Raw genomic sequence first — 169981 nt, forward strand, 5'->3', positions numbered from 1 at the left:
GATAATATGATTCTACAAGAAAATCTTCTCCTTCAGGGGGCATTCCTCCATCCTGTCTATTTTATCCCCTAACTGGTACCTAACAAAAATATCTATGACATCTCAGGGACTTTTTATGACATGTTAGAACGCAAAAACAACTGCTTCAAAAAGCAGTTGTTTCTTGATTATTATTCTTCATCTTCAACATCCTGATCATCGTCAGAATATTCATCATCTTCTTCATTTAACTCAACTTCTTCGCCGAGATCATCTGGAGCTATTTCATTGATTTCAGCATCGTAGGCTTCAACCTCACTCTTTTCATCATCTGGATTGTCTTCATCGTATGAAAGAGCTGGATCCTCTTCATATGAGTCCTCATCTTCAGGATCATCATCGCTGTAATCAATTGCATCTTCGTCGCCGTCCATAAAGGCATTAACGCGTTTTTTCTTGCGTTTCTTAGGCTCGTCTTCCTCGTCCGTTTCTTCCAAAGCGATGATTTCTTCATCGACTTCGTCAATCGCATACCAAGAACGAAGACCCCATTTATTGTCACCAAGTGGAATGAAACTGCCATCTACATTCAGTTCTGTATAAAATAGAGGCAGCGCTTCTCGGATTTCGCTATTTGATTTTTCCAGATAATTTTGAATTTCATTGACAAGCTCATCGAAATACATTTCATGGTCACGCCCGCGCAATTCTAAGATGGCACGTGCTACCTCAATCATTGAAAGCTCACTTTTTTCTTGTCCTGCAAATACTTCTAATTCCAAAGTTATTCTCCTTAAGATTACACAGGCATTTAGCCAGGCATTTTTTCGCTACTTTCTATTGTACGATAAATTTGCCGTCTAGTCAAAAAAATTTCACCTAGGCCATCCGACTTTTCAACTCCAGGCATTCTACCATAATCGTAACATCTATGGAGCAGCACCTTTCTGCAATTTTTAAACATTGACATATTATGCTCACATGTATACGGCTAATCATGTGGTATAATAGATAAAACTTTATAAATAGAAAGAAGCTTATGCCTCTCCTCCAACGCACCATCAAACTAGCTCTTGCAACATGTCTTGCTGCGGCTCTAGCTGCTTTTTTAGGTTTAAGCAATGCTATATCAGCCGGTATTATTGCTATTCTCAGCGTTTCCGACACCCGCAGAAGCACGATCAAACTAGCCCGTAACCGCCTCTTATCTACTATTTTAGCACTAGCCATCGGGAGCTTATCTTTCATCCTTCTAAGATTTAACCTTTGGAGCTTAGGGATTTATATCCTGCTCTACGTTCCCTTAGCTTATCTCTTTGGCTGGGAAATAGGCATCACCCCCAGCACAGTTTTGGTCACTCATCTACTGCTGGCCCATTCTGTTTCTTGGTCTCTTTTAGCCAATGAAATGGCTGTCTTCCTCATCGGAACGGGATTCGCTCTTCTGGCTAATTTATATATGGCTTCAAACCAGCAAGATATTGACAACTATCATATTCAAGTTGAAGAGCAACTGAAGAAAATTCTACTGCGTTTTGAATATTTCTTGAAAGCTGGTGACGGCCGAAACGATGCGACTCTAATAAAGGAACTAGATACTATCCTTCAAGAAGCCTTAGAACTGGTCTATCTGGACCATTCCAACCATCTCTTTCATCAGACCAACTACCATATTCATTATTTTGAAATGCGCCAGGCTCAGAATCGCATTCTAGAAGACATGGCAGGAAATATCAACAATTGCCAATTGGCAGCCAGTGAGAGCTTGATTTTAGCCCGTTTGTTTTCCAAGACAGCCCAGCAACTTAGTCAAGAAAATCCCGCTCACGAACTAGTTGAAGAAATCGAAATCTGCTTGGCTGTCTTTCGCGAACGCCCACTTCCTAAGACTCGGCAAGAATTTGAAACCCGCGCTACACTTCTGCAACTTTTACGAGACTTGGAAACTTTTATTAAGATTAAAGTAGAATTTTATCAAAATTACCAAAAAGTACAAGCAAATTAGCTCTGCGCCTTTTCCAATAGATAATAAAAGGAGTTGAAAAATCTTCAACTCCTTTTTCTCATTCAGTAAAGGCATTCGCTCATTCTTTTAAGTGATAAGAATAACTTGCAACCACGACATCCTCATACCATTTCAAATAGTATTTTAATTTTAAACTCATCTGGTTATGCAAGACATTTTGCCATCTCTTTTTAGGTATAAACTGAGGTACTAGGACTGTCACTGTTCGTCCTTCTTTTTTGGCTCTCTTGGCCACTTTAATCACATACTGAACTGTCGGACTGATGATATTGCGATAGCTAGTTGTGACTGTCTCGAAGCGAATATCTGGGAAGTAGTCAGCAAATTCCTCGGCGACTTCAGCATCTTTTTCAGCAGTTTCTGCTGTAGAAACGTGCATTGCCACAACTTCATCTCCGATGCTGCGAGCATAGCTCATCGCTCCTACACTGACTCTGGTAACATTCCCGACCAAAACAATTACTGTATTACCAGTGTAGTTCTGACGCTCAATGTGGTCATGCAATCTCAACTGTTTAGCAACTCTATTATAATGCTGCTTGATAGATAAGAACAGCCAAGTCAAGACGATGATAATAGGAAAGAAAGGCCAAATATCTTGAAGACGGAACAAGAGCAAGATAAGGACAATCCCATAACAAATGATCGCACCAAGGATATTCGCAATCGAATGCTTCAAGAAATTATTTCCATATTTTTTCTTCCAATGGACAACCATACCGGTCTGGGAGAGTGCAAAGGGCACGAACACACCAATCGTGTACAGGGGAATCAAGCGTTCTGTATTTCCCTTAAAGATGAACAAAAGAGCAATGGCACCAAAAGCCAGGGTGAAAATGCCATTAGAATAGCTGAGCCGATCTCCTTTTTCCATGTACATATGTGGCATGTATTTGTTCTTAGCCATATTGTAGGAGAGCATGGGAAAGGCTGAAAAACCTGTATTGGCTGCCACTGCTAAGATCAAAGCAGTCGACAATTGGAAAACATAGAACAAGATACGACCAAGGGGAGAAGCCCCCAAAATCGCTTGCGCCATCTGAGCCAAGGTCGTTACACCTTTGACAGGCACGATGCCAATCCAATAATTCAAGAAGGTAATGCCCGCAAACATGATTCCTAGGATTAAAGCCATAATTGATAGGGTGGCTGCGGCATTATGAGCTTTTGGTTTCTTGAAAAAGGGAACCGAATTGGAAATAGCTTCCACTCCTGTCAAGGAAGCAGAGCCGCTGGTGAAAGCACGAAGCAGCAAGATCAAACTTACTCCAGTAATCGGACTACCAATGCTCGCAGTTGCGTGATAGTCTAAATTTCCTGTCAGGATTTGCACAAAACCAAAACCAATCAACAATAAGGTGCTGACAATAAAAAGATAGACAGGAATCATCAAGGAAGTGGCCGATTCTTTTAATCCTCGGAGATTCATTAGCATCAACAAGAGAACTAAGAAAATGGAAATATGTAAATTGTAAGGATGTAAGACGGGAATTGCAGAGGTAATTGCGTCCGCTCCAGAAGCGACCGAAACGGCTACCGTCAACATGTAATCTACCAGTAAGCTTCCGCCAGCGATCAAGCCTGCCGTTGGAGATAGATTTTCTGTCGTCACCATATAAGCTCCTCCTCCTTGAGGATAAGCATGAATGACCTGACGATAGGAAATCGTCAAACTCGCTAATAGAATCAAGACGACAATTCCTATGGGAAGCGACCACCAAATGGCACCAACAGAAACTGAAGTCAAGACCAAAACAACCTGCTCTGGTCCATAAGCAATCGAAGATAAAGCGTCACTGGAGAGCATGGCTAAAGCTTGCATCTTAGTCAATAAATGGCCATCTTCGCCCTCTTTTCCAGATTTTAATGGGCGTCCAATAAAAAAGCCTTTTAACTTGGAAAACATAAGTTCCTCCTTTAAAAACATGAGCCATTCTACTCCTTTTCAGAAAACATGTCAATACTTTTCTGAAAATAAATTTCAATCCCCTACTTTTCATCCAATAATATATTTAAAGTTTCAAACTCAATCTTCTATAAAATTTTCCAGTTTTTCTTGAGACAGCATGCTTGTTTATATGGGAGTATCAAAAAAACGAGCTTTATGTAAAACTCGTCTTTGATATATAAATTTCTTAATTTAGTGATTGTTAATAAAAGAGTTCAATCTCAGAATAAATAAGATAGCAGCGAATCAAAACGAAGCCTCAATCTTCCGAATACACCAGTCAATCAGCTCTTCCAGTCGCTCAATGGCTTCGGTCATATGCAGGTAGCCCATGACTGCCTCAAAGCCGGTAGACATCCGGTAGGTGACGATGTCCGTATTCTTAGCCTTGGTGTGGCTGTTGGCATTGCGGCCGCGCTTGTAAATATCCTCTTCCTTCTCCGTCAGAATCCCTTCTTCCAGCATGAGAGAGATGAGATTAGCCTGAGCCTTGGCAGAAACGTACTTGGTCGCTTCCCTGTGCAGCTGATTTGGCTTGGTCAAACCTTGAAAAATCAGGTGACGCCGGATATACATGGAGTAGACAGCATCTCCCTCAAAGGCGAGGGCAATGCCGTTAATCAGGTTGACATCAGTCACGTGTCCACCTCACTCCGTCCTTAGTATCTAAGAGCTTGATGCCCTGAGCGGCCAATTCATCCCGAATACGGTCTGCAGTCGCAAAGTCCCGATTAGCCCGCGCTGCCTGGCGTTCCTCAATCAAGCGCTCAATGTCCGCATCCAGGACTTCTTCTACAAAGACGATACCGAAAACTTCTAAGAGCTTGGCAAAGGCTTCCTTAACTTCAGCGGTGTAATTGCCAGAGTTGATCCACTTGGCTAGCTCGAAGACAACCGTGATACCGTTAGCCGCATTGAAATCTTCGTCCATAGCGGCAGTGAATTTGTCCAGAAAGGCCTGAAGCTGAGCCGAATCTGCCTGACCAATGAAAGGCTGCTCATAGGTGTTTTTCAAATATTTGAGATTGGTCGCTGCATCATGAACAGCCTTTTCTGTGAAATTAATGGGCTTGCGGTAATGCTGGGTAGCAAAGAAGAAACGCAGCACCTGACCATCAATGGTCTTGAGGGCATCGTGAACAGTGATAAAATTACCTAGAGACTTGGACATCTTGACGTCATCAATATTGACAAAGCCATTGTGCATCCAGTAGTTGGAAAAAGTCTGACCAGTCTTGGCCTCTGACTGGGCGATTTCATTAGTATGGTGAGGAAACTCAAGGTCGGCACCACCACCGTGGATATCAATGGTATCGCCCAAAATCTCTGTCGACATGACCGAACACTCGATATGCCAACCCGGACGACCAGGTCCCCAAGGACTATCCCAAGAAATCTCACCTGGTTTAGCAGCTTTCCAAAGGGCAAAGTCTACAGGATTTTCCTTGCGGGCGGTCTCCTCATCTGTCCGACCAGAAGCACCCAACTCCAAGTCTGTCAAGGTTTTGTTGGCTAGTTTGGCATAATTGTGAGACTTTTCGACGCGGAAATAGACGTCCCCCTCTGACTCATAAGCGTAGCCCTTGTCAATCAAATCCTCCACAAAGCGGATGATGTCAGCCATAAACTCCACAACACGCGGATGACGAGTTGCAGGTTTTACACCTAAAGCAGTCACATCTTCACGAAAGGCAGCAATATACTTGTCAGCCACCTCTTGAGGCGTGATGCCTTCTTCCTTGGCCCGATTGATAATCTTATCATCTACATCTGTAAAATTGGAAATATAATTGACCTCAAATCCCCGATACTCAAAATAGCGACGAACCGTGTCAAAAGCTACTGTTGAGCGGGCATTGCCGACATGGATATAGTTATAAACCGTCGGACCGCAGACATACATGCGAACCTTGCCCTCCTCAATGGGCACAAATTCACGTAGGCTGCGGGTCATGGTGTCGTAAATTTTAATCATGCGGTCCACTCCCTTCTCTATTTCTGACTTTTTCGGCTGAAAACCAGCTCTGCAACAGGGCCAAATTGTCTGAGGCTATCCAGTTGGTAAAAGCGCTGCCCTTCCTCTTGAGTAAAGAGGGGAACCCCCTTTCCTAGGATAAGGGGCGCTATCTGAATAATGAGGTGGTCGAAAAGATCCGCATCCAAGAGCGGTCCTACCAAGGAATTACCACCAATCACAAAGACATTTTTGCCTTTGTCAATCTGGTGAACAAAGTCCACCACATCCCCAGCTACTGGCTGGTAATTGCTGACAGGCAGATGCCTATCATGCGTAAAGACATAGTTTTCCGTAGCTTGATAAAAACTTTCTACATCTTGCAAATCTTGGATTTCCTCAAAGGTCCGCTTGCCCATGATGGTGATATCCATTTGCCTGTAAAAGTCATCATAGCCTGTATCCTCTACAGAACCAAGCCGATGCAGCCAGTCTATCCTGTGCTGGCTGTCTGCCAAGTAGCCATCCATGGTGATACAGCCGTAAAAATATACTGCCATTCTTGTAGTTACCTTTCTAGTTCCTTTGCTATTGTCAAAGCGATAGTGAAAAAAGTCATGGTATCAGCTGTCCGCTCTTCATGGCGGGCACCCAGATTCGGTTATGATGATCCACATAGTCAGCTGTGTAGAAGAATTGATAGACCTTGGTCTTGCGAAATTGGCTCCAAGCCATGATGGCCGAAGCTTCCATGTCCACCACTTGGGCACCAGCAGCCAAGCGACGCTTGACCTTATCAGGCGTTTCCCGATAAAAGGCATCAGTCGTCCAAGACTTGGTGCGGATATGCTCAATATCGTACTTGTCAAAGATAACTTCAAGCTTAACTAACAGAGACGCGTCATAAGCGACTTCATCACCCGGTTGGGCATAGTGGTAGCTAGTGCCTTCATCTCGCAAAGCAGCAGCCGGCAGGATGATCTTATCCGCTTCAATTGAGCGGTCCAAAACGCCACAGGAACCTAGAATGATGAAATTTTTGAAGCCTCTGGCCGCCAACTCCTCCAGCTGGCCAACTATCATGGGAGCCCCAATCGGAGCCAACATAACTGCTAGCTTGCTAGGTCCTTGGCTATAAATATACCATGGATGCTGTCCGTTTATGCTTTTCAAATAGCCTCCTGGATAGACTTCTTCTGACTCAATCAAACGTTCCAGAATTTCTCCATTAAAGGACAGGATGATGGTTTCGCATACCTCACCCTTGTCATGGACTGGCTTTTCAGTTGGCTCAATGACTGCTGCTACATCTTCAAATTCCTCTAATAGCATAACTTCACTTTCTTTAAGACTTCAGCAAATCCAGCTTCATCTTTTCTATGCGGCGCAGTTTGGTCTCATCTTTTCGGCTTCACTTACAGTGAGCCCATTGGGTTACAGTTTGCCAAATTACTCCTTGGCAAGACCTCCTAAAGTATCTTGTTAGCTGTCCAAAATTGGCCTTTCTTAGAGCTCCGACGAATGGTGGCTGGCTTCACGGGCATGCTCCAGCTTATCCAAATAATATTCTCGCTGTTCTTCCACCTCGTGGATGGTTGGCTCATCTTTCTGACCATGAACACGCACGATCTTAGCCGGGATACCAACTACGGTTACATCACTAGGTACATCTGCCACAACAACTGCTCCAGCTCCAACCTTGGCATTTTCACCAATTTCAACTGGGCCAATGACTTGAGCATGAGCAGAGACCAAGGCGCCCCGACGCACAGTCGGATGTCGTTTCCCTGTATCTTTACCAGTACCGCCTAAGGTCACGCCATGATACAGAAGCGCACCCTTTTCCACGATGGCCGTTTCACCGATAACCAATCCACCACCATGGTCAATGAAAACACCTGACTCAATCTGAGCACCTGGATGAATCTCAATCTGAGTCCAAAAGCGCCAAAATTGACTGTGCATGCGTGCCAGTAGCTTAAAGCCTCTCTTCCAGAGGAAATGAGAAAGACGGTGGGCTGCCAAGGCCTTGACACCTGGATAAGTCAGAATGACCTCCAGCGAAGTACGAGCAGCTGGATCATTTTCTTTTACAATCTCAATGGCTTCTTTCCACCAGCCCATCTTCTTCTCCTTTCATTAGGTAAAATAAGGGAGCAGGCCCTACACAAAGAAATTTGTAAGGTAATCGAGCCTGATCACTCCCTTTTCATTATTCTTCCGATTTAGTTTTAGGGGCGTCTTCATGTTTCTTATGAAAATGCCCTTTTTCCTGATGTTTATCGTGGTCTCTCTTTGGCTTGTCAGGCTTAGGCGGACGTGGCAAGAGAGCTTTCATAGACGCATCTACACGGCCTTTTTCATCAATTTTAATGACCTTAACATCGACAAAATCACCAATTTGTACCAAGTCTTCGACATTGTTGGTTCGAGTCCAAGCCATTTCAGAGATGTGAACGAGGGCATCGGTCTTGTCAAAGAGATTGACAAAGGCACCAAATTTCTCAATCCGAACAACCTTGGCATGGTAAACTTCATCCACTTTTGCTTCGCGAACCAAACCAGCAATGATTTCCTTAGCACGGTTAATAGCCGCTTGATCACTAGAGTAGATAGATACATTACCCTCTTCATCAATGTCAATCTTAACACCAGTCTCAGCGATGATCTTATCAATGGTTTCCCCACCTTTTCCGATGACAATCTTAATCTTGTCCACATCAATCTTGATGGTATCGATTTTCGGAGCAGTTGGAGCCAACTCAGGACGCGGAGCTGGAATCGTCGCTTCAATCAAGTCCAGAATTTCAAAGCGGGCTTTCTTAGCCTGAGCCAAAGCTTCTGTCAGGATCTCTGCTGTAATTCCTTCAATCTTGATATCCATCTGCAGGGCGGTAATCCCTTCGCGGGTACCAGCTACCTTAAAGTCCATGTCGCCAAAATGGTCTTCCAAACCTTGAATGTCCGTCAGAACCGTATAGTTGCTGCCATCTGAAATTAAGCCCATGGCAATTCCGGCAACTGGCGCCTTAATCGGCACACCACCGGCCATCAGGGCCAAAGTACCCGCACAGATAGAGGCTTGGGAGGAAGAGCCGTTCGACTCCAAGACTTCTGCTACCAGACGGATCGCGTAAGGAAACTCTTCCAAGCTAGGCAAGACTTGCTCCAAGGCACGCTCCCCAAGAGCACCGTGTCCGATTTCACGACGGCCAGGAGCCCCATAACGGCCTGTCTCACCGACAGAGTATTGTGGGAAGTTATAGTGGTGCATGAAGCGTTTCTTGTATTCTGGATCCAAGCCGTCCACAATTTGCGTTTCGCCCATTGGAGCTAGTGTTAGGACAGACAAGGCTTGGGTTTGCCCGCGAGTAAAGAGACCAGAACCATGCACGCGCGGCAGGTAATCCACTTCCGCATCCAGCGGACGGATTTCATCAACCTTACGACCATCAGGACGGATCTTGTCTTCTGTAATCAAACGACGCACTTCTGCATGCTCCATTTGCTCCAAGATTTCTGCCACATCACGCATGATACGGTCGAATTCTTCGTGGTCCGCGTATTTCTCTTCATAGACTGCTGTGACTTGGTCTTTGACAGCCTGAGTTGCGGCTTCACGCGCCAGCTTTTCTTCTACCTGAACAGCCTTTTGCAAGTCGCTGTTGTAGGCTGCGATAATCTCTGCCTGCAGCTCTTCATCAACATGCAACAATTCTACTTCTGCTTTTTCCTTGCCGACTGCTGCGACAATTTCTTCTTGGAAGGCAATCAATTCTTTGACTGCTTCGTGCCCTTTGAGAAGAGCTTCCAGCATGACATCTTCAGACAGTTCCTTGGCTCCAGATTCTACCATGTTGATAGCTTCTTTGGTACCAGCCACTGTCAGTTCCAAAAGTGAAACTTCTTTTTGTTCCTTACTAGGGTTGATGATGAATTCACCATCTACATAACCAACTTGAACTCCTGCGATCGGGCCGTTAAAAGGAATATCTGAGATAGAAAGAGCCAGAGAGCTACCGAACATAGCAGCCATTTGAGGCGAAGCATCTTCGTCATAAGAAAGAACGGTATTGATAACCTGAACTTCATTGCGGAAGCCTTCCGCAAACATAGGACGAATCGGACGGTCAATCAAGCGGGCAGTCAAAGTCGCATCTGTTGACGGACGACCTTCGCGCTTGTTAAAGCCGCCAGGATATTTCCCAGCTGCATACATTTTTTCCTCATAATTGACCTGCAATGGGAAAAAGTCACCAGTAGCCATCTTTTTGGACATGGTCGCCGCAGTTAAAACGGTACTTTCTCCATATCGAACAACGGCGCTGCCATTTGCCTGTTTTGCAACCTGACCGGTTTCAACTACCAGCTCACGACCTGCAAAAACGGTTTTAAAAACTTGTTTTGTCATAAAGACTCCTTGCCGAGCACATGCTCAAATTTTTTCATACGCCTTGGCTACAAAGATCAAGATACTAAGCCTTTAAACAACTTATCGGACGTGTTCGGTTAGCACTTCGACTTTAATTTCATGGTCTTAGTAGCTTCTTATATCCTCATCTTTGTATCAAGCACGTACAGACCCTATTTTACCACAATTTCAGCCAAAAGAAAAAGGATGGAAATAGCTTTTTTCTATAAAATTACTGAAAATCTAGTTTTCTTTTTTATAAACAGACAGGTGAAATCATATTTCCCTATTTTTTTCCTATAAGCAAGGCATTCTAAAGGATTTTTTGCTATACTGAATATAGCTATTTAATCAAAAGGAGTAAACTATGGAACAAAAACATCGTTCTGAATTTCCAGAAAATGAACTCTGGGACCTAACGGCCCTTTACCAAGATCAAGAGGACTTCCTGCGGGCCATCGAAAAGGCCAGAGAGGACATCCAAAAATTCGTCCGTGATTACCAAGGCAAGCTTAACACTTTCGAAGATTTTGAGCGGGCATTTGCTGAGTTAGAGCAGATTTATATCCAAATCAGCCACATCGGTAACTACGGTTTTATGCCACAGACCACTGACTATGGCGACGAGAGCTTTGCGCAGATTGCCCAAGCAGCCATGGAGTTTGAGACCGAGGCCAATGTCGCACTCAGCTTCTTTGACGACGCCCTAGTCGGCGCAGACGAGGCTGTCTTGGAGAAACTAGGCCAAGAGCCCCATCTGACCTCAGCCATCCGCCAGGCTAAAATCAAAAAAGCCCACTATTTGGGTGCAGATGTCGAAAAAGCCTTGACCAACCTAGGTGAAGTCTTTTACAGTCCACAGGATATTTACACCAAGATGCGGGCTGGCGACTTTGCCATGGCTGACTTTGAAGTAGACGGCAAAGTTTACAAAAACAGCTTTGTCACCTATGAGAATTTCTACCAAAACCATGAAAACGCAGAAATTCGCGAAAAGTCTTTCCGCTCTTTCTCTGAAGGCCTTCGTAAACACCAAAATGCCGCTGCAGCTGCCTATCTGGCTCAGGTCAAGTCTGAAAAACTGCTGGCTGACATGAAGGGCTATGACTCTGTCTTTGACTACTTGCTGGCAGAGCAGGAAGTTGATCGCTCTATGTTTAACCGGCAGATTGACTTGATTATGAGCGAATTTGCCCCAGTAGCTCAGAAATACCTCAAGCATGTCGCTAAGGTAAACGGACTTGAAAAAATGACTTTTGCCGACTGGAAGCTGGACTTGGACAGCGAGCTCAATCCCGAAGTCAGCATTGATGACGCCTATGACCTCGTCATGAAGTCAGTCGAGCCACTCGGACAAGAGTATTGTCAAGAAGTTGCCCGCTACAAGGAAGAACGCTGGGTTGACTTTGCGGCCAATGCCGGAAAGGACTCTGGAGGCTATGCTGCGGATCCTTATCGGGTTCACCCTTATGTCCTGATGAGCTGGACTGGCCGTATGAGTGATGTCTATACTCTGATTCACGAGATTGGCCACTCCGGTCAGTTTATCTTCTCTGACAATCACCAAAGCTATTTCAACGCCCACATGTCCACCTACTATGTGGAAGCGCCATCTACCTTTAATGAGCTCCTGCTCAGTGATTATCTGGAACGCCAGTTTGATAACCCTCGCCAGAAACGCTTTGCCCTGGCTCACCGTCTGACGGATACTTACTTCCATAACTTCATTACTCACTTGCTGGAAGCTGCCTTCCAACGCAAGGTCTATACTTTGATTGAAGAAGGCGGAACCTTCGGCGCAAGCAAACTCAACGCTATCATGAAAGAAGTCTTGACAGAATTTTGGGGCGATGCCGTTGAGATTGACGACGACGCTGCCCTGACTTGGATGCGCCAAGTCCACTATTACATGGGACTTTACAGCTACACTTACTCCGCAGGCTTGGTCATCTCTACCACCGGTTACCTACACCTGAAAAATGACGAAAATGGTGCCCGAGACTGGCTTGAGCTACTCAAATCTGGCGGCAGCAAGACTCCGCTTGAGTCAGCTATGATTATCGGAGCAGATATTTCGACAGACAAACCACTCCGCGACACGATTCAATTTCTATCTGATACTGTTGAGCAGATTATTGCCTACAGTAAAGAGTTGGAGGAATAAAAACAAGACTGAGACAAAAATGTCTCAGTCTGTTTTTACATGATTCAATTAAATCTGCTCCTAAAATGAAATTTGAAGCTAAATTTTTAAAAAAGGTTGAAGAAATATAGATAAACCAAAATATAGATTGTAAAACAGACGCTAAATATAAGCCACCTTATCCAGAACTGTGACTTACTATAATTTTTAGCACGTAGGAGGCCAATAAAGAACCAGATAAGCCCCCAAAAAAACATTCCCAGCAGTTGAGGAGCATAGTAAGAAATCAAAACCAAGCAAAAAAGGACAAAGCTTAATACAGCCATGATGCTTTTTTCTGTTATTTGCGACCTAGGAATCATCCAGCCCACAAAGAAACAGAAAATCGGCACCGCAATAAACGGAGTAAAAACCATCAAAATAAAGCCAAACTGCGATAATGACTCAAGCATAAACAGCGCCCTTTCTATACCTTGTAGAATATCGTTAATTTACCTTCTTCCTATTATAACCTAAAAACTATATTTTCCAACAAAAAAACTGAAAGATAGACCATTTACTCTATTTTTCCTGTAATAAACAAAGGATATTCCAGCCAAAATATATGTTCAGAGCACTTTTCTTGAATCCACCTGTTTGTTTTGATAGACTAATACATAGATTTTTTTAAAGGAGATAGAAAATGAAAAAATTTGTCGCTGAATTAATCGGTACATTCATGCTTGTGTTCATCGGAACAGGAGCTGTTGTTTTTGGAAATGGTGTTGAAGGTCTTGGACACCTTGGAATTGCTTTAGCATTTGGCTTGGCAATCGTAGTCGCAGCTTTCTCAATCGGAACTGTTTCAGGTGCTCACTTGAACCCAGCTGTTTCAATCGCTATGTTTGTAAACAAACGCTTGTCATCAAAAGACCTTGTCAACTACATCCTTGGACAAGTGGTTGGAGCTTTCCTTGCGTCAGGCGCAGTCTTCTTCCTCTTGGCAAACTCAGGCATGTCAACTGCTAGTCTTGGTGAAAATGCCTTGGCAAACGGTGTAACTGCCTTCGGTGGTTTCCTGTTTGAAGTCATCGCAACTTTCTTGTTTGTTTTAGTGATCATGACCGTGACTTCAGAAAGCAAGGGAAATGGTGCGATTGCTGGTTTGGTGATTGGTTTGTCATTGACAGCTATGATCCTTGTGGGATTGAACATCACTGGACTTTCAGTGAACCCAGCTCGTAGCTTAGCGCCTGCTGTCTTGGTAGGTGGCGCAGCCCTTCAACAAGTATGGATTTTCATCCTTGCCCCAATCGTAGGTGGTGTTCTTGCAGCTCTTGTTGCTAAAAACTGCCTTGGAACAGAAGAATAAGAAACAAAAAGAGTCCTGTCCTCAGTTTGAGAAACAGGGCTTTTTCTATGCAAAAACACTCCCCGTTTCGAATGGGAAGTGCTTTGATTTTAACTTAATTCAGCAACGATGGCCTTGATTTGTTCCGCTGTGTGAACACCAGCGACTTGCTTGACCACTTGTCCATCTTTCTTAAAGAGAAGGGTTGGGATAGACATGATTCCAAAGGCACGAGCTGTGTTTGGATTTTCATCAACGTCCATTTTGACGATTTTCAAGACATCTTCTGAAAGTTCCTCAGACAATTTATCCAAGATTGGACCTTGCATACGACATGGGCCACACCAAGTTGCCCAGAAGTCTACCAAGACCAAACCGTCTTTTGTTTCTTGTTCAAATGTTGCATCTGTAATTGCTTTTGCCATTGTAGTTCTCCTTTTTACTTATATTGGCTCAAATCCTGTTTCATCAGGAAAAAGTAAACATCTCCATAAGTCCCATGGTAGCCCAAATCATGACCATTATAAACTAACTTTTTAACTGGATGATAATCCGCTACCCCGATCAGGCAGGCCTGCTGGGATAGTTCAAACTCCTCATAAGACTCGAAAGTTATCTTCCGTTCTGACTTAGCTGCATCTAGATAAGTAATTTCAATCATATGCTCTCCTTTTTGATTCCATTCGTAATTTATGATTTAATTGTAACCAAAAATGTTACATTTGTCAAATCAAACGCATCCGCCACTGCTAGATCGCCTCTAAATTCTGATTAATCATCTTCTCCTTTTGCTTGACTTGATTCTAGCACAATGTAAAGAAGAAATCTGAAAGAAAAACAAGCACAAAGGCTACGTTTGTTTTTATTTTTGTGTTACAATAAAGGGTATGGACAAAATTATTAAAACTATCTCAGAAAACGGTTCTTTCCGTGCTTATGTGCTGGATAGCACAGAGACGGTTCGGACCGCTCAAGAAAAACATCAAACTCAAGCAAGTTCTACCGTGGCACTCGGCCGCACACTGATTGCCAGCCAGATTTTGGCGGCTAATGAAAAGGGCCAGACTAAGATTACCGTCAAGGTTCTTGGTAGCAGCTCGCTAGGCGCAATCATCACCGTGGCAGATACCGAGGGCAATGTCAAGGGCTATGTGCAAAATCCCGGTGTGGATATTAAAAAGACAGCCACTGGCGAAGTTCTAGTTGGTCCCTTTGTCGGCTCTGGTCAATTTTTGGTTATCACGGACTACGGTACTGGCAATCCCTACAATTCTATGACACCACTCATCTCTGGTGAAATCGGCGAAGACCTGGCCTTCTACCTAACCGAAAGTCAGCAAACTCCTTCTGCCGTTGGCCTCAATGTTCTCTTAGATGAGCATGATAAAGTCAAGGTTGCTGGCGGTTTCTTGGTACAGGCTCTGCCTGGTGCCAAGGAAGCTGATATTGCTCGCTTTGAGAAGCGGATCCAAGAAATGCCTGCTATCTCAAAACTGCTAGAATCCGATGACCATATCGAAGCTCTACTGGCTGCTATTTATGGAGACGAACCCTACAAACGCCTGTCTGAAGAAGAAATCCGCTTCCAGTGCGACTGCAGCAAAGAGCGCTTCTTGAATGCCTTGGCTACCCTGCCAAAGGCTGACTTAGAAGAAATGCGTGACCAAGACCACGGAGCTGAAATCATCTGTCAATTCTGCCAGACAGCCTACCACTTTGACCAAAATGACTTGGAGGAACTGATTCGTGACAAATCTTAATACCCCTTTTATGATTGGAAATGTTGAAATTCCCAACCGTACGGTTCTGGCGCCTATGGCTGGTGTAACCAACTCTGCTTTCCGAACCATTGCCAAAGAGCTAGGAGCAGGCCTGGTCGTGATGGAAATGGTCTCTGACAAGGGCATCCAGTACAACAACGAAAAAACCCTTCACATGCTTCACATCGATGAAGGCGAAAATCCCGTTTCTATCCAGCTTTTCGGTAGCGACGAGGACAGTTTAGCCCGCGCAGCGGAATTTATCCAAGAAAACACCAAGACGGATATCGTCGATATCAACATGGGCTGCCCAGTCAACAAAATCGTCAAAAACGAAGCTGGTGCTATGTGGCTCAAGGATCCTGAGAAAATCTATAAAATCATCAACAAGGTCCAGTCCGTTCTAGATATTCCTCTGACAGTCAAGATGCGGACAGGTTGGTCCGACAGCTCACTGGCTGTAGAAAATGCTCTGGCAGCCGAAGCGGCTGGCGTTTCAGCCTTGGCCATGCACGGCCGCACCCGTGAGCAAATGTATACTGGTCATGCTGACCTTGAGACCTTGCACGATGTGGCCCAAGCTCTTACCAAGATTCCTTTCATTGCCAACGGTGATATCCGCAGCGTGCAAGAAGCTAAACAACGCATCGAAGAAGTCGGCGCTGACGCTGTCATGATTGGCCGTGCAGCTATGGGAAATCCCTACCTCTTCAATCAAATCAACCACTACTTTGAAACAGGAGAAATCCTCCCTGATTTGACTTTTGAGGACAAGATGAAAATCGCCTACGAACATTTGAAACGATTGATTAACCTCAAAGGGGAAAATGTCGCAGTTCGTGAATTCCGCGGACTCGCTCCTCACTACCTTCGTGGGACATCTGGTGCAGCTAAACTTCGCGGTGCCATTTCACAGGCCAGCACATTGGCAGAGATCGAGGAACTCTTGCAACTCCAACATTAAAGAAATAAAAAAGGAAGCATCTACAAAGGTGCCTCCTTTTTTGCAAATTTCTTTTTTCTTATTTGATCAATTGAACACTAGCTACTTTACCGTCAGCGCCAGTAGTGATTTGGATGCCCAATCTAGGAGCAGATGGATCAGCAGAACCCAGCTGAGCTGTATAGCGACCATCATCCAAAGTATAGGCATATGAAGCAACATGGTAAGTATTGACAGTTCCATTCGCTGACTTGACGCTAAATTGTCCGCCTGCTGAAACAGTCACTGTACTACCTCCTGCATCTGTCCAACTGCCAGCAGCTGCAGAGAAATCTCCATCCACCATATTCAAAACGCCTTTATAGCGAGCATTTGTTTCTGCCTGCTTGTTTTGAAGCTGACGATCAGTGGCTGGATTTTGAGCTGGTTGACTCGGTTGGGCTGGCTGAGTTGCTTGATTTGGTTTAGTTGGTTTAGTTGGTTGAGTCGGCGTAGCTTGTTGACTAGGAGCTTGTTGAGATTGGCTTGGTTGAGCCTGTGTATTTTGTTGACTTTGAACTTGCTGATCCACTCCTTGTTGTGTTTGGTTTTGTGAAGGTTGAACAGATTCCACAGCTTTCTGTACTTGTTCTGCTTGCCCTACTGTTTTATTTGAAGAAGCATTGCTGCTGGCTTTTGGAGCGCTGCTAGCCTTACTAGATGAGGCAACTTTAGAGCTAGAAGAAGTTTGTACTGTCTTATTAGCACTTGCGCTAGTCTTGGTTTCTTCTTTGTGACCACAAGCCCCTAAAAGTAAGCTAGAAGCTAGAACAGTAGCAGCCATCAATTTTGTATAAGTCTTAGTTTTCATTTTTTCTTCTCCTTTGTAACACTTGGAAATCTTTTTGTAATATTATTGTAACACTCGTAATAAAGTATGTCAACTAGATAAATGGAATTTTTCAAAAAATTTTGAAGCAAATAGCAACCAGAACTTAGGCCTCCTCTCTTCCTCAGCAGATATGTAGCTACTTTTATATTCGTAAAGAAAATAAAAAAGCAGAACATTTTTGTCCTGCAAGTAAACTATATCATCAATTTTCTTTTAATCCGATTTTTCTGTCTTCAGTTTATAAACTTTTCTCGGCTTCTTCTTTGGCACGCGCTTAACGCCAGCCTCCTCCAAGTATTCTCCAAATTTTACAAGAAAATTATTGCTGACGATAGGTCGTCTAGGCGTGATGAGATTGACCAGCTCGGTTCCTTCATAGACGGTAAAAGGCGATTCCAGCAAATGGAGAAAAGTTGGATTCCAGTCCAGTCGTCCCTGAATCCGCTTGATAGATTCCAGCAGGATTTGATAGTGGTCAAAGGCAAAGTCCTCTGCTGTCAGGAGCCGTTCACCATCTTTAAAACTACTAGTCTTAAAGTCCACATCAAGAAAGGTGACTTCCTTGGCATCATCACCAGCCTTGACTTGGTTGATAGCGATTGCCGGCAGATAGACCAAATGGGCAATGGTGATAACCCAACCACGCGGATCACGTCCTGGAGTGGAGACCGTCATCAGCTGCTCCACCTTTTCTAGCGGTATCTCGAGATCTACTTCTTCCTTGACCTCGCGAATGCAGGCTTGATAGGCATCCTCATGCTTGTCTACAAAACCTCCAACTAGGGCATATTTATTCTGGTAAGGATGGGCCTTGCGCTTAATAACCAAGAGTTTCAGCTGGCCTTCTATGAAGCAGTAAGCCACCATATCCGCTGTTACGCTGGGTGTCTCATACTTGGGCAAATCCTGTGTCTTGTACCATGCCAAAAAGGCGGACTCATCCGCCATAGTTTCATAGTACTCTTTTTCCGACATTCCCGCTGGGATATCCTGTTTGGTCATGAGTTTTTCTTCCTTTCCTAAGCTATTTTCTATCAAAAAATCTCAAATCTTACTCTAAGCTTTCTTCACTGCCTTGGTCCACTGATACCAGCCAACGATACTATTGAGGGTATAAACCCAGTACATAGCCTGGATATGGAGGTTGCTACCCCACCAGAGATAGATACTGAAGAGATTGGTCGCAATCCAGAAAATCCACTGCTCGCGATAGAGCCCCGTCATGAGAAGCTGGCCGATACCATTGGTCGCATCTGTCACGCTATCACGGAAAGGCCGGTGACTGTGAATGCTCTTATAAGCAAAGCCCATACCAATCCAAATCAAAGCCGTCAAGGCCAAATATTTAAGCCAGCCATGCCAGTCTAACTTCTTAGCTTCGAAATGAGATGGCTCTTCCTTATCTTGTTCATTGACCCGATTGGACAGCCAAGTATAAAGGCCAATCGGCTGCATGATAAAGAAGTAAACCGTAGTCAGCACTTCTCCATAAAAGCTAGCCTGAAAGGACAAAATGAGATAAATCGCCGAATTAACAGCTCCAAAGAGGTAATTGCTGGCCCGCCCCTCAGCTACTAAGATGACGCAGACGATGCCTGTCCAAGAAGCAAAGAGTCCCAGCCAGTCATGCTGCTCTTGACCACTGGTGAACTCCAGAACGAAAGGCAGACTGGAAAGAGCGATCAAGTAGAGCCATTGCGACAAGCTGCGCCCGCCAAATAAATCCTGCCAGAGCAATTTGGCGATACCGCTAAAGCCCTGTTCTTTTGCTGCTGCACAGACATTCTGGAAATTCCGAGCAAAGGTTTGCGATTTTTGTTTTAGTCCTGCGGAGAGAGCTGCAGGAGAGAGTTTTTGATTTTTTACTACCATTCTATTTTACCACTTTCTTTTTTAATCTGCTTGATAAATCTTGTTAATCGCTTCTTTAGCCGCCTGATAATTATCAAAATAACTGCCAGCCAGATAAACCGTCGGAATATGAGCCAAACACTGCTCTTTCAGCTTTTTCAAATAGCTAGAAAAATCACTGCGGATAGCCTCGTCTGCCATGCCCATATCACGAAAACCATCGTTGACATAGGCTCCGACCGGCTCAGCAAAGAGAATCAAATCCCATTTTTCCTTGGACAAAATACTGGCAAAGAGATTGTCAAAAGTATCTGTTTCCTCGTCCTGAACCGGACTTTCTTTCAGATAGTAATCATAGTAAGCCTTGGTTACCAGCGAATTTGTATCAGCCACGACCAGACCGCGGTTGGCGCTGCTATCAATCAAGTGGGAAGTCTGAGCATATTGTCCCAAGAGCAAATAATAGTAGTCTTTAGGGGTCAGTTCATCGTCTCGCACGTTATTTTGAATCTGGTATTCTCGAGCATATTCCAGACTAACCGGAGCATCATAGTAGCGAGCCAAATCCTTAGCCAAGGTCGTTTTACCATTGCTGGCACTACCCATAATCAGCACTTTCTTGGTAAAGTGACGGCGGAAAGGTTGGGCCATATATTTCCAATAACGACTAGGATTTTCCCGAATCATCGTTGCTGAAATCCCAAACTGTCGCTCCTGCAAGGACGTTTTGAAATCACGCTTTTCTAACTCCTCCTGATAGTCAGCCTCTCCGACAAAGAAAATCAGTTCCTCCCGTTCTGCATCATAGCCCACCAACTCTAATAGAGCTGACAGCCACTTGTCCCAACCCAGAGGATAGCGGGGAAAGGAAGTTTCATCTAGCTTATAAACCTGTGTTAACTCATCATCTGCGAAGGTCTCACGCGTATAACGGAATCGCTTCTGCAGAGATAGACCTACTTCCTCGCCACGGTCTCCCTGATAGCCAGAAACCACCACGCGCACCTTGTCGTAAGAACGCTTAGCCTTCTGTATCAAGTCGATATGCCCCTGATGCAAGGGAGCAAAGGTTCCAAAGACGATTGCAATTTGTTTTTTCATAATCTCCCCTTTTTATTATTTTTTATATTTTATTCTTTCTATGGTTCTATTATAAACTATATTTTTCTTTTGTCAATAGGTTTTTATAAAATTTTATAAAAATATTTTTCAGACACTTTAAAACTGCATCAAGGGCACAAAAAAGAACCTAATGCTTTAAGCATCAGATTCTTATTCTACAAGATTTATCGCTGATAGACTTCTTGGTAGAATTCTAGCTTGTCTCCATCCTTGAGCGTGATTTGATTGGCGCCCTTAGGAGCCATTTCTCCATTGACCTTAAACATCCAGTAGAGACCTTTTGCTTCATCCTGAGCATGTCCATCAATCGAAGTGATAAAACCTTCTTTTTCTTCGACCTTATAGGCCTTCTTCAAAGCATCCATCGCTGTTTTTCCTTCTTCAACAGCCACCGTTTTCTCGCTCTTCTCCTGACCTTCTGGTGCAATACTGATGCTGATTTTCAGTTCTTTTTTGACGGAAGAAGTAGCCGAACTAGAGCTGGTATCAGTTTTTGTTTGGCTATTGCTACAACCCACTAAGAAGAGAGCAAAGGCAAGCGTAAGTAAGCTAAAGATTTTTTTCATGATAAAGTCTCCTTAAAATAAAATACAAAATAGGATAGAAGAGCATCGTGGACCAGGCGTGGGCTAGATTGAAGCCCACTCCCGCTGCCACATAGGTCCACCAAGGCATTTGATAAAGCAAGGCTGTGATACCATCAATCACAAGACCATAGCTAAAGGCTAAAAGCAAGGCCAACATACTCTGGCCAAACAAGCCTAGTCGCCGATACAGTAGGTACCATAGGAAAATAACCACCGTAAAGGATAAGATCTGGAAAAGAACCCATGGTCCCATTCCAAAGAGGAAAGAAGATACAAAGATACTGATAGACATGACTAGAAGAGAGCCCTTCAAGTCCTCAAAATCCACCAAGAGAAAATACAGCGCTGTAATCGGCTTGATATTGGGCAGACCAGCAAAAGCATAACGAAGCACGACGCAGACAGCCGCCAGAAGAGCTATTCGAGCAAGATAACGAAGAGACACAGTTTCTGCCTTTCTAAACGATATTCTTCAGTATGATAACACGGTTCTGATTAGCCTAGCAAGAATGCCAAGTGAATCAGCTTTTTTATGTATCCTGTCGAATCATCTCCGTTAGCCCTTGATCTCGGTAAAGCAGATCATTTCTAACTGAAAATCCCAGTTCCTGCCAAAAACGGTTGCCCAGTTCATTTCTTTCAAAAACGACCAGCGATACTTTATGGATACCAAGTCTTTTCACTGCTGACAAGGCCTGTTCGACCAGAGCTTTGCCTACTCCTTTTCTACGAAAATATGGATGGACAGCTGTATGATAAATGTACGCTCTACGTCCATCTGTGCCAACTAGAATAGCACCTATAAAGCTCTCCCCTTCCAAGGCAACCAGACAGGTCTCAGGATTGCGCTTCAAAAAGCGGGCAATCCCTTCTTCAGAGTCATCTAAGTTATTGAGCCCCATACCAGCGCAAGAGAGCCACAGCTGGTAAACAGAGGCATAATCCTTTTCTGTCATCACACGAATTTCCATTGCACACATCCTCCCTAAGCCATTTCAAATTTGAGTTGGCCACCTTTGACACCAACTTTGAGAGTTTGACCAGCTGCCAAATCTCCAGTCAGGAGCAACTCAGACAGCTTGTCTTCCACCTGCGTCTGCAGGGTACGGCGCAGCGGCCGCGCTCCCATTTCTGGATCGTAACCTTCCTGAGCCAGCAATCTCAAGGCACTAGCTTGGAATTTAAGCACGATGCCTTGCTCTGCCAGACTCCTAATCAACGGTTGCACCATAATCTTGACCACTTCCTGCATATCCTCAGCAGACAGACTGTGGAAGACCACCTTTTCGTCAATCCGGTTGATAAATTCAGGCCTGTAGGTCTTTTTCAACTCTTCCAGAATGCGTTTTTCCATATTGGCCTGATCAAAGCGGATATCACGCGCCCCAAAACCAACCGTCTTATCATCCCGCAGGGCCGTTGCCCCCAGATTGCTGGTCATGATAATGATGGTATTGGAGAAGTCCACCTTGCGGCCCTTGCTATCGGTCAGCTGACCATCATCCAAGACCTGCAAGAGGACATTGAAAATGTCTGGATGAGCCTTTTCTACCTCGTCAAAGAGAAGAACTGAATATAGACGGTTGCGAACCTTCTCCGTCAACTCGCCGCCTTCTTCATAGCCTACATAGCCCGGAGGCGCCCCGTTGAGACGACTCGCTGCGAATTTCTCCATATATTCACTCATGTCAAAGCGAATCAGGGCGGATTCATCATCAAAGAGAACTTCTGCCAAGGCCTTAGCTAGCTCTGTCTTCCCGACACCCGTTGGCCCTAAGAACATAAAGGAACCAATGGGGCGTTTGCCGGTGCGGATGCCCGATTGATTGCGACGAATAGCTCGGCTGACAGCCGAAACTGCCGCATCCTGCCCGATAACTCGTTTGTGTAGTTCTTTTTCCAAATTGAGATATTTTTTGGCATCTGTCTGAGTTAATTTCTGCACAGGAATACCTGACAAGCGACTGAGAGTCTCTAAGATATCCCCTGCTTCCACTTTCAGCTTGTAAACAGTTGACTCCTGCTCTTTTGCCAGTAGCTGCCCGACTTTTTTCAATTTTCCAGCCATCAAAGCCTGATCCACAGGTGTCAAATCCGACTGTTTATAATTCTGCGGTCCTTTATTTTGTACAGTTGCACTGGCTTCATCCAAAAGGTCAATAGCAGAGTCTGGCAGATGCTTGCTGGTCAGATAGCGATGTGCATACTTGACCGCTGTTTCAATGGCCTGATCACTAATCTGCACCTTGTGGTGATCCTCATAGCTCTTTCTCAGACCCTGCAGAATAGCAATGCTGTCGGCCACAGTAGGTTCTTCAATAGTGACCTTGGCAAAACGCCGAGACAGAGCAGCGTCTTTTTCGATATGCTTCTGGTACTCTTCCTGCGTCGTAGCACCAACTGTCCGCAAGGTTCCCCGAGCCAGAGCAGGTTTCAGGATATTGGCCGCATCCAAGGTCGAATCAATCCCGCTGCCAGAGCCCATGATGGTATGCAGCTCATCGATAAAGAGGATGACATGGCCGTCTTCTTCGATGTCATTGATGATATTGTTCATCCGCTCTTCAAAGTCTCCGCGGAAACGAGTCCCAGCAACGACATTCATCAAGTCTAGTTCCAAGACGCGCATCTTGGCAAGTTCTGCTGGAACCTGACCAGCTGCCACACGTTGAGCCAAGCCCAGTGCCAAAGCCGTTTTACCAACCCCCGCATCACCGACAAGTAATGGATTATTCTTTGTCTTGCGGCTGAGGATCTGAATCATCCGAGAAATCTCTTCATCCCGCCCGATGACTGGTTCCAGACGACCAGCCCGAGCCAGCTCTGTCAAATCCCGAGTATAATCTTCCAGACCACCACTTGTTGAAGGAGGCATGCCCATCATATTTGCCATGGTTTGTTTGGCAGAGGCCGTGTTTTTATTTAGCGAGCGGATCGACTTGATTTCCTCTCTACCCCAGCCAGCACGCTGCTCTAAAGCCTTTCGCAAATCGCTAAATCGAGGGACTGTACTCTTATCATCATAGCTAAAACCTGCAGCTTCTAACACACGAGCTGCCAAGGTGCCACGGTCAAATAGCATAGCTAGGAGCAGGTGCTCTGTTCCTAAGTTTTTAGCATGGACGGCTTCCGCAATCTGCCCTGCTTGAGCAAAGAGCTCCTCCAAACGGTGAGAGAAAGGCAATAAGTCAAAACCACCCTTTTTTCGGTACTCTTTTCCAGTAATGTCAAAGGCCGCTTCTTCCAGTTTATCCACTTCAATAGGGAATTCATTTAGAGCCGAGCCTGCCACGCTGTAGGGATTATTAGCCAGAGCCATCAACACTTGCCACGATTCTAAATAATCTGTAGCAAAATGACCAGCTAAGAGCTGAGCCGCTTCTAAGCTTTCTACTAAAGCTTTTGAATAATTCATATTCTTAATTTCCTTTTCTATCTAATTGCTGCAAAATTTTCCGTAACATTCTGGCTCGAATCCTCGGAGCATCTGTCCCCAAGACAGCATCGCTGGCGCTCGCTAAGAGCAGATCTCCTTCACGCTGGCTGATAATTTTTTCATCAAAGAGCAGCTGCAAAATATCTGAAAAAACTGGCTGGCTGAGCGACTCACCAACATTGGTCAACAAATCAGACAGCATCTGGTGCCGATCGGAAAATTCAATCTTACCAATCCTGATATAGCCACCGCCACCGCGCTTGCTCTCCACGATATAGCCCCGACTCTCTGTAAAGCGTGTCTTAATCACATAATTGATCTGACTCGGAACTACCTGAAAAACATCAGCTAACTCACTGCGCTTCAGCTCGACCATGCCCGCCTGCGCCAAAATTCTTTTGATGTATTCTTCTATACTATCCGAGGTATTTTTGATGCCCATGATATACCTTTCTATCTGTTATATCTAAAAATAAGCATTCAAGTCTTCTCTAACATTGACTATCTTTGACTATTATACCGAAAAAATCTATTTTTTGAAAGAAAAAGAAGTCCCAGAAAGCTTGAAAATATCTGATAATTCAGAGTAATGAAAAAGATTGATAGACTGAGTAAATACGATTGTAATCGCTTGCTTTTTACTTTTAAAGACTTATAATAAAGGTGTGAAAGTGTGGTGTTTACACCATCAACCGTATCCAAACAATCATCAAAAGGAGGTTTTCCAATGAAAATAAATTGGCTCAACTATACCCATCATGTGCTTAGCTGTCTTTTTGTCACCCTGAGCATCTTGACGATTTTTTCTGCCGAGTATGTCGTTTTCCCAACGAGCCTTCTTCTAGGCTGTCTCCTCATTCCTCTGCTCTTTGAGCAGCATTTATTCAGTCGCCGAATGACTTGGAGCCTCAGCATTTTCTTTGCCATTCTTGCCTTTGCCCTTCTCTTTATCATCAAAACCAATCATATCTCCCTTAGCTATCCAGCAACAACCCTTCTTCTTTTTGTACTAGCAAGCCTGAGTTTTTCAAACTCCTTTATCCTTCACAAAAATAAAGAACAGAAGGCCGCTAGATAGAACAGCACAATAAAAAGTGTGGAAGCAACATGAGCTCAAAAGAGCCATGGATTCCACACTTTTCTTATTCTATAAGGAGCTGGATGGTAGCCAAAAATTCTTAAATGGTTCGTCCACGCTGCCAGCCTAAACTAGACTTTCAGAAAATTTTCTCCTCTTTATTTTCCTACTTTCATTTTCTTTTTAATTATATTATAATAGTTGGCAAACACATTTTCCAATCTAATTACTTTAAAAAATTGATAGTATTCTACGAAGGAGGGTAACATGATGGATTTGGGTCAATTGCACAAGACTACTGAATATAAGAATCAAGGGACCCCCTATTCTCTGACGCGGACCATTACGGAAAACGGCCAGCCTGACATCCTCTTCCACTGGCACACTGATGTTGAAATCATTTACGTTCACGAAGGAAGTGCCCAATTTCATATCGACGATCATTATTTTAACAGCCACAAGGGCGATATTGTCCTGATTCGTCCCAATGCCCTCCACTCCATTCATCCGATTGAGCAGCAGCGCCACTACATGGATGCCATCAACTTTCATTTGGATTTAATGGGCTATTCAGCCATGGACCATGCCAGTATCCACTATCTACAGCCTCTCTACAATGGTCAACTGGACTTTGTCCATGTCATCAAGCCGACTGACCAAGCCTATGAGGAAATTCGTCAATGCCTGCTGGCTACTATGGAAACGGGTTATTGCCAAAAGAAATACTATGAATTCCAGCTCAAGGCCCAGCTCAATCAGCTCTTCTACTTGCTTTTTGAAAACGGCTATATCGTCTCCAAGGAGCTATCTGCCGAAGGCTACCGCAAGGAAGAGAAAATCCGCTCCATCATCGACTATATCAATGAGCATTATCAGGAAGAACTCTCTATTGATCAGCTGTCTGGCATCTGCGGCTACAGTCCAACGCACTTCATGAATTTCTTCAAAAAACATCTGGGTGTTTCTTGCATTGAATATCTGATTCAATTCCGCCTGCGCAAGGCTGCCGAGCTCCTCCAGCACTCTACTCTGTCAGTTCTAGAAATCTCAAGCCAGTCTGGTTTTAATAACCTTTCTAATTTCAACCGGCAATTTAAGAAATACTATCAAATGACACCCAGTCAATATCGAAAAAAATAAGAAAATCTCCAGTCAACTGATTGGAGATTTTTTATCTGAATATGATTAATAAAAAAAACGAACAGACTAAATATCTGTTCGTTTTACGAGATTTTGAGATTGATCGGTGCTTATTCTGCTGATTTTTCACGAATCACCAAGGTTCCATCTTCCATATCTGCAGTCAGGTGCTTAGCATCTAGATTATCCAAGTGGAAGTCAGTCACCTTGTCACGAATTTGCTGCTCAATGACACGGCGGAGTGGACGAACACCCATGACTTGGTCATAACCAGCATCGCGCAGGAATTCCTTAGCTGCATCAGATACAGCCAGATCAATTTCTTTCTTGCTCAAGGTTTGATTTACTTCAATCAACATGAGATTCACAATCTCCATCAGGTCTTCTTTCTTGAGATGAGAGAACTCGATGACTGCATTGAAACGATTGAGGAATTCTGGACGGAAATAAGCTTTGAGTCGATCCATCAAATCAGGCTTTTCAGCATGCTCTTCCAAGCCTGCTTCGTAGCCAAAGCCTGCATTGGAAGTCGCAATGATGACCGTGTTCTTAAAATTGACTGTATTCCCTTGACCATCCGTCAAACGACCGTCATCCAGAACTTGAAGGAGAAGGGTAATCACTTGTGGATCCGCCTTTTCAATCTCATCCAAGAGGATGATAGAGTAAGGATTGCGGCGCACACGCTCGGTCAAAGTATTGTTGTTGTCATCATAGCCAACATATCCTGCAGTGGTACCAATCAGCTTGGAAACAGCAGTCCGGTCGGAGTATTCAGACATATCCAGACGGATGATAGCTTCCTTGGTGCCGAACATATCTAGAGCCAGTTGTTTAGCAAGCTCAGTCTTTCCGACACCTGTCGGACCAACAAAGAGGAAGCTTCCGATTGGACGGTTGCCTTCATCAAAACCTGCACGGTTACGGCGGATAGCTCTAGCCACAGCTTCTACAGCCTTGTCTTGGCCGATTACTTTAGCTTTGAGACGGTCATTCATGCCCTTGAGGCGCTCAATATCACTAGCACCCATTTGAGATACGGGCACACCCGTCATCCGTTCAACAGATTCTGCTACGTCGTTGACTGTAGCTGTCACCTTCATATCCTCAGTGTGGTTTTGAATTTTCTTTTCCAGCTCTTCAATGCGAGTCTTGGCATTCAGAGCTGCTTCATAGTCTTCTTTTTCAACAGCTGTTTCCTGCTTAGCCTTCTGCTCAGCAATCTCATGCTCAACTGCATGAACATCAGTCACTGGATGTTGAGCTGCCAAGTGGGCAGCAGTCACATCGACCAGGTCAATGGCCTTGTCTGGCAGGCTCCGTTGTGGAATATACTGAACAGAGTAGTCCACAGCTGCTTTCAGCACTTCATCCGGCAGGATGACATTGTGATGCTTTTCATACAGGTCCCGAATACCTCGAAGGATCTGATAGGTATCTTCAGCAGACGGCGCATTGACCTTGACTTCATTGAAACGGCGAGCCAAAGCTGCATTTTTAAGGATAGTATTGCGGTACTCGTCTTGAGTAGTAGCCCCGATAACGGTCAACTCCCCACGAGAAAGCGCTGGTTTGAGAATATCCGCCAAGCCCTTAGAACCGCTATCTCCTCCTGTGCTACCTGCTCCCAGAATTTGATGGATTTCATCAAAGAAGAGGATAACATTGCCGGCTTCCTTAACTTCATTGACCAAGTTTTGGATATTTTCTTCAAAGCTACCACGATACTGGGTACCAGCTTCCAAGCCAGAAATATCAACAGAAATAATTTCCTTGTTCTTGATGGCCGCTGGCACATCACCATTGACGATAGCCTGAGCCAATCCTTCTACGACAGCTGTCTTACCAACTCCGGCATCACCGACCAGAACTGGATTATTCTTAGTACGGCGGGAAAGGATTTCAGCTGTTTCTTGGATTTCCTTATTGCGTCCAATGACTGGATCCAGCTTACCATCACGCGCTTCTTGAGTCAGATTGCGACCTAGCTTAGCCAGGATGCCATCTTGCTTAGGCCCATGCGCTCCAGCTTGCACATCCTGTTCGCCAACCACCTGACCAGGAAGCTTGCCAGTAGCTCGGTACTGAGCAAACTCTTCCGGTGTGACCTCCCTACCATTGATCAAGTAGCGTCGATGTTCGCTGTTGTAGCCACCCATGCGCCCCATGAGTTGGTTGAAAAGGTCGTCCATACTGTTAAAATTGTTGTAATTGTTGTTCATCATTTTTCCTCACTTTTTATACGTTTTATATCATTTTTTCATTTGCTAAAGTTTCAGATAAGAAATCTCTTTCTTACCTACTGTACATTTATGTTCATATCGGAGATCTTCTCCTATCTATTATTTTACATAACTTATTCTATTTCCAAAAATTAAGACTCCTTCAGTCTCTTACTTTATGGATGAGTTAGATCTATTTCAGAAGAATTGATGTTACATAATTTTTAATCCTCCCAAAAATAATCGCCTACTGGCTATATCCTCATCTTCTGAATAAATTCTGTGTAAACTTTTTGTTTACAGTTGTAATTATACATCCTTTTTACCCCCTTGTCAATAGGTTTTAATAAAAAATTTACATAATTTTTTAAAAGTCAAAAAACTTCCTCCACACTAAAATATGGAGAAAGTTTCTCTATTTTGATACAAGTTAAATCATATACTCTACACTATAACTGGCATCCGACAGAATGCGGGACAGAAACTGCTTAGTTCGCTCTTCTTTGGGACTAGTGAAGAATTCCTGCGGAGGATTTTCTTCGATGATGTGACCTCCGTCCATAAAAATGACATGGTTGGCCACATCACGGGCAAAGCTCATCTCGTGGGTCACAACGACCATGGTCACTCCCTCCTGAGCCAGCTGTTTCATGACACTGAGAACTTCACCGACTAGTTCCGGATCTAGAGCCGAAGTTGGTTCATCCAGCAGGATGACATCTGGCTTGACAGCAATGGCGCGGGCAATCCCAATCCGCTGCTGCTGGCCGCCCGATAGCTGAGAAGGATAATAGTCCTTGTAAGCTAAAAGTCCAACGCGCTTCAAGGCATCTTCCGCAATCTCAAGCGCTTCTTCCCTCGGTATCTTACGAGCGATCACTAAGCCCTCTAAGATATTTTCAAGGGCTGTTTTATTGGCAAAGAGATTATAATGTTGGAAGACAAAGGCTGTCTTTCTACGAATTTCCAAAATCTCCTTTTTGCTAAGTTTAGCCAAATCATAGTCCTTACCAGCCAAAGTCAGCTGGCCGCCATCCGCTTTTTCTAAGTGATTCAGACAGCGCAGAAAGGTTGTTTTCCCAGAGCCTGAGGGACCAAGAATTACCACAACGTCGCCTTGATTGACCCTGAGACTGACATCTGCCAGCACCTGTTGCTCTCCAAATCGTTTGGAGATATGTTTTACTTCTAACATAATCTTTCCTTCCTAAGCAAGAGCGTAGCGCTTTTCCAAGCCCCTAAACATCCACTGAATCAAGCCACAGATAATGAGATAAATAACAAAAATTACTAAGTAAGACTCTGAATACTGGTAAGAATGAGAGGCTTCGACCTTAGCCAAAGCTGTAATATCCTTGACCGTCATGACAAATACCAGTGAGGTCCCCTTAACCAAATTGATAACCAGATTGGCGAGATTGGGCAGGGCAGAACGCAGAGCCTGAGGAAAAACAATCCTCCGATAAGCTTGAAAATTCGTTAACCCAATCGCCTGAGCTGCTTCTAACTGTCCTTTATCCACTGTCAAAATAGCAGAGCGCAAGATTTCCGATAAACTCCCTGTTGTCATCAAACTATAAATGATGAAAGCATAGTAAAGCGGATTGAACTTAAAGACATCTACCTGACTGCCTAGACTTTTGAAAAATTGATTCAGCAAGCTAGGAAATAGACTGTAGAAAAAGAGGATAAGTAAAATGGGCGGCGTTGCCCGAATGAAGGCCAGATAAACCACCGAAAAGGTCCGCACACCTCGAACTTTATAAATCTGCCCCAGAGCTAGAAGCAGAGCCGGAATAAAGCTGAGTAGAATAGCCACCACCATAATAATTAGGGTTACCGGTATGCCTTTCAAAGTAACCAGAAAGGTATTTACAATATAATTCAAATCCATGCTTTACCTCTCCTTGACTGTCAGACTTTTTTCCAGAAGCTGGGAAGCTAGCGAAACCACTAGGGCAATCCCCCAGTAAATCAAGGCCACCGCTGTATAGGTTTCTAGGGAATAATTGCCCAGATTCCGGCTGATGAGATTTTGCCCCGCTCCCATAACATCCACTGCCCCAATCGTATAGGCCAGCGCAGCATCCCGCATGAGATTAAGAAAGGCGGTAGTCAAATTGGGCAGGGCAATACGAAAAGCTTGTGGCAGAATAATCCGAAGAAAAGTCTGCACTGGTGTCAAGCCAATACTGAGTCCTGCCTCGGTCTGTCCCTTGGGAACAGCAAGATAGGCTGCCTTGAAGACTTCTGCAATCATGGCCGCAAAGAGCAGAATCATGGTAATGATGACAAATACGGTCCGTGACCAATTGTTGATATCCAGTCCCAACCACCATTTTAAAAACTCTGGAATGCCATAGAAGACCAAGAAGAGCAAGACAATAGGCGGTGTACACCGAAGGATAAATATATATCCTCTAGCCAGACCAGCAAAAGTCGGCTCCTCCACAACCTGAGCCCAGGCCAACAGACCACCTAGCAAGGAGCCAATTAAAACCGTCACGAACATAATCCATAAAGTAGTCGGCAAGGCCTGTAACAAACCAGGCAGCAGGCCAAAAACACGGGACAAATCATAAGCGACCATACGGTCTCCTTTCTCCAGCTTTTAGTCTTTATCTACATAAGAAAAGACATCTTCACCAAAGTATTTTTCCGATAATTTAGAGAGTGTCCCATCTTTTTCTAGCTCTTTAATAGCCTTTTCATAGGCTTTGGCAAACTCTTCATTCTTTTTATCTTTATGAATGAGTGGATAGGTAGGGATACCCTTATAAGGGAACCAGCTCAACTGGTCCGCATACTGATGATAGGAACCTACCTTGTCTGTGACAGCTTTTTCAAAGGACAATTTGATATCAAAGAAGGCATCATAGCGACCTTCCAAGACCCAAGCATAGGCATCCGATATCTGAAAAGACTCTGCTGCGGTCAACTCAATTGGACTAGCATTGTGCTTTTTGTTGTACTCTTCAATCACTGTCCATTGAGCATTCTGTGGTGAAATCGGCACCAATTTCCCTTTTTCTTTGGCAAAATCATCAATATTTTTAAATTTATTTGCGTCTGCTTTTCGAATGGTGAAGCCGATGATACTAGCTCCGATAGGACTTTCTGGAATGATGAACTTCTTAGCCCGCTCTTCCGTGTACCAAGCTCCCTTGGTTCCGATATCATATTTCCCAGATTCCAAACCAATCAAAAGATCTTCGTCACTGGTGCCAGTATATTCGAACTGATAATCTGGCAATTTTTCATCAATGGCCTTGAGTACAGCCACTTCATAGCCATCTGACTTGCCTTTTTCGTCCAAAAAGTCGTAAGGAACGTAGTTTTGCGTATGAGCTACTTTTAAAGTCGTGACCTTGTCACTGCCTGATGTCGAACTACTTGCCTTGCTGGATGAAGCCCCCGTCAAGGTCCGTCCCAAATAAGTTCCGGCAACAATAGCAATCACAGCTACTCCACCGATAATCCATTTTTTCTTACTCATTCTTTCCTCTCCTTTTTATGCTAAACTTGCTGCTTGGCGAACCCACCCAATCCGCTCTGGATCAATATCGCTTGGGATGGTGCAGTCAGCCCCGATAATCAAAGCATCCTTGCCAGCCTCTGCTATCAAGCGCTTGGTTTCATTTTGAATAGCTTCTTGGCTACCTGTGTAGAGCAGACCAGTCTTGCCATTTTCAAAGCCACCTAGAACGGTCCGACCGCCAAATAATTTGCGACCTTCTGCCAAACTGATGCCTTCTGGTCCCACTGCCCAGTTAATAACCTGAGCTGGATAATCGGTGAAAAGATGAACATCGTTTCGCGCGCCTTCGTAGCCACAAATATGCAGAATATTTACTCCGCCAGCTGCATTGGCTGCTTCCAGCACCGCCAATTCACTAGGAGCAATAAAAGCCTTATAGTCTTCAGCCGACACCCGCGCATCCTGAATGCTCTGAACGCTGAGGTAAATTCCATCCGCACCAGCTTCCTTGATAATGCGTTCTGTCAGAGCCGCAATATCTTGAGCAATCACATCCAGCACCCGCTTTGTCACTTCCGCATCTTCTGCTAGAAAATCTGCAATAATGTCATCTCCTCCAGCAACCTTGCCAACCAGCCATTTGAAGTAGGTCACTGGCGCAAAAATATTGTAAATAGCAACCAAGTCCTCTGTGAAGCCGGCCCTAATCTTTTGAACCAGCTCCACCTGCTCACTGATCCAAGGATGGTCGGCGCCTAAAGGCTCGATACCTGCCAAGTCCTTGATAGATTGAACTTTTTTCAAGCGCTCATTCGGATAGGCAAAATAACCATCGCTCATCAATTTGACAAAGTCTGGCTTGACTTCTGATAGAAATGCTTGATGGCCTGCTAGATTTTTCTCAATAATAGTCTGATTGCCAAAACCAGCCAGCCACTCATCCTCGCTGGTAAAATGATGCCAGAAACCAACTGGCACTCGGTCAACTTTTTCCCCCTTAAAGGCCTTTAAAACCAACTCTCTTTTAGACATAACTTGCTCCTTTTCAATTTGATTGCTATTATCATATCACTGAAAAGTGAGCTTTCCAAATATATATTTCCTATCAGCCCGATTAAAAATATTTATAAGAGTAAATTAAAAAAGCTAGCTCAAGCTAGCTTTACCAAGGTTTTTCAGCTTTCCATGAAAAACTTGTTTTTCTTACTATTTTTAGAAAGGCAAGATATATATTTTCTATGGGAGAGATAGGCAATCTTTATCAAAAGACCTCTACTTCGATCTTACTTACCCTTAGCTGCAAAATAAGCAATCAATTGAGTTGGCACCACCATAGAGATTGGTGACAAATAAGGGTGAACTTGGCTCAAGACAATATCGTCTCCATCCTTAGCCACATTTTCCTCCGCAATGGTCAACACCTTGGCTCCACGCGCCACAATACTCTCTCTAAAATTGTAAATAAAATATAAATTAATTGACAACAATAAGATGATAGCTGATGAACTAAAGATCATCAGCTATCATTTTATTTTGGGGGCACTAATTAACTTCATATCAGCTCTACAATCTGATTAATCAATTCTTTATCGTCTAAACCTGTAATTTGAACAACAACGTCTTTGATCGGTTGACTAGTTAAAAGCTGTTCTAGTTTAATACTTTCTTCATCATTCGCATCACGGTAGTTAAAGACATAACCAACTGTTTTAAGTAGGTTATAATAGGACAGTTTGCGTTCTTTCAGCTCACGAATCGGTCGAATAAAGCGTTCATTGTATCCTAATTTGCGTATTGGAGTACGAGCTACTCGGCTAATATCATCTACTATGAAAGGATTTTCGAAACGTTCTATAATAACCTTGTGATAATTCTCCAATTCTTTTTTATCAAAGTTCCATTTGGCAACCAGGAGACTGCGAATTTCAGCTAAAACGGCTTCAATCTGAGACTTGATATCAGGATTCTGGAGAGCTTCCAAAATTGTCTTGGCACCATAATGAGCACCAATGTAAGCTGAAGTTGCATGTCCAGAATTGACTGAAAAAAGTTTTCGCTCAATAAAAGGTTCCAAATCTTCTTCATAATGCACGTATTCTAGATGTAAATCTGGATTTTTAAGACGCTTGGTTTCTACGACCCATTCATTAAAGGGCTCGACCACAACAAAAAGAGGATCTTCGTGACTTTGTGCTGGAACAATCCTGTCTACTGCAGCATTGGGAAAACCTATGTAGTTCTCAGCAAATGTCAAATCTTCCGGACTTAAATATTTCTTGACTTCTTGATAGAGAAATTGAGATCCGCCAATCATATTTTCACAGGCCATAACATCTAATGCTTGCGTATTTCCTGCAGCCCGTCGAGCTTCGATTCCCTTAGCTAGAAGTTCAGCAATAAAAGGGAGTATATTAGGTCCGATTGCGGTAGTAATGATATCCGCCTTTTGAATCGCTTCAATAACTTGCTCAGGATGTTCCTTACTGTTAATCCCTGCCACATTCGTTATCTCAATGCGAGGTTGCCCTTCCTTAGCAATTTCAATTTCGTACTTACCTTTCTCATTTAAGACTTGGATAATACGATCATTTACATCAACAAAGTCAATATGAAAACCATTTTTAAATAAGATTTCACCAATAAAACCACGGCCAATATTCCCAGCTCCAAAATGTACTGCATTCTTCATTGATTCTCTCCTTTACTGATTCAGCTCTAAAAAATATATTCGTTAGTAATCAGTACATCACTATTCAACACTGTCTAGTAGGCTAGATATTTCCTCTTCTGACTGAGCATCTGCCAACTTGATGACATTGTCTACATCGGCACAAAAGATTGAAATCTTCTGGATAATTTCTAAGTGTTCATTTCCAATACCAGCAATTCCAAAAAGCACAGTTGCTACTTGAGGATTATCTTCTGTTCCAAAATCAACTCCTGTTGGTACCTGAACAACTGTAATACCAGACTTAAGCACATCCTTCTTAGCTACATCTGTTCCGTGCGGAATCGCAATAAAGTTCCCCATATAGACAGATAATTCTTTATCTCGCTCAATCATAGCATCAATATAATCTTCATTAACATAGCCCCCCTCATAAAGGACTTTCCCGCAATAACGGATAGCTTCTTCTTTATCAGAAAATTGCTTATTCAGCTTAATTAATTGTTCTTCAAGTTTCATTTTAGTTCTCCAATTTCTTAATTTTTTCATTAAAAATAGTATTCAGCATTTGGTAAATGATAGATTGATTCCCTGTTTTGTAAATCTCTGTATACAGATGGTTTTCAATAATAGACTGGCTAATAGCCGTCATCAAATCTCTTACTTCCTCACTGGCATTAGTAGGCATCAGCATGAGCAAACATCTTGTGACCTCTTCTTTTTCTCGTTTCATAGATAAAGCTATAATAGGCTGCTTTAGATCAAACATCGTAAAACTGCTAGTGGTTATCTTTCTTGACTGAGTATGTAGGAGTACTAGACCAGTATTTGGAATAGCCATCGGACTTGTCTGGAAGCGAGACAAAAGTTTCTTTGTCAAATAGACTTTATCACTTATATTTTTCTGGTACTGAATAATTTGCTCCACTGTCTGCTCAAACGATTGTTCATTCTCTAGCGGAATCAATTCAAACTGGCTTAAGATTTGACCACTAGACTCCAAATAATCTTGCAGATCGTAATTTTGCTCTGGAACAAGTGCGTCACGTACTACAATCGTACGATGTGCCTGTACATACTGAAGCTTTTCCTGCAATTCCAATAATTCTTTGACTGTTGGAAAACTAGAAATCACATCTATTTCTTGATTGGCCAATGGCTTAGTAGATAAAATATAGTCATATCGACTAAGGTCAATACTGTGATAAGCTACTAAAGACTGGATATCTATCCATTCTACAAAAGGGGCGACACTCTTAATCTTACTGACCAACAAATCTCTAGTAACCCGCCTTTCATCTGTTAAAAGTAGAATGCGAATTGGATAAATTTCTGGGCTACGACCTAAGCTAGAGATAAAATGTAGGGCAATCATGCCATACTCATACTCTGTATGAAGGTATTTCGGAAAAATGTCATTTACTAAAAGACTGATGACCGTATAAAGAAACTTATTTCTTTCAACCAAAAGCTGTATAGGCTCTGGTAGACTCTCCTCTTGAAACAATATAGGAATGCCTAGACTAAGTCGAATATGATGGAACAGAAAGCTAAATAGTACCTTATCCTTAAAAAAATCAATCTTAGTATACATTGAAACTGTATCAATCAGATTCGAAATATCATAGAAGAATTCTCCATCAAATTTCTCTGTGAAGAGAGGGTTGTCTTGGCGTTTGATAATGAGTTCATCCAAAATACTAGCATAATAAATAATTTCCTGAATACTATAGTATTGAGAAGTTTTCTTGGAATAATCCTGAAAGATCTTTTGAGAAATTTCTAGAGCTTGCTTACTAGTATTCGGTAGATTTTCAATATTTTGTTCCTGACCAATTAGAGACAGCAAAATAGCAAAAAACATTCTCATCTTAGCATCCATGTCCGAAAAATCCGTCAAATAATTCTCAAGAATCTGAGCGGCCTGTCGGACTCTATTGGCGTCTAAAATATTAAAACTTGCAAAATGACCAGCTGAGAAATCAGCTACCGAGATGCAGTTAGTCAATAGAATAGCTAAAAATCGCCTTTTGCAAATTGAATCCCCAGAAATTCGGTAACCTTTTTGTCTCTCAATCTTCATATCAAAGTCCAAGAGACGCTTATCAATGTCTGCGATATCTTGGATAATAGTCACATTACTGACTTTCATACATTCCTGTAAGGACTCATTGGTGATAAAACCTTCTTCTGTTAAGAGACGATAGGTAATTAGCTCCAACCTTTCCTGTCGGCTATATTCAATCAAGACTTCCAAATTTGCGGGTAAATCAGCTATGTTACCCGACAAAATATGATACTTGCCTTGTTTTATAATTTTAATATCTTGTGACGCCAAACTATCTGACAAATCAGCCAAAGTCCGATAAATTGTTCTAGAAGATACCTGCAAGATCTCAGTCATGTCTTGCATTGAAAGCTTCCCTACATGTAGGAAAGCCTTCAATAATTGTTCTTCTCGTTTTGTTAATAGCATTCGTTTTTTAGCAACCTTCTAGTTCTATTTGTACATTCTAGCAACCATTTTATCATATTCTGGTGTTGTTACTAAACTATCCACAATAAGAAATTGAGAATTCGGTGCTGCTTGCTGTACTTTTGATTGCAGACCAATTGTTGTCACAATCACAATATTCTTGGCATTATATCCACTTAGTTCTGAAATAGCTTCAGTAGAAACTGGAATTCGAATATTGTTATGTTTAAAGATAGCCCGAATCGTCTCGCACCCCATAGTAGCTGACCCCTGAGCCTTATCATAAGCAACTACTACAGCATCAATATGATTAAGGTCAATTTCCTGACTATCTACTGGTGCTGAAGTTGGTATATCTCCTTCAATTTCTACTATTGGAGAAGCTCCTGTTAATGAAGCTACAATTTCATCGTAACGAGGGGACGCCAAGAAATTATCAACAGAAACATGAATAGCACTTGGACTCTTGCCTTTAGCTCTTGGTGTCAGCTCTTCCTGAGTAACAATTAATGTTTTCGGTGTATCAACCAAATTTGAGATGGCCTGATTAGATACTGGAATTCCCAGACCTGCTTTTTTAACCTTATCTCGAAGAATACTAGCTCCCATCGCAGAGCTTCCCATGCCAGCATCACAAGCAAAAATAATTTTCTCTACTGAATCTCTTGAAATGTTTTTGTTTACATCATCTGAAAGTACTTGTCCCTTAGATTTGGCCTTTGCAGCTTGAGTCGCAGCTTGAGCATCTTCAAGAGAAACCTCAGTTGACTTGTCTGCACGAAGGATAATGGATGCTACAAAGAAAGAAACTACCGCTGCCACTAAAACACCTAGAAGAACATTCAGATGAGGCCAAACACCTTTTGGTGCCATAGCCATAATAGCGATAATAGAACCCGGTGAAGCTGGAGATTTAAGACCAGCATCAAAGAGTTGGAATGTGAAAGTACCCGATACACCGCCAGCAATCGCAGCTAAAAAGAGAGCTGGTTTCATCATAACATATGGGAAGTATATTTCATGGATCCCACCAAAGAAATGGATAACCATTGCTCCCCAAGAAGAAGATCTAGCAGAACCTTTGCCAAACAAGGCGTAAGCCAAGAGGATACCCAGACCTGGTCCAGGGTTAGCCTCTAAGAGGAAGAGAACAGATTTACCAGCTTGAGATACTTGCTCAGCTCCCAGAGGTGTAAAGATTCCATGATTAAGAGCATTGTTAAGGAAAAGTACCTTTGCTGGCTCGATGATAATGTTTGCCAAAGGTAGAAGTTTAGCATTGACAATAGCCTCAACACCATTTCCAACAGCTCCAGTAAGAGTCGATACGACTGGACCGATCGCGTAGAAAGCCAAAAGCAGTAATGCAAAACCAACTAGACCAGCTGAGAAGTTATTAACTAACATTTCAAAGCCGGGACGAATTTTCTCCTGGAACTTCTCATCAAATTTCTTGATAGCCCATCCACCTAGTGGCCCCATTACCATAGCTCCGATAAACATAGGAACACTAGAGCCTGTGATCGCACCAACAGTAGCAATAGCTCCTACAACGGCACCACGTTGTCCATGAATTACATAACCGCCCGTGTAACCAATTAGAGTCGGTAGTAGATAAGTCAACATAGGACTAACAATAGCAGCCAATTGTTCATTTGGTAGATAACCATCAGGAATGAAGAGGGCAGTTAACACTCCCCAAGCAATAAAAGCCCCAATATTGGGCATAACCATGTTTGAAAGTGATGTTCCAAGTTTTTGAACTCTAACCTTCAAAGATACTTTTTCTTCCATTAGGATTTTCCTCCTTTTCTTTGAATCTAGTATATACAAAAATGAAAACGCTTAAAACTAAAGCTTTGTCACAGATTTTGTGCCAAAAAATCAACTTTTGTCACAAATATTTCTTTTATAGCCTATAATAATAAAAATGCACTGAAAAATTACATTAAAAATTCAAATTACGAATTATAAAAAAATAGGCCGTAAGACTGAAAGAATAGCCTATCAGTCTCACACCTATTTGCTCATATGTTCTTATTCAACTGTAACAGCTTTTGCTAAATTACGTGGCTTATCTACATCCAGTCCACGATGCAGTGAAGCATAGTAGGCAATTAATTGAGTAGGAATAACCATAGAAATGCTAGATAGATACGGGTGAACTTTGTTGACAATAATGTCATCACCTTCTTTTTCTACCCCTTCTTCCACAATAGTCAAAGTATTCGCACCGCGAGCTACTACTTCAGAAACATTACCTCGAGTATGAGAAGCAACGGTTGGATTATCAGAAATCAACGCAATAACAGGTGTACCATCTTCTATTAATGAGATGGTTCCATGTTTGAGCTCTCCAGCCGCAAATCCTTCACATTGAATATAAGAAATTTCCTTAAGCTTGAGGCTGGCTTCCATAACTACATAATAGTCTTGACCGCGCCCGATATAGAAAGCATTACGGGTCGTTTCCAAGAGTCCACGAACTTTTTCTTCAATTAACTCTTTTTCAGAAAGAGTTGACTCAATAGACTGAGCTACAATTGAAAGTTCATGCACTAAATCGAATTTTTTTGCTTTTTCATTACCATTGGCTTCCCCAACTGCTTTAGCAAGAAATGCTAGAGTCGCTACTTGTCCTGTATAAGCCTTAGTTGAAGCTACGGCAATTTCTGGACCGGCATGCAATAACATAGTATAAGTTGCTTCACGAGAAAGCGTAGAACCTGGAACATTTGTTACCGTTAAACTTGGAATGCCCAGTTCATTAGTCTTAACCAATACCTGACGACTATCAGCTGTTTCACCTGACTGACTAAGGAAAATAAACATTGGCTTCTTGCTGAGCAAAGGCATGGTATACCCCCACTCAGAGGCAATCCCTAGTTCTACAGGTGTATCTGTTAATTCCTCTAGCATAGTCTTAGAGGCATAACCTGCATTATAAGAAGTTCCAGCAGCAATAATGTAGATTCGGTCCGACTCTTGAACAGTCTTAATAATCTCTGGATCTACAACAACTTTTTGATTTTCATCAGAGTATGTTTTGATCAGCTTACGCATCACGGTCGGCTGCTCATCAATTTCCTTCAGCATGTAGTAAGGATAAGTGCCTTTGCCGATATCAGACAGGTCCAGCTCAGCAGTATAGCTGCCACGTTCAAGAACATTGCCTTCGTAGTCTTGCACTTCTACGCTATTAGCCGTCACGATGACCAGCTCTTTATCATGGATTTCCATGTATTCACTGGTCTCACGAATCATAGCCATGGCATCGGAGCAGACCATGTTGTAGCCTTCTCCCAAGCCAATCAAAAGCGGCGATTTGTTTTTGGCAACGTAGATTGTAGAAGGATCTTGAGCGTCTACTAAAGCAAAAGCGTAGGAACCTTCGATAATGTGAAGGGCCTTGCGGAAAGCGTCAAGAACAGAGAGACCGTCTTCTTCCACAAATTTCCCAATCAAATGAACTGTAATTTCTGTATCTGTCTGCCCTTTAAAATCATGGCCAGCAAGATAGTTATTTTTGATATCCAGGTAATTTTCAATCACACCGTTGTGAACCAAAACAAAACGACCTGTCTGAGAAGTGTGAGGATGGGCGTTATTCTCACTTGGTTTTCCGTGAGTCGCCCAGCGGGTATGCCCAATACCTGTTGAACCTACCACATCCATACCAATCTTGGCACGAAGATCTGCAATCCGGCCAACAGACTTGACCAGACTAGATTTTTCTCCTGTTGTCACAAAAATTCCAGCCGAATCATAGCCTCGGTATTCTAACTTTTCAAGTCCTTGCATCAAAATATCTGTTGCATTGCGGTTTCCCACAACTCCGACGATTCCACACATAGATTTATTTCTAGCCTTTTGCTGGCAAAAAGCTAGTTCCTCCTTTATTGAAAATTGGTATAGTCTTATTTATCTTTTTATTAAGAGACAAAAACATTATACACAGCAAGTTGACATTTGTCAATAAAAAATTGGTATAGTTGCAAGACAGGGGAATTTGTTCAAGAAACAAAAAAGCCTCCCTACGGAAGGCCTTTCCATAAAAATAAGAAAAACTAGGCTCAATGCCCCTTTTGCTTTTCCAATCGTTTTTGCTGTTTGAGTTCGAATTTCCTTTGCTTAGCCAGTTCTTTCTGCTGCTTGCGTTTGACTCGAGCAACTTGCTTTTGCTCTTCAAATTGCAGTTGCAGCGCTTCCTGAGACTTTGAAGAACGTGAAGCCAGCTGCTCTTTTTTAGCCTGTCTCTGCAGGCGTTTAGGACTGACCGACTTAGTCTTCTCCTTCACCCTGATGCTAGGACTAAACTGCAATCGGTGATAATAACGGTTTAGAAAATCCAACAATTCCTGCGTACTAGGCTCTGCACCAAAGGTGACTCGGCAGACTCTATAAGATTGAGCATGTTCCTGCCCGAAAAGACCGTGCCAAAATCCCTCTTCAAAATAAACTGTCAGCGTCATTGAAATCGTGTCCATGACAGCACCTCCTTTAAAAATCCCTAAGAATGGACAACCAAGGAGGAAGGTTACTGACAAAAAATGGATTTTTTGCGTCTGGACTACCAACCAGAACTGTGTTTTTATCTTAGTAGCTACAGTCTAGCAAGATTTTCTAAAAAATTCAAGGAGGGCTAAAAATTGTACTGATAGAAGACAAAGTAAGACTAACGAAAAACCTATAAAGTCAGAGAGCTAATTTGAGCTCGGGCTAAAATCCTAGTGAAAAAGATGAAACTCCTTGTGTTCATCGAACACTTTGTCGTTTCCCTATTTTCATACGGATTTTTAACGCCCTTAGCATCCTGTTTCTTGCTGGATAAAACGTTTATAGACTAGGCGACGAGCCGAAGATTGTACGAAAATTTTAGTGAAACAAAAAATCTCCCCGAAGGGAGATGATCTGGTTTATTTTACCTTACAGTGCTAGGAAACGTAACCGAAGATTATACTTGAGTATATCGAGGTAAGGTGACAACGCAATGTAAGTGGAAAATAAAGCAGATTAACGACGAAGTCCTAGAGAGTTGATCAACTCACGGTAACGGTTAACGTCGTTTTTACGCAAGTATGCAAGCAAGTTACGACGGCGACCGATTTTCTTCATCAAACCACGGTAAGTAGCGTGGTCTTTTTTGTGTTGTTTGATGTGTTCGTTAAGGTGGTTGATTTCCCAAGTAAGGACAGCAACTTGAACCTCTACTGAACCTGTATCACCTTCGTGACGTGCATATTGTGCAATGATTTCATTTTTTTTCTCTTTTGAGATTGCCATGATAAGCTCCTTTTCTTTACGCTTCATCCGAGTGACAGGCTTGGCAATTCCTGCAACCAAGAAGAAGTTATTTGTCTTTAAGACATTCTTATTCTATCAGGAAGCCAAGTTTTTGTCAAATCTTCTACTTTTCCGACAAAGTCAGCCAAATTTCATTAGCCAAAATGAGGATTTTCTACACATTTGCTCCAAGGCTCGATCTAGCTAGTCGCTTTTTGACTTTGGAGCGGGTTTAGCTTATACTGAGATTAAAATGACACGAGGAGAAGAGCTTATGAAATATCTTGAATTTGGGGAAAGCAAGAGAGAAATTTCCCAGATTATCATAGGGCTTATGCGAATTGCCCAAATGACACCCAAAGAGGTGGAAGAACTGGTCGAAACAGCCTTGTCAGTCGGTATTAACGCTTTTGACTTAGCCGATATCTACGGTGGAGGCAAGTGCGAAGAAATTCTGGGACAAGTGCTCAAAAATCGCCCTGACCTGCGGGCTAAGATGTGGATCCAGTCCAAGGTGGGGATCCGCATAGAAGAATTCACCTACTTTGACTTTTCCAAAGACTATATCCTAGAGGCAACAAACGGTATTTTACAGCACTTAGGCGTGGATCATCTGGACTCTCTGCTCTTGCACCGACCAGATGCCCTGATGGAACCTAATGAAATCGCTGAGACTTTCGATCTACTCAAATCCCAAGGGAAGGTCCTTGATTTTGGAGTGTCCAACCAGAATCCTATGATGATGGAGCTACTCAAAAAAGAGGTCAAGCAGCCCTTGGTGGCAAATCAGCTCCAATTGAGCGCAGCTTTTTCACCTGCCTTTGAGTCCGGCTTCCACGTCAACATGGAGGGTACAGCCGCAAATATGCGCGACGGTAGTATTTTTGAATACTGCCACCTCAACGACGTCGTAATTCAGGCCTGGTCAGTCCTCCAGCACGGCTATTTCGAAGGCGTTTTTGTCGGTTCAGATAAATACCCCAAGCTCAATGCCGTCCTAAACCGACTGGCCGACAAATACCAAATATCACCAGCGGCAGTGGCTATTGCTTGGGTGCTACGCTATCCAGCCCACATGCAGGCGGTCATCGGCACGACCAAGGCTAGCCGCATCATCGAATCAGCAAGGGCGACAGATATCGAACTGACTAGAAAAGAATGGTACGAAATCTATTGGGCCTCTGGAAAAGATCTTCCTTAAAAATGAGCCTAAAATCCGATTAATTTTCTACCTAGTGCTAGCTAAAGGACTGACAGAAAAGCTGACCAGAGCATGTCCACTGTATAGCCGAGAAGGCAAAATCACCTTGCGCAAGATTAACTAGCACATAAAATTCCTATTTCACGAAAGGAAAAAATATATGAATCACTTTGACACAATCATCATCGGCGGAGGACCGGCCGGCATGATGGCTGCCATTTCCAGTTCTTTCTACGGGCAGAAGACCCTACTCCTCGAGAAAAATAAACGACTGGGCAAGAAACTAGCTGGTACAGGCGGCGGGCGCTGCAACGTGACCAATAACGGAAACCTAGATGACCTCATGGCCGGCATTCCTGGCAACGGGCGCTTTCTTTACAGCGTCTTTTCCCAGTTTGACAACCATGATATCATCAACTTTTTTACGGAAAATGGCGTCAAACTCAAGGTCGAAGACCACGGCCGTGTTTTCCCAGCGACAGACAAGTCCCGCACCATTATTGAAGCTTTGGAAAAGAAAATTGCAGAGCTAGGTGGCACTGTCATCACCAATACTGAAATCGTCTCCGTCAAAAAGTCAGATGAGCTTTTCACTGTCAGATCCAGCGACCAGACTTGGACTTGCCAGAAGTTGATTGTGACAACTGGCGGCAAGTCCTACCCTTCAACTGGCTCGACAGGCTTCGGTCACGATATTGCCCGACACTTTAAGCATACTGTGACCGAACTTGAGGCCGCTGAAAGTCCTTTATTGACAGATTTCCCCCATAAGGCCTTGCAGGGAATTTCACTGGACGATGTGATCCTAAGCTACGGCAAGCATGTCATCACTCATGATTTGCTTTTTACCCATTTTGGTCTATCCGGTCCTGCTGCTCTGCGTATGTCTAGTTTTGTCAAGGGTGGGGAAGTTCTTTCACTGGATGTTTTGCCTCAACTTTCTGAGAGCGACTTAGTAGCATTTCTAGAGGAAAATCGGGAAAAATCCTTAAAAAATGCTTTAAAAACCTTGTTGCCCGAACGCTTGGCAGAATTTCTTGTGCAAGGCTATCCTGAAAAAGTTAAACAGCTGACTGAAAAGGAACGCGGACAACTTCTCCAGTCCATCAAGTTCCTCAAAATCTCTGTTACTGGCAAAATGTCCCTTGCCAAGTCCTTTGTAACCAAGGGTGGCGTCAGTCTCAAAGAAATCAATCCCAAAACTCTGGAAAGCAAACTCGTCCCTGGTCTCCACTTCGCTGGAGAGGTCCTAGATATCAATGCCCATACGGGTGGCTTCAACATCACATCTGCCCTCTGTACCGGCTGGGTGGCAGGCTCAAATCCAATAAATACTAAATAAGAAAGGAAGTCCTTTGGAACATATTATTTTACTAAGAGGCGTTACTCCTAATGGAAAAAATACTATTCCAAAAATGTCTTATTTGGTAGATATTTTGACAGAAGCTGGGTTTCAACACGTCCGAACCTATATTCAAAGTGGGAATATCATTCTTGAGAGTGACCTAGATTTAGAAGAAATACGAGAACGCGTTCATACTTTGATAAAGGAAAAAATTGGGGCCGACTTAAAAATGGTTATCAAAAATAAGAACGATTTTGAAAAGATTGTTCATGAGAATCCATTTAAAGAAGACTATCTTCATGATCGTGTACATGTGATTCTTTATCAGGGATTTATCCAAAGTCTGCCATTAGAAAAATTGAAAGCTGACTACGGTGAGGAAGAAATTTGTGTAGGCGATCACTGTCTCTACCTCTATCTCCCTAGAACTGCAAAACGAAAAAAGCTCAATACCAACTATCTTGAAAAGCTGTTTGGCATGGATCTGACCATGCGAAAGTTAAACGTAGTGGAAAAGTTACCAACAAAATAGGAGAACAAGATGAACAGATGCGAAACAGTCGAATTCGTCAACATGTGTATGATTTATGACGGAGAAAAAGTTCTGGTCCAAGACCGAGTTAGTCCCGACTGGCCTGGCATTACTTTCCTGGTGAAAGATATTGTAAAATATTTTAAAACTTATAATTACTTTCATTTACATTATTTTACACTAGCATTATAAATAAAATTATTAGAAAAAGTTTCGAATTAAACAAATAGAATACTATCTAATTTTTTAAAAAAATGTTACAATTGTAGCGAGAAAAAATCTCGGAGGTTGAATATGCTAATAGAATTTAAAGCAAAGAATTTTACATCTTTCAAAAATGAAGTGACATTCAGTATGGTCTCTTCAGAAAAATTACAGGAATTATTAAATAACCGGATTGAAATTGAAGCAGATTTCCATTTACTAAAATCTGCTAGTATTTTTGGAGCAAATGCTAGTGGAAAGAGTAATTTGTTGAAGGCTTTAGCATTTATGATAACATTTCTTCAACGTTCAATGTTAGATTCTCAAGAAGGCAAACGAGATTTTCAAAATTTATCCTTTTCTTTGGACGATGTTAGCAAAGACACTCCCATGGAATTTGAAATTTCCTTTCTTATGACAAGACAAATTGTAACATATGCTTTTTCTCTTTGTAAAGGAGAGGTGATTTCGGAAAGCTTAGTTATAGATGATAACCCAATTTTTATAAGAAATTCTGATAGCATCCTGGACTACTCTACTGACATCTTTACGACTAAAGAGGTATTGGATTTAAAATTTAGCCTAACAAATTCTAATTCATTATTTTTAACTGTTCTTTCTGTAACAAATACAAAACTAGCAGAAGACATCATTAAATATCTTACAGAAAATATTAATTTCTTATCAGGTTATGGAAAATATGCTAAATTCACTAAAAATATGATTAAAGAAAATAATAGTTATAGAGCAAAAGTTCTAGATTTACTTAAGATTGCTGATTTTAATATTACCGATTTGGATATTGAGCAACACGAATTTGAAATAAAGCCTTTTGGTGATTCTGATGCAGAAATTCCAGAAGAAATTTTTGAGGAAGCACGAGAAGAGGCAAATCGCCTTTTGTCAAAGCATAATATTTATGATTCAGAAGGAATGATTGTTGATAGCAAGCTATTTGATGTAGAAGGGTTTGAATCTAGCGGAACTCGAGTATTCTTAAGTTTAGCAGGGCCAATTATTACCGTATTAGAAAAAGGGGGAATTTTAGTAATTGATGAAGCAGATGCATTGTTACATCCTCTGGTTACTAAATATTTAATTGAACTCTTTAACAATATTGAGAACACTAACTCACAATTAATTATCACGAGCCATAATTCAAATATTCTTGATCAGGAATTATTAAGAAGAGATCAAATTTGGTTTGTAGAAAAAGATGAACTTGAGATTAGTCATTTGACTGCTCTGTCAGAATATAAATTTAATGGTTCCGTTGTTCGTAGTGATGAAAGATACGCGAAAAACTATTTAAAAGGCAAGTATGGAGCTATTCCTTACGTTAGAAATGATATGATTCATAAAATTTTCAAAGCTAGTTTGGGAGATTAATTTGTTATGGGTAAGCAGAAATTTTCAAGAGACAAAAAAACTGGTACAAAAGAACAATTACCGATAATCTTGATTGTATGCGAGGGAGAAAGAACTGAACCAAATTATTTTGATCGATTTGAAGTAACAAATATAAAAATAGAATCAAGGGGAATTGGAGATAATACTATAAGGCTTGTAAAATATGCCATCGAGGAATCTCAAAAAAATGATTATGATCAAGTTTGGTGTGTATTTGATAAAGATAGTTTCCCAAAAGATAATTTTAATAGAGCAGTGCAATTGGCTCAAAACAATGACTTTGGAATTGCTTATAGCAATGAATCTTTTGAGCTTTGGTATATTCTACATTTTGAATTTTTAAATTCTCAGATTACTCGTGATCAATACATCAAAAAATTAAATAGTATCTTTAAATCCAAAAAACTTGAAGGTTTCCCAGATTCTTATAAAAAGAATGATCCTAACATTTACAGAATTTTAAAACCATATCAAGATACAGCTCTAAAAAATGCCAAGAATTTATCCAAAGATTATGAAAGTGAATTAACTCCTTCACCCGCAACACAATTTCCTGTAACTTATGTATATAAATTAGTTGAAGAGTTAAATAAATGGATTCCATCACATCGACTTGATTAATAAAATATAAAATTTGAATTAAGTGTTAAAAATTCTAATATGTTAGCACTACTTTCCCGGTGGACATGTAGAACGCGGGGAATCTTTTACCGAGGCAGTTATCAGAGAAGTCAAAGAAGAAACTGGACTGACCATATCCAAACCCCAACTTTGCGGCATCAAGGATTGGTATGATGATAAGGATTTTCGATATGTCGTCCTGCTCTACAAGACAAAGCATTATTCCGGTGTGCTGCAATCCTCAGATGAAGGAAAGGTTTGGTGGAAAGATTTGGAAAATCTCTCTCATCTGAAACTTGCAACTGAGGATATGTCAGACATGTTGCGTGTTTTTCTAGAAGACGATTTAAGTGAATTCTTTTACTATAAAGACGGCGACGACTGGCTTTATGATTTGAAGTAAAAAATGAGGCTGGGACAAAAGTCCTAGCCTCTCAATTGTCTTTGGATTGTCGAGCAAGACGCAGTGGTTGAGTGGGCTCTACTACGCTGATTTCATCAGCTTTTACAGCCCTACTCAACTGTGCGGAGGTGGGACGACGAAATCGAATTCTAACGAATTACCGATTTCTGTCCCACTCTCATTTATTCTGCATTTGTCCGGACGTAAGCAGCAATAACATCTGATGTGTACTGGGCTGTTCCTGGACCAAATTTGTCGATATTTTCCTTAAACTCTGGGTTATAGACATAGCCTTTACCGATATGACCGAAGACTTCAATAGAGCAGTCAAAACCATAAGTACGGATGGCCTGCAAGAGTTGAGCTGCCTGTTCTTGATTTTCTGCTGCCTCAACTGGCAAGCCTTGCTGCATATTCTCTGCCAGACTTTGAAAAACTTGATTGAAGGCTGCGGCAGATTCTTCTTCCCGTCCATTTTGACGAGTCAGTGCTTCCGACATGACTTCTTGACCATATTCCTCTACAGCCTTTTGGTGGTATTTTTGATTGTCTTCGTAGGTAAAGCCTGCGAATTTTTCTTTCATTGTCATCTTTCTTTCTCCTTTTTCTTCTTGGATGGTTTTTCGCAAGGTGGAAATCAAGGTATCCAAGCGGTCTCTTTCCTGCTGCAAATATTCCAACTGCCTCACCAAATGCGGCAATAAGGCCTGATCATCCTGACTCAGCAGCTCTGCTATTTTCTCCAAAGAAAAACCCAGATACTTATAGTAAAGGATGACCTGTAGCCGCTCTAGATCAGCTTGGCAGTATGTCCGATAACCATTTTCTGATTTTTGAGGGACCAAAAGACCGATTTTGTCGTAGTGATGCAGGGTTTTGACAGAGACACCCGAAAGCTGCGCAGCTTCTTTGATATGATACATAAAAAACCTCCTTGCCCTTATAGTATAAGCCCTGACCTTAGGGCAGAGTCAAGCTTTTTATGAAATTTTTTAAATCACTTTAAATTTTCCAAAGTAGCTAGTATTTATTTGCGAGAAACCATGGCTATGAAGCCCAGTTTTTCTTGATTCTTTTGGAACATCTTAAACATCTTCATAAATTGGCCGTAATTTTCTTTCTTGAGGGCATTAAAGCAGATTTTCAGTGTGCCGCCCAGTCCTTCGTCATATATCATCCCTCGAAGGCTCATCAAGGTCATTTCGCCGACAAAGGTGTCCACACGGTCAAAAGCGTGAGAACGCGCCAGCTGAATCCAAGAGCCTTCTGTCAGCGGACCAACATTGACGTTAATCGCACGAGATAGCTCTTCTCGGACATTCTCATCTTTTTGCTTGAGCATAACATCGTGGGTAAGGAGCACTCCGCCTGGCTTCAGCACCCGGTAGTACTCCTCCATACATTTGGCCTTCCCCTTATCCGTCTGCATGGTTAGCATAGCTTCATTGATAACGATATCAAAAGAATTGTCAGCATAAGGTAGCTTCATAGCATTAGCCTGCTCAAATGTGACGAGTTCACTCACACCAGCTTTGTCTCCATTAAGCTTAGCCTGAGCCAGCGCAGCCTTATCCAAATCAACTGCAGTAATCTGGCAGCCATATCTTTTAGCCAGCTCGATTGTTGTGGTTCCCATATTGCAGGCAACTTCCAGAACTTTCTTATCGCTGGAAAACTGCCCCTGGTCAATCAGCCAGTCGGTTGCCAGCTTACCACCGGGACGAAGGCGTTTCTTTCCTAATTTTGCTAAAAATTTATGACCTGCTTCTGCCATTCCCGAACCTCCATAATTTTGATTGGTTCCATTATAACATAAAATATTATATTTTCAGACAATTCTTAGAATTTAGCAAAAAACAGACCGAATCGACCGATTCAATCTGTCTTGTATCTCTTTACAGCCCAAGAAATCCAGCCAGATAGCGCAGCAAGGCCACCAAGACCACGCCAAATACAACAGTTGCAATTAAGTTCTTATACTTAAAAGCTACATAGCTAGTCGGAAAAATGGCTATTAAATCCAGCCATTTAAAACTTGGCAGCTGGCCTGTTTTAGCATTGGTGACACTGGACAGGATGAGGGCAAAGATAATGGAAACTGGCAGATATTTGAGGAAACGCTCTACCATGGGCGGAAGCCCCTTGTACTTGACTAGGATAAAGGGTAAAACCCGCGGAATCCAAGTGACCAAGGCTGACAAAAGAATAACCAGCAAAATATACTTACTTATCATCTAAAATCACCCCCACTGTACAGCCGAGCAAGATTGCAAAAAGCACCGCTAACGAATTTTGAAGTAGCATAGTTAGGACTAAGTAGGCAAGGCCCACCACGCCCAAGACCAAAAAGAGCTTCTTTATCTTGACCCTTCGCAGCATGATTGTAAATTGAGAGGAGAAAATACCAATAAACATGGCGACTAGGGCAAAATCCAGGCCAAAGCTCTCAGGATTGGGCAGAAGGGCGCCGAGGGCAGTTCCTAAAATAGTACCCAAAATCCAAGAAGTATAACCCATGAAATTGTTACCCATCATCCAACGAGCAGCGATTTCCTCTGTATGTGCCCGCTCTCCCATCAAGACTCCATAAGATTCATCCGTCAAAAAAGAGCCAATGACAATATTCTGCATCAAGCTAGACTTACGAAAAAGAGTTGATGCATGCAGACAGAGCAAAAGATGCCGGATATTAATAAGAAAAACAGTCAGTGCGATGGCCAAGATCGGCGCCTGCTGGGCAAATAAACCAATCATGGCAAACTGGGCACTGCCGGCATAAACCAGAATACTCATCAGCCCCATCTCCAAGGGATTCATATAAGGCGCTGCCATGATGCCGCAGGCTAGGCCAATCCCAATATAGCCCAGAGCTGTTGGCACTGCCGCTTGTGCCCCTTGTTTAAATGTCTGTCCGCGCATTGTTCTCCTTTACTCCATGGTTTCAAAAGCCAGGCTCGGCTTAGCATTCAAGTCCAGACTAGCAAAATTTTCCTTATTCCACTCACTGACACTGGCATAGGCAATCATACCAGCATTGTCACCGCAAAGGCGCAGTGGCGGAATAATCACCTTGACATCCTGAATCTCAGCAGCCAAGCGTTCTCTCAAGCCTTGATTAGCAGCAACACCGCCCGCCACAACCAGAGTCTTGACTGGATATTTTTCCAGCGCTTTCTTAGTCTTGGCCATGAGAATATCCATGACCGCAGCCTGAAAGCTAGCTGACAAGTCTTGATTAGACAAGGCTTCTCCTTTTTGCTGGGCATTCTGGTGCAGGTTGATAAAGGCCGACTTGAGACCGGAAAAAGAAAATTCCAGATTGTCTTCCTTAATCATGGCCCGTGGAAAATTATAAATATCCTGTCCCTCATGAGCCAGCTGATCAATCTCTCGGCCTGCTGGATAGGTCAGCCCCATGACTCGACCGACCTTATCATAGGCTTCACCGACCGCATCATCGCGAGTTTCCCCCACAATCTTATAGTCACCAGCCTGACTGACATAGACCAGCTCGGTATGGCCGCCACTGACCAAGAGAGCCAGCAAGGGAAATTCCAAGGGCTCCACGCTCTGGGCTGCCATCAGGTGCCCGGCCATATGATTGACCGGAATCAAGGGAATATCATGAGCCCAAGCAAAGGACTTGGCCGCTGCCAGGCCGACCAGAAGCGCCCCAACCAGACCAGGACCGTAGGTAACGGCCACTGCTGTAACTTGCTCCTCGCTAATCCCTGCTTCTGCCAAGGCCTCCTCAATGCAAACCGTAATGACCTCCACATGGTGACGGCTGGCCACTTCCGGTACCACTCCGCCAAAACGCTTGTGACTCTCAATCTGGCTGGCAATGACATTACTCAAAAGCTCCGTCTCATTCTTCAGAACTGCCACACTGGTCTCGTCACAAGACGTCTCAAAAGCTAAAATATATCTATCTTTCATGCTTCTCTCTTTTCATGACAATCGCATCTTCCACCGGCGCATGGTAGTAGGCCTTCCGCCGCGCGATTTCTTCAAATTTTTCTTTTTTGTAAAATAGCAGAGCTGGCTTGTTGGACTCCCTCACTTCGAGGAAAATTTCTTTGTCTGCTGGCAAAAAGTCAAACAAGGCTGTCGCGATTTTTCGCCCCTGATAGCTAGGCAATACAGCAATCTGCAGAACTTCTGCTTCAAAATCTGTCTCCTGCCAGACTAAAAAACTAACAAGCTGACTCCCATCCTCGGCTAGCGCACAGCTATTCACATCCGAGCGCAGAACTTCTTCTACTTGGCCTGCAGTCCAAGGGCTGACCTCATAGACTGCAAGTAAGAGCTGTTCCAGTTCTTCTGCCAGAACTACCGCGTCCACATCCGAGCTGTCGCTCCATTTTCTCATCTCAATCATAGGCGCTGAATGTAAGAATCACTGGATTCCTGATGGGTCTTGAGCCAATTTTCCTCGGCTTCTACCCGCTTGAGGTAGTTAGGGACAAAATCATGAATGGACTGGGCTGGCAGGTCTAAACCAATACGACCAAGAGCTGCCGCATCTGGTAAGGTCGGCTGAATAGCAGCCTGAGGAATAGCCGCTTCAATCTGCTCCACAAAAGCTGCTGTCTCTCCGACAAAAGTGACTGATTGGTTAGCAGCGCCAGCCATTTCCAACACCTCTGCCAAAGGCAGGTGAGCTTCCGGCCGTACAGCCTGACCAGACTGGTAAAAACCAGCATAGACATTATTACGGCGGGCATCCATAATGGGAATGACCAAACCTTCCACCTGCTCTGGTACTAAAGCCAGCAGACTAGATACACCGACCAGCTCAATCTTGAGGGTATGGGCCAGAGTCTTGGCTGTCGCCACCGCAATTCTCAGACCTGTGTAGCTGCCCGGCCCCTGCGCCACCACGATCCGATCCAAATCCGTTGGCTTCAAATCCAGACTATTCATCAGAAAATCAATAGCCGGCATAAGGGTAATGCTATGATTTTTCTTGATATTGAGCGTCACCTGCCCCAAGGTCTCCTCATTCTCTAAAATCGCTAGAGACAGAGCCTTATTTGACGTATCCATCGCTAAAATGTTCATCATTTTCTTCCTTACTCGAGTGTTTGCTTCTTATTATACTACAAAAGCAGCGACAAGGGTAGAGAGAGGCAGTCATTTGATGACCCAGATTGTCCTCAAAAGCTTCTCTGAAAATCTCCACAAGATTTTCTCGGCTATGTCTTTTACTAAAAGCTGGTTTTATGATATAATTGGTTAGAATTATATCGAATCAAGGTCAATCTACTACTCATAAAACTGAATAAAAGAAAACAGCTAATTAGCTGTCGTTTTCTGTAGCTTGATCGTGAAAAATGGAAGGAAATAAAATGATTTACAAAGTTTTTTATCAAGAAACAAAAGAACGCAGCCCACGCCGTGAAAAAACACGTGCTCTTTACTTAGAAGTAGAGGCTGCCAATGAATTAGAAGGCCGCATCAAAGCCCGCAAATTAGTCGAAGAAAATACCCCTTACAATATCGAATTTATCGAGCTCTTGTCTGACAAACACTTGGAATACGAAAAAGAGTCAGGCGCCTTCGAATTGACGGAGTTGTAACCTATGGCATATAACTTAAAGAAAGAAGAAGTTGGTGTTTTCGCCATCGGCGGTCTGGGCGAAATCGGTAAAAACACCTACGGAATTGAGTATCAAGATGAAATCATTATCGTGGATGCCGGTATCAAGTTCCCAGAAGACGACCTGTTAGGAATTGACTATGTCATTCCCGACTACTCTTATATCGTAGAAAATATTGACCGCGTGAAAGCTGTCCTCATCACCCACGGGCACGAGGACCATATCGGCGGCATTCCTTTCCTGCTCAAGCAAGCCAATGTTCCCATCTATGCTGGCCCTTTGGCTCTGGCTCTCATTCGGGGCAAGCTAGAAGAGCATGGACTTTTGCGGGATGCCAAACTCTATGAAATCAATCAAAATACAGAGTTGACCTTTAAAAATCTGAAGGCAACCTTCTTCCGCACAACCCACTCGATTCCAGAACCTTTGGGGATTGTCATCCATACGCCGCAAGGTAAGATTGTCTGTACCGGTGACTTCAAGTTTGACTTTACACCAGTCGGTGAGCCGGCCGACCTGCACCGTATGGCTGCTCTGGGCGAGGAAGGCGTGCTCTGCCTCCTATCTGACTCGACCAATGCTGAAGTTCCGACCTTTACCAATTCCGAAAAAGTGGTCGGACAGTCTATTATGAAGATTATCGAAGGCATTCATGGACGGATTATTTTCGCTTCCTTTGCCTCAAACATCTTCCGGCTCCAGCAAGCTGCTGAGGCTGCTGTCAAGACTGGACGTAAGATTGCGGTCTTTGGCCGCTCCATGGAAAAGGCTATTGTAAATGGGATTGAACTGGGCTATATCAAGGTTCCTAAAGATACCTTCATCGAGCCAAATGAACTCAAAGACTATCCAGCTGGCGAAGTACTGATTATGTGTACCGGAAGTCAGGGGGAGCCGATGGCAGCCCTGTCTCGGATTGCCAATGGTACCCACCGTCAGGTTCAGCTGCAGCCTGGAGATACAGTCATCTTCTCATCTAGCCCTATCCCTGGTAATACGACCAGTGTGAACAAGCTGATCAACATCATTTCCGAAGCTGGTGTAGAGGTTATTCACGGTAAGATTAACAACATCCACACCTCTGGACACGGTGGCCAGCAAGAGCAAAAACTCATGCTTCGCTTGATTAAGCCTAAATACTTCATGCCAGTCCATGGGGAATACCGCATGCAGAAAATCCATGCAGGCCTGGCCGTTGATACTGGAGTACCAAAAGATAATATCTTCATCATGAGCAATGGTGACGTGCTGGCTCTGACAGCTAACTCAGCCCGTATTGCCGGTAGCTTCAACGCTCAGGATATTTATGTTGATGGGAACCGCATTGGTGAAATCGGTGCTGCTGTCCTACGCGACCGGAAAGACCTGTCTGAGGACGGTGTTGTACTAGCTGTCGCAACCGTTGACTTCGAGTCCCAGATGATTTTGGCCGGTCCAGATATTCTCAGTCGCGGCTTCATCTACATGCGCGAATCAGGCGATCTCATCCGCCAAAGCCAGCGCATCCTCTTCAATGCCATTCGTATTGCTCTCAAGAATAAAGATGCCAGCGTCCAATCTGTCAGCGGCGCTATCGTCAATGCCTTGCGTCCTTTCCTCTACGAAAGCACCGAGCGCGAACCAATTATCATTCCAATGGTGCTCACACCAGACGGAGAAAACTAAAAAATAAGCTTTGCTAGACTAGCAAAGCTTATTTTTTGTAAACTTTAATGGTAATTGGCAATTGACTTCCATCTATTGAGAATGGCTCAGCTCAGTCGCTTGATGAAATGATATTTGGTCACACCTTTTTGGGGCATATCTTCCAGATTGGCATAGATTTCATAGCCTTGCTTGATGTAAAAATCCTTGGCTTGATAAGATTTGGTGGACAAGGTGATGCTGCTGACTCCCGCTTTCTCAGCCTTTTCTTCTAATTCTGCCAGCAGACTGGCTCCCAAACCTTTTTTCTGATGTTCTTTATCCACCACCAAAGCCTTGATATGGATGTTTTCCAACACCTGCTGAGCATGGAGCAAGGCGATTAAGTTTCCTTCCTCTTCCCGTGTCAGATAATAATCCTTGGGCTCCAGTTCTTCAAGCCTAGCTGACCCAAAAGAAGCCTCATATTGCTCCTTGAAAACTTGCTCGATAAAGTCTTGAAATTCTGTCATTTCTTTCTCCTAACGAAAAAGCAGAATAATAACTCTGCTTTTTCCTTCATTATTCCCCTTCAAAGACATCTTTCATCTTATCAAAGAAGCCTTTCTTCTTAGGGCTCACTGTGATGTCTCCAGCCGCTGCAAAATCCTTAAGAGCCGCCTTTTGACGGTCATTGAGGCCTGTTGGCGTTACGACATTGACAGTGACATATTGGTCACCGACACTTCCATCGCGTAGATTTGGTGCTCCCTTACCACGCAGACGGAAACGTTTGCCAGTCTGAGTTCCTTCTGGGATTGTCAATTCAACATTTCCATGGACAGTTGGGATTTCCACACTGTCGCCCAGAGCTGCTTGCACAAAGTTGAGGTTGAGCTTGTAGTAAATGGTAGAACCGTCACGCTCAAATTTATCGCTTGGCTCAACGTTCACAACTACATACAAGTCTCCATAAGGACCGCCATTAAAGCCTGCCTCACCTTGACCCGCCAAGCGAACTCGTTGACCTGTTTCCACACCAGCTGGAATTTTTACATGAACGCTATGCGCTTGCTTTTCATGTCCCGTTCCATGGCAGGTTTCGCATGGACTTTTGATTTCTTGTCCGCGACCGTGACAGACATCACAGGTTACTTGTCGACGCATCATACCTAGTGGTGTCTGAGTATCGACGTTAATAACACCAGAGCCGTGACAGCGGCCACAAGTTACTGGGCTAGTTCCTGGCTTAGCACCTGAACCATGACAAGTCCGACAGCTAGCCTCACGATTGTATTTCACTTCTTTTTCTGTACCGAAAATAGCCTCTTCAAAGCGGAGATTTACCCGATACTGGAGATCATCTCCTTGACGCGGAGCGTTTGGATTACGAGTCGCACCACCGCCAAAGAAGCTAGAAAAGATATCTTCGAAGCCACCAAAACCAGAGCCATCAAAGCCGCCGAAGCCGCCTGCGCCACCGCCAAAGCCACCATTGGCACCCGCCGCACCATATTGGTCATAGGCAGCCCGCTTTTGCTCATCGCTCAGCGTTTCATAAGCCTCCTGGACTTCCTTATATTTATCTTCCGCCCCAGGCTCTTTATTGATATCTGGGTGATATTTTTTAGATAATTTCCGATAGGCTCTCTTAATCTCATCCTGAGAAGCATTCTTTGAGACACCTAAACGATCATAAAATTCTGTATTGTTCATATAAGATACCAAGAGCGAACAGAAAGCGACTAAAATTTAGGAAACCGACAAGAAATCCTGATTTCTTAGGAGATTTATCTAATTTCCAAGCTTTCCGCTCGGGTTCAATTACGAACACCCTTGTTCCTTTCTGTTAATATTGCGGAACGAAACCTCGATTTAGGTCAGTTTCAGTTCCTTTCTAACTTAGTTTAAAGAAGAACCAAAAATTTACGTTCCAACTCTTTTCTTACCGAAAAACAGAGGCTGGGTTGCAACCTCTGGATTTCTTCCTATCATTACGACGTTCAAAAACAAAGTATAATCGACTTTGTTTTTGAACTAGTAAGGCGTTTAGGCAAGTCGCCATAGCGATTGCCGTAGAATGACAATCACTTTAGTGATTCGTCATTCTTAACGAGTTACTTCTCCGTAAACTCTCCGTCTACGACATCATCGCCTGCGTTTCCTGTTGCTTGTGCGCCTTCTGCTCCTGCTTGAGCTTGTTGAGCTGCTGCGGCTTGTTCGTAGAGTTTCACTGCCAAAGCTTGGGCTTTTTCGTTCAACGCTTCAAGTTTTGCTTTCATGTCGTCCAAGTTATTGTCTTCTTGCGCTTTCTTAAGTTCATCAAGAGCAGCTTGTGCAGCATCACGCTCTGCATCGAAGCCTTTTCCTTCAGTTTCCTTGATAGTCTTTTCAGTCGCAAAGATAGCTTGGTCAACTTCGTTACGAAGATCAACTTCTTCCTTACGTTTCTTATCTGCTTCAGCGTTTGCTTCTGCATCTTTCATCATGCGGTCGATTTCTTCGTCAGTCAAGCCTGAGTTAGATTGGATGACAATTGTTTGTTCTTTTTGAGTTCCAAGGTCTTTAGCCTTAACAGACACGATACCGTTCTTGTCAATGTCAAAGGTTACTTCGATTTGAGGAATTCCACGAGGTGCAGCTGGGATGTCTGTCAATTGGAAACGTCCAAGAGTCTTGTTATCTGCTGCCATTGGGCGTTCACCTTGAAGAACGTGGATATCAACGGCTGGTTGGTTGTCCGCTGCAGTTGAGAAGACTTGTGATTTAGATGTTGGAATAGTAGTGTTGCGATCGATGAGTTTTGTGAAGACGCCACCCATTGTTTCGATACCAAGTGACAATGGAGTTACGTCAAGAAGGACAACGTCTTTAACATCACCAGTGATGACACCACCTTGGATAGCGGCACCCATGGCAACCACTTCATCAGGGTTCACTGATTTGTTTGGTTCTTTACCAGTTTCAGCCTTAACAGCTTCTACAACGGCTGGGATACGAGTTGAACCACCGACAAGGATCACTTCGTCAATATCTGACAAGCTCAAACCTGCGTCTGAAAGAGCTTGACGAACTGGAACTTTTGTACGTTCTACAAGGTCACGAGTCAAATCGTCGAATTTGGCACGAGTCAAAGTCATTTCCAAGTGAAGAGGTCCAGCCTCACCTGCAGTGATGAATGGCAAGCTGATTTGTGTTGAAGTTACACCAGAAAGGTCTTTCTTAGCTTTTTCAGCCGCATCTTTCAAACGTTGCATTGCCATCTTGTCAGTAGACAAGTCAATACCGTTTTCTTTCTTGAATTCTGCTACCAAGTGGTCGATAATCTTTTGGTCAAAGTCGTCACCACCGAGTTTGTTGTCCCCTGCAGTTGCCAATACGTCGAAGACACCGTCGCCGAGTTCAAGGATAGATACGTCAAATGTACCACCACCAAGGTCGAATACCAAGATTTTTTCTTCTTTGTCAGTCTTGTCCAAACCGTAAGCAAGAGCCGCTGCAGTTGGTTCGTTGACGATACGTTCTACTTCAAGGCCAGCGATTTTACCAGCGTCTTTAGTTGCTTGACGTTGAGCATCGTTGAAGTAAGCTGGAACTGTGATAACTGCTTTGGTTACTTTTTCACCAAGGTATTCTTCAGCGTAACCTTTCAAGTATTGAAGGATCATAGCTGAGATTTCTTGTGGAGTGTATTCTTTACCGTTTGCAGAAACTTTTTCAGAAGTTCCCATCTTAGATTTGATAGAGATAACTGTATCTGGGTTTGTGACTGCTTGACGTTTTGCAGCGTCACCAACGATGATTTCGCCGTTTTTGAATGAAACAACAGATGGAGTTGTACGATTTCCTTCTGGATTTGCAATGATTTTGCTTTCAGTTCCTTCAAGAACTGCAACTGCTGAGTTTGTTGTACCTAAGTCAATACCGATAATTTTAGACATGTGTTTTTCTCCTTAAATTTTATATTCTGTTTTTCTTTTTGATACTCTTCTTAGGTGGCGGCGCCGTCAGAGCTTGACTTCGTCAATCTCTTTGACTAAACTTTGAGCCTAAGTCTCAAAGTTTGCGCAAATAACGCCACGGCGAAGAGTATCGTCTTTGGTTCGCTTCGCTCACTGTTGCAAAGCTGAACAATTTTTTATCTTTCTTCATAGTTTAGTGTCGTTTCGGACAAGGTTTCAATTAATTGTATACTACTACCATCGCTGGTCTTAGGATGCGGTCATGGAGTTTATATCCTTTTTGGAAGACTTGGGCAATGGTATCTGCTGGATGTTCGTCGTCTGCTGGGAGAGTTTGGATGGCCATGTGATAGTTATGGTCAAATGCTCCGTCCGCCGCAATTTCTTCAATTCCTTCTTCTTTAAGGGCATGAATCAAGCTTTCTTGCACCATCTCCAATCCTTTTTTGACGTCGTCTGTCAATCCTTCAACGGCAAGGGCACGCTCTAGGTTGTCCAAAGAAGGGAGGATTGCTTTTGCCAAATCTTGGCTACGATAGCGTTGCAAGAGTTGACGTTCTTCATTGGCACGACGTTGGATATTTTGCATTTCTGCATGAGCGCGAAGGTATTTATTTTCAAAGTCTTCTGCCCGCTCATTTGCTAGTTCTAGTTCTGATTTTTCAGGAGTAGCTTCATCCGCTTCTTCAACGGTTTCGACAGCTTCTTCAGTAGCTTCTACCACTTCCTCTTCTTTTACTTCTTCGTTTTTTATTTCCTCAGACATTTTTCGCCTCCTTTTTAGGAATTTATGTAATTTCATGTTCAACTCACCTCATAATGATTGCTACTCAGATATCGGTAGAAATCTGTGAGTTTCATCGTCAAGACTCGATTGACAACATTGAGCTGACTAACCACTTTTTGGTAATCCAGATTGACTGGACCGACCACCGCCAGCATACCAAAGCCCCGATAGGGAATTAAAAACTTGCTGGAAATCAAGGTTAGATTGGCCAGACAGTCCTCTTGACTAGCTGCGACTCGGACATTTTGCATCTGATCCTCAGCTAGACTATCACGGATCTCAAAAGCCACCTTCTGACGATCATCAAAAAACTGATAAGCCTCAAGATCCGCAAAACGTAGCAACTGGACTTTGCCAGCTACAGCTACTTTTTCCGAAAACATCTGAGCAAAAATATGCTCAAAGAGATCGAGAACATTGTCCGTCGTCGTAAAGTAACGCTGGATAATCTGCGGAATCTCCGTCCGAATCTTGTAGTGAATATCTAAGACCGTCTGTCCCAAAAAGCGCTCCTGAATCATATCCCTCAAGCGCAGTAGGTCATCCTGGAGAAAATTCCTAGGAATCATGAACTGACTGGTCAGGGTGTTGGACTCATCCAGAGTAAAGACAGCTAAAGCTGCGTGCTGGCTAATAACAACGATATCAAAAGCCGTCAGCCGTTGCCGACTAGGCTCGACGTCAAGAGCTACAACCGTGCAATCACTCAACTCTGCCAAGACGTCCGCTGCCCGCTGCAGGATATCCTCCAGCTTGAAGAATTCTTGGTCGAAAGCTTTGACAACCTCGTAGAGCTCATTTTCCGCCAGCTGATCAAAGGTCAAGGAATGACGGACAAAATACTGGAAACCTGCTACACTGGGCTTGCGCCCACTCGATGTATGAGCCTTTTCTAGCAACCCTTCCTTTTCCAAGGCTGCCATGTCATTACGGATGGTGGCACTCGAGGACTGGATAGACTCTTGCAAGGCTTTAGAACCGACAGGCTCATGCGTCTTGGTAAAGATATCAATAATTAGATTTAAAATCTCATTTTGGCGTTCTGTTACCAAGGACCTCACCTCTCTTTAGAAAATTCCAGCCACTGGCGAGATTTTATTTTTTATATTTAGCACTCTAATACGTCGAGTGCTAAGTTATGATTCTATTATACACTCTTAAAAATGAATGTCAAGACAAAAACTCAAAAAATTAGCACTCTTTTTGCAAGAGTGCTAAAAATCGGTCTCAAGTCCTAGAAAACTTTATTAGATAGGATTCCTTTTACAATTCTTTTGATGAGCTTTAAGCTTTTTCATAGCCCAATCATAGTGGCTGGATGTAGAGCTGACAAAATAAGAACCCAAGGTCGTTCCGCCTGTCCATCTATAAACTCCCTTGGAAAACAATTCTTCATTGGTCAAGGTTACGGCTAGGTCCAGGACAGCTCTATGCGAACCAGCCAGTAAAGAACTTGCCTCCTCAAGAGAGGTCTGCTGGTGCTTTTCCCAAAATGTGACATTCATATCACCATACGTTCTCCAATTGTAGGGAGCTGGCAAGAAGGACTTCTCTTCTCCCCTTTGATTGGCCTGAACCCAGTTGAGCAGCAGCTGGTGCCATTCATAAAGATGGATTAAGACATCCCTCAGGTTCCGATCGCGCTTCCAGTGGGCTTCTTTCTTTTTCTCATCCTTTGAAAAATCAAAGGGCCTCGCCAACTCTTCTGCTGTCATGTTCGAAATGAGCATATTGAGTTTTTCGAAATTTTCTGTAGCCGCAGCCAGTAAATCGTTTTTTGTTGCAGGTCTTGGCATGACAAATTCCTCCTATCTGACGGAATACCTTAAGATGGTTTTCAACTTTTCTTCTGACGTCCTATTTTTGTTGCTCAAGTAAATCTCTCTGTGAACTTGGCCGCATCTCTCCAGTCCCAAGCTGCTTGCCAGCTCGTCCATTTTCTCAAAAGAGGTCGGCTCACTATCATAACTCCCTATATGTAGGATCTGAATAGCCCGTTCCTCTGGCAAGCTCTGTAAACGGATATCGTCGTAGAGAGGATTGGGCTTTTTCTTGCGGACATTCTCAAGCGCTGCCGCAAATATATCCTGATCGATGACATTAGGCTGCTGAATCATGAGCTGATAGCGAAGCTGACTTTTATCGAAGCCTTCCCCAGCAGCTTTTTCCCAGATTCCTTCCAAAGGATAGACCGTGAAATCCTTCACCTTATCTTCCGCCTCATCTTTCATCATGGATTTAAAGAGCATTTTTATGGAATAGGCCAGTGAATAAAGGGCAGATACCCGCTCAGAGAAATCCGCTTCATTGGGGTCGCCCTCGCCTTCAATCACAATGAACTGTTGACTCGGCACCTCTACTAGCTCTGGCTTTTGCTTGGCCCCATAAAGACCTTTCTCGCCCTTTCTCCATTCATATTTCATCTTGCTGCCTCCTTTTCTCTTCTTACCATTAGTATACAAGAAGATACCTGACACCCTATGTCAAGTTTTATATTTTTCTGCCAGCTGATGAATCATTTCCTTCATTTTCAATCTTATTTCGGGCGGTTCTAAGACCTCCACAGCGTCTCCAAAGGACAGGATGTAACTGTATAGACGCTGATCATTGGGAATTTCGATTTCTGTATATAAATTTCCTTCGGCATCTGTCCGAATGTCTCCGCTTAGTTCATCATAAACCCTGAAGGCCACTTTGCGATCAAACTTGACTGCCAGCTTAATGGTATTTTCATAGGTCAGTTCTTTTTCCAAGACGACATCTTCAAAGCTGTCCTCAAACCTCTCCTCCAGCCGCTCCAGATTTTTCATCCGAGATAGCTTAAAATATCTGAATTCCTGTCGCAAGAGGCAAAAGGCATAGAGGTACCAATTCTGATTTTTAAAGAACAAGCGTATAGGCTTGACACGGCGATTTGTCTCCTGACCATCACTAGCTAAGTAAGAAAAAGAAACAAGATGCTTGCCTAGAATTGCAGTTTTCAATTGATGAAAGGTATCTTCATATGCTTTATCGTTTTGCCAGTGGTTAAAATCGATTTCGATCCAGTTGGGATTTTTGACTTGAAATAGCGCCGAAAGCTTTGTAAGCAGGTCACTCTGGTAAAGCTGACTGGTACTATCCAGACCTTGCAGGGCCGCCATAATCTGCTCTTTCTCCTCCGCTGTCAGCAAGGACTTCCGCAAGACATAATCCTCTGCGATTTCTATGCCACCTCCCTTTCCTTGCGTGGTATAAATCGGAATCCCAGCGCTGCTTAGAGAATCCACATCTCGATAAATAGTCCGGACCGAAACTTCGAATTTCTCGGCCAGCTCCGTTGCAGTCACTTTCCCTCTCTCCAAAATATAGTACAATATCCGAAATAGTCGATTATTCTGCATGCCTACTCCTTCTCCTCTTCCTATTATACAATACTTGCCATAGTATGTCATATTTAGGCGGATTAGACTTAGGATAGGCTAAAAGGAAAAAGGATAAATGCTGAGCATTCATCCTCTTTAGTGATTATAAACGTTATTTCCGATAGATGTTATTTGCCTTTGTTCCCCTGACCACATCTGGCTAAGATTTGCCACTATTTCCTGTGACAGGGGCAAATGTTGGCAAAGCCACTCCCTCTTTTAACAGTGCCTCATGGTAGAGCTTATAGAAAATATGATACAGGCTCGCCTGCATACCGCTTGCAACGATTAAACTAATCCGAAAGTAAAACTGCCCGCTCGCAGTCATTTGCGGTCCCAAAATATCAGGTTCCTTCAAAACTTCTGGATGTTCAGGCACAGCTTCCTGATTGACTGCAGCGATAATCCGATAAATCTCATCCAAATCCGTCTCAGCATAGATAGGAATATCAATCAAAACCCGCATATCGCCACGAGAAAGATTGCTTACTACAGTGATATTTCGATTGGGCACAAAGTGAAGAGTTCCGTCCGCATCGCGTACCTGCGTAGTCCGAATCCCGACGCTGACAACCGTTCCTGCGATATTGATAGCACCATTGGTCAAGCGAACATTATCCCCTACATCCAACTGACGCTCTAAGAGAATAAAGAAACCGTTGACTAGGTCGGACAGAAAGCCCTGCGCTCCCATCCCAATAGCTACTCCAGCAATCCCTGCCCCAGCTAAAAGACTTGAGACTGGCAAGCCCAAAATCGATAAAATCCAGTAGAGCAAGAGAAAATAAAGTACATAATTGAGTAAATTCTCAATTAAGCGCATAATGGTCTTTTGCCGAGCGACATCCTGCCGAGATAATTTCAAAGATGGCGCAATCAGTCTAGTCACAAAAAGATGGAGAATTTTCTTAGCCACCCAAAATAGTAAACACAAAAAGACCAAAGAGACGAATTTTGAAAATACATCATCCAGAATAGCTGACCAGTTGAATTGCTGGAAATAGCGCGTGAAAACATTTCCATTAGCTGTCATTCTTTCCTCCTATGAGATACAAAAATCTTATTCATTATACCACAAAGGGCGACGGATAATCATCAAAGCAGCCTTATTCTGCATAGCGAATACTAAAAAACATTGATTTTATACGACCTCTAGCGTATAATGGAAAGCAGTTTATTTTAGAAAGGGAGCTCCTATGTTTCATCGAATTCTTTCTGCTTGGAATCGCGCCAATCTTATCAAACGGATTTCTATTGGGATTGTCACAGGCGCCCTGCTGGCCCTCATCTTTCCACAAGCCAGCGCCATTAGCCTACTCGACCAAATCTTTGTCGGCGGTCTAAAAGCTATCGCACCACTGCTCGTTTTTACCCTCGTTGCCAATGCCCTCTCTCAGCACCAAAAGGGGCAGAAGAGCAATATGAAAACCGTCATTATCCTCTATCTAATCGGGACTTTTGCGGCTGCCCTTGTCGCTGTCCTCGCCAACTATATCTTTCCTGTGACCATCGAGCTGACCGCAGCCAGCTCGGAAGTCAGTCCACCAGAAGGCATCGGCCAAGTTCTGAGCAATCTCCTCCTCAACCTTGTCGATAATCCGATCAATGCCTTGAGCAAGGCTAATTATATCGGCATTCTGTCTTGGGCAGTTATCTTTGGAGTGGCCATGCGAGAAGCAAGTCAGCAAAGTAAAGAACTTTTGAGAACACTGGCAGATATTACTTCGAAGATTGTCGAATGGATTATCAATCTAGCCCCCTTTGGTATTTTAGGACTGGTGTACACGACCATTTCTGGCAAAGGATTTGATGCACTCAAAAGCTACGGCATGCTCCTTATCCTACTACTGGGTTCTATGGCCCTTGTTGCGCTGGTTATTACCCCCTTGATTGTCTTCATTATGCTTCGGAAAAATCCTTATCCACTGGTCTGGCGCTGCTTAAAAGTCAGTGGCGTCACTGCCTTTTTCACCCGCAGTTCTGCTGCCAATATCCCTGTTAATATGAAACTGTGTCGAGATTTAGGCCTTAATCCTGAAACCTACTCGGTCTCTATCCCACTTGGTTCCACTATCAACATGGCAGGAGCAGCGGTGACAATCAACACGCTTACCCTCGCAGCGGCCAATACACTGGGTATCCAAGTGGACTTTGGAACAGCACTGGTGCTTAGCGTCGTTGCAGCCATTTCCGCCTGCGGGACTTCTGGAGTGGCTGGAGGCTCACTTCTCCTGATTCCTGTAGCTTGTAGCCTCTTTGGTATCCCAAATGATCTGGCTATACAAGTCGTCAGCGTTGGTTTTGTCATCGGTGTCATCCAAGACTCTTGCGAAACCGCCCTCAACTCATCCACAGATGTACTTTTTACAGCTGTTGCTGAAATGAGCACCACCTGGCCCAAAGAAAAACGTTATTAAACAAAGCGCTGAGGCTGGGACAAAAGTCCTAGCCTCTCAATTATCTTTGGATTGTCGAGCAAGACGCAGTGGCTGAGTGGGCTCTACTACGCTGATTTCATCAGCTTTTACAGCCCTACTCAACTGTGCGGAGGTGGGACGACGAAGTCGAATTCTAACGAATTACCGATTTCTGTCCCACTCTCAGTTTTTTATTTTGTTCTCAGAGGCATTTTCCCCACTCTTTCCTTAAAGAAGATTTAACTTTTTCTTAAAGCTAACTGATATCAGCTAGCTTTAAGCCGCAGTCTGTATACTTTCTACAAATCATCTAAGAAAGAGGTATGGATATGGACTATCTAGTGATTCCGGCTTACGAGCCCGATTATAATTTGATTAAACTGATTCAAAAAATTCAGAGCAAGAGTGATTTTCATATCATTGTTATCGATGACGGTAGCTCAGCCAAGCGCCAGACAGTCTTTGAAAAGGCTGAACAATATGCGACTGTCCTCCATCACGAAAACAATCAAGGCAAAGGGCAGGCGCTGAAAACTGCCTTCACCTACATCCAGTCTCTGGGTCAATACGGAACGGTCATCACAGCAGATGCGGATGGACAGCACAAGGTCTGGGATATTTTCCGTGTAGCGAGCAAGGCTTCTGAAAATCCCAATCGGCTGATTCTGGGAGCACGCGCCTTTACTGGCAAGGTGCCTCTGCGCAGCCGCTTCGGTAACAGTCTGACTCGGACTCTCTTCAAAGCCCAAACTGGCGTGGGTGTCTCCGATACTCAGACAGGCTTACGAGCCTTTACGACCAACATGATTCCCTTTATGCTAAAGGTAGAAGGTCAGCGCTATGAGTACGAAATGAACATGCTCTTAGAAGCCAGCAAGGAATATCCCATTTTGGAAGTGCCCATTGAGACAGTCTATATCAATGATAATCAAGGCTCGCACTTCCGACCTGTTAGAGATGGGCTCATGATTTATAAAAACATCTTTAAATTTGCCCTGACTTCTCTCAGCAGTTTCGTCGTCGACTACATGGTCTATGCACTGGCTCTCTTGTTTTTAGCTGCTGTGCCGACCAGCCTGAGAATTCTTTTAGCTAACGGGATTGCCCGCGTGACAAGCTCGGTCTTCAACTACTCGACCAATAAAAAACTGGTCTTTAAGAACGACGACAGCATTCTCAAGACAGGAACTGGCTATTTCAGCCTAACTGTAGTGCTCTTTATTCTAGATACACTGCTGATTCGCCTCTTCTATGCTGTCTTCGGTCTCAATCTTCTGATTGTCAAGATCATCGTCGGACTGCTGCTCTTTACCGTCTCCTGGATGGTACAAAAGAGATTTATTTTTAAGGAAAGGACACACATTGCATCATGAAATTTTTAAAGAAAGGCTATGCCTACGCCTCGATTTTTGGCCTACTTCTGACAGCTTCTTTCAGCTACTCCATGCTGAAAACCTTCGTCATTGCAGAGACGATTTCCACAGTCTCAAGCACCGCTTCATCATCCAATATCGAGGCTGCCAGCAAGGCTGCTGAAACAGCCACAGTAACAGATACCAGCTATTCAGACGACAATATCTCGGTCACATTGACTGAAAAGACCGTCAATAATACCCAAGTCTACGTTGCCGATGTGACCGTCAGCTCCGCTGAATATTTGAAAACAGCCCTCGCCAACAATACCTACGGAACCAATGTCACAGCCAAAACTTCAGAAACGGCCGCTAATAACAAGGCCATCCTAGCAGTTAACGGCGACTACTACGGTGCCAATTCTACCGGCTATGTCATCCGCAATGGCGTCGTCTACCGCGATACCGTCCGAGAAGACTCTAGCAATGGGGATTTGGCCATTTACAAAGACGGCTCCTTTAAAATCATTTACGAAAATGAAATCTCTGCCGATCAGCTGATCAAAGACGGTGTGGTCAATCTCCTAGCCTTCGGCCCAGCTCTTGTAGAAAATGGCGAAATTGTCGTGAATACCAAGTCCGAAGTTGGCCAGTCTATGGCTTCCAATCCACGGACAGCTATCGGTATCATTGATGAAAACCACTATATCATCATCGTTTCAGACGGACGCACTTCAGAAAGTCAGGGACTTTCCCTCTATGAAATGGCTGAAGTCATGAAATCTTATGGCGTCAAGACTGCCTACAACCTTGACGGCGGTGGCTCGTCCACTATGTACTTCAACGGTCAGGTCATCAACAAGCCTACTACCAACGGAAATATTTCAGAAAGGGCGGTGAGTGACATTGTCTACATCGGTTACTAATCCCAGCAAAAAACGTTTCAAAAAAACAGCTGTTTCCTACATGCTGCTAACGATTTTCTTCTTTGCTTTCAGCAGAATCTATGAATCCTTCAGCTTCGGGGAAACATCTATCCACATGCACTATCTCTTTGCCCTTCCTCTCGTTGGGGGCATCCTCCTCCTGCTCTTTATGAAGACCATTCCTAACCTCTCTCGGCTCAGCCTTAACCTCTGGAACTCAGCTGTAGCCACTATGACAGCCGGTATGCTCTTTCGTGGCATCGTCAATCTCTCTGGACGATCCACGACACTGGACATCTCCTACTGGTACGTAGGAGCAGGCTTTGTGGCTCTGGCACTATTCTCCATGGTCTTTACGCGCAGTGTATGGGTAAATAAAGAGACCAGCTCAACATCCTAATCTCATAAAAAACAGAAAGGTCGTGGTGTTTAAGCCACGACCTTTTCTTGAACACAAATCTGCTTTTTTTATAATCAACAATAGAACTTCTAAGAAAATCTTTGCTATCACATGGAAATGGGACTGACTTATAAAATTAGACGATTCTACCCTGATCGACGACCAGTTTTCCAGCCTTGTAAACCTGATGGGTCAGGTTGGTAGCAAAGAAATAAAGTGGATAATCAATATTCTTAGCGTCTAGGATGGTAATGTCAGCCTGCTTGCCAGTGTCAAAGCTGCCAATCTTATCTTGACGGTTAACTGAATAGGCCGCATTGATAGTTACAGCGTTGAGAACTTCTACTGGCGTCAGGCGCATCATAAAGCAGCCCAGCTGCATAACGAACTGCAGGTTAGCAGTTGGACAAGAGCCTGGATTGCTGTCAGTAGTTAGAGTGATGGCCATACCAGCTTCCAGCATCTTGCGGGCTGGTGCATAGGTATCTTCCATCAGACTGAAGGTAGTCGCTGGCAGGAGATTGCCGATAACCTTGGCTTCTGCCATCTTGCGAATGCCCTCATCAGTTGCTACCATCAAGTGCTCTGCACTTGTTGCTCCTAGCTCAGCTGCTACATCTACTCCGCCGATAGACTCGATTTCATCAGCATGGATGCGAAGCTTGAAGCCCATTTCCTTAGCCTTAGAAAGTAAGTACCGTGATTCGTCAGCTGTAAAGACGCCTTTTTCACAGAAAATATCACAGAACTCAGCTAGATTTTCTGCTTTTACCCGAGGCAGCATTTCCTCGACGATAAGCTCCAGATATTCCTGAGAGCGTCCCTTGTATTCTGGTGGAACGGCGTGGGCAGCCATGAAGGTAGAAACTAAATCAATATCATGGTCACGGTCCAGAGCCCCAACGACATCTAGCTGGCGCTTCTCTGTTTCCCAGTCCAGACCATAGCCACTCTTGGCCTCGACAGTCGTCACCCCATGCAGCAGCATATAGTCCAGCAGTCTCTTGGACTTATCGTAGAGAGTATCAAAAGAAGCTTCTCGCGTCGCCCGGACCGTACTGAGGATACCGCCGCCTTGGGCAAGAATTTCCAGATAAGGGACACCGGCTAATTTCTTGGCAAATTCATGTTCCCGGCTGCCACCGTAGACCAAGTGAGTGTGACAGTCGATCAAGCCAGGTGTAGCAATCTTGCCCTCATGAGACTGAATCTTAGTATCTGGTCCAACCAGACTAGCATCCGGCTCTCCGCTGCCAACTGCTAGGATTTTGCCGTCTTTGACTGCAATGTAGCCGTCCTCCAAGACCTGAGCTTCCTTCATCTCCTCGCCAAAAAGTGGATGTCCGAGATCCTTGGGACAGAAGACTTGATTAAAGTGAGTTAATAGTAAATCAGCAGTCATGCTTGTTCCTCCATTCATTTTCCAACTTATTCGCTTTCCATCATAATACACTATCGTCAAATTATAGTCAAAAACCAATATATATTAGATATATTGATATTTTTTATCTTTAGAAATATTTTCTTGACTTTGTACTGACGGCGCTGTTATAAAATAAGGTCAAATCTTAAGTTATTTTACAAGGAGGAAATAAACATGTCATTCTACAGCGAACAAGATATTGCAGCAGCAATGACCGTCAAATTAGACGATGTACTGCCTGAAAAAACAGTTTTCCAAGAAGGCATCCGCCGAGCACCTGACCGGGGCTTCCGTTTGACTCAAGCTCAAACCGAAATTGCTTTAAAAAATGCCCTTCGCTATATTCCAAAGAGATTCCACGAAGAAGTGATTCCAGAATTTTTAGAAGAGTTAAAAACTCGCGGACGGATTTATGGCTACCGCTGGCGTCCAAAAGAACGCATTTATGGCAAACCAATTGACGAGTACAAAGGGAACTGTACCGCAGCTAAGGCTATGCAGGTCATGATTGACAACAACCTGAGCTTTGAAATCGCCCTTTATCCTTATGAATTGGTTACTTATGGGGAAACTGGATCTGTCTGCGCTAACTGGATGCAGTACAACCTGATCAAGAAATACTTGGAAGTCATGACCGACCATCAAACCCTGGTCGTAGAATCTGGCCATCCACTTGGACTCTTCAAATCCAAACCAGAAGCACCTCGCGTTATCATCACTAATGGCCTCTTGGTCGGTGAATACGACAATATGAAGGACTGGGAAATTGCAGAAGAAATGGGCGTGACCAACTATGGTCAAATGACAGCTGGCGGATGGATGTACATAGGCCCTCAAGGTATCGTCCATGGTACGTTCAATACCCTCCTCAATGCTGGACGTTTAAAACTGGGTGTAGCTGATGATGGCGACCTGACTGGCAAACTCTTCATTTCTTCTGGTCTGGGTGGCATGAGTGGAGCTCAAGGGAAAGCAGCTGAAATCGCTAAAGCAGTAGCAATCATAGCTGAAGTAGACCAATCTCGAATTGAAACCCGCCACTCCCAAGGCTGGATTAGCCAATTGGCTGAAAGTCCGAAAGAAGCTATCGACTTGGCTCAAAAAGCTCTGGAAGCTGGCGAATCAACTTCTATTGCCTATCACGGTAACATCGTAGACCTTTTGGAATACGTCAACGAGAATAACATCCATGTTGATTTGCTGTCTGACCAAACTTCTTGCCACAATGTCTACGACGGTGGCTACTGTCCGGCTGGCATCAGCTTTGAAGAGCGGACTCGCCTCCTAGCTGAAGACAAGGAAACCTTTGCTAAGCTGGTTGACCAAACCTTGGAACGTCACTTCAAGGCAATCAAGACCCTGACTAGCAACGGTACCTACTTCTTTGACTATGGTAATGCCTTTATGAAGGCGGTCTATGACTCTGGCATCAAGGAAATTTCTAAGAATGGCTTTGACGACAAAGACGGCTTCATCTGGCCATCTTATGTAGAAGATATCATGGGGCCTATGCTCTTTGACTATGGTTACGGTCCTTTCCGTTGGGTATGTCTGAGCGGTAAGCACGAAGACCTAGTCGCTACTGACCACGCTGCTATGGAAGTGATCGACCCTAACCGCCGCTATCAAGACCGCGACAACTACAACTGGATTCGCGATGCAGAAAAGAACCAGCTGGTTGTTGGAACTCAGGCTCGGATTCTCTACCAAGACTGTATGGGACGCGTCAATATCGCCCTCAAGTTCAATGAATTAGTACGCGAAGGCAAGATTGGTCCTGTCATGATCGGCCGTGACCACCACGACGTATCTGGTACTGACTCTCCATTCCGTGAAACTTCTAATATCAAGGACGGTTCTAATGTTACCTGCGACATGGCTGTGCAATGTTACGCTGGTAATGCAGCTCGCGGTATGAGCCTGGTTGCTCTCCACAACGGTGGCGGAACTGGTATCGGTAAAGCAATCAACGGTGGCTTTGGCTTGGTACTGGACGGCAGCGAACGCATCGATGAAATCATCAAATCTGCTATCGCTTGGGATACAATCGGCGGAGTTGCTCGTCGTAACTGGGCACGTAATGAGCATGCTATTGAGACAGCTATCGAATACAACCGCCTCCACCAAGGAACAGACCACATCACCATTCCGTACTTAACTGACGAAGATTTGGTCAAAGAATCTGTTAAGAAATTGTTCGAATAGGAAAAACCTGTCCCCCAACTTCTAAAATGAGCTAGGCCTTACACCTAGCTCAGACGGAAGTTCCACTTTATCTACTTTATAAATTTTAATAACATATAACACGAGGTAATATCTTATGGCAAAAATTGTTGAATGTATTCCTAACTTTTCTGAAGGCCGCAACCAAGCGGTCATTGACGGTCTAGTGGAAGTAGCTAAGAGTGTGCCAGGCGTAACACTTTTGGACCACTCTTCTGATGCCAGCCACAACCGCAGCGTCTTTACCTTGGTTGGTGATGATCAAAATATTCAGGAAGTTGCCTTTCGTTTGGTCAAATACGCTTCTGAAAATATTGACTTGACCAAGCACCAAGGGGAACACCCTCGTATGGGCGCAACTGATGTCCTGCCTTTTGTACCGATCAAAGACATCACAAGTGAGGAATGCGTCGAAATTGCGAAGACAGTATCTGAGCGAATCAACCGTGAGCTCGGTATTCCTATCTTCCTCTATGAAGATGCAGCGACTCGTCCTGAGCGTAAGAACTTGGCTAAGGTTCGTAAAGGACAGTTTGAAGGCATGCCTGAAAAACTCTTGGAAGCTGACTGGGCTCCAGACTATGGTGAAAGAAAGATTCACCCAACTGCTGGTGTCACTGCTGTTGGTGCTAGAATGCCGCTCATCGCCTACAACATCAACTTGGATACAGACAATCTGGAAATTGCCAACAATATTGCCAAAATTATCCGTGGTTCAAGCGGTGGCTACAAATACTGTAAAGCGATTGGCGTTATGCTGGAAGACCGCAACATTGCTCAGGTTTCTATCAACATGGTCAATCTGGAAAAATTCCCACTCTATCGTGTTTTTGAAACTGTTCGCTTTGAAGCCAAACGTTACGGAGTTGGAATCCTCGGCTCAGAGGTCATCGGTTTGGCTCCAGCTAAGGCTTTGATTGACGCAGCAGAATACTATCTGCAAATCGAAGACTTTGACTACGGCAAGCAAGTTCTGGAAAACCATTTGCTGGGCTAGGAGGACAGAAACCTATGAAATTAGTAGATTTAAGCTTGACAGAATTTGCCCAAGTCCTAGGCTCAGATGCTCCTGCACCAGGAGGCGGCTCTGCCGCTGCTCTTTCAGCAGCCAACGGTATTTCCCTGACTAAGATGGTCTGTGAATTAACCCTTGGCAAGAAAAAATACGCAGAATTTGAAGCAGAAATTGCTCAAGTGCATGCAGAAAGTGCCCGCCTCCAAGAAAGCCTGCTCGCAGCTATCGACAAGGACACCGAAGCCTTCAATCTAGTCTCCGCCGTCTTTGATATGCCTAAGGAAACAGAGGAAGAAAAAGCTGCCCGTCGAGAAGCGATGCAACAAGCCCTCAAGAAAGCGACCAAGTCACCTTACGGCATGATGGAAGACATCTTGGCTGCCCTGCAAACAACTCAAAAGACTGTCGGAAAATCCAATACCAATGCTGCCAGCGACCTGGGAGTCGCAGCTCTCAATCTTAAGGCTGGTCTGCAAGGAGCTTGGCTCAATGTCCTCATCAACCTGTCAGGTGTCAAGGATGAAGCTTTTGTCGCAAACTACCACAGCAAGGGGGAAGAACTCCTACAAAAAGGCTGCGCCCTAGCCGATGAAATTTATCAAGAAATTTTGAAAGTTGTCTAATAAATAAACGGAAGAGAAGTTCACTCTTTCCTGTGAATGGACTTCCTCTTCTCAAGAGGTAACAATATGGTTTTATCAGATATTGAAATTGTCAATTCGGTTCAAATGAAGCCCATCAAAGAGGTGGCTGAAAAGCTTGGAATTGCTGAAGACGCCCTGTCTCTTTATGGAAATTACAAGGCAAAAATCAGTGCCGGCCAACTGGAATTCTTAAAAGACAAACCAGACGGCAAACTGATTCTCGTGACAGCTATTTCTCCGACACCGGCCGGAGAAGGCAAGACCACGACTTCTGTCGGATTGGTCGATGCTCTAGCTGCTATCGGTAAAAAAGCCGTTATCGCTCTGCGGGAACCTTCACTCGGACCTGTCTTTGGTATCAAGGGCGGAGCTGCTGGTGGTGGACGCGCTCAAGTTGTGCCCATGGAAGACATCAACCTCCACTTCACTGGTGACTTTCATGCCATCGGTGTTGCCAACAACCTGCTGGCAGCCCTCATTGACAACCACATCCACCATGGCAATGCCTTAGGCATCGACTCTCGCCGCATCACTTGGAAGCGGGCAGTTGATATGAATGACCGGCAGTTGCGCCACATTGTGGATGGCTTGCAGGGTAAGGTCAACGGTGTTCCGCGTGAAGATGGTTTTGACATTACAGTTGCTTCTGAGGTTATGGCTATTCTCTGTCTGTCAGAAAATATCACCGATCTCAAGAACCGTTTGGAAAAAATCATCATTGGCTACAGCTTTGAAGGTAAGCCAATAACTGCTAAGGATCTGAAAGCTGGTGGCGCTATGGCTGCTGTCCTCAAAGACGCCATCCATCCAAACTTGGTTCAAACTCTGGAACACACACCAGCCTTGATTCACGGTGGACCTTTTGCTAACATTGCTCATGGCTGTAACAGTGTCCTAGCTACCAAACTAGCTCTCAAATATGGCGACTATGCAGTTACAGAAGCTGGTTTTGGGGCTGACCTGGGTGCTGAAAAATTCATCGATATCAAGTGTCGTACATCTGGTCTTCGTCCAGCGGCTGTAGTTCTGGTTGCTACTATCCGCGCTCTCAAGATGCACGGTGGTATCGCTAAGAGCGACCTGGCTGAAGAAAATGTCCAAGCCGTTGTAGATGGACTGCCAAACTTGGAAAAACATCTGGAAAACATTCAAGATGTTTATGGATTGCCAGCAGTCGTTGCCATCAATAAATTCCCTCTGGATACCGAAGCAGAATTGCAAGCAGTTTATGACGCCTGCCAAAAACGCGGCGTTGACGTCGTGATTTCTGATGTCTGGGCAAATGGCGGAGCTGGCGGTAAAGAGTTGGCTGAAAAAGTCGTGGAACTGGCCGAAGGAGACAATCACTTCCAATTTGTATATAATGAAGAGGACTCCATTGAAACCAAGCTGAACAAAATTGTTACTAAGGTCTATGGAGGTAAGGGCGTTCGCCTGACTCCTGCTGCTAAACACGAACTCAAACAACTGGAAGAGCTGGGCTTCTCCAACTATCCTATCTGTATGGCTAAGACTCAGTACTCCTTCTCAGACGATGCTAAGAAACTGGGCGCACCTAAAGACTTTGTCGTGACGATCAGCCAGCTCAAAGTTTCTGCTGGTGCAGGCTTCATCGTTGCTCTGACTGGTGCAATCATGACCATGCCGGGCTTGCCTAAGGTACCAGCCAGCGAAAAGATTGATGTTGACAAAGACGGCAATATCAGCGGTTTGTTCTAATCATTACAAAAAATGGCAAATATAACCCTTCTAAAATCAAGCGATTTTCAAGTTTCCGATTGGTCGGGGGGAAAGACAAAACAACTTTATCTTTCCCCGCCAACTGGCCACTATGGCAAGCGGGACTTTGACTATCGACTCTCAACAGCGACTGTAGAGTTGGCTGAAAGTCAGTTTTCTGACCTCAGCGGCTTTCACCGCATTCTCATGAGCCTGGACCACACACTTCATCTCCACAATGCCAGTCGGCAGGAGGAAACGGTTCTAGCTCCCTTTACCCCCTATTTTTTCGAAGGGAGTGATTCTATCACAAGTCGTGGGACTTGTACCGACTTTAACTTAATCTACAGCGACCATTATCAGGGACAGATGCTTGCCATCTCAGATAGAGAAGAGCTTAGTCAAGATGAAGCCATTCAATTTATCTACGCCTTGAGTGATCTGATGGTGACAGGAACAGGCCTGCCATCGCTTAATCTAGAGACAGGGCAACTTCTGATAGTGGAAAAAGAGACTCAGGAAACTGAGCTACAAATAATGTTTTCGAGTGACCAGCCAACGGGGGATCCCCTTGCTATATGGGCTGGTTTGACCCATATCCCTACTAAGTAAAGATACAAGGATGTCCTATCATCGTTCTATCTTTACTTGGAAAGGATCCCACATCTCTAAAGGAGAAACATTATTATGAATGCGACTAAACTCACTGCACAAGAACAAGAGCGAGAAAATGCGAAATTCAGCTTTTCTGGCGCTACTCTCTATGGTATCAATGCTGTTATCGGTTCAGGAATTTTCCTCCTACCGCAAAAGATTTATAAAGGACTGGGTCCTGCTTCTCTAGCTGTCATGCTGGGAACTGCCCTCCTCGTTATTCTCTTAGCCGTCTGCTTGGCAGAAACTGCTGGTTATTTTAATAAAAACGGCGGAGCCTTCCAATATTCCAAAGCAGCCTTTGGGGACTTTGTCGGATTTAATGTTGGCTTCCTAGGCTGGGCGGTTACCATCATCGCTTGGTCCGCTATGGCAGCAGGATTTGCGCGACTTTTTGTCATTACTTTTAAATCCTTTGCCCCCTATGAACTTTTACTCAGTGTGAGCCTGATTATCCTACTCAGTCTGATGAATATATCAGGTCTTAAGACCTCCAAAATGTTCACCTTGACCGCAACCGTAGCCAAGCTCATCCCAATTGTCGCTTTCAGTCTATGTGCAATTTTCTTCATCAAAGGAGGAATTGACAAAGGAAACTTCACTCCGTTTCTTCAGCTAGAACCTGGCGTAGATATCATGAAAGCCATCTCTAGTACAGCGATCTATATCTTCTACGGTTTCATCGGTTTTGAAACCATGTCTATCGTTGCTGGTGAAATGCGCAACCCAGAAAAGAATGTGCCTCGAGCTATTTTGGGCTCTATCAGTATTGTCTCTGTTCTCTATATGCTGATTATCGCAGGAACTATCGCCATGTTAGGCAGCCGAATCCTGCAAACAGATGCCTCTGTACAAGACGCCTTTGTCGAAATGATTGGACCTGCTGGAGCATGGATTGTTTCTATTGGAGCGCTGATCTCTATTGCTGGACTTAACATCGGGGAATCTATCATGGTCCCACGTTATGGTGCAGCCATTGCAGATGAAGGCTTGTTGCCTAAAAAAATCGCTGAAACCAATGCTAAAAACGCCCCTGTAATTGCCATTATTATCTCCGGACTTTTGGCCATCGCCCTGCTCTTTACAGGAACATTTGAAGTATTAGCGGCTCTCAGCGTAGTCTTCCGCTTCTTCCAATACATCCCAACTGCTCTAGCCGTATTGGTATTGAGAAAGAAATATCCAGATAAGAAAGTGGTCTTCCGCGTTCCATTTGGTCCTGTCATCCCAATTTTAGCGGTCCTAATCAGCCTCGTCATGATTTGGGGTGAAAATCCAATGAACTATGTCTATGGTCTCATCGGTGTCCTTGTCGCCAGCGCAGTCTACTATATCTACATAGTACTGATTTGTAAAAATAAAGTTCTTGAACAAAAAGGAGAATGAATCTTATGACACATGTAATCAATTTGGATGGCGAACACCTTACTTTAGAAGATGTCATTGCAGTAGCTCGTCATGGAGCTATCTGCGAAATCAACCAAGAAGCTAAGAAAGCTGTAGAAGCTTCCCGTAAAATCGTAGATGACATCGTCCGCGAAAAGCGGGTAGTCTATGGCGTTACGACTGGATTTGGCTCCCTCTGCAATGTCAGCATCTCGCCAGAAGATACGACTCAGCTGCAGGAAAACTTGATTCGCACCCATGCTTCAGGATTTGGCGATCCTCTTCCTGAAGATGCAGTTCGTGCTATCATGTTAATTCGGATTAATTCTCTGGTCAAGGGCTATTCTGGTATCCGGCTCTCTACTGTCGAAAAGCTTCTGGAATTGCTCAATAAAGGCGTCGTGCCATTTATTCCAGAAAAGGGCTCTCTCGGTGCCTCTGGCGACTTGGCACCGCTGGCTCACATGGTTCTGCCTATGTTAGGACTGGGCCGTGCTTACTATCAAGGCCAATTGCTCTCTGGACAAGAAGCTTTGGACAAGGCTGGGATTGAAAAAATTGCTCTAGCTGCCAAGGAAGGGCTGGCGCTGATTAACGGAACGACTGTCCTGACAGGTATCGGAGCTTTGGCTACCTACGATGCCATCCAGCTGCTTAAATTGTCAGATGTCGCTGGTGCCCTTTCCATGGAGGTCCACAATGGTATTACCAGTCCATTTGAAGAAGACCTACATACCATCCGTCCTCAAAGCGGACAGTTGGCTACAGCCCGCAATATCCGCAACCTTCTAGAAGGCAGTGGCAACACAACCGTAGCCACTCAACAACGGGTCCAAGACCCTTACACCCTGCGTTGTATTCCGCAGATTCATGGTGCCAGCAAGGACTCTATCGCTTATGTCAAGACCAAGGTTGAGATTGAGATCAACTCCGTTACAGACAACCCTATCATTACTAAGGAAGGCCATGTTATCTCAGGCGGTAACTTCCACGGAGAACCAATGGCACAGCCATTCGACTTCCTCGGTATCGCTATTTCTGAAATCGGTAATGTATCCGAGCGTCGTGTAGAACGTCTGGTCAACAGCCAACTGAGCAAGCTTCCATCCTTCTTGGTTAAACACCCAGGACTCAACTCTGGCTTTATGATTACCCAGTATGCTTGTGCTTCGCTCGCTTCTGAAAACAAAGTCCTAGCTCATCCAGCCAGCGTAGACTCTATCCCATCTTGTGAAAACCAAGAAGACTTTGTCAGCATGGGAACTACTGCAGCTCGCAAGGCAGCTGAGATTCTCAAGAATTCTCGCCGCATCGTAGCAACAGAAATCATGGCCGCCTGCCAAGCTCTGGATCTGAAACCAGAAAACCATGAACTTGGTAAAGGAACCAAGCCGGCCTACGACCTCTTCCGTCAGCATGTCCGCTTTATCGAGTTTGATAAGGATATCGAAATCTATGAAGAACTCAACAAGGCTTCTGAGCTGATTGAAAACGAAGAATTCCTAGCAGCCGTTGAAAAGGCTGTGGACTTGAGCATTCAGTTCTAAAGCTGATGCCTCTGTAAAAAGCTAACATAAGAAGCCCGCTCTCATGCAGCTGGGCTTCTTTTCCCGCCAAAAGTCATTGACAGGCTTAGCGGAAACTCTTATAATAAAGTCGCAAGTATCGTTATCAAAAAGGACAAAATTATGTTAGAAGATTACTATCAGCTAGACAACCATTACTATCAGCGAGGTCCAGAAGACAATCTATATACTGCTAAGTGGGGCATGGTCATTGAGTTTCTGGACTTAAATGATCCTAACTTAACTCCTTTTGAAGGTGTAAACTTTGCCCTGATTGGCTTCAAGAGCGACAAGGGCGTCTATATCAATAACGGCCGAGTGGGGGCTGTCGAAGGACCACAAGCTATCCGAACTCAGCTGGCCAAACTTCCTTGGCATCTAGGTAGAAACGTTCGAGTATTTGACGTTGGCGATATTGACGGGCCTAACCGATCTCTGGAACAACTGCAGCAAAGCTTGGCGAGAGCAGTCAAACGCCTGCGAGAGCTTAATCTCCGACCCATCGTTCTAGGCGGCGGTCACGAAACAGCCTACGGCAACTATCTAGGTCTCAAGTCGTCGCTAAATCCTGACCAAAACTTAGCTGTGATCAATATGGATGCCCATTTTGACCTACGCCCCTACGATCAGACTGGACCCAACTCCGGTACCGGTTTTCGTCAAATGTTTGATGATACCTTAGCTCAGAAACAGATCTTTAACTATCTCATCCTAGGGATTCAGGAGCACAATAACAATCTCTTTCTCTTTGACTTTGTAGCCAAGTCTAAGGCTATCCAGTTCCTGACTGGAATGGATATCTACCAAATGGGTTACAAGGAAGTCTGCAAGGTAGTTGATGCTTTTCTAGCCGATAAAGAGCAGGTTTATTTAACCATTGATATTGACTGCTTTGCAGCTGGCGCCGCTCCTGGTGTCAGTGCCATCCAGTCGCTCGGTGTGGATCCCAATCTGGCTGTGCTGGTCTTCCAGCACATCGCTGCGTCAGGCAAACTGATTGGCTTTGACATCGTCGAAGTCTCTCCCCCTCACGATATAGATAACCATACGGCTAATCTAGCGGCCAGTTTTGTCTTTTACCTAACCCAAATCTGGGCACAAGTACATGACTGATGGGCATTTAAAAACTTCATTACAAACATCAAAAGAGGATGAACATAGATTTCATCCTCTTTTATTTGTGTTCAATTCTTAAGACAAGGTTCGACGTAAGTTTTCTAATTCCTTTAGTTGATGACGATCCCGGTAGGGATTGAGCTGACTTTTGGCTGTTTCATAATAAGTTTCAAAGTCCTGAGCTAATAAATTTTCAAAACCAGCTTCTTGCAAGCTGCCAGCCAGCTGGCGATACTTGATCACAGTCATCAGATAGTAGATCAAGCCCTTGTCCCGCGGATTGCCATAGCGACTAATGAGACTATCCTTTTTCCGCAGCAGATCAAGCACCGGCTGGTAATCTCCTTTCTCACAGCCAATCAAGGCCAAATAAACTTCCAACTGGGTCTCCTTCCAAGGAAAGCTGAGCGACTTCAGGGCTGCTTTCGCTTTCAGCAAGATTCGCTCCGCCTGTTCATAATCTTTCAGCTGATAATAAGTCAGTCCCAAGCCTATATAGAAAGCAAAAATCGAAGGCTCTGCTGTTTTATTTTCCGTCAACTCAATCGCTTCTTTCTGATGAGCCAGCGCTGTCGTGAAATTCCCACGAATCTGCTCAATCTCTGCCAAATAATCTAGAGCGGCCGCAATCTGAATCGAATACTTTGAGCGCAACGAAGCCGTCAAACTAAAGCAATCGATAGACTGGTAAAGATGGCGGAGTGATTGCTCCTCATCTCCAATCATGAGATGATAAAGTCCCTTGAGTCGAAGATTCATTGCAATAGCTTCGTGATTATTGGCCTGAACTGAAGCATCCAGGGCCAACTCCGTATAGTAGCGCATCTCAGGAATATTCTCCGTCTGGATGCAATAGTAAATCATCTGCCGATAGCCTTCTAGGAGAAACTCCATCTGTTGCAGCTCTTTAGCAGAAGCAATCACCTGCTGGATGTTGTCCATTCCCTGCTGGTAATTCCCCGTCCGGATAGCATAGCGCCCTTCCAGATAGAGAAATCGGAGAACCAATAGCTGAAAATCTTTGTGATTCTGGTGTTTTCTCTCTAATCCTTCTATTTCCCGACGGATACGATCAAATTGGTCCAAAACCGCTGATTGATTGCTATCATCCGTCTTTTCGATAAAGCCAAACTCCCGCGAATAAATCGGAAAGAGCTCATGATGAAACTGCAAGGTAGCCTCGAGATAATGCAACTCATACTCCAGAGACTTAATCGGTTGTTTAGACATCTTATAATGATAGGCAATATCATTGAGCAGCTGAGCATGATAAAGAGAGGCTCCTAGCTGGTCTTCCATGCCTTGGGCAATCTGGTGATGTAGCATCCGCTTCTTGGCAAGCGGCAAGCGCTCATAAGCATAAATCCGCAAAAGCTCCTGGCTGAATCGTAAAACCAATTCATCCTGCTCTTCTTCTATTAAAAGCTGTTTTTGCCCAAATCCTTCCGCAATTTCGACTACTTCTTCCACAGATAGGCCTAGCAACTGAGCTAAGAGTGCTACCGAAGCAGGGGAACTAAAGCAAGCCAGATAGTCAACCAATTCCTCCTCCTGGCTACTCAAATAGCCTAATTTCAGAGATAGTTTTGCTTTAATAGCTGAGGTCAATGGCTGGAATTTCTCACCCCGAAGAAGCTGTTCCGCATACTCCGACAGAAAGAAAGGAATGCCCTGACTGACCCGATAAATAGCCTCAAGTCGTTCTTCAGATATGACTAACTGTCCAGTCTGGGCCTGTAAATAAGCCACACTTGCCTTAAAATCTAGCGGCTGCAACTCAATGCAGTCTAGCTGGCTACGAAGCAACAAGTGATTGAAAAAGCGGCCAAGATAGGGTGGCGTACTCAGATGCTTGGTCAACACAAAGGCTACTGGATAATCCCTCAAATGGTTCATAACCTGCTCTAAAACAGCCACACTTGCCTCATCCATCCAGTGACAGTCCTCAACTAAGATCACCAAAGCCTTTTTCTTAGAAATCTTTTGCAAAATATCCAGCACAAACCGAGCCAGACGATCCGTATTCAGCTCAAAATCCGAAGCTTCACCTGCCATCATCGGAAAATAACTATCCAAAATAACCTGCCACTGGCTGGTCGAAAAGATCTGATGCTGAATAACTAAGTCTCCCAATCCATCTAGCAGACTACGCCAAGGCTGCAATCCAACCGTCATTTCTTCCTTGAAGCACTCTGCCATAACAATCTGGAAATACTTAGTCTGATTAGCCAGTACCTGTCGAGTCACTGTCCGTTTACCGATTCCAGTACCACCGACTAAGAGCAGCGCACGAGGTTCTTGCCTCTCTAAAATCTTAGAAAAATAAGATTCCAAACGCTTGATTTCACCCACTCGGCCAAAAAAGTGGTCTGTATTACGTAAAAATTGCTTGATTTTACGCTCACTGCGATCCTTGGCCATCACTTCATGGTACAGCTGTTGGATTGCTTCATTCGGACTAATCCCCAATTCCTTGTCCAAGAGATTGACCAATTTATAATAAGTCTCAATCACCTTACCAGGTCGATCATTCTCCTGATAGAGCTTCATCAGCAGATGATAATTCTTTTCATCAAACTCATCGATACTGATCATACGACGCAGATTGCGCTCTGATTCTTCCAAATTCGACGGATCTTTTTCCAACTTTTGATAGCAAGCCTGGATATAGATTTGCTCATATCGCGTCCGCATCTTGGACACCCAATAGTCAAAGGCTTCACTGTCCTTGAGATAGAAGCCCTGCAGAAAATCACCCTGATAGAGCGACAGATGCTCCGCAGGCTTGTCCGTGAAAATTTCTACATCACTTTCAATCGCACACTCGGGATTAAGCGATAGCACAGTCCGGTTGGGAGCAACAATCCATTCTCCACCTAGTAACTTATTGGCTTGATAAATTGTGTTGCGCAGATTCTTTTTGGCAGTCTGATTATCCTTGTTTTCCCAGAGGATTCCTGCAATCTCCTCCCGATTGACTGTCCCATTGATATGGAGATAATAGAGCAGAGCATTGATTTTGGCAAAAGGAAAAAAGACTTCCTCTTGATTGAGAAAGACACTCGGACTTCCCAGCAATTTCAACTTCAAACGATCTTCGGTCATATAAACGCCTCCAAGAAAGCTTATAAAACTAATATAAACAAAATAAGACATTTTAGCAAGCAAGAAAAGAACGACTCTATCATTTATCAGCTTCTAAATGATCAAAATCTATAAACAAAAACCACTAAACAGCAAATGAATCTGATTAGTGGTCTCTTCATTCATCTTAAAAAGATTGAACGGATGGGGTATGGTTAAAGAGGGCATGGGTCGCCTTATAGATATGGTAAGCTGTAGCTGCGTTATTCATCGTATAGAGATGGATCCCTGCTACATCATGGGTCACCAAATCAACAATTTGATCCACCGCATAGGCTAAACCAGCTGTCCGCAGGGATTCTGGATCATGTTCATACTTATCCAGAATAGCCTTGAATTTGCGCGGAAGATGAATATTCTCACACGTTTTCAAAAGACGAAGCGCTTGGTTTCGGTTAAGAATCGGCATGATCCCTGCATGAATCGGAACATCAATCCCAGCCAAGGTACACTTATCTTGGAAATCATAGAAGCGTTCATTGTCAAAGAAGAGCTGAGTGACAAGACTAGAGCAGCCTGCATCCACTTTCTTCTTGAGATTCTGAATATCTGAGATCTGGTTTGGTGAGTCTGGGTGTCCCTCTGGATAGCAAGCACCGATGATGTCAAAATGTGGTGCCTCTGTCTTGATATACTCAATCAAGTCAGTCGCATATCTAAAATCATCCTTGGGAGCCACATCTGGAAAAATATCGCCTCGCAAAGCCAAAATCTGATTGACCCCAACACGATCCAGAGCCTGCAAGATATTGGACACCATTTCCTTGGTTAGATAAACAGCTGGCAAATGGGCAATCGTTGGAATCTCAAGGTCATTGGAGATGAACTCAGCCAAACGAACCGTTGTCTCCTCAATATCAAATTTATTATTGCTGGCAGTCACACTGATAAAGTGGGGAGCCAGATCTTGCATCTCCCTCAACGCCTGAAAAATCTTATCATTGCCTACTGCCGGATTAGGAGGAAATACTTCAAATGAGAGACTAGGAGTTTGGCGATTCACCATAGAGATAAAATTCCTTTCAATCTACTAACTATCAGCCTATAACAAACCTGCAAACAGCTTTGTTGCAGGTTTATCAGAGCTGAGTTTAAATGTAGAAATAATATTAATTCAGTTTTTGTCTAGCTGCCTTGGCTGCTTCGACAAGGCGGATCAAGCTTTCTTTTGTTTCTGGGATACCACGTGTTTTCAAACCACAATCAGGGTTGATCCAAACTTTCTTGCTTGGTACTTTGGCAAGAATAGCATCGATCGTGTGGTCGATTTCGCCTTCATTTGGCACACGAGGAGAGTGGATATCGTAAACCCCAGGTCCCACTTCTGTTTGGAAGTTTTTCGCTTTGAGTTCGTCCAAGATTTCAAGGTTTGAACGACTTGCTTCAAAGGAAATAACGTCCGCATCCATGTTATCGATCGCTGGGATGATATCTGTAAATTCTGAGTAACACATGTGAGTGTGGATTTGCGTATCTGGCGCTACTGTTGAGTGTACCAAGCGGAAGGCTGGGATTGCCCAGTCAAGGTAGTCTTCGTACCAGTCGCTACGACGGAGTGGCAATTTTTCACGAAGAGCAGCCTCGTCGATTTGGATAATCTTCACGCCTGCAGCTTCAAGGTCAAGAACTTCATCCTTGATCGCAAGAGCGATTTGAAGAGTTGAGTCCTTGATAGAGATGTCTTCACGTGGGAATGACCAGTTGAGGATGGTAACCGGTCCAGTCAACATACCCTTAACAGGTTTGTCAGTACGGCTTTGTGCGTAGCTAGACCATTTGACAGTGATTGGGTTGAGACGAGTGACATCACCCCAGATGATTGGTGGTTTCACCCCACGCATACCGTATGATTGTACCCAACCATTCTTAGAGAAGAGGTAACCTGACAAGTTTTGACCGAAGTACTCAACCATGTCGTTACGCTCGAACTCACCGTGTACAAGCACGTCAAATCCAACTTCTTCTTGCCATTTGATCCATTCGTCAATTTGCTCTGCCAAGAATTTGTCATAGTCTTCTGCTGACAACTCACCCTTACGGAAGGCCAAACGTTTGGCACGAACTTCCTTAGTTTGAGGGAATGAACCAATTGTTGTTGTTGGAAGAGCTGGAAGTTTAAAGGCTTCTTCTTGGATGGCTTCGCGTTCTGCGAAGGCTGGCAAACGAGTGTAGTCTGCGTCTGTCAATCCAGCGATACGCGCACGAAGTTCCGCATTTTCACCAACACGTTCAGTCGCAAAGAGTTCTTTGTTAGCTGCAAGTGCTTCTGCGCCTTGACCATTACGGATAGCATCCAAGTCACGAAGTTCTTCCAATTTTTCAACTGCAAAAGCAAAGTGGTTCAAGATAGCTGGCTCAAATTCTTCGTTAGCTGTTGTAAATGGCACATGAAGAAGTGAGCATGAGCTTGTCAATACGATGTTTTCAGCTGGGATTTGCTCAAGAACAGCCAAGCTCTTTTCGTAGTTGTTGCGCCAGATGTTCTTACCATTGACAATACCCGCATAAAGAGTCTTGTCAGCTGGGAAGCCACCTTTAACAAGCTCAAGAGTTTTCTTACCTTCAACGAAGTCTAAACCGATCGCATCTACTGGCAAGTTGACAAGGTCAGCGTAGACGTCACGAACGTCCCCAAAGTAAGTTTGAAGCAAGACTTCAAGGCCTTTTTTATCAGCTAAAAGTTTGTTGTAAATGTTCAAGAAGAGAGCTTTTTCTTCAGCTGTCAAGTCTTTGACCAGAGCAGCTTCGTCGAGTTGGATACGAGTCGCACCAAGTTCCGCCAATTTAGCAAAGACTTCTTGGTAAGCAGCTACAAAGCTGTCTACGAAGTCTTCTGCTTTCACGCCGTCTTCAAAGTCTGACAATTGAAGGAAAGTAAATGGCCCTACAAGAACAGGACGAGTGTTCAATCCAAGTTCTTTTGCTTCTTGGAACTCATCAAAAATCTTGTGACCTGCAAGTTTAACTTGAGTGTCTTTTTCAAACTTAGGAACGATGTAGTGGTAGTTGGTGTTGAACCACTTCTTCATCGGAAGGGCACGAACGTCCCCTTTTTCTCCTTGATAACCACGCGCCAAGGCAAAGTAGCGCTCAAGGTCAGTCAAGTCCAAGTTTTGAACAGAAGCAGGCACCACGTTGAAAAGGAAAGCCGCATCTAGGAAGTTGTCATAGTGAGAAAAGTCATTTGATGGGATTTCAGTGATGCCCTTTTCTTTGACAATGTTCCAGTGCTTCGCACGCAAGTCTTTCGCTGCTGCCAAAAGTTCGTCTGCTGAGATTTCATTTCTAAAGTATTTTTCAGTTGTAAATTTTAATTCGCGGAATTCACCCAAACGAGGAAAACCAATGATAGTCGTTGACATAAACGTCCTCCAAAAATTGTTGTTGAAACTATCTTAACAGAAAATCCGCCCTCTGTATAATTGGAATTTCACAGAGTTTGATATAGTTTAAAACTATATCCTTGCCATCTTCTAGGTCAGAAAACCTTATTTTTCAACTGCTATTGAACAAAATTATTGTTTGCTATAGGTAGAAATTATGACCTTGGAAAAAGAAAAACCAACGAGAATAAAGTCTCGTTGGTTCCCATAATATCTTGTCTTGCTTATTCTATTTCATGATACAGCTTTCTAGCCTTTTCAATATCATAGTATTTGTCAAACTCTTCTTTAGAGTTGACGATATGCTCCTGACTGTCGACAGACACCTCTGGAGGAATGGTCACAGCTTCATATACATTCACAGTATCCGGCATAAGTAGACTGTAGACAGCTGCCTCCCTACTAAAACCTTCTGCACTGTTCTGCGAGTGTAATAAATACACTGTTGTTCCTTTTTTTTCTAGAAGCTTGTAAGCCTTCGAACTACTATCAAATTGAGTCTGGCCTAAAACGGATTTATCTACCCAAACTTCTCCACCAGGAGTAGTGGTATAAATGCCACTTGCTTTTTGGTCCCAATCAGTCGCTTGCTTTATAAAAGGTTTTCTCACGTAATCTTTAGCTAAAATCTCAATTTCCTCCATTTTTTTACTCTTTAGATTAAGGAAAAGCGGCCTTGTTTCCTGAGGATTCTCTAAATCTCGTATTTGTATCCATAAATAGTCTTGACCTTGCCAAGTGTAGATTCCCCCCAACTCTGCTGGTAAATAATTAGAATTGTAAGTCTCTACAACTTTGTAGAGGTCTATTTCCTTTTCTTCTTTAAGTTTTTTGTCATTGATATGATAGACACTAAGAGTCCAATAGGCACCTTCAGATGGTCTTTCCATCAAACGAAAGGGGAGCTCTTTCAGTTTAACGTTCTGCCGCAGAATATAGTGAGAGCTGCTTTGGTCAATTTTGTAAGAAGCATAACTACCGAACTCAGCCATCTTTTTATCTTCTTCTGGGGTTGTTGAAACCCAATGGACAATGGCACCTGCACCATCCGCAATCATTTCATAATCATCAATCTTTGCTTTACCCGTATACTTATGGAATTGTCCGTAATATTGTTTATTGCAGTAGAGGTAGAGAGTCCAAGATACCAAAGATAAACCTGCTAATACTAGCAGTGTAATAAGGCTCTTCGTTTTACTCCATTTCATAATTAAGCTCCTATTTTTGCAAATTTATCGTCTATGTAATTAGGCAACTTTCCCACTTTCATTCCTCTCCTCCTTCTCCACAACAAACTCTCTGACCAAGCGGTAGATAACTGCGAAGATAGGCGTAAAGAAAATCATGCCGACCAAGCCAAAGAGGTTACCCCCAATCAGGGCTGCGGCTAGGGTAAAGAGAGTTGGGAGACCAACGGACTGGCCGACCACACGCGGATAGATGATATTGCCCTCAATCAGCTGCACCAGCTGAAAGACTGCGATAGAAAGGAGGGCTTTCCAAGGGCTGTCGGTAAAGATAAAGATAGCTCCCAGGGCACAAGCTGAGAAGGGCCCGATGTAGGGAATGAAAGAGAGCACTCCAGCCAAAACCCCTGTCAGGGCTGCATATGGTAGGCCTGTCAGAGAGTAGGCGATGAAGACTAAAACACCGACAATAACTGCCTCAATCATCTGCCCCATCAGGAACTTATCATAGGTCTCAACAAGGACAGAACCGACATAGGATAGGCGTTTCACAGCCTTTCCAGGAAGCAGGACTTGCAAGAGACGGCTAGTGATTGTCTGCAAATGCTCCTTGCTGCTCAAGAAGGCAAACATAAGAAAGATGGACATGATGACAGAGAAGAAATTACCAAAAATAGCAGAGATATTGCCTGTCAGGCTGCCCAGAAGAGAGATGGCCCTGTTGACAATGCCGCTGTTCTGCAGTTGCTTGGTCAAATCTTGCAGCTGGCTAGAGGAAAGCAAGCCAGACTGCTGCAGCCACTTGGCTAGCTGAGGCGCTACCTTTCCGATGGTTGCGCTCAGCTGATTGACAGCTGTGGTCAGGGTCGGTACGACGATAGAAACAATCCCCGTCATGATGAGAGCTAAAATCAGCACCTCCAAGACCAAGGCCAAACCGCGCTGCAACTTCTGAGGGACTCGGCATTTGTCTAGGAGGTCCTCCAGCTTTTTCATCGGAACGTTAAAAATAAAGGCTAGGACTCCACCCAAGATAATGGGTGAAAATACTGACGTCAGGCTTTGCAGGCCCGACCAGATGTTCCCGATATAGAGAACCAGAGCCAGAGCAAGCGCCGCAAAGACGATGAGTTTATAGGATTCACTGATTTTTTTCATAAGACTTCCTTTATAGTTTTGTCATTTCCTTATTTTATCATAATTTTCAAGGCCTTTCGAGCAGGAGGAAACATGGGTCAGTCAACTTTGCCATCACTCTTAAATTTTTAAAAATCTTGAAGATAGAGAACCCCAGCTCCTATGGATAGAAGGCCTGCAAATATAGCTAGAAAAGGAATGAAGCCCATGACGGATCCGCAGAATAGAAGCTCATGACTCGTCTTATTGACCCTTGGGTCGTTGCTATAGTGATACATTCCAACTATAGAAAGTCCCAAAAGCAGCCAGCTGGTCAATACAACCCTATCACCCCAGCCAGGGTTTTCAACCAGTGTGGGAACCGAATAAATAATTTCCCAGTGCCATCTATTTAAAGAAGCGTAAATGATCAGAAGGCCTCCTAAGATGCCAACAATTCCATTTATCCACAGCAATTTGTTTGATTTCATAAGCATCTCACTCTTTCTTTTTTACAATAGTATACCGAGCCACTCTCTAATCTGTCAACTATTACAAAAGAATGAGTGTCTCATCCGATAAATCCGTTTTCATTCAAATTATCTTATGATACAATAAACTCATGCACAAGAAAACGATTATTGATTTTAAAGAACTGGGTCGGCGCTTGATTTTCAGCCAGCCCGTCAAAGAGCTCAAAACACGCGAGTTGGCCGAAGTCAGAGAGATTCTGCAAGAGGTCGAAGACTGGCAGAAAAAGGGATTTTATGCAGTTGGCTATGTCAGCTACGAAGCCGCTCCTGCTTTTGAGGAAAAACTCCAGGTCCACAAAGCCCCTCTGCTGGGCGAGTACCTGATTTACTTTACCATTCATGACAGAGCTGATGCAGTCCCATTCCCTTTGGCTTACGACGAGGTCGAAATGCCGGCGCAATGGCAGAGCCTGACGACTGAGCAAGAGTATGAAAAGGCCATCGGAACCATTCACCATCATATCCGTCAGGGCGATACCTATCAGGTCAACTACACGGTGCAGCTAGGCGCAGAGCTTAATCCACAGGACAGCTGGGCTATTTACAATCGTCTGGTCGTTGAGCAAAACGCCGCCTACAATGCCTATGTAGAGCACGATAATCAAACAGTCTTATCCATCAGTCCTGAGCTCTTTTTCAAGGAGCACCGAGGTGAGCTGACAACACGGCCGATGAAGGGCACTACCAATCGCGGTCTGACAGTCGCTGCTGACTTGGAACAGGCGGACTGGCTGCGTCAGGATCCTAAAAACCGAGCGGAAAATATGATGATCGTTGACTTGCTGCGCAACGACATGAACCGCATTTCAGAGATTGGCAGCGAGCGAGTCGAGCAGCTGTGTCAGGTCGAGCAGTATTCCACTGTCTGGCAAATGACCTCCACTATCAAGAGCCAACTGCGGCCCGAGATTGGCCTCGGAGAAATTTTTGATGCTCTCTTTCCTTGCGGCTCTATCACAGGCGCTCCAAAGATTTCGACCATGGCTATCATCAAGGCAACAGAAAAAGCCGCCCGCGGTGTCTACTGCGGTACGGTTGGTATCTGCCTACCAGACCAAAGACGGATTTTCAATGTGGCCATCCGCACCATTCAGCTTGCTGCTGGCAAGGCGATTTACGGTGTTGGCGGTGGCATCACTTGGGATAGCACATGGGAATCCGAGTACATCGAAACCCAGCAAAAATCCGCTGTTCTTTATAGAAAAAATCCGCAGTTTGACCTGATTACGACAGGAAAGATTGAGCAAGGTCGCCTGACCTTCCAAGACCAACATCTGAAGCGTCTACGGGAAGCTGCCCGTTACTTTGCTTATCCATTTGATGAGGAAAAACTGAAGGCAGAATTGAACCGAACCCTAGCAGAACTAGATCCAAGTACGGACTACCGCCTGCGGATCTCCATCGCCAAATCTGGAAAAGTGACCTGCCAGCTAGAAAAGCTGCAAGCACTCCCAGAAGCTTTCTGCAAGGCCATTCTCGTCCCACAAAATGCTAACTTACAACAGCCTTTCACCTACTTTAAAACCAGCTATCGACCACACCTAAGCCTAGACCAGCAAGAGCAAATTTACTACAATGCCCAAGGGCAGCTACTAGAAAGCTCCATCGGCAACCTAGTTCTCCAATTAGACGGCCACCTCTATACGCCACCAGTCGAGCTAGGCCTTTTGAACGGTATCTACCGCCAGCATCTCTTGGAAACAGGTCAGACTACAGAAAAAATCCTCAGCCTAGACGACTTAAAATCAGCAGAAAAAATCTACGCCTGCAACGCACTGCGAGGCCTTTATGAATTGGAAATAGATGATTGAGGCTGGGACAAAAGTCCTAGCCTCTCAATTGTCTTTGGATTGTCGAGCAAGATGCAGTGGTTGAGTAGGCTCTACTACGCTGATTTCATTAGCTTTTACAGCCCTACTCAACTGTGCGAAGGTGGGACGACGAAATCGAATTCTAACGAATTCCCGATTTCTGTCCCAGCCTCTTTTTCTATAGGCCTCAGTCCGCTTAAACACGAATTATCATTTCTATTTCAAGATTTTAGAAATATTTTAGAATTGCTTGATGAATACTTAATAAGTGTCCGATATACTGGATAGTGAGGAAAGGATTTCCAAAGATAAATCAAAAAGGAGAAGTAAAACCATGGAAAATATATTAGTTTTACAAGGGGTCAGCAAAAAGTTCGGCCAGCAGCAGGCTCTGAGCGATGTCAATCTGACCATCAAAAAAGGAGATATCTACGGTCTCATCGGTAAAAACGGAGCTGGTAAAACCACTCTGATCAAAATCATGACCCAGCTGATGCATGCCAGCAACGGAACCGTGTCTCTCTTTGGTTCCAGCAATCAGGCCGAATGGACACAAGCCCTCAAGCGGGTCGGCTCGGTCATTGAAACGCCCGTTGCCCACAACCACTTGACCGCCTACGAAAATCTCAGCTACTACTGCAAACTCCGTCAGATTCCTAATGCCGAGAAGGCCATCCAAGAAACGCTCAACTATGTAGACCTGACGGACACTGGCAAAAAGAAATTTCGTGACTTCTCCCTCGGAATGAAGCAACGTTTAGGCATTGCTATCGCCCTACTATCCAAGCCAGATCTGATGATTTTAGATGAGCCTATCAACGGACTAGATCCCGTCGGCATCAAGGAATTCCGCCAGCTTGTCCAAAAGCTCAATGAAGAGCTAGGCATGACCTTTGTTATTTCCAGTCATATCCTATCCGAGCTCTACCTGGTAGCTACGCGCTTTGGCATCATCGACCATGGTCATATGATCAAGGAAATTTCCAAGGCTGAATTTGAAGAGCAAAGCGAAGATTATATCGTCTTGAAAACGGATCATTTGGAGGAAGCCAGCCGGCTACTCCAAGACCAATTAGGCTACCGCATCAAGGTGGTCAATGCTCTCAATGAGATCCATGTCTTTACTCACTCGCACAATATCAACAATATCGTAAAAGAGCTAGCCACAGCTGAATTAGTCATTCAAGAAATCTACTATGCACGACAAAATCTCGAAAATTTCTTTACAGATTTAGTTGATCAAAACCAGGGAGGTCTATCATGATTCAAACCATTCGCGCTGACTTTTACCGTCTCTTCCACTCCAAGGGCTTTTGGATTACTGAGTTCGTTTTGCTAGCCAATATTCTGCTCGGAGTCATCTATAAGGTTACAAGCAGATTTGGAACATCCATCTCAACGGATAGTCAGGATGTCGCTCAGCAAGTACCAGACAAAATGACGGGTATCAATGCCCTTGCCCATTTCTCTGGAAATTCTGACAGTATTATATTTTTCACTCTTATTGTCGTCTGCCTCTTATTAGGTGTGGACTTGTCTAGAAAGCTTTATAAAAACAGTCTCGCTCACGGCATTTCACGGACAGAGTTCTTCTTCTCTAAAACTTTGGTCTCCTTTGTTGTTGCCATCTTCCAATTCATCCTCTTGCTAGGGCTATCCTTCATCATCGCTAGCTCTATCAACGGAATTGGAACAGCTCCAGCAGGTTTCTTTGGCCAATTTTTAGTAACCATTCTCGTCCAACTCATTGTGACCATCGCTTGGATTGGCATCGTGTCCTTCGTCCTCTATCTCAGCCATTCCATTGCTGCGGTCTTTGTTACCTATTTTATCGGAAGCGCTCTGCTTGCCTTTCCAGTCTTACTCTATCCCCATATAGAGTTGTTCCGCTATTTAACCTTACGATTTGGAATAGAGATGGCTGCGGATCCTGCTGTTGTTTTGCAAGCTAGTTTAGTAGCGATTGCCATAGCAGTCTTCTTCCTAGGCAACAGCCTTCTCATTTTCAAGAAAAAAGATCTCTAAAACCAAACAATCAGCTAATCTTCTGACTAGCTGATTCTTTTTTATAAAGCCACAATCAATTCAAACCAATCTCCCTCTGCTTGAATGGTCAAATCACCACCCAAGATTTCGACCAGCTGCTGGGTGATATAAAGACCCAGTCCAGAGGATTCCTCACTGCTGGAGAGATTTTCAGAATAGAAGCGATTAGTTAGTTTATCCAAATGCAAAATAGGCTTCTGAACCTTATTTTTGACTTGGAAAATAACCTTTTGCCCTTCATTTTTCAGACTGATGCTGGCTGCTTCTCGACCGTGTTTGAGGACATTGCTGAGCATGTTCTGGATGATTCGATCAAAGATATCACTGTCCGTTTCCAGAAGCAGATTTTCAGACAGATCCACATCTAAATCAATCCCTGCTCGCTGAAAGGCATCATAGTAGGCAAAGAGTTGCTGGGTGACCAGCTGAAATAGATCTACTCGCTGCAACTTCGGTCGAATGGCTCCTTCCATCAAGCGACGGTATTCCATCAGAGCCTCCAAGCGTCTGGATACCATACCCAGATTATCCGCAATCTTTTGCAGCTGTTGATCCATCTGCTCCTTATCAGCGTCTTTGAGTAGCTGTTGGGTATATCCACTAGCAATGGTCAGTGGCGTTCGAATATCGTGGGCAATATTGCTGATGGCCATGTCCAAGGTTTTCTTTTCCTGCTGGGTCACAAAGGACATCTTATCCATTTCCTGAAAAAGCTGCTCCACCTCGTCAGTCAGAGCCACTAGGCTCGGAGATTGATCTCTCAAAGTCAGCCGAATCTGACTCCCTGTACGACGTTTGTCACGGATCTGGCTGGTCAGACTACGAATCGTCAGATGATAGCGAACCAGCATGATTGACAAGAAGAGTATGAGCACAAAGGCTATAATCAACCACATAGCTAATCCTCCTTGAGCCGCACGCCCAGACCCCAAATGGTCTCGATATAGTCTGTCGAACTATCCAACTGGGCTAATTTCTTACGGAGGTTACTGAGATGGGCATTGAGCGTATTATCGCCTGGCAGATAGGTCTCCTCCCAGACCGACTCATACAGCTCCTCCTTAGTAAAAATCTTTTTAGGATGAGCCAGCAAGGTCTGGAAGATCTGAAATTCCTTTTTCCCTAGCCGCATGGACTGGTCACCAGAAGCAATTTCAAAGGTATCTGGCAGGAGGCGGATGTTTTTGATCAAGGTCTCCCCAGCAGGCTTGGACTGAGACTTCTGACTACCTCGTAGTTGGACAGTGACACGCGCCGCCACTTCGTCTAGATTAAAAGGCTTGACAATATAATCATTGGCACCGTCCAGCAGATACTGGCTCACGAGACTCTTTTCGCCCAGGGCGGTCAGCATGACTACTGGCACCTGACTGGTCTTGCGAATTTCCCTCAGCACCTCGTCGCCATTTTTTCCCGGCAGCATAATATCCAGCAGGACTAGATGAATCTCTTCTTCCGCAAAAATCCGCAGTCCCTCGGTCCCAGAATAAGCTGAAAACACGACATGCTCCTGCGTAAAGAGATTTTCCAAAATCTCATGAATATCATTGTTGTCTTCAATTAATAAAAGATTGGCCATCATCATTCTCCAATAGCTTGATAAAACTAGTGTAGCAAGGATGAGCCAGCAAGTCAATCAAATATAAACGATGCAAAAGAAAGAGAGTGGGACAGAAATCGGTAATTGGTTAGAATTCGATTTCGTCGTCCCACCTCCGCACAGTTGAGTAGGGCCGTAAAAGCTGATGAAATCAGCGTAGTAGAGCCCACTCAACCACTGCGTCTTGCTCGACAATCCAAAGACAATTGAGAGGCTAGGACTTTTGTCCCAGCCTCCTTGATGTTATTTGACAGATGCTCCGTTAGTAGCGATAACTTCCTTGTACCAGTCAAAGGATTTCTTCTTGGAGCGTTTGAGTGTTCCCCTGCCTTCATTGTCTCGGTCCACGTAGATAAAGCCATAGCGCTTCTTCATCTCGCCAGTGCCGGCTGATACTAGGTCGATACAGCCCCAGGTCGTGTAGCCCCACAGAACTACACCATCTTCATTGATAGCTTCCCGCATGGCCTTGACATGAGCCGCCAGATAGTCAATCCGATAATCATCAGCCACATAGCCATTTTCATCTGGAGTATCCACTGCACCCAGACCGTTTTCCACGATAAACATAGGCTTTTGATAGCGATCCCAGATGGTATTTAGCGTAATGCGCAAGCCCAGCGGATCAATCTGCCAGCCCCACTCAGAAGCTTCCAAATAAGGGTTCTTGAGAGAAGTAAAGATATTACCCTCCGTCAGTTCATTGACCTTAGGGTCACCCGAAGCCACCCGGCTAGAGTAATATGAGAAGGAAATGAAGTCCACCGTATGCTCCTTGAGCAGCTGCAGGTCTTCTTCTGTCATTTCGACAGTGATACCTTCGCGCTCCCAAGCTTTCTTAGCATAGTTAGGATATTCGCCACGCGCCTGCACGTCGATGAAGAAATAGTTTTTCCTGTCTTCCTCCATACCAACCCACACATCGCGTGGATGACAGGTGTTAGGATAATTTTGCCCCGCCGCCAGCATACAGCCAACCTTATTTTCCGGATCAATCTCATGAGCCAGTTTGGTGGCAATGGCTGACGCGACCAGCTCATGATGGGCCGCTTGGTATTTAACCTGCTCCTCATTTTCGCCTTCTTCAAAGCAGAGCCCCGCCCCCATAAATGGTGCATGGAGGATCATGTTAATTTCATTGAAGGTCAGCCAGTACTTGACTAAGCCCTTGTAGCGGGTAAAGAGAGTGCGGCAGAGACGTTCGTAAAATTCTAGCATCTTACGGCTCCGCCAACCACCATATTGCTCAATTAAGTGCATGGGACAGTCAAAGTGAGTAATAGTCACCAAGGGCTCAATGCCGTACTTATGGCATTCCTTAAAGAGGTCTTCGTAAAATTTCAGGCCAGCTTCATTAGGCTCCAGCTCATCCCCCTTAGGAAAAATGCGGCTCCAAGCAACGGACAGCCGATAGCTCTTAAAACCCATCTCACCAAAGAGGGCAATGTCCTCCTTAAAGCGATGGTACATATCAATAGCTTCCTTGGCTGGGTAGAAATAGCCTTCCTCAAAGTCAAACATCTTTTTCTTACCTGTGATGATAGCCAAACGATCCTCACCAATCGGCACCACATCTACATTAGCCAGCCCGCGACCATCCGCATCATAAGCGCCCTCACACTGGTTGGCAGCTGTCGCTCCGCCCCACAAGAAACCATCCGGAAAAGTCAGTTTTTTAGTCATAATTCTACCCGCTTTCTTATTTGCTTGTTTATTTACTTATATTATAGCTCATTCTGTAAACCTTTTCTTATGAAAAACTGTGAAATACTGATACTATTCTACTATTTCATTTAATCCGACAGATTTTCAGAGTCTGGTGCTTTAAAAAAATCATCTTTTAAGAAAAAGGCAATTAGCCTCTCCTGAAACAAAAAAGAAGACTGAAAACCAGTCTCCTCTTATTCCTCTTAAATCAAAGCCGTGATAGCCGTCACTAGTCCAAAAATGATTCCCGGTGCATTTGCTGCTGCAAGCGGAATATCTCTTTCTTTTTTGAACAAGCCGTAGTAGACCCAAAGGCTACAGTTGATTGCTGCGACGAGCGGTTGGATAAAATTCCCTTTTTGTCCCGCTAGGTTGTTCATGATTTGTGGAAAATAGGACACATACATCATTACGGACATAAAGGTTGCAACCCATCCTAAAATTTTCATTTGTTTTTCAGACATTTTTAATACCTCTTTCATTTTTCGGTTATATTTTATAATGATAGTCCAAAACAATCAAGCCCTTTTATCCCTTTGTTATGAAGATGTAAACTATCACAATCTTGTGATAAGTAAGAGGACAAAGAAAAAGACCGGATTGCTCCGATCTTTTCAAGTTCTGCTCTAAGAAAATCAAAGAATAAAATCTACAAAGTTTACATTTGATTTTCGATAAGAGGAATTATTTGATTGCGCGTGATTGCAATCCTTCTTCTTCCAAGAAGAGGCGGAATGGTACGAGTTCTTCTGCTTCGTATTTTTCCTTGAAGGCTTTGATTGCTTCTTCTGAGTGAAGTTTTGGATCGAGTTCAAGTACTTCTACTGGAAGTGGACGGTGTTGCGTAATACGAGCATCGATGACAACAGTTTTACCTTCCTTGTTGAGCTTCACAGCTTCGGCAACAACTGCATCGATGTCTTCGATACGGTCAACTGTAAATCCAACAGCACCTTGCGCTTCAGCGATTTTCGCATAGTCAGCATTAGGGAAGTCACAACCAAACAAGTGTTTGTTTGTGTCTTCGTATTTGTCCTTGATGAAGGCATATTTACCATTTGAGAAGACAACGTTGATAACTGGAAGGTCGTATTGAACGTTTGTGATAACGTCTGGGTAGCACATGTTGAATGCACCGTCACCCATGATGTTCCATACTTGGCGATCTGGATTGTCTTTCTTAGCAGCGATACCACCAGGAAGGGCAATACCCATTGTCGCAAAGAGTGGAGATGTACGCCACATGTTCTTAGGTGTCATGTGAAGGTGACGAGTAGATGTTTGAGTAGTGTCACCTACGTCGATTGAATAGATAGCGTCTTGATCAGCATGTTTGTTGATTGCATTGTAAACTTGATACAATTGCAATTCACCCTCAGTTTTACCTTCGAGTTTGTTCATGTAATCACGCCAGTTTTGGTTATTCTTAACGTTTGCACGCCACCATGGAGTAGATTCAACTGGATTCACTTTGTCAAGGATTGCTTTCGCTGCTTGACCTGCATCACCAAGGATTGAAGCGTCAAGGGCGTGACGTTTACCAAGTTTGTAAGGGTCAATATCCACTTGGATGAATTTTTCAGTGTTCTTGAATGCTTCGTAAACTTCAGCAAATGGGAAGTTTGAACCAAGGAAAAGAACTGTGTCTGCTTCAAAGACCACTTCGTTGGCTGGCTTCCAACCAACACGGTAAGCAGAACCTGTCAAACCTTCGTAGTTCCATTCGAAAGCTTCGAAGTTTTTACCAGTTGTGATGATTGGTGCTTTGATTTTACGTGACAATTCAGTAATCACTTCACCAGCTTTCACACCACCGTAACCAGCGTAGATAACTGGACGTTCAGCATTGTTCAAGATTTCAACTGCTTTGTCGATTTCAACTTCGTTCAAAGCAGGAGCGATGAATGAACGTTCGTATGAACCTGAACCGTAGTATGAGTTTTCATCGATTTCTTGGAAACCGAAGTTTACTGGGATTTCAACAACAGCTGGACCTTTTTTAGAAACTGCAGCACGGCAAGCTTCGTCAATTACTTTTGGTAATTGCTCAGCGTAAGCGACACGTTTGTTGTAAACAGCGATACCGTTATACATTGGGTTTTGGTTCAATTCTTGGAAGGCATCCATGTTGAGTTCGTTAACTGGACGTGATCCAAGGATAGCAAGGAATGGAGTGTTATCCATAGCTGCATCGTAAACACCATTAATCAAGTGAGTCGCACCTGGACCACCTGAACCTACTGCAACCCCGATTGAGCCGCCGAATTTAGCTTGCATCACCGCTGCAAGAGCACCTGTTTCTTCGTGGCGAACTTGCAAGAAGCGGATATCTTTGTCTTCAGCCAAGGCGTCCATCAATGAGCTGAGTGTTCCTGATGGGATACCGTAGATTGTGTCTACGCCCCATGTTTTCAATACGTTGAGCATTGCTGCAGATGCAGTAATTTTCCCTTGAGTCATAATAACTCTCCTTCAAAATTAAATTATTTATCGAAAACTTTCAGATAATATGATGAAAACGTTTCAATAAACTTACTCTACAAATTTATCACTTTTTCCATCGCTTGTATAAGAATATGCTCAGGAACGCTTTAGAACTATTACATAACAATTATGAGATTTTTCTGACTTTTGAAATGTATATTATAATAGATTTCAGAAAAGGTGAAAGTGACTCTCGCTGACCTTTGAAACTGTGAAAAATTTTAATTCAAAGCAAATTAGAAATTTAAGGGCTAAACATACTATAATATTGCTAGGTAAACGAAAATATTACCAAACAGTGGGTGAAAAGACGATCAGAGAAGCCAGTCCCAACGACCTAGATGAATTACTCCATTTATACCTCTCCTTGCACGAGACGGCCATTCCAGAAAAAGCCCAACCTTACAAAAAGTCTGGCAGCGGATGGTAGAAGATCCAGACCACCATATCATTATCAAAGTGCTTGACGGAAGGATTGTTTCTTCTTGTATTTGTGTCGTCATTCCCAATCTCACGAGAGGGCTACGCCCCTACGCCTTAATCGAAAATGTCGTCACCCATCAGGATTTTAGAGGCAAGGGCTATGCTAGTGAATGCCTTGATTTTGCTAAGAAATTAGCGACCGAAACCAATCGCTACAAAATGATGCTGCTGACGGGCTCCCAGAAAGAAAGCACCTGGAATTTTTATAAGCGGGCAGGTTACAATCATCATGATAAAATGGCCTTTATCCAGTGGCTAGACTAAAGCAAGCAAAAATCTTTAATAAATATAGAATAGATAAAGTCGAAATCAACCTCTGCTTCCAATTGTCGAAGAAAGTGATCTTTGGGAACCAATTCGTCTATCGTATAGAAGCCATATTGGCAGCGATTATAATCTGGTTTTTCTTTGTGAAACATAGCGAGCACCTCATAACTTTTCTTATCATTATTATACGACTTTACAAAAAAGTCCTTAGAAACTTCTGTTCTGAGGATTTTGTCTTCAATCTGAAGCCAGCGTTTTACTACGCTGGCTTTTGCAATACTGATATTGCTTATTTCAACTATCATTTTTTTATTTGTAATCATTCTAAAATGTGATATAATAAGGGTGAATTGGAAATAGGTAAACTATTTTCATCATTCTTTCAAAAAATATTCTATTAAGAAATATGTAAAGACAGATTAGAAAGTGGGAAATCACTATGTCCTCTTATAAAAAAGTCTCTCTTTCTGAGATCAATCAATCTATTGAGACTCCAAATAACAATCATTTTTGGCAAAATCTAAAAGCATTCTTAGGACCTGGTGCACTTGTGGCAGTTGGCTACATGGATCCTGGAAATTGGATCACCAGTGTGGTTGGTGGCGCCTCCTACAAGTACAGCCTTTTATTTGTTATTTTAATTTCATCCATCATTGCTATGCAGCTACAACAGATGGCTGGGAAGCTCGGTATCGTGACTAGGATGGACCTAGCGCAGGCCACAGCTCATCATGCTCCCAAGTGGCTTCGCTATAGTTTGTGGGTGATTTTAGAATTAGCTTTAATGGCGACAGACTTGGCTGAGGTTCTAGGTTCAGCGATTGCCTTAAATCTTTTGTTTAAAATACCGATTATGATTGCTATCCTCTTAACCGTTTTAGATGTGTTTCTTTTGTTGTTGTTGATGAAATTTGGTTTCAAAAAAATTGAAGCTATTGTTACGACCCTTATTTTAACCATATTAGCCATCTTTACCTATCTTGTGGCCTTATCCAATCCAAGTATCCAGGGGATCATTGGTGGTTATTTGCCAACTTCAACTTTATTTGAAACACCGTTACCGGGTCATGAAAGTCAATTGACCTTGGCTCTAGGGATTGTGGGAGCGACAGTCATGCCCCATAATCTCTATCTCCATTCCTCTCTATCCCAAACAAGGAAAATCAATCACAAAGATAAGAAGGATATTCGAAAAGCAGTTCGCTTTATGACCTGGGATTCAAATCTTCAGTTGTCTCTAGCCTTCATTGTCAATTCCTTGCTTCTTATTTTAGGTGCCTCCCTCTTTTTTGGTCATGCATCTGAAATTTCAGCTTTCTCCCAAATGTACAATGCCTTACAGGATTCGACAATAGCAGGAGCGATAGCCAGTTCAACTCTGTCCACTTTATTTGCTCTAGCCCTCTTAGCAAGTGGTCAAAATTCGACCATTACAGGCACTTTGACAGGACAGATTGTCATGGAAGGTTTCTTACATCTAAGATTACCTCAGTGGCTTATCCGTATCGGTACCCGTATTTTTGCCTTGCTACCTGTGATTATAGTCGCCGTTTTATTTGGGTATCAAGAAAAAACCCTGGATCAGTTATTGGTCTATTCACAGGTCTTTCTTTCAATCGCTCTTCCGTTTTCAATTTTCCCTTTGATTTATCTTACCTCTAAGAAGTCACTGATGGGAGAATTTACTAATGCCAAGTGGAACACAATCCTAGGTTATGCAATTTCAATTATCTTAACCATTCTTAATATCAAGCTTCTTTTCGATATTTTTTAAGAGTGGTTTTGAAGTCAAGTCTCGGCATCGGCGTGAAGATTGGTAAAGAGAAAGTAGTCGTAGTTGATTCATAAAAAGAAACAAAAAAGAACAGTTGAAACTGTTCTTTCAGATTGAAGACAAAGCCCTTAGCAACTTCTGTTCTAAGAACTTTGTCTTCAGTCTGAAACGAGTGTGATTCTGTTATCACACTCGTTTTGAAATTTCAGTTTTAAGTGCTTGATTAAGCTGGCCAAGAAAAATATTTTCTCAAAGATAAGGCTGCAGAGCCTTTGACAGCGTCGCATAGCCAGCAATAGTCAAGTGCAAGCCATCCGTAGTAAAGTCCTCCCGCAGCTGACCGCCCTCATCCAAGAAATTGTCATAAAGGTCGATAAAATGGACATTGGTATAGATGCTTGCTAGGTCTTGGTAGGCACGATTAAGGGCTTGGATTTTCTCGTTCGTTCGGATATAAACTGTTCCTTTGTACTGCTCCTGCTCATTCACAGGCAGGACGGACAGCAACTGGATCTGAGCCAGAGGATAGTCGCGGGAAATTTCCTGAATAACCGCTTCCAGATTGGCCAGCGTTTCAGCCTGAGCCATCTCCTTGCCAATGTCGTTGGTTCCAATCAGGAGAAAGACCTTGTCCAGAGCCTGTCCAAAGAGATGGGCATCCAAGTTCTCTAAAAGCAAATCAGTCTTGTAGCCACGAATACCACGATTGACTAAGGTTTTAGGACTTTTCAATAGCTCATGCAACGGGAAATATTCCACAATCGAATCACCGATAAAAATAATCGCTGGCTCCTTTACCGTAAGCTGATTCAGATCCCGATAATTTTTCTGGATCTTTGCCTGCTCATTCAAAAGCCACTGTTCTAATAATTGAACTGCCATTTAGACTCCTTTCTCTAAGTATTGCTCAATCACCTGTAAAACGCCGGACTCTGCATTGGCTGGTGCCAAGCGACTGGCAATGCGCTTAATCTTCTCGTCCCCATTTTCCATAGCATAGGAAAAATCCGCTAGTTCCAGCATTTCCAAGTCATTTTCGCTGTCGCCAAAAGCCATGATTTCCTTACTTTTAATTTGCCACCGATCCATGAGCTGACGAAGTCCCCAGGCCTTGTGAAGACCTTCTTGGATAATGTCAATCGCGCCATAGCCGCTGGTCACGGCACTCAATCTTCCAGCAAATGCTATATTGATCTGCCGCGTAATCTCTGCCGCTTGCGCTTCATCTACCATAACACTCATCTTTAGCACTTCTTCAAACGGATGATTTTGCAGATTGGGTACGAAATTCATTCGTTTGTAAAAATGGGCCGCCATTTCCTCTGTCATAATCTTGCTAATCATCGGAAAATCAGTGCCTTCCTGAACAAAGCCACCTTTAGTGGAAGTAACCACTAGATGCACCTCTCGCTCTTGACCCTGAAAATAAGCCAGCGTATCCGCAATCAAATCAGACTGCCAGAAAGTGCCCAGCAACATTTCATTCTTTTCAAAGATTCTAGCGCCGTTGGCGACGATCAGGGTCATACGCTCTGTCAAATCGTCCAACAATAAACGCATTCGTTGGATTTCATTGCCCGTCGCAATGACAAACTTGATGTTCCGCTCCTCCAGCTGGTCTAAAACTGCTGTCAAACGTGGCAAATCCAGCTCTCCTCGCGGATCCAAAAGGGTACCGTCCATATCCGTAGCGATCATTTTAATCGGCATCTTCCCACCTCATTTCTATAGTCTCAGATACTTATTTTTCACTTTATTCCATAAATATTTGAGATAAGCTTTCCCTTTTAACTTTTCGACTAATGATTTTTCAAAATCTTTTACTTGGGCATCAACTTGACTTTTAACGCTTTTCCCCGCAATTGCATAGCAACTTCTAGCCGTATGGTAACCAGCCGATCCTCGATTATTCTGAGGGGCTTTGAAAGCTTGCCCGCCATTCCGAATCGCCAGCCTGCGAAACTGGGGATCCCACTGGGCTGGACTTTTGACATCGTAGTAATAATGGGAACTATGATTGAACAGCGAGGGTTTCTCTCCGTAATTAAAACTAGCTCCATTGACTAGCCCATTTTTACTGCTCTTTTCTGGATCTAGGATATTGAGAAACTGCCCTTCCCTATCCAGAATAAACTCGGTATGGAAACGATGGAGAATCTTGATATTGGCCTGATAGGGCTGATGGTCTGGGTAGGTCACCTTGCCCTTATTGACAAAGGCTTTATTGTGCAGCCGCGAAGGTTCCCAGAGCTGGCAGTCTAGGTCAGGATGCGCCTGAAAATAGGCTAGGAGAGCCTGGCCGTCTGTCATCCCCGGCTTACGAAAATGCTGTCTAACCCACTGAGCCTGCTGACTGGAAATGACGTAGCGAAACTGGTGCAACTGACCTTTTAACCTTTGATTGCCACTGTCTGAAATAAAGTCTGTCGGGGAAAAAGCCTGTCGAATCGTTTGAGAAAACTGGCGCCAAAAGAGAGCGTGTGGCGATAAGTTCGGATGCATACGTGAGAGCAAGCGGGTGATCTCTGCTGCTTCCCCGCTCAATTCATCAGGCATGTCTATATACAACATAGCTAGCTTCAACAACTGCTCAGCTTGCTGGGGATGGGCTGCTCGGCATTCAAAAGACCACAGTTTCTGAAAGAGCGGACTGCCAAATATAAGGGCCTCCTCAAAAAGACCTTGGCGAGCTGATTCATGTGACAATGACGCCATTTCTGCTAGAAAAACTTTATCAAGAGCAGATTGAGACCAGCCTAGCACTTGTAACTCTGTATAGTATTGCTTGATTTCCACTTCCATCATCATCCACATCCATCATATGAAATTTCTTCAGCACCGTTCTGGGCTTCGCTAGCAGGCTTATGCAGCCTTCGATACCTCTCCTATTTATCTCTAAATATGCCAAAATTTCATGTAAAAGTCAACGTACAAAGGAACTTTCGGCCTCAAATTGTATTCTTTCAGCATTTTTTGCTATACTAGTCTTAGGAAAACAACGAGGACAAAAGATGACGCCAAATAAAGAAGACTATTTAAAATGTATTTACGAGATTGGCACGCGCCAGGGAAAAATCACCAATAAAGAAATCGCCCAGCACATGCAGGTTTCTCCGCCAGCCGTGACGGAGATGATGAAGAAAATGCTGGCTGAAGAACTCCTAATCAAGGACAAAAAGGCGGGCTATCTGCTAACCGACCTAGGCCTGCAGCTGGTCTCTGACCTCTACCGCAAGCACCGATTGATTGAGGTCTTCTTGGTCCAAAAGCTGGGCTACACCACGGACGAAATCCATCAGGAAGCCGAAATTCTAGAACATACCGTTTCTGAACGCTTTGTCGCAGGCTTGGAAAAAATGCTGGATTTCCCTGAGACCTGCCCTCATGGTGGCACAATCCCAGCCAAACACCAGCTGCTGAAAGAAAAATACCATCAAACTTTGGCCTCCGCTCAAGAGCCCGGTAACTACCTCATCCGCCGTGTCCACGACGATTTTGAGCTTTTGGCTTATCTGGAAAAGCACAATCTGAACATAAACCAAGAAATCAATTTCCTCCAGTATGACGACTACAGCCAGCTCTATCAACTAGAAGTGGACGGCCGAGCAATCCAGGTTAGCCCTATGATTGCCCAGCAGATTTATGTAGAAAAACTATAAACAGAACCCAGTTCAGACTTTTTAGTCTAAACTGGTTTTTTATTGACAAAAATAAGATGTCGGAATATAATAAGTATACTTATAAAACATCTAGAGGGAAAGCTAATGGAAACATCGCAGTTTAACTCCATCTACAAAGATGAATATAAAAAATCAACCGGTCTGCTCTTTATCCGCACCTACCACAAGTGGCATGGGCTGATTAAAAATGAGCTGAAAACCATTGATTTGACCCATCCCCAGTTTGTCGTTCTGACCTCTCTTGCAGCGCTTCTGCGCCAGCAAGAATGGGTGAGTCAGACCGATATTGCCCGATTTTCTGACATGGATGTTATGACCGTATCCCAAATCATCCGCCTCTTGGTCAAGAAAGGTTTGATAATGCGGGAAGTCCATCCCAAGGACAGCCGCGCCAACATCATACTTCTAACGGATACAGGGCTGCAAAAGGTCAACCAAGCCCTTCCTCTAGTAGAAAGCATTGATCAGGCATTCTTTGGAAAATTAGAAGATAAAACAGAAGTATTCAATCAACTCTTAATGAAACTGGAGGCAGAAAATGACTAGATTTTGGATTGGTGTCGTATCAAAAGAACACGTCCTAAGAGGTGTAGAGGGAGGCTTTTGCCAAGTCTGCCATGGAAAGAAAGCACCGCTGAACCGAATGAAAAAAGGAGATTACCTTTTGTACTACAGCCCCAAGTATCAGCTGAATGGTCAGGAAAAATTGCAGGCCTTTACAGCAGTTGGCAAGATTCTAGATGATACAGCTTATCAAGTAGAGATGTTCGAAGGCTTTGTACCATTTCGGCGAAATGTCAGCTACTACCACCCTGTCAAAGACTGCCCCATTGAGAAAGTACGGCCACATCCCGAATGGCGTCAATATGCTTCTCAACTACGTTATGGACATTTTGAAGTTTCGAAAGAATTTTTTCTCTATATCTTTGAACAGATGAAGGAAGAATAGGAGGCTGGGACATCCCGACCTCCTATTTTTTCATATCCGATGTCATAATGCTCTATAACTGTTTTAGCAGGAATTATGGGGTCTTTTCAATGAAAAAATCTTATCTACCTTACTGAAAAGTATAAATTAAATCAATAGAAAGATGTATAGAAAATAACCAAATCACATCACAAACCTCCTAGAAAGACCTGGGCTTTTCTGATCAAAATAATACTCTAGACACTTCCACTTCATCACGTTTTTTAAAAGAAAGAAAAGATCCTATTTACCCCCCTTGCAAACCTTTTCACTTTTTGCTAGAATGATGTCAAAAAATTAAGAAGGACAAATTATGCCACAAAATCTCTTTAAAGAATTGGCTCAACTGGAGCAAGTGGAAGCTCTGGCTCTAGGAGGCTCACGGGCCGGCCAACATTTTGACCAAGACTCAGACTATGATGTCTATGTCTACCTGAGTGCTCCTCTCGCGCCAGTCATCCGCCAAGAAATCCTCAGCAAGTACTGCTCCTATATGGAAATCGGCAATCAATTTTGGGAATTGGAGGATGACTGCGTCCTCAATAATGGTATCGAGATTGAACTGATTTACCGCTCGCTGAACGACTTTGACCAAGACTTACAGACAGTCGTTTTAGAGCACCAAGCCCAAAATTCTTACACTACCTGTATGTGGTACAATCTGATCCACAGCAAGATTCTCTACGATCGAGACGGCCGCTATGCTGCCCTCCAGAGCAAGTACAGTCTGCCCTATCCGGCTGAGCTGAAAGAGAATATCATCAGCAAGCAGCTCCTGCTTCTCGACCAAGCTATGCCAGCTTTTTCAAGACAGATCAAAAAGGCCCTCAAGCGCCAAGACCTGCTCAGCATCAATCACCGCAGTAGCGAGTTTTTCGCCTCCTACTTTGATGCCCTCTTTGCCCTCAATGAGCAGCTCCATCCAGGCGAAAAGCGCATGCTCCAGTATGCCAAAGAAAATTGCTCCCGCCTGCCACAGGATTTTGAAGCAAATATCCAAGACTACTTCCAACATCTCTACCAGCCAGACCAGCAACAGAAAGCGGTCCTAGCCTTGGATAGCCTCCTAGACAACCTTAAGCACTTGATTGAAGCAGCCATCTAGATTTTCAACAGATAAAAAGCTCATGAAGCCGGTTTTTCAGCAGGCTCATGAGCTTTTTACTATTTTCGACAAGCAAGTTGAGGCTTATTTGTTAAAGATTGACTGCCTGAAGTCGTCTGTCTCACGAAGATAGGCGTTGTAAATCTTCTTCTTGAGCAGGTTGACCCAGCTAGCTTCAACACGATTTGTCGCATTGGTAATGTTGCGAACATCCTCTGCGACTGCTTCGTCCATTAGCTTCTGCATCTCTGCATAAGAACGAATGGTTACTTGCTTGGTACTGTTAGGATTTCTGAGTTCGTACTCGATGGTGATTGGTTTGAGCTTGGTTAGCTGGTCAATCCGCTCTTGGTACATAGCCTTCTTGAAGGCTGCCCATGAAGCATATTCACCCTTGAATACATTTTCCAAGACCTTCTGGTCGGTCACCAGACCAACATCTCTCCTGAACCAGCCATCCCAAGTTGTCTTACCTTCTGCAGCAGCCTCTTCGGAGAATTTCCCTGAGACATAAGGGACGAATCCTTCATGGTAGCCCTTGGCTGCCAGCAATTCATAGGCTGTGCGACGGAACATGACATCACCCGGCGCCCCATTTGGATTGCTCAAGGCTGAGTAGATTGGCGAGAAGAGGCTGAGACTGAGGTAGCCATTACGCGGATACTGTCCGCTATCCTTATTCTCCCGACGGGTGATGACATCATTGTCAATCAGAGATTCAAAGCTGGTTAGTCGCTTGATTTCCTCAGCAGTAAAGCTGCGGGTCTGGTTACCAGCATGAGTCTCCTTACCATACTTATCTGTAACATAGTAATTCTCCATCTTCCTGAACCACTGAAGCTTAGCGTCATCGCTCTGCTTCAGCATAGAGGTACCTTCTAGGTAATCTAGGGTGTAGATCATGTCAAACATACCATGGACATAGTGCTGCAGGTCTTCTGCATTTTGAACACGTTCCTTGAAGTTATAGGTATGCATCCGTGTCTTAGAGTCCTTGTCTGTCTTGAAGAGGGTATTGAGGGTAATGGTAGGCTCATTTGGACTTGGTGTGGACTGCAAGAGACCACGCGCATAAAGCTCAGCCCCTAGTCCCTCGCGGCGACCATAACCTTCAAAGTAGATCGAACCATCAGAGTTATGCGTCATCTCATGGGTGTAGACAGAGTTCCCATAGTCTTCTAACAAACGAGCAGCATCAAAGTGGGTGACACTTCCCGTAGCATAGGCATTGTATCCCTTACTTGGATACCACTTGCCGGCTGGTCCAAAGAATTCCTGCATAGCTAGTGATTTCTTGTCATTAGCTGAAGCCCAATATCTTTTACCATCCTTGTCAACCAATGAGAATCCATCGTAAACCAGAACAGAACGGAAGAGCTTGTCCTTGCTTTCATCGCTTAGAATCTTATACCAGAAGTCATAGTGGTCACGCTGGTATTCAGCTGTTTTTCTCACTCGGTCTTCGACATATTCAGCTAGCTCTGCATCTGTCCGAACCCTGCCATTGGCATCAAGGCGATAGCGATCATAAGCCCCCATAGAGATGGTAGACATATTGGAGATAGCATAGACGCCCTTCTCAGTCATGGTCAAGAGCGGCAGAAGCATGCCCTTGTGTTCCCAGTTATCTGCAGTAATCTTGTCGTAAACGCCGACAGAATACTTGCTCTTGGCCTTAGCTGCATCCTGAAGCTGTCTAGCTTCTGGCACATCCGACTTGGCCTCAACGATGTAGGCTTTTGTATTGGTCTTGAGCCATTCGTTATTGGTCTTGTCTGGAAGGAAGAGCTGGCGATAGCTTTCCAGATAGTTGAAGAGGCCGCGCTTACCAGTCGCTTCAGAGAGCGAGTTATCGTAGGCTAGATGGTTATTCTTGGCCTTGAGATTTTCAAAACCAGACTGACCAAGTGCAATGATGGTGTCTAGCGTTGAAGCATTATGTTTCCCAAAGAAGTCAAACTTATAGGCCGACAAATCCTTGACATTGCTCTTGTCATAGTTGATATTATACCAACGGTTGAGATAGGTCAGACCCAGCAGGAAGGCTTCCTTATTGACTGTACTCTTCTGAGCTACATAGTCAGCCACGACATCGCCTTCAGTATTGATGGACTTGTCCATAGCCAGAACCTTGCGCAACTCTTCTGCCAACTTGATCTTGACTTGGTCAAAGGCTGTATCCAGATAGAGCTCATCCAGAGAAGCATCCGCATTCACGCCTAAGACCGTTCGCATGGCTGGTGAGTCAAGGACAACCTTGTTCAACTCTGGCAGCACTTGGTTAAGAACCCTGCTATAGTCTGATAGGAAGGTTTCTGGTGTATAAAGGAGGTCTAAGCCATTCACAGTGTACTCTGCGATAGCTTGATGTTTGAAGTCTCCCTTATAGGTCAGATTTAGATAATCAACCGTCTTGTCCTCAAAGTGCAGCATCAGGCGGTTAATCGCAGTCTTGTTGCTATGGATATCGGTGATCATCTGGTCGCTCTTCATCGGAACCACATCCAGCAAGTACTCTCTAGTGAGCTTGTGATGATCTGGAAGTTTATTTCCATAGGCAACGATGGTTTCCTTATTGTAGAATGGCAGGAGTTTTTCCATATTGGCATAGGCTATCAGACGGTCTTCACGAGCATTCTTTTCCTTGCTGTAGTCAACAGTGTGGAGATTGAGATTGCTGTCTTCTAGCGTGGTCGTGATGTCTAGTCTCGCTAGTTTCTCTTCGGCCTCGTCCAAAGTCAGAGTAGAAGTGACAAACTGATCATTGCCTAGAGTTTCGTTTCCTTCAACGGCATAGGCTTCTTTGATGCGATCATTCTTGTAGTCTTGGTCGCCAGAAATGCTGTAAACATTGGTACCGCTGACATTGCTGATAACATTATCAATCAAGCCATTGAAGTAATTGGAGCCGACTACTCCCCCGATTTGACCGTTCTTCGTAGAATTTTGGATCTTTCCAGTCACATAAGAACGGCTGATGCGGGCATTGTCTTCCAAGCGACCAACCAGACCTCCGAAGCGCTGTTCGTTTGTTCGAGCACCTGCTAGAATGATCACATCCGCCATGCTCTGACTGAGCAAGGAATTTCCTCCCTTGAGGTTGGCAACCAAACCGCCGACATTATAAGCCTTGTACTGCTTGTCATTGGCTTGGATAGTTCCCGTAAAGGAGCTGTTGGTGATTTGGCTATTGCTCGCGACAACGACCAAACCAGCTACCTGGGAAGCATTGCCGACTACCGACACTCTACCTTGGGCAGAAACATCCGTGATTCGCGCATTATCTGCACTACGAGCCAATGCAGCAGAGTCATAGGTTCCGACAATATTAACCTCTTTCAGGTCCAGATTAGAAATAGAAGAACCGCTCTTGAGGTTTTCAAACAAAGGCTTGGCTAGATTATAAATCGCATACTGCTTGCCATTGTGATTGCCAGTCAGACTGCCTGTGAAGTTTCCTCGGAGATAGACATAATCCGCAGGTGCCAGGCTTACCTCACTCGCATCCAAATCGGCTCCTAGAACAAAGTTGCCAGCCATATTTTTCTTCATGGCGTCTACCAAACCAGCAAAGCTCGTGTAGACATTTTGCTGACTAGGCACTGCCCTGCTGATATAGAAGTCATAGCCAGACTTGTAGCCTGTTTCGCTCTCTTGCACTAGCTCAGGCAGAGAGACCCTTACCTTATAGACAGCCTTGCCATCCTTCTGGCCTTCTGCCATGCTGTGAACCGGCAGGAGCATGTCCTTGGATTCACTCGATTTGACTTTGACAAAGTAGGTAGACAAGTCCGTAGGTATAGCGGTCATGGAAACGACACGCTTGAACTGGTCCTTTTCTTTTCTGTAAAACTCTGCCGAATCAATATCACGGAAGGAAATCTTCTTGTATTGCAACTCAAAGTTGCGGCTATCTTTTTCAAGGTCAGTCAGGCTGCCAGCATCCAGCTCATAAGTCAGCTTGGTTTTTAGCGTATAGCCTGTATAGTAGTCCAAGTCATCGATTTTCAGACTTCCTGCCACATTGTCAATCGGAAGCGAGCGAACAAGCTGGTCTCCCTTGTACAATTCAGCTATCGCTGAGCGCAAGGATTTTGTCTTGTCTTCCAAGCTGTATTGAACCGTGACCGACTTGTCCTCTGGATTTTCTGTTAGACTTAAGATCGAAACTGTCGGCTTAACCTTAGGCACACCATTTAGAGCTGTCTTGCTTGATGTCAGGCTGGCAAAAGCTTGATTTACCTGCACTTGTGTGGCAGTTTTATTGTTTAGAACTCTTTCTGCCTTGGTCAATTCGTTCGTATAAGCTGCTTTCTTATCTGCATCAGCATTCTTGTATTGGACGGTCGTCTGCACAGTTCTCCCCAAATCATGTTCATTCCGCAAACGCGTTTTGTCCACTTCAAGCCCCTGTAACTGAGCCTTGGCTTGATTGATTTGAGCCACCAGCTGGTCGACTTCCGCTTGACTGGCTTGTGATTGACTCAGAAGCGCTTGACCTGCCACCAAAGCGGTATCATAGGCTGCTTGGTGACTTTGACTATCGTTGAAATAACGAGCCTGAGCCTTGATTTGCTCTGCTTCTGTCAGTAGATTGTGAAGCGAAATCAAGTCGAACTCTTTCAAGGCTTCCACTTGCGGGGCATCACTTGGTACCCTATGCGGTTTCATTGTGCCGACTTTGACAAGCTGAGCAACTGCTGCCCGCGTTTGCTCATTAGAAAGTTTCTGACGGTCAATTTCCTGGCCATTAGAAGTATAGATACGAGTCTTGATGGTACGTTCGCCCTGCACTCCTGGAGTGACGGTTTGGCGGACACCCTGCACAAGTTCATCCGTTTCTTCCTCTCGCGTGGTGAAATCGATTTTCTCTACGCGCGTTTCATCCGTATAGGTCAGCGGATATTCTGGTAAAGCGGACTCTTGCGGAGCGGTGCTCGGCACCATATAGGACTTGGCCGTACCGACTTTGACAACTTGCGTGACTGGAGCTAAAGTTTCCTCGTTGGACAACTCTTGACGAGCTAGTTCTTGGCCGTTGGAAGTATAAACTCGCGTCTTGATGGTACGTTCGCCCTGTACACCTGGAGTGACGATTTGACGAGCGCCTTGGACAAGTTCATCCGTTTCTTCCTCTCGCGTGGTGAAATCGATTTTCTCTACGCGCGTTTCATCCGTATAGGTCAGTGGATATTCTGGTAAAGCGGGCTCTTGCGGCGCAGTGCTCGGTACCATATAGGACTTGGCGGTGCCGACTTTGACAAGCTGTGTGACTGGAGCTAAAGTTTCCTCGTTGGACAATTCTTGACGAGCTAGTTCTTGGCCGTTGGAGCTGTAAACACGAGTCTTGATGGTGCGCTCGCCTGGCACTCCTGGAGTGACGATTTGACGAGCGCCTTGGACAAGTTCATCCGTCTCTTCCTCTCGAGTGGTGAAATCGATTTTCTCTACTCGCGTTTCATCCTTATAAGTCAGCGGATATTCTGGTAAAGCGGGCTCTTGCGGCGCAGTGCTCGGTACCATATAGGACTTGGCGGTGCCGACTTTGACAAGCTGTGTGACTGGAGCTAACGTTTCCTCGTTGGACAATTCTTGGCGGGCAAGTTCTTGGCCGTTGGAGCTGTAAACACGAGTCTTGATGGTGCGCTCGCCTGTCACTCCTGGAGTGACGATTTGACGAGCGCCTTGGACAAGTTCATCCGTTTCTTCCTCACGTGTGGTGAAATCGATTTTCTCTACTCGCGTTTCATCCGTATAGGTCAGCGGATATTCTGGAAGGGCAGATTCTTGCGGAGCGGTGCTTGGTACCATATAGGACTTGGCCGTACCAATTTTGACAAGCTGCGTTACTGGAGCTAAAGTTTCCTCGTTGAACAACTCTTGACGGGCAAGTTCCTGACCGTTGGAAGTATAAATACGAGTCTTGATGGTACGTTCGCCCTGTACACCTGGAGTGACGATTTGACGAGCGCCTTGGACAAGTTCATCCGTTTCTTCCTCTCGCGTGGTGAAATCGATTTTCTCTACGCGCGTTTCATCCGTATAGGTCAGTGGATATTCTGGTAAAGCGGGCTCTTGCGGCGCAGTGCTCGGTACCATATAGGACTTGGCGGTGCCGACTTTGACAAGCTGTGTGACTGGAGCTAAAGTTTCCTCGTTGGACAATTCTTGACGAGCTAGTTCTTGGCCGTTGGAGCTGTAAACACGAGTCTTGATGGTGCGCTCGCCTGGCACTCCTGGAGTGACGATTTGACGAGCGCCTTGGACAAGTTCATCCGTCTCTTCCTCTCGAGTGGTGAAATCGATTTTCTCTACTCGCGTTTCATCCTTTGGCACCAACTCTAACTCAGGAAGTGCATGGACTGGAGCAGTTTCAGGAACTGTGCCATAATTAGTGAGCTCGGGTAACTCGTGTACGGGAGCGTTANAAACACGAGTCTTGATGGTGCGCTCGCCTGGCACTCCTGGAGTGACGATTTGACGAGCGCCTTGGACAAGTTCATCCGTCTCTTCCTCTCGAGTGGTGAAATCGATTTTCTCTACTCGCGTTTCATCCTTTGCAACCAACTCTAACTCAGGAAGTGCATGGACTGGAGCAGTTTCAGGAACTGTGCCATAATTAGTGAGCTCGGGTAACTCGTGTACGGGAGCGTTAGCAGGGACCGTGCCATAGCCAGACAACTCGGGGACTTCGTGCACGGGAGCTTTATCAGGAACGGTGCCATAATCAGTTAGCTCAGGTTTCTCGTGCACGGGAGCATTAGTGGGAACTGTGCCATAATTAGTGAGTTCGGGAACCTCGTGCACGGGAGCAGTATCGGGAACTGTGCCATAATTAGTGAGCTCGGGTTGCTCGTGCACGGGAGCGCTAGCAGGAACGGTGCCATATCCAGGCAACTCGGGTACCTCATGAACCGGAGCGCTATCTGGGACTGTTCCATAGGCAGTTAACTCAGGGACCTCGTGTACAGGAGCACTGTCAGGGACCGTACCATAACTAGTGAGCTCGGGAACCTCGGGAACTGGAGCGGTATCTGGAACTTTGCCATAACTAGTGAGCTCGGGAACTTTATGGATTGGAGCACTAGCAGGAACGGTGCCATAGCCAGTTAACTCGGGTTTCTCATGGACTGGAGCACTAGCGGGAACAGTGCCATAGTCAGTTAACTCGGGAACTTCATGCACGGGGGCGCTAGCAGGGACTGTGCTATAACTAGTAAGCTCGGGAACCTCGTGCACAGGAGCAGTATCGGGAACCGTGCCATAGCCAGACAAATCTGGTTTCTCATGAACTGGAGCTACATCTGGAACGGTGCCATAACTAGGCAACTCAGGCTTCTCGTGCACGGGAGCAGTGTCGGGAACGGTGCCATAGCCAGTGAACTCGGGAACTTCGTGTACAGGAGCATTATCAGGAACTGTACCATAATCAGTGAACTCGGGGACTTCGTGTACAGGGGCATTAGCAGGAACAGTGCCATAACCAGTTAACTCGGGTTTCTCATGCACAGGAGCGCTATCCGGAACAGTGCCATAACTAGTAAGCTCGGGAACCTCGTGCACAGGAGCGGTATCGGGGACCGTGCCATAGCCAGTTAACTCAGGGACTTCGTGTACAGGAGCAGTATCAGGAACGGCGCCATAATTAGTGAGCTCAGGAACTTTATGGATTGGAGCACTAGCAGGAACGGTGCCATAGCCAGTGAACTCGGGAACTTCGTGTACAGGAGCAGTATCAGGAACGGTGCCATAATTAGTGAGCTCAGGTTTCTCGTGCACGGGAGCGCTAGCTGGAACTGTACCATGGTCAGTTAACTCAGGTTTCTCGTGCACGGGAGCGCTAGCAGGTGCTGTACCATAGTCAGTTAACTCGGGGACTTCGTGCACGGGAGCAGTATCGGGAACGGTGCCATAATTAGTGAGCTCGGGAACTTCGTGCACGGGAGCAGTATCGGGAACGGTGCCATAGCCAGTGAACGCGGGAACCTCGTGCACGGGAGCGCTATCCGGAACTGTACCATAGGTAGCCATCTCGGGAACTTCGTGCACGGGAGCAGTATCGGGAACAGTGCCATACTTAGTGAGCTCAGGAACTTCGTGTACAGGAGCGCTATCCGGAACCGTGCCATAATCAGTTAACTCAGGAACTTCATGAACGGGAGCGCTAGCGGGAACAGTGCCATATCCAGACAACGCTGGAACTTCGTGCACGGGAGCACTAGCAGGGACTGTGCCGTAGTCAGACGACTCGGGTTTCTCGTGCACGGGAGCACTATCTGGGACCGTGCCATAACCAGTTAATTCAGGGACTTCGTGGATGGGAGCGCTAGCTGGAACTGTACCATAATCAGTTAGCTCGGGTTTCTCGTGCACGGGAGCGTTAGCGGGAACCGTGCCATAACTAGTGAGTTCGGGAACTTCATGTACAGGAGCACTAGCGGGAACGGTGCCATAACTAGTGAGCTCTGGAACCTCGTGCACGGGAGCGCTATCCGGAACTGTACCATAGTCAGACAACTCTGGAACCTCTTGTACCGGGGCACTATCAGGGACCGTGCCATAACTAGTGAGCTCTGGAACTTTATGGATTGGAGCTTCTTTAGGAACAGCCTTATTTGCTGCAGTCCCGACTAAAACAACTTCTGAAACAGGCTCAGTGGTTACTTGATCGGAAACCTGCTTGCTCTCTACAACTTTTCCCTCAACACTATAGTGACGTGTTACGATCTTGCGAATCCCTGGAATGCCCGCGCGGATCACTCGAGATTGTCCTTCAGCTAAGTCATCTGAATACTGATACTCCGTTTTATAGGGAATTTCTTGAGTCTGGGTCCTTGCTTGACTTGTAAATTGCAGCTCTGGTCGCTCATGAACAGGTGTTTGACGAGCAAATTGTCCTTCTTTAGCAGCAATCTCCTCCCTTTCCTTCTCGGAGAGATAGTCTCCGCCAGCAGGCTGCGCCTCTTTCGGAGCTTCAATATTCTTAGGGCGACTTGCTAACTCTTTCAACTCCTGATCAGGCTGACTAGCTGAGGCTTCCTTTTGCAGAGCTGGAAGCTGAGAATTTCCAGTTTGAGGCAGTTGATGTTGCGCTTCTTTTTTAAGGTAACCAATATACTGGTAGCCAGCAATTTTCAATGGTTCTGGCAACTGATCGCCAACGGCCAAAGTCAGACTTTGATTATAGGCAGCCAAATCCGTACTGCTGATTGCCAAAACAGAAGCTGGCAGAAGTACAGAACCCAAGCCTGTCACAAGTAAAATAGAAGACAGGTATCTCTTGCCATTTTTCCCTCGCGCCAGCACTAAAACAACCAAGGCCAGTCCTGTAGTCGCAAAAGCCGCTCCCAAAAGACCTGACTCCCCTGTCTTAGGGAGCTTTCCTAACAAGCTTTCTTGCTTTGTCGGACGGTAAACCAAATAATAAGCGTCCGAATTTTCCTCCGCAAATTTGGGTAGTTCCTTCACAATAGCAGCTTTTTCAGCCTCAGTCAGATCGCTCTCCACCACATAGTGATACTGAACGACGGTAGACTGATTGGCAGACACTTCCGCTGCCTCAACAGAGCTGACAGCTCCTCCCATTGTGGTACACAAAAAGAAGCTTCCGATAGTAGCGGAAACTAGACCTACAGACAGCTTTCTAAAAGAATAGCGCTGGTATATGTCACCAGTGACTCTTTTTTTAATAAAATTCCCTTTTCTTCATATAATAAGCTAATAAAAATTTTACTGAATTTTACTCAAAATTGCAATCCCTTAGCCTGATAAAATACTTTTCTTTCAGCTATCGAAAAGGTCTCCATTTTAGCGACAAGTAAAAAGCAGATTCTCTGGGAGAGAACCTACTGTTTACAGATCATCCAAGCCCCAAATCCAACTCAAAGAGGCCGTACTCATGCTTGTCCCCTTGCAATTCTGCTGCATAGTGGCGCGTGACGGTATTTTGGTGAATCAGGGCTCCAATAGCTGAAGCCTGTCGCTTCTGTGCTTCTTTAAAAATCGGATAGGCCAAGGCAGAGCCCAAGCCCAAGAATTCTTCATCCACTCCCAGATACATAATCGTATAACGTTTGGCAAAGCGCTTGGTCCAAAAAAGCTTGGCTAGGTTGAGAGGAGTCAGTTTTTGATAAACCAGAGAACCGTAGTCCGGCATGGCAATCAGAAAACCTGCTAGCTTGCCCTCCTTATAGGCCAGTTTAACCATTGAAAAATCAAGAATATACTGGTATTTTTGAAAAATCTGACTGAACTGCTGACTGGAAATAGACCGATAAATCGGAAAATCTTGATAGAGGCGATTGAGGAGCTCAAAAACCTGCAGCGAAGCTTCTTCCCACTCCTGCTTCTTTGGAGAGCAAATAGTGAATCCCGCTTCTTCAAAAGACTCAAAGCGATGAGCCAGCTTGTCCTGATGAGTTTGATTGCTGACCTTGGGATAAAAATTAGACAGATAGCGCTCCTTGAGCTCAAAACCTGCAGCCTGCCACAGCTGAGGATAATAGGCTGGATTATGAGGTTCTCCAGTAAAAGGGACCTCCTCTGTTCCAGTCAACTGCATTCGATAACCCAGCCAAAAACTTGCCTGTACGGGACCAATTATCTTAATCGCTCCGAGACTGCGAGCAAAACCTGCTAAATGTTCTATAAAAGAAGATGCAATCTGTTGGTCATTGATCGACTCGAAAAATCCCAAGTAAGCAGCCTCATCACCTGGATAGAAGGTCAGGAGCCCTCGAATACAAGTCCGACTCTCCTCATAGCCAATAAAAGCATAGGTTTCTAAGTCAGAACTCAGCGGGTGACAGCCCTCAATCAAAGCCAGCTCTTCCTCCTCCGACTGCATGAGGTGGTCTGGCCGGTAAATCTGCTTGGGCAGGGCTAGAAAATCATCCAGCTCTGTCGTATTGGGTTTGACTGGTTTAATTTGCAGCATGGTCTTCCTCCTTGATCAGTCGAATCTTGCCAGTAAGGCCATCCATCTCAATCCAATCACCGTTTTGCAGCTGGCTGCAGGCACCTCTGACATTGACAATAGAAGGAATACCCAACTCGCGGGAAATAATGGCCGTGTGGGAGAGTAAGGACCCCTGCTCGGCAATGACACCCTTGGCTTGGGTCAGAAGATAGACCCAGCCCGGATCGGTCATCTTGGTCACGATAATCCGATCCTGAGCAGACTCAATCTCCTGCACATCCTCCACGACCAAAACCTGGGCCTTAACGCAGCCAGGTGAGCAGCCAATCCCTTGTAAGGCTTGATTGCCCGTATTATGACTGCTGGTGCGGTTTTGCGGTTTCAGATATTTCTCAAAGACCTGTCCAGCAAAAACATAGCGACTAAAGGTTGGCAGTTCCTTATCAGCCTCCAACTTCTCTCGACGCTCGGCTATCAAGCCACTAACATCTCTGGGCTTTCTGGTCAGCTCAAACAATTCTTCCTTTGTCAGATAAAAAACATCGTCAGGCGTAGCCAGCAGCCCTTGATCGGCTAATTGCTGACCCAATGTTCTGAAAATCTGCCGCATCATGCCATAGATTCGTGTTCGGTTTAAGCGAGAACTTTCCCGATATTTAACACCAGTCATGGCTCGCTTGCGAAGAAAATTCGTCCACCAGCCTGATTTTTGCACCTCTTCTTCAAGTTTCTGAGGGGCCAACTTCTTCTCCTCTTGCTGGCACATTTGCAGCAGGAGCTTAAGCAGACGCTCTGGGTGCGTTCGAAAAGTTGAAGTTTCTAACTTCAACTCTTCTGGAGCCCGATCACCAAATTCATGGATAAAATGGACTATTTCTTGGACCAAAGGGTGCTGGCGACTTAGAAAGACTGCTGGGCTTTCACTCGCCATAGCCTGTCTAATCGCTGCATTTTCTTCTGCTTTCAGCTGAGCTGTTAAAGCCTGCAGAGCCAAAGCCGGCCGCATACTTTCAATCTGCTCAATTCCTGCAATCTCAGCCTGAACAGCACCGCCGCGACGCGACTTCTTTAGGAGTCCAGTATAGACAAAAGCATAGAGGTCATTGACCAGCGTAATGTCCCAGTGAGCCAGAATATCCTCTTTTAGCTTGCTGACTAAGGCAATTAAGGTCTCTGCATCTGCATCAGGAGAAAAGCTCGCTTCGTATTCGCGCTGAATCTGGGCAAACTGCTCTTCCAATTGCCACATTTGCTTGGGTGCCGTCCAGAACTCTCGGATGATACGAAGCATGATTTGCAGGCGTTTGAAAGCAGACAGGTGCACTGGCATCTGAGGCACTTCTGTCTCTCTCACTCCCAGCATATCCTGCCAGATTGGAATGATTTTCTTCGAAAAAGGCAGAAGCTGCAGGAGTTGATACCAGCTCTGAATCTGGTAATAAACCCGGCTATTGACCGGCTGCAGCATATTTTGAAAAGTAGCTTCATAGGCAGCCAACTCAGGGGCATCCTTGCCAACCAAACGCTGAGCCAAACTGCGGAAAATGCTGGCATAAGCCTCTTGAATAAAGCTAATAGTCAGAGGGCTGGAAACGCCAGGATAGCTCTCGACAATGTTGCTGTTATCCAGAATAATCCGCTGTCCTTCAGGCAAGGTGGTAATAGGTCGTGCCTGCAAGAGATAGAGCTGCCCATTTGCGAAGGTAAACTCCATATCCATGTAAGGTCCGAAAAGCTGACTTACTTGACCAGCCATGGCCTGTAAGTCCTCAAGTAGTTCCTGCGATACGTCTGGTGAGTTCTCCGTCTGCTCTGTATAAAAGAGCTGGTCCTTGGGATGGAGCGTCACCATGGTTGTAGGAATCTTATCCTCGACAACCTTATTGCCCAAGCCCCGACCGATGACAATGATGTGCTCGTTAAAAATTCCCTTGGGATTAGCTGTAAAGTAAATCCCAGACAAGTCTCCCTCCTGCATGACCTGCACAAGGCAAATCATCTGCGCTTGCTCCAAGGATAGTCCTTGCTCAAACAGATAACCAAGAGCTGACTCCTGATAAAGAGAGAGCAAGGTCGCTTGGATGGCTTCTTTAAGTCCATCTGGCTTCACATTGAGCCGGCTCTCAAACTGACCGGCAAATGATGAAGCCTTCCCATCCTCAATGGTTGCTGATGAGCGAACTGCAAAGCGACAGCCTGTCTGAGAAAACTCCTTGTGGACCCAACTTTCTGCTGCCGTCAGGTCTTCTTGACTAAACTGCTCTCTGGCCCAGTCCTGCAGTTGCTGACTGAGCTGGGACAAGTCTAACTCCCCAGACCGATAAGCTGCTTCCATCCGCTCCAAGTCAGCAGAGCTGGCAGATTTTTGAAAAAAGTCAAAAGCAAACACTGCAAAGTCAGGAATCAGCAAACCAGCAGCCTGCATTTTCAGCAAATGATAGGCCTTGCCTCCAACCCGGTCAAGCCCTGTCTGCTTGATTCTTTTCATCAAAGTACCCCCATCAAGAGATAAACAGCAACGGACAGAACCATGGTCGTCTCCGTGATATAAGTATAACGTTCCACCCGCTCCCGGATATTAAAGCGAGTTGGATCCTTGATAAACTGCTCAAACTGGACGGTCATCCAGATGACATTCAGCACCAAGACTACCACTCCGACATGGGAAATATTCCAGAGGAGAGCGAAATTGGTCAAGATATCCAGCAGAGTCACCACCTCGATAAAGCGAGTGGCTTTTTTGTAGCCAAAAAGCATAGAATAGGTCACATACTCTGTCTCGTCTTTTGGCGCCCGAATCTTACGGCAGACTTCCCAGATCAGACTTGGGAAATACATGGTAAAGGCCAGCAGGACAGTCGGCAGGGACAAGAGAGGCAGATTGTACTTGTAGCAGACAAAAGAGATGGTATAGAGATTCAAAATCATCATGACCGGATTATGGGTCACTAGAGCCAGTGGCAGGGAATTTTGAATCTTGTCACGCTTGAAGAACCAGAAGGACATGAGAGTTCCGTAGATATAGAGAAAGAGGAACCAGCCGATATTGTTCATAAAGAGGACATTGAGGAGTACAGAGACAGCTACGATAAAGCTGAGGGCAACAGCCAAGTCCTTCTTTTTCACTCGTCCAGATGGCAGAGCCCGATGAGGAAAGAGGCGTCGGTCGGTCTCGTAGTCCTTGAAATCATCCGCAATCCGCAGAATCATCAGAAAGACAAAAATCGTAAAAATCCCAATCAACTCCTGATGGTCAAAGTGAAACTTGGTCACTCCGTCATTGAGCAGAAGGACAAAATAAATCTCAAAAAACATGATGGCAGCCACAAAAAAGCGCGGCAGCAAAGGAAACATTTCCTTATAATAAACAGCTAATCGTTTAAACATAGCTTTTCTCCAATCTTTTCCCCCATTTGAATTTGGGTTTCTATTCCGAGGTCTGAGTAAGTCAGAATATCCTGATCCAAGCGAATCATGCCTGCTGGATAGAGGACAAGAATGGTTGAGCCGCCCAGACCAAAGCAGCCCTTCTCCTGTCCCCTGACCAAATGGTCCTGACTGTGATTGTATATTCTTCCGACCAAGAGAGCCCCTACTTCCATCTGCAGGACAGGTCCTAGGTCGGTATCTAAAAGACAGTATTCTCTTTTATTTTCCTTGTAAATCAAACGCCGCCTCTGGGCTACCTGCCTGACCGTATGCAGGCGTCCCTTGATTTTCCGTCTTTTGGTAATTCTGCCAGATTCAGTAGCTAGATAGCGGTGCAGGTCTTCCACTCCCAAGCGATAGACCAGCGCTGTTCCGCCACTAAACAGCTGAACCAACTCCTCATCCAGCAGTAAGTCAGCTAGCCTATACATCTGCCCCTTTATCGTCAGCTGCAAGTCCTGACTGATGGTAAAAGCCTCTAGCTTGGCATCCGCAACTGCCAGTACTTGACTGTCAGGGCAGACAGGACGCAGAGCTGGCTTGATTTTCCTCTGGAAGAAAGCCGCGAAGCTAGGATAGGGGCCATCTTCATAGTCAGCCAGATTCAGCTGATAATTTTCTACAAAAGCTGCTATTTTCTTGCGAGAAAAAAGAGTATAGTCTTTCAAAGTCAGAAGATAAGACAGGCTAGATTGGGTCAAGAAAGGCAACAAGATGCGGCCCCAAGCAGTACCATAAAGCTTATCTAACAGCTCCGCCTTATATTCTGTCGGTTCCACTACTTGGCCAGTCTTTCTCTGATAGACCTTAACCATGGGGGAGAACCCCCAGACCAATCAGACTTGCAACAGCTAAAATCGCGAAAGCTAGATAGGCCAGCTTATTAGGCTTGGGAATGCGGCAGTTGTAGACAAATAGGAAGGTCAGCAAAAGAGACAAGCCCAGCCATACCCAAGCAAAGAGACCAGGCGCCAGCCATTGACAGACCAGATAGGTCAGAGGGAAAAAGAGGGCGCTGTAGGTCACGGGCAAGCCGATAAAATAAGAGCCAGATCCTTCATCATGCTTGGCCAAGCGATTAAAATGAGCCAAGCGCGTAACTGCAGCTAAGACATAAAGGACAGCCAAGATGATATTGGCCGCTCCCAAGGGCAGCTGGGTCATGAGGAGCACCGCCGGAAGAGCCGCAAAGCTAATCATGTCGCAGAGCGAATCAATCTCAATGCCGAAGCGCTTCTGACTTTCAGTCCGCTTCATCCGCCGCGCCACTACACCATCAAAGAGGTCACAGATACCGCTAACGATAAAGGCCATCATGGCTAGTCGCAGCTGGGACTGAATGATGGCATAGACTGCCAACAGTGCAAAAGCAGCGCCCATATAGGTTAGGATAACAGATTTGTCGTATTCACCGATAAACAAAGGTTCATTCTTCTTCATGAATTCTTATTTCTCCTCTTCTTCCATCTAAAGTTACCATCATACCAGTTTCAAGTAGCTGAGTTGCATTCTTAGCGCAAACCAGAGCTGGAATCCCGCATTCCCGAGCGACAATGGAGGCATGGCAAAGAACCCCGCCATACTCTGTCACAAGACCGCCTAGAATACCGAAAACATAACTCCAGCCCGTATCTGTATAGCGTGTGACAAGGATTTCTCCCGGTTCAATCGTCTCAATATCAGCCAAATCCAAGAGAACTCGAACCCGACCGGTTACCTGACCGCTACTGGCTGGCATTCCCGTCAGCAGGGTCCGACTGTCACGAGTCACCTCTTCCAAGCTCATCTCTTTGTCGGTCAAATCACCCACTGGCTCAAAATTCCGATAGGCCTGGCAATAATGCTGATTATCAGCAGCCTCTTCTTGAAGCTGGTCAGCAGTCTTTTGCCCTTCCATAAAGGAAGTGAGACTTTCTTTCTTAATGTAAAAAATATCTTGTTTATTTTTCAGAAAGCCTCGCTTTTCATAGGCTCGGCCAAGTTTAAGGCTAATCTGGCGAATGAGGTGGTAATAGCGCGTGGAAATATCCTTGAACTCCTCCCGCCACCAGAGCAAGTTCCGCAGGTCTTGACTGATTTTTTCTATCTTTTTCTGCTTGGTTCGAGATAGATGAGCAAGATCTAGCTCAGACTCTGAGACAGGACTAAGCGAAGCTTTGGCCGCTTGGTAATACGCTGAATCAGCAACTAACTGCTGGACCGCTGTCAACACCTGATGAGCATCTTCTTCGTAACTAGCTACTCGCAAGTCCAGCTCCCGTGCCGAGTGATAGCCAAAATCCTTTTGAAAATCCTGAACCTTGATGAAATCCGTTCGCTCAGGATATTGTGCAGCCAGCTGATGCAACTCTTCCACCGATAGCTTCAGCCAGTTGTCTGTCAGATTTTTATCTGTCAAAATAAGATCCGCAGCTTCCAGCATCCTAGCCAAAGGCTTGGTATGCGAAACATTTCCCAACTTTGCAATTAGTTGGAAAAATTCATTAACCGTCAGCCATTTGAGCAGACTGGTCTTTTTCATAGACAGCTGAACCGTATTGATGTAGGCCTGCCAGAAATAAGTTCCCTCACTGTCTAAATAAGCCTGATTTAGCACCAACTGCCAAAGACTCTCGACCTGCTGCAGCGGGCTTTGGTCGTTCAGTTCTCGTATTTCTTGATTCAGACTGGTAAATTGCTGGCGCAGCTCTTGTAGCTTGTCTGGCGCCTGATGCAGAAAAGTCTTAGTTACTTTTTGCGTTTTCAAGGCTACCCGCAGGAAATTTAAGATCAAGGCTGGACTTAATTTGCTGGTAAAACCTTGACCTTGGTAGTCTTTATTGACTCCCAGCTCATCATCAAAGTCTCGCTCAATATAGCCCGGAATCTGCTCCATGCCTTGCTTAACCACGCCTAAGTTCCAGAAAGGCCGAGCATAATGGAGACGCATCAGCGGCGGCATCACACCTTCAGGCTCTAGGCCAATTGCCAACAAAAAGCTGGAGAGTGCCTCTTGCCAAGAATGGCGATAAAGGCTCCACATCAGGTTTGGACAGGGCTGGGCCGCCACGCCTCCATCTCGAAAATTTGCCGTTGTCCAGCGGCCACTGTCGATTTTAGTTGGTACTGTCGTAATAGGCCGAGCTTGCAGTAGATAGACTTGCTCTTGGACAGCACACCACTCAATATCCATCGGCCGACCAAAATACGCCACAATCTCCAAAACCTGCTCGTGCAGCTTCTGCAAGACTGCCAGAGGGATTTCAAGCTCTTCAAACTGGCTCCAGTCCGGCTTGTACCAAGGAAGTGTCAGCTGCTCAGGATTAACTTGACCGCTAACCAAGCTCTCAGCTGAGCCTTTTACATACTCTAACAGCATGATCTGGTCCTGATTAGTCGCCACATCTAGGGAAAAGCAGACACCGCTGAAGTCAGGCTCTATCTGCTCCTGAATCAGCACTGCCATGGCAAAATCCTGCTCAGGCAAACCCTGGCGCTGCCAGTAGGCCAAAGCTTCTGGATTAAAGAGGGAAAGCAGACAAGAACGAATGCCCTGCTCGATTTCTGAGAGCGATTGGCAGTTGCCAATCGAGTCATATTGGCCGGCAAATGACATGGCCTGTCCATCTTCTAATAGGGCACTGCTGCGAACGATATAAGTTTGATTTTTCTGACAAAAAGCTGCTAACTCCTGTAGCCAAGCTGGATTCAAGGGATAATGCTGCAAACGCTCCGCAATTTCCTCTTTGCGCAAATGAATTAGTTCTTTAAGTCCCTCTTTTGAGTATTCTGGCAGAGCTACGCTTAGCCAAGCCATTACTTGGTCCGCCGGCAAAATCAGCCCCTTAGGAACCGAAAACCCCAGCTGACAGAGGTTGATTAACTGATTGATTTTACCGCCATAGACGGTCTAAGGCTCTTTTTCCAGCCATAGTTCTTTCATCAAAAACTCCCATTTCACATACGATTTTTTCTAAGCCTAGCCCAGTAGAGCAGACGATTGACTCCTAGATGCGTGCCCGCCCCTAGAATAAGTATGCCTAGCATCTGCTGCCAAGACAGAGGAATATAGAAAAGCAAAATAATAATACAGCCTATCAAGGAATCAATCTGGTCTATCCAGATAAAGGTCCATTTCCAGCCATTCTCCGCCGTCTTGCCCTCTCTGATTTCCAAACGGCGCTTGATAAAACTATTGGGCAGCTCAAACAAAACATAAGCCAGCCCCAAAAGTGCTCCAAGCACCAGATTAAAGAGCACGGTATTTTCGTAAAAAGCATAGACCAAGTGCAGCGTCTCTAAGGTAGAAATGCTCTTTAAGAGCAATCCCCAGAAAATCTGAGCCAAAGCTCCCCAGACAATCATGCCCAAGAAACCTTTCCAGGTCTTGTTAGCCCCAAAAAGCCTCTTCCCGTCCTTTAAAATTAGCCCAGCATCCATGGGTCGATAAGCCGCCTCTAGCAGTGAAGACTTGCAAAAGATCATATTCAGTACTCCAGCCAGAATGACCGGCATCAGGGTGACATACAAGGCAAGAATCGAGCGCATATTATTTCCTATTCTTTTTATGAAGATCAGTCTGAAAAAATCAAGAGACTCCTCAAACTTATATATATCATTATACCATAAGTCGTAAAGCCCCTTTCCAATAAGCCCTAGACATCTGTCGCATCTGACAAGGAGCAACGCTTGACTGCCCTTCCGCTCTATCAACTCCAAAGCTGCCTGCTAGAATAATATCGCCTTTAAACCACACAAAAAGCCTCATAAGAACTTCTAAGGAAACCAGCATCTGGTTTATTAAAAGTTACTTATGAAGCCTATGAAATGCGCCTTGTCTCTAGGAAAGAAGTAAACTATTTTTGCTTGGTCTTAAACCACTAACCTTCAAAAGGCGCGCAATTCCTTCATCGATTTTTGGTGTCAAGCAAAATAGTCACTGGGCCATCATTTACCAATTCTACCTGCATATCTGCTCCGAACACGCCCGTCTTGACTGGCACTTGCTCAGCTAACAGCTGGTTAAACTTGTCATAAAAAGGACTAGCCATGTCCGGCTTGGCTGCACCTGTGAAGGCTGGCCGATTTCCCTTCTTGGTATCTGCATGGAGCGTAAATTGGGAAATGGAAAGAATCTCCCCTCCAATATCTTGAACAGAAAGATTCATCTTATCTTCCGCATCGGAAAAAATCCGCATATTGACAATCTTCCTGACCGCGTAGTCCATATCTTCCTGACTATCATCAGGCCCGACACCTACTAAGAGCAAAAGACCTTGTTCAATGCTGCTGTGCAGCTGCTGGTCAATACTGACTTGAGCACGTTTGACACGCTGAATGACAATTTTCATATCTTTTCCTTTATTTCTGACTACTATCTACTCTGACAGGCTCGCACTTAGCCATTGGTCCGTTTGACCGAATACACCTCTGGTACGCTCTTGATCTTATCCACCACCGTCGTCAGCATGGACAGGTTGGCAATACCAAAAGAAACATGGATATTAGCAAATTTCATGTCCTTAGTTGGCTGGGCATTAACCGTTGAGATATTTTTGGTGGTATTAGACAGCACCTGCAACACATCGTTAAGGAGGCCAGACCGATTGAGACCATAAATGTCAATGTGGGCCGTGTACTCTTTAGTCGAATTATTTTCTTCCCATTCCACATCAAGCAAGCGCTGCTCATAATTTTCCTGGGCCTTAAGATTCATGCAGTCTTGCCGATGGATGGCCACGCCGCGTCCTTTGGTAATGTAACCAACAATATCGTCACCAGGCACAGGATTACAGCACTTGGCAATCCGAATAAGGAGACCAGACGCCCCCTGAATGACCACACCGCCTTCGTGCTTGACCTTAAGGGTGTCTTTTTTGTTCTCGACCTTAACTTCACCGCCCTTGACCAATTCCTCCGCCTCTGCTTTGGCCTTGGCCCGCTCTTCTTCACGGCGCTCTTTTTCTGTCAAACGATTGAAAATACTAATAGCACCGATCTCACCGAAACCAATTGCCGCAAAAAGCGCTTCTTCGGTCTTATAGCTGGTTTTTTGCAGCACTTCTTCCATGTGCTTCTTGTCCATGTACTTATTGGCTACATATCCATTCTCCTGAAATTGAGCCTGCAAGAGCTCCCGTCCTTTAGAGATAGATAGCTCCTTGTCTTGATTTTTAAAGAATTGACGGATTTTATTTCTGGCCTTGCTGGTCTTGACGATATTGAGCCAGTCACGGCTCGGTCCAAAGGAGTTGGCATTGGTGATGATTTCCACCTGATCCCCAGTCTTCAGCTTGGTATTGAGCGGCACCATGCGACCATTGACCTTGGCTCCTGTCGCCTTCTCCCCGACCTTGGTATGGATCTCATAGGCAAAATCAATGGGGCCTGAGTCCTTAGGCAAAGAACGCACTGCTCCATCCGGTGTGAAGACATAGATTTCCTCCGCCAGGTAGCTTTCCTTAACCGAATCAACAAACTCCTTGGCATCACCAGACTGATTCTGCAATTCCATCAATTCCTTGATCCAATTCATCCCGATGGCAGATTCCTTGCCGTCAACCTGACCCTTAATTCCTTTTTTATAGGCCCAGTGAGCAGCGACCCCGTATTCTGCCACTTCGTGCATTTCCTTGGTCCGAATCTGAAACTCAATCGGACCTTTAGGACCGTAAACGGTCGTATGGATGGACTGGTAGCCGTTGGCCTTGCGATTGGCAATATAATCCTTGAAACGCCCCGGCATGGGTTTCCAAAGCTCATGGATGTAGCCCAGCATGGCATAGACATCACTGTGAGTGCTCAAAATGCAACGAATGGCAATCAGATCGTAGATCTCATCAAATCGCTTCTTCTTGTCCTGCATTTTGCGGTAGATGGAGTAAATATGCTTGGGACGACCATAAATCTTCCCATGCAGATTGCGCTCACCCGCGTAGGTTTCAATCTTGTGGACAACTTCCTCTACCAGAGCCTCCCGCTCTCGACGCTTCTCCTTCATCATGTGGGAGATTTTATAAAACTCCGTTGGATTGAGATAACGGAAAGACAAGTCTTCCAATTCCCATTTGACACTGGAAATCCCCAAACGATGAGCCAGAGGAGCATAGATTTCCATAGTTTCCTGCGAGATCCGCTCTTGTTTGTCTGGTCGTAAATGATTCAGAGTACGCATATTATGCAGACGGTCAGCCAGCTTGACCAAGATAACCCGAAGGTCTTCTGACATAGCCATGAGCATCTTGCGATGATTTTCCGCCAACTGTTCTTCGTGAGACTTGTATTTGACTTTCCCAAGCTTGGTCACACCATCCACAATCACGCGCACATCATGACCAAATTCCCGCTCCAGATCATCCAAGGTCGCCGCCGTATCCTCTACGACATCATGCAAAAAACCACAGGCTACTGAAACAGCATCCAGCTTAAGCTTAGCTAAAATTCCTGCCACTTGAATCGGATGGACGATATAGGGCTCTCCCGACTTACGAGTTTGCCCGCTATGGCATTCCATCGCATAGATCAACGCTTTTTGAACAAAAGCCACATCCTCTGCAGCTAAATATTTTTTTGTTAGGGCTACAACCTGATTCCCCGTTAAATTTTCTTCTTTTGGCATGCACTCTCTCCGCTTTCTTGCCTACTATTTTAACATTTTTAAATCAATATGAAAACCAAGAGGACTAGAATATCAGGGAGACGCTAGGATGGTACTAAAGTTTCAAACATCCAGCGTACCTCCCTGTTGCTGAGCTCAGTATTAAAAACTTTCCTAGAGCGATAAACAGTCCCAGCCCTGCAAAGCTGCACAACAATCCATGGCTATTGAGCAAGCGGCTACAGCGTCAAGGATCTCTTTCTAATAAAAAGCGAGGTCGAGACACTTTTGTCTCAACCTCCGTGATGAAAATGATGTACTTTCTCCATATGAGCTATATCTTTTAGAAACTCATAATAGGCATAGATGAGGTAACCAGCAGAGACCACACCCAAAATAGCTATTGATACTTCAAATAAGGTAGACAAAGACATGATAAACCTCCTCTCCTTATTTCAAACTGCAATGTGCAAAGCGACCATTAGCGGCTGTTTCGTTCCCGATTTTTTCCTTTCTAGCCTGCCTCTGGATTCACCTTTATTATACCAAATTTAAGAAAGGAAAACAATGAAAATCCCTTTATAAAAATACTTTTTCAGGCTTGATGAAGCAAATGATCTGCTTCAGTTGTCCATTTCTCCACCTACTCTTTAATCAAAAAAGCTAGGAATACTTTCCTAACTTTCTTTTTTATCAAGGAACTCTCAGATCAGTCAGTTCGTTCTTAAAAAGGGAGCTCTTCTTCTTCCAGTACCAAATCTGCCAGATCGGCTCCAGTATTATTCTCACGGAGTGCTCTCTGAGCTCGGCTTTCTAAAAGCTGAAAACCACTGCAAAGAACTTCTGTCACATAATGAGTGGTTCCATCCTTTTCATAGCGGCGGCTCCGCAATTCTCCATCCAGAGAAATCAGACTCCCCTTACTAGCGTAACTTGCCAAGGTTTCAGCCAAGCGCCCCCAGACAACAAGGTTGATAAAATCCGCTTCACGCTCTCCATTTTGGCTCTTATACCGGCGATTCACAGCCACTGTCGCACGCGCGACCGACTTGTCGTTTGCAGTCTTGTGCAGTTCAGGTGTAGCCGTCAGCCGGCCAATGATGATGACTTTATTATACATATTCTTTCCTCCTATCTATTTATTCGCGAGAAAAGACAAAAAAATCGTGAAAATCACGATTTCCTTTAGTAAGTCTTAAGATTGCCAGTGTTTAGCTGGGTCAAAGGCCGTTCCGACCGTTTCATTATCCGCCAATTCAATGATACCACGTTTCTGCGGTGCATTTGGCAGCTGGAGCTCCCGTGGGCTGCACATCATACCAAAACTCTTTTCGCCACGGAGTTCTCCTGGAAAGATGAGATTGCCCTTCGGCATCATAGCACCAGGCAAGGCCACGATCGTCTTGAGGCCGACACGTGCATTCGGAGCACCAGCCACGATTTGAACTGTCTTGTCGTCTGCCACCTGCACCTGACAAATATTGAGGTGGTCACTGTCAGGGTGGGCTACCATCTCAAGGATTTCTCCCACAACAAACTTAGGTTCTGAGTCCTTAACCAGCTCAGCTGGGAAACCTTCTTTGGTCAATTCTTGGTTGAGAATCGCAACTTGCTCATCTGTCAGCTGAACTTGTCCGCGCTCTGCAATTTCAAAAAGATTTGACAGCTCAAAAATATTCCAAGCTACTGTCTGTCCATTATCTTCGCGGTAAACACGCGCTACATTCCCTTTGCGCTCAACGCTTAGTTTGGCTCCCTGATCATCAGCAACGATGACCATCAGGACATCTCCGACATGCTCTTTGTTGTATGTAAAAATCATTTCTTCCTCCAAAAATACTTTTAAAACTTCTTATAAACTCGCTAAAAAATCATTGATTTGACTCTTGGTCTTACGGTCGCGATTGACATAGCGACCAAGCTCTCGTCCATCTTCCACAACAACCAGACTAGGAATCCCATAAACATCCCATTTTTGGGCCACAGCCATATACCGATCCCGATCCACCTCGACAAAGGTGAAGTCAGGATTCTCCGCTTCTATCTCTGGCAGAAAAGGCTTGATGAAACGACAATCTCCGCACCAATCTGCTGTGAAAAAGAAGACAGTCTTTTCCTTATGCTCCACATAAGAAGCTAGCTCTTCCATACTTTGCGGCCGAATCATCACTCTTCCTCGTAGGTCAACTGACCATTTTCATAGACGAAAGTGAAATGGCGGTCGTCTTCTAGGACAACCCCTCCAACAGTGCGGCTGTCAGTTGATTCATAAAGTTCCACATAGACCGTTGCAATCGGTCCTCGGCTGGCAAAAAATTCCCGCACGACCTGAACAATTTCTTCTCTATTACGCAGTCTTTTCTGCTCCTGCACAAGCTTGGCAGCTCCAAAGGCCACGGCTCCCGCTCCCAAGAGAGCGGTTGTCGTTAAAATGATTTTTTTAGATTTCATGTAGAATATTTTAACACAAAAGCGCAGAGGCGACAAACAATATTACAGATTTCTCAGCTTCTTTTAGTTCATCCTGTTCTTCCCTCTAAAAAAGTGATAAAATAGAATCAGAAAGAAGGTAAACTTATGTCTGATTTATTTTCAAAAATCAAGGAAGTGACTGAGCTCTCAGCCATCTCTGGTCACGAGGCACCTGTCCGCAGCTATCTGCGCGAAAAAATCACTCCTCATGTTGATGAAGTCGTTACCGACGGTCTAGGCGGCATCTTTGGAGTTCGGCATTCCCAAGCTGAAAATGCTCCCCGCGTTCTGGTTGCGGCTCACATGGACGAGGTTGGCTTCATGGTCAGCGAGATCAAGCCCGACGGGACTTTCCGTGTAGTAGAAATCGGTGGCTGGAATCCGCTAGTCGTGAGCAGTCAACGCTTCAAACTCTTCACCCGCGAAGGACGAGAAATCCCTGTCATCTCAGGCTCTGTCCCTCCTCATCTGACGCGCGGATCTGGCGGACCAGTTATGCCACAGATTGCAGATATTGTCTTTGACGGTGGCTTTGCGGATAAGGCGGAAGCTGAAAGCTACGGCATCCGTCCAGGAGACACGATTGTACCAGACAGCTCTGCCATTCTCACAGCTAACGGTAAAAATGTCATCTCTAAAGCCTGGGACAACCGCTACGGCGTCCTTATGGTCAGCGAATTGGCTCAAGCCTTTTCTGGTCAACCACTAAACAGCCAACTCTATGTCGGTGCCAATGTTCAAGAAGAAGTTGGCCTGCGTGGTGCCCATGCTTCAACGACAAAATTTGCTCCTGAGGTCTTTCTGGCTGTGGACTGTTCCCCAGCGGGCGACATCTACGGCGGTCAAGGGGCCATCGGCGACGGAACGTTGATTCGTTTCTTTGATCCCGGTCATCTCATGCTGCCAGCTATGAAGGACTTCCTCTTGACAACTGCTGAGGAAGCTGGCATCAAGTATCAATATTACTGCGGCAAGGGCGGAACGGATGCTGGTGCTGCCCATCTCCAAAGCGGTGGCGTACCATCTACCACTATTGGTGTCTGCGCCCGCTACATTCATTCCCACCAAACCCTCTATGCCATGGACGACTTCCTGCAAGCCCAAGCTTTCTTGCAAGCGCTGGTCAAAAAGCTGGATCGCTCAACCGTGGACACGATTACCAACTACTAATTTCGAGAAGCAGCCCGTTCTTCATCCGGGCTGCTATCTATTTTATCTAATATAATCTCTTTTAATTTTCCAATTTAAAGAAAATTTTGTTATAATGCTTAGCAGAGGTGAAACTATACATGAAAAAAATTGCTTTTGATTCAGAAAAATACTTAAACCTGCAGCGCGACCATATCTTGGAGCGCATTAATCAATTTGAGGGCAAATTGTACATGGAATTCGGCGGAAAAATGCTGGAAGACTTCCATGCTGCCCGCGTCCTACCAGGATATGAGCCGGACAATAAAATTAGACTGCTCAAAGAGCTCAAGGACCAAGTGGAGATTGTCATTGCCATCAATGCCAATAACATCGAACACTCTAAAGCACGTGGGGACTTGGGTATTTCCTATGACCAAGAAGTGCTGCGCCTAATCGATACCTTTAATGAGCTGGATATTTATGTGGGCTCAGTGGTCATTACCCAGTATTCTGGCCAGCCAGCAGCTGATCTCTTCCGCGCTCAGCTAGAAAAGAATGGGATCGACTCCTACATCCACTATCCAATCAAGGGCTATCCTACTGATATGGACCATATCATCTCACCTGAGGGAATGGGCAAGAACGACTATATTAAGACCAGTCGAAATCTGGTCGTAGTGACTGCGCCTGGTCCTGGTTCTGGTAAATTAGCTACTTGCTTGTCCAATATGTACCACGACCAAATCAATGGCATCAAATCAGGCTACGCTAAATTTGAAACCTTCCCAGTTTGGAATCTGCCCCTGCACCATCCGGTCAATCTAGCTTATGAGGCAGCGACGGCAGACCTGGACGATGTCAACATGATTGACCCTTTCCACCTGCAAACCTACGGCGAAACCACTGTCAACTACAACCGTGATATCGAAATTTTCCCAGTCCTCAAGCGTATGCTGGAGCGCATTCTTGGAAAATCACCTTATGCTTCTCCAACAGACATGGGCGTCAACATGGTCGGCTTTGCCATTGTAGATAATGATGCAGCTATCGAGGCTTCCCAACAGGAAATCATCCGCCGCTACTACCAGACTATTCTGGACTTCAAGGCGGAGCGCGTTTCTGAATCTGCTATCAAGAAAATCGAACTCTTGATGAACGACTTGGGCATCACACCGCTGGATCGTAAAGTAACCGTTGCTGCGCGTGCCAAGGCTGAAAGCACTGGCGAACCAGCTCTAGCTCTGGAATTGCCAAATGGCGAAATCGTAACCGGTAAGACCTCTGAGCTCTTTGGCCCTACGGCTGCTGTATTGATTAATGCCATTAAGAAGTTAGCCAATATTGCTAAAGAAACCAAGCTGATTGAGCCTGAGTATGTCAAACCAATCCAAGGCCTGAAAATTAATCATTTGGGCAGCCGTAATCCGCGCCTCCACTCAAATGAAATCTTAATGGCCCTGGCAATCACAGCCATGGAAAATCAAGACGCTGCACAAGCCATGCAAGAGCTTGGAAATCTCAAGGGCAGCGAAGCTCATTCAACCGTAATGCTGACAGATGAAGACAAAAATGTCCTGCGCAAACTCGGCATCCATGTAACTATGGATCCTGTTCATCAGTATGATCGACTTTATAGAAAATAAAAACAAGCTCTGTTAAAAGCTTGTTGAGAAAGCTGGCCCTGCCAGCTTTTTTTGTTAATAGCGCTTGTATAGGAGAAAACGCAAGAGATAGTAAAGTCCCAAAACTAGGATAATGGTCAAGGTCAGAAACTGATTGAGATTTAAAATGATAGGAAAAATCATAGACAGAAGGCTCAGCCCTGCTGCCAGCAGCAAAAGGATATCAAACAGCAGGGTGCGAGTCTTTTCGTCAATCATCCGATTACGCTCATCCGTCACCTGAATGTAGAGCCTATTAAAAGCTTCCTCCCGTTTCAAGGCAAGGTTATAACGTAGAACCATCAAGGAAAGCCCTAGAAGCAGACCAACCATGACCCCTTCCTGCTGATCATCCAAAGAATGAAAGTGGCTCCAGGCCAGTCCCAGCCAGAGGGCTAGAATTAGGATGCGACCGATGATCACTTTCTTTTGTAGTTTTTTCCGAAATTCTTGTTTAGTTATTATTTCCATATCAGCCTCCTATTTTTCATACGGTTGGGAAATTTTCAAGATCACCACAATCAAGATAACTCCCACAAAAGGCAGAATTTCCTTAGGGATAAGATTGGCTTGCAAATGGAGATAAGATAAGCCAACCACCACCAAAATAGCCAATAGCCATTTAGACAAATAAGTCCATTTCATGATTCATCCTCCTCAAAGAGAAACACTTCCTCAATCCTTAAATTGAAAAAGGATGCAATTTTATGAGCCAAAAGGAGCGAAGCATTGTAGCGGCCCTTTTCCAAAGAAATAATCGTTTGTCTCGTAACCTCTAGCTTCTCAGCCAGCTCCTCCTGGCTGAGCTTTTTTCTTTTTCGTAATTCTTGAATTCGATTTTCCAAGGTTGCCTCCTTTTGTCACGTAAAACAAGCTTTACTTTTCAGATATAGTATAGTCTCCTTTACATCTTTTGTCAAGAAGAAAGCGGCAAAAAAAGGGCTGGGACAAAAGTCCTAGCCTCTCAATTGTCTTTGGATCGTCGAGCAAGACGCAGTGGTTGAGTGGGCTCTATTACGCTGATTTCATCAGCTTTTACAGCCCTACTCAACTGTGCGGAGGTGGGACGACGAAATCGAATTCTAACGAATTACCGATTTCTGTCCCACTCTCTTTTATCATCTTTATTGACTTCCTTTGTTATTTGCTTTTTAAAGCCACAGTCAACTCGACACAAGCTCCTCCTTGGTCTGGATTGAGCAGGGTCAGACGACCACTGTGCAAGAGAGCGACCTGCTTAGAAAAGGCTAGGCCGATACCATGATGGGGGTTAGCTGAATTACGGCTTTGGTCACTCTGATAAAAGAGCTGTTCCGCTCCCAGCAGCATCTCCTCTGAAAATGCAGGGCCGTTGTTCCAGATAGCAAAAACCAACTGGTCCTGCTGCACTGATACCGTCAGCTTCACTTCCTTTTGGTTCTGGTCAGCATGTTCAAGCGCATTTAATAAGATATTGAGTAAAGCCCGCTTAAGATAGTCTAAATGAATCGACAAAATCAGACTAAGATCGCAATCTTCTTGGAGATAAAAACGATAGCTTTCCTGTTTGCTGAACAGTGCCCAGTCGTCCTGGAGATCAGCCAAAAAGTCACCTAAGGAAAGCTGAATGAACTGATTAGAATCAATCTGAAAAGTCTTAGCGTAATCAATAAGAGAGCCACAATATTCTTCCATCTTGTAACTAGCCTGCAAAATCTCAGCAGCATAGTCTGCCTGTGGCTGGCCTAACTGCGCCATTTCCAAGAGCTCAGCATTACCCTTAATCACAGTTAGGGGCGTTTTCAAATCGTGCGATGTCGCTGATAGCTGTAAAATCAACTCCTGATTATGCTGCTGCTCTTTTTCTAGAAGACGAGTATTTTCTTGGTGGCTGCTCCGTAAATCGCTATAGACCTCGAGCATTTCCTCGATCCGAAAAAGCTGGCTTTGATTTTCTTCTAAAAGCTTCTTGCTCGTTAGCATTTTTATTTCCCTGTCGATTTTTCGGAGCAATTTCAAAATATGATAAAAAGTAATCAGCAGCAAGCTCCCTGCCCAAAAGAACAAGGTGAAAAGAACGTGATTACTTCCTTGCGTAAATTCATAACCTATAAGCACAAAAATCAAAACATGGAAAAAGACGATTTTTAAACTGGTTGTCCAGACTAGGCTTTTGAAATTACGGGTTCTAATTGCCATCTATAGCCTACTCCTCTCACAGTTGCGATTGCTTGCAGCCCTTCTTGTTTGCATTTTTGACGAATCTGATATACGTATTCTGAGATGGAACGAAGCTGTGTTTCTGAGCTTTCTGGATAAAGCAAGGTATGAAGACGTTCAGCTGAAAAGGTCTGCTTGGGATTGCTAGCTAGTAAATGTAGCAGCTTAAACTCCCGCTCTGAAAATTTCAAGACTTTACCAAAACAGGCAACTTCATAGCGCTCTGGATAAAATTGACAAGAAGCAATTTCAGAATATCGCTCCTCCCGTCTTTCCTCCCGCCGAAAATGAGCCCTGACACGCGCCAGCAATTCTTTGGTCCCAAAAGGCTTGACAATATAGTCATCTGCTCCGCGAAAGAGCCCTTCCACCTTGTCCGCCTCCAACTCCTTAGCCGTCAGAAAGATGATTGGACACGAAAGATGAGGACGAATGTAGGAACACAGCTCAAAACCATTAACAGGCTCCATCATCACATCCAGCAGAATCAAGTCATATCCGACAAAATGCGTCAGCTCTAGCTCTTCTATCCGATCAAGCGTCGTCACATCATAAGCATCGAGCTCTAGGATGTTTTTCACCAGCTTCAAAATGCTCTGGTCGTCATCAACCACCAAAATACGATACTGTCTCATGATTTCCATTATAGCATACCTCTAGCGAACATCTCGTTTCAAGGTTAAGAATATAGCAGAGCTCCAAACCAAAGCTAACCATAACAGCTGTATTCCCAGCCCTGAGAGATCTATTGAATGCTGAAGTCCTTCATACTCAAAAAGATTTAGCGTAGCCAGATCGGGCAGGTATTTTGCTTCTTTGATGAAGGTTGCTAATAAACGGCTGAGACCAATCAAGAGAGGAAAGAGCACCGACACCGGCACAACCCAAGATTGAAAGAGCAAAGCGAGGCCGGCAGTTAAAAAAGCCAGAAAAAGATTGCTGAGAAGGCCGAAAGAGCTGTAATAGAGGAATTTCCCCAGCAAGGACCAGCTAAAGTCTAGGTCAAAACGAGCCAGCATAACAAGGAAACTGCTGCCTATCATGACACTGTAGAGTGCCAAGAGCAACAAGACCAGAAAAAGGAATTTCCCAGCCAACCAAGCCCTTCTATTTGATACGGTTAGAAAATTCGTTCGCATCCCAGACTTGACAAACTCCTGGGCAAAATAGAGTGAAGTAAAGATGACGATGACAGGCTGCGCCAGATAGAGGGCATGCAAATCCTCGCTCAGAGCCTTCGTCTGGCCAACTGCTGTCTGACTGTAGTCAAGATTCATCAGAAAAAATGGAACGACTCCCAGAGCCACCAAGGCTGCACCAAGAGCGAGATAGTAAGAACGGAACTTAATCCATTCGCTTCTAAGTAGAGCTTTTATCATCAGTATCGCCCTCCTAAATCCGTCTTCAAAAAGCGCAGAGAGGTCATGCCGCCGATGACTAGTAACCATGCACCAAGTATCAACAGTCCTTGCAAGGGATTGTTGGCATATTGGGAAGTCGGCGTTGCCGCAAACAACTCTCCTGCTGGCTGTGGCAGATAAGCTCCCCAACTCGTGTGAGCTGCCAGGTAGTTGCCCAGATTATAGATCTGTGGCACGAGAAAAAGCAGAGGAACTAGCATGGTCCGAGCCAATAAACCTAACAAAAATGAAAGGATTCCTAATAAGGTTAGAGATAAGGTTTTCCACAAAATCAAACTCCAAGCTGCCTGATTGAGCAGAATCGGATCAAGCCCTTCCTTTCCTAAAGCCAGATGCATGACCATATAACTAAAGTAGATTGATAAAAAGCTACTGGCAAGAGAAAAGCAAGCAAAGGTCATGAGTTTCCCCACAAGCAACTTCAGACGGTTATTACAGGTCAAAAGACTGGTTCTCAAGCTATGAGACTGAAATTCCATAGCTCCCAAAATTCCAGCTAAGATGACCACAACCATCCCTGCCATAGAGGCACCATTGAGACCTAGATATTCCAGCGGATCAATGGCTTCTGCCAGTCCGGGAACCGTCTCAGGTGTGGCATCCAAGCCGACAGATAAATACTGTCGGCCCTCTAGCCAAGATACGGCAGGCACCAATAGCAACATGAAGGCCATACTCACTTTGAAAGCCTTGGTTGAACAGATTTTCAACCATTCTGAATGCAATAAGGACATCGTTTCTTTCATCTTAAACCTCCTCTGTCAAATCAAAGAAGAGATCTTCTAGACTGTCTGAATCTTGCAGCACCTCTTCCAATCGTCCCTGCTCAATAATTCGCCCATGATGAATCAAGACTACATCATCTGTCACCATTTGCACCTCTGATAGGATATGAGAAGATAGAAGTACCGTTTTCCCTAAATCAGCCTGCCGACGGATGAACTTTCTAAACCACTTAATCCCACTTGGATCTAGTCCATTAGTCGGCTCATCTAATATAAGAAACTGAGGATCACCCAGCAAAGCTGCTGCCAAACCCAGCCGCTGACTTTCCCCTAGAGACAGGCTTGACAAGAGGTCCTTCCTCTTATGAGCGATTCCAGTCATCTCCAAAACCTCATCGATCCGAGACTTGGGAATAGCATTGCTCGCCGCAATAATCCTCAAGTGGTCATAGACCTTTCGATTTGGCAGACCGCCAATGCCGTCAAAGGCTGCACCTACTGTTCTGAGCGGGTAAGTCATTGACTGATAGGTTTGCCCATCAAAAGTCGCAGTTCCTGCTGTCGCCCGATCTAACCCCAAGAGAATCCTCAAGGTCGAACTTTTCCCTGCACCATTTGGGCCCAGAAAAGCTGTAATCCGACTGCTTCTAGCTGTAAAAGAAATATCTTTTAAAATCTGCTTACTCCCATGTTTTTTGCAGACTCCTTCTATTTTCACCATATGTTCCATACTGAACTCCTTTTGATTTTTCTTTAGTATACAAGGGCAAGTTCAGAGAAAGTTCAGACAATAAAAAAACTTGCCTTGCAACAAGTTTCTTTTCTCATTTTTCAACCGCATCCCAGAGCTGGCGGATGCTTTTTTTCTGCACGGGATCGACAAAGTGTGGCGCGATTTCCACCAGAGATTGCAGGACAAAAGCTCGCTCAGCCACATAAGGATGAGGAACAATCAAATCTGGACTATATAACTCTTCTTGTCCTATGTAAAGGATATCCAGATCAATCACACGAGGTCCCCATTTGATCTCCCGCACGCGCCCTAGTTCCGCTTCGATGCCCAAGAGCGTCTGCATCAGCTCCTCAGGATTGAGCCAAGTCTCAACTTCAACAACTTGATTGAGAAACGGATCCTGCTCAACGCCACCCCAAGGCTCTGTCTCGATACGACTTGATGCCTGCAAAATTCTTATATTTTGCTCTGCCATTTTTTCCAAAGCCGCATCCAGATTGGCAGTTGGGCTGCCTTGATTGCTGCCCAGAGCGATAAAGGCTTTCCGCTTTTGGCGCACTAGCTTGACTGAGCAGGTCTCTAAAGGCAGCGGCACTGGTGCCCAAGGCTTCTTGACCTCCAAGCTGACCTTCTGTACTAAAGGGTGAGTCAAAAAAATCCGATCAATCAGCTTGTAAGCCAGCGTCTCAATCAAGTCCTCCTTGCTTTCCTGACACCAGTGGGTCAGATCCTGAGCCAATTCTCCATAGTGAATAGAAGCTGTCAGGTCGCCTGTTTTGGCAGCCCGAGTCATATCATAGTCCAAAATAAGATCCAGCACAAAACGCTGGCCCAATTCCTTCTCCGCTCCAAACAGACCGTGATAGGCATACACTTCCAAATCCTTTATGCGCAGCTGATCCATTCTCTTATCCTTTCTGATTCAAGTTTCTACATTGCATCCTTGATAAAACTATCTAACCTTTCCTGACACGCTCCACCACTGATAAAATCAATGTCCCATCAGTTTGTAAGCTTCATTTTTCAGGTCCTTGTCCGTCGCTAAAACGCCGCGCGCCGCTGTAGTAACCGTTGCAGTGCCAGGCTTTCTGACTCCACGCATATTCATACACATATGCTCAGCTTCCACCCAGACCAAGGCTCCTTGAGCACCCAGATAGTCCATCAAGGCCTCAGCAATCTCTACGGTCAATCGCTCTTGAATCTGCGGTTTCTTGGCATAGACCTCTACTGTTCGGGCCAGCTTGGACAGGCCTGCTACCCGACCATTAGGCACATAGGCGATATGAACCTTCCCGTAAAATGGCAGAAAGTGGTGCTCACACATGGAATGAAAGAAAATATCCTTCTCCACTACCATATTATTGTCAATGATTTCAAAAGACTTGGCCAGATGCTCCTCAGCAGTCTCCCCCAGCCCAGCAAAGATTTCCTGGTACATTTTAGCAATGCGCTGTGGTGTCTCCTGCAAACCTTCGCGGCTTCCGTCTTCTCCAACCGCCTCAATAATCTGGGCAACAGCTGCTTCAATTTTCTTCGTGTCCATATTCACTCCTAGATTCTTTTTCTTTGTCAATGATATAGGCCCTGACCTGAGCCAGGAAATAAAGGGAGCCCGTAATCAGCAAGAGCTCATCGGTCCCATGCTCAGCTTTCAAATAAGCCTCTAAAAATCCCTGCCAATCAGCATAGTTCAATCCCTGCTCACAAGCTAGCGCCTCCATATTTTCTTTGGAAAAGCTCCGTGGATCTGCAAAACTGGTCAAAATCAGCTGACTCTTGGGTACCTGCTTGAGCTGATCCACCATTTCCTCCAAAGACTTGGTCTGGATACAGCTGAAAAGAATTTTCTTATCCAAGTCTGGATAATGCTGTCTTAAGGTCCTCGTCAATCTCTCCATAGCATGGGGATTGTGGGCGCCATCAAGCAAGATGCGAGGCTGGTGTGAAATCTGCTCCATCCGCCCCGGCCAGTTTGTCGCCACTAAAGCGGTGTCTATTTGCTCTTTTGTTAACAGCGGTAGCTGCTTGCTCTGACAATAGAGGTCACAGAGCTGAATCGCCAAACCAGCATTATCTACCTGATGTCGTCCCAACAGAGGCGTCAGGTAATGCGCAACCTCCCGATGAGCATTGGAAAAACTAAAATGCTCTCCTGAGTCAGTCCCGCCCAAGCTCTGAACTTGATAAGACTGCCCATAAACATAGTGGGGGGCTTGCATTTGATGACCCTTGCCCTCAATGACCGCCAGAGCTTCTGGCTCAATCCGTCCAGTCACCAAGGGCACATTTGGCTTGATAATCCCAGCTTTCTGCTCAGCAATTGCTGCCAGAGAATGCCCCAGCAAAGCCACATGATCTAAGCCAATGGTCGTAATGGCTGTCAAATCGGGGCGACAGACATTGGTGCTGTCTAAGAGACCGCCCATGCCGACCTCCATAATGGCCACATCGACTTGCTCCTGAGCCAAATAATCATAGGCCAAAGCCGTCATGATCTCAAACTCCGTCACCCCCTGCAAAACCTCATCATTCGCTTGCTCCTCAAAGAGAGCTCGATAAGTATCTAGGAGCCGTTCCAAATCTTGATTGGGAATTGGACGACCATTGATGGCGATTTGTTCATTGTAGCTGATCAGATAGGGGGAGGTAAAGGTTCCCACACGCAGACCTCGCATTTCCAATAGGTGACGCAGGTGGGCAATGGTTGAGCCCTTCCCGTTGGTCCCTCCTATATGAATCACTGACAGCTGCAAATGAGGATTTCCCCGCAGCGCCAGCATCCGCTCTATCCGCTCCAAGCCAAAATTAGGACTATCCGTCCGATAGGCTTCCAGCCAGCTTAAATCTGGCAATTCTTCTTTTATCATACTCACTTATACTGCCGTAAATTTAGATCTTCCATTTTCTGAGCCAGTCGAATAGCATCGCCAATCTCGGCTGCCATTCGGTGGACCTCCACATCATGCACTCGGACAGCCTCGATACCCTGACTGGCTGCAATGCTGGTCAAATGAGCTGAAGCCAGGTCTCTGTTTTGAAAACCAGCTGCCGTCTCTGGGTCAGTTTCAAAACCACTTTCCTCCAAGATATTGACCAAAAAGCGCTTGCGAGAAACCCCCAGAAAAATGGGAAAGCCAGACCGATGAATACTATTCAGTTCCTGTAAGAGCAAGAGATTTTCCCGCTTGGTCAAGCCAAAACCAATCCCTGGATCCAACATGATTTGCTCCCGCTCCAACCCAGCTTGCTCAGCTCTTGCCAGTGTTTTTTCAAAAAATGCCCACATGAGCGCCTGAATATCCAGCTGCTCAAAATTTGCTAATTCTGACTCGGTAAAAGTAGGTCCAAAGCCGAAAGTCGGAAAGATTTTCGAGCTAGCATGTTGGGGCCGAGCCATGACTGGGTTGAACATGGCGATAACTGGTGCTCCAGTCTTGGCAGCCACAACTGCCATTCTCTCATCACCTAAGAGTCCCGTGATATCATTGATGATATTGGCTCCAGCGGCCAAAGCTGCTTCGGCAACTGGTGCTTTCCAAGTATCCACAGAAATGAGGATATCACTTTCCCGACGAAGAGCCTCAATGACCGGCACCACACGCCCTATTTCCGCCTCAATGTCCACAAAATGGCTGCCCGGACGAGTCGACTCTCCACCGATATCCAGCAGGTGAGCTCCCTGAGCTATCATCTTGCGCGCCTGCTCCAGAGCCTTTTCCACCGTATCATATCTGCCCCCATCCGAAAAGGAATCTGGGGTAACATTAAGGATCCCACAAAGGGCTGTCTTGCCCTCTGGAGCAAGTTGTCTTAGATTCATCGCATTTCCTTTCCTCTTGCTACTTCTGCCTTTCAACAAAAAAGGCACACTCATCTAGTGTACCGCAAAGCCAACAGCAGATGCAGCATCCAGTCCTATGAACTGTACTCGACTTCACAAGAAGACTTCATCTGCCCCTTGTTTCATTTACCATTTTACCACAATTCCCCTATTTAAGAAAACACTTTTTACAAACAGAAGGGCAAAAGGAGGATCAGAATCAAATTCCGAAGAAGATGAGCCAGTAAGGACAATTCTAGAGATCCAACCCAAGCTTTTAAGAACTGGACAAAAGCCATGCCTAAGCTTAGATAAATCAAAAAACAGGATAATTCTTCAGGATTTCTCAGAAAAGCAAAGAGAGCGATTCCAAAGACAATACGCCAACTCTTCCTGTATTTCATCTGCCTGTTTTGCTTAGCCTGTGATGATATACCAAATAAATCCATGCCAATCAATAGCAAGGAGGAAGCGGAAAAACTGTTTGAGATAAGCTGCTGCAAAGGCGTTAGCTCCGAACTCGACTGCCCACAAAGGAGAACCAGACTCGCTGCGTTGCTTGCAATCATTAAAAAATAAAGACAACGTAAGTACTGAAACCGCTTGGAAGCCCGTAGCTCTACCTTAAAATCCCGCCACTCACGAGAAAAGTAAGAGGCGTACCCAAAAAGAATGAGCAAAAAGAGAGAGATAAAGAGCAAGTTAGGCCTAGACAAGACTAAGCGGTTGGTCATTGGCTGAACTAAAAGCAACAAACCCGATTGAAGCAGCATAACTACTAATAAGATTTGGATAGATTTTTGAAATTTGAGACGCATATTTTTCACTCCCTAAAGCTAAGATACAATTATCATTATAAAGCAAAAGATTCGCTCTGTTGGCTCGTTGTCCTAAAAAGTCACTTTTTATCCCTGAAATGTCAAAAAAGAGGTCAAGCTGACCTCTTCATCCATGAATGATATATCGTTAACTTTGTGAGATGATCATCACCAAAATAGCAATTCCATTTCGTAGCATATGGGCTAAAATTCCCATTTCCAAATGCTTGGTCTGGTAAACTACTAAAGCTAAGACGCCACCCATGCCAGCATAAAGAATAAAACTACCGATATTGGTCGGTCCGTGGAAAAAACCAAAAAGAATAGAACCAACTATCAAACCAATCAACTCATGCTTTGGAAACAGCTTTTTGGGGATCAAACCACGGAAAAGAATCTCTTCCAAAATTGGCGCTGAGAAAAGTGCTCCCACAACAATCAAGATAACGGGTGTATTCTGAAACAAGCTCTGCAAAGCAACTTGATTGGCTGTCGTTCCTGAAAATTGACCCTCTAGAACCATGATAATCGCTGCAAAGATATTAATTCCAATACTTACCAGATAGGATAACACTAACCAGATTACTGATTTTAAATTAAAAAAACTAAAATCAAGGGTCAGTAAGTCTTCTTTTTTGGCCATTCGCAGGGCATAAAAAATGATCAGCAAATAAATCATCAGGACAAGCAAGGTGTATCCCATTGAAAAACTTTGATCTCGACCTTTGTAAAACTGGATCAGCACAAAAGGAACTTGAGTCTGGACGGCTAAAAACAAAGCCAGTAAACTATATTCTACTTTTTGCAAAAAATTTTTCATTTTTTCCTCCTTTTACTTAGTATATCGAATTTTTCCCTTCCTGTACAGCTAAGAGCCATATAAAGTCAAAAAATACGCCATCATGCTCACTAGGAAGCTCCTTCCCTAAGCTTTTGATTCAATCTGGCAGCAAAATAGAGCGCTAAAATTTCAATTTTTATTATACCTTCACCAATGCAGTGCACCTAGCAAAAAGAGGCTGGGACAAAAGTCCTAGCCTCTCAATTGTCTTTGGATTATCGAGCAAGACGCAGTGGTTGAGTGGGCTCTACTACGCTGATTTCATCAGCTTTTACAGCCCTACTCAACTGTGCGGAGGTGGGACGACGAAATCGAATTCTAACGAATTACCGATTTCTGTCCCACTCTCGATAGACTTTTATATTGTAAACTTAAGCAAGCTCTTATGATTCTACGCTTGTTTCAACTTCTTCAGTCTCTGCTGTTTCCACAACTTCGTCAATAATTTCAACTTCATTGATTGCTTGTGGTTCCAAGTTACGGTAACGAGCCATACCAGTACCAGCTGGGATAATCTTACCAATGATAACATTTTCCTTGAGACCGAGCAGGTGATCCTTCTTACCACGGATAGCAGCATCTGTCAGGACACGAGTTGTTTCCTGGAAGGAAGCTGCAGAAAGGAAGCTGTTAGTTTCAAGGGAAGCTTTGGTGATTCCCATGAGGACTGGACGAGCTGTCGCAGGCACTCCGCCTGAGATAACCACATCACGGTTAGCATCTGTAAAGTCAGTGATATCCATGAGAGTTCCCATAAGAAGATCTGTGTCACCTGGATCCATGACGCGCACCTTGCGAATCATTTGGCGAACCATTACTTCGATGTGTTTGTCGCCGATTTCTACCCCTTGGCTGCGGTAAACTTTTTGTACTTCAGCAAGCAGGTAAGTTTCAACAGACAAGACATCACGGACAGCCAGCAAGTGCTTAGGCTGTATAGAACCTTCGGTCAAGGCAGCACCGCGGGAAACTTGGTCACCCACTTCAACCTTCATGCGGGCTGTGAATGGCACCACATATTCACCTTCGCCGGTTGCACCTTTGACAAAGACTTTCTTAGTACGAGTAGATGCATCTTCTTCGATAGCAGTGACTTCACCCTTGACTTCTGTGATGACCGCTTCCCCTTTCGGATTACGGGCTTCAAAGATTTCTTGGACACGAGGAAGACCCTGAGTGATATCGGTATTAGAGGCAACACCACCCGTGTGGAAGGTACGCATTGTAAGCTGTGTACCAGGTTCCCCGATAGATTGGGCAGCGATTGTACCAACTGCTTCACCGACTTCAACCGCATCACCAGTCGCCAAGTTGATACCGTAACAGTGACGGCAGACACCATGACGAGTGTTACATGTAAAGACGGAACGAATCGTCACTTCTTCAACACCAGCATTGACAATCTCACGCGCCTTGTCTTCGGTGATCAATTCATTTGGGCCGATGATAACTGCGCCAGTTTCTGGATGTTTAACCGTCTTCTTAGTGTAACGACCATTGAGACGCTCTTCCAGAGACTCGATCATTTCCTTGCCTTCTGTGATAGAAGTGATGAGAAGTCCACGATCTGTACCACAGTCATCCTCACGGATAATCACATCTTGGGCAACGTCAACCAGACGACGAGTCAAGTAACCTGAGTCGGCTGTCTTGAGGGCCGTATCGGTCATACCTTTACGGGCACCGTGAGTTGAGAAGAACATTTCGAGTACAGACAAACCTTCGCGGAAGTTTGAAAGAATTGGCAATTCCATGATACGTCCGTTCGGAGCCGCCATCAGACCACGCATACCGGCAAGCTGCGAGAAGTTCGAGATATTACCACGGGCTCCAGAGTCCATCATCATAACGATTGGGTTCTTCGGATCTTGGTTAGCAACCAAGCGTTTTTCCAATTTTTCACGGGCAGCACGCCATTCAGCAGTAACTGCATTGTAGCGCTCGTCATCAGTAATCATACCGCGACGGAATTGCTTGGTAATTTGTTCTACACGCTTGTGAGACTCTTCAATGATCTCTGCTTTGTCTTCTACGACTGGAATGTCGGCAATGCCCACTGTCAAACCAGCCAGCGTAGAATGGTGGTAACCTAGGTCTTTCAAGCGGTCCAGCAGGGCAGATGTTTCTGTCGTGCGGAAGCGTTTGAAGATTTCAGCAATGATATTTCCTAGATTTTTCTTCTTGAACGGAATATTCAACTCTAAGGCTTCAATGGCAGACTTGATGTCTTTACCAGGCTCCAAGAAGTATTTAGCTGGAACGCCTTCTGTCAAATTAGCATTCGTTGGCTCTTGCAGGTAAGGTAGCTCTTCTGGCATGATATCATTGAAGAGAATCTTACCTACTGTGGTCATGAGGATCTTGTGTTTTTGATCTTCTGTCCAAGGTTTGTTGAGGCTATCTGTCGCGATACCCACACGAGTGTGCAGGTGGACATAGCCATTACGCAAGGCCATCACGGCTTCATCACGGTCTTTAAAGACCATGCCTTCGCCTTCACGCCCTGCTTCTTCCATAGTCAAGTAGTAGTTACCCAAGACCATATCCTGAGATGGTGTTACAACTGGTTTTCCGTCTTTCGGATTCAAGATGTGCTCAGCAGCCAGCATGAGGATACGAGCTTCAGCCTGCGCTTCTTCAGACAATGGAACGTGGATGGCCATTTGGTCACCGTCAAAGTCGGCATTGTAGGCTTCACAGACCAGTGGGTGCAAGCGAAGAGCTTTACCATCGATCAGAACTGGCTCAAAGGCTTGGATACCCAAACGGTGAAGGGTCGGTGCGCGGTTAAGGAGCACTGGGTGTTCTTTGATAACATCTTCCAAGACATCCCAGATGCGCTCATCGCCACGCTCTACCATGCGCTTAGCAGCTTTCACATTCTGAGCATAGTCACGGGCAACAATTTCCCGCATGACAAACGGCTTGAAGAGCTCGATCGCCATTTCACGTGGCACACCACATTGATACATCTTCAATGTCGGACCAACGGCGATAACGGAACGGCCTGAGAAGTCAACCCGTTTACCCAACAAGTTTTGACGGAAACGTCCTTGTTTACCTTTGAGCATATGGCTCAAAGACTTAAGTGGACGGCTACCTGGTCCAGTGATTGGACGACCACGGCGACCATTGTCAATCAAAGCATCCACCGCTTCTTGCAGCATCCGCTTCTCATTTTGAACGATGATACCTGGTGCATTTAACTCGAGCAAACGAGCCAAACGGTTGTTCCGGTTGATAACGCGGCGGTAGAGGTCGTTCAAGTCAGATGAGGCAAAGCGGCCACCATCCAATTGAAGCATTGGACGTAGATCTGGTGGAATGACTGGCAGGATGTTGAGAATCATCCATTCTGGCTTATTGCCAGAGCGGTAGAAGGCATCCAAAACGTCCAAACGACGAATAGCCTTGATTCGTTTTTGACCAGAAGCTGTTTTCAATTCTTCCTTGAGAGCCGCAATTTCTGTTTCCAAGTCCACTTGTTTCAGCAAGTCTTGGATAGCTTCTGCTCCCATTTTAGCAACGAATGAACCAACACCATATTCACGGAGGCGCTCACGATACTCGCGCTCCGTCATGATAGATTTATGCTCCAGTGGTGTTTCCTTAGGATCAATCACCACATAAGCTGCAAAATAAATGACTTCTTCCAGAGCGCGCGGACTCATATCCAGAGTCAAGCCCATACGGCTTGGGATTCCCTTGAAGTACCAAATGTGAGAAACCGGTGCTTTAAGCTCGATGTGGCCCATACGCTCACGACGAACCTTAGTCCGTGTTACTTCAACACCACAGCGATCACAAATAATCCCTTTGTAACGAATCCGTTTGTATTTACCGCAGGCACACTCCCAATCCTTGGTTGGACCGAAGATCACCTCGTCAAAGAGGCCTTCACGTTCTGGCTTCAAGGTCCGGTAATTGATTGTCTCAGGCTTCTTCACTTCTCCGTAAGACCATGAACGGACCTTACTTGGAGAAGCTAGGGTGATTTGCATACTTTTAAATCGATTTACATCAACCACTATTTCTTACCTTTCTTATTTATCTAATCAGCGACGAATTATTTTTCTTCATTTCCTTCAGCATCAAAAGCTGCTTTAGCTTCTTGAGCCTGTTTTTGACGTGCTTTTTCCAGATCGTCCACATGGATCACATCTTCATCCATATCCTCATCCAAGTCACGCAATTCTACTTCTTGGTCATCTTCGTCAAGGACACGCATGTCAAGACCAAGAGATTGCAATTCTTTCACAAGAACTCGGAAGGATTCTGGCACACCTGGTTTTGGAATTGGTTTCCCTTTGGTAATCGCTTCATAAGCTTTCAAACGTCCGTTGATATCGTCAGACTTGTAAGTCAAGATTTCTTGAAGTACATTTGACGCACCGTAAGCCTCTAGGGCCCAAACTTCCATTTCCCCGAAACGTTGTCCACCAAACTGAGCTTTACCTCCGAGTGGCTGTTGGGTAACGGTTGAGTATGGACCAACTGAACGGGCGTGGAGCTTATCATCAACCATGTGGTGGAGCTTGATCATGTACATGACACCGACAGAAACGCGGTTATCAAATGGCTCACCAGTACGTCCATCATAAAGAATCGTCTTAGCATCGCTATCCATACCAGCTTCACGAACTGTAGACCAGAGATCTTCTGAGCTTGCTCCGTCAAAGACCGGTGTCGCAATGTGGATGCCCAAGTTACGAGCTGCCATACCAAGGTGGAGTTCCATAACCTGACCGATATTCATACGGGATGGCACCCCAAGTGGGTTCAACATGATATCGACTGGAGTTCCGTCTGGCAAGTATGGCATGTCTTCCACGGGAACGATACGGGATACAACCCCTTTGTTCCCGTGACGTCCGGCCATCTTATCTCCGACCTTGATCTTACGTTTTTGAGCGATGTAGACACGCACCAGCATGTTAACACCTGATTGCAACTCATCACCGTTTGCACGAGTAAAGATCTTCACATCGCGAACGACACCATCGGCACCGTGTGGTACACGAAGCGAGGTATCACGTACTTCACGAGACTTATCACCAAAGATAGCGTGCAAGAGGCGTTCTTCAGCTGAAAGGTCTTTCTCACCCTTAGGTGTTACTTTACCGACAAGGATATCGCCTTCTTTAACCTCGGCACCGATGCGGATAATTCCCATTTCGTCAAGGTCTTTAAGGGCATCTTCACCGACGTTCGGAATTTCACGAGTGATTTCTTCAGGCCCAAGCTTTGTATCACGTGTTTCTGATTCGTATTCTTCGAGGTGGACAGATGTATAAACATCATCTTTCACCAAGCGTTCGCTCATGATAACGGCATCCTCGAAGTTGTAACCTTCCCATGTCATGTAGGCAACGATTGGGTTTTGTCCCAGAGCCATTTCTCCATTTTCCATAGAAGGTCCGTCAGCGATAAAGTCGCCTTTTTCAACGACATCGCCAACTTTTACAAGGGTGCGTTGGTTGTAGGCAGTTCCTGAGTTTGAACGACGGAATTTTTGGATGTGGTAAACGTCCAATGAACCGTCTTCACGACGAACTTCTACCTTATCCGCATCTGCGTAAGTAACTTTACCATCATACTGAGCAATGACCGCTGCACCAGAGTCATGAGCTGCTTGGTATTCCATACCAGTACCAACGTAAGGTGCTTTTGGATCAATCAAAGGCACAGCCTGGCGCTGCATGTTGGCACCCATGAGGGCACGGTTGGAGTCGTCGTTTTCCAAGAAAGGAATACATGCTGTCGCTACGGCAACTACCTGCTTAGGCGATACATCCATGTAGTCTACTTGGTCTGATGGGAATTCTTGGTTATTACCTTGGTGGCGTCCCATAACGATAGGTTCAGCAAAGCCACCTTTTTCATTCAGCTTAGAGTTGGCCTGCGCTACGATAAATTCATCTTCCTCGTCAGCTGTCAGCCAAACGATTTCGTTTGTTACCACACCAGCTTCACGGTCTACCTTACGGTAAGGTGTTTGAATAAATCCGTATTTATTAAGATGTCCGTAAGAAGATAAGTTATTGATCAAACCGATGTTTGGCCCTTCAGGCGTTTCAATCGGACACATACGACCATAGTGAGTATAGTGCACGTCCCGCACTTCATAACCAGCGCGGTCACGTGTCAAACCACCAGGTCCTAAGGCAGATAGACGACGCTTGTGAGAAAGCTCAGAAAGCGGATTGTGTTGGTCCATGAACTGAGACAACTGTGAAGAACCAAAGAATTCTTTAATGGCTGCAGTCACTGGACGGATGTTGATGATTTGCTGCGGAGTCAGTACTTCATTATCCTGAACAGACATCCGTTCACGAACATTACGCTCCATCCGAGAAAGTCCGAGACGAACTTGGTTAGCCAAAAGCTCACCAACCGCACGAATACGACGGTTCCCCAAGTGGTCAATATCATCCACACGACCGATACCTTCTGCCAAGTTAAGGAAATAGCTCATTTCAGCCAAGATATCAGCTGGTGTTACAGTCCGAACCTTGTCAGATGGGTTCGCGTTACCAATAATCGTCACAACTCGATCTGGATCGCTTGGTGCGACAACCTTGAACTTCTGCAATTCTACAGGCTCTGTCAAGACAGCTGAGTCGTTTGGAATATAAGTGATCTTGTTCAAACCATTGTCCAGTTGCTCTGCAATGCTGTCAATCACACTGCGGGTCATGACTGTACCAGCTTCGACAAGGATTTCACCAGTTTCAGCATCTACCAGATGCTCTGCCAATGTTTGATTGAGCAGGCGGTTCTTGATGTTGAGTTTCTTGTTAATCTTGTAACGACCAACAGCAGCCAAGTCATAGCGATGTGGATCAAAGAAACGAGCCACAAGCAAACTACGTGAGCTTTCAGCCGTCTTAGGCTCACCTGGACGAAGGCGCTCGTAGATTTCTTTCAGAGCTTCATCCGTACGAGAGTCCATTGGGTTCTTGTGAATATCTTTTTCGATGGTGTTGCGCACCAAGTCGCTGTCACCAAAGATGTCCAAGATCTCATCATCACCTGAGAAACCAAGCGCACGCACCAAAGTAGTAAATGGAATTTTACGCGTCCGGTCAATACGAGTATAGGCGATATCTTTTGAGTCTGTTTCTAGCTCTAACCAAGCTCCGCGGTTAGGAATAACAGTTGAGCCGTAGCCAACTTTACCGTTTTTGTCAACCTTATCGTTGAAGTAAACACCTGGCGAACGCACCAACTGGGATACGATAATCCGCTCACCACCGTTGATGATGAAGGTTCCCATTTCAGTCATAATAGGGAAATCACCAAAGAAGACTTCCTGCGTCTTGATTTCACCAGTTTCCTTGTTAATCAGGCGGAAAGTCACAAAGATTGGTGCTGAGTAGCTAGCATCGTGGATACGAGCTTCTTCCAGCGTATATTTAGGCTCACGGATTTCATAGCCGACAAATTCCAGTTCCATGGTGTCGGTAAAGTTTGAAATAGGAAGTACATCCTCAAAGACTTCTTTCAAACCATGGTCCAAGAAATCTTTAAACGAGTCTGTTTGAATTTCAATCAAGTTTGGTAAATCAAGAACTTCTTTAATTCTTGAAAAACTACGACGGGTCCGATGTTTCCCGTATTGAACGTCATGTCCTGCCAAGTTTCTAACTCCTTTTTTTATAAAGTACAGAGGGAGGGAATCGGAGAGAATTGAGATTTACTGATTATTGAAATAACAACCATCTGCCTCTCATATCACACTCTTCTTCACTCTTACCAAGGGGAGACCCCTTCTACGCCATCGACTCTCGTCAAAACAGCTACAATCAGTCCTTTTTGCTAAGTTTTTAGAATCTTTAAGTTTGCGTTACAAATCCTAGAATTCTGAAAAATAGACACAAAAAGAGCAGCTAAATCTGACTTATAAAAAGTTTGATTTAACTGCTGCAAGCTTTAATCGGACAATATTTCAATTAAAGCACACGACAAATTACTGATACTATTATACCGTATTTATCTAGAAATTGCAAGGCTTTCCTCTTCTTTCTGAAAAGTTGAAAAGTCGTTTTTGATGTCCTAGTTTCCCTGTCGGTTACTGCTAGAATTAGTCCCATTATTGGAATTCGGATTAGAGCTAAAGTTAGAACCAGAATTAGAGGTATAACCACCCAAGATAGCTCCCCAAGCTTTCTGATAATCCGCATCTGATGCGCCGATACCAAAGCGATAGCTCGTCGTTGGAGCGCCATTCTTAGCCCAGTAGCTAGGAACAGTCGGACCGCTTAGATTGATGGAGCGGCCATTGATTGTGACGGTTCCTGGTCTTTCTCCAGTAGACTTGAGAACATCCGACTTGATAACACTCGAATCAAGATTGAATTTCTCTCCGATTCCCCAAGCCTCTGGATCCGCCTCATAAATGGCATTGGCTAGATAGGCCATATAGGCAGCATTATTATTGTAGCCTGTTAGGGCAGCCATAGAAGTATTGTCATCATGACCAATCCAGCCTCCAAGAGTCATCCGAGGAGTAGAAAGCATGAGCCACATATCACCATTGCTGTTGGTTGTACCTGTCTTACCAATCCAGTCTGCACCTGCCAAGGTACCATTGACTTGACCAATCCTTGATTTAAAGGTCGTAGTTGCACCAGAGTTGAGCACACCTCGCATCAAGCTTTGCATAATCGTTGCAGTAGCAGGCGAATACACCTGAACTGGTTTTGCCTTATGCTCATAAACCACTTTGCCGTCTGGAGCTGTGATCTTTTCAATCATATATTTTTCTTGATAAGAACCGTTATTAGCCAAGGTCTGGAAACCGTTGGTATGCTGGGCAACCGAAACCTCGATTCCCCCACCCATTGGTAGACTTTCAATGTCATAGTTGTCAATATGGTAGCCCATTTTTTCCATATAGCCTCGGACATTTACACCCTTCTCACGAAGTGCACGATAGGTCCAATAAGCTGGAATATTCCAAGAAGTATTGAGGGCTTCCTGCAGGTCCATCATGCCTGTCCCGCGACTATCCACGTGCATAATCGGCTCACCGCTAGAGAAGTTCGTCGGATAATTGGAAAGTACGCTCGCGCTTCCCATCAGCCCTTGGTCAATGGCGATCCCATAAGCTAAAATCGGCTTGATAGTCGAACCAGGAGATCTTTCCGTATCAAAAGCATGGTTGTTTTGATTAGAGCTATAGTCTCTACCACCGACAAAACCAATAATGGCTCCTGTTTTATTGTCCTGAAGGACATTTCCAGCCTCGACCATTCCTGTCCCATCATCCAAGAGACCACCGTAGTTGGCAACTGCATTCTGCATTGCCTGATGAATAGAATGATTGATGGTTGTTGTGACCGTATAGCCACCCTCGCTCAGCTCTTTTCGAGCTAACTCTTGATAAGCTTCAACCGTTGCATTATTTTTTAATTCTTGCTGGGATACATTGTCCCGCTGAATCAAATACTGATACATGGCCGTCTGTGCTTCTGAAAAAGCTGTATGGTAGAGGTAACTATGCGAGCTCTTTTGAAGGCTCTCAGTCGGTTTAAAATCTTGCGTCAGATCATAGTCTTTGTACTGCTGATAGTCTGCCTCACTCAGTCGACCTGTACGGTACATATTATACAAAACATTCCGAGCCCGCTCTAGACCTAAAGCCATATCATCTGGACTTTTCATACCGCCATCAGAGGCATAGGGTGAATAAACAATCGGACTCTGAGGCAATCCTGCAATAAACGCAGCCTGCGGAATGGTCAAATCCTTGGCTGATACACCAAAAATCCCTTGAGCTGCTTCTTCCACTCCAGCAATATTTTGTCCCTTATTATTCCGACCAAAAGGTGCCACATTCAGATAAGTCGTCAGAATCTCATCCTTAGACATATAGCGTTCCAAAGCCAAGGCATCAACAATCTCTACTGCCTTCCGCTTGAAAGTCGGAGCATCTCCCACGACCTGCTGCTTGATCAACTGCTGAGTTAAGGTCGAGCCCCCGCTGGATGAACCGACTCCAACTACTGAACCCAAGGTTGCCCGCAGAACAGCCTTGGGCACAACACCATTGTGAGTTTCAAAGTTCTCATCTTCCGTCGCAATGATAGCATTTTTGACATTATCCGAAATCGCATCGCTGGCAACTGGGATCCGCAACAAATCATTATCGATTTCAGAAATCAACTCTCCGTTAGCATAGGTCAGCTTCGAAATCCCAGAAATCTTATTGACCTGACTTACCAGCTCCTCCTGCTTCGGCACGGAGACATCACTAAAAAGGCTAGCGGCATAGCCCAATCCGATTCCAGCCCCCAATACTATTCCAAAAAAGATAAACACAAAAGCGACATTTAAGAGTAGTTTTACTGTCCGGAAAATAACGGAAACAATATCAAGTACCGACCATGTCTCTCCTTTTGGCTTAGACGTCTTAACAGGTGAGGGCCCCCCCTTACCAAACTGTTTTAACTTTTTTATAAATGGTTTCAACATAGATTCTCCTTATCGACTATTATAGCAAACATCAGCAGATTATATCAAGAAAGAGCTAATTCTAGCGCTTTTACAGGAATTATTTTCTGGCTACTCATTGCTATTTGTCGCGTTTGTGATACAATAGAGGGATAAAACAAAAAAATACTTGAGCAAGGGCAAAATCCTTTGCTATCTTAGAAAAGGAGAGACAACTATGCACATTTTTGATGAGCTGCAAGAGCGTGGTTTGATTTTTCAAACGACTGATGAAGAAGCTTTGCGTAAAGCCTTAGAAGAAGGGCAGGTCTCTTATTATACTGGATACGATCCAACAGCGGACAGTCTGCACTTAGGTCACTTGGTAGCTATTTTGACCAGTCGCCGCTTACAGTTAGCTGGTCACAAACCTTACGCCCTCGTCGGTGGTGCAACAGGTTTGATTGGCGACCCATCCTTTAAAGATGCGGAGCGTAGCCTGCAAACCAAGGAAACCGTTGATGGCTGGGTTCAGTCCATCCAAGGCCAACTGTCACGCTTTCTTGACTTTGAAAATGGCGAAAACAAAGCTGTCATGGTCAACAACTACGACTGGTTTGGCAGCATCAGCTTCATTGACTTCCTCCGTGATGTCGGTAAATACTTCACTGTCAACTACATGATGAGCAAGGAGTCTGTTAAAAAACGGATCGAAACTGGAATTTCTTACACAGAGTTTGCCTACCAAATCATGCAAGGGTACGACTTCTACGTCCTTAACCAAGAGCACAACGTAACGCTGCAAATCGGTGGTTCTGACCAGTGGGGAAATATGACAGCTGGTACCGAATTGCTTCGTCGTAAGGCTGACAAGACTGGCCACGTTATCACTGTTCCCCTTATCACTGATGCGACTGGTAAGAAATTTGGTAAATCAGAGGGAAACGCAGTCTGGCTCAATGCTGACAAGACTTCTCCATACGAAATGTACCAATTCTGGATGAACGTCATGGATGCTGACGCTGTTCGCTTCTTGAAGATCTTTACTTTCTTGTCGCTTGATGAGATTGAAGACATCCGCAAACCGTTTGAAGCAGCTCCACACGAACGCTTGGCTCAAAAAATCCTCGCTCGTGAAGTGGTAACTCTTGTCCACGGTGAAGAAGCCTACAAAGAAGCCCTTAACATCACTGAGCAACTCTTTGCTGGAAATATCAAAAGCCTTTCTGTCAAAGAACTCAAACAAGGACTTCGTGGAGTACCAAACTACCAAGTTCAAGCCGACGAAAATCTTAACATCGTGGAAATCCTCGTGTCATCTGGCGTAGTCAACTCAAAACGCCAAGCCCGCGAAGATGTTCAAAACGGAGCAATTTACGTCAACGGCGACCGCATCCAAGACCTTGACTATGTCTTGAGCGACGCAGATAAGTTAGAGAATGAACTTACTGTTATCCGCCGTGGTAAGAAGAAATACTTCGTCCTTACATACTAAAACATTCAAAATTTATCCACACAAACAAAAGGAGTTACTCTTCTCTGAGATAACTCCTTTTTGCTCATAGTAGATTAAAATCTTCTTACTTATCTATTCTTAACAGAAAGACTACGAAGTACAATTCGCAAAGTTGTGAGGTTATGTAAGATAGAAAGATTGGAAGGACTAAGCCAGTTAAATAAACCAAAGCCAATCAAACTACTATTTACGACGACGGTTTCTTGGATATTCTTCTGAATCAGTTTTTGCAAAGACGATGACAGAGAGTCTAATTCTTCAAAAAAATCCAAGCGATTATCTAATAATAATATATCGCTCATTTGCTTAGAAATATCTGCACTTTCATTCATCACAACACCAATATCCGCAAGGGTTAGAGCTGCCGAGTCATTCAGGCCATCTCCGACCATTAAGACAGTATGACCAGATTGCTGTAACTCCTGCACCAATTCAAATTTCCCATCAGGTTTCAAGTCTGTATATACCTGATCAAAGGGCAAATCTTTGACTAATTCCTCTGTCCTAACCGAGGTATCCCCTGTTGCCAGAATCAATTTTTTCCCCTGTGCCTTAAGTTTATCCAAGGCTGTTTTTGCTTCTTTTCTCAAAGGAGTATGAATGCAGAACATTCCAATCAATTCATTCTGATAAGCCAAGAATAAGAGATTGTAGTGACTCTTGTACTCTTCAATTAAAGCATTTTGTTCTGAACTGATATGAATCTGCTCATCCTGCATCAAGACATAATTCCCAATAAGAACTGGTTGGCCATCTATATGAGATTTGATCCCCTTGCTTGCGATATATTGGAGTTTCCCATGCATTTCCTCATGTTCAATCCCCTCTATCTCAGCTTGCTTGACGATGGCATTAGCAATAGGATGATAAATGTGTTCCTCAAGACAGGCACTGATTCTGAGAATATCTTCCTCACTATAGTCCCCAAAAGGTAACACCTTGTCAACTATCGGATAGCTAGTTGTGATTGTTCCCGTCTTATCAAACAAGAAAGTATCAACTTCCAGATATTTCTCCAAAACATCTCCATCCTTAATCACCATTTCACGGTTCAACCCCTCCTTGATAGCTGTCAAATAAGCTACAGGAGTAGAGATTTTCAAAGCGCAGGAGAAATCGACCAATAGGAAAGAAATAGCCTTAGAAAAAGAACCTGTCAATAGGTAAGTCAGCCCAGCCCCCAAGAAATTATATTTGACGACCTTGTCCGCCATTTTGATGAAATAGCGTTGTTTCGTTTTCTTGTTTTCTTCAGATTTCTTCATCAACTCAATCAGTTGTAAAACCCGGCTGTTCATCTGATTATCGGTTACACGAATGCGTAACTCTCCAGTTTCTAATACTGTATTTGCACAAACCAAATCAGACTCTCTTTTTTCAACTGGAAAACTCTCTCCTGTCAAGGAGCTTTCGTTGACCATACCTAAACCTGAAACTACTTGTCCATCAAACAGAATTTCATTTCCTTGAGATAGGACCAAGACATCTCCTATTTGAACATCGGAACTCTTGATACTAACAACCGTATCCCCCTGTACTAGAAATACATCGCTCTCTTTTGCAAGAAGGCTTTGTTCTAAATCTGTTGCAGTTTTTTTCAAGGACCACTGATCTAAATGATTCCCCAAATCAAGCATAAACATGATATTGCTAGCCGTCTTAGATTGGTTCATAAACAAGGACAATAAAATCGCCGAACAGTCCAGGACCTCCATCGTTAGTTCCTTGCGCGCTAGTGTTTGATAAGCTTCTCTAATATAGCCAAAAGCCTGATAACAAGTCCATATATAGCGAATAGGATACGGCACAAAACTACGAAAAAGTATACGCTTAATCGCTGCACCTGAAACAATAGAATAAGCACTCTCTTCTCTACGAATGGGAAGAGTCATCAACTCAGAAACTTTCCCTTTATCAATTCTTTTTAAAAAGGCTTCTGCATTGTCTAATACAGAGAAGCCTTCTTTTATACGTAGAGTAAAGTGCTGTTGATCCATGTAAAACTGGATGGACTCAATCCCCTTTTCATCTCTCGCCAAGGAACGAAGATAGTCTTGAATATCCAAGGTGAGTGAAAAAGAAGATGATAGTCGGATATGTTGGTATCCTCTATGTAGCACTTTAAAAGACATATTATTCCCCTATAAGGCTATCTAATTGCTCTTCTTTTTTCTCTTGCTCGTACAAATATTTGGCATCTTGCAAGACATCGTCTCCATGTTGTTTCACAACAGAAACAGATGCATCTAGCCCGTCTTTCAACTTGTAAGCCTTAGCCAAAGCTTTAGAATAACCTTTTTTAGCTTCCTTACTTGCTAAGATTTTCAAGCCAAGGGTACCAAATGCGACACCACCCAAAAATAGTGAAGATTTTTTCGCAACTTTTGCAACGGTTAATACTTCTTTTAACATACTTATTTCCTCCTTATCATTATTATATAGAAATTTAGATATAAAAGCAATTTCATTTTATAAATTGGAGAATTAGTTTTATTTCTACTGAATCTCCCATCTACTTACTCCTAAAGTTGCTTTCACTTGTCTCTTTTGATACACTTAAACTATGAATACAAACCTCAAACCCAAACTCCAGCGTTTTGCCACAGCGACTGCCTTTGCCTGTCCCATCTGCAAGGAAGAGCTACAGCTGATGGAAAACAGCCTCAAATGCCAACATCGTCATTCTTATGACTTGGCCAAGTTTGGCTATGTCAATCTAGCACCTCAAATCAAACAACCCAAAGACTACGATAAGGCCAGTTTTCAAAATCGGCAGTTGATTTTAGAAGCAGGATTTTACCAAGCTATCTTAGAAGCTATCTCGAACTTACTTGCTAGTTCAGAAACTGCCAAAACAGTCTTGGATATCGGCTGTGGCGAAGGATTTTACTCTCGTAAACTCCAAGAAAGTCATTCTGACAAAACCTTCTACGCCTTTGACATTTCAAAAGACTCGGTCCAAATCGCTGCCAAGAGCGACGGCTCTTTCGCAGTCAATTGGTTCGTCGGTGATTTGGCCAAGCTACCACTACAAGATGCCAGCATGGACATCATTTTAGACATCTTTTCTCCAGCCAATTATCAGGAATTTCGGAGAGTCATGTCTGAGAATGCCCTCCTCATCAAAGTCATTCCCACCGAGCACCATCTTCAAGAAATTCGCCAAAAAGCTGCGACTCAACTCAGTAACAAGGATTACTCTAACCAAGAAGTCATTCAGCATTTCCGAGAGCACTTCGATATAATCTCTGAAATCAATGTTGAGTCTAGCCACTCCTTGACTACCGAAAGTAGAGCCGCTCTTTTAGCGATGACACCACTCCTCTTTCACGTTGAGCAAGACCAGATCGACTGGACTGACCTCACCCAAGTGACCATTGCAGCTACCATTCTTATCGGAAAAGCAAAATAAAGAAAAGATAGTCCGCAGACCAAATGCATTCCGTTTGGCTTGCTGACTATCTTTTTTATAACTCATATTTTAATAAACTGTTTTCTCTGTTTCGAAATCAAAGAAATGCGCCTTGTTTAGATCAAAGCCAAGGTCAATCCCTTCACCTGTTTCTGAGTAGTCACGAGCATCTACACGTGCGATAAACTCGCTGTCACCAACTTGACAGTAAAGGTGAGACTCAGAACCCAAAAGCTCAGAGACAGAAATGGTCGCATGAACCACAGAATCTGGGAAGGTCTCTAGGAAGGCAGGTTCTGTATTGATGTCTTCTGGACGAATACCAAAGATCAACTTCTTACCGTCATAACCCTTCTCACGCAACACCTTCAGTGTTCCTTCTGGCACGGTCAAACGCAAGCCATCGGCAACAATTTGATTTCCCTCAAGTGTCACAGTGATAAAGTTCATGGCTGGGCTGCCAATGAAGCCCGCCACAAACTTGTTGACTGGATTTCTGTAGACTTCCTGTGGACTACCGATTTGTTCTACTCGACCAATGGTTCCAGTTCCAGCAGGGTTCTTGGTTGCTGACATGATAACAATCCGGTCTGCAAGCGTCATCGCTTCTGTCTGGTCGTGGGTAACGTAAATGGTTGTTGCTCCGATACGGCGGTGGATTTTGGCAATCTCAGCACGCATGGACACCCGCAGCTTCGCATCCAAGTTTGACAAAGGCTCGTCCATCAAGAAAACCTTTGCATCACGTACGATAGCACGACCCATAGCAACACGCTGACGTTGACCACCTGACAAGTCCGCTGGCTTACGATCCAAGAATTCTTTCAAACCAAGGATTTCAGCCGCTTCTTGCACCCGCTTGTCAATATCTTCCTTGCTGTACTTGCGCAGTTTGAGCCCGAAAGCCATGTTGTCGTAGACTGTCATGTGTGGGTAGAGGGCATAGTTCTGGAAGACCATGGCGATATCGCGGTCTTTCGGTGCCACATCATTGACCACTTTACCGTCGATTGACGCTGTTCCTTCTGTGATGTCTTCAAGACCTGCAATCATACGCAACGTTGTAGATTTCCCGCATCCTGACGGACCAACGAAAACGATAAATTCCTTGTCCTTAATGTCCAAATTAAAGTCTTCAACAGAATAGTGCTCACTGTTTGGATACTTCTTATAAATATTTTTCAGATTTAATTCAACCATAAGTTCCCCTTTACTTTATGTGAAAATAGTTGCCTTTGAAACCCCTAAAAATTTCAAAGCGCTTTCATAAAAATATTATATCCTTTTTTAATTATTATTTCAAGCATTTATTCAAACGTTTGCACAATTTTTTATCATATTTCAACTAACTACTCTTTTAAAACAAAAAATAGGATAGAAAATTTCTATCCTACACGATTAGTTAGTAACACGATAATAAAATTGACCTTGTTCATCAAAGCTATTCATCCCAACTCCCGTCCACAGACGATCTTGGCTGACATCTGAGCTATCTTGGAAATTTTCTTTATTCGCAAGCTTGACACCTTTTGGAATGAACTCTAGCAAGAAACCACCAGTTTCACCACCGTATACACCGCCAGAAGCAGTGCCATAGTCTGTCAGAGATGCTCCATACAGCTCATAGCTATCAGAAACTAACCCTTTATCATTGAACACCAGCTGATGACCAGCAGCATTCTGCCAGGTCCCTTTTACACTGGAGTAGTCTCCATTGGCCAAGGCCGAAATATCCATTGATTTTTTCTCCTCTTGCGTCTTTTCTGGACTAACTTCTGCTGAACTTTGACTGCTTGTTGCAGAAGAAGACGATTCTGCAACACTCTGACTAGAAGCTACTTGAGAAGATTCCTGAGTAGTACTCGAACTTGTCTGAGTAGAATTAACTGCCTTACTAGAGCAGGCTGCCAAAGTCGATAGAGCTAAGCAACATAATAAAGGATAGACTATTTTCTGCTTCATGGCTTTCTCCTTATCCAATAAATGATTACTAATATTATAGACTTTTTCAGCCTATTTTACAAGTTGGCTCAGCTATCCTGCACCGCTAAGACCTTATAGATGGTTTTGCTCAAAGCCGCCTGATAATCCTCTGCACTCAAGGATCTATCCGCAATAATCTCTGCTGTCTGCTTGTCCAGATCTACTGTCACATCTGACACTCCCTCCATAGATAGGAAGTGCTGGGTAACGTGTTTAACACAGTTTTGACAAGATAAGTTTTCTAATTGAACTGTTTGTTTCATAGATTTATTCCTCCGTATATTCCTTCATTTTAAAATTTAAAGCGTCCTAGACGCAGAGCATTGGCCACAACTGACACTGAGCTTAAGCTCATGGCCAGACCAGCCAACATAGGATTGAGCAAGGGGCCGCCAAAAAGATGCAGCAGACCCATAGCAATCGGGATGCCTAGTGTATTGTAGGCAAAAGCCCAGAAGAGATTTTCTTTGATATTGCGGATGGTCGCCTGGCTGAGCTTGATAGCCTTGACTACATCCTGCAAATCACTATGCATGAGCACTACATCTGCGGACTCAATAGCTACATCAGCGCCTGATCCGATGGCAATTCCAACATCTGCCTGGACCAGAGCTGGTGCATCATTGATACCGTCTCCGACCATGGCTAGTTTTTTGCCAGCTTCCTGCAAGTCCTTGATAGCAGCGGCCTTACCATCTGGCAATACACCTGCGATAACTTTTTGGATGCCAGCTTTCTGGGCAATAGCTGTCGCTGTTTCCTCACGATCTCCTGTCAGCATGATGACTTCTAGTCCCATAGACTGGAGCTCCTGCACAGCCGACAGACTGCTGGATTTCATCTCATCTGCTACCGCTAAAATACCTACCAGCTGTCCATCTATTGCGACAAACATGGCTGTCTTCCCTTCTTGGGATAGCTCTAACAACTGTTCTTGAAAGGCACTGCTGTCAATGTTCTTTTCTTTCATCAGAGACTCATTACCGACCAGAAGATGCTTACCTTCAACCTGAGCAGCCAATCCTCGTCCAACTATAGCCTCAAAATGACTGACAGGCAGCAAGTCAAGTCCCTCCTCTTTAGCAGCTTCTAAGATAGCCTGAGCCAAAGGATGTTCAGAATGCTGCTCAGCACTGGCTATTAGCCGCAACAAGTCAGAGCGATTAAAAGCACTCAAAGGTAACAAATCCGTCAGGCTGGGCTTACCAACCGTAATCGTCCCCGTCTTATCAAGAACAATAGTATCCAGCTGATAAGCCGCTTCCAAAGCTTGACCAGACTTAATCAGAATACCATTTTCAGCCCCTTTACCAGTCCCAACCATGATGGCTGTCGGAGTAGCTAACCCCAGCGCACAAGGGCAGGCAATGACCAGAACTGCGATAAAGATTGACAGAGAAAAGCTAAGACTCTCACTAGCTAGAAAATACCAGCCCAGCGCGGACAAAGTAGCCAAGCTCAGCACGATTGGGACAAAATAAAGCGAAATCTTATCGGCCAAAGCCGCTATCGGTGCCTTAGACCCCTGCGCTTCCTCCACCAATCTAACAATCTGAGCTAAGGTCGTATCTGAACCCACCCTAGTTGCTTGGTAGTCAATACTACCATTTTGATTGATTGTGGCACTGGTAATAGTGTCACCGACCTTTTTTTCAATCGGGACACTTTCACCTGTCATCATGGACTCATCCACAAAGGTCTGCCCCTCCGTCACAAGGCCGTCTACAGGCATACGCTCTCCTGGCTTGATACGGATAATATCTCCAACTCGGATATCCTCTGTATCAATGGTCACAGCCTCTCCATAGCGAATCACTGTCGCCTGACTAGGCACTAGCTCAAGTAGAGACTGAATCGCCTGAGACGTTCTCCCCTTGGCTGAACTTTCCAGATATTTGCCTAGAAGAACCAAGGCAATAATCACTGCAACAGACTCAAAATAGAGCTGATGGACAAAGGGATGATGACCTAGAAAAACCTGACTGACCGAGTAGAGGCTATAAAGAAATGCTGCACTGGTTCCCACCGCAATCAAACTATCCATATTAGGATGTCGCTTGATAAGATTGCGAAATCCTCTCTGATAAAAGCCACGACCGATCCACACAGCAGGCAGAGTCAAAAGCAGTTGTGAAAGAACGAAGACCAAGGGATGCGCCATATGGTCCAAGAAGCTAGGCAGCGGAAGACCGACCATACTACCCATCGAGATATAAAGCAAGGGCAGAGCCGTGACCAAAAGAATTAGTAATTCTTGCTTTTTCCTTTCCAATTCCTTCGCTTTCGTTGCAGCCTCTTCGCTTGCATGGGACGGTCGGTCTTTTCCTTTTTCTTCCGCCTGATAACCAGCCTCAGCTATCGCATCCAGCACTTGCTGGCTGTCAAATCCCGCCTTAGGAAGCAAACTGAGACGTTCTGTCGCCAGATTGACACTGACATCCTCGACCGTTTCCAAGTCCTTGACCGCCATCTCCACTGTCATAGCACAAGATGCACAGGTCATGCCTGAGAGCTTGTATTCTTTCTTCTCACTCATCAATGTGTCTCCTTTCTGTGCCCGCAACGACACTGGCCTTGAGGGCAGTGGCATTTAATTTCCAGCGGAGCCGAAGCTCTTTTCTTATCGATGACTTGGCTGAGCCGCTCCAAGTCCCTTTGACTGAACTGACTTCTCTCAATCATTGAAATCAAAAGATCTCCGTGTTTAGTGTTACATATATTATCAAAAAGCGACTGCCAAGTGCTTTCCAGATGCTCCGCTTCTAAAATCCGGGCATCGTAGTAAAACTTACCCTCAATTTTTTCCATGGCAATAAATTCTTTGGTCTTCAGACGATTCAAAAGGGTCTTGATGGTTGCCGGTTTCCAGGAAAAATCAGCTTCCAACCGCGCTATAATCTCTGTACTGCGACTGTGTGGATAGGCCCACAGCACACGCATCACTTGCCATTCTGCTTGGCTCATATTTTGCTGTTCCATTGTCTAACACTTCCTTAACATTTACATTTGTAATTCGATTCTTTATTAGTTTACAATTGTAATCGTAATTTGTCAAGTATTTTTATCGTTATTTCCTGATATACAAAAAAGAAGGCGGGATAATCCCGTCTTCTTGCTTTATTCTATTAGTGTGCCAACATCTCTTGGGCGATTTCTTGACCTGTCAACTTACTTGGATAGTAGGTTGGCCAGTTTTCCAGCTCATTAAAGAGCGCTTCCTGGCTCTCACCACCATAGAAGATATGGAAGTGAGCTGCCTTGGTCGGTGCAATGTTGTGGTCGCTAAACTGAACATATTTGTACTGGCCAGCATCCGCATCTGTCGCTTCAAACATAAAGCGAACTCCACGATTTCCCTTAGAGTAGGTCAGAGTGTGCTTACCAACGTATTTATACGTATATTTCTTAGATTTTCCATCTACCACAAATTCCATGGTCTTGTCTGTGATATTGATATTGGAAACATCCGTCTTGTAGCCCTTGTCATAGTAGTCCTTGTATTCAGCTGCCGTCATTTTCCCAGTCAGCTTAGCCTTGTAGTCAAAGACTTGATCTAGGGTACCGTCCTTCAGATATGGGTAAACAGACTGCCACTCGCCTGCATAGTCAGACAAGGTTCGATCCTTGACGGCACTGTCTTCAAAGTAGCCATTTTGAACTGTCTTAGTATTCTCTTCTTTCTCAGCCGCAATCTCTGCTCCCTCTTGGTCCGTTGTTTTCTTAAGAGCCTTTAGATTGGCCTGCATGATAGAAACATAGTCTGCTCCGTCCTTGGTCTGCTCTTCGGTCAAGCTTTCCAGCGGATTCAGGACATCAAGCTCTACCCCTGTTTCCTTAGCTAATGTAGAAGCCAAAGCCTGGGAAGCATTCTCTTCAAAGTAAATATACTTGATTTTATTTTTCTTAATATACTCGGTCAATTCAGCCAAGCGTGAAGCGGATGGTTCACTGTCTGGTGAAAGTCCAGAAATTGGTACCTGTTTCAAGCCATAGTCCAATGCCAGATAGTTAAAGGCTGCGTGCTGAGTGACAAAGCTCTTTTGCTTGGCATTGGCTAAACCATCTTCAAACTCCTTATCCAAGGCTTCCAGCTTCTTGATATAAGCCGCTGCGTTTTTCTCAAAAGCAGCTTTCTTGTCAGGATAGGCCTTGCTCAGACTATCTCGGATGTGCTCCACCATTTTAATAGCGCGCTTCGGAGACAGCCAAACGTGGGGATCGTACTCATGATGATGCCCCTCTTCACCATGGTCGTGGTCTTCTTCCTCTTCACCACCAGGCAGCAAAAGCATATTTCCAGTCGCTTTGATAACCTTTTCTTCCTTATTTTTCAAGTTTTTTAGCAAATCAGGAACCCAAGTCTCCATATTTTCATTTTCATAGACAAAGGCATCGGCATCCTGAATCGTCGCAACTGCCTTAGCTGAAGGCTCATAATCATGCGGCTCTGTACCAGCCCCGATTAGAAGTTCAACATTAGCCTCGTCTCCAGCCACCTGCTTGGTAAACTCATAAACCGGATAAAAAGTCGTGACAATATTGAGCTTGCCATCTGCATTTTTTTGATTGGAACAAGCTACTAAGAAAATACTCAGTAAACCTGCTAATAGTAAACTAATTTTTTTCATTTTCTGCTCCTATTTCATAAATTTTTTGACCAGATTGACCAGCAAGAACAAGCTGACGAAGATAATCGTAATGCTGGCGCTTGCTGGCGTCTCTGCATAGTAAGAAATATAAAGTCCGGCAATCATACCAAAGAAGCCGATGACGTTTGCCAGTAAAATAACCGACTTGAAATTTTTCCCAATCCGCAGGGCAATACTGGCCGGCAGGACCATAATGGTCGAGACCAGCAAGGCTCCCGCAGCTGGAATCATGAGGGCAATCGCAACACCCGTCACAATATTAAAGAGAATAGACATGGTCCGCACAGGCAGCCCATCCACAAAGGCCGTATCCTCGTCAAAGGTCAAGATGTACATAGGCCGAATGAAGAGGAAAGTCAAGACAAGCACCACAGCAGCAATGACAAAGAGAGAAATCACCTGCTCCCTACTGATAGTCACAATGGAGCCAAATAGATACTGATCCAAACTCATCGAGCTTGAACTCTTACCCTTACTCATAACAATCAAGGAAACCGCTAATCCCGTTGACATGAGAATAGCTGTACCGATTTCCATGAAATTCTTATAAATAGTCCGCAGATACTCTAAGAAGACTGCTGCGATTATAACTACCACTACTGTTGTGAAGGTCGGTGACAAACCTAGAACCAAACCAAAGGCAACGCCTGCCAGAGAAACGTGACTGAGCGTGTCACTCATGAGGCTCTGACGACGTAAAATAAGGAAAGTACCTAAAATCGGTGAGAAGAGGCTCATGGCAATAACTGCTAAAAAGGCTCGCTGCATAAAATCATAGGAAAATAGATTAAACATGACTCACCTCCTGTCCGCTGTCACTTTCATGCACATTGAAGCAGCGCCAAGGTGAGTCCTGATTCCGAACTAAATGAATGTTGCGATCAGCATATTTGCGAACTTCCTCCGGATCGTGTGTAATCATCAAGACCGCTTTCCCATGCTTGTGAGCACTATGATGCATAAGCTTGTAAAATTCATCCTTGCTGCCTGCATCCATACCTGTTGTCGGCTCATCTAGGACAAAAATATCCGGATCCGAAGCAAACATCCGAGCAATCACAGCCCGCTGCTTTTGCCCGCCAGAAAGAGAACCGATCCGCTTGTCCCGATGTTCCCACATTCCAACCGACTCCAAACTGGCCTTGATATGTTCCTCATCATGTTCATTTAAACGTCGAAACCAACCCTTGCGCGGATAGCGGCCAGACTTAACAAACTCATACACCGTACTAGGAAAACCTGCATTAAAACTAGCAATCTGCTGAGGAAGATAAGCAATTCTCAATTTCTTGCCCTTCTCATTGGTCTTGGAAATCTTGACCTCGCCATGCTTAGGCTGCAGAATCCCCAGACTAGCCTTGACAAGTGTCGTCTTAGCAGCCCCATTCTCCCCTGTCAAGGTTACAAACTCGCCACTATCCAAAAAGTAATGAATATGCTCCAACACAGGTTCCTTGTCATAGTAAAAGGACAGATTTTCCACTGTGATATATCTCATTTCCCAATTTCTCCAATCAAACCATCCAAAAATCTCATAATCACTTCTTGCTCATCAGAAGAAAATTGCTCTGCCAATCTCTGGTAAGTCTCCAAAGTATGAACATGATGATGTTGATGTTCTTCCGCAATCGGTCGTGCCAAATCAGTCAATCGATAAAAAGTCACACGAGCATCCTTCTTATCCTTGAATGTTTCCAACATCTTTTGCTCCACCAAAGCCTTAACAGCTTTAGTTACAGCAGCCTGGCTAACATTCAGCCTTTTAGCTAGATCAGAATTCGTCAAAGACTCCTGAGACAAGAGCATTAAAATATGTTCCTGCGTGTTCGTTAGCCGCACATCGCTCGTACAAGAGCCTACCAAGATTTCATGTTGATTCTCAGCTGTCAATATAACCTCATTCAAAAAATGATTAATTTTTTCTGCTAAATGCCCCATTCTTCGCTCCCTTTCTTAACTGGTTGAAACTTTACCGGTTAATTATACCACAAAAAAGAAAAGAGTCAAGCTCCAACTATAGTAACACTCTGATTCCAAAACAATGCAAAAGCATCGATAGAGAGAAAGAAAAAAGAGCTAACTGCTCTTTTCTCATATGCTCATGTACTCCGCCAGTAGGACTCGAACCTACGACATCATGATTAACAGTCATGCGCTACTACCAACTGAGCTATGGCGGATAATAGCTAAGCGACTACCATATCTCACAGGGGGCAACCCCCAACTACTTCCGGCGTTCTAGGGCTTAACTTCTGTGTTCGGCATGGGTACAGGTGTATCTCCTAGGCTATCGTCACTTAACTAGCTGAATT

144 protein-coding genes, 1 tRNA gene, 1 rRNA gene and 5 pseudogenes are annotated in these 169981 nt (G+C 44.6%); 41 read left to right on the plus strand and 110 right to left on the minus strand.

Annotation, left to right across the window (positions count from 1 at the left end):
- Positions 1–170: 170 nt before the first annotated feature.
- The gene (rpoE, locus tag FZ954_RS09760; protein ID WP_015604416.1) at positions 171–761 is read right to left on the minus strand and encodes a DNA-directed RNA polymerase subunit delta; all 591 of its coding nucleotides are present in this window, start codon (positions 759–761) and stop codon (positions 171–173) included.
- Between the two features lie 257 nt (positions 762–1018).
- Between rpoE and FZ954_RS09765 the strand changes: the two genes are divergently transcribed.
- Positions 1019–1984, plus strand: coding sequence for an aromatic acid exporter family protein (locus tag FZ954_RS09765; RefSeq protein WP_148878234.1), 966 nt, complete (start codon positions 1019–1021; stop codon positions 1982–1984).
- A gap of 79 nt (positions 1985–2063) precedes the next feature.
- Here the strand turns inward: FZ954_RS09765 and FZ954_RS09770 are convergent, their stop codons facing one another.
- The 7 genes and pseudogenes from FZ954_RS09770 to pnp form a co-directional block, all read right to left on the minus strand.
- Positions 2064–3911, minus strand: coding sequence for an APC family permease (locus FZ954_RS09770; RefSeq protein WP_148878235.1), 1848 nt, complete (start codon positions 3909–3911; stop codon positions 2064–2066).
- 288 nt (positions 3912–4199) lie between these two features.
- The gene (locus FZ954_RS09775) at positions 4200–4592 is read right to left on the minus strand and encodes a Mini-ribonuclease 3 (RefSeq protein WP_002908701.1); all 393 of its coding nucleotides are present in this window, start codon (positions 4590–4592) and stop codon (positions 4200–4202) included.
- Entirely contained in the window at positions 4585–5928 is a 1344-nt protein-coding gene (gene cysS, locus FZ954_RS09780; RefSeq protein WP_148878236.1) for a cysteine--tRNA ligase, read from the minus strand. The genes FZ954_RS09775 and cysS overlap by 8 nt, the downstream gene beginning before the upstream one ends.
- A 17-nt stretch (positions 5929–5945) precedes the next feature.
- Positions 5946–6467 carry a dihydrofolate reductase family protein gene (locus tag FZ954_RS09785; protein WP_148878237.1) on the minus strand — a complete coding sequence of 174 codons (522 nt, stop codon included), beginning with the start codon at positions 6465–6467 and terminating at the stop codon, positions 5946–5948.
- An 8-nt stretch (positions 6468–6475) separates the two neighbouring features.
- Positions 6476–7239 (minus strand): annotated as a pseudogene (locus FZ954_RS09790) (nucleoside phosphorylase).
- A gap of 174 nt (positions 7240–7413) precedes the next feature.
- Entirely contained in the window at positions 7414–8031 is a 618-nt protein-coding gene (gene cysE / locus FZ954_RS09795; protein WP_005591130.1) for a serine O-acetyltransferase, read from the minus strand.
- Positions 8032–8119: 88 nt separating this feature from the next.
- Complete coding sequence (gene pnp / locus FZ954_RS09800) at positions 8120–10318, minus strand: polyribonucleotide nucleotidyltransferase (RefSeq protein WP_148878238.1); 2199 nt, start codon at positions 10316–10318, stop codon at positions 8120–8122.
- A 367-nt stretch (positions 10319–10685) separates the two neighbouring features.
- Here pnp and pepF point away from each other — a divergent pair, with 367 nt between their 5' ends.
- Entirely contained in the window at positions 10686–12482 is a 1797-nt protein-coding gene (gene pepF / locus FZ954_RS09805; RefSeq protein WP_148878239.1) for an oligoendopeptidase F, read from the plus strand.
- Between the two features lie 86 nt (positions 12483–12568).
- On the opposite strand, the gene FZ954_RS12015 is transcribed toward pepF, so the two are convergent.
- Positions 12569–12913: a hypothetical protein gene (locus tag FZ954_RS12015; protein ID WP_062006265.1), complete on the minus strand. Its 345-nt coding sequence runs from the start codon at positions 12911–12913 to the stop codon at positions 12569–12571.
- A 230-nt stretch (positions 12914–13143) separates the two neighbouring features.
- On the opposite strand from FZ954_RS12015, the gene FZ954_RS09815 reads away from it, so the two are divergent.
- A complete protein-coding gene (locus FZ954_RS09815; RefSeq protein ID WP_148878240.1) occupies positions 13144–13812 on the plus strand; it encodes an MIP/aquaporin family protein in 669 nt (222 codons plus the stop codon).
- An 89-nt stretch (positions 13813–13901) separates the two neighbouring features.
- On the opposite strand, the gene trxA is transcribed toward FZ954_RS09815, so the two are convergent.
- The gene (trxA, locus tag FZ954_RS09820) at positions 13902–14216 is read right to left on the minus strand and encodes a thioredoxin (protein WP_001029581.1); all 315 of its coding nucleotides are present in this window, start codon (positions 14214–14216) and stop codon (positions 13902–13904) included.
- 14 nt (positions 14217–14230) lie between these two features.
- Positions 14231–14452 (minus strand): DUF4649 family protein, encoded by a 222-nt coding sequence (locus tag FZ954_RS09825; RefSeq protein WP_148878241.1) that lies wholly within the window; start codon positions 14450–14452, stop codon positions 14231–14233.
- A gap of 226 nt (positions 14453–14678) precedes the next feature.
- On the opposite strand from FZ954_RS09825, the gene hslO reads away from it, so the two are divergent.
- Positions 14679–15551: an Hsp33 family molecular chaperone HslO gene (hslO, locus tag FZ954_RS09830; protein WP_061910981.1), complete on the plus strand. Its 873-nt coding sequence runs from the start codon at positions 14679–14681 to the stop codon at positions 15549–15551.
- Positions 15538–16515 (plus strand): tRNA dihydrouridine synthase DusB, encoded by a 978-nt coding sequence (gene dusB, locus FZ954_RS09835; protein WP_045497813.1) that lies wholly within the window; start codon positions 15538–15540, stop codon positions 16513–16515. Before hslO ends, dusB begins: the two co-directional genes overlap by 14 nt.
- A 58-nt stretch (positions 16516–16573) precedes the next feature.
- Here dusB and FZ954_RS09840 read toward each other — a convergent pair whose 3' ends face one another.
- From FZ954_RS09840 to FZ954_RS09880, 9 genes are all read right to left on the minus strand, one after another.
- On the minus strand, positions 16574–17344 hold the full coding sequence (locus FZ954_RS09840; RefSeq protein WP_148878242.1) for a hypothetical protein: 771 nt from the start codon (positions 17342–17344) through the stop codon (positions 16574–16576).
- Positions 17345–17578: 234 nt separating this feature from the next.
- Positions 17579–18367, minus strand: a complete 789-nt coding sequence (locus FZ954_RS09845) for an NUDIX hydrolase (RefSeq protein ID WP_148878243.1) — start codon at positions 18365–18367, stop codon at positions 17579–17581.
- Positions 18368–18421: 54 nt separating this feature from the next.
- Positions 18422–19237: a nicotinamide riboside transporter PnuC gene (gene pnuC / locus FZ954_RS09850; protein ID WP_148878244.1), complete on the minus strand. Its 816-nt coding sequence runs from the start codon at positions 19235–19237 to the stop codon at positions 18422–18424.
- Between the two features lie 21 nt (positions 19238–19258).
- Complete coding sequence (locus FZ954_RS09855; protein WP_148878245.1) at positions 19259–20317, minus strand: AAA family ATPase; 1059 nt, start codon at positions 20315–20317, stop codon at positions 19259–19261.
- 185 nt (positions 20318–20502) lie between these two features.
- Entirely contained in the window at positions 20503–20904 is a 402-nt protein-coding gene (locus FZ954_RS09860; protein WP_125407362.1) for a DUF4430 domain-containing protein, read from the minus strand.
- Positions 20888–21370, minus strand: a complete 483-nt coding sequence (locus tag FZ954_RS09865; protein WP_125383462.1) for an ECF transporter S component — start codon at positions 21368–21370, stop codon at positions 20888–20890. The genes FZ954_RS09860 and FZ954_RS09865 overlap by 17 nt, the downstream gene beginning before the upstream one ends.
- An 85-nt stretch (positions 21371–21455) precedes the next feature.
- Complete coding sequence (locus FZ954_RS09870; protein WP_148878246.1) at positions 21456–21896, minus strand: GNAT family N-acetyltransferase; 441 nt, start codon at positions 21894–21896, stop codon at positions 21456–21458.
- Positions 21897–21910: 14 nt separating this feature from the next.
- Positions 21911–24340, minus strand: coding sequence for an ATP-dependent Clp protease ATP-binding subunit (locus FZ954_RS09875; RefSeq protein WP_148878247.1), 2430 nt, complete (start codon positions 24338–24340; stop codon positions 21911–21913).
- Between the two features lie 4 nt (positions 24341–24344).
- Positions 24345–24803, minus strand: coding sequence for a CtsR family transcriptional regulator (locus FZ954_RS09880; protein WP_148878248.1), 459 nt, complete (start codon positions 24801–24803; stop codon positions 24345–24347).
- 285 nt (positions 24804–25088) lie between these two features.
- Between FZ954_RS09880 and FZ954_RS09885 the strand changes: the two genes are divergently transcribed.
- Positions 25089–25439 (plus strand): hypothetical protein, encoded by a 351-nt coding sequence (locus FZ954_RS09885; RefSeq protein WP_148878249.1) that lies wholly within the window; start codon positions 25089–25091, stop codon positions 25437–25439.
- A 267-nt stretch (positions 25440–25706) separates the two neighbouring features.
- Positions 25707–26579, plus strand: a complete 873-nt coding sequence (locus tag FZ954_RS09890; RefSeq protein WP_148878250.1) for an AraC family transcriptional regulator — start codon at positions 25707–25709, stop codon at positions 26577–26579.
- A gap of 110 nt (positions 26580–26689) precedes the next feature.
- On the opposite strand, the gene FZ954_RS09895 is transcribed toward FZ954_RS09890, so the two are convergent.
- The 14 genes and pseudogenes from FZ954_RS09895 to rpsO form a co-directional block, all read right to left on the minus strand.
- Positions 26690–28801, minus strand: coding sequence for an ATP-dependent Clp protease ATP-binding subunit (locus FZ954_RS09895; RefSeq protein WP_148878251.1), 2112 nt, complete (start codon positions 28799–28801; stop codon positions 26690–26692).
- 430 nt (positions 28802–29231) lie between these two features.
- Positions 29232–29996, minus strand: coding sequence for an amino acid ABC transporter ATP-binding protein (locus FZ954_RS09900; RefSeq protein WP_148878252.1), 765 nt, complete (start codon positions 29994–29996; stop codon positions 29232–29234).
- A gap of 12 nt (positions 29997–30008) precedes the next feature.
- Positions 30009–30695: an amino acid ABC transporter permease gene (locus tag FZ954_RS09905; RefSeq protein WP_125387943.1), complete on the minus strand. Its 687-nt coding sequence runs from the start codon at positions 30693–30695 to the stop codon at positions 30009–30011.
- A gap of 3 nt (positions 30696–30698) precedes the next feature.
- On the minus strand, positions 30699–31391 hold the full coding sequence (locus FZ954_RS09910) for an amino acid ABC transporter permease (RefSeq protein ID WP_005591156.1): 693 nt from the start codon (positions 31389–31391) through the stop codon (positions 30699–30701).
- Between the two features lie 21 nt (positions 31392–31412).
- Positions 31413–32297 (minus strand): transporter substrate-binding domain-containing protein, encoded by an 885-nt coding sequence (locus tag FZ954_RS09915; RefSeq protein ID WP_148878253.1) that lies wholly within the window; start codon positions 32295–32297, stop codon positions 31413–31415.
- Positions 32298–32312: 15 nt separating this feature from the next.
- Complete coding sequence (locus tag FZ954_RS09920) at positions 32313–33311, minus strand: uroporphyrinogen decarboxylase family protein (RefSeq protein WP_148878254.1); 999 nt, start codon at positions 33309–33311, stop codon at positions 32313–32315.
- A gap of 251 nt (positions 33312–33562) precedes the next feature.
- A pseudogene (locus FZ954_RS09930) lies at positions 33563–33727 on the minus strand (SIS domain protein); the annotation flags it as partial.
- Between the two features lie 104 nt (positions 33728–33831).
- Positions 33832–34968, minus strand: coding sequence for a mannitol-1-phosphate 5-dehydrogenase (locus FZ954_RS09935; protein WP_148878256.1), 1137 nt, complete (start codon positions 34966–34968; stop codon positions 33832–33834).
- Positions 34969–35028: 60 nt separating this feature from the next.
- A complete protein-coding gene (locus FZ954_RS09940; RefSeq protein WP_148878257.1) occupies positions 35029–35466 on the minus strand; it encodes a PTS sugar transporter subunit IIA in 438 nt (145 codons plus the stop codon).
- Position 35467: 1 nt separating this feature from the next.
- Entirely contained in the window at positions 35468–37423 is a 1956-nt protein-coding gene (locus FZ954_RS09945) for a BglG family transcription antiterminator (protein WP_148878258.1), read from the minus strand.
- Positions 37424–37447: 24 nt separating this feature from the next.
- A complete protein-coding gene (locus tag FZ954_RS09950; protein ID WP_148878259.1) occupies positions 37448–39217 on the minus strand; it encodes a PTS mannitol-specific transporter subunit IIBC in 1770 nt (589 codons plus the stop codon).
- Positions 39218–39460: 243 nt separating this feature from the next.
- Complete coding sequence (glmS, locus tag FZ954_RS09955) at positions 39461–41275, minus strand: glutamine--fructose-6-phosphate transaminase (isomerizing) (protein ID WP_148878260.1); 1815 nt, start codon at positions 41273–41275, stop codon at positions 39461–39463.
- Between the two features lie 221 nt (positions 41276–41496).
- The gene (locus FZ954_RS09960) at positions 41497–41910 is read right to left on the minus strand and encodes a YjdF family protein (RefSeq protein WP_148878261.1); all 414 of its coding nucleotides are present in this window, start codon (positions 41908–41910) and stop codon (positions 41497–41499) included.
- A gap of 526 nt (positions 41911–42436) precedes the next feature.
- The gene (gene rpsO / locus FZ954_RS09965; RefSeq protein ID WP_001018251.1) at positions 42437–42706 is read right to left on the minus strand and encodes a 30S ribosomal protein S15; all 270 of its coding nucleotides are present in this window, start codon (positions 42704–42706) and stop codon (positions 42437–42439) included.
- A gap of 274 nt (positions 42707–42980) precedes the next feature.
- On the opposite strand from rpsO, the gene FZ954_RS09975 reads away from it, so the two are divergent.
- The 7 genes and pseudogenes from FZ954_RS09975 to FZ954_RS10005 form a co-directional block, all read left to right on the plus strand.
- Positions 42981–43907: an aldo/keto reductase family oxidoreductase gene (locus tag FZ954_RS09975; protein ID WP_148878262.1), complete on the plus strand. Its 927-nt coding sequence runs from the start codon at positions 42981–42983 to the stop codon at positions 43905–43907.
- Positions 43908–44067: 160 nt separating this feature from the next.
- Positions 44068–45249, plus strand: coding sequence for an NAD(P)/FAD-dependent oxidoreductase (locus tag FZ954_RS09980; protein ID WP_148878263.1), 1182 nt, complete (start codon positions 44068–44070; stop codon positions 45247–45249).
- Between the two features lie 13 nt (positions 45250–45262).
- The gene (locus FZ954_RS09985) at positions 45263–45784 is read left to right on the plus strand and encodes a DUF1697 domain-containing protein (RefSeq protein WP_148878264.1); all 522 of its coding nucleotides are present in this window, start codon (positions 45263–45265) and stop codon (positions 45782–45784) included.
- Positions 45785–45793: 9 nt separating this feature from the next.
- A pseudogene (locus tag FZ954_RS09990) lies at positions 45794–45901 on the plus strand (DNA mismatch repair protein MutT); the annotation flags it as partial.
- Positions 45902–46078: 177 nt separating this feature from the next.
- Positions 46079–47377, plus strand: a complete 1299-nt coding sequence (locus FZ954_RS09995; protein ID WP_148878265.1) for an ATP/GTP-binding protein — start codon at positions 46079–46081, stop codon at positions 47375–47377.
- A gap of 6 nt (positions 47378–47383) precedes the next feature.
- Complete coding sequence (locus tag FZ954_RS10000; protein WP_148878266.1) at positions 47384–48019, plus strand: RloB family protein; 636 nt, start codon at positions 47384–47386, stop codon at positions 48017–48019.
- Between the two features lie 52 nt (positions 48020–48071).
- Positions 48072–48422: pseudogene (locus FZ954_RS10005) on the plus strand (8-oxo-dGTP diphosphatase); the annotation flags it as partial.
- Positions 48423–48604: 182 nt separating this feature from the next.
- On the opposite strand, the gene FZ954_RS10015 reads toward FZ954_RS10005, so the two are convergent.
- The 7 genes from FZ954_RS10015 to tsaB all read right to left on the minus strand — a co-directional run bounded on the left by FZ954_RS10015 (position 48605) and on the right by tsaB (position 53486).
- Positions 48605–49345 carry a MerR family transcriptional regulator gene (locus FZ954_RS10015; RefSeq protein ID WP_148878267.1) on the minus strand — a complete coding sequence of 247 codons (741 nt, stop codon included), beginning with the start codon at positions 49343–49345 and terminating at the stop codon, positions 48605–48607.
- Between the two features lie 104 nt (positions 49346–49449).
- Positions 49450–50196, minus strand: coding sequence for a class I SAM-dependent methyltransferase (locus FZ954_RS10020; protein WP_148878268.1), 747 nt, complete (start codon positions 50194–50196; stop codon positions 49450–49452).
- A gap of 121 nt (positions 50197–50317) precedes the next feature.
- The gene (locus FZ954_RS10025) at positions 50318–50656 is read right to left on the minus strand and encodes an AzlD domain-containing protein (protein WP_148878269.1); all 339 of its coding nucleotides are present in this window, start codon (positions 50654–50656) and stop codon (positions 50318–50320) included.
- Positions 50646–51341 carry an AzlC family ABC transporter permease gene (locus FZ954_RS10030; RefSeq protein ID WP_148878270.1) on the minus strand — a complete coding sequence of 232 codons (696 nt, stop codon included), beginning with the start codon at positions 51339–51341 and terminating at the stop codon, positions 50646–50648. The genes FZ954_RS10025 and FZ954_RS10030 overlap by 11 nt, the downstream gene beginning before the upstream one ends.
- Before the next feature lie 9 nt (positions 51342–51350).
- Entirely contained in the window at positions 51351–52361 is a 1011-nt protein-coding gene (gene tsaD, locus FZ954_RS10035; protein WP_148878271.1) for a tRNA (adenosine(37)-N6)-threonylcarbamoyltransferase complex transferase subunit TsaD, read from the minus strand.
- The gene (gene rimI, locus FZ954_RS10040) at positions 52351–52803 is read right to left on the minus strand and encodes a ribosomal protein S18-alanine N-acetyltransferase (RefSeq protein ID WP_148878272.1); all 453 of its coding nucleotides are present in this window, start codon (positions 52801–52803) and stop codon (positions 52351–52353) included. Before rimI ends, tsaD begins: the two co-directional genes overlap by 11 nt.
- Positions 52800–53486, minus strand: a complete 687-nt coding sequence (tsaB, locus tag FZ954_RS10045) for a tRNA (adenosine(37)-N6)-threonylcarbamoyltransferase complex dimerization subunit type 1 TsaB (RefSeq protein WP_005591175.1) — start codon at positions 53484–53486, stop codon at positions 52800–52802. The genes rimI and tsaB overlap by 4 nt, the downstream gene beginning before the upstream one ends.
- A gap of 287 nt (positions 53487–53773) precedes the next feature.
- On the opposite strand from tsaB, the gene FZ954_RS10050 reads away from it, so the two are divergent.
- On the plus strand, positions 53774–54004 hold the full coding sequence (locus FZ954_RS10050) for a DNA-dependent RNA polymerase subunit epsilon (protein ID WP_061910682.1): 231 nt from the start codon (positions 53774–53776) through the stop codon (positions 54002–54004).
- A gap of 3 nt (positions 54005–54007) precedes the next feature.
- The gene (gene rnjA / locus FZ954_RS10055) at positions 54008–55690 is read left to right on the plus strand and encodes a ribonuclease J1 (RefSeq protein ID WP_148878273.1); all 1683 of its coding nucleotides are present in this window, start codon (positions 54008–54010) and stop codon (positions 55688–55690) included.
- A gap of 86 nt (positions 55691–55776) precedes the next feature.
- Here rnjA and FZ954_RS10060 read toward each other — a convergent pair whose 3' ends face one another.
- The 9 genes from FZ954_RS10060 to FZ954_RS10100 all read right to left on the minus strand — a co-directional run bounded on the left by FZ954_RS10060 (position 55777) and on the right by FZ954_RS10100 (position 64834).
- Complete coding sequence (locus FZ954_RS10060; protein ID WP_148878274.1) at positions 55777–56181, minus strand: GNAT family N-acetyltransferase; 405 nt, start codon at positions 56179–56181, stop codon at positions 55777–55779.
- A 49-nt stretch (positions 56182–56230) separates the two neighbouring features.
- A complete protein-coding gene (dnaJ, locus tag FZ954_RS10065; protein ID WP_045497925.1) occupies positions 56231–57364 on the minus strand; it encodes a molecular chaperone DnaJ in 1134 nt (377 codons plus the stop codon).
- Positions 57365–57765: 401 nt separating this feature from the next.
- Positions 57766–59589: a molecular chaperone DnaK gene (dnaK, locus tag FZ954_RS10070; RefSeq protein WP_125406207.1), complete on the minus strand. Its 1824-nt coding sequence runs from the start codon at positions 59587–59589 to the stop codon at positions 57766–57768.
- A 241-nt stretch (positions 59590–59830) separates the two neighbouring features.
- Positions 59831–60376: a nucleotide exchange factor GrpE gene (grpE, locus tag FZ954_RS10075; RefSeq protein ID WP_148878275.1), complete on the minus strand. Its 546-nt coding sequence runs from the start codon at positions 60374–60376 to the stop codon at positions 59831–59833.
- A gap of 38 nt (positions 60377–60414) precedes the next feature.
- Complete coding sequence (hrcA, locus tag FZ954_RS10080; protein WP_061910670.1) at positions 60415–61449, minus strand: heat-inducible transcriptional repressor HrcA; 1035 nt, start codon at positions 61447–61449, stop codon at positions 60415–60417.
- Between the two features lie 195 nt (positions 61450–61644).
- Positions 61645–62193, minus strand: a complete 549-nt coding sequence (locus FZ954_RS10085) for a ClbS/DfsB family four-helix bundle protein (RefSeq protein WP_148878276.1) — start codon at positions 62191–62193, stop codon at positions 61645–61647.
- Between the two features lie 12 nt (positions 62194–62205).
- Entirely contained in the window at positions 62206–62820 is a 615-nt protein-coding gene (locus FZ954_RS10090; protein WP_148878277.1) for a GyrI-like domain-containing protein, read from the minus strand.
- Between the two features lie 60 nt (positions 62821–62880).
- Positions 62881–63780: a YafY family protein gene (locus FZ954_RS10095; protein WP_148878278.1), complete on the minus strand. Its 900-nt coding sequence runs from the start codon at positions 63778–63780 to the stop codon at positions 62881–62883.
- A 181-nt stretch (positions 63781–63961) separates the two neighbouring features.
- Positions 63962–64834, minus strand: a complete 873-nt coding sequence (locus tag FZ954_RS10100; protein ID WP_148878279.1) for a mechanosensitive ion channel family protein — start codon at positions 64832–64834, stop codon at positions 63962–63964.
- 163 nt (positions 64835–64997) lie between these two features.
- On the opposite strand from FZ954_RS10100, the gene sstT reads away from it, so the two are divergent.
- From sstT to FZ954_RS10125, 4 genes are all read left to right on the plus strand, one after another.
- Entirely contained in the window at positions 64998–66218 is a 1221-nt protein-coding gene (sstT, locus tag FZ954_RS10105) for a serine/threonine transporter SstT (RefSeq protein ID WP_148878280.1), read from the plus strand.
- 323 nt (positions 66219–66541) lie between these two features.
- Positions 66542–67591 carry a bifunctional glycosyltransferase family 2/GtrA family protein gene (locus FZ954_RS10115; RefSeq protein WP_148878281.1) on the plus strand — a complete coding sequence of 350 codons (1050 nt, stop codon included), beginning with the start codon at positions 66542–66544 and terminating at the stop codon, positions 67589–67591.
- Positions 67588–68496 (plus strand): phosphodiester glycosidase family protein, encoded by a 909-nt coding sequence (locus tag FZ954_RS10120; protein WP_148878282.1) that lies wholly within the window; start codon positions 67588–67590, stop codon positions 68494–68496. The genes FZ954_RS10115 and FZ954_RS10120 overlap by 4 nt, the downstream gene beginning before the upstream one ends.
- Positions 68477–68896 (plus strand): hypothetical protein, encoded by a 420-nt coding sequence (locus FZ954_RS10125; protein ID WP_048764736.1) that lies wholly within the window; start codon positions 68477–68479, stop codon positions 68894–68896. The genes FZ954_RS10120 and FZ954_RS10125 overlap by 20 nt, the downstream gene beginning before the upstream one ends.
- A 136-nt stretch (positions 68897–69032) precedes the next feature.
- On the opposite strand, the gene hutI is transcribed toward FZ954_RS10125, so the two are convergent.
- Complete coding sequence (gene hutI / locus FZ954_RS10130) at positions 69033–70298, minus strand: imidazolonepropionase (RefSeq protein WP_148878284.1); 1266 nt, start codon at positions 70296–70298, stop codon at positions 69033–69035.
- A gap of 195 nt (positions 70299–70493) precedes the next feature.
- Between hutI and FZ954_RS10135 the strand changes: the two genes are divergently transcribed.
- The 8 genes from FZ954_RS10135 (at position 70494) to hutG (ending at position 80638) form a co-directional block, all read left to right on the plus strand.
- Positions 70494–72524 carry a urocanate hydratase gene (locus FZ954_RS10135; protein ID WP_048764741.1) on the plus strand — a complete coding sequence of 677 codons (2031 nt, stop codon included), beginning with the start codon at positions 70494–70496 and terminating at the stop codon, positions 72522–72524.
- A gap of 115 nt (positions 72525–72639) precedes the next feature.
- Positions 72640–73539 carry a glutamate formimidoyltransferase gene (ftcD, locus tag FZ954_RS10140; protein ID WP_012130840.1) on the plus strand — a complete coding sequence of 300 codons (900 nt, stop codon included), beginning with the start codon at positions 72640–72642 and terminating at the stop codon, positions 73537–73539.
- A gap of 14 nt (positions 73540–73553) precedes the next feature.
- Entirely contained in the window at positions 73554–74180 is a 627-nt protein-coding gene (locus FZ954_RS10145) for a cyclodeaminase/cyclohydrolase family protein (RefSeq protein ID WP_148878285.1), read from the plus strand.
- Positions 74181–74246: 66 nt separating this feature from the next.
- Positions 74247–75920, plus strand: coding sequence for a formate--tetrahydrofolate ligase (locus FZ954_RS10150; protein WP_148878286.1), 1674 nt, complete (start codon positions 74247–74249; stop codon positions 75918–75920).
- A gap of 12 nt (positions 75921–75932) precedes the next feature.
- The gene (locus tag FZ954_RS10155) at positions 75933–76532 is read left to right on the plus strand and encodes a HutD family protein (RefSeq protein WP_148878287.1); all 600 of its coding nucleotides are present in this window, start codon (positions 75933–75935) and stop codon (positions 76530–76532) included.
- A 75-nt stretch (positions 76533–76607) separates the two neighbouring features.
- Positions 76608–77960: an APC family permease gene (locus FZ954_RS10160; RefSeq protein WP_048764755.1), complete on the plus strand. Its 1353-nt coding sequence runs from the start codon at positions 76608–76610 to the stop codon at positions 77958–77960.
- A gap of 5 nt (positions 77961–77965) precedes the next feature.
- Positions 77966–79507: a histidine ammonia-lyase gene (gene hutH, locus FZ954_RS10165; RefSeq protein ID WP_187423365.1), complete on the plus strand. Its 1542-nt coding sequence runs from the start codon at positions 77966–77968 to the stop codon at positions 79505–79507.
- Between the two features lie 141 nt (positions 79508–79648).
- Positions 79649–80638 (plus strand): formimidoylglutamase, encoded by a 990-nt coding sequence (hutG, locus tag FZ954_RS10170; protein WP_148878289.1) that lies wholly within the window; start codon positions 79649–79651, stop codon positions 80636–80638.
- Positions 80639–80716: 78 nt separating this feature from the next.
- On the opposite strand, the gene FZ954_RS10175 is transcribed toward hutG, so the two are convergent.
- From FZ954_RS10175 to FZ954_RS10200, 6 genes are all read right to left on the minus strand, one after another.
- Positions 80717–83746, minus strand: a complete 3030-nt coding sequence (locus FZ954_RS10175) for an AAA family ATPase (RefSeq protein ID WP_148878290.1) — start codon at positions 83744–83746, stop codon at positions 80717–80719.
- Between the two features lie 166 nt (positions 83747–83912).
- Positions 83913–84791 carry a methylenetetrahydrofolate reductase [NAD(P)H] gene (gene metF / locus FZ954_RS10180; protein WP_045497984.1) on the minus strand — a complete coding sequence of 293 codons (879 nt, stop codon included), beginning with the start codon at positions 84789–84791 and terminating at the stop codon, positions 83913–83915.
- A gap of 103 nt (positions 84792–84894) precedes the next feature.
- The gene (gene metE / locus FZ954_RS10185) at positions 84895–87147 is read right to left on the minus strand and encodes a 5-methyltetrahydropteroyltriglutamate--homocysteine S-methyltransferase (protein ID WP_148878291.1); all 2253 of its coding nucleotides are present in this window, start codon (positions 87145–87147) and stop codon (positions 84895–84897) included.
- Between the two features lie 245 nt (positions 87148–87392).
- Positions 87393–88376 carry a hypothetical protein gene (locus FZ954_RS10190; RefSeq protein ID WP_148878292.1) on the minus strand — a complete coding sequence of 328 codons (984 nt, stop codon included), beginning with the start codon at positions 88374–88376 and terminating at the stop codon, positions 87393–87395.
- Between the two features lie 39 nt (positions 88377–88415).
- Positions 88416–89513 carry an AI-2E family transporter gene (locus tag FZ954_RS10195; protein ID WP_148878293.1) on the minus strand — a complete coding sequence of 366 codons (1098 nt, stop codon included), beginning with the start codon at positions 89511–89513 and terminating at the stop codon, positions 88416–88418.
- A gap of 107 nt (positions 89514–89620) precedes the next feature.
- Entirely contained in the window at positions 89621–89962 is a 342-nt protein-coding gene (locus FZ954_RS10200) for an insulin activator factor (protein ID WP_187423366.1), read from the minus strand.
- A gap of 131 nt (positions 89963–90093) precedes the next feature.
- Between FZ954_RS10200 and pabB the strand changes: the two genes are divergently transcribed.
- The 3 genes from pabB (at position 90094) to FZ954_RS10215 (ending at position 93840) form a co-directional block, all read left to right on the plus strand.
- Positions 90094–91815: an aminodeoxychorismate synthase component I gene (pabB, locus tag FZ954_RS10205; RefSeq protein ID WP_148878295.1), complete on the plus strand. Its 1722-nt coding sequence runs from the start codon at positions 90094–90096 to the stop codon at positions 91813–91815.
- A gap of 334 nt (positions 91816–92149) precedes the next feature.
- Positions 92150–93079: an ABC transporter ATP-binding protein gene (locus FZ954_RS10210; RefSeq protein WP_148878296.1), complete on the plus strand. Its 930-nt coding sequence runs from the start codon at positions 92150–92152 to the stop codon at positions 93077–93079.
- Positions 93076–93840 carry a lantibiotic ABC transporter permease gene (locus FZ954_RS10215; RefSeq protein WP_148878297.1) on the plus strand — a complete coding sequence of 255 codons (765 nt, stop codon included), beginning with the start codon at positions 93076–93078 and terminating at the stop codon, positions 93838–93840. The genes FZ954_RS10210 and FZ954_RS10215 overlap by 4 nt, the downstream gene beginning before the upstream one ends.
- A 41-nt stretch (positions 93841–93881) precedes the next feature.
- Here the strand turns inward: FZ954_RS10215 and FZ954_RS10220 are convergent, their stop codons facing one another.
- The 5 genes from FZ954_RS10220 to spxB form a co-directional block, all read right to left on the minus strand.
- On the minus strand, positions 93882–94757 hold the full coding sequence (locus FZ954_RS10220; RefSeq protein ID WP_148878298.1) for a sensor histidine kinase KdpD: 876 nt from the start codon (positions 94755–94757) through the stop codon (positions 93882–93884).
- A gap of 2 nt (positions 94758–94759) precedes the next feature.
- Positions 94760–95440 (minus strand): response regulator transcription factor, encoded by a 681-nt coding sequence (locus FZ954_RS10225; RefSeq protein WP_148878299.1) that lies wholly within the window; start codon positions 95438–95440, stop codon positions 94760–94762.
- A gap of 264 nt (positions 95441–95704) precedes the next feature.
- Positions 95705–97144, minus strand: coding sequence for a 6-phospho-beta-glucosidase (locus tag FZ954_RS10235; protein ID WP_148878300.1), 1440 nt, complete (start codon positions 97142–97144; stop codon positions 95705–95707).
- Between the two features lie 227 nt (positions 97145–97371).
- Positions 97372–97632: a SemiSWEET family transporter gene (locus tag FZ954_RS10240; protein WP_001291471.1), complete on the minus strand. Its 261-nt coding sequence runs from the start codon at positions 97630–97632 to the stop codon at positions 97372–97374.
- Positions 97633–97852: 220 nt separating this feature from the next.
- Complete coding sequence (spxB, locus tag FZ954_RS10245; RefSeq protein ID WP_002923229.1) at positions 97853–99628, minus strand: pyruvate oxidase; 1776 nt, start codon at positions 99626–99628, stop codon at positions 97853–97855.
- 292 nt (positions 99629–99920) lie between these two features.
- Between spxB and FZ954_RS10250 the strand changes: the two are divergent.
- Both FZ954_RS10250 and FZ954_RS10260 read left to right on the plus strand, forming a co-directional pair.
- Positions 99921–100399: pseudogene (locus FZ954_RS10250) on the plus strand (GNAT family N-acetyltransferase).
- A 442-nt stretch (positions 100400–100841) separates the two neighbouring features.
- Positions 100842–102176, plus strand: coding sequence for an Nramp family divalent metal transporter (locus tag FZ954_RS10260; protein WP_048765415.1), 1335 nt, complete (start codon positions 100842–100844; stop codon positions 102174–102176).
- A 249-nt stretch (positions 102177–102425) separates the two neighbouring features.
- Here FZ954_RS10260 and FZ954_RS10265 read toward each other — a convergent pair whose 3' ends face one another.
- From FZ954_RS10265 to FZ954_RS10275, 3 genes are read right to left on the minus strand one after another with little or no spacing between them, the layout of a single operon-like run.
- Positions 102426–103058 carry an SGNH/GDSL hydrolase family protein gene (locus tag FZ954_RS10265; protein ID WP_148878301.1) on the minus strand — a complete coding sequence of 211 codons (633 nt, stop codon included), beginning with the start codon at positions 103056–103058 and terminating at the stop codon, positions 102426–102428.
- The gene (locus FZ954_RS10270) at positions 103059–103886 is read right to left on the minus strand and encodes a Cof-type HAD-IIB family hydrolase (RefSeq protein ID WP_148878302.1); all 828 of its coding nucleotides are present in this window, start codon (positions 103884–103886) and stop codon (positions 103059–103061) included. It abuts the gene before it with no gap.
- 15 nt (positions 103887–103901) lie between these two features.
- Positions 103902–104984 carry a DUF3114 domain-containing protein gene (locus tag FZ954_RS10275; RefSeq protein ID WP_262366251.1) on the minus strand — a complete coding sequence of 361 codons (1083 nt, stop codon included), beginning with the start codon at positions 104982–104984 and terminating at the stop codon, positions 103902–103904.
- A gap of 203 nt (positions 104985–105187) precedes the next feature.
- On the opposite strand from FZ954_RS10275, the gene FZ954_RS10280 reads away from it, so the two are divergent.
- The 4 genes from FZ954_RS10280 (at position 105188) to FZ954_RS10295 (ending at position 107928) form a co-directional block, all read left to right on the plus strand.
- Positions 105188–105835 carry a metal-dependent transcriptional regulator gene (locus FZ954_RS10280; RefSeq protein WP_187423367.1) on the plus strand — a complete coding sequence of 216 codons (648 nt, stop codon included), beginning with the start codon at positions 105188–105190 and terminating at the stop codon, positions 105833–105835.
- A gap of 105 nt (positions 105836–105940) precedes the next feature.
- A complete protein-coding gene (locus FZ954_RS10285) occupies positions 105941–106402 on the plus strand; it encodes a MarR family winged helix-turn-helix transcriptional regulator (protein ID WP_148878305.1) in 462 nt (153 codons plus the stop codon).
- Positions 106395–106805 carry an EVE domain-containing protein gene (locus tag FZ954_RS10290; protein WP_148878306.1) on the plus strand — a complete coding sequence of 137 codons (411 nt, stop codon included), beginning with the start codon at positions 106395–106397 and terminating at the stop codon, positions 106803–106805. The genes FZ954_RS10285 and FZ954_RS10290 overlap by 8 nt, the downstream gene beginning before the upstream one ends.
- A 331-nt stretch (positions 106806–107136) precedes the next feature.
- Complete coding sequence (locus tag FZ954_RS10295) at positions 107137–107928, plus strand: DUF4037 domain-containing protein (protein WP_148878307.1); 792 nt, start codon at positions 107137–107139, stop codon at positions 107926–107928.
- Between the two features lie 84 nt (positions 107929–108012).
- Here the strand turns inward: FZ954_RS10295 and FZ954_RS10300 are convergent, their stop codons facing one another.
- The 15 genes from FZ954_RS10300 to FZ954_RS10375 form a co-directional block, all read right to left on the minus strand.
- Positions 108013–117618, minus strand: coding sequence for an SIALI-17 repeat-containing surface protein (locus FZ954_RS10300; RefSeq protein WP_262366252.1), 9606 nt, complete (start codon positions 117616–117618; stop codon positions 108013–108015).
- Between the two features lie 169 nt (positions 117619–117787).
- Positions 117788–118864, minus strand: coding sequence for a hypothetical protein (locus FZ954_RS10315; protein WP_148878308.1), 1077 nt, complete (start codon positions 118862–118864; stop codon positions 117788–117790).
- Entirely contained in the window at positions 118851–121334 is a 2484-nt protein-coding gene (locus FZ954_RS10320; protein WP_148878309.1) for a phosphoenolpyruvate synthase, read from the minus strand. The genes FZ954_RS10315 and FZ954_RS10320 overlap by 14 nt, the downstream gene beginning before the upstream one ends.
- Positions 121334–122233 carry a UbiA family prenyltransferase gene (locus tag FZ954_RS10325; RefSeq protein ID WP_125371220.1) on the minus strand — a complete coding sequence of 300 codons (900 nt, stop codon included), beginning with the start codon at positions 122231–122233 and terminating at the stop codon, positions 121334–121336. Before FZ954_RS10325 ends, FZ954_RS10320 begins: the two co-directional genes overlap by 1 nt.
- Positions 122218–123090 (minus strand): phosphatidylserine decarboxylase, encoded by an 873-nt coding sequence (locus FZ954_RS10330; protein WP_148878310.1) that lies wholly within the window; start codon positions 123088–123090, stop codon positions 122218–122220. Before FZ954_RS10330 ends, FZ954_RS10325 begins: the two co-directional genes overlap by 16 nt.
- The gene (locus FZ954_RS10335) at positions 123083–123715 is read right to left on the minus strand and encodes a phosphatidylcholine/phosphatidylserine synthase (protein ID WP_148878311.1); all 633 of its coding nucleotides are present in this window, start codon (positions 123713–123715) and stop codon (positions 123083–123085) included. Before FZ954_RS10335 ends, FZ954_RS10330 begins: the two co-directional genes overlap by 8 nt.
- Positions 123702–126146: a PEP/pyruvate-binding domain-containing protein gene (locus tag FZ954_RS10340; protein WP_262366253.1), complete on the minus strand. Its 2445-nt coding sequence runs from the start codon at positions 126144–126146 to the stop codon at positions 123702–123704. Before FZ954_RS10340 ends, FZ954_RS10335 begins: the two co-directional genes overlap by 14 nt.
- 65 nt (positions 126147–126211) lie before the next feature.
- Positions 126212–126802, minus strand: coding sequence for a CDP-archaeol synthase (locus FZ954_RS10345; protein ID WP_062004287.1), 591 nt, complete (start codon positions 126800–126802; stop codon positions 126212–126214).
- Positions 126803–127161: 359 nt separating this feature from the next.
- Positions 127162–127605 carry a D-aminoacyl-tRNA deacylase gene (dtd, locus tag FZ954_RS10350; RefSeq protein ID WP_048765439.1) on the minus strand — a complete coding sequence of 148 codons (444 nt, stop codon included), beginning with the start codon at positions 127603–127605 and terminating at the stop codon, positions 127162–127164.
- Positions 127606–127652: 47 nt separating this feature from the next.
- The gene (locus FZ954_RS10355) at positions 127653–129872 is read right to left on the minus strand and encodes a bifunctional (p)ppGpp synthetase/guanosine-3',5'-bis(diphosphate) 3'-pyrophosphohydrolase (RefSeq protein WP_148878312.1); all 2220 of its coding nucleotides are present in this window, start codon (positions 129870–129872) and stop codon (positions 127653–127655) included.
- Between the two features lie 272 nt (positions 129873–130144).
- Complete coding sequence (locus tag FZ954_RS11795; protein ID WP_166492642.1) at positions 130145–130285, minus strand: hypothetical protein; 141 nt, start codon at positions 130283–130285, stop codon at positions 130145–130147.
- Positions 130286–130575: 290 nt separating this feature from the next.
- Entirely contained in the window at positions 130576–130971 is a 396-nt protein-coding gene (locus FZ954_RS10360; protein WP_015604291.1) for a single-stranded DNA-binding protein, read from the minus strand.
- A gap of 75 nt (positions 130972–131046) precedes the next feature.
- Positions 131047–131673 carry a YtpR family tRNA-binding protein gene (gene ytpR, locus FZ954_RS10365; RefSeq protein WP_148878313.1) on the minus strand — a complete coding sequence of 209 codons (627 nt, stop codon included), beginning with the start codon at positions 131671–131673 and terminating at the stop codon, positions 131047–131049.
- A 30-nt stretch (positions 131674–131703) separates the two neighbouring features.
- Complete coding sequence (locus tag FZ954_RS10370) at positions 131704–132018, minus strand: thioredoxin family protein (RefSeq protein WP_148878314.1); 315 nt, start codon at positions 132016–132018, stop codon at positions 131704–131706.
- Positions 132018–132302: a DUF4651 domain-containing protein gene (locus tag FZ954_RS10375; protein WP_148878315.1), complete on the minus strand. Its 285-nt coding sequence runs from the start codon at positions 132300–132302 to the stop codon at positions 132018–132020. The genes FZ954_RS10370 and FZ954_RS10375 overlap by 1 nt, the downstream gene beginning before the upstream one ends.
- A 126-nt stretch (positions 132303–132428) precedes the next feature.
- On the opposite strand from FZ954_RS10375, the gene pepA reads away from it, so the two are divergent.
- Entirely contained in the window at positions 132429–133493 is a 1065-nt protein-coding gene (gene pepA, locus FZ954_RS10380; RefSeq protein ID WP_148878316.1) for a glutamyl aminopeptidase, read from the plus strand.
- Between the two features lie 119 nt (positions 133494–133612).
- Entirely contained in the window at positions 133613–135097 is a 1485-nt protein-coding gene (locus FZ954_RS10385; protein ID WP_005591255.1) for a DUF1846 domain-containing protein, read from the plus strand.
- A gap of 54 nt (positions 135098–135151) precedes the next feature.
- Here the strand turns inward: FZ954_RS10385 and FZ954_RS10390 are convergent, their stop codons facing one another.
- The 17 genes from FZ954_RS10390 to pbp1b all read right to left on the minus strand — a co-directional run bounded on the left by FZ954_RS10390 (position 135152) and on the right by pbp1b (position 156151).
- Positions 135152–135586, minus strand: a complete 435-nt coding sequence (locus tag FZ954_RS10390) for a hypothetical protein (protein ID WP_148878317.1) — start codon at positions 135584–135586, stop codon at positions 135152–135154.
- A gap of 9 nt (positions 135587–135595) precedes the next feature.
- A complete protein-coding gene (locus tag FZ954_RS10395) occupies positions 135596–135760 on the minus strand; it encodes a hypothetical protein (protein ID WP_148878318.1) in 165 nt (54 codons plus the stop codon).
- A complete protein-coding gene (locus FZ954_RS10400) occupies positions 135757–135960 on the minus strand; it encodes a helix-turn-helix transcriptional regulator (RefSeq protein ID WP_002896748.1) in 204 nt (67 codons plus the stop codon). The genes FZ954_RS10395 and FZ954_RS10400 overlap by 4 nt, the downstream gene beginning before the upstream one ends.
- 295 nt (positions 135961–136255) lie before the next feature.
- On the minus strand, positions 136256–137293 hold the full coding sequence (locus tag FZ954_RS10410; RefSeq protein ID WP_148878319.1) for a sensor histidine kinase KdpD: 1038 nt from the start codon (positions 137291–137293) through the stop codon (positions 136256–136258).
- The gene (locus tag FZ954_RS10415; RefSeq protein ID WP_148878320.1) at positions 137260–137958 is read right to left on the minus strand and encodes a response regulator transcription factor; all 699 of its coding nucleotides are present in this window, start codon (positions 137956–137958) and stop codon (positions 137260–137262) included. The genes FZ954_RS10410 and FZ954_RS10415 overlap by 34 nt, the downstream gene beginning before the upstream one ends.
- Before the next feature lie 12 nt (positions 137959–137970).
- Complete coding sequence (locus tag FZ954_RS10420) at positions 137971–138693, minus strand: lantibiotic ABC transporter permease (RefSeq protein WP_148878321.1); 723 nt, start codon at positions 138691–138693, stop codon at positions 137971–137973.
- On the minus strand, positions 138693–139481 hold the full coding sequence (locus FZ954_RS10425) for a lantibiotic ABC transporter permease (RefSeq protein ID WP_148878322.1): 789 nt from the start codon (positions 139479–139481) through the stop codon (positions 138693–138695). Before FZ954_RS10425 ends, FZ954_RS10420 begins: the two co-directional genes overlap by 1 nt.
- Before the next feature lies 1 nt (position 139482).
- On the minus strand, positions 139483–140190 hold the full coding sequence (locus tag FZ954_RS10430) for an ABC transporter ATP-binding protein (RefSeq protein ID WP_148878323.1): 708 nt from the start codon (positions 140188–140190) through the stop codon (positions 139483–139485).
- 94 nt (positions 140191–140284) lie between these two features.
- A complete protein-coding gene (gene folK, locus FZ954_RS10435) occupies positions 140285–141097 on the minus strand; it encodes a 2-amino-4-hydroxy-6-hydroxymethyldihydropteridine diphosphokinase (RefSeq protein WP_148878324.1) in 813 nt (270 codons plus the stop codon).
- An 87-nt stretch (positions 141098–141184) separates the two neighbouring features.
- The gene (gene folE / locus FZ954_RS10440; protein WP_002896758.1) at positions 141185–141739 is read right to left on the minus strand and encodes a GTP cyclohydrolase I FolE; all 555 of its coding nucleotides are present in this window, start codon (positions 141737–141739) and stop codon (positions 141185–141187) included.
- Entirely contained in the window at positions 141720–143063 is a 1344-nt protein-coding gene (locus FZ954_RS10445) for a folylpolyglutamate synthase/dihydrofolate synthase family protein (RefSeq protein WP_148878325.1), read from the minus strand. The genes folE and FZ954_RS10445 overlap by 20 nt, the downstream gene beginning before the upstream one ends.
- A gap of 2 nt (positions 143064–143065) precedes the next feature.
- Entirely contained in the window at positions 143066–144016 is a 951-nt protein-coding gene (gene folP / locus FZ954_RS10450) for a dihydropteroate synthase (protein ID WP_187423368.1), read from the minus strand.
- 188 nt (positions 144017–144204) lie between these two features.
- Positions 144205–144834, minus strand: coding sequence for a hypothetical protein (locus tag FZ954_RS11825; protein ID WP_148878327.1), 630 nt, complete (start codon positions 144832–144834; stop codon positions 144205–144207).
- 148 nt (positions 144835–144982) lie between these two features.
- The gene (locus tag FZ954_RS10460) at positions 144983–145654 is read right to left on the minus strand and encodes a CPBP family intramembrane glutamic endopeptidase (protein WP_148878328.1); all 672 of its coding nucleotides are present in this window, start codon (positions 145652–145654) and stop codon (positions 144983–144985) included.
- A gap of 404 nt (positions 145655–146058) precedes the next feature.
- A complete protein-coding gene (gene rpoC / locus FZ954_RS10470; protein WP_148878329.1) occupies positions 146059–149703 on the minus strand; it encodes a DNA-directed RNA polymerase subunit beta' in 3645 nt (1214 codons plus the stop codon).
- Positions 149704–149741: 38 nt separating this feature from the next.
- Entirely contained in the window at positions 149742–153314 is a 3573-nt protein-coding gene (rpoB, locus tag FZ954_RS10475) for a DNA-directed RNA polymerase subunit beta (protein WP_045498139.1), read from the minus strand.
- Positions 153315–153730: 416 nt separating this feature from the next.
- The gene (pbp1b, locus tag FZ954_RS10480; protein WP_398587669.1) at positions 153731–156151 is read right to left on the minus strand and encodes a penicillin-binding protein PBP1B; all 2421 of its coding nucleotides are present in this window, start codon (positions 156149–156151) and stop codon (positions 153731–153733) included.
- A gap of 196 nt (positions 156152–156347) precedes the next feature.
- Here pbp1b and tyrS point away from each other — a divergent pair, with 196 nt between their 5' ends.
- Positions 156348–157604, plus strand: coding sequence for a tyrosine--tRNA ligase (tyrS, locus tag FZ954_RS10485; protein ID WP_148878330.1), 1257 nt, complete (start codon positions 156348–156350; stop codon positions 157602–157604).
- Positions 157605–157693: 89 nt separating this feature from the next.
- Here tyrS and FZ954_RS10490 read toward each other — a convergent pair whose 3' ends face one another.
- Together FZ954_RS10490 and FZ954_RS10495 are read right to left on the minus strand one after the other, a co-directional pair.
- Positions 157694–159757 (minus strand): heavy metal translocating P-type ATPase, encoded by a 2064-nt coding sequence (locus FZ954_RS10490; RefSeq protein ID WP_148878331.1) that lies wholly within the window; start codon positions 159755–159757, stop codon positions 157694–157696.
- Position 159758: 1 nt separating this feature from the next.
- Complete coding sequence (locus FZ954_RS10495; RefSeq protein ID WP_000910910.1) at positions 159759–160037, minus strand: DUF6110 family protein; 279 nt, start codon at positions 160035–160037, stop codon at positions 159759–159761.
- A gap of 151 nt (positions 160038–160188) precedes the next feature.
- Here FZ954_RS10495 and FZ954_RS10500 point away from each other — a divergent pair, with 151 nt between their 5' ends.
- Positions 160189–161037: a methyltransferase domain-containing protein gene (locus FZ954_RS10500; RefSeq protein ID WP_148878332.1), complete on the plus strand. Its 849-nt coding sequence runs from the start codon at positions 160189–160191 to the stop codon at positions 161035–161037.
- Positions 161038–161106: 69 nt separating this feature from the next.
- Here the strand turns inward: FZ954_RS10500 and FZ954_RS10505 are convergent, their stop codons facing one another.
- The 11 genes from FZ954_RS10505 to rrf all read right to left on the minus strand — a co-directional run bounded on the left by FZ954_RS10505 (position 161107) and on the right by rrf (position 169970).
- Positions 161107–162237 (minus strand): ABC transporter ATP-binding protein, encoded by a 1131-nt coding sequence (locus tag FZ954_RS10505; protein WP_148878333.1) that lies wholly within the window; start codon positions 162235–162237, stop codon positions 161107–161109.
- Between the two features lie 198 nt (positions 162238–162435).
- On the minus strand, positions 162436–162999 hold the full coding sequence (locus FZ954_RS10510) for a DUF6287 domain-containing protein (RefSeq protein ID WP_125383736.1): 564 nt from the start codon (positions 162997–162999) through the stop codon (positions 162436–162438).
- Positions 163000–163067: 68 nt separating this feature from the next.
- Positions 163068–163283 carry a heavy-metal-associated domain-containing protein gene (locus FZ954_RS10515; protein WP_125383737.1) on the minus strand — a complete coding sequence of 72 codons (216 nt, stop codon included), beginning with the start codon at positions 163281–163283 and terminating at the stop codon, positions 163068–163070.
- A gap of 29 nt (positions 163284–163312) precedes the next feature.
- The gene (locus FZ954_RS10520; RefSeq protein ID WP_148878334.1) at positions 163313–165556 is read right to left on the minus strand and encodes a heavy metal translocating P-type ATPase; all 2244 of its coding nucleotides are present in this window, start codon (positions 165554–165556) and stop codon (positions 163313–163315) included.
- Entirely contained in the window at positions 165556–165999 is a 444-nt protein-coding gene (locus FZ954_RS10525; protein WP_148878335.1) for a CopY/TcrY family copper transport repressor, read from the minus strand. Before FZ954_RS10525 ends, FZ954_RS10520 begins: the two co-directional genes overlap by 1 nt.
- Before the next feature lie 146 nt (positions 166000–166145).
- Positions 166146–167648: a zinc ABC transporter substrate-binding protein AdcA gene (locus FZ954_RS10530; RefSeq protein WP_148878336.1), complete on the minus strand. Its 1503-nt coding sequence runs from the start codon at positions 167646–167648 to the stop codon at positions 166146–166148.
- A gap of 9 nt (positions 167649–167657) precedes the next feature.
- Positions 167658–168464, minus strand: a complete 807-nt coding sequence (locus FZ954_RS10535) for a metal ABC transporter permease (RefSeq protein WP_148878337.1) — start codon at positions 168462–168464, stop codon at positions 167658–167660.
- The gene (locus tag FZ954_RS10540) at positions 168457–169167 is read right to left on the minus strand and encodes a metal ABC transporter ATP-binding protein (protein WP_148878338.1); all 711 of its coding nucleotides are present in this window, start codon (positions 169165–169167) and stop codon (positions 168457–168459) included. Before FZ954_RS10540 ends, FZ954_RS10535 begins: the two co-directional genes overlap by 8 nt.
- Positions 169164–169607, minus strand: a complete 444-nt coding sequence (locus FZ954_RS10545; protein ID WP_148878339.1) for a zinc-dependent MarR family transcriptional regulator — start codon at positions 169605–169607, stop codon at positions 169164–169166. Before FZ954_RS10545 ends, FZ954_RS10540 begins: the two co-directional genes overlap by 4 nt.
- A 168-nt stretch (positions 169608–169775) precedes the next feature.
- Positions 169776–169849, minus strand: a tRNA-Asn gene (locus tag FZ954_RS10550).
- Positions 169850–169854: 5 nt separating this feature from the next.
- Positions 169855–169970 (minus strand): 5S ribosomal RNA (gene rrf, locus FZ954_RS10555).
- Positions 169971–169981 lie beyond the last annotated feature (11 nt).

Source organism: Streptococcus sp. Marseille-P7375, assembly GCF_902460365.1.
Taxonomy (GTDB): domain Bacteria; phylum Bacillota; class Bacilli; order Lactobacillales; family Streptococcaceae; genus Streptococcus; species Streptococcus cristatus_I.

What these genes read in the sequence shown, in the direction of transcription:
- FZ954_RS09840 (WP_148878242.1), bottom strand. Translation starts at nt 17,344, where the DNA reads ATGAAAACTAAGACTTATACAAAATTGATGGCTGCTACTGTTCTAGCT.
- FZ954_RS10235 (WP_148878300.1), bottom strand. Translation starts at nt 97,144, where the DNA reads ATGACTAAAAAACTGACTTTTCCGGATGGTTTCTTGTGGGGCGGAGCG.
- FZ954_RS09915 (WP_148878253.1), bottom strand. Translation starts at nt 32,297, where the DNA reads ATGAGTAAGAAAAAATGGATTATCGGTGGAGTAGCTGTGATTGCTATT.
- FZ954_RS10145 (WP_148878285.1), top strand. Translation starts at nt 73,554, where the DNA reads ATGAAATTAGTAGATTTAAGCTTGACAGAATTTGCCCAAGTCCTAGGC.
- FZ954_RS09945 (WP_148878258.1), bottom strand. Translation starts at nt 37,423, where the DNA reads ATGCTATTAACAAAACGAGAAGAACAATTATTGAAGGCTTTCCTACAT.
- FZ954_RS10085 (WP_148878276.1), bottom strand. Translation starts at nt 62,193, where the DNA reads ATGCCAAGACCTGCAACAAAAAACGATTTACTGGCTGCGGCTACAGAA.
- FZ954_RS10175 (WP_148878290.1), bottom strand. Translation starts at nt 83,746, where the DNA reads ATGACCGAAGATCGTTTGAAGTTGAAATTGCTGGGAAGTCCGAGTGTC.
- FZ954_RS09875 (WP_148878247.1), bottom strand. Translation starts at nt 24,340, where the DNA reads ATGAATTATTCAAAAGCTTTAGTAGAAAGCTTAGAAGCGGCTCAGCTC.
- FZ954_RS10500 (WP_148878332.1), top strand. Translation starts at nt 160,189, where the DNA reads ATGAATACAAACCTCAAACCCAAACTCCAGCGTTTTGCCACAGCGACT.
- pabB (WP_148878295.1), top strand. Translation starts at nt 90,094, where the DNA reads ATGCACAAGAAAACGATTATTGATTTTAAAGAACTGGGTCGGCGCTTG.
- FZ954_RS10270 (WP_148878302.1), bottom strand. Translation starts at nt 103,886, where the DNA reads ATGCCGATTAAAATGATCGCTACGGATATGGACGGTACCCTTTTGGAT.
- FZ954_RS09960 (WP_148878261.1), bottom strand. Translation starts at nt 41,910, where the DNA reads ATGGACACGATTTCAATGACGCTGACAGTTTATTTTGAAGAGGGATTT.
- FZ954_RS10060 (WP_148878274.1), bottom strand. Translation starts at nt 56,181, where the DNA reads ATGACAGAATTTCAAGACTTTATCGAGCAAGTTTTCAAGGAGCAATAT.
- FZ954_RS10190 (WP_148878292.1), bottom strand. Translation starts at nt 88,376, where the DNA reads ATGAAATGGAGTAAAACGAAGAGCCTTATTACACTGCTAGTATTAGCA.
- FZ954_RS10415 (WP_148878320.1), bottom strand. Translation starts at nt 137,958, where the DNA reads ATGGAAATCATGAGACAGTATCGTATTTTGGTGGTTGATGACGACCAG.
- FZ954_RS10360 (WP_015604291.1), bottom strand. Translation starts at nt 130,971, where the DNA reads ATGTATAATAAAGTCATCATCATTGGCCGGCTGACGGCTACACCTGAA.
- metF (WP_045497984.1), bottom strand. Translation starts at nt 84,791, where the DNA reads ATGGTGAATCGCCAAACTCCTAGTCTCTCATTTGAAGTATTTCCTCCT.
- FZ954_RS10290 (WP_148878306.1), top strand. Translation starts at nt 106,395, where the DNA reads ATGACTAGATTTTGGATTGGTGTCGTATCAAAAGAACACGTCCTAAGA.
- pnp (WP_148878238.1), bottom strand. Translation starts at nt 10,318, where the DNA reads ATGACAAAACAAGTTTTTAAAACCGTTTTTGCAGGTCGTGAGCTGGTA.
- grpE (WP_148878275.1), bottom strand. Translation starts at nt 60,376, where the DNA reads ATGTCTGAGGAAATAAAAAACGAAGAAGTAAAAGAAGAGGAAGTGGTA.
- FZ954_RS10510 (WP_125383736.1), bottom strand. Translation starts at nt 162,999, where the DNA reads ATGAAGCAGAAAATAGTCTATCCTTTATTATGTTGCTTAGCTCTATCG.
- FZ954_RS09870 (WP_148878246.1), bottom strand. Translation starts at nt 21,896, where the DNA reads ATGGAAATTCGTGTGATGACAGAAAAGGATTATGCCTCTGTTTACCAG.
- FZ954_RS10265 (WP_148878301.1), bottom strand. Translation starts at nt 103,058, where the DNA reads ATGGCAGTTCAATTATTAGAACAGTGGCTTTTGAATGAGCAGGCAAAG.
- FZ954_RS12015 (WP_062006265.1), bottom strand. Translation starts at nt 12,913, where the DNA reads ATGCTTGAGTCATTATCGCAGTTTGGCTTTATTTTGATGGTTTTTACT.
- FZ954_RS09885 (WP_148878249.1), top strand. Translation starts at nt 25,089, where the DNA reads ATGAAAATAAATTGGCTCAACTATACCCATCATGTGCTTAGCTGTCTT.
- FZ954_RS10425 (WP_148878322.1), bottom strand. Translation starts at nt 139,481, where the DNA reads ATGAAAGAAACGATGTCCTTATTGCATTCAGAATGGTTGAAAATCTGT.
- FZ954_RS10370 (WP_148878314.1), bottom strand. Translation starts at nt 132,018, where the DNA reads ATGATTCGGCCGCAAAGTATGGAAGAGCTAGCTTCTTATGTGGAGCAT.
- FZ954_RS09910 (WP_005591156.1), bottom strand. Translation starts at nt 31,391, where the DNA reads ATGGTCGCTTATGATTTGTCCCGTGTTTTTGGCCTGCTGCCTGGTTTG.
- FZ954_RS09825 (WP_148878241.1), bottom strand. Translation starts at nt 14,452, where the DNA reads ATGATTGAAATTACTTATCTAGATGCAGCTAAGTCAGAACGGAAGATA.
- sstT (WP_148878280.1), top strand. Translation starts at nt 64,998, where the DNA reads ATGTTTCATCGAATTCTTTCTGCTTGGAATCGCGCCAATCTTATCAAA.
- FZ954_RS10315 (WP_148878308.1), bottom strand. Translation starts at nt 118,864, where the DNA reads ATGCTGCAAATTAAACCAGTCAAACCCAATACGACAGAGCTGGATGAT.
- FZ954_RS10355 (WP_148878312.1), bottom strand. Translation starts at nt 129,872, where the DNA reads ATGCCAAAAGAAGAAAATTTAACGGGGAATCAGGTTGTAGCCCTAACA.
- pepA (WP_148878316.1), top strand. Translation starts at nt 132,429, where the DNA reads ATGTCTGATTTATTTTCAAAAATCAAGGAAGTGACTGAGCTCTCAGCC.
- FZ954_RS10115 (WP_148878281.1), top strand. Translation starts at nt 66,542, where the DNA reads ATGGATATGGACTATCTAGTGATTCCGGCTTACGAGCCCGATTATAAT.
- FZ954_RS09880 (WP_148878248.1), bottom strand. Translation starts at nt 24,803, where the DNA reads ATGGGCATCAAAAATACCTCGGATAGTATAGAAGAATACATCAAAAGA.
- FZ954_RS09900 (WP_148878252.1), bottom strand. Translation starts at nt 29,996, where the DNA reads ATGTTAGAAGTAAAACATATCTCCAAACGATTTGGAGAGCAACAGGTG.
- FZ954_RS10530 (WP_148878336.1), bottom strand. Translation starts at nt 167,648, where the DNA reads ATGAAAAAAATTAGTTTACTATTAGCAGGTTTACTGAGTATTTTCTTA.
- FZ954_RS09785 (WP_148878237.1), bottom strand. Translation starts at nt 6,467, where the DNA reads ATGGCAGTATATTTTTACGGCTGTATCACCATGGATGGCTACTTGGCA.
- FZ954_RS10545 (WP_148878339.1), bottom strand. Translation starts at nt 169,607, where the DNA reads ATGGGGCATTTAGCAGAAAAAATTAATCATTTTTTGAATGAGGTTATA.
- tsaB (WP_005591175.1), bottom strand. Translation starts at nt 53,486, where the DNA reads ATGAACATTTTAGCGATGGATACGTCAAATAAGGCTCTGTCTCTAGCG.
- FZ954_RS10150 (WP_148878286.1), top strand. Translation starts at nt 74,247, where the DNA reads ATGGTTTTATCAGATATTGAAATTGTCAATTCGGTTCAAATGAAGCCC.
- FZ954_RS09935 (WP_148878256.1), bottom strand. Translation starts at nt 34,968, where the DNA reads ATGAAGAATGCAGTACATTTTGGAGCTGGGAATATTGGCCGTGGTTTT.
- FZ954_RS11795 (WP_166492642.1), bottom strand. Translation starts at nt 130,285, where the DNA reads ATGTCTTTGTCTACCTTATTTGAAGTATCAATAGCTATTTTGGGTGTG.
- pnuC (WP_148878244.1), bottom strand. Translation starts at nt 19,237, where the DNA reads ATGGTAGTAAAAAATCAAAAACTCTCTCCTGCAGCTCTCTCCGCAGGA.
- FZ954_RS10385 (WP_005591255.1), top strand. Translation starts at nt 133,613, where the DNA reads ATGAAAAAAATTGCTTTTGATTCAGAAAAATACTTAAACCTGCAGCGC.
- FZ954_RS10240 (WP_001291471.1), bottom strand. Translation starts at nt 97,632, where the DNA reads ATGTCTGAAAAACAAATGAAAATTTTAGGATGGGTTGCAACCTTTATG.
- FZ954_RS10285 (WP_148878305.1), top strand. Translation starts at nt 105,941, where the DNA reads ATGGAAACATCGCAGTTTAACTCCATCTACAAAGATGAATATAAAAAA.
- dtd (WP_048765439.1), bottom strand. Translation starts at nt 127,605, where the DNA reads ATGAAAATTGTCATTCAGCGTGTCAAACGTGCTCAAGTCAGTATTGAC.
- dnaK (WP_125406207.1), bottom strand. Translation starts at nt 59,589, where the DNA reads ATGTCTAAAATTATCGGTATTGACTTAGGTACAACAAACTCAGCAGTT.
- FZ954_RS10460 (WP_148878328.1), bottom strand. Translation starts at nt 145,654, where the DNA reads ATGAAAAATTTTTTGCAAAAAGTAGAATATAGTTTACTGGCTTTGTTT.
- FZ954_RS10015 (WP_148878267.1), bottom strand. Translation starts at nt 49,345, where the DNA reads ATGTATCATATCAAAGAAGCTGCGCAGCTTTCGGGTGTCTCTGTCAAA.
- FZ954_RS10390 (WP_148878317.1), bottom strand. Translation starts at nt 135,586, where the DNA reads ATGGAAATAATAACTAAACAAGAATTTCGGAAAAAACTACAAAAGAAA.
- FZ954_RS09905 (WP_125387943.1), bottom strand. Translation starts at nt 30,695, where the DNA reads ATGGATTTGAATTATATTGTAAATACCTTTCTGGTTACTTTGAAAGGC.
- FZ954_RS10295 (WP_148878307.1), top strand. Translation starts at nt 107,137, where the DNA reads ATGCCACAAAATCTCTTTAAAGAATTGGCTCAACTGGAGCAAGTGGAA.
- FZ954_RS10325 (WP_125371220.1), bottom strand. Translation starts at nt 122,233, where the DNA reads ATGTTTAAACGATTAGCTGTTTATTATAAGGAAATGTTTCCTTTGCTG.
- FZ954_RS10490 (WP_148878331.1), bottom strand. Translation starts at nt 159,757, where the DNA reads ATGTCTTTTAAAGTGCTACATAGAGGATACCAACATATCCGACTATCA.
- FZ954_RS10025 (WP_148878269.1), bottom strand. Translation starts at nt 50,656, where the DNA reads ATGATAAGTAAGTATATTTTGCTGGTTATTCTTTTGTCAGCCTTGGTC.
- FZ954_RS10335 (WP_148878311.1), bottom strand. Translation starts at nt 123,715, where the DNA reads ATGAAGAAGAATGAACCTTTGTTTATCGGTGAATACGACAAATCTGTT.
- FZ954_RS09995 (WP_148878265.1), top strand. Translation starts at nt 46,079, where the DNA reads ATGCTAATAGAATTTAAAGCAAAGAATTTTACATCTTTCAAAAATGAA.
- FZ954_RS10330 (WP_148878310.1), bottom strand. Translation starts at nt 123,090, where the DNA reads ATGGTTAAGGTCTATCAGAGAAAGACTGGCCAAGTAGTGGAACCGACA.
- spxB (WP_002923229.1), bottom strand. Translation starts at nt 99,628, where the DNA reads ATGACTCAAGGGAAAATTACTGCATCTGCAGCAATGCTCAACGTATTG.
- ftcD (WP_012130840.1), top strand. Translation starts at nt 72,640, where the DNA reads ATGGCAAAAATTGTTGAATGTATTCCTAACTTTTCTGAAGGCCGCAAC.
- FZ954_RS10220 (WP_148878298.1), bottom strand. Translation starts at nt 94,757, where the DNA reads ATGTGGTTGATTATAGCCTTTGTGCTCATACTCTTCTTGTCAATCATG.
- ytpR (WP_148878313.1), bottom strand. Translation starts at nt 131,673, where the DNA reads ATGATTTTTACATACAACAAAGAGCATGTCGGAGATGTCCTGATGGTC.
- FZ954_RS09950 (WP_148878259.1), bottom strand. Translation starts at nt 39,217, where the DNA reads ATGGAAGAAAAAGTATCTTTGAAGGTTAGAGTTCAAAAACTTGGAACA.
- pepF (WP_148878239.1), top strand. Translation starts at nt 10,686, where the DNA reads ATGGAACAAAAACATCGTTCTGAATTTCCAGAAAATGAACTCTGGGAC.
- FZ954_RS10345 (WP_062004287.1), bottom strand. Translation starts at nt 126,802, where the DNA reads ATGCGCTCGATTCTTGCCTTGTATGTCACCCTGATGCCGGTCATTCTG.
- FZ954_RS09980 (WP_148878263.1), top strand. Translation starts at nt 44,068, where the DNA reads ATGAATCACTTTGACACAATCATCATCGGCGGAGGACCGGCCGGCATG.
- FZ954_RS11825 (WP_148878327.1), bottom strand. Translation starts at nt 144,834, where the DNA reads ATGCGTCTCAAATTTCAAAAATCTATCCAAATCTTATTAGTAGTTATG.
- FZ954_RS10320 (WP_148878309.1), bottom strand. Translation starts at nt 121,334, where the DNA reads ATGAAAAGAATCAAGCAGACAGGGCTTGACCGGGTTGGAGGCAAGGCC.
- FZ954_RS10280 (WP_187423367.1), top strand. Translation starts at nt 105,188, where the DNA reads ATGACGCCAAATAAAGAAGACTATTTAAAATGTATTTACGAGATTGGC.
- FZ954_RS09845 (WP_148878243.1), bottom strand. Translation starts at nt 18,367, where the DNA reads ATGACCAAACAGGATATCCCAGCGGGAATGTCGGAAAAAGAGTACTAT.
- tyrS (WP_148878330.1), top strand. Translation starts at nt 156,348, where the DNA reads ATGCACATTTTTGATGAGCTGCAAGAGCGTGGTTTGATTTTTCAAACG.
- FZ954_RS10000 (WP_148878266.1), top strand. Translation starts at nt 47,384, where the DNA reads ATGGGTAAGCAGAAATTTTCAAGAGACAAAAAAACTGGTACAAAAGAA.
- FZ954_RS10505 (WP_148878333.1), bottom strand. Translation starts at nt 162,237, where the DNA reads ATGGTTGAATTAAATCTGAAAAATATTTATAAGAAGTATCCAAACAGT.
- FZ954_RS09975 (WP_148878262.1), top strand. Translation starts at nt 42,981, where the DNA reads ATGAAATATCTTGAATTTGGGGAAAGCAAGAGAGAAATTTCCCAGATT.
- FZ954_RS10495 (WP_000910910.1), bottom strand. Translation starts at nt 160,037, where the DNA reads ATGTTAAAAGAAGTATTAACCGTTGCAAAAGTTGCGAAAAAATCTTCA.
- FZ954_RS10395 (WP_148878318.1), bottom strand. Translation starts at nt 135,760, where the DNA reads ATGAAATGGACTTATTTGTCTAAATGGCTATTGGCTATTTTGGTGGTG.
- dnaJ (WP_045497925.1), bottom strand. Translation starts at nt 57,364, where the DNA reads ATGAACAATACAGAATTTTATGATCGTTTAGGTGTCTCAAAGAATGCT.
- FZ954_RS09855 (WP_148878245.1), bottom strand. Translation starts at nt 20,317, where the DNA reads ATGAAAAAACAAATTGCAATCGTCTTTGGAACCTTTGCTCCCTTGCAT.
- folP (WP_187423368.1), bottom strand. Translation starts at nt 144,016, where the DNA reads ATGAATCTAAGACAACTTGCTCCAGAGGGCAAGACAGCCCTTTGTGGG.
- cysE (WP_005591130.1), bottom strand. Translation starts at nt 8,031, where the DNA reads ATGGGCTGGTGGAAAGAAGCCATTGAGATTGTAAAAGAAAATGATCCA.
- FZ954_RS10275 (WP_262366251.1), bottom strand. Translation starts at nt 104,984, where the DNA reads ATGATGATGGAAGTGGAAATCAAGCAATACTATACAGAGTTACAAGTG.
- tsaD (WP_148878271.1), bottom strand. Translation starts at nt 52,361, where the DNA reads ATGAAAGATAGATATATTTTAGCTTTTGAGACGTCTTGTGACGAGACC.
- FZ954_RS09920 (WP_148878254.1), bottom strand. Translation starts at nt 33,311, where the DNA reads ATGTCTAAAAGAGAGTTGGTTTTAAAGGCCTTTAAGGGGGAAAAAGTT.
- FZ954_RS10430 (WP_148878323.1), bottom strand. Translation starts at nt 140,190, where the DNA reads ATGGAACATATGGTGAAAATAGAAGGAGTCTGCAAAAAACATGGGAGT.
- FZ954_RS10420 (WP_148878321.1), bottom strand. Translation starts at nt 138,693, where the DNA reads ATGATAAAAGCTCTACTTAGAAGCGAATGGATTAAGTTCCGTTCTTAC.
- FZ954_RS10225 (WP_148878299.1), bottom strand. Translation starts at nt 95,440, where the DNA reads ATGGCCAATCTTTTATTAATTGAAGACAACAATGATATTCATGAGATT.
- rnjA (WP_148878273.1), top strand. Translation starts at nt 54,008, where the DNA reads ATGGCATATAACTTAAAGAAAGAAGAAGTTGGTGTTTTCGCCATCGGC.
- FZ954_RS10030 (WP_148878270.1), bottom strand. Translation starts at nt 51,341, where the DNA reads ATGCGCGGACAGACATTTAAACAAGGGGCACAAGCGGCAGTGCCAACA.
- FZ954_RS10020 (WP_148878268.1), bottom strand. Translation starts at nt 50,196, where the DNA reads ATGGCAGAAGCAGGTCATAAATTTTTAGCAAAATTAGGAAAGAAACGC.
- metE (WP_148878291.1), bottom strand. Translation starts at nt 87,147, where the DNA reads ATGTCAACGACTATCATTGGTTTTCCTCGTTTGGGTGAATTCCGCGAA.
- hutI (WP_148878284.1), bottom strand. Translation starts at nt 70,298, where the DNA reads ATGACTGCTGATTTACTATTAACTCACTTTAATCAAGTCTTCTGTCCC.
- FZ954_RS10525 (WP_148878335.1), bottom strand. Translation starts at nt 165,999, where the DNA reads ATGGAACAGCAAAATATGAGCCAAGCAGAATGGCAAGTGATGCGTGTG.
- FZ954_RS09890 (WP_148878250.1), top strand. Translation starts at nt 25,707, where the DNA reads ATGATGGATTTGGGTCAATTGCACAAGACTACTGAATATAAGAATCAA.
- FZ954_RS10135 (WP_048764741.1), top strand. Translation starts at nt 70,494, where the DNA reads ATGTCATTCTACAGCGAACAAGATATTGCAGCAGCAATGACCGTCAAA.
- FZ954_RS10200 (WP_187423366.1), bottom strand. Translation starts at nt 89,962, where the DNA reads ATGAAATCAAACAAATTGCTGTGGATAAATGGAATTGTTGGCATCTTA.
- FZ954_RS09895 (WP_148878251.1), bottom strand. Translation starts at nt 28,801, where the DNA reads ATGAACAACAATTACAACAATTTTAACAGTATGGACGACCTTTTCAAC.
- folE (WP_002896758.1), bottom strand. Translation starts at nt 141,739, where the DNA reads ATGGACACGAAGAAAATTGAAGCAGCTGTTGCCCAGATTATTGAGGCG.
- cysS (WP_148878236.1), bottom strand. Translation starts at nt 5,928, where the DNA reads ATGATTAAAATTTACGACACCATGACCCGCAGCCTACGTGAATTTGTG.
- FZ954_RS10410 (WP_148878319.1), bottom strand. Translation starts at nt 137,293, where the DNA reads ATGGCAATTAGAACCCGTAATTTCAAAAGCCTAGTCTGGACAACCAGT.
- FZ954_RS10095 (WP_148878278.1), bottom strand. Translation starts at nt 63,780, where the DNA reads ATGCAGAATAATCGACTATTTCGGATATTGTACTATATTTTGGAGAGA.
- FZ954_RS10445 (WP_148878325.1), bottom strand. Translation starts at nt 143,063, where the DNA reads ATGATAAAAGAAGAATTGCCAGATTTAAGCTGGCTGGAAGCCTATCGG.
- FZ954_RS10215 (WP_148878297.1), top strand. Translation starts at nt 93,076, where the DNA reads ATGATTCAAACCATTCGCGCTGACTTTTACCGTCTCTTCCACTCCAAG.
- FZ954_RS09815 (WP_148878240.1), top strand. Translation starts at nt 13,144, where the DNA reads ATGAAAAAATTTGTCGCTGAATTAATCGGTACATTCATGCTTGTGTTC.
- trxA (WP_001029581.1), bottom strand. Translation starts at nt 14,216, where the DNA reads ATGGCAAAAGCAATTACAGATGCAACATTTGAACAAGAAACAAAAGAC.
- FZ954_RS09765 (WP_148878234.1), top strand. Translation starts at nt 1,019, where the DNA reads ATGCCTCTCCTCCAACGCACCATCAAACTAGCTCTTGCAACATGTCTT.
- FZ954_RS10120 (WP_148878282.1), top strand. Translation starts at nt 67,588, where the DNA reads ATGAAATTTTTAAAGAAAGGCTATGCCTACGCCTCGATTTTTGGCCTA.
- FZ954_RS10090 (WP_148878277.1), bottom strand. Translation starts at nt 62,820, where the DNA reads ATGAAATATGAATGGAGAAAGGGCGAGAAAGGTCTTTATGGGGCCAAG.
- hutH (WP_187423365.1), top strand. Translation starts at nt 77,966, where the DNA reads ATGACACATGTAATCAATTTGGATGGCGAACACCTTACTTTAGAAGAT.
- rpsO (WP_001018251.1), bottom strand. Translation starts at nt 42,706, where the DNA reads ATGGCAATCTCAAAAGAGAAAAAAAATGAAATCATTGCACAATATGCA.
- FZ954_RS09770 (WP_148878235.1), bottom strand. Translation starts at nt 3,911, where the DNA reads ATGTTTTCCAAGTTAAAAGGCTTTTTTATTGGACGCCCATTAAAATCT.
- hslO (WP_061910981.1), top strand. Translation starts at nt 14,679, where the DNA reads ATGGACAAAATTATTAAAACTATCTCAGAAAACGGTTCTTTCCGTGCT.
- FZ954_RS10160 (WP_048764755.1), top strand. Translation starts at nt 76,608, where the DNA reads ATGAATGCGACTAAACTCACTGCACAAGAACAAGAGCGAGAAAATGCG.
- pbp1b (WP_398587669.1), bottom strand. Translation starts at nt 156,151, where the DNA reads ATGTTGAAACCATTTATAAAAAAGTTAAAACAGTTTGGTAAGGGGGGG.
- hutG (WP_148878289.1), top strand. Translation starts at nt 79,649, where the DNA reads ATGTTAGAAGATTACTATCAGCTAGACAACCATTACTATCAGCGAGGT.
- FZ954_RS10155 (WP_148878287.1), top strand. Translation starts at nt 75,933, where the DNA reads ATGGCAAATATAACCCTTCTAAAATCAAGCGATTTTCAAGTTTCCGAT.
- folK (WP_148878324.1), bottom strand. Translation starts at nt 141,097, where the DNA reads ATGGATCAGCTGCGCATAAAGGATTTGGAAGTGTATGCCTATCACGGT.
- FZ954_RS10520 (WP_148878334.1), bottom strand. Translation starts at nt 165,556, where the DNA reads ATGAGTGAGAAGAAAGAATACAAGCTCTCAGGCATGACCTGTGCATCT.
- FZ954_RS09940 (WP_148878257.1), bottom strand. Translation starts at nt 35,466, where the DNA reads ATGAAACTTGAAGAACAATTAATTAAGCTGAATAAGCAATTTTCTGAT.
- FZ954_RS10515 (WP_125383737.1), bottom strand. Translation starts at nt 163,283, where the DNA reads ATGAAACAAACAGTTCAATTAGAAAACTTATCTTGTCAAAACTGTGTT.
- glmS (WP_148878260.1), bottom strand. Translation starts at nt 41,275, where the DNA reads ATGTGTGGAATCGTCGGAGTTGTGGGAAACCGCAATGCAACAGATATT.
- FZ954_RS10195 (WP_148878293.1), bottom strand. Translation starts at nt 89,513, where the DNA reads ATGAAAAAAATCAGTGAATCCTATAAACTCATCGTCTTTGCGGCGCTT.
- rimI (WP_148878272.1), bottom strand. Translation starts at nt 52,803, where the DNA reads ATGATTGAGATGAGAAAATGGAGCGACAGCTCGGATGTGGACGCGGTA.
- FZ954_RS10375 (WP_148878315.1), bottom strand. Translation starts at nt 132,302, where the DNA reads ATGAAATCTAAAAAAATCATTTTAACGACAACCGCTCTCTTGGGAGCG.
- FZ954_RS10100 (WP_148878279.1), bottom strand. Translation starts at nt 64,834, where the DNA reads ATGACAGCTAATGGAAATGTTTTCACGCGCTATTTCCAGCAATTCAAC.
- FZ954_RS09860 (WP_125407362.1), bottom strand. Translation starts at nt 20,904, where the DNA reads ATGAAAAAAATCTTTAGCTTACTTACGCTTGCCTTTGCTCTCTTCTTA.
- FZ954_RS10540 (WP_148878338.1), bottom strand. Translation starts at nt 169,167, where the DNA reads ATGAGATATATCACAGTGGAAAATCTGTCCTTTTACTATGACAAGGAA.
- FZ954_RS10210 (WP_148878296.1), top strand. Translation starts at nt 92,150, where the DNA reads ATGGAAAATATATTAGTTTTACAAGGGGTCAGCAAAAAGTTCGGCCAG.
- FZ954_RS10535 (WP_148878337.1), bottom strand. Translation starts at nt 168,464, where the DNA reads ATGTTTAATCTATTTTCCTATGATTTTATGCAGCGAGCCTTTTTAGCA.
- FZ954_RS10260 (WP_048765415.1), top strand. Translation starts at nt 100,842, where the DNA reads ATGTCCTCTTATAAAAAAGTCTCTCTTTCTGAGATCAATCAATCTATT.
- FZ954_RS10050 (WP_061910682.1), top strand. Translation starts at nt 53,774, where the DNA reads ATGATTTACAAAGTTTTTTATCAAGAAACAAAAGAACGCAGCCCACGC.